Source organism: Geodermatophilus pulveris (genome assembly GCF_900188375.1).
Lineage (GTDB): Bacteria > Actinomycetota > Actinomycetes > Mycobacteriales > Geodermatophilaceae > Geodermatophilus > Geodermatophilus pulveris.
Genome location: NZ_FZOO01000004.1, coordinates 282,484 through 476,436, shown reverse-complemented (window position 1 = coordinate 476,436; position 193,953 = coordinate 282,484). Strand labels below are relative to the sequence as shown.

At 76.2% G+C, this 193,953-nt stretch carries 185 protein-coding genes, 5 tRNA genes and 1 pseudogene (1 of these 191 only partly in view); 58 read left to right on the top strand and 133 right to left on the bottom strand.

Translation table 11 applies throughout. The annotated features are described in order from the left end of the window. Window positions 1-106: 106 nt before the first annotated feature. Genes argB through argC form a run of 3 tightly spaced genes read right to left on the bottom strand, consistent with a single transcriptional unit; the run spans window position 107 to window position 3,314 of the window. On the bottom strand, window positions 107-1,129 hold the full coding sequence (gene argB / locus CHB98_RS11430) for an acetylglutamate kinase (RefSeq protein WP_218822327.1): 1,023 nt from the start codon (window positions 1,127-1,129) through the stop codon (window positions 107-109). Further along, window positions 1,126-2,277 (bottom strand): bifunctional glutamate N-acetyltransferase/amino-acid acetyltransferase ArgJ, encoded by a 1,152-nt coding sequence (argJ, locus tag CHB98_RS11425; RefSeq protein ID WP_089305675.1) that lies wholly within the window; start codon window positions 2,275-2,277, stop codon window positions 1,126-1,128. The genes argB and argJ overlap by 4 nt, the downstream gene beginning before the upstream one ends. Next, entirely contained in the window at window positions 2,274-3,314 is a 1,041-nt protein-coding gene (argC, locus tag CHB98_RS11420) for an N-acetyl-gamma-glutamyl-phosphate reductase (protein ID WP_218822326.1), read from the bottom strand. Before argC ends, argJ begins: the two co-directional genes overlap by 4 nt. Window positions 3,315-3,452: 138 nt before the next feature. Between argC and CHB98_RS11415 the strand changes: the two genes are divergently transcribed. Next, window positions 3,453-5,000: an esterase gene (locus CHB98_RS11415; RefSeq protein WP_179224418.1), complete on the top strand. Its 1,548-nt coding sequence runs from the start codon at window positions 3,453-3,455 to the stop codon at window positions 4,998-5,000. Window positions 5,001-5,016: 16 nt separating this feature from the next. Here CHB98_RS11415 and CHB98_RS11410 read toward each other — a convergent pair whose 3' ends face one another. Then, window positions 5,017-6,684 carry a SpoIIE family protein phosphatase gene (locus tag CHB98_RS11410; protein ID WP_143425072.1) on the bottom strand — a complete coding sequence of 556 codons (1,668 nt, stop codon included), beginning with the start codon at window positions 6,682-6,684 and terminating at the stop codon, window positions 5,017-5,019. Window positions 6,685-6,829: 145 nt separating this feature from the next. Between CHB98_RS11410 and CHB98_RS11405 the strand changes: the two genes are divergently transcribed. After that, window positions 6,830-7,711 (top strand): diacylglycerol/lipid kinase family protein, encoded by an 882-nt coding sequence (locus CHB98_RS11405; RefSeq protein ID WP_218822325.1) that lies wholly within the window; start codon window positions 6,830-6,832, stop codon window positions 7,709-7,711. A 9-nt stretch (window positions 7,712-7,720) separates the two neighbouring features. On the opposite strand, the gene CHB98_RS11400 is transcribed toward CHB98_RS11405, so the two are convergent. Genes CHB98_RS11400 through pheS form a run of 3 tightly spaced genes read right to left on the bottom strand, consistent with a single transcriptional unit; the run spans window position 7,721 to window position 12,047 of the window. Next, a complete protein-coding gene (locus CHB98_RS11400) occupies window positions 7,721-8,527 on the bottom strand; it encodes an SDR family NAD(P)-dependent oxidoreductase (protein WP_089305671.1) in 807 nt (268 codons plus the stop codon). Next, a complete protein-coding gene (gene pheT / locus CHB98_RS11395) occupies window positions 8,520-10,979 on the bottom strand; it encodes a phenylalanine--tRNA ligase subunit beta (protein WP_089305670.1) in 2,460 nt (819 codons plus the stop codon). Before pheT ends, CHB98_RS11400 begins: the two co-directional genes overlap by 8 nt. Then, window positions 10,980-12,047 (bottom strand): phenylalanine--tRNA ligase subunit alpha, encoded by a 1,068-nt coding sequence (pheS, locus tag CHB98_RS11390; RefSeq protein WP_089305669.1) that lies wholly within the window; start codon window positions 12,045-12,047, stop codon window positions 10,980-10,982. A 28-nt stretch (window positions 12,048-12,075) separates the two neighbouring features. Between pheS and CHB98_RS22890 the strand changes: the two are divergent. Together CHB98_RS22890 and CHB98_RS11385 are read left to right on the top strand one after the other, a co-directional pair. Further along, window positions 12,076-12,363: pseudogene (locus CHB98_RS22890) on the top strand (hypothetical protein); the annotation flags it as partial. A gap of 137 nt (window positions 12,364-12,500) precedes the next feature. Continuing rightward, window positions 12,501-14,471 carry a diguanylate cyclase domain-containing protein gene (locus CHB98_RS11385; protein ID WP_281251857.1) on the top strand — a complete coding sequence of 657 codons (1,971 nt, stop codon included), beginning with the start codon at window positions 12,501-12,503 and terminating at the stop codon, window positions 14,469-14,471. A 17-nt stretch (window positions 14,472-14,488) separates the two neighbouring features. Here CHB98_RS11385 and CHB98_RS11380 read toward each other — a convergent pair whose 3' ends face one another. The 5 genes from CHB98_RS11380 to CHB98_RS11360 all read right to left on the bottom strand — a co-directional run bounded on the left by CHB98_RS11380 (window position 14,489) and on the right by CHB98_RS11360 (window position 17,568). After that, on the bottom strand, window positions 14,489-15,274 hold the full coding sequence (locus CHB98_RS11380; protein ID WP_089305668.1) for a TrmH family RNA methyltransferase: 786 nt from the start codon (window positions 15,272-15,274) through the stop codon (window positions 14,489-14,491). Window positions 15,275-15,390: 116 nt separating this feature from the next. Further along, complete coding sequence (gene rplT / locus CHB98_RS11375; protein ID WP_089305667.1) at window positions 15,391-15,777, bottom strand: 50S ribosomal protein L20; 387 nt, start codon at window positions 15,775-15,777, stop codon at window positions 15,391-15,393. Between the two features lie 29 nt (window positions 15,778-15,806). After that, window positions 15,807-16,001, bottom strand: a complete 195-nt coding sequence (gene rpmI, locus CHB98_RS11370) for a 50S ribosomal protein L35 (protein WP_089305666.1) — start codon at window positions 15,999-16,001, stop codon at window positions 15,807-15,809. 102 nt (window positions 16,002-16,103) lie between these two features. Continuing rightward, window positions 16,104-16,730 (bottom strand): translation initiation factor IF-3, encoded by a 627-nt coding sequence (gene infC / locus CHB98_RS11365; protein ID WP_179224416.1) that lies wholly within the window; start codon window positions 16,728-16,730, stop codon window positions 16,104-16,106. 343 nt (window positions 16,731-17,073) lie between these two features. Continuing rightward, window positions 17,074-17,568 carry a PH domain-containing protein gene (locus CHB98_RS11360; RefSeq protein ID WP_089305665.1) on the bottom strand — a complete coding sequence of 165 codons (495 nt, stop codon included), beginning with the start codon at window positions 17,566-17,568 and terminating at the stop codon, window positions 17,074-17,076. A gap of 86 nt (window positions 17,569-17,654) precedes the next feature. On the opposite strand from CHB98_RS11360, the gene CHB98_RS11355 reads away from it, so the two are divergent. After that, on the top strand, window positions 17,655-18,746 hold the full coding sequence (locus tag CHB98_RS11355; RefSeq protein WP_089305664.1) for a uroporphyrinogen-III synthase: 1,092 nt from the start codon (window positions 17,655-17,657) through the stop codon (window positions 18,744-18,746). A 258-nt stretch (window positions 18,747-19,004) separates the two neighbouring features. Then, window positions 19,005-19,802, top strand: coding sequence for a hypothetical protein (locus tag CHB98_RS11350; protein ID WP_089305663.1), 798 nt, complete (start codon window positions 19,005-19,007; stop codon window positions 19,800-19,802). A gap of 42 nt (window positions 19,803-19,844) precedes the next feature. Here CHB98_RS11350 and CHB98_RS21625 read toward each other — a convergent pair whose 3' ends face one another. Both CHB98_RS21625 and CHB98_RS21620 read right to left on the bottom strand, forming a co-directional pair. After that, entirely contained in the window at window positions 19,845-20,477 is a 633-nt protein-coding gene (locus CHB98_RS21625) for a class I SAM-dependent methyltransferase (RefSeq protein WP_179224414.1), read from the bottom strand. After that, window positions 20,474-21,421, bottom strand: coding sequence for an NAD(P)/FAD-dependent oxidoreductase (locus CHB98_RS21620; protein WP_179224412.1), 948 nt, complete (start codon window positions 21,419-21,421; stop codon window positions 20,474-20,476). Before CHB98_RS21620 ends, CHB98_RS21625 begins: the two co-directional genes overlap by 4 nt. Before the next feature lie 68 nt (window positions 21,422-21,489). Between CHB98_RS21620 and CHB98_RS11340 the strand changes: the two genes are divergently transcribed. The 3 genes from CHB98_RS11340 to CHB98_RS21615 all read left to right on the top strand — a co-directional run bounded on the left by CHB98_RS11340 (window position 21,490) and on the right by CHB98_RS21615 (window position 23,017). Next, window positions 21,490-22,068 carry a helix-turn-helix domain-containing protein gene (locus CHB98_RS11340; protein ID WP_089305662.1) on the top strand — a complete coding sequence of 193 codons (579 nt, stop codon included), beginning with the start codon at window positions 21,490-21,492 and terminating at the stop codon, window positions 22,066-22,068. A 76-nt stretch (window positions 22,069-22,144) separates the two neighbouring features. Next, a complete protein-coding gene (locus tag CHB98_RS11335) occupies window positions 22,145-22,783 on the top strand; it encodes a GNAT family N-acetyltransferase (protein ID WP_245821082.1) in 639 nt (212 codons plus the stop codon). 63 nt (window positions 22,784-22,846) lie between these two features. Further along, complete coding sequence (locus CHB98_RS21615; protein ID WP_179224410.1) at window positions 22,847-23,017, top strand: hypothetical protein; 171 nt, start codon at window positions 22,847-22,849, stop codon at window positions 23,015-23,017. Between the two features lie 47 nt (window positions 23,018-23,064). Here the strand turns inward: CHB98_RS21615 and arfB are convergent, their stop codons facing one another. Next, the gene (gene arfB, locus CHB98_RS11330) at window positions 23,065-23,505 is read right to left on the bottom strand and encodes an alternative ribosome rescue aminoacyl-tRNA hydrolase ArfB (protein WP_089305661.1); all 441 of its coding nucleotides are present in this window, start codon (window positions 23,503-23,505) and stop codon (window positions 23,065-23,067) included. A 23-nt stretch (window positions 23,506-23,528) separates the two neighbouring features. Next, window positions 23,529-24,035, bottom strand: a complete 507-nt coding sequence (yidD, locus tag CHB98_RS22365) for a membrane protein insertion efficiency factor YidD (RefSeq protein WP_245821081.1) — start codon at window positions 24,033-24,035, stop codon at window positions 23,529-23,531. A gap of 59 nt (window positions 24,036-24,094) precedes the next feature. Here yidD and mmuM point away from each other — a divergent pair, with 59 nt between their 5' ends. Next, window positions 24,095-24,982 carry a homocysteine S-methyltransferase gene (gene mmuM / locus CHB98_RS11320; RefSeq protein ID WP_089305660.1) on the top strand — a complete coding sequence of 296 codons (888 nt, stop codon included), beginning with the start codon at window positions 24,095-24,097 and terminating at the stop codon, window positions 24,980-24,982. Window positions 24,983-25,070: 88 nt separating this feature from the next. Here the strand turns inward: mmuM and CHB98_RS11315 are convergent, their stop codons facing one another. Continuing rightward, window positions 25,071-25,928: an SDR family oxidoreductase gene (locus CHB98_RS11315; protein ID WP_179224408.1), complete on the bottom strand. Its 858-nt coding sequence runs from the start codon at window positions 25,926-25,928 to the stop codon at window positions 25,071-25,073. A gap of 142 nt (window positions 25,929-26,070) precedes the next feature. Here CHB98_RS11315 and CHB98_RS11310 point away from each other — a divergent pair, with 142 nt between their 5' ends. The 3 genes from CHB98_RS11310 to CHB98_RS11300 all read left to right on the top strand — a co-directional run bounded on the left by CHB98_RS11310 (window position 26,071) and on the right by CHB98_RS11300 (window position 30,282). After that, window positions 26,071-28,611 (top strand): DEAD/DEAH box helicase, encoded by a 2,541-nt coding sequence (locus tag CHB98_RS11310; RefSeq protein ID WP_089305739.1) that lies wholly within the window; start codon window positions 26,071-26,073, stop codon window positions 28,609-28,611. 87 nt (window positions 28,612-28,698) lie between these two features. Continuing rightward, on the top strand, window positions 28,699-29,478 hold the full coding sequence (locus CHB98_RS11305; protein ID WP_089305659.1) for a sulfite exporter TauE/SafE family protein: 780 nt from the start codon (window positions 28,699-28,701) through the stop codon (window positions 29,476-29,478). A gap of 57 nt (window positions 29,479-29,535) precedes the next feature. Then, window positions 29,536-30,282, top strand: a complete 747-nt coding sequence (locus tag CHB98_RS11300; protein ID WP_089305658.1) for a hypothetical protein — start codon at window positions 29,536-29,538, stop codon at window positions 30,280-30,282. Window positions 30,283-30,304: 22 nt separating this feature from the next. On the opposite strand, the gene CHB98_RS11295 is transcribed toward CHB98_RS11300, so the two are convergent. The 13 genes from CHB98_RS11295 to CHB98_RS11240 all read right to left on the bottom strand — a co-directional run bounded on the left by CHB98_RS11295 (window position 30,305) and on the right by CHB98_RS11240 (window position 45,178). Further along, window positions 30,305-30,793 (bottom strand): hypothetical protein, encoded by a 489-nt coding sequence (locus CHB98_RS11295; RefSeq protein ID WP_245821080.1) that lies wholly within the window; start codon window positions 30,791-30,793, stop codon window positions 30,305-30,307. 258 nt (window positions 30,794-31,051) lie between these two features. Next, window positions 31,052-32,725: an alpha-amylase family protein gene (locus CHB98_RS11290; RefSeq protein WP_089305657.1), complete on the bottom strand. Its 1,674-nt coding sequence runs from the start codon at window positions 32,723-32,725 to the stop codon at window positions 31,052-31,054. Window positions 32,726-32,787: 62 nt separating this feature from the next. Continuing rightward, window positions 32,788-33,837, bottom strand: a complete 1,050-nt coding sequence (locus tag CHB98_RS11285) for a TIGR03885 family FMN-dependent LLM class oxidoreductase (RefSeq protein ID WP_089305656.1) — start codon at window positions 33,835-33,837, stop codon at window positions 32,788-32,790. A gap of 42 nt (window positions 33,838-33,879) precedes the next feature. Next, window positions 33,880-35,610 (bottom strand): HNH endonuclease signature motif containing protein, encoded by a 1,731-nt coding sequence (locus tag CHB98_RS11280; protein ID WP_089305655.1) that lies wholly within the window; start codon window positions 35,608-35,610, stop codon window positions 33,880-33,882. Between the two features lie 301 nt (window positions 35,611-35,911). Next, a complete protein-coding gene (locus tag CHB98_RS11275; protein ID WP_143425070.1) occupies window positions 35,912-37,459 on the bottom strand; it encodes a putative bifunctional diguanylate cyclase/phosphodiesterase in 1,548 nt (515 codons plus the stop codon). A gap of 101 nt (window positions 37,460-37,560) precedes the next feature. Next, the gene (locus CHB98_RS21135) at window positions 37,561-38,097 is read right to left on the bottom strand and encodes a hypothetical protein (protein ID WP_143425069.1); all 537 of its coding nucleotides are present in this window, start codon (window positions 38,095-38,097) and stop codon (window positions 37,561-37,563) included. A 4-nt stretch (window positions 38,098-38,101) separates the two neighbouring features. Further along, window positions 38,102-39,088, bottom strand: coding sequence for a tripartite tricarboxylate transporter substrate binding protein (locus tag CHB98_RS11270; RefSeq protein WP_089305653.1), 987 nt, complete (start codon window positions 39,086-39,088; stop codon window positions 38,102-38,104). Window positions 39,089-39,101: 13 nt separating this feature from the next. Next, a complete protein-coding gene (locus tag CHB98_RS11265; RefSeq protein ID WP_089305652.1) occupies window positions 39,102-39,773 on the bottom strand; it encodes a 3-oxoacid CoA-transferase subunit B in 672 nt (223 codons plus the stop codon). Continuing rightward, entirely contained in the window at window positions 39,770-40,435 is a 666-nt protein-coding gene (locus CHB98_RS11260) for a 3-oxoacid CoA-transferase subunit A (RefSeq protein WP_089305651.1), read from the bottom strand. The genes CHB98_RS11265 and CHB98_RS11260 overlap by 4 nt, the downstream gene beginning before the upstream one ends. Then, window positions 40,432-42,126 carry a thiamine pyrophosphate-binding protein gene (locus tag CHB98_RS11255; protein WP_089305650.1) on the bottom strand — a complete coding sequence of 565 codons (1,695 nt, stop codon included), beginning with the start codon at window positions 42,124-42,126 and terminating at the stop codon, window positions 40,432-40,434. Before CHB98_RS11255 ends, CHB98_RS11260 begins: the two co-directional genes overlap by 4 nt. Then, window positions 42,110-43,078, bottom strand: a complete 969-nt coding sequence (locus tag CHB98_RS11250) for a tripartite tricarboxylate transporter substrate binding protein (protein WP_089305649.1) — start codon at window positions 43,076-43,078, stop codon at window positions 42,110-42,112. Before CHB98_RS11250 ends, CHB98_RS11255 begins: the two co-directional genes overlap by 17 nt. Beyond that, complete coding sequence (locus CHB98_RS11245) at window positions 43,075-44,676, bottom strand: tripartite tricarboxylate transporter permease (protein WP_089305648.1); 1,602 nt, start codon at window positions 44,674-44,676, stop codon at window positions 43,075-43,077. Before CHB98_RS11245 ends, CHB98_RS11250 begins: the two co-directional genes overlap by 4 nt. Before the next feature lies 1 nt (window position 44,677). Beyond that, window positions 44,678-45,178: a tripartite tricarboxylate transporter TctB family protein gene (locus CHB98_RS11240; protein ID WP_089305647.1), complete on the bottom strand. Its 501-nt coding sequence runs from the start codon at window positions 45,176-45,178 to the stop codon at window positions 44,678-44,680. A 122-nt stretch (window positions 45,179-45,300) separates the two neighbouring features. Here CHB98_RS11240 and CHB98_RS11235 point away from each other — a divergent pair, with 122 nt between their 5' ends. Further along, window positions 45,301-46,215 carry a LysR substrate-binding domain-containing protein gene (locus CHB98_RS11235; protein WP_089305646.1) on the top strand — a complete coding sequence of 305 codons (915 nt, stop codon included), beginning with the start codon at window positions 45,301-45,303 and terminating at the stop codon, window positions 46,213-46,215. Between the two features lie 7 nt (window positions 46,216-46,222). On the opposite strand, the gene CHB98_RS11230 is transcribed toward CHB98_RS11235, so the two are convergent. After that, window positions 46,223-47,212 (bottom strand): Bug family tripartite tricarboxylate transporter substrate binding protein, encoded by a 990-nt coding sequence (locus CHB98_RS11230; RefSeq protein WP_089305645.1) that lies wholly within the window; start codon window positions 47,210-47,212, stop codon window positions 46,223-46,225. Window positions 47,213-47,412: 200 nt separating this feature from the next. On the opposite strand from CHB98_RS11230, the gene malQ reads away from it, so the two are divergent. Beyond that, window positions 47,413-49,245, top strand: coding sequence for a 4-alpha-glucanotransferase (gene malQ, locus CHB98_RS11225; protein WP_089305644.1), 1,833 nt, complete (start codon window positions 47,413-47,415; stop codon window positions 49,243-49,245). A gap of 44 nt (window positions 49,246-49,289) precedes the next feature. Here the strand turns inward: malQ and CHB98_RS11220 are convergent, their stop codons facing one another. Continuing rightward, window positions 49,290-51,713 carry an ExeM/NucH family extracellular endonuclease gene (locus CHB98_RS11220; RefSeq protein WP_245821079.1) on the bottom strand — a complete coding sequence of 808 codons (2,424 nt, stop codon included), beginning with the start codon at window positions 51,711-51,713 and terminating at the stop codon, window positions 49,290-49,292. Between the two features lie 212 nt (window positions 51,714-51,925). Between CHB98_RS11220 and CHB98_RS11215 the strand changes: the two genes are divergently transcribed. The 5 genes from CHB98_RS11215 (at window position 51,926) to CHB98_RS11195 (ending at window position 54,767) form a co-directional block, all read left to right on the top strand. Next, a complete protein-coding gene (locus CHB98_RS11215; RefSeq protein WP_245821078.1) occupies window positions 51,926-52,240 on the top strand; it encodes a hypothetical protein in 315 nt (104 codons plus the stop codon). Window positions 52,241-52,355: 115 nt separating this feature from the next. Next, the gene (locus tag CHB98_RS11210) at window positions 52,356-52,556 is read left to right on the top strand and encodes a hypothetical protein (RefSeq protein WP_089305643.1); all 201 of its coding nucleotides are present in this window, start codon (window positions 52,356-52,358) and stop codon (window positions 52,554-52,556) included. A 92-nt stretch (window positions 52,557-52,648) separates the two neighbouring features. Continuing rightward, window positions 52,649-53,053 (top strand): hypothetical protein, encoded by a 405-nt coding sequence (locus tag CHB98_RS11205; RefSeq protein WP_245821077.1) that lies wholly within the window; start codon window positions 52,649-52,651, stop codon window positions 53,051-53,053. Continuing rightward, window positions 53,041-53,838 (top strand): DUF998 domain-containing protein, encoded by a 798-nt coding sequence (locus CHB98_RS11200; protein WP_089305642.1) that lies wholly within the window; start codon window positions 53,041-53,043, stop codon window positions 53,836-53,838. Before CHB98_RS11205 ends, CHB98_RS11200 begins: the two co-directional genes overlap by 13 nt. A gap of 53 nt (window positions 53,839-53,891) precedes the next feature. Next, window positions 53,892-54,767, top strand: coding sequence for a universal stress protein (locus tag CHB98_RS11195; protein ID WP_089305641.1), 876 nt, complete (start codon window positions 53,892-53,894; stop codon window positions 54,765-54,767). A 388-nt stretch (window positions 54,768-55,155) separates the two neighbouring features. On the opposite strand, the gene CHB98_RS11190 is transcribed toward CHB98_RS11195, so the two are convergent. Together CHB98_RS11190 and CHB98_RS11185 are read right to left on the bottom strand one after the other, a co-directional pair. Continuing rightward, window positions 55,156-56,043 carry a DMT family transporter gene (locus CHB98_RS11190; RefSeq protein WP_089305734.1) on the bottom strand — a complete coding sequence of 296 codons (888 nt, stop codon included), beginning with the start codon at window positions 56,041-56,043 and terminating at the stop codon, window positions 55,156-55,158. 135 nt (window positions 56,044-56,178) lie between these two features. Continuing rightward, on the bottom strand, window positions 56,179-56,925 hold the full coding sequence (locus CHB98_RS11185; RefSeq protein WP_089305640.1) for an SDR family oxidoreductase: 747 nt from the start codon (window positions 56,923-56,925) through the stop codon (window positions 56,179-56,181). Between the two features lie 107 nt (window positions 56,926-57,032). On the opposite strand from CHB98_RS11185, the gene CHB98_RS11180 reads away from it, so the two are divergent. Beyond that, on the top strand, window positions 57,033-58,619 hold the full coding sequence (locus CHB98_RS11180; protein ID WP_245821076.1) for a helix-turn-helix domain-containing protein: 1,587 nt from the start codon (window positions 57,033-57,035) through the stop codon (window positions 58,617-58,619). Window positions 58,620-58,699: 80 nt separating this feature from the next. On the opposite strand, the gene CHB98_RS11175 is transcribed toward CHB98_RS11180, so the two are convergent. From CHB98_RS11175 to CHB98_RS11165, 3 genes are all read right to left on the bottom strand, one after another. Then, window positions 58,700-59,458 carry an SDR family NAD(P)-dependent oxidoreductase gene (locus CHB98_RS11175; RefSeq protein WP_089305639.1) on the bottom strand — a complete coding sequence of 253 codons (759 nt, stop codon included), beginning with the start codon at window positions 59,456-59,458 and terminating at the stop codon, window positions 58,700-58,702. Window positions 59,459-59,539: 81 nt separating this feature from the next. Beyond that, on the bottom strand, window positions 59,540-60,283 hold the full coding sequence (locus tag CHB98_RS11170; protein ID WP_089305638.1) for a DUF5995 family protein: 744 nt from the start codon (window positions 60,281-60,283) through the stop codon (window positions 59,540-59,542). A gap of 141 nt (window positions 60,284-60,424) precedes the next feature. Next, window positions 60,425-62,371 (bottom strand): helix-turn-helix domain-containing protein, encoded by a 1,947-nt coding sequence (locus CHB98_RS11165; RefSeq protein WP_245821075.1) that lies wholly within the window; start codon window positions 62,369-62,371, stop codon window positions 60,425-60,427. A gap of 276 nt (window positions 62,372-62,647) precedes the next feature. On the opposite strand from CHB98_RS11165, the gene CHB98_RS11160 reads away from it, so the two are divergent. After that, window positions 62,648-63,655 (top strand): oxamate carbamoyltransferase subunit AllH family protein, encoded by a 1,008-nt coding sequence (locus CHB98_RS11160; RefSeq protein ID WP_089305636.1) that lies wholly within the window; start codon window positions 62,648-62,650, stop codon window positions 63,653-63,655. A 64-nt stretch (window positions 63,656-63,719) separates the two neighbouring features. On the opposite strand, the gene hisG is transcribed toward CHB98_RS11160, so the two are convergent. The 10 genes from hisG to def form a co-directional block, all read right to left on the bottom strand. Next, on the bottom strand, window positions 63,720-64,586 hold the full coding sequence (hisG, locus tag CHB98_RS11155; RefSeq protein WP_089305635.1) for an ATP phosphoribosyltransferase: 867 nt from the start codon (window positions 64,584-64,586) through the stop codon (window positions 63,720-63,722). A 91-nt stretch (window positions 64,587-64,677) separates the two neighbouring features. Continuing rightward, on the bottom strand, window positions 64,678-64,941 hold the full coding sequence (locus CHB98_RS11150) for a phosphoribosyl-ATP diphosphatase (protein ID WP_089305634.1): 264 nt from the start codon (window positions 64,939-64,941) through the stop codon (window positions 64,678-64,680). After that, on the bottom strand, window positions 64,938-65,462 hold the full coding sequence (gene ribH / locus CHB98_RS11145) for a 6,7-dimethyl-8-ribityllumazine synthase (protein WP_089305633.1): 525 nt from the start codon (window positions 65,460-65,462) through the stop codon (window positions 64,938-64,940). Before ribH ends, CHB98_RS11150 begins: the two co-directional genes overlap by 4 nt. Further along, on the bottom strand, window positions 65,459-66,763 hold the full coding sequence (locus CHB98_RS11140; RefSeq protein WP_089305632.1) for a bifunctional 3,4-dihydroxy-2-butanone-4-phosphate synthase/GTP cyclohydrolase II: 1,305 nt from the start codon (window positions 66,761-66,763) through the stop codon (window positions 65,459-65,461). Before CHB98_RS11140 ends, ribH begins: the two co-directional genes overlap by 4 nt. Then, a complete protein-coding gene (locus CHB98_RS11135; protein ID WP_089305631.1) occupies window positions 66,760-67,395 on the bottom strand; it encodes a riboflavin synthase in 636 nt (211 codons plus the stop codon). Before CHB98_RS11135 ends, CHB98_RS11140 begins: the two co-directional genes overlap by 4 nt. Before the next feature lie 2 nt (window positions 67,396-67,397). Further along, complete coding sequence (ribD, locus tag CHB98_RS11130) at window positions 67,398-68,474, bottom strand: bifunctional diaminohydroxyphosphoribosylaminopyrimidine deaminase/5-amino-6-(5-phosphoribosylamino)uracil reductase RibD (RefSeq protein ID WP_245821074.1); 1,077 nt, start codon at window positions 68,472-68,474, stop codon at window positions 67,398-67,400. Next, complete coding sequence (gene rpe, locus CHB98_RS11125; RefSeq protein ID WP_089305630.1) at window positions 68,471-69,145, bottom strand: ribulose-phosphate 3-epimerase; 675 nt, start codon at window positions 69,143-69,145, stop codon at window positions 68,471-68,473. The genes ribD and rpe overlap by 4 nt, the downstream gene beginning before the upstream one ends. A 163-nt stretch (window positions 69,146-69,308) precedes the next feature. After that, window positions 69,309-70,694 carry an RsmB/NOP family class I SAM-dependent RNA methyltransferase gene (locus CHB98_RS11120; RefSeq protein WP_089305629.1) on the bottom strand — a complete coding sequence of 462 codons (1,386 nt, stop codon included), beginning with the start codon at window positions 70,692-70,694 and terminating at the stop codon, window positions 69,309-69,311. After that, window positions 70,691-71,674 carry a methionyl-tRNA formyltransferase gene (gene fmt / locus CHB98_RS11115; protein WP_245821073.1) on the bottom strand — a complete coding sequence of 328 codons (984 nt, stop codon included), beginning with the start codon at window positions 71,672-71,674 and terminating at the stop codon, window positions 70,691-70,693. Before fmt ends, CHB98_RS11120 begins: the two co-directional genes overlap by 4 nt. Then, on the bottom strand, window positions 71,623-72,156 hold the full coding sequence (gene def / locus CHB98_RS11110; RefSeq protein WP_089305628.1) for a peptide deformylase: 534 nt from the start codon (window positions 72,154-72,156) through the stop codon (window positions 71,623-71,625). Before def ends, fmt begins: the two co-directional genes overlap by 52 nt. 77 nt (window positions 72,157-72,233) lie before the next feature. Between def and CHB98_RS11105 the strand changes: the two genes are divergently transcribed. Beyond that, the gene (locus CHB98_RS11105) at window positions 72,234-72,728 is read left to right on the top strand and encodes a hypothetical protein (RefSeq protein ID WP_089305627.1); all 495 of its coding nucleotides are present in this window, start codon (window positions 72,234-72,236) and stop codon (window positions 72,726-72,728) included. A gap of 28 nt (window positions 72,729-72,756) precedes the next feature. Here the strand turns inward: CHB98_RS11105 and CHB98_RS11100 are convergent, their stop codons facing one another. From CHB98_RS11100 to pyrR, 13 genes are all read right to left on the bottom strand, one after another. Beyond that, on the bottom strand, window positions 72,757-74,712 hold the full coding sequence (locus CHB98_RS11100; RefSeq protein ID WP_179224406.1) for a primosomal protein N': 1,956 nt from the start codon (window positions 74,710-74,712) through the stop codon (window positions 72,757-72,759). A 181-nt stretch (window positions 74,713-74,893) separates the two neighbouring features. Next, complete coding sequence (metK, locus tag CHB98_RS11095) at window positions 74,894-76,090, bottom strand: methionine adenosyltransferase (RefSeq protein ID WP_089305626.1); 1,197 nt, start codon at window positions 76,088-76,090, stop codon at window positions 74,894-74,896. Between the two features lie 115 nt (window positions 76,091-76,205). Continuing rightward, window positions 76,206-77,417, bottom strand: coding sequence for a bifunctional phosphopantothenoylcysteine decarboxylase/phosphopantothenate--cysteine ligase CoaBC (coaBC, locus tag CHB98_RS11090; RefSeq protein WP_089305625.1), 1,212 nt, complete (start codon window positions 77,415-77,417; stop codon window positions 76,206-76,208). Window positions 77,418-77,511: 94 nt separating this feature from the next. After that, complete coding sequence (rpoZ, locus tag CHB98_RS11085; protein WP_089305624.1) at window positions 77,512-77,775, bottom strand: DNA-directed RNA polymerase subunit omega; 264 nt, start codon at window positions 77,773-77,775, stop codon at window positions 77,512-77,514. 15 nt (window positions 77,776-77,790) lie between these two features. Beyond that, complete coding sequence (gene gmk / locus CHB98_RS11080; protein ID WP_089305623.1) at window positions 77,791-78,438, bottom strand: guanylate kinase; 648 nt, start codon at window positions 78,436-78,438, stop codon at window positions 77,791-77,793. 40 nt (window positions 78,439-78,478) lie between these two features. Then, window positions 78,479-78,829, bottom strand: a complete 351-nt coding sequence (gene mihF, locus CHB98_RS11075) for an integration host factor, actinobacterial type (protein ID WP_089305622.1) — start codon at window positions 78,827-78,829, stop codon at window positions 78,479-78,481. A gap of 323 nt (window positions 78,830-79,152) precedes the next feature. Continuing rightward, entirely contained in the window at window positions 79,153-79,974 is an 822-nt protein-coding gene (pyrF, locus tag CHB98_RS11070; protein WP_089305621.1) for an orotidine-5'-phosphate decarboxylase, read from the bottom strand. Then, entirely contained in the window at window positions 79,971-81,350 is a 1,380-nt protein-coding gene (locus CHB98_RS11065; RefSeq protein ID WP_089305620.1) for a beta/alpha barrel domain-containing protein, read from the bottom strand. The genes pyrF and CHB98_RS11065 overlap by 4 nt, the downstream gene beginning before the upstream one ends. Further along, window positions 81,347-84,649, bottom strand: coding sequence for a carbamoyl-phosphate synthase large subunit (gene carB / locus CHB98_RS11060; RefSeq protein WP_089305619.1), 3,303 nt, complete (start codon window positions 84,647-84,649; stop codon window positions 81,347-81,349). Before carB ends, CHB98_RS11065 begins: the two co-directional genes overlap by 4 nt. 2 nt (window positions 84,650-84,651) lie before the next feature. Further along, entirely contained in the window at window positions 84,652-85,818 is a 1,167-nt protein-coding gene (carA, locus tag CHB98_RS11055; protein ID WP_089305618.1) for a glutamine-hydrolyzing carbamoyl-phosphate synthase small subunit, read from the bottom strand. Then, window positions 85,815-87,101: a dihydroorotase gene (locus CHB98_RS11050; RefSeq protein WP_089305617.1), complete on the bottom strand. Its 1,287-nt coding sequence runs from the start codon at window positions 87,099-87,101 to the stop codon at window positions 85,815-85,817. The genes carA and CHB98_RS11050 overlap by 4 nt, the downstream gene beginning before the upstream one ends. Beyond that, a complete protein-coding gene (locus tag CHB98_RS11045) occupies window positions 87,098-88,018 on the bottom strand; it encodes an aspartate carbamoyltransferase catalytic subunit (RefSeq protein WP_089305616.1) in 921 nt (306 codons plus the stop codon). Before CHB98_RS11045 ends, CHB98_RS11050 begins: the two co-directional genes overlap by 4 nt. After that, window positions 88,015-88,662: a bifunctional pyr operon transcriptional regulator/uracil phosphoribosyltransferase PyrR gene (gene pyrR / locus CHB98_RS22720; protein ID WP_089305615.1), complete on the bottom strand. Its 648-nt coding sequence runs from the start codon at window positions 88,660-88,662 to the stop codon at window positions 88,015-88,017. The genes CHB98_RS11045 and pyrR overlap by 4 nt, the downstream gene beginning before the upstream one ends. Before the next feature lie 219 nt (window positions 88,663-88,881). Here pyrR and bldD point away from each other — a divergent pair, with 219 nt between their 5' ends. Further along, on the top strand, window positions 88,882-89,433 hold the full coding sequence (gene bldD / locus CHB98_RS11035) for a transcriptional regulator BldD (protein ID WP_012949174.1): 552 nt from the start codon (window positions 88,882-88,884) through the stop codon (window positions 89,431-89,433). Here the strand turns inward: bldD and CHB98_RS11030 are convergent. Then, window positions 89,396-92,194 carry a helix-turn-helix transcriptional regulator gene (locus tag CHB98_RS11030; RefSeq protein ID WP_143425067.1) on the bottom strand — a complete coding sequence of 933 codons (2,799 nt, stop codon included), beginning with the start codon at window positions 92,192-92,194 and terminating at the stop codon, window positions 89,396-89,398. The two genes, bldD and CHB98_RS11030, sit on opposite strands and share 38 nt — an antisense overlap. Before the next feature lie 564 nt (window positions 92,195-92,758). Between CHB98_RS11030 and CHB98_RS11025 the strand changes: the two genes are divergently transcribed. The 7 genes from CHB98_RS11025 (at window position 92,759) to CHB98_RS21125 (ending at window position 98,515) form a co-directional block, all read left to right on the top strand. Beyond that, on the top strand, window positions 92,759-93,004 hold the full coding sequence (locus CHB98_RS11025) for a hypothetical protein (RefSeq protein WP_089305613.1): 246 nt from the start codon (window positions 92,759-92,761) through the stop codon (window positions 93,002-93,004). A gap of 453 nt (window positions 93,005-93,457) precedes the next feature. Beyond that, window positions 93,458-93,676, top strand: coding sequence for a hypothetical protein (locus CHB98_RS11020; RefSeq protein ID WP_089305612.1), 219 nt, complete (start codon window positions 93,458-93,460; stop codon window positions 93,674-93,676). A 137-nt stretch (window positions 93,677-93,813) separates the two neighbouring features. After that, complete coding sequence (locus CHB98_RS21610; RefSeq protein ID WP_179224404.1) at window positions 93,814-96,048, top strand: hypothetical protein; 2,235 nt, start codon at window positions 93,814-93,816, stop codon at window positions 96,046-96,048. A gap of 212 nt (window positions 96,049-96,260) precedes the next feature. Continuing rightward, window positions 96,261-96,467, top strand: a complete 207-nt coding sequence (locus CHB98_RS21130; protein WP_143425065.1) for a hypothetical protein — start codon at window positions 96,261-96,263, stop codon at window positions 96,465-96,467. Between the two features lie 331 nt (window positions 96,468-96,798). Further along, complete coding sequence (locus CHB98_RS11005; RefSeq protein WP_089305610.1) at window positions 96,799-97,035, top strand: hypothetical protein; 237 nt, start codon at window positions 96,799-96,801, stop codon at window positions 97,033-97,035. Window positions 97,036-97,217: 182 nt separating this feature from the next. Continuing rightward, entirely contained in the window at window positions 97,218-98,012 is a 795-nt protein-coding gene (locus CHB98_RS11000; protein WP_245821072.1) for a glutaminyl-peptide cyclotransferase, read from the top strand. A 269-nt stretch (window positions 98,013-98,281) separates the two neighbouring features. Then, entirely contained in the window at window positions 98,282-98,515 is a 234-nt protein-coding gene (locus tag CHB98_RS21125) for a hypothetical protein (RefSeq protein ID WP_143425063.1), read from the top strand. Window positions 98,516-98,542: 27 nt separating this feature from the next. On the opposite strand, the gene nusB is transcribed toward CHB98_RS21125, so the two are convergent. The 15 genes from nusB to CHB98_RS10920 form a co-directional block, all read right to left on the bottom strand. Next, window positions 98,543-98,950, bottom strand: a complete 408-nt coding sequence (gene nusB, locus CHB98_RS10990; RefSeq protein ID WP_089305608.1) for a transcription antitermination factor NusB — start codon at window positions 98,948-98,950, stop codon at window positions 98,543-98,545. Window positions 98,951-98,974: 24 nt separating this feature from the next. Continuing rightward, window positions 98,975-99,535, bottom strand: coding sequence for an elongation factor P (gene efp, locus CHB98_RS10985; RefSeq protein ID WP_089305607.1), 561 nt, complete (start codon window positions 99,533-99,535; stop codon window positions 98,975-98,977). Next, window positions 99,536-100,660 (bottom strand): M24 family metallopeptidase, encoded by a 1,125-nt coding sequence (locus CHB98_RS10980; RefSeq protein WP_089305606.1) that lies wholly within the window; start codon window positions 100,658-100,660, stop codon window positions 99,536-99,538. After that, window positions 100,657-101,103 (bottom strand): type II 3-dehydroquinate dehydratase, encoded by a 447-nt coding sequence (gene aroQ, locus CHB98_RS10975; RefSeq protein ID WP_089305728.1) that lies wholly within the window; start codon window positions 101,101-101,103, stop codon window positions 100,657-100,659. Before aroQ ends, CHB98_RS10980 begins: the two co-directional genes overlap by 4 nt. Further along, window positions 101,100-102,158, bottom strand: coding sequence for a 3-dehydroquinate synthase (gene aroB, locus CHB98_RS10970; protein ID WP_245821071.1), 1,059 nt, complete (start codon window positions 102,156-102,158; stop codon window positions 101,100-101,102). The genes aroQ and aroB overlap by 4 nt, the downstream gene beginning before the upstream one ends. 5 nt (window positions 102,159-102,163) lie before the next feature. Then, window positions 102,164-102,721, bottom strand: coding sequence for a shikimate kinase (locus CHB98_RS10965; protein WP_089305604.1), 558 nt, complete (start codon window positions 102,719-102,721; stop codon window positions 102,164-102,166). After that, window positions 102,718-103,896: a chorismate synthase gene (gene aroC, locus CHB98_RS10960; RefSeq protein WP_089305603.1), complete on the bottom strand. Its 1,179-nt coding sequence runs from the start codon at window positions 103,894-103,896 to the stop codon at window positions 102,718-102,720. Before aroC ends, CHB98_RS10965 begins: the two co-directional genes overlap by 4 nt. A gap of 36 nt (window positions 103,897-103,932) precedes the next feature. Further along, complete coding sequence (locus CHB98_RS10955; protein ID WP_089305602.1) at window positions 103,933-104,601, bottom strand: prepilin peptidase; 669 nt, start codon at window positions 104,599-104,601, stop codon at window positions 103,933-103,935. Between the two features lie 5 nt (window positions 104,602-104,606). Next, complete coding sequence (locus CHB98_RS10950; protein ID WP_089305601.1) at window positions 104,607-105,425, bottom strand: shikimate dehydrogenase; 819 nt, start codon at window positions 105,423-105,425, stop codon at window positions 104,607-104,609. Between the two features lie 22 nt (window positions 105,426-105,447). Then, on the bottom strand, window positions 105,448-107,085 hold the full coding sequence (gene mltG / locus CHB98_RS10945) for an endolytic transglycosylase MltG (RefSeq protein ID WP_089305600.1): 1,638 nt from the start codon (window positions 107,083-107,085) through the stop codon (window positions 105,448-105,450). A 31-nt stretch (window positions 107,086-107,116) separates the two neighbouring features. Then, window positions 107,117-107,785, bottom strand: a complete 669-nt coding sequence (gene ruvX, locus CHB98_RS10940; protein WP_218822323.1) for a Holliday junction resolvase RuvX — start codon at window positions 107,783-107,785, stop codon at window positions 107,117-107,119. Between the two features lie 5 nt (window positions 107,786-107,790). After that, a complete protein-coding gene (gene alaS / locus CHB98_RS10935; protein WP_089305599.1) occupies window positions 107,791-110,481 on the bottom strand; it encodes an alanine--tRNA ligase in 2,691 nt (896 codons plus the stop codon). Between the two features lie 64 nt (window positions 110,482-110,545). Continuing rightward, on the bottom strand, window positions 110,546-110,866 hold the full coding sequence (locus CHB98_RS10930; protein ID WP_245821070.1) for a hypothetical protein: 321 nt from the start codon (window positions 110,864-110,866) through the stop codon (window positions 110,546-110,548). After that, window positions 110,866-111,303 (bottom strand): DUF948 domain-containing protein, encoded by a 438-nt coding sequence (locus CHB98_RS10925; protein WP_089305598.1) that lies wholly within the window; start codon window positions 111,301-111,303, stop codon window positions 110,866-110,868. Before CHB98_RS10925 ends, CHB98_RS10930 begins: the two co-directional genes overlap by 1 nt. Window positions 111,304-111,476: 173 nt before the next feature. After that, window positions 111,477-112,808 carry a replication-associated recombination protein A gene (locus tag CHB98_RS10920; RefSeq protein WP_089305597.1) on the bottom strand — a complete coding sequence of 444 codons (1,332 nt, stop codon included), beginning with the start codon at window positions 112,806-112,808 and terminating at the stop codon, window positions 111,477-111,479. A 35-nt stretch (window positions 112,809-112,843) separates the two neighbouring features. Between CHB98_RS10920 and CHB98_RS10915 the strand changes: the two genes are divergently transcribed. Together CHB98_RS10915 and CHB98_RS10910 are read left to right on the top strand one after the other, a co-directional pair. Next, entirely contained in the window at window positions 112,844-113,704 is an 861-nt protein-coding gene (locus CHB98_RS10915; RefSeq protein ID WP_089305596.1) for an aldo/keto reductase, read from the top strand. A 95-nt stretch (window positions 113,705-113,799) separates the two neighbouring features. After that, the gene (locus tag CHB98_RS10910) at window positions 113,800-115,116 is read left to right on the top strand and encodes an O-antigen ligase family protein (protein WP_089305595.1); all 1,317 of its coding nucleotides are present in this window, start codon (window positions 113,800-113,802) and stop codon (window positions 115,114-115,116) included. Window positions 115,117-115,125: 9 nt separating this feature from the next. Here the strand turns inward: CHB98_RS10910 and aspS are convergent, their stop codons facing one another. The 4 genes from aspS to CHB98_RS10890 are packed head-to-tail and all read right to left on the bottom strand — an operon-like array spanning window position 115,126 to window position 119,876. After that, a complete protein-coding gene (aspS, locus tag CHB98_RS10905) occupies window positions 115,126-116,901 on the bottom strand; it encodes an aspartate--tRNA ligase (protein ID WP_089305594.1) in 1,776 nt (591 codons plus the stop codon). A gap of 25 nt (window positions 116,902-116,926) precedes the next feature. After that, entirely contained in the window at window positions 116,927-117,913 is a 987-nt protein-coding gene (locus CHB98_RS10900) for an aldo/keto reductase (RefSeq protein WP_245821089.1), read from the bottom strand. Window positions 117,914-117,918: 5 nt separating this feature from the next. After that, window positions 117,919-119,184: a histidine--tRNA ligase gene (hisS, locus tag CHB98_RS10895; RefSeq protein ID WP_089305593.1), complete on the bottom strand. Its 1,266-nt coding sequence runs from the start codon at window positions 119,182-119,184 to the stop codon at window positions 117,919-117,921. Further along, entirely contained in the window at window positions 119,181-119,876 is a 696-nt protein-coding gene (locus CHB98_RS10890) for an MBL fold metallo-hydrolase (protein WP_089305592.1), read from the bottom strand. The genes hisS and CHB98_RS10890 overlap by 4 nt, the downstream gene beginning before the upstream one ends. A gap of 144 nt (window positions 119,877-120,020) precedes the next feature. On the opposite strand from CHB98_RS10890, the gene CHB98_RS10885 reads away from it, so the two are divergent. The 3 genes from CHB98_RS10885 to CHB98_RS10880 are packed head-to-tail and all read left to right on the top strand — an operon-like array spanning window position 120,021 to window position 121,650. Further along, entirely contained in the window at window positions 120,021-120,851 is an 831-nt protein-coding gene (locus CHB98_RS10885; RefSeq protein WP_089305591.1) for a peptidylprolyl isomerase, read from the top strand. Then, complete coding sequence (locus CHB98_RS21605) at window positions 120,848-121,006, top strand: hypothetical protein (RefSeq protein ID WP_179224402.1); 159 nt, start codon at window positions 120,848-120,850, stop codon at window positions 121,004-121,006. Before CHB98_RS10885 ends, CHB98_RS21605 begins: the two co-directional genes overlap by 4 nt. Further along, window positions 121,003-121,650: a methyltransferase domain-containing protein gene (locus tag CHB98_RS10880; protein ID WP_089305590.1), complete on the top strand. Its 648-nt coding sequence runs from the start codon at window positions 121,003-121,005 to the stop codon at window positions 121,648-121,650. Before CHB98_RS21605 ends, CHB98_RS10880 begins: the two co-directional genes overlap by 4 nt. Here the strand turns inward: CHB98_RS10880 and CHB98_RS10875 are convergent. The 20 genes from CHB98_RS10875 to CHB98_RS10785 form a co-directional block, all read right to left on the bottom strand. Beyond that, window positions 121,647-124,136, bottom strand: a complete 2,490-nt coding sequence (locus CHB98_RS10875) for a RelA/SpoT family protein (RefSeq protein WP_089305589.1) — start codon at window positions 124,134-124,136, stop codon at window positions 121,647-121,649. The two genes, CHB98_RS10880 and CHB98_RS10875, sit on opposite strands and share 4 nt — an antisense overlap. A gap of 89 nt (window positions 124,137-124,225) precedes the next feature. After that, entirely contained in the window at window positions 124,226-124,819 is a 594-nt protein-coding gene (locus tag CHB98_RS22040) for an adenine phosphoribosyltransferase (RefSeq protein ID WP_281251856.1), read from the bottom strand. After that, window positions 124,816-126,243 (bottom strand): protein translocase subunit SecF, encoded by a 1,428-nt coding sequence (gene secF / locus CHB98_RS10870; protein WP_245821069.1) that lies wholly within the window; start codon window positions 126,241-126,243, stop codon window positions 124,816-124,818. Before secF ends, CHB98_RS22040 begins: the two co-directional genes overlap by 4 nt. Continuing rightward, the gene (gene secD / locus CHB98_RS10865) at window positions 126,240-127,868 is read right to left on the bottom strand and encodes a protein translocase subunit SecD (protein WP_089305588.1); all 1,629 of its coding nucleotides are present in this window, start codon (window positions 127,866-127,868) and stop codon (window positions 126,240-126,242) included. Before secD ends, secF begins: the two co-directional genes overlap by 4 nt. Before the next feature lie 13 nt (window positions 127,869-127,881). Then, window positions 127,882-128,226, bottom strand: a complete 345-nt coding sequence (gene yajC / locus CHB98_RS10860) for a preprotein translocase subunit YajC (protein WP_089305587.1) — start codon at window positions 128,224-128,226, stop codon at window positions 127,882-127,884. Between the two features lie 153 nt (window positions 128,227-128,379). Beyond that, window positions 128,380-129,534, bottom strand: coding sequence for a Holliday junction branch migration DNA helicase RuvB (gene ruvB, locus CHB98_RS10855; protein WP_089305586.1), 1,155 nt, complete (start codon window positions 129,532-129,534; stop codon window positions 128,380-128,382). After that, entirely contained in the window at window positions 129,531-130,172 is a 642-nt protein-coding gene (gene ruvA, locus CHB98_RS10850; protein ID WP_089305585.1) for a Holliday junction branch migration protein RuvA, read from the bottom strand. The genes ruvB and ruvA overlap by 4 nt, the downstream gene beginning before the upstream one ends. Next, entirely contained in the window at window positions 130,169-130,735 is a 567-nt protein-coding gene (ruvC, locus tag CHB98_RS10845) for a crossover junction endodeoxyribonuclease RuvC (RefSeq protein ID WP_089305584.1), read from the bottom strand. Before ruvC ends, ruvA begins: the two co-directional genes overlap by 4 nt. A gap of 94 nt (window positions 130,736-130,829) precedes the next feature. Continuing rightward, window positions 130,830-131,579 carry a YebC/PmpR family DNA-binding transcriptional regulator gene (locus CHB98_RS10840; protein ID WP_089305583.1) on the bottom strand — a complete coding sequence of 250 codons (750 nt, stop codon included), beginning with the start codon at window positions 131,577-131,579 and terminating at the stop codon, window positions 130,830-130,832. Then, window positions 131,576-132,325 carry a pyridoxal 5'-phosphate synthase glutaminase subunit PdxT gene (gene pdxT, locus CHB98_RS10835; protein WP_281251855.1) on the bottom strand — a complete coding sequence of 250 codons (750 nt, stop codon included), beginning with the start codon at window positions 132,323-132,325 and terminating at the stop codon, window positions 131,576-131,578. The genes CHB98_RS10840 and pdxT overlap by 4 nt, the downstream gene beginning before the upstream one ends. Before the next feature lie 25 nt (window positions 132,326-132,350). Further along, a complete protein-coding gene (locus tag CHB98_RS10830) occupies window positions 132,351-133,469 on the bottom strand; it encodes a heparan-alpha-glucosaminide N-acetyltransferase domain-containing protein (protein WP_089305582.1) in 1,119 nt (372 codons plus the stop codon). 81 nt (window positions 133,470-133,550) lie between these two features. After that, window positions 133,551-134,468, bottom strand: a complete 918-nt coding sequence (gene pdxS, locus CHB98_RS10825) for a pyridoxal 5'-phosphate synthase lyase subunit PdxS (protein WP_089305581.1) — start codon at window positions 134,466-134,468, stop codon at window positions 133,551-133,553. Window positions 134,469-134,514: 46 nt separating this feature from the next. Continuing rightward, on the bottom strand, window positions 134,515-135,066 hold the full coding sequence (locus tag CHB98_RS10820) for a LemA family protein (protein WP_089305580.1): 552 nt from the start codon (window positions 135,064-135,066) through the stop codon (window positions 134,515-134,517). 11 nt (window positions 135,067-135,077) lie between these two features. Then, a complete protein-coding gene (locus CHB98_RS10815; protein WP_089305579.1) occupies window positions 135,078-136,298 on the bottom strand; it encodes a glycosyltransferase family 4 protein in 1,221 nt (406 codons plus the stop codon). After that, the gene (locus tag CHB98_RS10810) at window positions 136,298-137,302 is read right to left on the bottom strand and encodes a phosphatidylinositol mannoside acyltransferase (protein ID WP_089305578.1); all 1,005 of its coding nucleotides are present in this window, start codon (window positions 137,300-137,302) and stop codon (window positions 136,298-136,300) included. The genes CHB98_RS10815 and CHB98_RS10810 overlap by 1 nt, the downstream gene beginning before the upstream one ends. Before the next feature lie 24 nt (window positions 137,303-137,326). Then, the gene (gene pgsA / locus CHB98_RS10805; protein ID WP_089305577.1) at window positions 137,327-137,980 is read right to left on the bottom strand and encodes a phosphatidylinositol phosphate synthase; all 654 of its coding nucleotides are present in this window, start codon (window positions 137,978-137,980) and stop codon (window positions 137,327-137,329) included. Between the two features lies 1 nt (window position 137,981). Next, window positions 137,982-138,560 carry an HIT family protein gene (locus tag CHB98_RS10800; protein ID WP_179224400.1) on the bottom strand — a complete coding sequence of 193 codons (579 nt, stop codon included), beginning with the start codon at window positions 138,558-138,560 and terminating at the stop codon, window positions 137,982-137,984. After that, complete coding sequence (thrS, locus tag CHB98_RS10795; protein WP_089305576.1) at window positions 138,557-140,644, bottom strand: threonine--tRNA ligase; 2,088 nt, start codon at window positions 140,642-140,644, stop codon at window positions 138,557-138,559. The genes CHB98_RS10800 and thrS overlap by 4 nt, the downstream gene beginning before the upstream one ends. 78 nt (window positions 140,645-140,722) lie before the next feature. Then, window positions 140,723-141,346 (bottom strand): MOSC N-terminal beta barrel domain-containing protein, encoded by a 624-nt coding sequence (locus CHB98_RS10790; protein WP_245821068.1) that lies wholly within the window; start codon window positions 141,344-141,346, stop codon window positions 140,723-140,725. Then, window positions 141,343-141,789: an HNH endonuclease gene (locus tag CHB98_RS10785; protein WP_245821067.1), complete on the bottom strand. Its 447-nt coding sequence runs from the start codon at window positions 141,787-141,789 to the stop codon at window positions 141,343-141,345. Before CHB98_RS10785 ends, CHB98_RS10790 begins: the two co-directional genes overlap by 4 nt. A 155-nt stretch (window positions 141,790-141,944) precedes the next feature. Between CHB98_RS10785 and CHB98_RS10780 the strand changes: the two genes are divergently transcribed. Next, window positions 141,945-142,499, top strand: coding sequence for a dihydrofolate reductase family protein (locus tag CHB98_RS10780; protein ID WP_089305575.1), 555 nt, complete (start codon window positions 141,945-141,947; stop codon window positions 142,497-142,499). A 57-nt stretch (window positions 142,500-142,556) separates the two neighbouring features. Here CHB98_RS10780 and CHB98_RS10775 read toward each other — a convergent pair. The 4 genes from CHB98_RS10775 to CHB98_RS10760 all read right to left on the bottom strand — a co-directional run bounded on the left by CHB98_RS10775 (window position 142,557) and on the right by CHB98_RS10760 (window position 144,669). Continuing rightward, window positions 142,557-142,628 (bottom strand) — tRNA-Val (locus CHB98_RS10775). Window positions 142,629-142,652: 24 nt separating this feature from the next. Continuing rightward, entirely contained in the window at window positions 142,653-143,030 is a 378-nt protein-coding gene (locus tag CHB98_RS10770) for a TIGR02611 family protein (protein ID WP_089305722.1), read from the bottom strand. A gap of 101 nt (window positions 143,031-143,131) precedes the next feature. Continuing rightward, window positions 143,132-144,022, bottom strand: coding sequence for an anti-sigma factor domain-containing protein (locus tag CHB98_RS10765; RefSeq protein ID WP_089305574.1), 891 nt, complete (start codon window positions 144,020-144,022; stop codon window positions 143,132-143,134). Further along, window positions 144,019-144,669, bottom strand: coding sequence for a sigma-70 family RNA polymerase sigma factor (locus CHB98_RS10760; protein WP_089305721.1), 651 nt, complete (start codon window positions 144,667-144,669; stop codon window positions 144,019-144,021). Before CHB98_RS10760 ends, CHB98_RS10765 begins: the two co-directional genes overlap by 4 nt. A 140-nt stretch (window positions 144,670-144,809) precedes the next feature. Here CHB98_RS10760 and CHB98_RS10755 point away from each other — a divergent pair, with 140 nt between their 5' ends. The 4 genes from CHB98_RS10755 (at window position 144,810) to CHB98_RS10740 (ending at window position 145,620) form a co-directional block, all read left to right on the top strand. Further along, the gene (locus CHB98_RS10755; RefSeq protein WP_089305573.1) at window positions 144,810-145,253 is read left to right on the top strand and encodes an SsgA family sporulation/cell division regulator; all 444 of its coding nucleotides are present in this window, start codon (window positions 144,810-144,812) and stop codon (window positions 145,251-145,253) included. A gap of 64 nt (window positions 145,254-145,317) precedes the next feature. After that, a tRNA-Gly gene (locus CHB98_RS10750) sits at window positions 145,318-145,390 on the top strand. A gap of 41 nt (window positions 145,391-145,431) precedes the next feature. Beyond that, window positions 145,432-145,502: transfer RNA gene (locus tag CHB98_RS10745), tRNA-Cys, on the top strand. Between the two features lie 46 nt (window positions 145,503-145,548). Beyond that, a tRNA-Val gene (locus CHB98_RS10740) sits at window positions 145,549-145,620 on the top strand. A gap of 138 nt (window positions 145,621-145,758) precedes the next feature. Here the strand turns inward: CHB98_RS10740 and coaE are convergent. Then, window positions 145,759-146,355 (bottom strand): dephospho-CoA kinase, encoded by a 597-nt coding sequence (coaE, locus tag CHB98_RS10735; RefSeq protein ID WP_089305572.1) that lies wholly within the window; start codon window positions 146,353-146,355, stop codon window positions 145,759-145,761. Window positions 146,356-146,498: 143 nt separating this feature from the next. Here coaE and CHB98_RS10730 point away from each other — a divergent pair, with 143 nt between their 5' ends. After that, window positions 146,499-146,771: a hypothetical protein gene (locus CHB98_RS10730; protein WP_089305571.1), complete on the top strand. Its 273-nt coding sequence runs from the start codon at window positions 146,499-146,501 to the stop codon at window positions 146,769-146,771. A gap of 92 nt (window positions 146,772-146,863) precedes the next feature. Here the strand turns inward: CHB98_RS10730 and rpsA are convergent, their stop codons facing one another. After that, a complete protein-coding gene (gene rpsA, locus CHB98_RS10725) occupies window positions 146,864-148,324 on the bottom strand; it encodes a 30S ribosomal protein S1 (protein WP_089305570.1) in 1,461 nt (486 codons plus the stop codon). Between the two features lie 227 nt (window positions 148,325-148,551). Between rpsA and CHB98_RS10720 the strand changes: the two genes are divergently transcribed. After that, window positions 148,552-149,436, top strand: coding sequence for a class I SAM-dependent methyltransferase (locus CHB98_RS10720; RefSeq protein WP_089305569.1), 885 nt, complete (start codon window positions 148,552-148,554; stop codon window positions 149,434-149,436). Window positions 149,437-149,717: 281 nt separating this feature from the next. Here the strand turns inward: CHB98_RS10720 and polA are convergent, their stop codons facing one another. Then, the gene (gene polA / locus CHB98_RS10715; protein ID WP_089305568.1) at window positions 149,718-152,459 is read right to left on the bottom strand and encodes a DNA polymerase I; all 2,742 of its coding nucleotides are present in this window, start codon (window positions 152,457-152,459) and stop codon (window positions 149,718-149,720) included. A gap of 116 nt (window positions 152,460-152,575) precedes the next feature. Between polA and CHB98_RS10710 the strand changes: the two genes are divergently transcribed. Further along, window positions 152,576-152,980 carry a PaaI family thioesterase gene (locus CHB98_RS10710; protein WP_089305567.1) on the top strand — a complete coding sequence of 135 codons (405 nt, stop codon included), beginning with the start codon at window positions 152,576-152,578 and terminating at the stop codon, window positions 152,978-152,980. Here the strand turns inward: CHB98_RS10710 and CHB98_RS21600 are convergent. After that, window positions 152,977-153,621, bottom strand: coding sequence for a GNAT family N-acetyltransferase (locus tag CHB98_RS21600; protein WP_179224396.1), 645 nt, complete (start codon window positions 153,619-153,621; stop codon window positions 152,977-152,979). The two genes, CHB98_RS10710 and CHB98_RS21600, sit on opposite strands and share 4 nt — an antisense overlap. Before the next feature lie 289 nt (window positions 153,622-153,910). Here CHB98_RS21600 and CHB98_RS10700 point away from each other — a divergent pair, with 289 nt between their 5' ends. Genes CHB98_RS10700 through CHB98_RS10685 form a run of 4 tightly spaced genes read left to right on the top strand, consistent with a single transcriptional unit; the run spans window position 153,911 to window position 158,083 of the window. After that, complete coding sequence (locus CHB98_RS10700) at window positions 153,911-155,182, top strand: branched-chain amino acid ABC transporter permease (RefSeq protein ID WP_089305565.1); 1,272 nt, start codon at window positions 153,911-153,913, stop codon at window positions 155,180-155,182. Between the two features lie 3 nt (window positions 155,183-155,185). Continuing rightward, window positions 155,186-156,184: a branched-chain amino acid ABC transporter permease gene (locus CHB98_RS10695; RefSeq protein ID WP_089305564.1), complete on the top strand. Its 999-nt coding sequence runs from the start codon at window positions 155,186-155,188 to the stop codon at window positions 156,182-156,184. Beyond that, window positions 156,174-157,214 carry an ABC transporter ATP-binding protein gene (locus CHB98_RS10690; protein ID WP_245821066.1) on the top strand — a complete coding sequence of 347 codons (1,041 nt, stop codon included), beginning with the start codon at window positions 156,174-156,176 and terminating at the stop codon, window positions 157,212-157,214. Before CHB98_RS10695 ends, CHB98_RS10690 begins: the two co-directional genes overlap by 11 nt. Continuing rightward, window positions 157,211-158,083: an ABC transporter ATP-binding protein gene (locus CHB98_RS10685; protein ID WP_218822322.1), complete on the top strand. Its 873-nt coding sequence runs from the start codon at window positions 157,211-157,213 to the stop codon at window positions 158,081-158,083. Before CHB98_RS10690 ends, CHB98_RS10685 begins: the two co-directional genes overlap by 4 nt. A gap of 166 nt (window positions 158,084-158,249) precedes the next feature. On the opposite strand, the gene CHB98_RS10680 is transcribed toward CHB98_RS10685, so the two are convergent. Together CHB98_RS10680 and CHB98_RS10675 are read right to left on the bottom strand one after the other, a co-directional pair. After that, window positions 158,250-159,587, bottom strand: coding sequence for an ABC transporter substrate-binding protein (locus tag CHB98_RS10680; protein ID WP_089305563.1), 1,338 nt, complete (start codon window positions 159,585-159,587; stop codon window positions 158,250-158,252). 149 nt (window positions 159,588-159,736) lie between these two features. After that, the gene (locus CHB98_RS10675; RefSeq protein WP_089305562.1) at window positions 159,737-160,339 is read right to left on the bottom strand and encodes an ANTAR domain-containing response regulator; all 603 of its coding nucleotides are present in this window, start codon (window positions 160,337-160,339) and stop codon (window positions 159,737-159,739) included. Between the two features lie 84 nt (window positions 160,340-160,423). On the opposite strand from CHB98_RS10675, the gene CHB98_RS10670 reads away from it, so the two are divergent. Together CHB98_RS10670 and CHB98_RS10665 are read left to right on the top strand one after the other, a co-directional pair. Continuing rightward, a tRNA-Leu gene (locus tag CHB98_RS10670) sits at window positions 160,424-160,497 on the top strand. A gap of 96 nt (window positions 160,498-160,593) precedes the next feature. Beyond that, a complete protein-coding gene (locus CHB98_RS10665; protein ID WP_245821065.1) occupies window positions 160,594-162,315 on the top strand; it encodes a pyridoxal-dependent decarboxylase in 1,722 nt (573 codons plus the stop codon). Between the two features lies 1 nt (window position 162,316). Here the strand turns inward: CHB98_RS10665 and CHB98_RS10660 are convergent, their stop codons facing one another. The 17 genes from CHB98_RS10660 to CHB98_RS10580 form a co-directional block, all read right to left on the bottom strand. After that, window positions 162,317-163,195, bottom strand: coding sequence for an acyl-CoA thioesterase (locus CHB98_RS10660; protein WP_089305561.1), 879 nt, complete (start codon window positions 163,193-163,195; stop codon window positions 162,317-162,319). Beyond that, complete coding sequence (pyk, locus tag CHB98_RS10655; protein WP_089305560.1) at window positions 163,192-164,607, bottom strand: pyruvate kinase; 1,416 nt, start codon at window positions 164,605-164,607, stop codon at window positions 163,192-163,194. The genes CHB98_RS10660 and pyk overlap by 4 nt, the downstream gene beginning before the upstream one ends. Before the next feature lie 112 nt (window positions 164,608-164,719). Then, window positions 164,720-166,222: a glutamate synthase subunit beta gene (locus tag CHB98_RS10650; protein ID WP_089305559.1), complete on the bottom strand. Its 1,503-nt coding sequence runs from the start codon at window positions 166,220-166,222 to the stop codon at window positions 164,720-164,722. Further along, window positions 166,215-170,903 (bottom strand): glutamate synthase large subunit, encoded by a 4,689-nt coding sequence (gene gltB / locus CHB98_RS10645; RefSeq protein WP_218822321.1) that lies wholly within the window; start codon window positions 170,901-170,903, stop codon window positions 166,215-166,217. Before gltB ends, CHB98_RS10650 begins: the two co-directional genes overlap by 8 nt. Before the next feature lie 322 nt (window positions 170,904-171,225). Further along, entirely contained in the window at window positions 171,226-172,197 is a 972-nt protein-coding gene (gene lgt, locus CHB98_RS10640) for a prolipoprotein diacylglyceryl transferase (protein ID WP_089305558.1), read from the bottom strand. Then, window positions 172,194-172,991: a tryptophan synthase subunit alpha gene (gene trpA / locus CHB98_RS10635; RefSeq protein ID WP_089305557.1), complete on the bottom strand. Its 798-nt coding sequence runs from the start codon at window positions 172,989-172,991 to the stop codon at window positions 172,194-172,196. The genes lgt and trpA overlap by 4 nt, the downstream gene beginning before the upstream one ends. Continuing rightward, window positions 172,988-174,379: a tryptophan synthase subunit beta gene (gene trpB / locus CHB98_RS10630; RefSeq protein WP_089305556.1), complete on the bottom strand. Its 1,392-nt coding sequence runs from the start codon at window positions 174,377-174,379 to the stop codon at window positions 172,988-172,990. The genes trpA and trpB overlap by 4 nt, the downstream gene beginning before the upstream one ends. Window positions 174,380-174,451: 72 nt before the next feature. Then, window positions 174,452-175,261 (bottom strand): indole-3-glycerol phosphate synthase TrpC, encoded by an 810-nt coding sequence (gene trpC, locus CHB98_RS10625; protein ID WP_089305555.1) that lies wholly within the window; start codon window positions 175,259-175,261, stop codon window positions 174,452-174,454. A gap of 175 nt (window positions 175,262-175,436) precedes the next feature. Continuing rightward, window positions 175,437-176,048 (bottom strand): Trp biosynthesis-associated membrane protein, encoded by a 612-nt coding sequence (locus CHB98_RS10620; RefSeq protein ID WP_089305554.1) that lies wholly within the window; start codon window positions 176,046-176,048, stop codon window positions 175,437-175,439. Next, window positions 176,045-177,541, bottom strand: coding sequence for an anthranilate synthase component I (locus tag CHB98_RS10615; RefSeq protein WP_089305553.1), 1,497 nt, complete (start codon window positions 177,539-177,541; stop codon window positions 176,045-176,047). Before CHB98_RS10615 ends, CHB98_RS10620 begins: the two co-directional genes overlap by 4 nt. Then, window positions 177,528-177,902, bottom strand: coding sequence for a phosphoribosyl-AMP cyclohydrolase (hisI, locus tag CHB98_RS10610; protein WP_089305552.1), 375 nt, complete (start codon window positions 177,900-177,902; stop codon window positions 177,528-177,530). Before hisI ends, CHB98_RS10615 begins: the two co-directional genes overlap by 14 nt. 36 nt (window positions 177,903-177,938) lie before the next feature. Next, complete coding sequence (locus tag CHB98_RS10605; RefSeq protein ID WP_089305551.1) at window positions 177,939-178,376, bottom strand: hypothetical protein; 438 nt, start codon at window positions 178,374-178,376, stop codon at window positions 177,939-177,941. A 269-nt stretch (window positions 178,377-178,645) separates the two neighbouring features. Beyond that, the gene (locus CHB98_RS10600) at window positions 178,646-180,298 is read right to left on the bottom strand and encodes an FAD-binding dehydrogenase (RefSeq protein ID WP_089305716.1); all 1,653 of its coding nucleotides are present in this window, start codon (window positions 180,296-180,298) and stop codon (window positions 178,646-178,648) included. Window positions 180,299-180,308: 10 nt separating this feature from the next. Next, window positions 180,309-180,527 carry a hypothetical protein gene (locus tag CHB98_RS10595; RefSeq protein WP_089305550.1) on the bottom strand — a complete coding sequence of 73 codons (219 nt, stop codon included), beginning with the start codon at window positions 180,525-180,527 and terminating at the stop codon, window positions 180,309-180,311. Window positions 180,528-180,680: 153 nt separating this feature from the next. Further along, window positions 180,681-181,127, bottom strand: a complete 447-nt coding sequence (locus CHB98_RS10590) for a hypothetical protein (protein WP_089305549.1) — start codon at window positions 181,125-181,127, stop codon at window positions 180,681-180,683. Between the two features lie 44 nt (window positions 181,128-181,171). Beyond that, complete coding sequence (locus tag CHB98_RS10585) at window positions 181,172-183,013, bottom strand: ABC transporter ATP-binding protein (protein WP_245821064.1); 1,842 nt, start codon at window positions 183,011-183,013, stop codon at window positions 181,172-181,174. Continuing rightward, window positions 183,010-184,785, bottom strand: a complete 1,776-nt coding sequence (locus CHB98_RS10580) for an ABC transporter ATP-binding protein (protein ID WP_245821063.1) — start codon at window positions 184,783-184,785, stop codon at window positions 183,010-183,012. Before CHB98_RS10580 ends, CHB98_RS10585 begins: the two co-directional genes overlap by 4 nt. Window positions 184,786-184,889: 104 nt before the next feature. On the opposite strand from CHB98_RS10580, the gene CHB98_RS10575 reads away from it, so the two are divergent. Further along, entirely contained in the window at window positions 184,890-185,513 is a 624-nt protein-coding gene (locus tag CHB98_RS10575) for a TIGR03085 family metal-binding protein (protein ID WP_089305548.1), read from the top strand. A gap of 4 nt (window positions 185,514-185,517) precedes the next feature. Here CHB98_RS10575 and hisF read toward each other — a convergent pair whose 3' ends face one another. Genes hisF through CHB98_RS22350 form a run of 5 tightly spaced genes read right to left on the bottom strand, consistent with a single transcriptional unit; the run spans window position 185,518 to window position 187,975 of the window. Continuing rightward, window positions 185,518-186,312: an imidazole glycerol phosphate synthase subunit HisF gene (gene hisF, locus CHB98_RS10570; protein ID WP_089305547.1), complete on the bottom strand. Its 795-nt coding sequence runs from the start codon at window positions 186,310-186,312 to the stop codon at window positions 185,518-185,520. Beyond that, window positions 186,309-186,731, bottom strand: a complete 423-nt coding sequence (locus CHB98_RS10565) for a RidA family protein (RefSeq protein WP_089305546.1) — start codon at window positions 186,729-186,731, stop codon at window positions 186,309-186,311. Before CHB98_RS10565 ends, hisF begins: the two co-directional genes overlap by 4 nt. After that, a complete protein-coding gene (gene priA, locus CHB98_RS10560; protein ID WP_089305545.1) occupies window positions 186,728-187,459 on the bottom strand; it encodes a bifunctional 1-(5-phosphoribosyl)-5-((5-phosphoribosylamino)methylideneamino)imidazole-4-carboxamide isomerase/phosphoribosylanthranilate isomerase PriA in 732 nt (243 codons plus the stop codon). Before priA ends, CHB98_RS10565 begins: the two co-directional genes overlap by 4 nt. A gap of 10 nt (window positions 187,460-187,469) precedes the next feature. After that, complete coding sequence (locus CHB98_RS22355; RefSeq protein ID WP_245821062.1) at window positions 187,470-187,760, bottom strand: helix-turn-helix transcriptional regulator; 291 nt, start codon at window positions 187,758-187,760, stop codon at window positions 187,470-187,472. After that, on the bottom strand, window positions 187,757-187,975 hold the full coding sequence (locus CHB98_RS22350) for a hypothetical protein (RefSeq protein WP_245821091.1): 219 nt from the start codon (window positions 187,973-187,975) through the stop codon (window positions 187,757-187,759). Before CHB98_RS22350 ends, CHB98_RS22355 begins: the two co-directional genes overlap by 4 nt. Between CHB98_RS22350 and CHB98_RS21115 the strand changes: the two genes are divergently transcribed. From CHB98_RS21115 to CHB98_RS10525, 6 genes are all read left to right on the top strand, one after another. Further along, complete coding sequence (locus CHB98_RS21115; RefSeq protein ID WP_143425059.1) at window positions 187,869-188,381, top strand: maleylpyruvate isomerase family mycothiol-dependent enzyme; 513 nt, start codon at window positions 187,869-187,871, stop codon at window positions 188,379-188,381. The two genes, CHB98_RS22350 and CHB98_RS21115, sit on opposite strands and share 107 nt — an antisense overlap. A 36-nt stretch (window positions 188,382-188,417) precedes the next feature. Then, window positions 188,418-189,029, top strand: a complete 612-nt coding sequence (locus CHB98_RS10550) for a nitroreductase family protein (RefSeq protein WP_089305544.1) — start codon at window positions 188,418-188,420, stop codon at window positions 189,027-189,029. Then, a complete protein-coding gene (locus tag CHB98_RS10545; RefSeq protein WP_089305543.1) occupies window positions 189,026-189,751 on the top strand; it encodes a sulfite exporter TauE/SafE family protein in 726 nt (241 codons plus the stop codon). Before CHB98_RS10550 ends, CHB98_RS10545 begins: the two co-directional genes overlap by 4 nt. 703 nt (window positions 189,752-190,454) lie before the next feature. After that, on the top strand, window positions 190,455-191,072 hold the full coding sequence (locus CHB98_RS10535; protein WP_089305541.1) for a helix-turn-helix domain-containing protein: 618 nt from the start codon (window positions 190,455-190,457) through the stop codon (window positions 191,070-191,072). An 84-nt stretch (window positions 191,073-191,156) separates the two neighbouring features. Beyond that, window positions 191,157-191,921, top strand: coding sequence for an SDR family NAD(P)-dependent oxidoreductase (locus CHB98_RS10530; RefSeq protein WP_089305540.1), 765 nt, complete (start codon window positions 191,157-191,159; stop codon window positions 191,919-191,921). 15 nt (window positions 191,922-191,936) lie between these two features. Further along, the gene (locus tag CHB98_RS10525; RefSeq protein ID WP_089305539.1) at window positions 191,937-192,977 is read left to right on the top strand and encodes a molybdopterin-dependent oxidoreductase; all 1,041 of its coding nucleotides are present in this window, start codon (window positions 191,937-191,939) and stop codon (window positions 192,975-192,977) included. Window position 192,978: 1 nt separating this feature from the next. Here CHB98_RS10525 and hisH read toward each other — a convergent pair whose 3' ends face one another. Further along, window positions 192,979-193,617, bottom strand: a complete 639-nt coding sequence (gene hisH / locus CHB98_RS10520) for an imidazole glycerol phosphate synthase subunit HisH (RefSeq protein WP_089305538.1) — start codon at window positions 193,615-193,617, stop codon at window positions 192,979-192,981. A gap of 185 nt (window positions 193,618-193,802) precedes the next feature. Here hisH and CHB98_RS10515 point away from each other — a divergent pair, with 185 nt between their 5' ends. After that, window positions 193,803-193,953: the 5' end (the start) of a DUF222 domain-containing protein gene (locus CHB98_RS10515; RefSeq protein ID WP_143425055.1), read on the top strand. Its footprint extends 368 nt past the window's final position; only the first 151 of its 519 coding nucleotides appear in the window; the start codon lies at window positions 193,803-193,805; its stop codon lies beyond the right edge, outside the window.

Here is a 193,953-nt window from a genome sequence, read left to right as displayed (position 1 = left end):
ACGTCCCACACGGTGGCGCCCGCCCCGCGGGCCAGCGCCACCGGCGGGGTGCGGTAGTTGCCCATCATCACCGCCGACCAGCGGGCCGACAGCTCCTCCGTGCGGGTCATGCCGGCTCCTCCCCGGTCGTCGGCTGTGCTCCAGGTAGGGCCGGGACCACCATGGTCCCGGTGCCCTCGGTGGTGAACATCTCCAGCAGCAGGGCGTGCGGGGTGCGGCCGTCGACGACGGTGGCCCGCCGCACCCCGCCCTCGACCGCCCGCAGGCAGGCGGCCATCTTCGGGACCATCCCCGAGTCCAGGCCGGGCAGGATGTCGGCGAGCTCGGCGGCGTCGATCTGCTGCACCAGCGAGTCGCGGTCCGGCCAGTCGGCGTAGAGGCCCTCGACGTCGGTGAGGACGACGAGCTTGACCGCGCCGAGCGCGACGGCGACCGCCGCGGCCGCGGTGTCGGCGTTGACGTTGTGCACCACGCCGTCGGCGTCCGGGGCGACGCTGGCGATGACCGGGATGTGCCCGGCGTCCAGCAGCGCCCGCACCGGGGTGGGGTCGACCGCGATCACGTCGCCGACCAGGCCGACGTCGACCTCCTCGCCGTCCACCACCGCGGTGGTGCGCCGCGCGGTGAGCAGGCCGCCGTCCTCGCCGGAGAGGTGCACGGCCATCGGGTCGTGCTGGTTGACCAGCCCCACGATGTCCGGCCCGACCCGGCCGGTGAGCACCATGCGGACCACCTCGACGGTCTCCTCGGTGGTCACCCGCAGGCCCCCGCGGAACTCGCTGGGGATGCCGAGGCGGCCGAGCATCTCGCTGATCTGCGGGCCGCCGCCGTGCACGACGACCGGGAGGATGCCGCAGGTCCGCAGGAACACCATGTCCTCGGCGAACGCCCGCCGGCACTCCTCGTCGACCATCGCGTGGCCGCCGTACTTGACCACCACGACGTTGCCGTGGAACTCCTTGAGCCACGGCAGCGCGCCGGTGAGGACGGCGACCTTGCGGGCGTCGCCCTCCGGGTCGTGGGTGCGCATGACCCGGGTGCTGCCGATCCGCCGGCGGACGGCGGGCACCTCGGGCGGGGTCTCGTCGACCCGCACGTCCGGCGGGCTCGGGTCCTGGGGGGTGCTCACGTGGAGTACGCCGAGTTCTCGTGCACGTAGGCGATCGACAGGTCGTTGGTCCAGATGGTGGCCTGCTCGGTGCCCGCGCCCAGGTCCACGTCGATGGTGACCGCCCGGCCGGTGAGGTCGACGCCCTCCCGCGGGTCGCCGATCGCCCCGCCCCGGCACACGGTGACCCCGTTGATGGTCACGTCGACCCGGCCGGGCTCGAAGGCGGCGTCGGTGGTGCCGATCGCGGCCAGCACCCGGCCCCAGTTCGGGTCGTTGCCGAACAGCGCCGTCTTGAGCAGGTTGTTGCGGGCGCAGGCGCGGCCGGCGGTGAGCGCGTCCTCGACGCTGGCGGCGCCCCGCACGGTGATCGCGATGTCCTTGGTCGAGCCCTCGGCGTCGGACAGCAGCTGCATCGCCAGGTCGGTGCACGCCGCGGTCAGCGCCTCGGCGACCTCCTCGGCGCCCGGCGTCACCCCGGCGGCGCCGTTGGCCAGGACGACCACGGTGTCGTTGGTGGACAGGCAGCCGTCGGAGTCCACCCGCTCGACGCTGACCGCGGTGGCCCGCTCCAGCGCGGCCTGCAGGGTCGCGGCGTCGACCACGGCGTCGGTGGTCAGGACGACGAGCATGGTGGCCAGGCTGGGCGCGAGCATGCCGGCGCCCTTGGCCATGCCGCCGACCGTCCAGCCGTCGCGCGCCACGACGGTGGTCTTCGGGACGCTGTCGGTGGTCATGATCGCCCGGGCGGCGTGCGGCCCGCCGTCCTCGGACAACCCCGCCACCGCCGCCGTGACGCCGGCGGTGAGGCGGTCCATGGGCAGCCGGACGCCGATCAGCCCGGTGGAGCACACGGCGACGTCGACCGCGCCCAGCCCGAGCGCGGCGGCCACGTGCTCGGCGGTCGCGTGGGTGTCCTGGAAGCCCTCGGCGCCGGTACAGGCGTTGGCCCCGCCGGAGTTGAGCACCACGGCCCGCACCCGGCCGGTGGACACCACCTGGCGGGTCCACTGCACCGGCGCGGCCGGGAAGCGGTTGGTGGTGAAGACGGCCGCCGCGGCGTCGTCCGGGCCGTCGTTGACGACCAGCGCGACGTCGGGGGCGCCGGAGCTCTTCAGGCCGGCCGCGACGCCGGCGGCCCGGAAGCCCTGCGGTGCGGTGACGCTCACGGTGCGACCCCGACGAGCGGCAGGCCGATGGTCTCGGGCAGGCCCAGGGCCAGGTTGGCGCACTGGACGGCCGCCCCGCCGGTGCCCTTGGTGAGGTTGTCGACGGCGGCGACGACCACGAGCCGGCCGGCGTCGGGGTCGACGGCGACCTGCAGCGCGACGGTGTTGGCGCCGAGCACTTGTCCCGTCGTGGGCCACTGGCCCTCGGGCAGCAGGTGGACGAACGGCTCGTCGGCGTAGGCCTTCCCGTAGACGGCGCGTGCGGCTTCGCCGTCGACGCCGGGCCGCAGCGGCGCGGAGCAGGTGGCGAGGATGCCCCGGCTCATGGGGACCAGGGTCGGCGTGAAGCTGACGGTGACGTCGCGGCCGGCCGCGCGGGAGAGGTTCTGCACCATCTCGGGCGTGTGCCGGTGCACCCCGCCGACGCCGTAGGCGCTGACCGAGCCCATCACCTCGCTGCCGAGAAGGTGCGGCCTGGCGGCCTTGCCCGCGCCGGAGGTGCCGCTGGCGGCGACCACGACGACGTCGGGTGCGACCAGCCCGGCGGCCAGTGCGGGTGCCAGGGCGAGGGTGACCGACGTCGGGTAGCAGCCGGGGACGGCGATCCGCCGCGCGCCGGCGAGCCGCTCGCGCTGGCCGGGCAGCTCCGGCAGGCCGTAGGGCCACACTCCCGCGTGCTCGGACCCGTACCAGCGCGCCCAGGCCGCGGGGTCCTCGAGCCGGTGGTCGGCGCCGCAGTCGATGACGAGGGTGTCGTCGGGCAGCTGCGCGGCGACGGCGGCCGACTCCCCGTGCGGCAGCGCGAGGACGACGACGTCGTAGCCGGCCAGGTCCGCCGCGCTGCTGGGTAGCACCTCGAGGTCGGCGAAGGGCAGCAGGTGCGGCTGCAGCTCCCCCAGCCGCCGCCCCGCACTCGACCCCGCGTGCACCCCGGTCAGCCGCAGGGCCGGATGCCCGGCCAGCAGCCGGCACACCTCACCCCCGGCGTACCCGGTGGCGCCGGTGACCCCGACCGTCCACGTCCGTTGACCGTTCACGGTGCATGACCATACACGTCCGTGCATGACCGTTCAGGCCCGGGCGGCGGCCGGTCCGCCGGCCAGCGCGCCGGCCGGCCCCCCGGGGGGCAGGGTGGGGGTGCTGTGCCGTCCGCCACTTCCCCGGGGAGACCACGCATGGGCACCACCCGCCGACAGCGCCGCTGGGCCGCCGCGACCGCCACCACCGCGGTCGCCCTCGCCCTCACCACGACCGGCGTGGCCACCGCCGGCCCCCCGGGCGCCGGCGCCGGCCCGGGGGCACCGGGGGCCGGGTACCCGGGGCACCAGCCGCCCCAGCTCCAGCCGGCGGTGCCGGCGGTACCGGCCTCGGACATCGACTGGGAGGTCGCCGACCCGGCCTTCGACCACGACCCGGCCACCGGGGAGCGCGGGGAGCCGTTCACCCCGCTGCTGGACGAGCAGGGCGCCCCCCGCACCCGCGTGCTGACCGGCGTCGACTCCGGCGCGGCCTACCGGATCGAGGTGCCGCTGGCCGGGTGGAACGGCGAGGTGGTCTTCTGGGAGCACGGGTACCGGGGCACCGGTCCGGTCCTCTACGTCAGCGACCCGGCGGGCGACCTCAGGGAGACCTACGTCGACGCCGGGTACGCCTGGGCCGCGTCGTCCTACAGCGCCAACCGCTACGACGTCCCCGCCGGTGCCGTGTCGACCGAGCGGCTGGCGCGGCTGTTCGACGACCTCGTCGCCCCGGCGTCGCGCCGCTACCTGCAGGGGGTGTCGATGGGCGGGCACGTCATCGGCGAGCTGCTCGAGCGCCAGCAGGTGCCCTGGAGCGGCGCGGCGCCCATGTGCGGCGTGATGGGCGACGTCGAGCAGTTCGACATCCGGCTGGACTACAACCTGGTGGCCCAGGCGCTGGCCGAGGTCGACGGGTTCCCCATCCCCGAGGACTACGTCGACGCGGTCATCCCGCTGATCAAGGAGCGTCTCGGCCTGCCGGACGAGCCGGTCGGCGACAACCCCCCGCTCACCGAGCGGGGCGAGGTGCTGCGCGACGTGGTCATCGACCTCACCGGCGGGCCGCGGCCGGGCGACGAGGCGGCCTTCACGTACTGGGAGGGCCTGGACTTCCAGCTGGCCCGCTTCGCCGACGACCCGACGGGCTCGCTCTCCGGCGTCACGCCGGGCTGGCTCGCCGAGAACGTCGGCACCCGCTACCCGACGAGCTACACCTTCCCGGACGGCACGACGCTCAACGAGGCCGTGGAACGGGTGGCCGCGGCACCGGGGGCCCGGCGCACCGGGCCGGACGCGTACGTCCCCGACCTGACGGCGGCCTTCGAGGTCCCCGTGCTGTCCGTGCACACCCTCGGTGACCTGTTCGTGCCCTTCGAGCACCAGCAGGTCTACGCCGCCGAGGCCGCCGACCTCGGCACCGGGGACCTGCTGGTGCAGCGCACCGTCCGGAGCGCGGGGCACTGCGAGTTCACCCCGGAGGAGTACGCCACCACCTTCACCGACCTCGTGCGCTGGGTGGAGTCCCGGGAGGCCGGGAGTGCGGAGCTGCGGCCGGCCGGCGAGGACGTGCTGAGCCCCAGCGCCGTCGCCGACCCCGCCTTCGGCTGCCGGTTCACCACCCCGGTCGAGACGGTGCCCGAGGAGGAGATCGGGACGCGCCGGCTGTACGACCCGTGCCCGGCGGGCACGGCACCGCCCGCATGACCGGCCGGCCGGCCGGTCAGTCCGCGACCCGCACGACCAGCAGCGCGACGTCGTCCTCCGAGCCGGCGGCCAGGCGGTCCAGCAGGGCGTCGCACAGCCGGTCCGGTGCCAGCCCGCCCAGCTCCCCGGCGACCGCCCGCAGCCGGGCGCTGCCGGCGTCCAGGTCCTGGTCGCGGCGCTCGACCAGGCCGTCGGTGTAGAGGACGACGGTCGCCCCGGGGGCCAGGGTGACCTCGTGGTCGGTCCGGGCCCGGTCGGGTGCCACGCCCAGCAGGAGCTCCGGCACGCGGGCGAGGAACTCCGCCGTGCCGTCGGGGTGCACGAGCAGCGGCGGCGGGTGCCCGGCGTTGGACCAGCGCAGCCGGACCGCCCGGGGCCGCGGGTCGTCCGGGGCGGCCGAGGCCTGGCACAGCACCGCGGTGGCCAGGGTGTCGATGTCCAGCCGGCGCAGGGCGCGGTCGAGGGCGGCCAGCACCCGGGCGGGTCCGCCGTCCACGGTGACGCTGACGCCGCGCAGCACGTTGCGGACCTGCGCCATGGCCACCGCCGCCGCCCGGTCGTGGCCGGCCACGTCGCCGACGACCAGGGTGGTGCACCCGTCGGCGCCGGGGAACGCGTCGTACCAGTCCCCGCCGACCCGCGCGGCGCGGGCGGCCGGCCGGTAGCGCGCGGCGAGCTGCAGCAGCGGCGAGGACGGCAGCGGGGTCAGCAGGCTGTGCTGCAGCGCCTCGCCGAGCCGGCGCACCTCCCGCGTCGCCTCCTGCTCGGCCGCCTGGGCGCGCAGCCGGTCCAGCGCCTGGGCGGTCAGCGCGGCGAGCGCCTGGAGCAGCGCGCGGTCGGCCGTGCGCCACGGGTGCCGGCCGGTGAACACCACGCCGAGGGAGCCGGTCGTCCGGCCGTGGGAGGTGAGCGGCACCACGCCCGCACCCTCGGCGCGGGCCCGGACGTAGCTGTCGCGGGCCCCGGGGAAGCGGGCGAGGGCCTCGTCCCGGTCGGCCAGGAAGACCGCCTCCCCGGTCGTGGCGACCCGGACGACGGGCAGCGGGGCGTCGGCGGGGAGCTCGGCGACCTCGGCGCGCAGGCCCTCGTCGAAGAAGCCGGTCGCCAGCGTGCGCACCCGCGCCGCCCCCGGCTCGGCCAGGCACAGCACCGCACCCGCGGCGCCGAGCACCGAGGCGCCGTCGCCGGAGACCACGCCGAGCACGTCCTCCTCGGACCGGGCGTCGGCCAGCCGCTGGGCCACCGCGATGAGCGCACCGAGCCGCCCGGCGTCCACCACCGCGGCCCGCTCCAGGGTGACGTCGCGGAAGTACCAGGCCCAGCCGATGTAGTCGCCGCGCGCGTCGCGGAGCGCGGCCCCGTAGCGGTCCAGCACCCGGCCGTCGCGCAGCAGCAGCTCGTCGCGGGCCGCGCCGGAGGCGGTGCCGTACAGCTCGTGCACCCGGACGAGGAAGGCGTCCGGGTCGACCAGCTTGTCCAGCACCGACGCCAGGGCCGCCTCGTCGGAGCCGGACGCCACGACCTCGGCCGGGATGGGCCAGATCTCGGCGAACCTCCGGTTGGAGGTGACGATCCGGCCGTCGGCGGACACCACGACCATGCCGTCCAGGCCGCCCTCCACGGCGGCCCGGAGCAGCGCCAGCTCCGTCCGGTCGGGGACCGCCGGTCCCGGCTGGTCGTCCATCGCCTCCACGCCCCCGGGCCGGCGCGTGCCGCGCGCCCCGCCGGTCTGTCGCGCGCAATCTACGCGTGTCCGGCCGGGACGCCCCGGCGGTGACGTCCGGCACGGACGGGCGTGCGCCGGGCGGCCCGCGGGCATGACGGGGCCCGTGAGCCCGTACGACCGGATCGTCATCGTCTTCAACCCGCACAGCACCGGCGACGCGCCGCGTGCCGCGGAGGAGCTGCACGCCGAGCTCACCCGGCGGCTGCCTGCCGTGCCGGTCGAGCTGCGCCCCACCCGGTACGCGGGGCACGCCCGCGACCTGGCGCGGGAGGCCGCCGCCACCGGGCGCCCGCTGCTGGTCTCGGTGAGCGGCGACGGCGGCTACAACGAGCTGGTCGACGGCGTCGTGCAGGCCGGGGAGACCGGGGCCGTGTGCGCGGTGCACGCGGCCGGCAACGCCAACGACCACCGCCGGACGACGCGCGAGCGGCCGCTGGCCGACGCGGTCGTGGCCGGCGACGTCCGGCGGATCGACCTGCTCCGGCTGACCGTCGGCAGCGGGGACACCGCGCGCACCCGGTACGCGCACTCCTACATCGGCGTGGGCCTCACCCCCGTCGTCGCGGTCGACCTGGAGCAGGGCGGCAAGGGGTCGTGGCGGGAGATCGTCACCACGGTGCGGTCCTTCGCCCGCTTCCGGCCGTTCCCGATCCGGCTGGAGGACGGCCGCCGGCGCACCGTCGACAGCCTGGTGTTCGCCAACATCGACCGGATGGCCAAGTACGCCACGCTCAGCGAGGGCGGCCGCCCCGACGACGGCCGGTTCGAGGTGGTCACCCAGCAGCGCAGCGGCCGGCTCCGGGTGCTGGGCACGCTGCTCCGGGCGGTGACCCGCGGCCTCGGCCCGCAGCCGAGCACCACCCACTACGGGTTCACGCCGCTGAGCCCCATGCCGCTGCAGCTGGACGGCGAGCTGGTCGAGCTGGAACCCGGCACCCCGGTGGCCGTCGACATCGCCCCGCGGGCACTGGCCACGGTGTTCTGACGGGCCCGGTCAGCCCAGCGGGTCGCCGTCACCGTGGGGCCGCAGGCGCAGCTGCCGGGCGTCGCCGTCAGGGGTGGTGGCCCGCAGCACGGCGGGGTCGTCGGCACCGGCGCGCAGGAACCGGCCCGACCAGTGGTCGAGCTCCCCGGCGGCGATCGCGGCGACCAGCTCCACGACCAGCTCCGGCGGCGTCCAGTCGGTGTGGCCGCGCCACATCGGCATGGCCCGGGTCATCGGGGTGTCCACGACGCCCGGGGCGACGTCGAAGGCCCGCACGTCCAGGCCCTCCAGCGCCCCGGCGAGGGCCTCGGTCAGCCGGACGAGGCCGGTCTTGGCCACCGAGTAGGCCGAGTACTCCGGGCGGGCGCGCAGGCCCATCCCGCTGGCCAGGGAGACCACCCGGCCGCGGTTGCGCAGCACCATCCACGGCACGACGGCGCGGCTGAGCAGGAAGGCGCCGCGGACGTGGCTCTCCACCACCGACCACCACTGGTCGGGGTCGGCCTCCCACAGCGGCTCCTCGGCGGCGTCGATCAGGCCGGCGTTGTTGACCAGCAGGTCGACCGGGCCCAGCTCCTCGCGCACCCGGGTGACGGCCTCCTCGACCGCGGCCCGGTCGGTGACGTCGGCCGGCACGGCCAGCGTGCGCGCGCCGGTGGCCGCAGCGACCTCCTGCACGGCGGCCGCCAGCCGCTCGCCGTTCCGGGCGAGGCCGGCCACCGCGGCGCCGCGCTCGGCCAGCCCCTGCACCAGGTGCCGCCCGATGCCGCTCGAGGCACCGGTGACCAGCGCGACGGAACCCGACAGGTCAGCCACGGAGCTCGGCCCCCCTCGCCTGCCGGACGTGGGCGACCACCCGCTGCCGCAGCTCGGCGGCCTCCTCGCCGGACAGCGTCCGGTCCGGGGCGCGCAGGGTCAGCGAGTACGCCAGCGACCGGCGGCCCTCGCCGGCCTGCGGTCCGGTGTAGACGTCGAACAGCCGCACCGACTCCAGCAGGTCGCCGCCGGCCTCGCGGATCGACGCCTCGACGTCCGCGGCCGGCACGTCCTCCGCGAGGACGAAGGCGAGGTCGACGAAGACCGGCGGGAAGGCCGACAGGCGCGGCCCGACCGGTACGGCCGTGGGCGGCAGCGCGTCGACGTCCAGCTCCATCGCCGCGGTGCGCGCCGGCAGGTCCAGCGCGGCGCACACCCGCGGGTGCAGCTCGCCGGCGTGCCCCACGACGCGCCCGCCGGCGACCATCTCGGCGCAGCGGCCCGGGTGCCACGGCGCCCGCACCCCCGCCCGCACGGTGAGCTCCACCCCGGCGGCCTCGGCCACCCGGCGGGCGGCCTGCACGGCGTCGGCCCAGCCGGCCGGGCGGCCCGGGCCCCACCAGCCGCGCGGCTCGCGGTGCCCGGCCAGCGCGACGGCGACGTGCCACGGCTGCTCCGGCACCGCGCCGAGCAGCGCGGCCAGGGTCGCGTCGTCCGGCCGCCGGTCGACGCCGGGCAGCGGCGCCGGCGGGCGCTCCCCGCCCGGGAAGACCGCGCCGTGCTCGAACAGCGCGACGTCGCGCAGCCCGCGGGAGAGGTTGCGGGCCAGCGCGGCGAGCAGGCCGGGCAGCAGCGTGGTGCGCAGCGCCGGCTCCTCCTCCGACAGCGGGTTGCGCACCAGCACGACCTGCCGGCGCGGGTCGTCGCCGGGCAGGCCGAGCGCGTCGAGGGCCGCCGTCCCGACGAACGGGAACGACGGCGCCTCCACGTGGCCGGCCTCGGCCAGCGCCCGGCCGACGGCGCGCCGCCGGCGCTGCCGGTCGGTCAGGCCGCGGCCGGGCGGGGCGGTGGGCAGCACGGAGGGGACGTCGTCGTAGCCGGCGAGGCGGACGACCTCCTCGACCAGGTCGGCGGGGTCGGTGAGGTCCGGGCGCCACGACGGCGGGGTGACCCGGAGCGGGCCGTCGCCGTCGACCGCGCAGCCGACCGCGCCCAGCAGCGCGGTGACCTGCCCGGCGGGGTAGGGGACGCCGGCGACGCGGCCGGGCAGCGCGGGGTCCAGCGCGATGGCCGGCCGCGGACCGCGGGTGTCGACGTCGACCAGCGCGCCGACGACGCGGGCGCCGCCGTACTCGGCCAGCAGCGCGGCGGCGCGGGCCAGCGCCGCCGTCGTCATCTCCGGGTCGACGCCGCGCTCGAAGCGCTTGGCCGCCTCGCTGGGCAGCCGGTGCCGGCGGGCGGTGCGGGCCACGCCGGTCGGCTCCCAGTGCGCGGCCTCCAGCAGCACCGCCGACGTCCCGGCGCCGATCTCGGTCGATGCCCCGCCCATGACCGCGGCCAGCCCGATCGGCCCGGAGTCGTCGGTGATCAGCAGGTCGTCCGAGGCCAGCGCGCGGTCCACGCCGTCCAGCGTGGTCAGCCGCTCCCCCTCCCGGGCCCGGCGGACGACGATCGGCCCGCGCACCCGGTCGCGGTCGAAGGCGTGCATCGGCTGGCCGAGCTCGAGCATCACGTAGTTGGTGACGTCGACGGCCAGCGAGATGCTGCGGACGCCGGACTGGGCCAGCCGCCGGCGCATCCACCAGGGGCTGGGTGCGGTGGGGTCCAGGCCCTCCAGCGCGACCATCGAGAACCGGTCGCAGCGGCCGGCGTCCTCCACGGCGACCGGCCAGGCCGGCTCCCCCGACCCGGCCGGGGCGGCCAGGTCGCCCGGGTCGCGCCACGGCACGCCCAGGCCGGTGCCCATCTCGCGGGCGATGCCGCGCAGGGACAGGCAGTAGCCACGGTCGGGGGTGACCGCCAGCTCGACGACCACGTCGTCCAGGCCCACCACCGGCCCGGCGGGGGTGCCGGGGGCCGGGGCGCCGTCCCCGAGCACCAGGATGCCGGCGTGGTCCTCGCCGACGCCGAGCTCGCGGGCCGAGCAGATCATCCCGTCGGAGACGTGGTCGTAGGTCCGCCGCGCGGCGATGGCGAAGCCGCCGGGCAGCACCGCGCCGGGCAGCGCGACCACCACGGCGTCCCCCACGGCGAAGTTCTGCGCGCCGCAGACGATGCCCCGCGGCTCCGGCTCACCGACGTCGACCTGCGTGTACCGGATGGGCTTCTTGAAGCCGGTCAGCTCCTCGATGCCCAGCACCCGACCGACGACGAGCGGGCCGGTGACCTCCGCCGGGCGGTGCACCTCCTCGACCTCCAGGCCCAGGCGCACGAAGGCGGCGTCGAGGTCCTCGACGGTCGTGCCGGCGGGGACGTCGACGTGCTCGGCCAGCCAGCCGATGGGGACCCGCATCTACAGCTCCACTCCGAAGGCCGTCGTGAACCGGACGTCGCCCTCGACCATGTCGCGCATGTCGGCGACCGCGGAGCGGAACTGCACCGCGCGCTCGATGCCCATGCCGAAGGCGAAGCCGGAGAACTCCGCCGGGTCGACGCCGCAGGCCACCAGCACCCGGGGGTTGACCATGCCGCAGCCGCCCCACTCGACCCAACGCGGGCCGTCGCGGTGCTCGGGGAACCACACGTCGAACTCCGCCGACGGCTCGGTGAAGGGGAAGTACGACGGCCGCCAGCGGGTGACGGCGTCGGCGCCGAACAGCTGCCGGGCCAGGTGGTCCAGGGTGCCCCGCAGGTGGGCCATGGTCAGCCCGCGGTCGACGGCCAGGCCCTCGACCTGGTGGAAGACCGGGGTGTGCGTCGCGTCGAGCTCGTCGGTGCGGTAGGTCCGGCCCGGCGCGACGACGTAGACCGGCGGCGTGCGGGACAGCAGGGTGCGCGCCTGCACCGGGCTGGTGTGCGTGCGCAGCACCAGGCCGGAGTCCTCGGGCGCCACGAAGAAGGTGTCCATCATCGTGCGCGCCGGGTGGTCGCGGCCGATGTTGAGCGCGTCGAAGTTCAGCCACTCCGCCTCGAGCTCCGGGCCCTCGGCGACCTCGTAGCCCATCCCGACGAAGACGTCCCCGATCCGCTCCATGAGCGTGGTGATCGGGTGCCGCGCGCCGCGGGGCGTGCGGTCCCACGGCAGGGTGACGTCGACCCGCTCCTCGGCCAGCACCCGGGCGTCCCGCTCGGCCGCCAGCTCCGCCCGGCGGGCCTCGAAGGCCTCGGTGACCGCGACCCGGGCGGCGTTGACCCGCTTGCCTGCGTCGGCCCGGGCGGCCGGGGGCAGCGCGCCGAGCTCCCGGCGGGCCAGCAGCACCGGCGCGCGGTCGCCGAGGTGGGCCGGGCGGACGGCGGCCAGCGCCTCCAGGTCACCGGCCCCCGCGACCGCGCGCCGCGCCGCGGCGACGGCCGCGTCGAGGGCCTCAGGGGCCAGGGCGGCGACCTGCTTGGGGTCGTAGGGGTCGTTGGCGCCGGACACGGGAGGCCATTCTGCCCGGGGGCCCGGCGTGGCCGCCGCCGGGTTTCGGCCGCCCGCCGGACCGCGCCGCTCCCCCCGGACGGAGGAGGCGGGGCGGACCACCGCTCAACGTGCCCCGGGAGCGTCCGATGCGTTGCGCGTGACCCTTCCTCCCTCCGCTCCCGCGACGACGATCGACGACGTCCTGCGCGACGGGACGGTGCGCAGCGTCTTCCAGCCCATCGTCGAGCTCGACACCGGCCGGGTGGTCGCCTACGAGGCCCTGGCCCGCGGGCCGCAGGGTCCCCTCGAGCGCCCCGACCAGCTGTTCCCCGCCGCCCGCAGCGCCGGCCGCCTGGCCGAGCTGGACGCCGCCTGCCGGACCGCCGCGCTCACCGGGGCGTACCGGGCCGGCCTGCAGGCGCCGCTACGCTGTTCGTCAACGTCGAGCCCGAGGTGCTCGACTGCGCACCGATGGACGACCTGCTGGCCATCGCGCAGACCGCGCCGGGCGGGCTGCGGGTGGTCCTGGAGATCACCGAGCGCGCGCTGGCCACCCGGCCGGCGGAGCTGCTGCGGACCGTCGAGCGGGTGCGGGCCGTCGGCTGGGGCGTGGCGGTGGACGACGTAGGCGCCGAGGCGATGTCGCTGGCGTTCATGCCGCTGCTGCGCCCCGACGTCATCAAGCTGGACCTGCGGCTGGTGCAGGAGCGCCCGGGCCCGGTGATCGCCGAGATCATGAACGCGGTCAACGCGCACGCCGAGCGCACCGGCGCGGTGGTGCTGGCCGAGGGCATCGAGGACGAGGCCCACCTGGCCACCGCCCGCGCGCTGGGGGCGACCCTGGGCCAGGGCTGGTTCTTCGGCCGCCCGGCCGCCGACCCGGTCGAGGGCGCGGTCACCGGCGCCCTGGTGCTGCCCTCGCAGCTCCCGCAGACCCTCGACCGGGACGCCGACGTCTCCCCCTTCTCCTGCCTACCGATCGACGTCCCGGTGCGCCAGGCCCCCAAGGCCCTGCTCATCGAGCTGTCCAAGCAGCTAGAGCGCGAGGCGCTGCGGCTGGGACGCACGTCGGTGGTGGCCGCCACCTTCCAGGAGGCCCGGCACTTCACCCCGGCGACGACGCTCCGCTACCGCGACCTGGTGGAGCGCACCGGCTTCGTCTGCGCCATCGGCGAGGACCTGCCGGTGGAGCCCCTGCCCGGCCTGCGCGGCGCGACCCTGCGCGCGGACGACCCGGTGCGCGGCGAGTGGGACGTCACCGTGCTCGGCCCGCACTTCTCCGCCGCGCTGCTCGCCCGCGACCTGGGCGACGACGGCCCGGACGCGCAGCGCCGGTTCGCCTACGCGCTGACCTACGACCGCGACACCGTCATCCGGGCGACCGTGGCGCTGCTGGCCCGGGTCACCCCGCGCGTGGACGAGCGGCACGCCGCCCCGTCGCGGCCGGACGGCTCCGTCCCGCCGGCCGACGTGGTCGTGCCGGCGGCCGAGCGCTTCGACGCCGGCGTGCTGCTCGCCGCGACCGGCGACACGCTGGTGCACGGCGCGCTGGCGTCGACCCCCACCGGTGTCACGATCGTCGACGTCCGGCGGCCCGACCAGCCGCTGGTCTACGTCAACCCGGCCTTCGAGCGGCTCGCCGGGCTGCCCCGGTCCGAGCTGCTGGGCCGCAACTGCCGCTTCATGCAGACCCCGGACACCGACCCGACGGCGATCGCCGCCGTCCGCCGTGCCCTGGACGCCGGCGAGGAGTGCCGGGTCACCATGCTCAACTACCGCGGCCCGGAGCACTCGACGTGGTGGAACGAGCTGCACCTGGCGCCGGTCGTCGGGTCCGACGGGACGGTGACCCACTACATCGGCACCCAGGTCGACGTCACCGCCCGCGTGGAGGCCGAGCGGGCCCTGGTGCAGGAGCGCGACCGCACCCGCACCTACCTGGCCCGCATCGAGGAGCTGGCCTACACCGACTCGCTCACCGGCCTGCCCAACCGGCGCCGGCTGGCCGAGCAGGTCGACACCGCGATCTGGAACGCGCGGGCCCACGACGAGGCGGTGGCCCTGCTGTTCGTCGACCTGGTGGGCTTCAAGGCCGTCAACGACCGGTTCGGCCACGCGGTCGGCGACGAGCTGCTGGTCGCGGTCGCCGAGCGGCTGCGCAGCCGGCTGCGGCGCGGCGACCTGCTGGCCCGCCTCGGCGGCGACGAGTTCCTGGTCGCCCTCACCGGCCTGCCCGAGGCGACCGCGGGGGCCGAGGCGCGCCGCATCGCCGGCGAGCTGGCCGCGGTGGTGGCCACCCCGGTCCCGCTGCGCGGGCAGGAGTGCACCGTGCGGGCGAGCATCGGCGTCAGTGTGTGGCCGGAGGACGGCGCGGACTTCCCCGCGCTGCTGCACTCGGCCGACATGCGGATGTACGCGACGCGGACCGCCCCGGCCCGCTGAGGGAGGACCCCGTCCTCCTACTGGGCGAGCTGGGTGGTGTAGAGGCAGATCGCCGCGGCCGCGGCCAGGTTGAGGCTCTCGGCGCGCCCCCGCATGGGGATGCGCACGCGGGCGTCGGCCAGCGCGGCGAGGTCTGCGGGCAGGCCGCGGGCCTCGTTGCCGAACAGCCACACCACCGGCCCGGCCAGCGCGCCGCCCAGCTCGTCCAGCGCGGCCTCTCCCCCGCCGTCGGCGGCCAGCACCGTGGCGCCGGCGGCCCGCAGCCGGGGCAGCAGCGCGGGCAGCGGCGCGGCACGGACGACGTCGACGTGGAACAGGCTGCCGGCGCTGGAGCGCACCGCCTTGCCGCCGTAGGGGTCCGCGGAGCCGGCGCCGAACACCACCGCGCCCGCGCCGCAGGCGTCCGCGGTGCGCAGCACGGTGCCCGCGTTGCCCGGGTCGGCCAGCCCGGCCAGCGCCACGGCCAGCCGCGGCGGCGTGCGCACCAGGACGTCGGCGGGCACGTCGCGCAGCGCGCACACGGCGACCAGGCCCTGCGGGGTGACCGTCTCCGAGAGGCTCGCGGCCGCCCGCTCGGTGACCGTGCGGACCGGGACGGCGGCGCCGGCCAGCAGGTCGCGGTGCGCCGCGGCGGCGGCCTCGGTGGCGAACACCTCCCGGACCCCGGCCGGGTCGGCCAGCGCCTCGGCGACGGCCTGGCGCCCCTCGGCGAGGAACAGCCCGGCGGCGTCCCGTCCGGCGCGGCGGGTCAGCCTGCGGGCGGCCGCGACCCGGGCCGAGCGCTCGGTCAGCGGCTCGGTCATCGCTCGTCGCCCTCCTCCGGCGCCGGGCGGGGTCCGCGCACGGGACGACGCCGCCGGCGCCGACCCGGGGAGGCCGGACGCCGACGGCGTCGTCACCGTGCTGGGACGGTCCTGCCTCAGGCGGCCTGCTCGCCGCCGGCCGGGGCGGCGGCCACGGCGGCGCGGGAGGTCTCGACCAGCGCGGCGAAGGCGGCCGGCTCGTTGACGGCCAGCTCGGCCAGCACGCGGCGGTCCAGCTCGATGCCGGCCAGCTTGAGGCCCTGCATGAACCGGTTGTAGGTCATGTCGTTCTGCCGCGCCGCGGCGTTGATGCGGGTGATCCACAGCTTGCGGAAGTCACCCTTGCGCACCTTGCGGTCGCGGTACTGGTAGGTCGCCGAGTGGAGGATCTGCTCCTTGGCCTTGCGGTAGAGCCGGGACCGCTGGCCCCGGTAGCCGCTGGCGGCCTCCAGCGTCGTCCGACGCTTCTTCTGGGCGTTGACCGCCCTCTTCACGCGTGCCACGGATGGGCTCCTTCTCGTCTAGGGGGCGCTCAGAGCCCGAGCAGCTTCTTGAGGTTGCGGGTGTCGGCCGGGGAGATGACCTGGTCGGAGTCCAGCCGGCGCTTGCGACGCGAGGACTTGTGCTCGAACTTGTGCTGGTTGTTGGCCTGCTCGCGCATGAGCTTGCCGCTGCCCGTGACCCGCACGCGCTTGGCCGTCCCCTTGTGGGTCTTCTGCTTCGGCATGTCCTCGTCCTCGTCGGTCGTGTGTGTCCGTGCCGCACGGCGGCCCGGGGGCCGGCGCGCGTCACCGGTCCGTGTGGTGGTGCGGTGCTGCGGGCGGACCGCTCAGGCCTGCGGGCCCTGGTTCTCCGCGGCCCGCTCGGCCTTCGCCTGGCGGCGGGCGCCGTCGGTGGCGGCCTGGTTCCGGTGCGGGGCGATCACCATGACCATGTTCCGGCCGTCCTGCTTCGGGTTGGACTCGACCACCCCGAGCTCGGAGACGTCGGTGGCCAGCCGCTGGAGCAGCCGGTAGCCCATCTCCGGCCGGGACTGCTCGCGGCCGCGGAACATCACGGTGATCTTGACCTTGTCGCCGCCCCGCAGGAAGCGCTCGACGTGGCCCTTCTTGGTCTCGTAGTCGTGCGGGTCGATCTTCAGGCGCAGCCGCATCTCCTTGATGACGGTGAGCGCCTGGTTCCGCCGGGCCTCGCGGGCCTTCTGGGCGGACTCGTACTTGAACTTGCCGTAGTCCATGAGCTTCGCGACCGGCGGCCGGGCCATGGGGGCGACCTCGACGAGGTCGAGTTCGGAGTCCTGGGCCAGGCGCAACGCCTCGCCGATCGGCACGATGCCGACCTGCTCGCCCTCGGGACCGACCAGGCGGACCTCGGGGACGCGGATACGGTCGTTGATGCGGGGCTCGGTGATGGCCTCTCCTCTGCTGCTGCATGGGGAGGGCCCGCTGGGTGCCACCGGACGCCGACGTGCGGAGGGCCCCGCGAGCGGCTGCTCGCGGGGCCCACTCGCCGGGGTGCACGGGCCGGGGCTCGTGCACGGCGCGGCCCCGGCCGGGGGCCGGGGCCGCGATCCGGGGACCTGGACGCCTCGACGGCGCCAGGTGGGAGCGGGCTCCTCTTGGTCGAGCGGCCCGGGGCGGGGCCGCTCAGTGGTTCGCGCGCCTCGTGTAGCGGGGAGGCATGCTGATGCTACAGCGTCCCCGGCGGGGCGGTCATTCCCCCTGGTGACGTGATGGAACGGCCCCCGTCCAGGGGCCCACCCTGAGCCTGCGGAGGGTGGGGAGGACGGGGGTCCTTCGTCAGTCGTCGTAGAGCAGCGGCGGGCGCGGTGGGGGCGGCGGCTCGGCCGCGCGGGCCGCGGCCAGCAGCGCCCGCAGCCCCTCGACGGCCTCGACGGCGCGGTCGCCGTCGGCGCCCTGGATCGCCAGCACGGCGAACTCGTCGTCGTTGGTCAGCAGCAGCGTCGCCCAGCGGAAGCGCCGGTCGAAGCGGACGGCCTGCACCGCCGTCCACGGCAGGGCCCGATCCCCGGCCAGGTTGCGCACCCGGATGCCGGTGGCGTCGGCGTCCACCCGCGGGCGGCCGAGGGCCAGCAGGCCGGCGCCCAGCACCAGCCCGAGGCCGACGAGGGCGACCTGGTCGGCAGTGGTGAAGCGGGCGACACCGGTGGCGTTGTCCTGCAGCGTCACGCCGACGTAGGTCAGGACGCCGGCGACGACCAGCGCGGCCGCCGCGCACAGCAGCCGCCACCGGCGGGGGACGGCGGAGACGGCGGGCGGGGCGGCGGGCGGCACGGACCGATCCTCCCAGGCCGGGGACGGGCCGGGACGCACCGCGGCACCGGGCACCATGGTCCTGCACCGTCGACGAGGGGGAAGCCGTGACCGACGTCCCGACCGGGGCCCCGCCGGGGTCCGGGCCACCGCCGCCCCTGGCCGGGTACACCGTCGCGGTGACCGCGGAGCGGCGGGCCGGGGAGCTGGTCACGCTGCTGGCCCGCCGGGGCGCGCGGGTGGTGCACGCGCCGGCCATCCGCGTCGTGCCGCTGGCCGACGACGCCGAGCTGGTCGCCGCGACGCGGGAGGTGCTGGCCCGGCCGGTGGACGTGGCGGTGGCGACCACCGGCGTCGGCTTCCGCGGGTGGCTGGCCGCCGCCGGGGCGTGGGACCTGCCGCTGGTCGACCACCTGCGCGGGGCGCGGGTGCTCGCCCGCGGCCCCAAGGCGCGCGGGGCCATCCGCGGCGGCGGGCTGGTGGACGCCTGGTCGCCGGCCTCGGAGTCCTCCGCGGAGGTGCTCGAGCACCTGCTGTCCGGCGCGGAGGGCCCGCTGGAGGGGCGGCGGATCGCCGTCCAGCTGCACGGGGACCCGTTGGCCGACGTCGTCGCGGCGCTGCGGGCGGCCGGTGCCGAGGTGGTGACCGTGCCGGTGTACCGCTGGGTGCCGCCCGAGGACGTCGCACCGCTGCGCCGGCTGGTCGACTCCGTGGTCGCCGGCGAGGTCGACGCGGTCACCTTCACCAGCGCGCCGGCGGCGGCCAGCCTGCTGTCGACGGCCGGGGAGGCGGGCCGGCACGCCGAGCTGGTCGCGGCACTCCGGGACGGCGTGCTGCCGGTGGCGGTGGGCCCGGTGACCGCCGCCCCGCTGGCCGCCGCGGGCGTCGACGCGGTGCAGCCCGAGCGGGCCCGGCTGGGTGCCCTGGCCCGCGAGGTGGTCGCCCGGCTGCCCGGGCGGGACCCGGTGCTGCGGGTGGGCGGGCGGGAGCTGCAGGTCCGCGGGCACGCCGCCGTGCTCGACGGGCGCCTGGTGGAGCCGGCACCCGGTCCGATGGCGCTGCTGCGGGCGCTGGCCGCCCGCCCGGGGGTCGTCGTGGCCGGGCCCGCCGCCGAGGCGGCCGTGACCGGGCTGCGGGCCGCGCTCGGCCCCGGCCTGGTGGAGACGGTGGCCGGGGGTGGCGCCCGCCTGGCGGTCTGATCCCTCCCCCGGCTGACCATGGGGTCGATGCCGGCGACACGCGATGGCTCGCCGCGGACAGCGGCGACAACCCCGTGATCACGGCTGGCTCAGCGGGCCGGAGGGCTCGGCTCCCCGATCCCGGGCGCCAGTCGTCGTCCCCCCGCCTGCCACCGGGCAGACGCCGTGGTCCGTCGTGGCCACCGGTGCCGACCCCGCGGGGTGAGCCGCCGGCCACCGGCGTGCGCAGGGGCCCGGCCAGCGGAGAGGATCGTCGCCGTGACCGTGACCGAGGACCCCGCCGCTGCCGGCCGCGCCCTGCTGGAGGCCGGCGCCGCGGTCGCGGGGACCATGAGCCGCAGCGCCGCGGCGGTGGTCTACCCCGGCCCGGCTCCGGCCGCGGTGCAGCTGCCCGATCGGCTGGCCCGCTGCCTGCGCGCGGCGGCCGACGAGGCGGCGCAGGTCGGCGTCCCCCGCGAGCGGGCCCGCGCCGGGGCGGTGCTGGCGTTCGCCGTCGAGCACGGGGTCGCGCTGGCCCGTGGCGGGCGCCCGGTCCGCGACGACGGCTTCTTCGCCGCGCGGGCCGGCGGCCGCTCGGCCGCGGACACCGTGGCCGAGGCCGTGGTGTCGGCGGCCCGCGGGTCGCACGAGGAGCGGCGGGTGCGGCACCTGGGCTACCTGCTGGCCGAGGTCGCCTGGTCGCCCGACCTGGACGCCGCCGTGGTCGAGCGGGCGCTGGCCCTGGCCACCGGGCTCACCTGGCGGCAGCTGGTGCTGCTGGCCGGCGTCGGCCGCCGCGACCGCGCCCCGCTGCCGATGACCCCGCTGGCCGACGACCCGCGCGGCTGGGCGGCGTGGGGCGCCCGCGAGGACGTCGCGGACCTGCAGCAGACGGGGCTGCTGGACCCGCCGCCGGCCCGGCCGCGGCCGGGGGGTGCCGCGCTGCCCCGGCTGCGCCCGGCCGACCTGCGGCTGACCCGCCGCGGCGTGCTGGTGCACCGGCTGCTGGCGCTGGGCTTCGTGCGGGACGACGACGTCGCGGCCGCGCTGGCCGATCTGGGACCCCCTCGAACCTGAACCCGGCCGCGACGGTGGCGCGGGGACACGGCCGGCCGCGGGCTACTGCGCTGCTGACCGCCGCGCGACCAGCACGGTGTCCGGGACCGGGTTGCCCGTCCGCGCCGTGGCCTCCGGGTCACGCTCCCGGGTCTCGGTGACGACGCCCTCCCACTCCGCCGGGTCCAGCACCGCTGCGACGTCCTCCGCGCGGTGGAGGACGTCCGGGTCGTGGGCGTGCTGGTGTCCGTGCTCCCACGCCGCGCCGTGCTGGTGGCCGACCACCAGCAGGGTGCCGCCCGGCGCGACGGCGGCCGCCAGCCGCCGGAACACGCCCGCGCGGTCCGACCAGCTCGCGTGCAGGTAGTGCGCCGTCACCAGGTCGAAGCGCCCCGCGGGAGGCGCCCACCGGTCCAGGTCGGCGTGCACCCACTCGACCCGGTCCGCCAGGCCCCGTGCGCGTGCACCCGCCGCCGCCCGCTCGAGCGCCACCCGGGAGAAGTCCACCGCCGTCACCCGCCAGCCGCGCTCGGCCAGCCACAGGGCGTCGCCCCCCTCGCCGCAGCCGGCGTCCAGCGCCCTGCCGGGCGGGAGCCCGTCCGCCTCGTCCACGAGCTGCCGGTTGGCGCGGCCGCTCCACACCGCGGACGTGGACCGGTACAGCCGGTCGTAGGACTCGCGGTCGGTGGCCCTCATGCCGCCGCGCTCCGCTGCTCCGCCACCGCACGGGCGTTGTCCTCGGTGACCAGGTCGGCGTTGAGCATCGCGCCCGCGCGCAGGCCCTGGGCCGCGGCGACGATCACCTGAGCGCTCAGGTCCCCGGCGTTGCCCGCCACCCAGACACCGGGCACCTCGGTGCGGCCGGTCGGGTCGGCGGGCAGGTAGCTGCCCATCACCCAGCCGTGCACCTCCTGCGCCACCGGGGTCGCGCCCAGGTCCGCCAGCAGCTCGGCGTTGGCGACGAACCGGGGCGCGACGACCACCGCGTCCCGCTCGACCAGCACGCCGTCCGCCATCCGGACGTCGGCGCCGCCCTCGAGCCCGGCCACCTCCCCGCGGACGACCCGCACCCCCCGCGCCTCGAACTGCTCCAGCTCCTCGTCGGTGGGCCCGAGCCCGCTGTGCACGAACAGCACGACGTCGTCGGTCCACTGGCGCCACAGGAGCGCGGCATGGGCGCCCAGGGCGCCGGTGCTCACGATGCCGACCGCCCGGTCGCGGACCTCCCACCCGTGGCAGTAGGGGCAGTGCAGCACCGTGCTCCCCCACCGCTCGGCGACACCGGGCAGGTCCGGCAGGTCGTCGGTCAGGCCCGAGGCCAGCAGCACCCGCCGAGCCCGCACGCCCCCGCCGTCCTCCAGGTCCAGGGCGAACCCGTCGTCCTCACGGCGGACCGCGGTGACCCGTCCGGTCACGACCGTGCCCCCGTAGCTCTCCACCTCGCTCCGTCCGGTCGCGTAGAGCTCCGCCGGAGGGGTGCCCTCGCGGCCCAGGTAGTTGTGCACGTGCCCGGCCGGTGCGTTGCGGGGCTCGCCCGTGTCCACCACCAGCACGCTGCGCCGGGCGCGGGCCAGGGTGAGCGCTCCGCTCAGGCCCGCCGCGCCGCCGCCGATGACCACCACGTCGTACCGCTCGTCCATGCCGACCACTCTGGACCCGGACCAGCAACGATGGCAACGGCGATTGCCGAGATGGCAAACTGGCGAGCATGACCGACGACGACGTCCTGCAGAACGTGGGCCCCCGGCTGCGAGCGCTGCGCGGCCGGAGCGGGCGCACGCTGGCCGAGGTCGCCCAGGGCACCGGCATCTCGGTCAGCACGCTCTCCCGGCTGGAGTCAGGTGGGCGCCGCCCCACCCTCGAGCTGCTGCTGCCGCTGGCCCGCACGTACGGCGTGGCCCTCGACGACCTGGTCGACACCTCGGCGCCTCCCGACCCGAGGGTGCACGGCCACCCGATCGACCTGGACGGGATGACGATGGTGCCCCTGACCCGGCAGCCCGGCAGCGGGCTGCAGGCCTACAAGCAGCTGTTCCCGCCGCGGTGGCAGGTCGGCAACACCGAGCAGAAGGTCCACGAGGGCTACGAGTGGCTCTACGTCCTCTCCGGGCGGATCCGGCTGCTGCTCGGCCCGCGCGACTTCGTGCTGGGCCCCGGCGAGGTGGTCGAGTTCGACACCCGGGTGCCGCACGCCTTCTCCAACCCGTTCCCCGAGCCGGCGGAGACGCTGATCCTCGTGGGCCCGCAGGGCGAGCGCATGCACGTGCGCGCCCGCCCCGCCCGGTGAGCTGCGTCGAGCCTGGCCTCCGGGCACCCCACGGCGTCCCGGCGGTGATCGTGCGGGCGTGCCTAGGCTGGCCGTCGTGGCCGACCGCGTGATGACCGTGCACCTCGGCAGCCCGTCGGTCCGCGCCGCCGAGCCGCGCGACGTGCCACGGGTGGCCGCCACGCTCACCCTCGTGCAGGCCACCTCGCGCTGGGCCCGCTGGGCGCTGCCCGACGACGGCCGGGTGCAGCGGCTGACCCGGCTGGCCGAGCTGGACGCCGGGCACCGCGCGGTGTCCACCGGCAGCGGGTGGGTCACCGAGGACGTCACCGCCGTCGCCGCCTGGGTGCCCCCGGACGGCGCCCCGGGCACCCGGCCGCTCCCGGAGGACGTGCGGGCGGCGCTGGACCGGGAGCTGCCGCACGTGCACGGCCTGCGCTGGGACGCCGTCCGCCGCACCCGCGACCTGGTCGACGCCGCCCGCCCCGCCGGTGCGCACTGGTGGCTGGCGCACCTGGGCACCCGGCCGAGCAGCCGCCGGCTCGGCTACGGCACCGCGCTGCTGCAGCCGGGGCTGGCGCACTGCGACACCACCGGGCTGCCCGCCGCCGCGGTGGTGTCCACGTGGGCGGCCGTCCGGTTCCTGCGGCGGGTGGGCTTCGAGGTCGACCGGGAGGTGCCGGCGGCGGACGGCGGGCTGGCGCAGTGGCTGCTGGTGCGCCCGCCGGCGCGCTGAGCGGCACCCGCCCGCGGCGCCGTGCCGTCGCCGGACCGGCCGGCCGGCTGGTTGACTGCCGGGATGGTCTCGCCACTGCCCGAGCCGGAACCGGTCATCGACCCCACCGAGCCGGTGCCGGACGACCCGGGCGAGCTGCTCCCCGACGCCCCCGAGCCGCTGCCGCCCGCGCCGGTCGAGCCGACCCCCGACGACCCCGGGGGTGACCCGGGCGGCGTGCCCGAGCCGGCCTGACCGTCGAGCTGCCCGGCCGGGGCGGACCCCCTCCCGGTGGCGGGGTCTCAGTCCCAGGTGCGGCGCTGCTTCTTCAGCTCGCCGCGCTGCTTCTTGGCCCGGATGCGCCGCTCCTGGGACCCCCGCGTCGGGCGGGTGCGCCGACGGGCGGCCGGCGGCGGGGCCAGCGCCGCGCGCAGCACGGCGGCCAGCCGCTCGCGGGCGGCCTGCCGGTTGCGCAGCTGCTGGCGGTGCTCGCTGGCGGCCACGGTCAGGACGCCGTCCACCAGCCGGCCGGCCAGCCGGTCAGCGAGCCGCTGCCGCTGGGCGTCGGTGAGCCCCGGCAGGGCGAGCGGCGCCACCGACAGCTCCACCCGGGAGTCGGCGGTGTTCACCCCCTGCCCGCCGGGGCCCGACGAGCGGGAGAACCGCCAGCCGAGTGCGGCCGCGGGCACGACGAGGGACCCGGTGACCGGCAGGTCGCCGCCGGCGTCGTCGGGGGTGGGCACGCGGCCAGTGTGGCCGAGGGGCCTCAGGCCGCGGCCGGCACCGGGTCCGCGCCCCCGGCCGCCCCGGGCCGGCAGCGGGCCAGCCGGCGCAGGGTCAGCCGGCTGCCGCGGCCGGCGCCGTGCCGCTCCAGCGCCTCGACGGCGTAGGCCGAGCAGGTCGGCCGGAACCGGCAGGACGGCGGGCGCCGGGGGCTGACCTCGCGCTGGTAGACCCGGACGGCGGCCACCAGCCGGTCGCGCAGCCGGGTGCCGGGCCGCCCGGTGCCGGCGGCGTGCACGTGGCGCACCGTCGTCGGCACGAGGAACAGCCCGTCGACGCTGCAGCCGACGGCGTTGGCCAGGCAGCACCCGGTGTTGAGGAACAGCAGGTCGCGCAGGCACGAGCCGTCGCGGTCGTGCCGGCGCGGCCGGTGGCCGTAGCCGGGGCCGTAGCCGGGGCCGTAGCGCCGGCCGTAGCCGTAGCGGGGCCCGTACCGCGGTCCGCGGCGGCGCCGCCGCGGGCTCCAGCCGCTGCTCCAGATGAACACCACGGCCGGATCCTCCGCGCCCGCCGCGCGCGCCGCAGGACGGGGCGGGCACCATCGCACCCGTGCCCGACCTCCCCCTCGCCACCGCGCTGGCCGCCGGCCCGGTGCTGCTCGACGGCGGCCTGGCCACCGAGCTGGAGGCGCAGGGGCACGACCTGTCCTCCGCGCTGTGGTCGGCCCGGCTGCTGCGCGACGACCCGGAGGCGGTGGTGGCCGCGCACGCCGCCTTCGCTGCGGCCGGCGCCCAGGTGGCCACGACGGCCAGCTACCAGGTGTCGGTGGGGCGGCTGACCGCCGCGGAGGCCCGGCGGCTCGTCGTCCGCTCGGTGCACCTGGCCGAGTGCGGCGCGCCGCAGGCGTGGATCGCCGGGTCGGTGGGCCCCTACGGCGCCGCCCTGGCCGACGGGTCGGAGTACACCGGCGACTACGCCGACGCGGTCGGTGTGGCGGGGCTGCGGGAGTGGCACCGGCCGCGGATGCAGTGGCTGGCCGAGGCCGGCGCCGACGTCCTCGCCTGCGAGACGGTGCCCGCGGCCGCCGAGGCCGAGGCGCTGCTCGAGGAGGCCGACGGCCTCGGGTTGCCGGTGTGGCTGTCGCTCACCACGGTCGTGGACGGCGACGGCGTCGTGCGCACCCGCCGCGGCGAGCCGGCCGCCGAGGTGTTCGCGATGGCCCGCGGCGTGGAGGCCGTGCTGGCCGTCGGCGTCAACTGCACCGACCCCGCCGGGGTGCCCGCCGCGATGGCCGCGGCCGCGGCGGCGGGCAAGCCGGTCGTCGTCTACCCCAACAGCGGCGAGCGCTGGGACGCCGCCGCCCGGCGCTGGACCGGCGCCCCCGGCCTGTCCCCGGGCGAGGCGCACGGGTGGCTGGACGCCGGCGCCCGCCTGCTCGGCGGGTGCTGCCGGGTGGGCCCGGCGTCGATCGCCGGGCTCGCACACGCGATCGCGTGACCCGACCCGCCGGCCACCCACGCCCCGTGGTGCCCGACCTCGCGCTGCAGCGCGAGGTCGGGCACCACGGGGCAACGGTTCCCGGACGTCAGAGGATGGGCTTGCCGCCGGTGACCGCGACGCGGGCGCCGGAGACGTAGGACGCCTCGTCGCTGGCCAGCATCACGTACACCGGCGCCAGCTCCGCCGGCTGGGCGGCCCGGCCCATGGGCACCTGCGCACCGAAGCTCTCCACCTTCTCCTCGGGCATGGTGGCCGGGATCAGCGGCGTCCAGACCGGGCCCGGGGCGACGCTGTTGGCCCGGATGCCCTTCTCGGCCAGCATCTGGGCCAGCGACGCGGTGAAGTTCGCGATGCCGGCCTTGGTCATCGCGTAGTGGATGAGGTTGGGGCTCGGGTTGTCGGAGTTCACCGACGACGAGTTGATGATCGACGCGCCCGGCTGCATGTGCGGCAGGGCGTCCTTGCACAGGGTGAACATCGCGGTCAGGTTGACCGCCAGGGTGTGGTCCCACTCCTCGTCGGGGATCTCCTCCAGGGAGTCGCGGCTCATCTGGAACGCGGCGTTGTTGACCAGGACGTCGACCCGGCCGAACTCCTCGACCGCCTTCGGGATGATCGTCTTCTGGTGCGCCCGGTCGGCCAGGTCGCCGGGCACCAGCACGCACCTGCGGCCGGCCTCCTCGACGTACCGGGCGGTGTCCTTCGCGTCCTCGTGCTCGTCCAGGTAGGAGATGAGGACGTCGGCGCCCTCGCGGGCGAAGGCGATGGCGACGGCACGGCCGATGCCGCTGTCGCCGCCGGTGATGACCGCGGCCTTCCCGGCCAGCCGGCCGGAGCCGCGGTAGGTCTCCTCGCCGTGGTCGGGCTTGGGGTCCATCCGCGCCAGCGTGCCGGGGACGTCCTGCTGCTGGGCGGGCTGGGACTCGGGGCGGGGCTCGGACACGGGTCCTCCTGCGGTGCGGGTGCGGCTGGGCGTGGCGGTGCGCCTCGGCTCGGCGGCGCGCTCGCCCTACCCCCGACGCCGGGCGCGGAACCGGGGCGTCCGGGAGGGAAGAGCCGGCCCGTCGGGCACGCTGTCCCCCACGATGACCGCCGCACCCCTCCTCGACGACCCGGGCGACCTCTCCGCCCTCCGCGCGGCCGGCGCCGACCCCGACGAGCTGTTCAGCTCCTTCGCTGCCTGGGCGGAGGCGAACGGCACGGTGCTGTACCCGCACCAGGAGGAGGCGCTGATCGAGCTGGTCAGCGGCGCCAACGTCGTCCTCGCCACCCCGACCGGCTCGGGCAAGTCGCTGGTCGCCACCGGGGCGCAGTACGCGGCGCTGGCCGCCGGCCGGCGCAGCTGGTACACCGCCCCGATCAAGGCGCTGGTCAGCGAGAAGTTCTTCGCCCTCTGCGGGGTCTTCGGCGCGGCCAACGTCGGCATGCTCACCGGCGACGCCGCAGTGAACCGGGATGCCCCGATCATCGCCTGCACCGCCGAGGTGCTCGCCAACATCGCGCTGCGCGAGGGGGCCGACGCCGACATCGGCCTGGTCGTCATGGACGAGTTCCACTTCTACGGCGACCCCGACCGCGGCTGGGCCTGGCAGGTGCCGCTGCTGGAGCTGCCGAAGGCCCAGTTCCTGCTCATGAGCGCCACCCTCGGCGACGTCACCTCCCTGCGGGAGGACCTCACCCGCCGCACCGGCCGGCCCACCGCGCTGGTCGCCGACGCCGTCCGCCCGGTGCCGCTGCACCACTACTACGCCACGACGCCGATGCACGAGACGATCCAGGAGCTGCTGGACACCCAGCAGGCGCCGGTCTACGTCGTCCACTTCACCCAGGCCGCGGCGCTGGAGCGCGCCCAGGCCCTGATGAGCGTCAACGTGTGCAGCAAGGAGGAGAAGGCCGCGATCGCCGACATGATCGGCGGCTTCCGGTTCTCCTCGGCCTTCGGGACGACGCTCTCGCGCCTGGTCCGCCACGGCATCGGCGTCCACCACGCGGGGATGCTGCCGAAGTACCGGCGGCTGGTGGAGCAGCTCGCCCAGGCCGGGCTGCTCAAGGTCATCTGCGGCACCGACACCCTCGGCGTGGGCATCAACGTGCCGATCCGCACCGTCGTGTTCTCGGCGCTCTCCAAGTACGACGGCACGCGCACCCGGCTGCTCCAGGTGCGCGAGTTCCACCAGATCGCCGGCCGGGCCGGTCGTGCGGGCTACGACACCGCCGGCACCGTCGTCGTCCAGGCGCCGGAGCACGAGGTGGAGAACCTCAAGCAGTTCGCCAAGGTCGCCGACGACCCGAAGAAGCGCCGCAAGCTGGTGCGCAGGAAGGTGCCCGACGGCATGGTGCCGTGGAGCGAGGCGACGATGAAGCGCCTCGTCGAGGGCGAGCCCGAGAAGCTGACCAGCCACCTGCGGGTGACGACGGCGATGGTGCTCGACGTCGTCGACCGCCCCGGAGACCCGTTCGCGGCGATGCGCCGGCTGCTCACCGAGAACCACGAGCCGCGCACGAAGCAGCTGCGGCTGATCCGCGACGCCATCGGCATCGCGCGGTCGCTGCTGCAGGCAGGCGTCCTGGAGCGGCTCCCCGCGCCCGAGCCGGACGGCCGCCGCTACGACCTCACGCTCGACCTGCCGCCGGACTTCGCGCTCAACCAGCCGCTGTCGACGTTCGCGCTCGCCGCGATCGACCTGCTCGACCCGGGTTCCGACACCTACGCCTTGGACGTCGTCAGCGTCATCGAGGCCACCCTCGACGACCCCCGGCAGGTCCTCGCCGCCCAGCTCAGCAAGGCCAAGGGCGAGGCCGTCGCGCAGATGAAGGCCGAGGGCATCGAGTACGACGAGCGGATGGAGCTCCTCGAGGAGGTCAGCTACCCCAGGCCCTTGGAGGAGCTGCTCGGGCACGCCTACGACGTCTACCGGCAGAGCAACCCGTGGGCCGCGGACGCCCAGCTGTCGCCGAAGTCGGTGGTCCGCGAGATGTGGGAGCGGGCGTTCACCTTCCGGGAGTTCGTGAACACCTACGGCCTGACCCGGGCCGAGGGCGCCGTGCTGCGCTACCTCTCCGACGCGTTCAAGGCGCTGCGCTCGGGGGTCCCGGCCGCCGCCCGCACCGAGGAGGTCACCGACCTCGTCGAGTGGCTGGGCGAACTGGTGCGCCAGGTGGACTCGAGCCTGCTCGACGAGTGGGAGCAGCTGAGCAACCCCGAGGAGGGGGCGGTGGCCGAGGTCGCCGTCCCGGCCCGGCCGCGCCCGCTCACCGGCAACGAGCGGGCGTTCACCGCGATGGTCCGCAACCAGCTGTTCCGCCGGGTGGACCTGTGGGCCCGCCGCCGCTGGTACGACCTCGGCGAGCTCGACCGCGGCTCCGGGTGGGACGCCGACCGCTGGGGCGAGGTGGTGCGGGCCTACTTCGCCGAGCACGACGAGGTGGGCACCGGCGCCGACGCCCGCGGGCCCGCGCTGCTCGTCTGGGACCGCGGCGAGCCCGGTGTCTGGCGGGTGCGCCAGATCCTCGACGACCCCGCCGGCCACCACGACTGGGGCATCGACGTCGAGGTCGACCTCGAGGCGTCCGACGCCGACGGTGCGGTGGTGCTGCGGGTCGTCGACGCCGGCCGGAAGGACTGAGCACGTCGTCGGCCCGCCCACCGGCCGACACCGCGACCAGGTGCCGTCCCCGATCGGCGTCGTGCCAGGCTGAGCCGTGATCTCCGGATGACCCTCCCCGAGATGCTCGCCGTTGCCGCGGCGGGGCTGGCCGCGGGCGCGATCAACGCCGTCGTCGGCTCGGGCACGCTGGTCACCTTCCCGGTGCTGCTCGCCGTCGGCCTGCCCCCGGTGACCGCCACGATCAGCAACTCCCTCGGCCTGGTGCCCGGCAACCTGGCCGGGTCGCTGGGCTACCGCCGCGAGCTGACCGGCCAGCGGGGGCTGCTGCTGCGGCTGCTGCCCGCCTCCGTGCTCGGCGCGCTGACCGGCGCCTTCCTGCTGCTGACCCTGCCGGCGAGCAGCTTCGAGGCCATCGTGCCGACGCTGGTCGGGCTGGCCGTCGTCCTGGTCGCCGTGCAGCCGCTGGTGCAGCGGGTGCTGGCGCGGCGGCGGCCGGCCGACGCCCCACCGGTGCAGATCCGCGGGGCCCGGCTGGCCGCGCTGTTCGCCGGCGCCTACGCCACCGGCAGCTACGGCGGCTACTTCGCGGCCAGCCAGGGCGTGCTGCAGATCGGCGTGTTCGGGCTGCTCATGCGGGAGTCGCTGCAGCGGCTGAACGCGATCAAGAACGTGCTCACCCTCGCGGTCAACGGCGTGGCCGCCGCGGCCTACGTCGTCGTGGCGACCGACCGGGTCGACTGGCTGGCCGCGACGCTGGTCGCCGCCGGGTCCCTGGTGGGCGGGTACGTCGGCGCCCGCGTCGGCCGCCGGCTGCACCCGACCGCGCTGCGGGCGGCGATCGTCGTGCTCGGCTGCGTGGCGATCGCGGTCCTCCTGGCCCGCTGAGGGCCCCTCGGACCGGCCCGTGTCGAAGCCGGAGCCGCGGCGCGGCAAGCTTGACCCATGACCGGTGGTGCAGCAGAACGCTTCGACGCGACCCTCGCCTCCTCCCCCGCCCACCTGGCCGGCCCGGAGCTCCTGCCCTCCCGGCTGGCCCGCGCCTGCGCCCTGGCGCTGGCCGTGGACGGCGCCGGACTGAGCCTGCACGTCGGCGTGCTGCGGACACCGATCGGCGCCAGCGACCCGCAGACCGCGCACGCCGAGCGCCTGCAGTTCACCGTCGGCGACGGCCCGTGCCTGCGCGCGCAGGACACCGGCTCGCTGATCGCCTTCTCCATGGAGGACATCGCCCGCAACTGGCCGCAGCTGTGGGGGTCGCTGCTGGAGGAGAGCCCGTACCGCGGCGTGCTGTCGGTGCCGCTGCCCTCGCCGATGGGGCCGCTGGTGGTGCTGGACCTCTACGTGCGCGACCCGCGGACGCTGACCGCGCTGGACCGCGACGACGTGCAGCAGGTGGCGCGGGGGACGGCCGAGGAGCTGTCGCTCACGGTGACCGGGCCGGAGTTCCCCGACGACGGGAGCAACTGGCTGGACGGGCCCGACGCGCGCCGGCGGGCCAACGTGTGGCAGGCGATGGGGCTGGTCGGCATCGCCTTCGGACTGGACGCCGCCGACGCGATCGTCACGATGCGCGCCTCGGCGATCAGCTCCGCGCGGGTGGTGGACGACGTCGCCGAGGACATCCTCGCCGGCCGGCTGGTGCCGGCGGACCTCAAGGCCGCGCCGGCCGCGGAGGACAGCGGCGGGTGACCGGGTCCCCGTGCCGGGGTGCTCAGGCGACGTAGGCGGCGAGGAAGAGCACGAACGAGCTGGCCAGCAGCAGCAGCCGGGCCGGGGTGAGGCCGTTGATCAGGTTGGCCGTCGCCTCCACCCACGCGGGCCGGATGCCGGCCTCCCGCGCGCCCCGGCGCACCAGCCGCACCTCGTCGGCCAGCAGCGCCCCGGCGGAGCCGAGCATGCCGAGCCCGACGGTCAGGAACACCAGCGCCAGCCGCTCGCGGAAGTCCTCGGCCACCCCGGCGAGCAGCAGCGCGACGAGCAGGCCGGTGAGCAGGCCGGCCACCGCGCCGGCGACGGGCGCCCACGGGCCCATCCGGGTCAGCGGGGAGACGGTGCGCGGGCCGAGCCGCGGCCGGCGGACCACCGGGCCGGTCGGCTGCGGCCCGTCCGGCGCGGGGCCGGCGGCCGGGGACGCGTCCGGCGGGGGCGGCGCGGGCGGCGCCGGCGTGCTGCCGACCGGGATCGGCCCGGTCGCCGTCATCGGGGGCGGGACCGGCCCGGACGGCGGGGCGTCCGGCGGCACGGCACCGGAGGGCGCCCCTCCGGCCGGCGTCGCTCCGGAGGGGACCGCGCCGGAGGGGGTCGCGCCGGACGGCGTCGCTCCGGACGGCGTCGCTCCGGACGGGCCCGCCCCGGCGGGCGGGGCCGCGGGCAGCTCGGTGGTCACGGGGGACGGGGTGCGGGGTGCCTCGGACATCGGCGCCCACGCTAGAGCAAGGACCCCCGTGACCTGCGGGCCTCACACCAGCCGGCGGCTGTCCGGCCCGACCACGCGCAGCCAGCGGTACCCGTAGCCCTCGACGGTCAGCTCGGCCCGCCCGCCGTCCCCGACCGGGGTCTCCCCCACCTCCAGCAGGTCGGCCAGCCGGTGCCCGGCGTCGCACCCGTCGAGGGTGAGCGGCACGGTCCGCGGCTCCGGCCCGAGGTTGTGGACGGCGACCAGGGCGCCGTCGTCCCAGCTGCACAGGTGGGCCAGCACCTCCGGGTGCGGCTGGTCGAGCAGGGCGAACACGCCCCAGCCGAGCTCGGGCGACTCCCGGCGGCGGCGCACCAGCAGCTTGACGAACGACAGCAGCGAGCCGGGGTCGTGGCGCTGGTCGGCGACGTTGACGAAGCGGGGGGCGAACCCGCCGTCGACCACCGGGCCGGGGAGGGCGGCGGGGTCCTCGACGGTGGAGAAGCCGCCGTGCCGGCCGGCGGTCCACTGCATCGGGGTGCGGACGGCGAGCCGCCCCTCCGCGTCGAGGTCCTCCCCCATGCCGATCTCCTCGCCGTAGAACAGCACCGGGGTGCCCGGCAGGGCGAACAGCAGGCTGTAGACCATGCGCACCCGCCGCGGGTCGCCGTCCAGCATCGGCGGCAGCCGGCGGCGCAGGCCGCGGCCGTAGACCTGCATGCGCTCCTCGGGGCCGAAGGCGGCGAAGACCTCGGCGCGCTCCTCGTCGGTGAGCTTGTCCAGGGTGAGCTCGTCGTGGTTGCGCACGAACGTGGCCCACTGGTTGTCCGGCCTCAGCGCCGGCCGCCCGGCCAGTGCCCGGCTGACCGGGCCGGCGTCGCCGCGGGCGAGGGACAGGTAGAGCGCCTGCATGCCGACGAAGTCGAACTGCATGGTGAGCTCGTCGCCCTCGGCGCCGCCGAAGAACTCCAGCTGCTGGTCGTAGGGCAGGTTCACCTCGCCGAGCAGGACGCCGTCGCCGGTGCGCCGGCCGACCAGCTGGCGCAGGTCGCGCAGGTAGTCGTGCGGCTCCGGGAGCTCCCCGCCGTCGGCGCCGACGGTCTCCAGGAAGAAGGGGACGGCGTCGACGCGGAAGCCGGACAGCCCGAGCTGCAGCCAGAAGCACATGATCTTGGCGATCTCGTCCCGGACCCGCGGATTGGTCACGTTGAGGTCGGGCTGCTCCTTGTAGAACTTGTGCAGGTACCACTCCCCCGTCGGCTCCGAGAGCGTCCAGATGCTGTCCTCCTGGTCGGGGAAGACGACCTGGTCGGCGGTGTCCGGCGGCTCCTCGGACCGCCAGACGTAGAAGTCGCGGAACGGTGAGTCCGTGGACGCCTCGGCCGAGCGGAACCACGGGTGCTTGCGGGAGGTGTGGTTGACGACGAGGTCGGCGATGACCCGCATGCCGCGGTCGTTGGCGGTGCGGATGACCTCGACGAGGTCTCCGTGGGTGCCCAGCCTCGGGTCGACGCCGTAGAAGTCGGTGATGTCGTAGCCGTCGTCCCGCTCGGCGGTCGGGTAGAAGGGCATCAGCCACAGACAGGTGACGCCGAGGTCGGCGAGGTGGTCGATGCGCTGGGCCAGCCCGACGAGGTCGCCGCACCCGTCGCCGTCCCAGTCCATGTAGGTCTCGACGTCCAGGCAGTAGACGACGGCGTTCTTCCACCACAGGTCGGCGGTGTCGGTGATCCTCATCCGTCGTCCCTACCGCATCCGGGGCCCGTGGGGGGCCGGGGACGGCGGGGTGACCCGCGCGGTCACGGGAGGACGGCGGGCTGCGGGCGCTGGTCGGGGCGGCGCGGCTGCGGCGCGCCGGGCGGGTCGATGGCCACCGCCGGGGCGGGCCGGGTGACGCCGAGCTGCGGCAGCACGTGCTCGCCGAAGGCGTCCAGGAAGGGCAGCTGCTCCTTGCCGACGTGGTGCAGGTAGATCTCCTCGAAGCCGAGCTCGGCGAACTCGGCCAGCCAGGCGGCGTGCTGCCCGAGGTCGGAGCTGACCAGCACCGCCCGCTCGACGGCCTCCTGCGGCACGTGCCGGCTGGCCTGCTCGAAGGCCTCGGGGCCGTCGATGTCCCAGCACAGCGGCGGCGGGAAGGTGTTGGTGTGCCACTGCTCATAGGCGATGGCCGCCGCCCGGTCGGGGTCGGGGTCCCAGCACAGGTGCACCTGCAGGGCGAGCCGGCCGCGGCCCCCGGCGTCGCGGTAGGCGCCGGTCAGCTCGCGCAGCGTGTCGTGCGGCTGGTTGATGGTGATGAAGCCGTCGGCCCAGTCGGCGTGCCGCCGGGCCGTCGGCACGCTCATCACCGGGCCGATGAGGGCGGGCTGCTGCTCGGGCAGTGACCAGATCTTGGCGCGCTCGACGTCCACCAGCCCGCGGTGCGTGACCTCCTCGCCGGCCAGCAGGGCGCGGATGACGTCGACGCACTCGCGCAGCCGGGCGTCCCGGATGCGCTTGGGCGGCCACGGGTCGGCGGTGATCCGCTCGTTCATGACCTGGCCGCTGCCCAGCGCCATCCAGAAGCGCCCGGGGAACATGGCCGCCAGGGTCGCGGCGCCCTGGGCGATGATCGCCGGGTGGTAGCGCTGCCCCGGGGCGTTGACCACGCCGAGGGGCAGGCCGGTGGTGGCGAGCGCGGCACCCAGCCAGGACCAGGCGAACCCGGAGTGCCCCTGGGCGTGGTTCCAGGGCGCGAAGTGGTCGGAGCACATCGCCGCGGTGAAGCCCACCTCCTCGGCGTGCTGCACGGCCCGCAGGAGGTCGGCGGGGTGCACCTGCTCGTGGGAGTTGTGGAACCCGATCACCGTCATGCCCCGCACCTACCCCGCCGTCGGGCCCCCTACCTGCGGCGATCACATGTGGGCTGCGGCCCGGCGCAACACGACCAGGCCTGGCGAAGCGCGACCAGGTGGCCCCGACGTGTCGAGTCGACGCCGCATCGGCCGGAACGGCTGGACTGGGCGCTGACAGCACGCGAGCGCGGCCACCCGCTCTACTGCTGGCACGGCCCGTCTGCACCGGTGTACGAGGTGGTCGCACAGCCGGGTCCATGACGCGAGCCACCGGGACCTCCCTCTCCGGCCACCTCCAGGGACGAAGCCGGTCCCCAATCCGCCAGGACAGCCCTGGAACGGTGGTGGGTCGTCGGCGGGGTCCGGTGCCGGTGGCGATGCGCCGGGTGGCCGGGTGAGCACGCGGGGGCCGGTGAGCTGCATGCCCGGGGGTCGGGTGGTGCGCTGCACGCCGCTGGGTGCGGTGACGGTGAGGACGCCGTCGGCGGTCATCGCGTAGGTCCAGCCGGGGGCGTGGGTCTTGAGCCGGTGGTGGCGCCGGCACAGGCAGCACAGGTTGGCGCAGTCGGTGGGCCCGCCGGCGGCGTGGGGGCGGACGTGGTCGACGTCGGCCCAGCCGGCGCGGTTGTCGCAGCCCGGGTGGCGGCAGGTGCGGTCGCGGGTGGTGACCAGCCGCCGGTGGGCGGCGGTCGGGCGGTAGCCGGTGCGGGCCGGCGGCCGGGTGATGACCGCGCAACCACAGTCGCTGCCGGGGTGGTCCGGGCAGCCGTGCCGGGCGGCCTGGCGCAGCTCGTGCAGGGTGGCCACGGCCGCGAGGGCGCCGCGCTCGTCGGTGAAGGAGAAGGTGAGACTGCCGCCGGGTGGGGCCTGCAGGCCGATCGCGTCGAGGTCGGCGAGCAGGTCGCGGACGTGGGCGGCGGTGATCGGCGTGCCGGCCACCGCCCCGGTCGGCGCGGCCACGCTGCCCGGCGGCTGGAAGGCAGCCGGTAGCGGTGCACCGGAGTCCAGGAACCGCCGCGGGGTGAGCGCGCCGAGCGGCACCTGGACGTCGAGGTGGGCGGTCACCGGGTCCGGGGCCGCCCAGGGGCGCAGGATGAGGTCGGCCAGGATGCCCGAGCGCAGCAACCCGATCGGCCGGTCGTCCCCGGCCTCCTTCGCCCGCCAGGCCAGCGCGTCGATCCGGGCCTCGCAGGCCGCGGCGGTCTCGTCGGCCATCCCGGCGACCAGTTCGCTGACCCCGTCGCCGACCGGGCGGCAGTGCACGGTGACCGCCCGGTGCGCCCGGTCGCGCCGGCGGTCCGACGCCGCGGCGTCGCGGGCGGCCAGCTCCGCACGGATCCGGGCCGTGAGCTTGCGGATCGACAGCGACGCGGCGACCGGCAGGACGGCGGCCTCCACCGCGGCCACCACGCCCGGGTGCACGTGGCGGGCCTGCCAGCCGAGTTCGGCGGCCAGGGTGCGGGCGCGGGGCCAGTCCAGCCGGCCGCAGGCCAGCTCGGTGTGGGTGGCGCGCAGCGAGCCGGTCAGGGTGAGCGCGTGCTCGGTGAGGACGGTGGCGGTGGCCCGGGCGCAGTTCAGCGTCATGGCCAGCTCGTCGACGAAGAACTCACCGACCCCGTCGGGGCCGGCCGGCTCGTCATCCGGGGCGGCGCCGGGTCGACAGTCCCCGGTGGCCGGGCGGTCGGCGGCGAGGGCGGCCACCAGCTCCACCTCGTAGGCGGCCAGCTCGGCCTTGAGCTGCTGCACCCGCTGCAGCTCGGCGGCCTTCTCCGCCGGCGCGCGCGCGTGCACCGGCAGCACCTCACCCAACCGAGGCGCCGCCGTCGGTGGCGGGCAGGCGGGCGGCAGCGTCAGGTCGGCCACCGTCAGGCCGACACCGAAACCACCACCCCGGGAACACGCCCACAACGTAGGCGGGGGGTCTGACACTCTCTCGCCCCTGACCAGCGCGGACGCGGGAGGACGCCGGACCGGCCACGAGTCGGTCACGGGCTCGGTGCAGGCGACACGCGCGGACACGCCGCGACCGCGAGCGACAGCCGCATGATCACGGCGGCCGCCTGCAGGATCCCGCCGCGAGCCCGCGGCGGGCTCACGCGGGGGTGACGGTGCCCGTGCCCTCGGCGGGCGTGTCGGCGCCGTCGAGCAGCAGCAGCTCGGCGTCGGTGTGCTCCAGCGGCGCGGCGAACAGGTAGCCCTGCGCCAGTGCGACCCGCCCGTCGCGCAGCCGGCTGCGCTCGCGCTCCTGCTCGATGCCCTCGGCGACGATCTCCAGGTCGAGGGTGTGCCCGAGGTCGATGAGCCCGCGCAGGATGGCCGGCATCGCCTCGGCGTCGCCGATGGTGCTGACGAACGACCGGTCGATCTTGAGGATGTCGACGGCGAACTGGCGCAGGTGCGACAGCGACGAGTAGCCGGTGCCGAAGTCGTCGAGGGCCACCCGCACGCCCAGGCTGCGCAGCTCGTGCAGCCGCTCGGCGGCCAGGGCCGGGTCGCGCACCAGCACCGACTCGGTCAGCTCCAGGACCAGCGCCGACGGCGGCAGCCCGCTGGCGGCCAGCGCCGTCCGGACGTCGTCGAGCAGCCCCGGTGACCCCAGCTGGGACGGCGACACGTTGACCGCCATCGACAGGCCGGCCGCCGCGGTGTGGTCCCGGCGCCAGGCGGCCGCGGCCGCGCACGCGCGGGCGATGACCCAGCGGCCGATGTCCGGGACCAGCCCGATCTCCTCCGCGACCGGCAGGAACCGCTCCGGCAGGACGACACCGAGGACCGGGTGGTGCCAGCGCAGCAGCGCCTCGAAGCCGGTGACCCGCTCGCTGCCCAGGTCGACCACCGGCTGGTAGACCAGCCGGAACTGGTCGGCGGCCAGCGCCGCCCACAGGTCGGCCTCCATCTGCCGGCGCTCCGCGGCGGCCGAGCGCATCTGCGGGTTGAACACCACGTACCGGCCGCGGCCGGCGCCCTTGGCCCAGTACATGGCGGCGTCGGCGTCGCGCAGCAGCGAGGACGCCGTGGCCGCGACGTCGCCGGTGGCGATGCCGATGCTCGCCGAGACGCTGACCCGGTGGCCGCCCAGGTCGACCGGCACGGTCAGCGCGGCGAGGACGCGCTCGGCGATGCCGACGGCCTCCTCCACGCCCGGGGAGCGCTCCACGAGGATCGCGAACTCGTCGCCCCCGAGGCGGGCGAGGGTGTCCTCGGTGCGGACGGCGGACTGCAGCAGGCCGCCCACCTCGCGGATGAGCCGGTCCCCGGAGGCGTGGCCCAGGCTGTCGTTGACGGCCTTGAAGCCGTCGAGGTCGAGGAAGACGACCGCCACCTCGCCGCCACTGCGCGCGGTGCGGCGCAGCGCGAGCTCCAGCCGGTCGGTGAACAGCGCCCGGTTGGCCAGCCCGGTGAGCACGTCGGAGAAGGCCAGCGTGGTGAGGTCGGCCTCGGTGCGCCGCACCCGGCGGGCGGCACACGCGGCGGCGACGGCGGCCGCGGTGCCGCTGAGCAGCAGGTGTAGCAGCACCTGGCGCCCGGCCGGCGCCCACCCGACGGCCACGTGCGCGACGGTCAGCGCCGCGGCGGACAGCCCGGACAGGACCACGACCCGCAGCCGCAGGGCCGCCGTCGGTGCCGGTGCGTCGTCCACGGGTGGCCTTCCGTCGGGGAGTGCGTCCCCGACGGTCTCGGCGGGCCCTGCCGGCGGCTTGAGCCGCACCGCGCCGGCGCCACCCGCAGGGGTGAGCGCGCTCAGCCGAGCAGGTCCGCCACCCGCCGCGGGTCGGTGGCCACGTCCAGGTGCTGCCCGGTGCCGTCGCCGACGACGGTCCACCCGCGGGCCCGCGCGGCCGCGGCCGCGGCGTCGTAGGCCGGCGAGAGGTGCACGTACCGGGCGCCGTGGTCGGGCCACCGGTCCGGCACCGGCACGGCGACGTCGTAGAGGTCGGCCGGCAGCCGGTGGCCCTCGGCCAGCACGGCCGCCCGCACGCGCTCGTCCGGCCACGTCCCGGTGGGCAGGACGGCGTCCACCCACACCACCCGGCGGGCGCTGACCGCGACCGCGACGGCGGGCAGCGTGAGCCCGGCCCCGGAGAACCCGGCGACCACCTCCGCCGGGCCGGCCGCCGCCGCGGCCCCGACCCACCGCCCGGGCCAGCCGGCCGCCGTCGCGACGGCCGCCCGCAGGTCCGGGACGGCGACGGTGTGCCCCCGCCGGTGCAGCTCCGCCGCCAGCGGCTGCAGCACCGCCGGCCCGACCAGCGGCGGGTGGACCAGCCGGCCGGGCACCGGCTCAGCCGCCGAGCAGCGGCTCGTACACCTCCTGGGTGCGGTCCAGGACCTCCTGCAGCTCGCCGGCGCCGCGGAACTCCCCGGTGACGTACTCCTCGCCCACCTGCTCGACGACGGCCGGGTCGTCGTGCGCGGTGCGCAGCGCGTCCTCCAGCACGGTGACCACCTCCTCGGGCAGGCCCGCGGGGCCGGCCAGACCGAAGGTGGAACCGGACAGGGTGAGCTCGGGGAACCCGGACTCGGCCAGCGTGGGCGTGTCCGGCAGCCAGGGCAGCCGCTCCTCCGTGGACACCGCCAGCGGCCGGAACTGCCCCGCGTCGATGTTCTCGGTGACGTCGGAGGAGGCGTTGATGAGGACGGCGTCGACGTTGCCGCCGAGCAGCGCCGTCGTCATCTCCGCGTTGCCGTCGAACGGCACCGCGGTGACCTCGACGCCGTACTCCCCCGCCAGCCGCTGCAGCTCGATGCCCTGCGGGGTGGAGGCGCCCGGCACGCCGACGGTGAGCACGCCCGGCTGCTGCTCCGCGGCGGCCACGAAGTCGGCGACCGTGGCGTACTCGGAGTCCGCGCCGACCGCGAGCACCGACGGCACCTCGGACATGACGCCGATCGGCGTGACGTCGTCCTTCGAGTAGCCGACCTCGTTGGCCAGCGGGGTGAGCACCAGCGTCCCGGCGGTCACCAGGGACAGGGTGTACCCGTCGGGCTCGGCGGCGATGAGCTCCTGGGTGGCGATGGCCCCCGACCCGCCGGGCAGGTTCTCCACGACCACGGTCTGGCCGAGCTGCTCCTCCAGGGAGGCGCCGTAGGCGCGGGCGGTCAGGTCGGTCGGGCCGCCCGCGGCGTAGGGCACGAGCAGCCGGATCTCCTCGGTGGGGTAGTCGGCCGGGGCCGCGGCGGTCCCGCCGTCCCCACCACCCTGGTCGGCGCAGGCGGTGAGCAGGCCGAGCGCGGTCAGGACGGCGAGGGCGCGGGCGGGACGGGGCATCGGTGCCTCCAGGTCAGTCGGGCCGGACGACGGTCAGGTCGGGAGCGAAGGTCAGCCGGGCACCGGTGACCGCCTGCAGCGCCTCGGGGGTGACGCCGGGGGCGACCTCCCGGACGACGAACCCCCCGGGGGACACGTCGAGGACGGCGAGGTCGGTGTAGACCCGGTCGACGACGGCCGCGGCGGTGAGCGGGTAGGTGCAGCGGGGCAGCAGCTTCGGCCGGCCGTCGCGGGTGGTGTGGGTGGTCACGACGAGGACCTGCCGGGCGCCGACGGCGAGGTCCATCGCCCCGCCCACGGCCGGCGGGAGGGCCGCCTCGTCGGTGGCCCAGTTGGCCAGGTCGCCGTTCTCGGCCACCTGGAAGGCGCCGAGGACGGACACGTCGATGTGCCCCCCGCGCATCATCACGAACGCGTCGGTGTGGTGGCAGAACGCCCCGCCGGGCAGCAGGGTCACCGGCTGCTTGCCGGCGTTGATCAGCTCCGGGTCCTCCTCGCCGGGGGCCGGGGCCGGTCCCATCCCGAGGACGCCGTTCTCGCTGTGGTAGACGATCTCCTTGTCCGGCCCGACCACGTCGGCCACCAGGGTGGGCAGCCCGATCCCCAGGTTGACGTAGGAGCCGTCGGGGATGTCGCGGGCCACCCGGCGGGCCACGTCGACCGCCGACAGCCGCGGCGCCGTCACGGCGCCACCTGCACGACGCGGTCGACGAAGATGCCCGGCGTCACGACCGCCTCGGGGTCCAGCGCACCGAGCTCGACGAACTCGCGGACCTGCACCACGGTCAGCGCCGCCGCGGTGGCCATCGTCGGGCCGAAGTTGCGGGCCGCGGTGCGGTAGACCAGGTTGCCCCAGCGGTCGGCCCGGTCGGCCTTGACCAGCGCCACGTCGGCGGGCAGCGGGCGCTCGAACACCTGGCGGCGGCCGTCGAGGACGCGCACCTCCTTGCCCTCGGCGAGCAGCGAGTCCGCCCCGGTCGGGGTGAAGAAGCCACCCAGGCCCGCCCCGGCCGCGCGCATCCGCTCGCTGAGGGTGCCCTGTGGGACCAGCTCCAGCTCGATCTCCCCGGCGCGCCAGAACTTCTCGAACCAGACCGAGCCGGCCGAGCGCGGGTAGGAGCAGATGATCTTGCGCACCCGCCGCTCGCGGATCAGCGCCGCGACGTCGCTCTCGCCGCTGCCGGCGTTGTTGGTGACCACGGTGAGGTCCCCGGCGCCCTGCTCCAGCAGGGCGTGCACCAGCTCCACCGGGACACCGGAGTTGCCGAAGCCCCCGACCAGCACGGTGGACCCGTCGGCGACCCCGGCGACGGCGTCGGCCAGGGTGGCCACCCGCTTGTCGATCACGGGGCGGCCTGCCGGCGCCGGTACCAGCGGGGCGAGGTGGACGGCGGCGGGGCGAGCGCGGCGCGGACCACCAGCACGTCCGGGCCGGTGGCGTCCAGGCTCGCGTCCAGCGCCGCGGCGAACTCCGGCCCGAAGCCGTCCACCGACCGGGCGGGCACGCCGAAGGAGGCGGCCAGGGCGGCGAAGTCCGGGGTGGCCAGGTCGACGCCGCGGGTCGGGACGCCGGCCTGCACCTGGTCGAAGCGGAGCATCCCGTAGCCGCCGTCGTCGACGATCACGGTGGTGACCGGCAACTGCTCCTGGGCGAGGGTGGCCAGCTCGCCGCAGGCGAACAGGAAGCCGCCGTCCCCGATGAGGACCAGCGCGCGGCCCCGGCCGGCCAGCGCGGCGCCGATGGCGGCCGGGAAGGCATAGCCGAGGGTCCCCCAGCCCAGCGGGAAGGCCAGCCGGCGGGGCCCGGGCAGCCGGGCGAAGCCGGCCGCCCAGTAGCCGGCGATGCACATGTCGGCGAGCAGCACCCCGGTGCGGTCGGCCACCGCCTCCAGCGCGTCCAGCAGGCCCGCGGCCTGCGGCTCGTCGGTGCGCACCACCTCGCGCACCTCGGCGGCCACCCGGTCGAGGGTGCCGCGCAGCGCCGGCTGCCCGTCGCGCTGCGGCAGGCCGTCGAGCAGGGCGGGCAGCACGGCGGACACGTCCCCGGCGACGGTGACGTCGGCCGGGTAGTTCTCGGCCGCGCCGGCGGGGTCGACGGTGACCGCGAGCAGGGCCGGCGGCCGCGGCATCGCCCAGTTCTGCGTGTTGGTCCCGTCCAGGTCGCTGCCCAGGGACACCACCAGGTCCGCCTCGTCCCACAGCCGGCCGACGGCGGGCACGTGCGGCGGCCCCGGCACCAGGCAGGGGTGGTCCGGGGGCAGCAGCCCGCGGCCACCGAAGGTGGTCACCACGGGGGCCGCCAGCCGGAGGGCGAGCTCGCCGACGAGCTCCCCGGCGCCGGCGCGCAGCGCCCCGCCGCCGGCCCACACCAGCGGGCGGCGGGCCGCCGCCAGCAGCTCCCGGGCGCGGGCCAGCTCGCCGGCGTCCGGGCGCCCGTCCGGCACCTGCGGGGGGACCGCGGCCCGCTCCGGGGCGCCGGCCGCGGCGCTCAGCAGGTCCGTGGGGACGCCCAGGTAGACCGGGCCGGTGGCCGGGCGCAGGGCGGCCGCGCCGGCGCGCACGGTGTCGGCGTACAGGTCCGCGGCCGCCGCGGTCACCACGGTGGTCTTGGTGACCGGCGCGAACATCGCCGCCTGGTCGCGGGTCTCGTGCAGGACGCCGCGGTACACCCCGGGGCGGCGCAGCGTCGACGGGATGTCGGTGGCGACGACGAGCACCGGTGCGCCGGAGGCCATCGCCTCGCCGGTGGCGCCCAGCGTGTTGGCCGCCCCCGGGCCGGTGGTGACCACCGCGACGCCCAGCCGGCCGGTGGCGCGGGCGTAGCCGTCGGCGGCGTACACGGCGGCCTGCTCGTGCCGGACCCCCACGACCCGCAGGCCGGCGGCCGCGGCGGCCTCCCAGACGGCGAGGTTGTGCACCCCGGGCAGGCCGAAGACCGTGTGCACGCCCAGGTCCCGCCACGCGGCGACGAGGGCGTCCGCGCCCGTGGCCGGGCGGGCGCCCGCGTCGGTCCGCGGGGCCTCAGTCGCCGACGACATCGCGGAAGGTCTCCTCCGTCTCGGTGAACAGGTCGGCCAACTCCGCGCTGCCGAGGAACTCCTCCGGCACGTACCGGGCGTCGAGGGCCTCGACGACCGCGGCGTCCTCCGCGGCGCTGCGCAGGGCGTCCTCGAGGGTCGTGAGGACCTCCTCCGGCGTGCCCGCGGGGGCGATCAGCCCGAAGGTGGTGGTGCTCTGGGTCAGCTCCGGGTAGCCCGCCTCGACGAACGTGGGCGCGTCGACGTAGTCCAGCGGCTCCTCCGTGCCGACGGCGAGCACCCGCAGCTGCCCGTCCTCGACGGCCGGCAGCACGTCCTGCGAGAGGTTCATGAACCCGGCGGTGACGTTGCCGCCGAGCAGCGCCGTCTGCACCTCCGCGTTGCCGTCGAAGGGCACCACGGTCAGCGGCACGTCGTAGAGCTCGGTGATCCGCCGGGTCTCCGCGGCGTGCGTGTTCGTGGCGCCCGGCGTCCCGACGCTGACCGCCTGCGGGTCCGTGCGGGCCGCCGCGAACAGCGCCTCCAGGTCCGGGTACGGCGAGTCGGCCGGGACGACGATGCCCGAGGGCACCTGGGTGACCACGCCGACCGGCGCGAGATCCGCAGCCGTGTAGCCGACGTCGTTGGTCAGGTAGTTGAGCACCGCGGTCGGCAGGGCGGTCATCGACAGCGTGTGGCCGTCGGGCTGCGCCGAGATGAGCTCGACGTAGGCGGTGGCACCCGAGGCCCCGGGCAGGTTCTCCACCACGACCGGCTGGCCCAGCTCCCCCTCCAGGTGCGCGCCGAGCGCCCGCGCCGCGATGTCGGTCGGCCCCCCGGCGGCGTAGGGCACGATCAGCCGGACCTCCTCCGAGGGGTAGTCGGCAGCAGCGACGGTGGCGCTGTCCTGCGCGCACCCGGTGAGGGCGGCGGCGGTGACCAGCAGGGCGGCGAGGGGGCGCAGGGGTCTCATCGTTCTCCGGGTGCAGAGGGGACGTCGGTGTCGGCGGTGCGGCGCGGCTCGGGGGCCGGCTCGGTGGCGGGGTCGGTGGCGGGGTCGCTCTCGCCCTCGGGGTCGACGTGCCGGAAGGCGGCGCGCCGGCGGCGGGCGGTGACCAGGCTGACGACGACGACCAGCGCCATGACGGCGAACAGGCCGCCGGACAGCGGGCGGGTGACGAAGACGTCCAGGCTGCCGCCGGAGATCAGCATCGACTGGCGGAACGCCCGCTCCATGATCTCGCCCAGCACGAAGGCGAGGACCAGCGGGCCGGGCTCGAAGCCGGTCTTCTTCATCAGCCAGCCGACCAGGCCGAAGACCAGCACGACCCACATGTCGAACGAGTCGTTGTTGATCGAGAAGACGCCGGCCATGGTCACCAGCAGGGCGAAGGCGGCGAGGATGCCCGCCCGCACCCGCAGCAGCTGCACGAAGACCCCGACCAGCGGGATGTTCAGGGCCAGCAGCATCAGGTTGCCGACGACCATCGAGGCGATGACGCCCCAGAAGATCTCCGGCTCCTCGCTGATCAGCTGCGGCCCGGGGGTGATCCCCTGCACCAGCAGCGCGCCGAAGATCAGCGCCAGGACCACGTTGGCCGGGATGCCGAGGGTCAGCAGCGGGATGAACGCCGAGGTGGAGGAGGCGTTGTTCGCCGTCTCGGGCCCGGCGACGCCCTCGATGGCGCCCTTGCCGAACCGGGTGGGGTCCTTGGCGCGGCGCTTCTCCAGCGCGTAGGAGGCCAGCGAGGAGATCACCCCGCCCCCGCCGGGCAGCACGCCGATGACGAAGCCGAGCACCGAGCCGCGGGCGATGGCCCCCGAGGAGTCGCGGAAGTCCTGGCGGCTGGGCCAGATGTTCTTGATCCGCTGGGTGACCGCCTGGACCTTCTCGGTCCGCTCCAGGCTGTGCAGGATCTCCCCCACCCCGAACAGGCCCATCGCGACCGCGACGAAGTCGACGCCGTCGAAGAGCTGCACCGAGCCGAAGGTGAACCGGGTGGTGCCGGTGATCGGGTCCTGCCCCACGGTGGCCAGCAGCAGGCCGACGGCGGCCATGGCCAGGCTCTTCAGCGGGGTGCCGCTGCCCAGGTAGGTGACCAGCAGGATGCCCAGTGCGGTCAGCGCGACGTACTCCGGCGGGCCGAAGGAGACCGCGAGGTCGGCCAGCGGCGGCGCCAGCAGGGCCAGGCCGACCACCGACAGGGTGCCGCCGACGAACGAGCCGACCGCGGCGATGCCCAGGGCCGGCCCGGCGCGGCCCTGCTTGGCCATCTGGTAGCCGTCGAAGGTGGTGACCACCGAGGCGGCCTCGCCGGGCAGCCGCAGCAGCACCGAGGTGATCGTGCCGCCGTACATCGAGCCGTAGTAGATGCCGGCGAGCAGGATGACCGCCGTCGCCGGCTCGATGGAGTAGGTCAGCGGCAGCAGCAGCGCGATCGTGGCGGTCGGGCCGAGCCCGGGCAGCACGCCGATGACGGTGCCGATGAGCACGCCGGCGAAGACGTAGAGCAGGTTGACCGGGTCCAGGGCGACGGAGAAGCCCTGGAGGATGCCGTCGGTGATGCCCACCTCAGCCGCCCAGCAGCTGGTCGACCGGGCCGGCTGGGAACGGCACGCCGAGGGCGACGACGAACACCAGGTGCAGGACGAGCGCCCCGGCGACGGCCAGCACGAGGGCCATCCGCCACGACTCGCCGGCCAGCCAGCGCAGCCAGGCGAACAGCAGCAGGGCCGCCGGGACGACGAAGCCGATGGTGTCGAACAGGACGACGAACAGTGCCAGGCCGGCCAGGCCCGCGACGATCCGCGCCGTCCCGACCGTCCAGGACTCGTAGTCCTCGGCCGGGTCGAGGAACAGCAGCGCGGCGGCGGTGCCGGTCAGCAGCGCGGCCACGATGGCCGGCCACAGGCCCGGGCCGGGCGCGGTGAGCTCACCGAGCCCCATGCCCCGGGCCGTGAGCAGGGCCCCCACCCCCAGCGCCAGGAGCAGCAGCGGGGCGACCCGGCGCAGCTGGGAGCGGACCGGCCGGGGGGGCCGTGCCGGCGCCGGTGCTGGCGTGGACGTGGACATGGGCTCCTCGTCGGGTCACGGGCAGGGCGGGTGTGACGCCCGACACTAGAGGGCGGCATTGTGCATGGTCCAATAACGAATCAAGGCAGCGTTGATGCATCTGGCGCATGGATGGAGGGCTCGTGGAGCTGCGGCACCTGCGCGCCTTCACCGCCGTCGCCGAGGAGCTGCACTTCGGCCGGGCGGCCCGCCGGCTGCACGTCGCCCAGCCGGCCCTGAGCCAGCAGGTCAAGCAGCTGGAGTCCGACGTCGGCGCGGTGCTGCTGGAGCGGACCACCCGGCAGGTGCGGCTCACCAGCGCCGGCGCGGTGTTCCTCGAGCACGCCCACCGGGTGCTGCGCGAGGCCGAGCGGGCCCGCGAGGCGGTGCTGGTGACCGAGCGCGGCGAGCGCGGGGAGCTGCGCGTCGGGGTCACCGGCGTCATCACCTGGCGGCTGCTGCCCCGGATGGCGCGGGCCTACCGGCGGCGCTACCCGCAGGTGCGGCTGGAGCTGCGGCCGTCGGTGTTCAGCGCCGCGCAGGTCAGCGCCCTGATCGACGCCGAGATCGACGTGGGCTTCCTGCGCGCCCCGGTGCCCGCCGGCCCGCTGGCCAGCCGGGTGATCCTCAACGAGTCGCTGATGGCGGTGCTGCCCCAGGACCACCCGCTGGCCGGCGCGCCCGAGGTCGACCTGGCCGACCTGTGCGACGACCCCTTCGTCAGCTACGTCTCCATGCAGGGGTCGGCGCTGCGCGACGCCGCGGTACACGCCTGCTTCTCGGCCGGCTTCACGCCGCGGGTGGTGCAGGAGGCGCCGGACACGCACACCGTGGTCGCGCTCGTCGGCGCCGCGGTGGGCGTGGCGCTGATGCCGGCGTCGGCGGAGACCCTGCAGATCGAGGGCGTGGTCTTCCGGCCGATCGCCGGCGGGGTGGACGTGCGGGTGCCGATCGCGCTGGCCTGGCGGCAGGGCGACCCCTCGCCGGTGCTCGCCGGGTTCCTGGCCACCGCCGAGGAGGTCCTGCCCGGCCCCGGGCCGGGGCCGGGCAGGACCTGACCGGCGGCTACTCCTGCAGCAGGGGGCCGTAGACCTCGACGATCTCGTCGATGCGCGCCTGGAAGGCATCCCGGCCGATGAACTCGTCGGGGACGTACTGGTCGCCCAGCGTCTCGATCACCTCCGGCTTCTCCAGGCAGGCCGACACGCCGTCCTCGAGGGTCTGCAGCACCGGGTCGGGCGTGCCGGCCGGGGCGGCCAGGCCGAAGACCGACACGCTGTTGGTGAGCTCGGGGTAGCCGAGCTCGGCCAGCGTCGGCACGTCGGGCAGGTAGTCGACGCGCTCCTCGGGGCTGATCGCCAGCGGCACGAACTGGCCGGTCTCGATGTTCTGCAGCACGTCGCGGGAGGCGTTGATGAACACCGCGTCGACGTTGCCGCCGAGCAGCGCGGTGGTCATCTCGGCGTTGCCGGTGAACGGCACGAGGGACAGCTCGACGCCGTACTCCTCCGCCAGCCGGCGCAGCTCCATCGCCTGCGACGTCGTCGCGCCCGGCACGCCGACGTCCACCTGGCCGGCGGTCTGCTCGGCCTCGGCGAACAGCGCCCGGGCGTCGGGGAACCGCGACCCCTGCCCGACCGCGAGCACGGAGGGGATCTCGGTGACCGCGGCGATCGGCACGTAGTCCTCGTTGGTGTAGCCGACGTCCTCCCCCTGCAGCGGGTTGGTCGCCGAGGCCGGGACGGCGATCAGCGACAGGCTGTAGCCGTCGTTGCCGCCCTGGATCATCGCCTGCATGCCGAGCGCGCCCGAGGCGCCCTCCCGGTTCTCGGCGACCACGGTCACGCCGAGGTCGGCGGCCAGGCAGTCACCGACGGTGCGCGCGGCCAGGTCGGTCGGGCCGCCGGGCGCGTAGGGCACGTACAGGGTGATGTCCTCGGTCGGGTACTGCTCGGCGGCCGCGCCCCCCTCCTCGGGCTCCTCGGCCACGCAGCCGGTGAGCAGGACGGCGGTCGCCGCGACGAGGACGGGCAGGGTCGGGCGGGGGGATCTCATGCGGGCCTCCACGGGTGCGCGCGTGCGGGGGACGGCGGCGGGCGCCGCCCTGCGGAGCCTGGTGCCCGGCCCGGCGGATGTCATCCCGGGACCGGAACCGTCACGGACCTGTGACCACCGGCACGCGGACCGGCCGAGCGAGAGCGGCACCACGTCCGGCCTGCCGTGTGGGGGGCGGGTGGGGTGGGGAGTATCGGGGCGTGACGAGCACCCCCAGCACCGACGAGTGGGGCATCGACGCCACCTGGCTCGACGCCCTCGACGAGGAACACCGGGTCGAGCAGGCCACCATCGACCGCCTGCGCGAGGTGATCGGCACCCCGCCGGCCGACCTCGAGGACCGCGCCCCGATCGTCGCCCGCCCCGGTGACGCGCTGGAGGTCGACGAGGCGGAGGTCACCTGCGAGGACGGCTCGTCCCGGCACGTGGACGGCGAGCTCCCCGACGACTTCCCGCTCGGCTACCACTGGCTGCAGGCGCCCGGCGGCCCCCGCCGCCGGCTCATCGTCTCCCCCGGCCGCTGCTGGCTGCCCGCCGAGCGCGCCTGGGGCTGGGCGGTGCAGCTCTACGCCGCCCGGAGCCGCGGCAGCTGGGGGGTCGGCGACCTCGCCGACCTGCGCGCCGTCCGCGAGATGGCCGCCGGCCAGGGCGCCGGATTCGTCCTCATCAACCCCCTGCACGCCGTCGCGCCCACACCGCAGCAGGAGGCCAGCCCCTACCTGCCGGCCACCCGCCGCTTCCGCAACCCGGTCTACCTGCGGGTCGAGGAGGTGCCCGGCGCGGGCGCGGTCGACCTCGGGTCGGACGCCGGCCGGTCCCTGTCCGAGGGCGGCCTGGTCGACCGGGACGCCATCTGGGCGCGCAAGCGCGAGGTGCTGCGGCGGGTCTTCGACGCCACCGGCGACCACGACCCGGCCTTCCCGGACTGGTGGTGGCACCAGGGCCAGCCGCTGCAGGACTGGGCCACCTGGTGCGCGCTGGCCGACGTGCACGGCCCGGACTGGCACACCTGGCCCGCCGAGCTGCGCGACCCGCAGGGCGACGCCGTCGCCGCCTTCGCCGCGGAGCACGAGCGCGACGTGGCGTTCCACGCCTGGCTGCAGTGGTGCCTGAGCCGGCAGCTGGAGCGCGCCACCGAGGGCATGACCGTCATCCAGGACCTGCCCATCGGCGTCGCCGGCGGCGGCGCCGACGCCTGGACGTGGCAGGACGTGCTGGCGCAGGGCGCCACCGTCGGCGCGCCGCCGGACGCGTTCAACTCGCAGGGCCAGGACTGGGGCTCCCCGCCGCTGGTGCCGTGGCAGCTGCGCGCCGCGGACTACGCGCCGTTCGTCGAGTCCATCCGGGCCACCATGGCCGGCGCCGGGGGCCTGCGCATCGACCACGTCATGGGCCTGTTCCGGCTGTGGTGGGTGCCGGCCGGCGAGAGCCCGGCCGACGGCGCCTACGTGCGCTACCCGGCCGAGGACCTGCTCGACATCGTCGCGCTGGAGAGCGCCCGGGCGCAGGCCGTCGTCGTCGGCGAGGACCTGGGCACCGTCGAGGACGGCGTCCGCGAGGCGATGGCCGAGCACGGCATCCTCAGCTACCGGCTGCTGTGGTTCGAGGACGACGACCCCGCCGCGTGGCCGGAGACGGCGATGGCCGCCATCACCACCCACGACCTGCCCACGGTGGCCGGGCTGTGGACCGGCGCGGACCTGGAGGAGCAGCGGGAGCACGGTACCGGGACCGACGAGGAGCTCGAGCGCGGCCGCGGCCAGCTGCTGGAGAAGGTGCCCGGGCTGCCCGCGGACGCCGAGCCGGAGGCCGCCGTCCGGCACGCCCACGAGCTGCTGGCCCGGGCGCCGTCCCTGCTGCTGTCGGCCACCCTGGAGGACGCCGTCGGCGAGCGCCGCCGGCCGAACATGCCCGGCACCACCGACCGGCCCAACTGGTCGCTGCCGCTGCCGGTGCCCGTGGAGGACCTGGCGGGCCACCCGCTGGTGCAGCAGGTGGCCCGGACCCTCGCCGACGGCGTCCGGGGCGGCTGAGGCACCGCCACCACCGGACGCCGTCGGAGGGCAGGGGTCCTCGCTCAGGAGGCGGGGCCCTCCTGCTCGGTCGTGCCGGCGCCGTTGCCGCCGCGCAGCACGTCGTCGCCCGGGGTGCCCACGAGGGTCGGCACCAGGCCGTCGCAGCGCTCCGCCAGGTCGATGCCGAACACGATCGGGTCGTGGTCGCTGGAGCGGTACGGGGTCGGCGCGTACAGGGCCGGGTCGCCGTCGTACTGGTAGGCCCGCGATTCGACCGAGTTGGTGTTCCAGTGCACCAGGTCGGTGACCTTCGCGGTCAGCTCGGCCGTGGCCATCGCGTGGTCCAGCGAGCCGGACACGTCGTTGAAGACGTAGCTGTAGCGGCCCGGGTCGAGCAGCTCGCCGAGGTCGGTGTAGCCGGCCTCACGGAGCACCTCGATCGAGTCCTCCCGGGTGTAGGCGTTGAGGTCGCCCATGACCACCACGTCGGGCTCGGTCCCGCGCAGGCCCTCGGCGAAGGCCGCGAGCGACCGCGCCTGGGCGACCCGGTCGGCGTTGAAGGCGCCCTGCCCGTCGCCGGTGTCGGCGTTCGGGTCGCCGGCGGGCGGCGGGGGGTTGCCCGGGCTCTTGGACTTGAGGTGGTTGGCGATGACGGTGAACGCGTCGCCGTCCTTGGTGAACGTCTGCGCCTGCGGCTCGCGGGCGTTGTCGAAGGCCTCCTCGTCGACCAGGCCGACCGGGTCGCCGACCGGCTGGACGACGTCGTTGCGGTAGACCACCGCGTTGCGGATCACGTCCCGGTCGACGGCGTAGAGCTCGTCGGGCAGCGGCACGGAGCTCCACACGTCGGGCCCCGGGCCGGCGTTCAGCCGGCGCACCAGGTCGGCCAGCGCGGTGTCGGCGTTGCCCGGCGTGAGCCCGGTGGAGTCGGTGTCCTCGATCTCCATCAGGGTGACGACGTCGGCGCCCAGGCCCTGGATCGCGGGCACGATCTTGCCGGCCTGCTCCTCGAACTCGGCGTCGGTGCGGGCGCCGCGGCCGGGCGCGCCCCGGGTGAGGAAGTAGTTGAGCACGTTGAACGCGCCGACCTGCACGTCGCCGCCGACCTCGTCCGGCGCGGCCGGGCGGGTGTCCTGCGGGGCGAACACGCCCTCGGCGGTGCCGTCGGCCGGCTGCAGCCGCCAGGCGGAGAAGCCGTACCCGAGCACGAGCGGCTCGGTGGACGTCAGCTCGTCGCCGACCCGCACGGGCGTGGTGGGCGAGAGGTACGGCCGGGTCGTCACCGACACCCGGGCGCTCCGGCCGTCGTCGAGGGTGATGCGCCGCAGCGCGTTCTCCTCCACCACCCGGGCGGCCTCCGGCGTGCCCGGGCGGGCCAGCTCGGTCGGCTGCACCAGCAGGCCGCCCTCGGAGAGGGTCAGCTCGCCGGAGGAGGTCAGGTCGAAGACCTCGCTGACCGTCAGGGCGTCGGCCGGCTCGACGAGCATGCCCTCGAGCCGCTCGCGGGTGGCGTCGTCGGCCGGCAGGTCCAGCGCGGCGGCGTCGGGGAGGTCCTCCGCCGTGCCGTCCGCGCAGACGGCGACGTCCTCGCGGCTGGTGACCTGCGTCTGGCCGCCGAACTCGGTGGCCTGGCCGGTGACGGCGACGGTGTCGCCGAGGTCGACGGCGACCGGGCTGAACACGAAGACGCCGTCGGAGGTGTCGGCCGCGCCGTCGCCGTCGGGGTCCTGGAGGTGGAAGCCCGAGAAGCCCGGGACGTCGCCGACGACGACGCCGCGGACGGTGACCTCCTCGCCGGTCAGCGGCGTGGTGGCACCCGTGCCCTGGACGGCGCCGATCTCGTGGGTCGGCGCGACCTCGCAGGTGCCCTCCGGCTCCGGGTCCGACGGCAGGGTCGTCCCGCCGCTGTCGACGGCGCCCGCGCTGCTCGGCCCGAGGGCCCACGCGCCGACCGGGTCCTCGGCCGACGCGAAGGCCCGGGACAGCGACTGCCCCTCCGGGACACCGTCCTCCGAGGCGCCGATGTCGGTGCTGGTCAGCCCCTGCGCAGGACCACCGGCCGCGGTGATCCCGCCCTCGTACGACAGGAACTCGAGGACCTCCGTGCCGCGCACCAGCGCCAGCCCGTCCGGTGCGCCGTTCTGCAGCCCGTCCGCGGGGTGGTCGACGACCACCGCCGCCGGCGCGTCGGCCGGGGCGGTGACGACGGGCAGCGCCGGGGCGGCCGGCGTCTCGTAGGGGAGCGAGCCGTTGCCGTCGTGGCGCACCACGGCGAGCCCCTCGGAGCTCGTGCCGGGCGGGAGGGTGACCTCGACGAACTCGCCGGTGTCGTCGCCGGCGTCGTCGTAGTGGACCTCGGAGATGTAGGGCGTCGCCGGGGCGGCCGCGGCGACCGCCGGCAGGCCGACCACCGCCAGGGAGGCGGCGGTGAGGCCGACGGCGGCCCGCGCGGCGGGCAGACCCGGGCGGCCTGAGGGGGAGAACACGAGTGGGGACCTCCGGGATGAGCGGTGGGGACGTCCGGACGCCATGGCGTCGTGTGACCAGCCCGGTGATAGACGGTGACCATTCGATGACACCGCTCTTGTACCCGGCGTGACAGGCGGTCAACCCTCCGTGACCACAGTCGGGGGTGCGGCCGCCGGGCGGGCACGCGACCCAGGTCGAACACGCGTTCGACCCGTGCGACACTCTGCCGGTGGCTGGCGGCATGGTCCCCGGGCGGTCCGGTCGCTCGCTGGGCGAGCGCGCCGCACGGTCGGGCGTGGGCCCGCCGGACCCGCCGTCCGCGCCGCCGCCCGCCACGGATCAGCGCCGGGTCGGCAGCCGCGGCCGGCACTGCTGGGTGCACGACCCGCCCGGAGCACCCGGCGTGTGGCCCGGCCTGCTCGTGGAGTGGCGGCAGGACGAGGACGGCGGCTGGCACGGCCGGGTGTCCTACGCCGTCGCCGGGCCGGGGGACGTGGTGCTCGTCGAGGCGTGGGTGCCCGCCGCCCTCCTCGAACAGCGCTGACCGCCGGTTAGCACCGCCGCCGGGTGGCTATGGCCCGACCGAGGCACCCCTGACCGAGGCACCCCTGACCGAGGCACCCCTGACCGAGGCACCCCCCGACCGAGCGGAGACCCCCGTGAGCGAGCCCGACCGCCCGGACCTCGACGACGTCATCGACCCCACCGAGTCCGCGCCCCGCGACCGTCAGGAGCACGGCGGCGGGTACGCCCGGCCCAACGACGAGGCGCTGCAGCACCGCACCGAGCAGGAGCGGCAGCTGGTCGACTCCGACGACGCCGACCCCGCGGGCGCCGACCCGCACCCCGCCACCGATTGAGGACCACCCTTCCCCCCCACACCCCGCGCGCTCGGCGCGGGACCCTGAAGGGTGGCCGTTCCCTCACGTCGCCGGGGGACGTCGCCTGCTGGGTGCTCAAGTCGACCCGCCCGCCGGAGCTGATCGACCCCACCTGGCCGGCCGGTGGCGCGCGGGAGCTCGATCGCTGCGTCCGGCGGTCCTACCGGCTGGCGCTGGTGCGGCCCGGCCAGCCCTGCCTGCTGTGGGTCAGCGGCCGCACCGAGCCCGGCGTGCACGCGCTGGGTGAGGTGACCGGCGAGGCCGGGGAGGGTGCCGGCGGCCCCGCGCTCACCGTGCGGCTGACCCGGCTGCCCTCCCCCGTCGCCCGCGCCGACCTGCTGGCCGACCCCGCCGCCCGGGACGCCGAGGTGCTGCGCATGCCCGCCGGCAGCAACCCCTCCTGGCTCACCGGGGACCAGTACGCCGCCGTCCTCGCGCACCTGCCCGCCGGCGCGCTGGGACCATGGCGGGCGTGACACCCACCCGCCTCCGCTGGGGCACGGTCGCCTGGCTGCTGACCCTGCAGTTCTTCGTCGTCGAGACCGTCGCGCAGCGGTACAGCGGCGGCACGCACGACCGCGCCGACGACGTCATCAGCGAGCTCGGCGCCTCCGACGCCGCGGCGCCGGTGCTCATGAACGCCTCGTTCGTCGTCCAGGGGCTGCTCATCGGCGCGGGTGCGGTCCTGCTCCGCCCGGCGCTGGCCGGCCGCGGCGGGCGGCTGGCCTCCGCCTTCCTCACCGCCGCCGCGGTCGGGGTGGTCCTCGTCGGCCTCTTCCCCCTCGACGGGCAGGAGGACCTGCACCAGGCCGGCGCCGGGCTGCACCTGGTCGGCGGCGGGCTGGCCCTGCTGGCCATGGCCTACGCCCTCCGCCCGCGCTCGGAGGCCCTCGGCACGGTGCTGGCGCTGCTCGGCCTGCTGAGCACGGCGATGACCGTCTTCTTCGCCCTGGCGGTCACCTCGCTGCTGGGCGAGGGCGGGACCGAGCGGGCCGCGGCGTACCCGATCCCGGTCGGGCTGGCGGTCGCCGGCGCGGGGCTGTGGTGGCTGACCCGGCGCCCGCAGGCCCGGCGGGGGCCGTCCCGGCGCGAGCTGCGCGCCCGGGAGCGCGCCGAGCGGGCCGAACGCGACCGCGAGCGGGACGCCGCCCTGGAGGCCGCCGCCGCGCCCCGGGCCGCCCAGCCGCAGGCCGGGCCGGCCGACCCGGACGACGACTTCGACCCCGAGGACCCCTGGGCGCGCAGCCGCCGCCGCGGCTGAGAGCCGGGCGCGAGCCCCTCCCGGGACGCGCGTCGGCGGAGGACGATGCCGCCATGACCGCACCCGACTCCGGTGCCCGGAGGCTGCGCGTCCTGGTCGGCTACGACGGTTCACCCAGCTCGGTGAACGCGATCGAGGCGGCCGCCACGCTCCTGCCCTCGGTCACCGCGACGATCCTGCACCTGTGGGAACCCCCGTTCACCTCCCCCGAGCTGCGGCACCGCGTCTTCGACCGCGCCGCGAACCCCGAGGCCCTCGGCCGGCTCATCGAGAGCGAGGGCCGCGCGGAGGCCGAGCGCCTGACCGGCAACGGCGCCAAGCTGGCCCGCGCCGGCGGGTGGGAGGCCGAGCCGCTGGTCAAGCGCACCTTCGGCGGCGACGGCTACCAGTTCGCCCGCACCGCCGAGGAGCTCGACGCCGACCTCGTCGTCGTCGGCTCCCGGGGCCTCGGCGGCATGCGGGCCTCGATCGGCAGCGTGTCCGAGCTGGTGGTCCCTGCCAGCCCGGTGCCGGTGCTCGTCGTCCCGTACCCGATGACCACCCTCGAGTGGGCCGCCGCGGAGTCCGGGCCGGTGGTCGTCGGCACCGACGGCTCGCCGCCGGCCCAGCGGGCGCTCGCCGCGGCCACCGAGCTGTTCCCGCACCGGAGGCGGCTGCTGCTCGCCGTCGAGGAGCCGGGCGTCTCCCCCGCCCCCTCCGCCGTCGAGGGCACCGAGTCGGTCACCGTCCCGTGCACCGGGCGGGCCGGCCGGCCGCGGGCGACCGCGACCACGCTGGCCGACGAGGCCACCCGCCGCCGCGCGGCGGTCCTCGTCGTCGGCAGCCGGGGCCGCGGCGGCGCCCGGGAGGCCCTCGTCGGGCACGTGGCCCGCGCGCTGCTGCACTGCGCGCACCGCCCGGTGCTGGTCGTCCCGTCCCGCGCGGGCTGAGCCGCGGCCCGGTCCGGGCTCAGGGCACCGGACCGCGGGGGCCGGGCGCCGGCGGCGTCACGGCGCCGCCCGGGCGCGGCGGCGCAGCTCGAGCGCGGCCGCGAGGGCGGCGTCGACGCGGGCGCGGTCACCGGGCTCGAGCAGGTCCGGCTGCAGCCCGCGCACCCACCCGCAGGGCCACGTCGCCGTCCCGGCGGCGTCCTCCGGCGACGGGCCGAGGCAGGGAGGTCGCCGCCCAGCCGGCCTGCCGGACGTGGTCGACCACCGCGTCCAGCACGGCCGCCCACCCCGCCCCGCGTGCCGGAGGGTCCGCCCGTCACCTTCCTCCACCATGTGGTGAGCGCACCCCGTGGTGAGCGCACCGCGTGGTGAGGACACCTGACGGTGCTCAGGCCGGGGCGGCCACCCGCTCGCGCCGGCGGGACAGCGCGACGCCGCCCAGGCAGACCACGCCGCCGAGGACGGCGAGGGCCGGGGGCACCTCGCCGAGCACCAGCCAGCCCAGCAGCACGACCAGCGGCGGGACGAGGTGGGTGGTGACGCCCAGCCGGCCGGCGTCGGTCCGCGCCAGCGAGTAGGCCCAGGTGCTGAACGCCAGCGCGGTCGGCACCACGCCGAGGTAGAGCAGGCCGGCGACCGACGCGGACGGCGCCGCGCCCAGCTCGCTCACCAGCGCCCCGGCCCAGGGCAGGCAGCACAGCGCACCGACCGCGCACGCGACGGCGGTGACCTGCAGCGGCGGCAGGCGGCGCAGCACCGGCTTCTGCGCCACGACGCCGACGGCGTAGGTGACGGCGGCGGCCAGGCAGAGCAGCACGCCCACGACGTCGGTGCCGGCCCCGCGGGTGGCCAGGCCGATGAGCAGCACCCCGCCGAAGGCGACCGCGAGACCGGCGACCAGCCACCGCGGGAACCCCTCGCCGAGCCAGAACCCGGCGAGGACGGCGATGAGGACGGGGCCGACGTTGACCAGCATCGCCGTCGTCCCGGCGTCCAGGTACCGCTCGGCCGCGTTGAGCGCCACGTTGTAGACGCCGAACCAGCCCACCCCGCAGACGGCGAGCAGCGCCCACTCGCGGCGGGTGGGCGCCACCCACGGCCGCCGGGCCCCGGCCACGAGCACGGCGAGCACCGCGGTACCCACCAGCAGCCGGCCGAGGGCCAGCGCGCCCGGGGACAGGTCGGCGCCCACCGCCCGGATCGCGACGAACGCCGAGGCCCAGGCCAGCACGGTGAAGGCGACGGCGGCGAGCACGGGGAGGGCGGAGGGGCGCACACCGCGACCGTAGGTCGGTCCCCGGCCGGTCACCGGCGGCTCCCGGACGTCGTCCTCCCCGCCGCGGATCCCGGCAGCGGCCCCCTGCAGGGTCCCGTCGCGAGCCTGCGAGCGGTGGGGGCAGGGGGTCCTCCTTCAGGTGCGCAGGTGCTCGGCGTAGGTCCGCGTCCCGCGGGCCCCCCGGGTGGGCAGCGCGGCGCCGTCGCGGACCGCCGCCGACAGCCGGCCCGGCACCGGGGTGGCCACCACCCGGGTGCCCGGCTCGCGGGCGGCCGCCCAGGCCCGCGCGGCGTCCGCGGCGGTGAGCTCCTGCGGCCCGCCGTACTCCACGACGTCGCCGGCGGGTGGACCGGCCGCGATCTGGGCGGTGTGCGCGGCGGCCTCGGCGACGTCGACCGGCTGCACCCGCCAGCCCATCGGCACCGGCAGCACCGGGCCGCGCCGGGCGGTGGCCAGCAGCTCGTCGAGGAGGTCGTGGAACTGGGTGATGCGCAGCAGGGTCACCGGCAGCCCGGAGGCCAGGAGCACCTGCTCGGCGGCGAACTTGGCGTGGTAGTAGCCGTAGGGGATGCGGTCGACGCCGACGATCGACACGTAGACCAGGTGCCGCAGCCGGTCCCGGTCGACCGCCTGCACCAGCCGCCGGGTGCCGGCGACGTCGGCCTGCCAGGGGTCGCCGCGCGGGTCGCTGGCCGCGTGCACGACCACCTCCGCCCCGGCCACTGCGGGGAACAGGTCGCGGCCGGTCGCCAGGTCGCCGCGGACCCCGCCCGGGCCGGTCCCCCGCCGCGACATCTGCCGCACCCGGTGGCCGCCGCCCTGCAGCTGCTCGGCCACCCGCCGTCCCAGCCGCCCGGTCCCACCCGTCACGAGCACGTCCATGCCCGCAGTCTGGTCCGGCCGGGCCGCCCCGGCACGGCATGCCGGACCGGTCCGTCGCGGAGTGGCGGGTGCCGGGGCATCTCACATGCGAGATACGGTGTCGGCCCGTGACGGCCACCTCTCCGCCCTCCCCCACCACCGAGGCCCCCGCGCCGGACGCCGGCAGCGGCACCCCCAGCGCCATGCACCGCATCGGGATGCTCGTCCGCGACGCCCGCCGGCACCGCGGGCTGACCCAGCAGCAGCTGGCCGAGCGGCTGGGCACCAGCCAGAGCGCGGTCGCCCGCATCGAGCAGGGCGGGCAGAACCTCACCCTGGAGCTGCTCGGCCGGCTGTCCGAGGCGCTGGAGCGCGAGCTGTTCAGCGTCGGCCCGGCCGGGCCCACCCACCTGCGGGTCACCGGCGGCACCCCGCTGCGCGGCAGCGTCGTCGTCAAGTCCTCGAAGAACGCCGCGGTCGCGCTGCTCTGCGCCGCGCTGCTCAACCGCGGCCGGACGACGCTGCGCAACGTGGCCCGCATCGTCGAGGTGGACCGGATCCTCGACGTGCTGCGCTCCATCGGCGTCTCCGCCACCTGGGACGACGCCGGCCGCGACCTCACCCTCGTCGTCCCCGACGAGCTCGACCTGGCCGGCATCGACGCCGACGCCGCCCGCCGCACCCGCAGCATCATCATGTTCCTCGGCCCGCTGCTGCACCGGGCCCCGGTGTTCGACCTGCCCTACGCCGGCGGCTGCGACCTGGGCACCCGCACGGTCGAGCCGCACATGATCGCGCTGCGGCCCTTCGGGCTGGAGGTGGAGGCCCGCGGCGGGCGTTACCACGCCGCGGTCACCACGCCGGGCACCGCCGACCGCACCATCGTGCTGACCGAGCGGGGCGACACCGTCACCGAGAACGCGCTGCTGGCCGCGGCGCGCACCGACGGGACGACGACCATCCGCAACGCCAGCTCCAACTACATGGTCCAGGACCTCTGCCTGTACCTGCAGCTGCTCGGCGTCGGCGTGGAGGGGCTGGGCACCACCACCCTCGTCGTGCGCGGCCGGCCGGTCATCGAGGCCGACGTCGACTACACGATCAGCGAGGACCCGGTCGAGGCGATGAGCCTGCTGACCGCCGGCATCGTCACCGACTCCGAGCTGACCGTGTGCCGCGCGCCGATCGAGTTCCTGGAGATCGAGCTGGCCACCCTCGCCGAGATGGGGCTGCGCTACACGCTGTCCCCGGAGTACCTGGCCGACAACGGGCACACCCGGCTGGTCGACGTCACGATCTCCCCGTCCCGGCTCAAGGCGCCGATCGACAAGGTCCACCCGATGCCGTTCCCGGGCCTGAACATCGACAACCTGCCGTTCTTCGCCGTCATCGCGGCCGCGGCCACCGGCTCGACGCTGATCCACGACTGGGTGTACGACAACCGGGCCATCCACCTGTCCGACCTCACCCGGCTGGGCGCCGACGTCCGGCTGCTGGACCCGCACCGGGTGCTGGTGAGCGGCCCGACGCACTGGTCCAGCGCCGAGGTCGTCTGCCCGCCGGCGCTGCGCCCCGCGGTGTGCATCCTGCTGGCGATGCTCGCGGCCAAGGGCACGTCTGTGCTGCGCAACGTCGACATCATCGCCCGCGGCTACGAGCAGCTCTACGAGCGGCTGGTGGAGATGGGCGCCCGGATCGAGGTCTTCCACGACTGAAGAACGGCCCTCCTGCCCCCCACCCCTCGCTGTCGCTCGGGGCGGGCCCCTGCAGGAGGGCCGTTCCAGCGCGTTCCCGTTCAGCGCTCCTGGTCGGTGGGGCGCACCAGCACCTCGTTGACCGCGACGTGCGGCGGCTGGCTGACCACGTAGAGCACCGCCCGGGCGATGTCCTCGGCCTGCAGCGGGCGCATGCCGGCCACCGTCTCCCGGATGGCGGCCTTGGCCTCGGGCTGGGTGATGTGGTCGGTCAGCTCGGTGGCCACCGCGCCCGGCTCGACCAGCGAGACCCGCACGCCCGCCGTCGTCACCTCCTGGCGCAGCGACTCGCTGAACGCGTTCACCGCCCACTTGCTGGCGTTGTAGACCCCGGCGCCCCTGCGGGCGGTGCGCCCGGCGACGCTGGAGACGTTCACCACGTCGCCGGACCCCTGCTCGACCATCCCGTCGATCGCCGCGTGGGTCATGTACATCAGGCCGAGGACGTTGGTGGACACCATCCGCCGCCAGTCCTCGGTGTCGGCGCCGACGACCGTGCCGAGCAGCATCACCCCGGCGTTGTTGACCAGGACGTCGAGACCCCCGAGCTCCTGGCGGGTCCGGGCGACCGCGTCGCGGCAGGCCGCCTCGTCGGTGACGTCGAGGTCCAGCGCCAGCACCCCGGCGCCGGCGTCCCGCAGCTTCGCGGACAGGGCGTCGAGCCGGTCGCGGCGGCGGGCGCCGATCGCGACGGCGGCGCCGGCCTCGGCCAGGGCGACGGCGGTCGCCTCCCCGATCCCCGACGACGCGCCGGTGACCAGCGCGACCTTCCCGGACAGCGGACGGGCGACCTCGGTCATGCGGTTCCTCCTCGCGCGGCCACCCGGTGCGGCCGCCGCCCCCAGCCTGGCCGACGGCGGGGTCCCCGGCAGCGCGGGGGCTCAGGCCGGGGGCAGCAGGACGCCGAAGCCGCGCACGGCCAGCCGCACCAGCACCGGCCCGCCGCGCAGCAGGTCGTCGACCCGGGCCGCCGCGGCCGCCTCCAGGTCGGCCAGCCGGCGCGCGTGGGCCTCCGGCCCGCGCCGGCGGGCGGCGTCCAGCTGCCCGGCGTTGGCCCACACCTTGCGCCGGGACTCGCGCAGGAACGCCCGGCTGGCGGCGCGGTTGACCGGGGCCAGGGCCCGGTCCAGCCGGGTGCGCCGGCCCCCGGCGCGGTGCAGCTCGGCGTCCTCGGCGGCGACCCGGGAGGCGAGCACCCGGTCGATCCGCTCGTGGTCGCGGCGGCGCAGGTCCCACGCCGCCGGGTCGTCGAACTCGGCGGGCGGGATCACCCGGACCAGGGACTGCGGCAGGTCGTAGTTGATGTGCGCGTTCATGCCGAGCAGCACGTGCGCCTCCGGTGGGAGGTCCGCCCGCGCGCCGAGGGCCAGCTGCCACGGCCGGGGCGCCGACGCCGGGTCGCGCCGGTGGGCGGCGAGCGCGTCGAGGTAGAGGTCGGCGAAGTCGACGTCCCACTCCTCGACCCACGCCGGGTCCTCGAAGGCACCCGCGTCGATCGCCGCACCGACCGCCACGGTGGTGCGCAGGTACACGCCGTGGAAGAAGCGGGCGGGGTCGCCGTCGGCCTCCAGGCCGGCCAGCCCCTCCTCCATGCGGGCCACCAGCTTGGCGACGTCCGAACCCATGCCCGGCATGGTGCCCGGACCGCTCAGCGGGTCGCACCTCCGGGCGCGGGGACCACGGCGGGCATGCCGGTCAGCTCCCCCGACACCGCCCACAGCCGCCGGGCTGGGATCTGCAGCTCGGAGCCGTCCTCGGTGCGGCCCTCACACCAGCGCGTCGAGGCCGTCGTCCGGGGGCAGCGGCGTCCCGGCGTCCACCGGCGGGCGGTGCGGCTGGTCCAGGCCGCGCATCCGGGCCGCGTGCAGCGCCAGCAGCAGGTTCAGCCGCAGGGTCGGGTCGGTGGTGAAGGGCCCGAGCAGCCGCTCCAGCTTGCCGATCCGGTAGCGCATCGTGTTGTAGTGGAAGTGCAGCCGCCGGGCGGACTCCGCGACGTTGAGGTTGGTCTCCAGCAGCACCCGCAGGGTCTCGCGGAGGTCCGCGGAGTCGGGGTCGGCGGCGTCGGCGAGGGTGCCCAGCACCTCGTCGACGTAGGTGCGCAGCTCGGTGCTGTCCGGGATGAGCGACAGCAGCCGGAAGACGCCGAGCTGGTCGAAGTGGGTGACCGCCTGCGTCCCGTGGATCTCCTGGCCGACGCCGAGGGCCCGGGACGCCTGCTGGTGGGCCTCGCCGAGCGCGGACAGGGCGCCGGCCGGCCGCCCGATGCCGGTGCCCAGCACCCGCCCGACGCGGCGCACCCGCGCGTTCACCCGCCCGGTCACCGCGGTCACCAGCGAGGTGATCTCCTCCGGCGTCCGCCCGTCCAGGGGCAGCAGGGTGACGATCTCGGTGGACAGCCCGGCCACCGCGGCGCCGGACACCTCGGCCTCCAGGGCCGCCCGCCAGCCGTCGGCCAGCCGGTCGAGGACGTCGAGGGCACGGGTGGGGTCGGCCTGCGGGTCGGCGGCGGTCTCCGTGGCGGTCACCAGGACGGCGACCGGCCCGTCCAGCCGCCAGCCGAAGGACCGGGTCTGGGCCAGCGCCCGCTCGGTGTGCCGCAGCGCCCCGGCGACCAGCCGGCGCACCAGGTCGCCCTGGAAGCGCAGCTCCACCGAGTGCACGGCCTGCTGGCGGATGACCGACAGCGCCGAGACCACCGCGGCCCGCTCCAGCACCGCGCCGGCGCCGACCAGCATCGGCCCGCGCCGGTGGACGGCGACCAGCCAGCCGTGCCGCTGGTCGCCGGCCATGACCGGGGCGACCGCGTACTCCCCCACCCCGCCGGGCAGCTCGTGGTGGCCGGGGACGAGCAGGATGCCGTCGGCCGGGGACAGGTCGGCGTCGGCGAGCACGTCGGCCGGGGTGACCACGGCCTGGTCGGCCCGCAGGCCCGACAGCCGCCGGGACGGCGCCATCATGGCCATCTCGTCCTCGGCCTCGGCGTCCAGCAGCCACAGCCAGTCGCTGATCTCCGCGACGTCGGCAGGCGGGCCGGCGCTGGTGACGATCTCCCGGTCCGGTCCCAGGCCCAGGACGGCGACCCCGTCGAGCGACACCGCCAGCTGCGCGGTGACCTCGGCCAGCCCGCCGCCGCTGAGGGCGACGTCGATGAACTGGTCGTGCATGCGGTTGGAGAGCGCCAGCGCCTCGCTCTGCCGGTCGACGACGGCGCCGAGCACCTCGGAGACCACCTCACCCATCCGCACGGTGGCCGGCAGGACCAGCACCGGCAGCCCGCGGCGGTCGGCCTCGGCGAGCACGTCGGCGGGCACCGGCGAGGGCCCCTCGGCCTGGCGGTGGGCCAGCGCCGCGGTGCCCATGGACTCCAGCCGCTCGACGAGGGCGCGGTAGTTGGCCGGGTCGGCCGGGGGCAGCCGCCCGCCGAGGACGACGAGGACGTCCGGGCCCGCGACCGCCAGGGGGTCGGCGGGGTCGTCGACGACCACGTAGCGGACGACGCGGTCCAGGCCGCCACTGCCGGCCACCACCTCCGTCCCGGCCAGGCCGGGCAGGCGCAGCGCCTCGGCCAGGGTCAGGCCCATGCGCTCCTGCCAGGTGGGCCGTGCGCCGCGGCTCTCGGTCACCGGTGCCTCCGCTGCGGACAGGTGACCCCAGGACGGGGTCGTCCCCTCACCCAGCGTGGGGACGACGAGGGAGGCTTCACCCTGGGTCACGCCATCCACCTTCTCAGTTGCTGTCGACCACGACCAGAGGGCGGCACCCTGTCATCACTGCCCGGACGCGGCACCCCATTCTTGGCGAGATCCGCCATACTTGGGCGTGCGACGCGCCGCATAGGTTCGAGACCCGGTCGTTCTCCGCCCGGTGGATGGTAGGCCGGTTCCCCGCCGAGGGGGCCGTCCGACCTCTCCAGCGGGTGGACCGGGCCCGGGCGGGGGGCCTCGAGCCGACGGGCGCCTCCCGTGGTCTCCCAGCGTGAAGAGGTCGCCATGCGCACCATCGACGAGACCGCCGGGCCGGGCGGCAGCCGCCCCGGGGACCGGACGTCCCCGGGCGTCCACGCCGCACGGTCCGCACTCCCCACCATCCCGCTGCCGCGCGAGTCCGCCCAGGCCACCGCGCGCACCGCCCCGGTCGCCCGTGCCGCCACCGCCGTGCCCGCCTCGGCGAGCACCGGTGTCGCCGCGCTGCTGCGCGGCCCGGTCCGCCCGGCGCGCGTGCTGCTGAGCGTCCCGGCGGCCGTCTACCTGCACGTGCCCACCGACCGCGGGGGTGACGTCGTCGGGGTGCTCACCAGCGACGCGGCCCGGCTCCCGCTGGCCTGCCTGCTCTTCCGGCCGAGCAACGGCCGCCCGCTGGTCGCCCTGCCGCCGGACGCGGCGGCCGAGGTCGGCGGCGGGCGGATCGTCGTCGGCGACCTCGCCGTGAGCGCCGCTGCCTGGTGGGACCCGCGCCCGCGGCTGCCCCGCCCGCGTCCGGCCCTGCTGCCCGAGGGGGTGCGTCTGCTGCGCAACGCCCTCTACGGCGAGGGAGTGCCGCACAGCGCGTTCACCCTGCCCGGCCTGCCGGCCGGTCCCGGTGGGCCGCTGGCCGCGCTGCGGGGCGCCGTCCGCCGGGCCGACCTCGACGCCGCGCTGCGCACCGCCACCCGGCTGATCGGCCTGGGACCGGGGCTCACCCCGGCCGGGGACGACGTCATGGCCGGGACGATGGCCGGCCTGGTGCTCCTGGGCCACCCGGCCGCCGAGCGCTTCTCCGCCGCGGTGACCGCGCTGGCCGCCGGCCGCACGACGGAGCTGTCGCGGGCCCTGCTGCGGCACGCAGCGGCCGGCCGGGTGAGCGCCGAGTACGCGGCGGTGCTGCACGGGCTGGTCGGCGAGCGGCCGCTGGCGCCGGCCATCGCCGGGCTGCTGTCCACCGGTGCCACCAGCGGCCGGGCCATGGCGCTGGGCATGTGCACCGCGATCGACCTGGTGGAGCGCACCACCCGCCGCTGACCTCCCGGCCAGGTGCCTCGCGCGCGCGGGAGGCACCTGGCTCGGCGGCTCCCGGCCGACCGGGTCAGAGCCTGCAGGCGTGGATGCTCGTGACGAGGATCGCGCGGGCGCCGAGCTCCCAGAGGTCGTCCATCACCCGGTTGGTGTCGCCCTGGGCGACCATCGCGCGCACCGCCGACCAGCCCGGCGTCTGCAGCGGGCTGACCGTCGGGCCCTCCAGGCCGGGGGTGAGCGCGGTCGCCTTCTCCAGCAGCTCGTTGGGGCAGTCGTAGTCGAGCATCACGTACTGCCGGGCGACCAGGACCCCGCGCAGCCGGCGGCGCAGCTGGGCGACGGCCGGGATCTCCTCGGCCCCGGCCCGGCGCACCAGGATGGCCTCGCTGCTGAGCACCGGCTCGCCGATGATGTGCAGCCCGGCCGCGCGCAGCGTCGTCCCGGTCTCCACCACGTCGCAGACGGCGTCGGCGACCCCGAGCCGGCAGGCGGTCTCCACCGCGCCGTCGAGCTTGACCACCTCGGCCGGGATGGCGCGCTCGTCGAGGTGGCGCTGCAGCACCACCGGGTAGGCGGTGGCGATCCGCTTGCCGGCGAGCTCCTCGACGCTGCCGATGCCGGACTCCACCGGCGCGGCGAAGCGGAAGGAGCTCCGGCCGAAGCCCAGCGGCATGACCTCCACCGCGGCCGCGCCCTCACCGCCGGGCGGGGCGGTCTCCAGCAGCATGTCCCGGCCGGTGATGCCGACGTCCAGGGTGCCGGCGGCGACGTAGACGGCGATGTCGCGGGGGCGCAGGTAGAAGAACTCGGTGTCGTTGTCCGGGTCGTAGACGGCGAGGTCCTTGGTGCTGCGCCGCTGCCGGTAGCCGCTCTCGGTGAGCATCTCGGCGGCCGGCTCGCTCAGGACCCCCTTGTTGGGCACGGCGATGCGCAGCACGGTCGATCTCCTTCGGTGGGTGGGTGGAACGGCCCTCGCGCAGGGTCCCGCGGCGCGCGGAGCGTGCCGTGGGGGGCGCGGGGGTCCTCTCTCACAAGTGGGTGTAGACGTCGTCGAGGGTCAGCCCGCGGGCCAGCATGAGCACCTGCACCCGGTACAGCAGCTGGCTGACCTCCTCGGCGGTGCGCTCGGGCCCCTCGTGCTCGGCGGCCATCCAGGACTCGGCGGCCTCCTCGACCACCTTCTTGCCCGCGGCGTGCACGCCGTCGCGGACGGCGGTCACCGTCCCGGACGCCGGGTCGCCCGCGGCGACCTTGGCCGACAGCTCGGCGAACAGCTCGTCGAAGGTCTTCACGCGCGGCTCCTGTCGGCCGGCCGGGCGGTGAACCCCGTGGGCCGGCCGGCGCCGCGCAGCCCGCGCAGGGTCAGCGCCGTGGCCAGCGCGGCGGTGGCCGCCTCCCAGCCCTTGTCCTCCGCGGAGCCGGGCAGCCCGGCCCGGTCGCGGGCCTGCTCCTCGGTGTCGCAGGTGAGGACGCCGTTGCCGACGGGGGTGCCCGCGTCGAGGGCCACCCGGGTGAGCCCGGCGGTGACCGCGTCGCAGACGTACTCGAAGTGCGGCGTCCCGCCGCGGATCACCACGCCGAGCGCGACGACGGCGTCGTGCCGCTCGGTGAGCGCCTGGGCGACCACGGGCAGCTCGACGGCCCCGGGCACCCGGACGACGGTGGGCGTGGGCACGCCGCTGGCGGCCGCCGCGGCGACCGCGCGGTCCAGCAGCGCGCCGGTGATCTCGGCGTGCCAGGTGGTGGCGACGATGCCCAGCGTCAGGCCCGCGGCGTCCACCGCGCTGGCCTCGGGGGCTCCCCGTCCGCTCATGCCGGCTGCTCGTCCTGCCGCAGCGGCACGTCGGTGCCGGGCACGGTCCCGACGGTGTCCTCGAGGCTGGCCGACGGCTCGATGATGTCCAACAGGTGGCCCATCCGGTCGCGCTTGGTGCGCAGGTAGGCCAGGTTCTCGGCGGTGACGTGGCTGGGCAGCGGCACGCGGCCGGTCACCTTGAGCCCGTAGCCCTCCAGGCCGGCCCGCTTGGCGGGGTTGTTGGTGAGCAGCCGCATGGTGTGCACGCCGAGGTCGACGAGGATCTGCGCGCCGGTGCCGTAGTCGCGGGCGTCCGCGGGCAGGCCCAGGTCGAGGTTGGCGTCCACGGTGTCGATGCCGGCGTCCTGCAACTGGTAGGCCTGCAGCTTGTGCAGCAGGCCGATGCCGCGGCCCTCGTGGCCCCGGATGTAGAGCACGATGCCGCGGCCCTCCTGGGCGACCCCGGCCAGCGCGGCCTGCAGCTGCGGGCCGCAGTCGCAGCGCAGCGAGCCGAACACGTCGCCGGTGAGGCACTCGGAGTGCACCCGGACCAGCACGTCCTCGCCGTCGGCGATGTCGCCGTAGACGAAGGCGACGTGCTCGCGGTCGTCGTAGGAGCTGCGGTAGCCGACGGCGGTGAAGGTGCCCGGGGCCAGCGGCACGGTGGCCTCGGCGACCCGCTCGACCAGCTTGTCGAAGCGCTTGCGGTAGGCGATCAGGTCGGCGATGGAGATCAGGCAGAGGTCGTGCTCGTCGGCGAAGACGCGCAACTCCTCGCCGCGGGCCATGCCGGTCGGGTCCTTCTCGCTGACCAGCTCGCACAGCGTCCCCGAGGGGCGCAGCCCGGCGAGCACGGCGAGGTCGACGGCGGCCTCGGTGTGGCCGGGCCGGCGCAGCACGCCGCCGTCCCGGGCGCGCAGCGGCACGATGTGCCCCGGCCGGGCCAGGTCGGTGGCGTCGGTCCCGGGGTCGGCGAGCAGCCGGATGGTGTGCGCCCGGTCGGCGGCGGAGATGCCGGTGGTCACGCCCTCGCGTGCGTCGACGGTGACGGTGTAGGCGGTGCCGCGGCGGTCCTGGTTCACCCGGAACATGGGCGGCAGGTCCAGCCGGTCGGCGTCGGCCTCGGTGACGGCCACGCAGATGTAGCCGGAGGTGTAGCGGACCATGAACGCGACCAGCTCGGGGGTGACCAGCTCCGAGGCGAAGATCAGGTCGCCCTCGTTCTCCCGGTCCTCGTCGTCGATGACGACGACCGGCCGGCCGCTCTTGACCGCGGCGATGGCGTCCTCGACGGTGTCCAGGCGGACGGCGGCGGTCACCGGTGGGCCCCCAGCAGGCGCTCCACGTACTTGGCGATCACGTCCACCTCCAGGTTGACCGGGCTGCCCGGGAGGACGGCACCCAGCGTGGTCTCGCGCAGGGTGGTGGGGATCAGACTGACCTCGAACCACGGCTCGGGGTCGTCGGCGGCACTGACCGCGCTGACGGTGAGCGAGACGCCGTCCAGGGTGATGGAGCCCTTCTCGACGACGTAGCGGGCCAGCTCCTGCGGCAGCGCGATCCGCACGACCTCCCAGTGCTCGCCGGGGGTGCGGGTGAGGACGGTGCCCACGCCGTCGACGTGGCCCTGCACCAGGTGCCCGCCGAGGCGGGTCTGCGGGGTCACCGCGCGCTCCAGGTTGACCGGGTCGCCGGCGCCGAGCGCGCCGATGCTGCTGCGGCGGAGGGTCTCGGCCATCACGTCGGTCGTCCACTCGTCGGCGGTGCCCGCACCCGCCGGACCCGCCCCCACGACCCCGGTGACGGTCAGGCAGACGCCGTTGACGGCGATCGAGTCGCCCAGCGCCACGCCCTCCAGCGCCCTGCGCGCCCGGATGCGCAGCCGGGCGGAGTCCTGCTGCTCCTCGCGGGCGAGCAGGACGCCGACCTCCTCGACGATGCCGGTGAACACGATCAACTCCCTCCGGTCGCGTCGCGGTCGTCCGCGGTGCGCCCGTCCCCAGTGTGCCGGGTGGGCCGCAGGCGGATCTCCACGTCCCCGCCCAGGCGGGTGAGGCCGCTGACCGTCAGGGTCAGCGCCTCGCCGATCCCGGAGATTCCCAGGTCGCCGACCAGGGACGGGCCGGCGCCGAGCAGCGTGGGGGCCAGGTGCACGACGGCCTCGTCGACCAGCCCGTCCCGCAGGAAGGCCGCGGCCAGGGTGGGGCCGCCCTCGAGCAGCACGCGGCGGACGTCGCGGGTGAACAGCTCGTCCAGCAGCGCCCGCGCGGTGGCCGCGGAGCTGACCAGGGTGGGGGCGGCGCCGTCGTGCACGCGGGCGGTGGACGGCAGCCGGCCGCGGCGGTCGAGGACCACGCGCAGCGGCTGCCGGTCGGCGTCCCGGCCGTCGGCGTCGCGGACGGTGAGCCGGGGGTCGTCGGCCAGCGCGGTGCCCGACCCCACGACGACGGCGTCGCAGGTGGCCCGCAGCCGGTGGACGGCGGCCCGCGCCTCCGGGCCGGTGACCCAGCGGCTGCTGCCGTCGGCGGCGGCGACCCGCCCGTCGAGGGTGCCGGCGACCTTCCACACCACCTGGGGCCGGTGCTCGCGGACGCCGGTCAGCCACGGACCGAGCGCGCCCTCGGCGGCCGCGGCCTCCTCGACGCCGAGGACGACGTCGACGCCGGCCGCGCGCAGCCGCTGCGCGCCGCCCCCGGCCAGCCGCGTCGGCTCGGGGACCGCGACCACCACCCGGGCGATCCCGGCGGCCAGCAGCGCGTCCGCGCACGGGCCGGTGCGCCCGGTGTGCGCGCACGGCTCCAGGGTGACCACCGCCGTCCCCCCGCGGGCCCGCTCGCCGGCCTGCGCGAGGGCCCGCACCTCGGCGTGCGGCCCCCCGGGCGGCGCGGTCGCGCCCTCCCCCACCGGCGTCCCGTCGGCGGCCAGGACCACCGCGCCCACCGCCGGGTTCGGGCTGGTGGTGCCCAGGACGTCCCAGCCGAGCTCCCGGGCGCGGGCCATGGCGCTGGACTCGGCCGCGGGGACGCTCACCCGGGCTGTGCCGCGGTCGCCGTGGCGCGCAGCGCGGCGATCGCCCGGGCGGGGTCGTCGGCGCCGTAGACGGCGGAGCCCGCGACGAAGACGTCGGCCCCGGCCTCGGCGGCCTGCTCGATGGTCTCGGCGTTGATGCCGCCGTCCACCTCGACCAGCAGCGTGAGGTGGCCGGTGTCGGTCAGCTCCCGCGCCCGGCGCACCTTGGGCAGGGTCCCGGCGATGAACGACTGGCCGCCGAAGCCGGGCTCGACGGTCATGACCAGCAGGGTGTCGAACCCGCGGAGGACGTCGAGGTAGGGGTCGAGGTCGGTGCCCGGCTTGAGCGCCAGGCCGGCCAGCGACCCGGCGGCGCGCAGGTCCCGGGCCAGGGCGCGCGGGTCGCCGGTGCAGGCCTCGGCGTGCACGGTCACGTTCCGCGCGCCGGCCTCGGCGTAGCCCGGCGCCCAGCGCTCCGGGGCCTCGATCATGAGGTGGCAGTCCAGCGGCACGGGGCTGACCGCCTGCACCGCCTGCATCACCGGCAGGCCGAAGGTCAGGTTGGGCACGAAGTGGGCGTCCATGACGTCGAAGTGCAGCCAGTCGGCGTCGGCCACCCGCTGCGCCTCCTCGCCCAGCCGGGCGAAGTCCGCCGACAGGAGACTGGGGGCGATCAGCGGGCGGCGGGGCACGTCCGCCGAGTCTAGGTCCGGGCCGATCGGCGTTCCCCGGCCGTGGGGGCAGCGGGCCGACCCGGGGCGGGGAGGGTGTGCGCCGGGGCCCCGTCCGCGGCCACGGGACGGGGCCCCGGCGCACGACCTCGGCCGGCGGCGCCCCACCCGACCCCCGCCGGGCTCAGCGGGTACGGCGGAGCAGGGCCAGGAACATCGCGTCGGTGCCGTGCCGGTGCGGCCAAAGCTGCCCGTGGTCCCCGCGCGCCATCCCGGGCACCTCGGGGAACAGCGGCGCGACCGGCAGCACCTCGACGTCGTCCCGCCCGGCCGCGGCGTCGACGACGGCGACGGTCTCGGCGGTGTGCGGCGAGCACGTCACGTAGGCGACCACGCCGCCGGGGCGCACCGAGGCCAGCGCACCGTCCAGCAGCGCCGTCTGCAGCTCGGCGAGCGGCGCGACGTCGTCCGCGGTCCGGCGCCAGCGCACCTCGGGGCGGCGGCGCAGCGCCCCCAGCCCGGTGCACGGGGCGTCCAGCAGCACCCGGTCGAAGGAGCCCGACGGCCACGGCGGCGTCCGGCCGTCGGCGACGACCACCTCGACGCCGGCCTCCTCGCCCAGCGCCTGTCGGACCAGCTCGGCCCGGTGCGGCGCCCGGTCGGCCGCGGTGATCCGCACCCCCTCGGGCCGGACGGCGGCCAGCAGCCCGGCCTTGCCCCCGGGGCCGGCGCAGACGTCCAGCCAGGCGGCGTCCCGGCCCTCCAGCGGGGCGCGGGCCAGCAGCAGCGCGGCCAGCTGGCTGCCCTCGTCCTGCACCGCGGCTCGGCCGGCGCGCACCGACGGCACGCGCGCCGGGTCCCCACCGCCGAGCCGGACGGCGTACGGCGACCACGGCCCCGGCTCCCCGCCGGACTCCGCCACCAGCTGCTCGCGCGGCACCCGGCGGGCGACCAGGTGCACCTCCGGGGCGGCGCCGTCGGCCAGCAGCGCGGCCTCGAGCTCGCCGGCGTCCGCGCCCAGCGCGTCGCGCCAGGCCTCGACGACCCAGCGCGGGTGGTCGGTGGCCAGGGCCAGCCGCTGGTCGCCGTCCCCGCCGAGCTGCTCGACCCAGGCCGCCCGGTCGCCGCCGGCGGCGACCTTGCGCAGCACCGCGTTCACCAGCCCCGAGGCGCCGGTGCCGACGATCGCCCGGGTGAGCGCCACGGTCGTGTCGACCGCGGCGTGCGCCGGCACCCGCAGGTCCAGCAGCTGGTAGGCGCCCAGCCGCAGCAGGTCCAGCACCCGCGGGTCCAGCTCGGCCAGCGGCCGGGAGACCAGCGGGGCCAGCACCGCGTCCAGGGTGCCGGTGGCCCGCAGCGCCCCGTAGGCGAGCTGGGTGGCGAACGCGGCATCGCGCCCGTTGAGGTCGGCGGCCCGCTCGCGCAGCAGCTGCGGCAGCAGCAGGTTGGCGTACGCGGCGCGGCTGGTGACGCCGTCCAGGACGTCGTAGGCGGTCAGCCGGGCGCCGTCCAGGGCCGGCCGGCGGCGGCGGGACGTCGGACGACGGGTGCCGCCGCGCGGGCCGCTCACGAGTCCCCGCCCAGCCGCTCGCCCGGTGCCGGGCGGGCCCCGCGGGCCCAGTCGGGCGCGGGCAGCATGCGCCGGCCGGCCGGCTGCACCTCACCGAGCCGGACGGCGCCGCGGCCGGTGCCCACGAGCACGCCGGTCGGCCCCACCGACAGCTCGCCGGGCTCCAGGCCGAGCGACGAGGGCAGCGGCTCGACCGGGCCCAGCCGCAGCCGGTCCCCGCGCCACGTCGTCCAGGCCCCGGGTGCCGGGGTGGTCCCGCGCACCCGGCGGTCGACCACGTGCGCGGGCAGTGACCAGTCCACGCGGGCGTCGGCCGGCTCGATCCGCGGGGCCAGGCTCACGCCGTCGGCCGGCTGCGGCCGGGGCTCCAGGGTGCCGGCCGCGATGCCGTCGAGGGTGGTCACCAGCAGCCGGGCGCCGCTGACCGCGAGCCGGGCCAGCAGGTCCCCGGCGGTGTCCCGGGGCGCGACGGGCTCGGTGACCACGCCGTACACCGGGCCGGTGTCCAGGCCCTCCTCCAGCCGGAAGGTCGAGGCCCCGGTGACCTCGTCGCCGGCCATGACCGCGTGCTGCACCGGTGCGGCGCCGCGCCAGGCGGGCAGCAGGGAGAAGTGCAGGTTGACCCAGCCGAACCGCGGCACCGCCAGCGCCGCGGCCGGGACCAGGGCGCCGTAGGCCACCACGGGCGCGCAGTCGACGGCGAGGTCGGCCAGCTGCTCGAGGAAGTCCGGGTCGCGCGGCGACCGCGGCTGCAGCACCGGGACTCCGGCGGCGTCGGCCCGCTCGGCGACCGGCGACCGGCTGACCCGGCGGCCGCGCCCGGACGGTGCGTCGGGCCGGGTCAGCACGGCCACCACGTCGTGGTCGGAGGCCAGCAGGAGTTCCAGGGAGGGGACGGCGACGTCCGGCGTCCCGGCGAGGAGCAGCCTCAGTGGGGGCTCACCTCGACCCGCGGCACCCAGGCGCCGGCACCGGCCCACTCGGCCTCGCTGATCGCGGCGAGGGCCGCCGCGCGGGCCTCGGCGTCCAGCCGGTCGACGAACAGCACGCCGTCGAGGTGGTCGACCTCGTGCTGCACCGCGCGGGCCAGCATGTGCGAGCCCTCGACGCGCAGCGGCTCCCCGTGCAGGTCGACCCCGGTGGCGGCCACGTACAGGTGCCGCCGGCAGTCGAAGGTGTACCCGGGGATGGACAGGCAGCCCTCCGGGCCCTCCTCGGTCTCCTCCCCCACCGTCGTCACCTCGGGGTTGACCAGGTGGCCGACCTCGCCGTCGACGTACCAGGTGAAGACCCGCAGGCCCACGCCGATCTGCGGCGCGGCCAGCCCGGCGCCCCCCGCGGCGAACATGGTGTCGGTGAGGTCTGCCACCAGCCGGCGCAGCTCGCGGTCGAAGTCGACGACCGGGGCGGCCGGGGTGCGCAGCACCGGGTCGCCCATCAGCCGGATCGGGGTCACGCTCACCGGTCGATCCTAGAAGCACCCCCCGCGACCCTCCGCTCGTGCCGCGGCGGGAGGGGGGACCTGGCTACCGTGCAGCCATGGCCTCAGCCACGTCGCACCGGGTCCGAGCGGTCGTCAGCGCCGTCGTCGACGGCCTGGTGGTGGGCAGCGCGGAGGCGGCCCTGGAGCTGCCCGCCCGGTCCTGGGCCCGGGCCCGGGTGTACCTGGCGATCGGCGCGGCGGTGACCGGCGAGACCGTCGTGCGCGAGCTGCCGACGCTGCGCCGGGCGCTGCGCGGACTGCCCCCGCTGCCCGACGAGCCGTACGACCAGACGGCCCGGCTCGCGCAGGCGCTGGTGACCACCGGCTGGGGGCTGGTGGCCACCGTGCTCGACGGGCCGGTCAGCCGGGAGCTGAGCCGCCGCGGCCACGCCCACCCGCACCTGCTGCTCGGGCTGGTGGTGGGCGTGGCCACGGCGGTCTCCGCCGCGCCGGTGTGGTGGCGCAGGGCGACGGCCCGGATCGCCCAGGACCGGTCCACCGCCGGCCTGGACGACGAGCTCGCCGAGCTGCTGGAGCAGATGCGGGACTGAGACCGGACCCCGCCCTCGCGCGGCCGGCTCAGACCAGGTCCAGCGGGTCCAGCTGCACCCGGACGTGATCGCGCACCTTCCTCGCGCTGCGCACGCCCTGCACCTGCGCGAGCGCCTGCGCCAGCGCCGCGCCCTCCCCGCGCGGCACCCGCACCAGGTACCGCTCCCGCGCCCCCTCCTGGCCGGCGCGCGGCGGTTCGGGCACCGGGCCCAGCAGGTCGGCGGCGGCGGGCAGCCGCGCGGCCTCGAGGAACTCCGCGAGCGCCGGCGGCGTCCCGGACAGCGCGGCCATCCGGGTGACCGGGGGGAAGCCGAGCTCCCGGCGGTCGGCCAGCTCCCGGGCGGCCAGCCAGGCCGGGTCCCAGCGGACCAGCGCCTGCACGACGGCGTGCGCGGCGTCGGCGGCGACGACCACCTGGCCGCCGGCCGACGCGGGGCGGACCAGGGTGGCCGCGTTGGCCCAGCGGCGCAGCGTCTCCTCCCCCGCCCGCAGGTCCGCGCGCCCCAGCAGCGCCCAGGAGTCCAGCAGCAGCGCGGCGCCGTAGCCGCCCTCGGCGACCGGCTCGGCGCCCGGCGTGGCGACCACCAGCGCCGGGCCGGCGGGCACCGTGGCCAGCACGCCCGACCCGCGGCCGGACACCCGCACGGCGGCGCCGGGGAAGGCCCGGCCCAGCTCCTCGGCGGTGCGCGCCGAGCCGAGCACCGAGGCGCGCAGCCTGGTGCCGTGGCAGGAGGGGCAGTCGAAGGTCGCCGCGGGCCGGGCGCACCACCGGCAGGCCGGCACCCGTGACCCGTCGTGGCCCGGCGTCGCGGCGATGCCCAGCGGGCCGGCGCAGGCCGGGCAGCGGGCCGGCGCGCGGCACCGGTCGCAGGCCAGCCCGGGCGCGTACCCGGCGCGCGGCACCTGCACGAGCACCGGGGTGCCGTCGGCCAGCGCCTGGCGGGCGACGCGGTGGGCCAGGCTGGGCAGCCGGGCGGTGCGGGCCGCCGGGTCGCGGGCCAGCTCCGCGTCGGCGCCGAGGGCCTGCACCCGGGGGGCGGCGGCGCGCAGGGTGGCCCGGTCGGCGACCAGCTCGTGCGCCCAGCCGCTGTCGACCAGCAGCTGCGCCTCGGCGGTCCGCGCGGTGCCCGCGACGACGGCGGCGCAGGAGGCGAGGTGCGCCCGGTGCACCAGCACGTCGCGGGCGTGCGCGTAGGGGGCCCGCGGCTCGGCGTGCAGGTCGTCGCCGTCGTCCCAGACGGCGACCAGCCCGAGGTCGGCGACCGGCGCGTAGACCGCGGCGCGGGTGCCGAGCACCACCGTGGCGGTGCCGCGGGCGGCCTCCAGGAACCGCCGGTAGCGGGCGTCGGGGGCGGCGTCGGCGCGCAGCACGACGAACGAGCCCGCCGGCAGCCGGGCCTGGGCGGCGGCGGCCAGCCGGTCGAGGTCGCGGCCGTCGGGGGTCACGACCAGGGCGCCGCGGCCGCCGGACAGCGCCGCCTGGCACAGCTCGGCCAGCCGGGCCGGCCAGTCCTCCCCCGGCAGCGCGGTCCACACCGCGCGGGCGGGGCGGCCCTCGGCGACGGCGGTCAGCAGCGCCGGGCCGGTCGGGTACCGGGCGAAGCCGGCCGGGTCCGGCGGGGCCGGCGGCGGGGGCCGCTCGGCGGGCGGGCGCTTCTCGGCGGCGGCCCGGCGCGGCGGCACGGCCAGCCGCAGCACGTCGGTGACCGTGCCGCCCCAGCGCCCGGCCACCGCGCGGGCCAGCGCGAGCACCTCCGGGGTGAGCACCGGCTCGCCGGAGACCAGCTTCGCCAGCGGTGCGAGCGTCCCGTCGTGCTCGGTGTCCTCGCCGAGCCCGACGACGAAGCCGTCGACCAGCTGCCCGGCGAAGCGCACCCGCACCCGGCAGCCGGCCCGGACGTCGTCGGCCATCGCGTCGGGGACGGCGTAGTCGAAGGGCCGGTCCAGGTGCGCCAGGGGCACGTCGACGACGACCCGGGCCACGCGTGGGCGGCCCGGGTCGCCGGGGGGTGGTGCGGACGTCAGGGGGCCTCCGTTCGGCGCGGCCGGTCCCCCGCAGTCTCCCCCCGGGAACCGACAGCGCCGGCTCGTGACGTGCTGGAACGGCCCCCTTGCAGGGCCCCGCCGCGAGCGTGCGAGCGGTGGGGGGCAAGGGGGTCCTCTCTCAGACCCCGGTGGCCGAGCGCAGCGCCTCGACCCGGTCCAGGCGCTCCCAGGGCAGCTCGACGTCGGTGCGGCCGAAGTGCCCGTAGGCGGCGGTCGGGGCGTAGATCGGGCGCAGCAGGTCCAGGTCGCGCACGATCGCGCCCGGGCGCAGGTCGAACACCGAGCTGATCGCCTTCTCCAGCACCTCGTCGCCGACCGCGCCGGTGCCGAAGGTCTCCACGAACAGCCCGACCGGGTGCGCGGCGCCGATCGCGTAGGCCACCTGGACCTCGCAGCGGCGGGCCAGCCCGGCGGCGACGACGTTCTTGGCCACCCAGCGCATGGCGTAGGCACCGGAGCGGTCCACCTTCGACGGGTCCTTGCCGGAGAAGGCCCCGCCACCGTGGCGGGCCATGCCGCCGTAGGTGTCGACGATGATCTTGCGGCCGGTCAGCCCGGCGTCGCCCATCGGGCCGCCGATGACGAACTTGCCGGTCGGGTTGACCAGCAGCCGGTAGCCGTCGGTGGGCAGGCCCAGGGCGGCCAGCTCGGGCTCGACGACGAGCTCCTGCACGTCCGGGGCGAGCAGCTGCTCGATGGAGATGTCCTCGGCGTGCTGGGAGGACACCACCACCGTCTCGACGGCGACCGGCCGGTCGTCCTCGTAGACGACGGTGACCTGGGTCTTGCCGTCGGGGCGCAGGTAGGGCACCGAGCCGTCCTTGCGCACCGCGGACAGCCGGCGGGACAGCCGGTGGGCCAGCGCGATGGGCAGCGGCATGAGCTCGGGGGTCTCGTCGGTGGCGTAGCCGAACATCAGCCCCTGGTCGCCGGCGCCCTGGCGCTCGATCTCGTCCTCGGCCGTGCCCGCGGTGCGCGCCTCGAAGCCGGTGTCGACGCCCTGGGCGATGTCCGGGGACTGCGCGCCGATGGAGACGCTGACCCCGCAGGAGGCGCCGTCGAAGCCCTTGCGCGAGGAGTCGTAGCCGATGCCGAGGATGGTCCGCCGCACGATGTCGGCGATGTCGACGTAACCGGCGGTGGTGACCTCCCCGGCGATGTGCACCTGGCCGGTGGTGATCAGCGTCTCGACGGCCACCCGGCTGCGCGGGTCCTGCGCCAGCATCGCGTCCAGGATGGCGTCGCTGATCTGGTCGGCGATCTTGTCCGGGTGGCCCTCGGTCACCGACTCGGACGTGAAGAGGCGGCGTGACACGGGGTACTCCCTGGGGTCGGGAACGGCGGGGTGGACACCCGGGCGTGGGCGTCCCGTCGAGTGCACGTTACCGGCGCGCGGCGGACCCCGAACGCCGGCCGGGGGTTGCCCGCGGTCAGCCCAGGCGCGCGCGGACGACGTCCCAGATGCCGGCGGCGACGGCGTCCTTGCCGGCCTCGGGCAACTCGGTGACGCCTCCGTCGGCGGCCAGCACGACGGCGGCGTTGTCCGCGCGGCCGAACACCCGGCCGCCGGAGACGTCGTTGACCACGAGCAGGTCGCAGCCCTTGCGGGCCAGCTTGGCGCGGGCGTGGGTGAGGACGTCGGCGGCGTCGTCGCCGGTCTCGGCGGCGAAGCCGACCACCAGCTGACCCGGCGGCCGCTTGGTGACCAGCTCGGCGAGGACGTCGGGGTTGCGCACGAGCGGGACGGCGTCGGGCTCGGTGGCGCTGTCCTTCTTCAGCTTGGTGGCGGCGACCGCGGCCGGCCGGAAGTCGGCGACCGCGGCGGCCATCACCACGACGTCGGCATCCGCGGACTCGGCGAGCACCGCGGACCGCAGCTCCTCGGCGGTGCCCACTGGGACGACGCGGACGCCGAACGGCGCGGGCGCCTCGACGTTGGCCGCGACGAGGACGACCTCGGCGCCGCGGGCCGCGGCGACCCGGGCCAGCGCCCAGCCCTGCCGGCCGGAGGAGCGGTTGCCGAGGTAGCGGACCGGGTCCAGCGGCTCGCGGGTGCCCCCGGCACTGACCACGACCCGCCGCCCGGCCAGGTCGGCGCCCAGCGCCGCCGGGCCGGCGGCGAGCACGACGGAGGCCAGCGCGGCGATGTCGGCGGGCTCGGGCAGCCGGCCGGGCCCGGAGTCCGGGCCGGTGAGCCGGCCGACCGCGGGCGGCAGCACGATCGCGCCGCGCCGGCGCAGGGTGGCGACGTTGTCCTGGGTGGCCGGGTGCAGCCACATCTCGGTGTGCATGGCCGGGGCGAACACCACCGGGCAGTGCGCGGTGAGCAGGCTGGCGGTGAGCAGGTCGTCGGCGCGGCCGGCGGCGGCGCGGGCGAGCAGGTCGGCGGTGGCGGGGGCGACGACGACGAGGTCGGCGGTCTGCCCGATGCGCACGTGGGCCACCTCGTCGACGTCACTCCAGACGTCGGTGGTGACCGGGGTGCCCGACAGCGCCTCGAAGGTCGCCGCGCCCACGAAGTGCAGGGCAGCGCGGGTCGGGACGACCCGGACCTGGTGCCCGGACTCGGTGAAGGCGCGCACCAGCAGCGCGGCCTTGTACGCGGCCACGCCCCCGGCGACCCCCAGCACGATCCGGCTCACCTGGTCATCCTCCCGCCTGGTGACGTGCTGGAACGGCCCCGTCGCAGGGCCCCGCCCCGAGCCTGCGAGGGGTGGGGGGCGACGGGGTCCTCCTTCAGTTGTCGCCGGCGGTGTGGGTGAGCAGGCCCTCGTTGATCTCGCGCAGCGCGATGGACAGCGGCTTCTCCTGCGGGGCGGTGTCGACCAACGGGCCGACGTACTCCAGCAGGCCCTCGGAGAGCTGGCTGTAGTAGGCGTTGATCTGGCGGGCGCGCTTGGCGGCGAAGATCACCAGGCCGTACTTGCTGCTGGTGCGCTCGAGCAGCTCGTCGATCGGCGGGTTGGTGATGCCCTCGGGGGCGGGTGCGACTCCGGACACGGGCGGGCGTGCTCCTCAGATCGGTTCGGCGGGCGGCGATGCGGTGGCCCGCGGCTCGTGGGCGCTCCCGCTCCGGGACAGACCGGACGTGGGCGCAGTCAGCAATCGTACCAACTCGTCGGCGGCGCGGGCGACGTCGTCGTTGACCACCACCACGTCGAACTCGCCGGCGGCGTCCAGCTCGGCCTGGGCGATCGCCAGCCGCCGCTCCCGGACCGCCGGGGGCTCCGAGCCGCGGCCGGCCAGCCTACTCCGCAGCTCGGCCCACGACGGCGGGGCGAGGAACACCAGCTGGGCGTCGGCGTCGCGGGCGCGCACCTGCCGGGCACCCTGCAGCTCGATCTCCAGCAGGGCCGGCGCCCCGGTGGCGAGCCGCTCGCGCACGGGGGCGGCCGGGGTGCCGTAGCGGTTGCCGGCGTACTCGGCCCACTCGAGCAGGCCGTCGTCGGCGACCAGCCGGTCGAACTCGGCGTCGGAGACGAAGTGGTAGTGCACCCCGTCGACCTCACCCGGGCGGGGCCGGCGGGTGGTGGCCGACACCGACACCCACACGTCGGGGTACCGGTGCCGGACCTCCGCCACGACCGTGCCCTTGCCGACCCCGGAGGGGCCGGAGAGCACGGTCAGCCGTGCCGGGGCGTGCTCGTCGGGAGCAGGTGCCACGCGTCGTCGTCCTCGACCTCCGGGTGCCTCGGCCGGCGGGTCAGCTCTCGACGGGGACCTGCTCGGCGGCGACCTCCTGCCCGCCGAACTCCGTCTCGAGGGCCTTGCGCTGGTTGGCACCCAGACCGCGCACCCGGCGGGTCGGGGAGATCTCGAGCCGCTCCATGATCTTCGCAGCCCGCGCCTTGCCGACTCCGGGCAGGGACTCCAGGACCGCGGAGACGCGCATCTTGCCGATGACCTCGTCGGTCTCGCCCTGGCGCAGGACGTCGCCGACCGTGGCGCCCTTGCTCTTGAGCCGCTCCCGCAGCTCGGCGCGGGCCTTGCGCGCGGCCGCGGCCTTCTCGAGAGCCGCGGCACGCTGTTCGGGGGACAGGTCCGGGAGGGGCATCGTGCGACCCAATCTGTCGTCGCCGGCGTCGGACCGGCCGGCGGGGCTCGGGCTGTGTCGGCGTCGGGCTCGCTGCTGAGCCCGGCGGCCAACCTAGCTCCCGCTGTATGCGCAGGTCACGCCCGTCTGAACCGCCGTCGCGGGACTTCCCGTGAGCCTCTGCTCACCCTGCGTCGCGCCTCGTCGTCACGGTGCGTCATCCGTGCAGGTCAACGGCGGTTGCCCCCGGCGCGGCAACCGGACGATCGCGGGCCGGTGCAGGGCGGGCGACACGCCGACGAGGGCACGAACTCCCTGGTCGACGGCCGGACCGACCGGTTCTGCTATCCGGCCAGCCGGTCGGCCCACCGTGCCGCGGCGGCCCGCAGCGCCGCCGGGTCCGGGCCGGCGGCCAGCACGTCGCGGGAGACGGTCGGGACGACGGCGGTGGCGGGGTCGAACAGCCGGCGCAGGTCGGCGGCCGACCCGCCCTGCGCACCGAGCCCGGGGGCGAGCACCGGGCCGCCGAGGCCGCTCAGGTCGACGTCCAGCTCGGCCAGCGTGGCGCCGACGACGACACCGAAGGAGCCGAGGGGGCCGGCGCCGTCCTCGGCGTTCCAGCCGCGCACGGTGTCGACCACGAGCTGCGCGACCGAGCGCTCCCCCACCCGGGCGTGCTGCAGCGTGCCGGCGTCGGGGTTGGAGGTGCGGGCCAGCACGAACAGCCCGCCGCCGTGCCGCCGGGCGGTGTCGACCGCCGGCTGCAGCGCGCCGGGCCCGAGGTAGGGGCTCACGGTGAGGGCGTCCGCGGCCATCGGGTGGCCCGGCCGCAGCACGTCGGCGTAGGCGTCCATCGTCGAGCCGATGTCGCCGCGCTTGGCGTCCAGCAGCACCAGCGCCCCGGCGGCACGGGCGCGGGCCACGCCGTCCTCCAGGGCGGCCAGGCCGCGCGAGCCGTGCCGCTCGTAGAAGGCCAGCTGCGGCTTGAGGACGGCGACCGTGCCGGCCAGGGCGTCGACGACGGCGTCGGTGAACCGGGCCAGGCCCTCGGGGCCGTCGGGCAGGCCCCAGCGCGCCAGCAGCGCCGCGTGCGGGTCGATGCCCACGCACAGCGGGCCGCGGGCGGTGACGGCGCCGGCCAGGCGGGCGCCGAACGGTGCGGTCACCCGGCCACCGCCCGGGGCAGGGTGTCGCCGAGGGCGGCGGTGCAGTCGCGGGCCAGGTACGGGTCGGCGAAGGCGCCGGAGGCCGACTGCACCGCGTCGGCGCCGGCCTCCCACAGCGCGGCGAACGACGCCGGGTCGGTGACCCCGCCCATCGCCAGGACGTCGAAGGTCCACCCGCCGGCGGCGCGCAGGGCGACCAGCCGGCGGGTGAGGTCCAGCGCCGAGTCGCGGGCGGCGATGCCGGACAGCCCGGCCAGCGCCCGGCCGGGGAAGGTCGGCCGGCCGTCGCTGCGCACCACCCTGCTCTGCAGGGTGTTGATGCCGGCGACGCCGTCGACCAGCGGGGCCAGCCGCGGCACGAGGGCGGCGAGGCGCGCCTCGTCGAGCCAGGAGAGCTTGGCGACCAGCGCGGTGCGGTCGTCCAGCGCCCGGCGCACGCCCTCGACCACCGCCGCGGTGGCGTCGGCGTCCCGGCACAGCGGCGGGGCCACCCCGGCCGCCGAGGGGGCCAGCGTGTTGGGGCAGGACAGGTTCAGCTCGACCACGGTCGCGCCGGCCTGCTGCGCCAGCCGGGCGGTGCGGGCGAAGTCCTCGACCAGGGCGGGCCCGTCGCCCTCCCCCATGACGCTGACCAGCAGCAGCTGGTCGTCGTCGAGGACGGCGAGGGACGCCTCGAGGTCCGGCCCCCACTCCTCGGGTGCCGGCGACGGGACGCCGAAGGAGTTGACCGTGCTGACCGCGGGCTCGCCCGGCGGCACCCAGTCCCACGGGTCGGAGGTGACCACGGCGGCCGTACCCGGCGGCAGGCTCGCCGTCTCGCGCGGCGCGAAGGTCCAGTTGGGCCGGGCGTTGGGCTCGTGCGCCCGGCTGCGCACGGTCTTGTAGGTGAGCACGTTGTGGCCGTTGGCGGCGTTGTGCGCCACCCAGTGCCGGTCGCCGTTGAGCACGCAGGCGGGGATGCCGACCGGGAAGCCCACCTCCCGGCCGAGCACCCGCCAGCGGCGGCCGCCCGCGACCGGCCGGGCGGGCAGCCGGGGGCCCAGCGGCCGGCCCAGGTTGTCCCGGTAGGAGCCGAGGACGTCGTAGGCCGGCGTCGGCAGCCCGTGGTCGGCGAGCACCTGCGCGCAGCCGGCGGAGGCGGCGACCCGGGTGAGCAGCGGCAGGTCGTCGTCCCCGGCGTCGCCGGCGGCCAGCCGGGCGGCCAGCCCGCGGGCCGCCGCGGCCAGCGCGTCGAGCTCGGGCTGCGCGGGCCGGGCGAACCGGGTCACCCCGGCGAGGAACGCCTCGGGCAGGCCGTCGACCAGGCCGCGGGCGACCAGCTCGTCGCGCACCCGCCGGACGGCGCCGGGGACCTCCGCGCGCGGCCGGCTGCTCACCGGCGGGCCTTGGCCTCGGCGAGCGCGGCGTGCACCTCCTGCAGGCTGCGCACGCCGATGTCCCCGCGGCGCAGCGCCTCGATGCCCTGCACCGCGGCGGCCAGACCCGGCACGGTGGTGATGCACGGGATGTCGGTGGCGACGGCGGCGGTGCGGATCTCGTAGCCGTCCAGCCGGGGCCCGCTGTTGCCCGGCGAGCCGAACGGGGTGTTGACCACCATGTCGACGTCGCCGGCGAGGATCCGCTCGACGCAGTTGCCCGGCCCGGCGCTGTACTTGCCGACCACCTCGCAGGCCACCCCGTTGCGGCGCAGCACCTGGGCGGTGCCCGCGGTGGCCAGGACCCGGAAGCCGAGGTCGGCCAGCCGCTTGACCGGGAAGATCGCCGAGCGCTTGTCCCGGTTGGCCAGGGAGACGAAGACGGTGCCCTCGGTGGGCAGCGACCCGTAGGCGGCGGCCTGCGACTTCGCGAACGCCGGACCGAAGTCGGCGTCCAGGCCCATCACCTCGCCGGTGGACTTCATCTCCGGGGACAGCACCGTGTCCACGCCGTGGCCCTCGACGGTGCGGAAGCGGTGGAAGGGCAGGACCGCCTCCTTCACCGCGATCGGCATGTCGGCCGGCAGGTCCGCGCCGTCGCCGCTGGGCGGCAGCACCCCGGCCTCGCGCAGCTCGGCGATCGACTCGCCCACCGCGATCCGCGCCGCGGCCTTGGCCAGCTGCACCGCGGTCGCCTTGGACACGAACGGCACCGTGCGGCTGGCCCGGGGATTGGCCTCGATGACGTGGAGCAGGTCGTCCTTGAGCGCGTACTGCACGTTCACCAGCCCGCGCACGCCGATCCGCGCGGCCAGCTGCTCGGTGGCCCGCCGGATGCGGCCCACGTCGTCGGTGCCCAGGGTGATCGGCGGCAGGGCGCAGGCGGAGTCGCCGGAGTGGATGCCGGCCTCCTCGATGTGCTCCATGACGCCGCCGAGGAACAGCTCGGTGCCGTCGTAGAGCGCGTCGACGTCGATCTCGACGGCGTCCTCCAGGAACCGGTCGACCAGCACCGGGTGCGCCGGGCTGACGTCGGTGGCCTTGGCGATGTAGGCCTCCAGCGTGGCGTCGTCGTAGACGATCTCCATGCCGCGCCCGCCGAGCACGTAGGAGGGCCGGACCAGCACCGGGTAGCCGATCTCCGCGGCGGTCGCCCGCGCCTCGGCGAAGGTGGTCGCCGTCCCGTGCTTGGGCGCGCGCAGGCCGGTGTCGGCCAGCACCCGGGAGAACGCGCCGCGGTCCTCGGCGTCGTCGATGGCCTCCGGCGCGGTGCCCAGCACCGGGACGCCGGCGTCCTTGAGCCGCTGCGCGAGCCCCAGCGGGGTCTGCCCGCCGAGGGTGCAGACGACCCCGGCGACCGGGCCGGCGGCGCGCTCGGCCTCCACCACCTCGAGGACGTCCTCGAGGGTCAGCGGCTCGAAGTAGAGCCGGTCGGCGGTGTCGTAGTCGGTGGAGACGGTCTCGGGGTTGCAGTTGACCATCACCGCCTCGTAGCCGGCGTCCTGCAGCGCCTGGACGGCGTGCACGCAGGAGTAGTCGAACTCGATGCCCTGGCCGATCCGGTTCGGCCCGGACCCCAGGATGAGCACCGCGGGCTTCTCCCGGGGCACCACCTCGGTCTCCTCGTCGTAGGAGGAGTAGTGGTACGGGGTCCGGGCGGCGAACTCCGCAGCGCAGGTGTCGACGGTCTTGTACACCGGCCGGATGTCCAGCCGGCGGCGCAGCGTCCGGACGCCGTCCTCCCCGGCCAGCTCGGGGCGCAGCGCGGCGATCTGCCGGTCGGACAGCCCGTACCGCTTGGCCCGCCGCAGCAGGTCCGGCGTCAGCGCGGGGGCGCCGCGCACCTCGTCGCCGAGCTCGGAGACCAGCGCGATCTGGTCGACGAACCACGGGTCGAACCCGCTGGCCGCGGCGACCTGCTCGACGGTCGCGCCGGCGGACAGGGCCTGCTCGGCGAGGGTCAGGCGGCCGTCGACCGGCGTGCGCAGCGCCTCGAGCAGCTCGGCGGCCGACCGGGTGTCGGGGGGGCCGGTCCAGAAGCCGGCGGCCCTGGTCTCCGTCGACCGCATGGCCTTGCCCAGCGCCTCGGGGAAGTTGCGGCCCATCGCCATGACCTCGCCGACGCTCTTCATCGTCGTGGTCAGCCGCGGGTCCGCGCCGGGGAACTTCTCGAAGGCGAACCGCGGGATCTTCACCACCACGTAGTCCAGCGTCGGCTCGAAGGCGGCCGGGGTGACGCCGGTGATGTCGTTGGTGATCTCGTCGAGGGTGTAGCCGATGGCCAGCTTGGCGGCGATCTTGGCGATCGGGAAGCCGGTGGCCTTGGACGCCAGCGCGCTGGACCGGGAGACCCGCGGGTTCATCTCGATGACGACGAGGCGCCCGGTCCGCGGGTGGACGGCGAACTGGATGTTGCAGCCGCCGGTGTCCACGCCGACCGCGCGCAGCACCGCGATGCCGACGTCGCGCATCCGCTGGTACTCGACGTCGGTGAGGGTCATCGCGGGGGCGACGGTCACCGAGTCGCCGGTGTGCACCCCCATGGCGTCGACGTTCTCGATCGAGCAGACCACCACCACGTTGTCGCTGCGGTCGCGCATCAGCTCGAGCTCGAACTCCTTCCAGCCGAGCACCGACTCCTCGACGAGCACGGTGTGCACCGGGGAGTCGGCCAGGCCGTGGGCGGCCATCCGGCGCAGCATCGGCTCGTCGGTGGCGATGCCCGAGCCCAGCCCGCCCATGGTGAAGCTGGGCCGGATGACCACCGGGTAGCCGACCTCGCCGGCGGTGTCCAGCGCCTCGTCGACGGTGCCGCACACCCGCGACCGGGGGGCGTCGGCGCCGACGGACCGGACGATGTCCTTGAACAGCTGCCGGTCCTCGCCGCGGTTGATCGCGTCGACGTCGGCGCCGATCAGCCGCACGCCGTGGCGCTCCAGCGTGCCGTTCTCGTACAGGCCGATGGCGATGTTCAGCGCGGTCTGCCCGCCGAGGGTGGCCAGCAGCGCGTCGGGGCGCTCCTTGGCGATGACCTTCTCGACGAACTCCGCCGTCAGCGGCTCGATGTAGGTCGCGTCGGCGACCTCGGGGTCGGTCATGATCGTCGCCGGGTTGCTGTTGACCAGGCTGACCCGCAGCCCCTCGGCCTTGAGCACCCGGCAGGCCTGGGTGCCGGAGTAGTCGAACTCGGCGGCCTGGCCGATGAGGATCGGCCCGGAGCCGATCACCATGACGTGCTGGATGTCCGTCCGCCTCGGCACGGTCAGACCCCCTCTCCGGTGCTGCGCCCCACGACCGGGGGCGGGGTGACGGCGTCCCCGCCGTCGCGGGTGGCCGCCATGAGGTCGACGAAGCGGCCGAACAGCGGCGCGGCGTCGTGCGGGCCGGCCGCGGACTCGGGGTGGAACTGCACGCTGAACGCCGGGGCGTCGAGCAGCCGCAGCCCCTCGACGACGTCGTCGTTGAGGCCCACGTGGCTGACCTCGACCCGCCCGTACGGGGTGTCGGTGGGCCGGTCCAGCGGGGCGTCGACGGCGAAGCCGTGGTTGTGGCTCGTCACCCGCACCGTGCCGCTGACCCGGTCGAGCACCGGCTGGTTGAGGCCGCGGTGGCCGAAGCGCAGCTTGTAGGTGCCCAGGCCGAGGGCCCGGCCGAGGATCTGGTTGCCGAAGCAGATGCCGAACAGCGGGCGGCGGGCGTCCAGCACGCCGCGGACGGCCGCCACCGCGTAGTCGGCGGCCGCCGGGTCGCCGGGGCCGTTGGAGACGAAGACGCCGTCGGGACCGGCGGCCAGCAGGTCCTCGGCGGTGGCCGTGGCCGGCAGCACGTGCGTCTCCACGCCGAGGGCGGCCAGGTGCCGCGGGGTGGCGGTCTTGATGCCGAGGTCCAGCGCGGCGACGGTGAACCGCCGCTCCCCCACCGCCGGGACGACGTAGGGGTCGTCCGCGGTCACCGCGGGGGCCAGGTCGGCGCCGGTCATGCCCTCGGCGGCCCGCACCCGGGTCAGCAGCTCCGCGGCCGGCAGCCCCTCGCTGCTGATGCCGGCCCGCATGGCGCCGCGGTCGCGCAGGTGGCGGGTCAGCGCGCGGGTGTCGATGCCGCTGATGCCGACGACGCCCTGCGCGGCCAGCTCGCCGTCCAGGCTGCCGGTGGCCCGCCAGTTCGCCGGGCGCCGGGCGGGGTCGCGGACGACGAAGCCGGCCACCCACATGCGGCGGCTCTCGTCGTCCTCGGCGTTGACCCCGGTGTTGCCGATGTGCGGGGCGGTCATCACCACGATCTGGCGGGCGTAGCTGGGGTCGGTCAGCGTCTCCTGGTAGCCGGTCATCCCGGTGGCGAACACCGCCTCGCCCAGCGTCGTCCCGACCGCACCGTAGGCCTCGCCCCGGAACGTGCGCCCGTCCTCGAGCACGAGGATCGCGGGGCTCACCGGGTCGCCTTGCCGTCGGTCACCGTCGGGACACCTCTCAGGAACGTGTGGACGACGCGGCCGGGCAGCTCCCGGCCGGCGTAGGGGCTGTTGCGGCTGCGGCTGGCCAGCGCAGCGGGGTCCACGACCGCGCGCGCGGCCGGGTCCAGCAGCAGCAGGGTGGCCGGCTCGCCCGGGGCGAGCGGCCGGCCGTGCGTCTCCAGCCGGCCGATGGCCGCCGGGCGGACCGACATCCGGTCGGCGACGCCGCGCCAGTCCAGCAGGCCGGTCTCCACCATCGTCGCGACGACGACGGACAGCGCCTGCTCCAGGCCGAGCATCCCCGGGCGGGCGCCGGCCCACTCGCTCTCCTTGTCCTCGACCGCGTGCGGCGCGTGGTCGGTGGCGACCGCGTCGATCACGCCCTCGGCCAATCCGCGCCTCACGGCTGCCACATCCGCGTCCGTCCGGAGCGGCGGGTTGACCTTGAACACCGGGTCGTAGCCCTCGGCGCACTCGTCGGTGAGCAGCAGGTGGTGCGGGGTCACCTCCGCGGTCACCTGCACCCCGCGCGACTTCGCCCACCGGAGGATCTCCACCGAGCCGGCGGTGGAGACGTGGCAGACGTGCAGCCGGGCGCCGACGTGCCCGGCCAGCAACACGTCGCGGGCGATGATCGCCTCCTCCGCGGCGGCCGGCCAGCCGGTGAGGCCGAGGCGGGCGGAGCGGTCGCCCTCGTGCATCTGCGCGCCGGTGGTCAGCCGCGGCTCCTCGGCGTGCTGGGCGACGACGCCGTCCAGCGCCTTGACGTACTCCAGCGCGCGGCGCATCAGCGCCGGGTCCGCGACGCACATCCCGTCGTCGGAGAAGACCCGCACCCGGGCGGCGGAGTCGGCCATCGCGCCGAGCTCGGCCAGCCGCTCGCCGCGCAGGCCCACGGTCACCGCCCCCACCGGGACGACGTCGACCAGGCCGGCCTGCTGGCCCAGGCGCCACACCTGCTCGACGACGCCGGCGGTGTCGGCGACCGGGTCGGTGTTGGCCATGGCGTGCACCGCGGTGTAGCCGCCCAGGGCCGCCGCGCGGCTGCCGGTCTCGACGGTCTCGGCGTCCTCCCGGCCGGGCTCGCGCAGGTGGGTGTGCAGGTCGACCAGGCCGGGCAGCGCCACCAGCCCGGCGGCGTCGACCACCTCGGCGTCCGGGGCGGACAGCGACCCGCCGACCGCGGCGACGTGCCCGTCCCGGAGCAGGATGTCCGCGGCGTCCTCGCCGTAGGGCCGGGCCCCTCGGATCAGGACCGTCATGACGGGGCGCCTCCCAGCAGCAGGTAGAGCACGGCCATGCGCACGGAGACCCCGTTGCCGACCTGCTCGACGATCGTGGAGCGGACGGAGTCGGCCACCTCGGCGGCGATCTCCATCCCGCGGTTCATCGGGCCCGGGTGCATGACGATCGCGTCGTCGCCCAGGGCTGCCATGCGGCGCGCGTCCAGGCCGTAGCGGCGGCTGTACTCCCGCGCGCTGGGGAAGTACGAGGCGGCCATCCGCTCGGCCTGCACCCGCAGCATCATCACCACGTCGGCCTTGGGCAGGACGGCGTCCAGGTCGTAGGAGACCTCCGCCGGCCAGCTGCCCACCCCGACCGGCAGCAGCGTGGGCGGGGCGACCAGGGTCACCTCGGCGCCGAGGGTGTGCAGCAGCCGCACGTTGGAGCGGGCCACCCGGCTGTGCAGCACGTCGCCGACGACCGCCACCCGCACGCCCTCGAGCCGGCCCAGCCGGTGCCGGATCGTGTAGGCGTCCAGCAGCGCCTGGGTGGGGTGCTCGTGGGTGCCGTCGCCGGCGTTGACCACGCTGCCGCGGACCCAGTGCGCCAGCCGGTGCGGGGCGCCGGACGCGGAGTGCCGGACGACGATCGCGTCGGAGCCCATCGCCTCCAGCGTCAGCGCGGTGTCCTTGAGGCTCTCGCCCTTGGACACGCTGCTGCCCTTGGCGGAGAAGTTGATGACGTCGGCGGAGAGGCGCTTGGCGGCCAGCTCGAAGGAGATCCGGGTGCGGGTGGAGTCCTCGTAGAAGAGGTTGACCACCGTCCGGCCGCGCAGGGTGGGCAGCTTCTTGACCTCGCGGCCGGCCAGCGCGGCGTCGATCTGCGCGGCGGTGTCCAGCACCAGCGTCGCGTCGGCGCGGTCCAGGTCGGCCGCCTCCAGCAGGTGCCGCCTCACGCCGTGCCCCCCTGGTCGGTTCCGCGGTCGCTCCGCTCCTCGCTCGCAGAGCTCACTGCGATGCCCACTCCCTGTCGCTCTCCGTCCACCACCAGGACCTCGTCCACGCCGTCGGTCTCGGCCAGGTGCACCCGCACCTGCTGGCCGCGGGACGTCGGCAGGTTCTTGCCCACGTAGTCGGCGCGGATCGGCAGCTCGCGGTGCCCGCGGTCGACCAGCACCGCCAGCTGCACCGCCCGCGGCCGGCCGAGGTCGCGCAGCGCGTCCAGCGCGGCCCGCACCGACCGCCCGGAGTACAGGACGTCGTCCACGAGGACGACCAGCCGGCCGTCGATGCCGCGCTCGGGCAGCACGGTCTCCTCCAGCGCCCGGACGCCGCGCGTGCGCAGGTCGTCGCGGTAGAGGGTGATGTCGACGGTGCCCACGTCGACGGGGGCGCCGGAGAAGGACTCGATCCGGGCGGCCAGCCGGCGGGCCAGGGGCGCGCCGCGGGTCGGGATGCCGACGAGGACGACATCGGCGCCCGCGCACTTCTCGATCACCTGGTGGGCCATCCGGTCGACCACGCGGGCGACGTCGGCGGCGGGGAGCACCGCGGACGGCGACGGGGGGTCGCCGTGGGCAGGTGCGGGCGAGCGGGCCATGCGGCCTCCTTCCCCGCCTCACGGGACGGGTCGTTAAAGGAGTGGTCGGACCGCCGTCGACCGTACTGCACCCGCCGGTGTGACCCGCGCCGCGCCGGTGGGGCACCGGGCGGGGCCGCCGGGTGACCCGGAGGAGTGGCCCGGTGTCGCCGGACCCGCTCGACCAGTACGCTCCGTGACGACAACTCGCCCACGACGACGGACAGTGAGCAGGAAGCGATGAGCACCGACTACTCACGGGCCCTCGGTGCCCGGCTCCGCGCCATCCGCAACCAGCAGGGGCTCTCGCTCCAGGGAGTCGAGGACAAGTCCCACGGCCGCTGGAAGGCAGTGGTCGTGGGCTCCTACGAGCGCGGCGACCGCGCGGTGACCGTGCAGCGGCTCTCCGAGCTCGCCGTGTTCTACGGCGTCCCGGTATCCGAGCTGCTGCCCGACCCGCGGCCGAGCTCCGCGGTCACCTCGACGACGAAGATCGTGCTCAACCTGGAGTCGCTGGGCTCGCTGCCCGCCGACGAGGCCGGCCCGCTGGCCCGCTACGCCTCGACCATCCAGGCGCAGCGGCACGACTACAACGGCAAGGTGCTGTCCATCCGGGCCGAGGACCTCAAGTCGCTGGCGATCATCTACGACATGAGCCCCGACGAGCTGACCAGCCGGCTCATCGAGTGGGGGGTGCTCTCCCCCGGCATGGAGAGCGTCGTCGGCTTCGGTGGCGACGAGGACGAGGACGAGGTCAACCCGAACTGGGAGCGCCGCCGCGCCCCGCGGTGACCCCGTGACGTCCCCGCGTCCGGGCGTCGCCGCCCGTGCGGGGACGGTCGGGGACGCGCCGGGCGGCGGCCGGCAGCACCGCCCCGAGGTCCGCCCGGCTGCTGATCCCCAGCTTGGCGTAGGCGCTGGAGAGGTGGGACTCCACCGTCCGCACCGATACGACGAGCCGGTCGGCGATCGCCTGGTTGCGCATCCCCGCACCGGCCAGCCGGGCGACCTCCCGCTCCCGGGCCGTCAGCCCCGGCAGGGACAGGGCCTCCAGGGCCGGGGTCTGGGTCAGGCCGCACTCGTGGGCGAGGGTGGCGGCGCGCAGCCGGGCCGCCGCCGCCGCCCGGCGCTCCCCGCGCCGCTCGTAGGCGGAGGCGGCCTCGGTCGCGGCGTCGGCTGCGAACAGCAGCGCGCCGGTCTGCTCAAAGCGGGAACTGGCCCGGTCCAGGCCCTCGGCGGAGTCGGCCACCGCCGCCGTCGCGTGGGCGGCGAGATCCGCCACGAACGGTGCGTCCAGTCGTTCGGCCCGCCGGCACAGCCTGTCGACGACCCTCGGGCCCTGACCCAGTCGCAGGCCGCCGTGCAGCAGGACCGCCTCGACGGCCTCCTGGCCCTGACGGGCGGCGAGCGCCGCCGCCTCGAGCACCAGGGCACCGGCCTGGCTGCTCCGCCCCTCCGCGGAGGCCACCCACGCCTGCGCCATGCGCCGCAGGGGCTCGAACACCGCGATCGCCTCCGCACCGGCCGGCTGCGACCCGTCGACCAACGGACGGGCGGCGCCGACGTCCCCCACGAGGGCGCGCGCGGCCGCCAGGCCGGCCCGGCAGGTCGAGAGCATGCCGACCGGATCCCGCTCCTGCAGGGCTGGTAGCGCCTCGGCGAGCCACCGGCTGGCCACCCGCGGCCGCCCGCTGGCCAGCGCCGCCCACCCGCGGTGGACGCTGGAGATGGCGTCCCCGATCCACTCCGGCGCCGTCGCGAGGTTCTGCTGGTGCAGTTCGGCCGCCCGCTGCTGGAGCCGGCCGAACAGTCCGCTCAGACCGAGCGCGAGGATCTCCGCCTGTGCCAGCGCCATCCGTGCGTAGACACGCTCCGCCGGGTCCGGGTGGGACTCCAGCGCCAGCCGGCCCTCCTCGACCGTGGTCAGCGCCTGCCCGGTCCGGCCGGTGACCGCCAGGCCGGCTGCCACGGCGGCCGCCGCCAGTGGACGGGCGGGCCCGGCCGGCACCGACAGCACGGTCGTGCCCTGCCGCACCGCTCGGAGCGGGTACCCACCGAGGAAGGCCAGCATCGCCTCGGTCGCGTCGAGCAGGCCGCGGGCGCCGTCGTCCCGGACGGCGGCACGCGCCTCGAGGAGCACCGTCCTCGCCCGGCCGACGTCCCCGAGCCCGCAGAAGAGGGTCAGCGCCCGGGCCGCGGCGAGCCGCGCCCGGTCGTCGTCGGAGCCCGCCGGTGGTGCCGCGGCCGCCAGCTGCTCGGCGAGCGCCGGCTGGCCCTGCCACCGGACGGCCTCGACCAGGGCGGCGTGGGCCGGGAACCCGCCGCCCTCGGCGACGGCGGCCCGGGCCAGGCGTTCGGCCAGCGGGAGGTCCAGCCGGACGACCGCACGGCGGGCCGCGGCGGTCAGGAGGGCGACACCGCCGGCGGTGGTGCCGCTGTCGACCAGGGCGGCGGCGCGGTCCAGCAGGTGCTCGTCGGCCCCTGCGGCGACCGCTGCGCCGACCCCTCCGGCGACCTGGTCCTGCGCCAGGCGACGGCGGATCCGCTGCCGCATGGCCTCCGGGACGAGGCTCCGGACCACCTCGGCGTACAGCGGGTGGGCGACCCGGACCTCGCCGGACCCGCTGACGTCGTCGTCGATCACCCGCCGCCGTTCCAGGGCGGTGACGGCGTCCGGACTGCTGAGCTCCAGCACCTGTTCGACGCTGCACGTGCCGACCGTTCCGACGACCTGCAGGGCCCGCCACTCGTCGGCGTCCAGGTCGCCCAGGTGGGCCAGGACGATCTCGCAGAGGCGCTGGGAGGGGACCACCTCGCCGGCCCACTGCCACAGCTCTCCCACCTGCCGCAGGCGGCCGGTGCGCAGGCCGTCCTCCACGAGTTCGTGCAGGTACAGCGGGTTGCCGCCGCTCAGTCGCCAGAGGCGCTCGACGGTCCGCATCTGCACCTCGCCGTCCACGCGGTGGCCGATCAGCCGCTCGGCGTCCTCGCGCCCGAGTGCCGCCACCTCGACGCGGGTGGCCAGGCCGTCCTTCCACAGGCTGGCCGAGGGGTCCTGGACCGCGTTGCCGGTGCGCACGGTCAGGACCAGACCCACCGCCCCGCCGGCGGCGAGCTGGTGCAGCAGGGTGATCGACAGCGGGTCGAGCAGATGGACGTCGTCGATGCCCAGGACGCGCCGGGGCCCGGCGCGGTCGCCGACGACGGCCCGGGTCGCCTGCTGCAGCAGCGACAGGGTGTCCGCCCCGGTGTCGATGGCGGGGAAGAGGTGGGCGAGGGCACCGAGCGGCACCTGGGCGGCCGCCCTGGTCCCCGCGGCCCAGCGGGTGGGACGCCCGTCGGCCCCCGCGAGGGACAGCGCCTCCCGGGCGAGCCGGGTGCGGCCGGCACCCGCCGGTCCCGCGAACACCAGGTTGCCCGGGGGGTCGGCGTGCAGCGCGCCCGCGACGACCCGGCAGGCGGCATCCCGACCGAGCAGGGGCGTGCGCTCCCCGGCCGGCACCGCCTCGCTGCAGGGGACGACCGGCTCCCCCGCCGACGTCCGCGTCCTCATCCCGGCCACTGCAGCGCGCGGACCTGTGCAGGAACGATCATGACCGCCGGCTCCCCCCGGGCCCATGTTCGCAACGGCCCTGTCGCGCAGCGTAGTGACACTTTCGCCACGGAGCCGTCTGGTGACAGGGAGTCTCCCGCTGCACGGGAACCGGAGCGACCCGCATGGCCCCGTCATCACGCCAAGTCATCGTGTGTTCACTCCGACGCAACGTCACGGGAAACCGGCACGACCGGACACGGGGTTGCCCCTCCGCGGCAGGACCGCACCCCCGACGCGGGGCGGGCGCGTCCGACGTCCGCCCTGCGACCGGGGGCGCTCCGTGGTCGGGCACCAGCGGTCCGTGACCCGACGCGGTCGCGTTCCGTGTGCACGCACCGGCACTTCGGTGGTGCTCACCGATGCCCCGACGGCGGACCGCTCGACAGGATCGACCCGGCCGGCGCCGACGTGGTGACCGGCGGCCATCCGGGCCGGGGCCGGACCCAGCGCGCCTGCGGGCCGCCTGGGCGAGGGACTCGGCCCGCCTGGCACGCAGACGTCCAGCACGCACCAGGAGGAACCATGTTCGAGGACCAGACCGTCGACCTGCTGCCCGCCCGGACCACCCTGCAGGCCGGAGCCGGCGGGGCCGGCGGCAACGGCGGCCGCGGCGGGGACGCCCTCGCCATCTCCGCCGCGGTGATCCTCGTCGGAGGTGACGTGACCGGCAGCACCCTGACGGCGACGTCCGCCGACGCCGTCGCGACCGGTGGCGACGGCGGGGCCGGCGGCGCCGGTGGCGCCGGTGGCGCCGACACCGACGACTGACCGCCGAGCTGCGCCGGCCGGCACGGTGGCGGTGACACGCTGCGCGTGCCGGCCCTCCACCAGCGGTGACGGGGAGGGGCGACCGGCCACCGGTCGCCCCTCCTCCCGTCTCCGGGGCACGTCACCGCGGCGGACACCTCGGCCCGCGGGTGTCCCGCGGCTCCCCGCCTCCGTGGTCCGGCCCCCTGCTGTCCGTACCGCCGGCCCGATGGTTCCGTGTCCACGCACCGTGATCTCGGTGATGCACGGCGTTGCCCCGACGCGGGGGCGCTCGTCAGGATCGGTCCGGCCAGCACCGGGATGGTGACGACGTCGACGAGGTGGTCCGCCCTCGGGCGGGTGGGGGACGGATCCGGCTCGCGGTGGCCCTCGGGCCTCCTCGTGACGGCTCGGTCCCCTGACACCAGGACCTCGTCCCGCCGGCCGTCTCGCCGAGGACACCCAGGAGGAACCATGTTCGAAGACCAGACCGTCGAGCTGCTGCCCGCCCGGACCACCCTGCAGGCCGGCTGGGGCGGTGACGGCGGCCGGGGCGGTGACGCGCTCGCCGCCTCGACCGCGGTCGTCATCATCTACGGAGACGTGATCGACAGCGAGATCACGGTGATCTCCGGTGACGCGACGGCGACCGGCGGCGACGGCGGCGCCGGTGGCAACGGCGGCGACGACTGACCGCTGGGCGTCGACAGCGGCACCGTGTCGATGACCGCGTGCCGCTGGGCCGGTGAGGAGGGGCGACCGGGCACCGGTCGCCCCTCCTTCCGTCAGACCCGGGGTCCTCGGACCCGGGCAGAGCCGAGGTGAGCTGCATGACGACCCTGACCGGCGACGGGCAGAGCTCGCCCACGGCCGTCGTGGGAGACCCCGGGCGCCGACTCGCCGAGGGCACGGAGCTGCTCGGGGAGTACCAGGACTCCGGGTACCTGACGCCCAAGTTCCTGGTGCGGCGGGCCGACGGCCAGGTCATGCAGCTGCCGCTGCTCCTGTACCGGGTGGCGGGCCTCCTCGACGGTCGCGACGCCGGGCGCATAGCCACGGACCTGAGCGCCGAACTGGGCCAGGACCTGACCGCCGACCAGGTGGCGTACCTGGTCGAGGAGCGGCTCCGGCCGGCCGGCCTGCTCGCCCCCGACCCCACCGCCGCCGGCGGGCCCGCCACGGTGACGGCTCCGACCCGGTCGGACCCCCTGCTGGCACTCCGGTACCGGAAGGGCGTGTTCCCGCCGGAGGTGACCTGGCGGATCGCCGGTGTCTTCCGCCTGTTCTTCACGCGTCCGGCGTGGGTGACCGCACTGACCACCTTCGTGGTCCTGGACGCGCTCGTCCTGCTGCAGGGCGACCTCGTGGGCCGGATCACGGCGGGGGCGGCGACGCTGGTCCACCGCCCGGAGCTGACCCTCCTCCTGCTCGTGCTCCTGGTCCTCTCGATGGCCTTCCACGAGGTGGGCCACGTCACGGCGTGCCGCTACGGCGGAGCCCGTCCCGGCGACATGGGGGTCGGGCTGTACCTCGTCTGGCCGGCCCTCTACAGCACGGTGACCGACACCTACCGCCTGGACCGGGTCGGACGCCTGCGCACGGACCTCGCCGGCGTCTACTTCAACGCCGTCTTCATGGCCGTCCTGACCGGCCTGTACCTCGGCACGGACGCGACCTGGCTGCTCCCGGCCATCCTGCTCATGCACGTCCAGGCCGCCCAGCAGTTCCTGCCGAGCATCCGGTTCGACGGCTACTACATGCTGGCCGACCTGGCCGGCGTGCCCGAGTTGTTCCACTACGTGGGTCCGGTGCTGAGGAGCCTGGTCCCGGGCCGGCCGGCACACCCGAGGGTGCAGGAGCTGCGACCCCGGCCACGGCGCTTGATCGTGCTCTGGGTCGCCGTGACCATCCCCGTGCTGCTGGCCTACCTGGTCACCTTCCTCCTCGTGCTGCCCCGGGTCCTGCCGCTGGTGTGGGCCGTGCTGCTGGAGTACCTCGACCGGATGCAGGCCGCGACCCGGGCCGGCGACATCACGACCCTCGCGCTGAGCGTCTTCCAGCTCTTCCTCGTGCTGCTGCCGTGGGTGGGCGCCGTGCTGGTGGTCGCCATGCTCCTGGGCGCGCTGCGCCGCTCCGGCGTCGCGCGGGGATGGGCGTGGGTCGCCTCCCCTCGCTGGACCGCCGTCCGGCGGCACGCCGCCCTCGCGGGGGTCGCCGCGCTCGCCGGTGCACTCCTCTGGCGGGTGGCGCACGTGGCGGGGGCGGCTCCCGGCGGCGCCGCGACCGGAGGGCGGGCCGCCACCGCGGTGGCGGCCTGCGCCGTGCTGGTCGCCGCTCTGCTGGCGTCGGCGGTGCTGCTGCGGTGGCGGCTCCCGGCGGTCGTCCTGCCGCTCGCCGCGGTCACGGCGATGGGGCCGGCCGTGTCCGTCCTGGCCGCCCCCTCCCCCGTTCTCGCCGGCACGGTGGCGACGGCTGTGGGGGCGACGCTCCTGGTCACGGCCCACCGGCGACGCGTCACCCCGGGTCGGCGCGGGCCCAAGGTCCTGCTCGGCGCGGGGGTCGGGACCATCGCCGCCGGGATGGCGACGGCGCCGCTGCTCGCGCCGCCGCTGGCGGCCGGTGGCGCGCTGCTGGCCGTCGGGACGGCGTGGCTCGGCCGGGTCCCGGGGCGCGAGTGGGTCCTGTCGACCGTCGGCGTGCTCGGGGTGGCCGCGCTGGGCGCCCTCGCGACGCCCACCCTGCTCCAGACGATCCCGGGTGTGCTGGCCCTGGTGGGCCACCAGGTCCTGCTGCTGGTCGCGGGGCTGACCGTGCTGGCCGGGTCCGCGGTGAGAGGACTCCGGTGGCCGGCCGCCGCCCTCGCCGTCCTCCTGCTGGTGTCCGTCGTCCCCGCCCTCGGCGCCCCGGCTGCCCTCCCCCTCGTGCTGTCCTCGACCGTGGTGCTCGGCGCGCTGGTCGTCCAGTCGCTGACGCGCCACCCGGTGGAGGACCGGCCGCACCCGCTGCTGCGGGCCGCGCTCGTCGTCCCGGTCCTCGTCGTCGTGGTGGTCGGGGCCCTGCTGTGACGCCGGCGGCCCGGCGGCCCGTCGGGCTCCGCGCCCGGGCCCTCGTCCCGGTGCTGCTCGTCACGGCCTGCTCGGCCCCGGCCGGCGCGGGCGGTCCGGACAGCACCCGCGCCGCGGCGGGCGCGGCGAGCGCGGCGGGGTCCGCTGGTGCGGCCGGCTCCCCGGGTGCCGGCGCGGTCAGCACGGCCTCCTGCTCGGGGACCGCGTGCTCGGTGACCCTCGCGGGCACCGGGTCGAGTGTCGCGGTCCCCGGTGGCGTGCTCACGCTCGACGCCGTCCGCGACGGCCGTGCGGCCATCCGCGTCGACGGGCGGGACGTCACCTGCAGGGAGGGGCAGCGCGCGTCGGCCGGCCCCGTTCCGCTGACCTGCACGGCCGTCACGGGCGACGCCGTCACCCTGACCGTCCCGATCGGCTGACGCGGTCGGCCGGTGCGTCCCCGCCCGCGTCGCGCCGGCCGCGTGACGGCACCGGGCCGGTGTCCCCCGGGGTCCGCGGCCGGTCGACTGCGTGTCCGTGGTGGGGGCTCCGTGGTCCGTCCACGGACCCTGCGTGGGCACGCACCGTCACCTCGGTGGTGCTCACCGATGCTCCGACGGCGGACCGCTCGACAGGATCGACCCGGCCGGCGCCGACGTGGTGACCGGCGGCCATCCGGGCCGGGGCCGGACCCAGCGCGCCTGCGGGCCGCCTGGGCGAGGGACTCGGCCCGCCTGGCACGCAGACGTCCAGCACGCACCAGGAGGAACCATGTTCGAGGACCAGACCGTCGACCTGCTGCCCGCCCGGACCACCCTGCAGGCCGGAGCCGGCGGGGCCGGCGGCAACGGCGGCCGCGGCGGGGACGCCCTCGCCATCTCCGCCGCGGTCATCTTCGTCCAGGGCAACGTGACCGACAGCGACCTGTCGGCGGTGTCCGGTGTCGCCACGGCGACCGGTGGCGTCGGCGGCGACGGCGGCGACGGTGGCGACGGCGGCGACGACTGACCGCTGACCCCGGCCGGCGGTACGCCCCGATGACGTCGTGCACTGACCCCGCACCGATGTCGGCGTGCCGCCGTACCGGTGAGGGGGGGCGACCGGCCACTGGTCGCCCCTCCTCCGCCTGCCCGGTCCTGCGCGCCGCCCGCCGGGGTCGCCGCCGGACGGCCGGCGCCGTCCTCGCCGTCGTGGTGGTGACCGGCTGCTCGTCAGGGGACGGCGCGGGGGTCCCCGGCGGGAGCGCGCCGCCGCAGCCCGGGGACGCCGTCACCAGCGAGTGGGCCGGGTCGGTCCCGGTCCTGCGCCCGGAGGTCGTGGCCGAGGTGCCCCACGACCCCTCGGCCTACACCCAGGGGCTGGATCTGCACGAGGGCACCCTCTACGAGGGCACCGGGCTCGAGGGCAGGTCCCAGTTGCGCGTGCTCGACCCCGCGACGGGCGCGGTGCTGCGCGCCGAGCCCCTGCCCGGGCAGCTGTTCGGCGAGGGCATCGCCGTCGCCGGTGACCGCATCTGGCAGCTCACCTGGCAGGACGGCGTGGCGCTGGAGTGGGACCGCACCACCCTCACCCTCCGCGGGCAGGTGCCGCTCGACGGGGAGGGCTGGGGGCTGTGCCACGACGGCACCCGCCTGGTGCGCAGTGACGGGACCGACCGGCTGCGCTTCCACGACCCGGTCACCTTCGCCGAGACCGGGTCCGTCGCGGTCGTGATCGACGGCGAGCCGGTGACCCGGCTCAACGAGCTCGAGTGCGTCGGGGGGCAGGTCTGGGCCAACGTGTGGCCCTCCGACGCCCTCGTCCGCATCGACCCGGCCGGCGGGCAGGTGACCGCCGCCGTCGACGCGACCGGGCTGCTCGACCCGGCGCGGCGGGCCAACGCCGACGCGGTGCTCAACGGCATCGCGGCGCTGGGCGGCGACGAGTACCTGCTCACGGGGAAGCTGTGGCCCGTCTCGTTCCGCGTCCGTCTCGTGCAGGAGTGACCGGTGGCCGGCCGTGGCCACCCCCGTCCGTCTGGAGGTGCCCCGTGGGAGACCTGTTCCGCGTGCCGTCCCGGGTCCCCCGGAGGCGCACCGTGCCCGTGCCCGTCGGCGCCCTCGTGCCGACCCTCCTGCTCGCGCTGTCGGCGGCGTGCTCCCGGTCGTTCCCCCGCAGGGGCGCGTCGGGGGCCCGCAGGAGCGGGGTCTCGTCCGGCTCGGTCCGTGCGTCCGCAGCCGGTGCGTCCGTGTCCGTGTCCGGTTCCCTGAGCTTGGTGTCCTGTTCCGGGGACGCCTTCTCGGTGACGCTGGGCGGCAGCGACTCACGGGCGTACGTCCTCGGCACGACGTTCGGCATCGCGGCCGTCGACGGCGACCGGGTGACCCTCCGCGTCGACGGCCGGGAGGTCCGCTGCGAGCTGGGCCGTGGTGTCCCGGTCGGGAGGCTGCGCGTCACCTGCAGGGTCGCCGCGGGCGACACGGTGACGTTCACCGTCGAGCGGGGCTGAGCCCACCGCGTCGGCGGGTCCCGCTGCTCAGCCGGTCGGCACCTCGGCGTCCAGCACGGCGCCCAGCACGCCGTTGACGTAGGCCGGCGAGTCGTCGGTGGACAGGCTCCGGGCCAGCTCGACGGCCTCGTCGATGACCACCGGGTCGGGCACGTCGTCGACCCACAGCAGCTCGAAGACCGCCATCCGCAGGATGGCCCGGTCCACGTCCGGCAGCCGTCCCAGCGACCAGCCGCGGGCGTGCCGGTCGATCAGCTCGTCGATGCGGGCGGCGTGCCCGGACACCCCCTCGACCAGCCGGACGGCGTGGTCGGGGATGGGCGGGGAGGCCTGCGCCACCCGCTCGCGGAGCAGCTCCAGCGGGTCGCTGCCGCGGACGTCGGCCTCGTAGAGGACGTCGACGGCGCGCTTGCGCGCCTTGGACCGTGCGGCCACGGGCGCTCTCCCCGACCCGCCCGGTCAGTTGGCGCGGCCGAGGTACCGGCCGTCGCGGGTGTCGACCTTGAGCCGGTCGCCGGTGTTGACGAACAGCGGGACCTGGATCTGCGCGCCGGTCTCCAGGGTCGCGGGCTTGGTGCCGCCGGTGGAGCGGTCGCCCTGCAGGCCGGGGTCGGTGTGCTCGACCACCAGCTCCAGGGTCACCGGGAGCTCCACGTACAGCGGGACGCCCTCGTGCACCGCGACGACGGCCTCGGTGTTCTCCAGCAGGTAGTTCGCGCCGTCGCCCACGGTCTCGGCCGGTACCGGGATCTGGTCGAAGGTGTCGCCGTCCATGAAGACGAAGTCGGTGCCGTCCTTGTACAGGTAGGTCATGTTCCGCTTGTCGACGGTGGCCGTCTCGACCTTGGTGCCGGCGTTGAAGGTCTTGTCGACCACCTTGCCCGAGAGCACGTTCTTCAGCGTGGTGCGGACGAACGCGCCGCCCTTGCCCGGCTTGACGTGCTGGAACTCGGTGACGGTCCACAGCTGGCCGTCGAGGTTGAGGACCAGGCCGTTCTTGAGGTCGTTGGTGGTAGCCATCTAGAGGACCAGCAGTTCCTTGCTCGTGAGGGTCAACAACTCGGGCTCGTCGTCCGTGACGACCAGCGTGTCCTCGATCCGGACACCGCCGTGGCCGGGCAGGTAGACGCCGGGCTCCACGGTGACGGCCATGCCGGCGGTCAGCCTACCCGCGCCCTGCTGGCCGATGCCCGGCGCCTCGTGGATCTGCAGCCCCACGCCGTGGCCCAGGCCGTGCGTGAAGTGCTCGGCGTGGCCGGCCTGCGCGATGACGTCGCGGGCCGCCGCATCGACGGCGACCACGTCGGCGCCGACCGCCAGCGCCGCCCGGCCCGCGGCCTGCGCCGCCGCGACCAGCTCGTACACCTCGCGCTGCCAGTCGGCCGGCTCCCCACCCGCCCCGCCCAGCAGGACCGTGCGGGTCATGTCGGAGTGGTAGCCGTCGACGGTCGCGCCGAAGTCGAGCTTGAGCAGGTCGCCGGCGCGCAGCTCGGTGGCGTCGGGCCGGTGGTGCGGGATGGCGGAGTTGGCTCCGGTGGCCACGATCGTCTCGAACGACGGGGCCTCGGCACCCATCGTCAGCATCCGGGCGTCCAGCTCGCGGCCGACCTGCAGCTCGGTGCGCCCGGGCCGCAGCGCGCCCTCGGCGGCCAGCTCGGCCAGTGCGGCGTCGGCGACCGCGCAGGCCCGGCGCAGCGCGTCCACCTCGTCGTCGTCCTTGACCGCGCGCAGCGCCTCCACCGCGCACCGCACACTGACCAGCCCGGGCACCGTGCCGCCGGCGGCGGCGTCCTCGAGCACCGACTGCAGCGCGTGCAGCCCGTCGACGGTGACGTGGTGGCTCTCGAAGCCGATCCGCCCGGCTCCCCCACGCACCGCCGCGCGGGCCAGCGCGGCGACGGTGCCGCGGTCGACCAGCAGCTCCACGTCGGGCACCTGCACGCCGGCCTGGGTGGTGTAGCGGCCGTCCGTGCCGAACAGGTCCGGGTGGGCGGGGGACGGATCGGTGCGGAGCAGCAGCGCCCCGTTGGAGCCGGTGAACCCGGTCAGGTAGCGCACGTTGAGCAGCTCGGTGACCAGGACCGCGTCCAGCCCGCGCCCGGCCGCCGTCGCCCGGAGCCGCTCCCGCCGGTCCGCGTACCTCACCGTGCCCCCCGGTCCGCTCCGCGGTCGGCCAGCCAGCGCAGCGCCAGCACGTAGCCCTGCACGCCGAGCCCGGCGATGACGCCGTCGGCGACCGCCGAGACGTACGAGTGGTGCCGGAACACCTCGCGCCGGTGGATGTTGCTGATGTGCACCTCGACCAGCGGGGCGGTGAGCATCGCCAGCGCGTCGCGCAGCACCACCGAGGTGTGCGACCAGCCGGCCGGGTTGATGACCACCGGGTCGCCGGCGTCGGCCGCGGCGTGCACCCAGCGCAGCAGCTCGCCCTCGTCGTCGGTCTGCCGGACCCGCACCTGCAGGCCCAGCTCGCCGGCCGCGGCGGTGACCAGGTCGACCAGCTCCGCGTACGTCGTCGTCCCGTACTTCTCCGGCTCCCGCGTGCCCAGCCGGCCGAGGTTGGCGCCGTTCAGCACCTGGATGGTCATGCCGCCTCCGAGACCGCGGCCCACGCCGCGTCGAGCCAGGCCGGGTCGGGGTCGCTGAGGATGGTCGGGTTGCCGATGCCGTCGAGGACGACGAACCGCAGCGCCGCGCCGCGGGCCTTCTTGTCCCGCCGCATGACCTCCTGGATGCGGTCCCAGGCGCCGGCGTAGCGGGTGGGCAGGCCCATGGCGGCGATCAGCCGGTGGTGGCGCTCGACCTCCCCGCGGCTGAGCAACCCGGCCTGCCCGGCCAGCTCGGCGGCGAACACCAGCCCGACGGCGACCGCCTCGCCGTGCCGCCAGCCGAAGTCCTCCACCCGCTCGACGGCGTGGCCCAGCGTGTGCCCGTAGTTGAGGAACTCCCGCACGCCGGTGTCGTGCAGGTCCGCCGCCACGGCGGCGGCCTTGACCTGCACCGCGCGCTCGATGAGGTCGGCGGGGTCGCGCCGGCCGGTGGGGTCGAGCTCGAGGGCGTCCAGGACGGCGCCGTCGGCGATGAAGCCGCACTTGACCACCTCGGCCAGCCCGGAGCGGTACTCCGCCTCCGGGAGGCCGGCCAGGACGTCGGTGTCGGCGAGCACGGCCACCGGCGGGTGGAAGGCGCCGACCAGGTTCTTGCCGGCGCCGGTGTTGATGCCGGTCTTGCCGCCGACCGCGGCGTCCACCATGCCGAGCAGGCTGGTCGGCACCTGCACGACCCGCACACCGCGGTTCCAGGTCGCGGCGACGAAGCCGGCGAGGTCGGTCACGGCACCGCCGCCGACCCCGACGACCGCGTCGGAGCGGGTCAGCCCCAGCCGGCCGAGCTCCTCCCAGAGGCCGGCGGCGACCTCGGCGGTCTTGGCCGCCTCCCCGTCGGGGACGACCAGCGCCTCGGCGGCCACCCCGGCGGTCTGCAGCGTCTCCACCACCGCGCCGGCCTGCCCGGCCAGCGGCGCGGCGTGCACGACGGCGGCGCGGGCGGCGCCGTCGAGGACGCCGGTGGTCAGCGCGCCGAGCTCGTACCGGGCGCCGGGCCCGATGACGACGTCGTAGGGGTGCGCGCCCGGGACGGTCACCCGCCTCACGGCGCGGCCTGCACGGGCACGGCCGCGGCCACCTCGTCGACGACCTCGCCGGGCGCGCGGCCGCCGGTGGGCACCGTCAGCGTGGCGACCTCGGCGTAGAGCGGGGCCCGGGCGGCGAGCAGCACGCGCAGGGTGGCCCGCGGGTTCAGGCCGAGCACCGGGCGGCTGCGCCCCAGCCCGACCCGCTCGGCGGCCGAGGCGAGGTCCACGTCGAGCCACACCACGGTGCCGCCCGCGCGGGTGTAGGCGGCCAGCCGCTCCCGGGTCGTGGCGCTGAGCACCGCGCCGCCGCCCAGGGCCAGGACGCCGTCGTGCTCGGCGAGCGCCACCGCCACGGCCTGCTCCTCCAGCGCCCGGAAGTGCGCCTCGCCGAGGTCGACGAACAGGTCGGCCACCCGCTGCCCGGTGGCGGCCTCGACGTCGGAGTCGGTGTCGCGGAAGACCAGCCCGAGCCGGGCGGCCAGGGCCGTGCCGACGGTGGTCTTGCCCGACGACGGCGGCCCGACGAGGACCAGCAGCGGCCGGGGCGCGGCGACCGGCGGGCCGGCGCTCACCGGACCCTCAGCGCGTCGAGGTAGCCGCGGGCGTTGCGGCGGGTCTCGGCGACCGAGTCCCCGCCGAACTTCTCCAGCGCGGCGTCGGCCAGCACCAGCGCCACCATCGCCTCCATCACCACGCTGCCGCGCGGCACCGCGCAGGCGTCGCTGCGCTGGTTGATCGCCACCGCGGCCTCGCCGGTGGCCACGTCGACGGTGGCCAGCGCCCGGGGCACGGTGGAGATCGGCTTCATCGCGGCGCGCACCCGCAGCACCTCGCCGGTGGTCATGCCGCCCTCGATGCCGCCGGCCCGGTCGGTGACCCGGCGCAGCCGGCCCTGGTCAGCGACGATCTCGTCGTGGGCGACCGAGCCGCGGCGCCGCGCGGTCGCCAGCCCGTCGCCGACCTCCACGGCCTTGACCGACTGCACGCCCATGAGCGCGGCGGCCAGCCGGGAGTCCAGCCGGCGGTCCCAGTGCACGTGGCTGCCCAGGCCCGGCGGCAGGCCGTGCACGACCACCTCGACCACGCCGCCGAGGGTGTCGCCGTTCTTCCGGGCGTCGTCGACCTCGGCGACCATGGCCTCGCTGGTGGCCGGGTCGGCGCAGCGGACCGGGTCCTCGTCGATCCGCGGGTTGTCCCCCGGGCCCGGCAGCACGCCGTCGGGGACGGTGACCGGGCCGATGCCGACGACGTGGCTGAGCACCTCGACGTCCAGCGCCTGGCGGAGGAAGGCCCGGGCGACCGCGCCGAGGGCCACGCGCGCGGCGGTCTCGCGGGCGCTGGCCCGCTCCAGCACCGGCCGGGCGTCGTCGAAGCCGTACTTCTGCATGCCGGCGAGGTCGGCGTGGCCGGGCCGCGGGCGGGTCAGCGGGGCGTTGCGCGCCTGGCCGGCCAGCACCTCGGGGTCGACCGGGTCGGCGGACATGACCGTCTGCCACCTGGGCCACTCCGTGTTGCCGACCTGGACGGCGACCGGCCCGCCCATGGTGACCCCGTGCCGGATCCCCCCGGTCAGCGAGACGGCGTCCTGCTCGAAGGACATCCGGGCGCCGCGGCCGTGGCCGAGGCGGCGGCGGGCGAGGTCGACGTCGAGGTCGGCCGTCCGGACCCGGACGCCGGCCGGGAGGCCCTCGAGGATGGCGGTGAGCTGCTGGCCGTGCGACTCACCGGCGGTCAGCCAGCGCAACATGGCCGTCAGTGTGCCAGCCGGCGGACCGGCTCCCCCTCAGGGCAGCGGGCCGGCCACGGCCAGGGCGAGCGCGGCGCCCACCAGCAGCGGCGGGCCGAACGGCAGCGCGGTGCGCCAGCCGGCCCGCCCGGTGGCGATCAGCGCCAGCGAGGCCAGCGCGCCGGTCAGCAGGCCGAGGAACACCCCGGCCAGCAGCGCCCCCCAGCCGACCCAGCCGAGCACCAGGCCGAGCAGGCCCACCAGCTTCACGTCGCCGAAGCCGAGCCCGCGGGGGGACAGCACCGCGGCGAGGGCGGCCACGGCGAACGCGGCGGCGCCGGCGAGCGCGGCGCGCAGCAGCGCCGGCCAGGTGCCCAGCGCCGCGGCGTCCACCAGCAGGGCAGCGGCCACCGCCGCGGACGCCGGGAGGGTCACCCGGTCGGGCAACCGGTGGGCGGCGAGGTCCACCGCGCCCAGCACCACGCCGGCCGCGCCCGCCCAGGCCAGCGCGACGGTGCCCGGCCGCAGGCCGCCGACCAGCAGCGCGCCGGCGAGCGCGGCGGCGACCAGCGCGGTGGTGAGCACGGTGCGCCGCGGGCCGGGCCGGGCCGCGTCGTCCCGGCGGGCCAGCCGCACCGACACCCGCGCCAGCCACGGGCCGAGCACCAGCGCGCCGGCGACGGCGAGGGCGGCGACCGCGCCGGGCGGGAGGTCCGCCGGGGGCACGCCGGTCAGCGGACGCCGGCGGCGGCGTCGAGCGCGCCGCGCATGGCCCCCAGCGGGGCCGGGTGCCCGGTCATCAGCTCCACCTGGGCGGTGGCCTGCCAGAACAGCACCTCCAGGCCTCCCACGACGGTGCCGCCGGCCGCCGTGACGGCGGTGGCCAGCGGCGTCGGCCACGGGTCGTACAGCACGTCGAGCACCGTCTGGCCGGCGGTCCAGGGCAGCCGCGCGGCGGCCTCCTGCCCCCCGACGGGCACGGTGCTCACCACGACCTCGGCGTCGACGACGGCCCGGTCGACGGCGGTACTGGTCAGCGACACCACAGACGTGGGGACGCCGAGGGTGGCCAGCACCCGCAGCAGGTCCCCGGCGCGGGCCGGCTCGCGGACGACGACGTCGACCGACCGCGCGCCCAGCGAGGCCAGCGCCACCGCCGCGGCCGCCGCCGTCCCCCCGGCGCCGATGATCGCGCCGCGGGTGACACCGGTGACCCCGGCCTGCTGCAGGGCCGTGCCGACGCCGAGGACGTCGGTGTTCTCCGCCCGCCAGCCGGCGCCGGTGCGCACCAGCGTGTTGGCCGCGTGCAGCAGCCGCGGCAGCGGGGTGACCTCGTCGGCGACGTCCACCGCGGCCTGCTTGCAGGGCATGGTCACCGAGAAGCCGCGCCACTCGTCGCCGAGGCCGGCCAGCAGCACCGGCAGGTCCGCAGGGCCGACGTCGAGGGCGTCGTAGGTCCAGTCGGTGAGGTCCAGGGCCGCGTAGGCGGCCCGGTGCAGCAGCGGGGACAGCGAGTGCCCCACCGGCCGGCCGAGGACGGCCGCCCTCACCCCTCCGCCCTCCGGCCGGTCCTCACCCGCCGGGCTGCTCGCGCAGCCACTGCTGGAACAGCAGCACGTTCTGCTGGTGCTCCTCCGCGGTCCGCGCGAAGCGGGTCTCGCCGGTGTCGGGGTCGACGACGACGAAGAACCGCCAGTCCCCCTCGGCCGGGTCGAGCACCGCCGTGACGGCCTGCTCGCCGGGGTTGGCGATCGGGCCCGGCGGCAGCCCGGGGTAGAGGTAGGTGTTGTACGGCGAGGGGTTGGCGCGGTCCTCGGGCGTGGTGGTGATGCCGGACTTGCCGTTGGCGTAGTTCACCGTGGTGTCCAGCTGCAGCGCCATGCCGTCGGCCAGCCGGTTCTCCAGCACGCGGGCCACCCTGGCCATGTCCTCGGGCGAGGCGGCCTCGGCCTGCACGATGCTGGCCTTGGTGAGCACGGTGGCCCGGTCGGCCTCGGGCACCTGCAGGGCGTCCAGCGCCTGGTCGGCGCGGGCCACCATGGCGCCGAGCACGTCGGCGGGGGTGTCGCCGGGCTCGATCTCGTAGGTCGCCGGGAACAGCAGGCCCTCGAGCAGGCCGCCCGCGTAGGCCGGCAGCCCGATGGCGGCGGGGTCGGCGGCCGCCGCCTGCAGGTCGGCCAGGGGCGTGCCGGTCTCCTCGGCGAGGAGCTGCAGCGTGGCGGCCACGGTGAGCCCCTCGCGCACGGTGACCCGGGTGACCTGCCGGGCGGCGGGGTCCAGCAGCAGGTCGAGGGCGGCCTCGCCGCTCATCTGCGAGCGCAGGGCGTAGACCCCCGGCTGGATGCCGGTTGCGGCCGGCTCGGTCTCGGCGGCGTCGACGAACGGGCCGGCGGAGGCGATGACGTCCTCGGCGACCAGGGTGCGCGCGATGTCGCTGAGCGTGTCACCGGAGTTCACCCGCACCTCGACGGCGCCGCTCCCCTGGCCGGTGTGGTCCGGGCTGGCCGGGTTGACCAGGCCGATCAGGGCGCGGCCGCCGAGGACGATGCCGCCGATGAGCCCGGCGAGGACCAGCAGGGAGAGGACGACGGCCAGCGGGCTGCGCCGCCGGCGCGGCCGCACGGAGCCGCCGCCGGGCGGCCCGCCGCGGCCACCACCGAGGTCGTCGTGCGGGTCGTCGTGGAGGTCGTGCCCGGGCCGGCGTCCGCGGCCGGTGTCGGCGGGCCCGGCGGCGCCGAGCACCTCCAGGCCGCCGGTGGCGTCCTCGTCGTCCCAGCCGTGCGGGTCGTCGGCGTGCGGGTCCGTGCCGTGCGGGTCGGTGCCGTGCGGCTCGGGGCCGGCCGGGGCCGGGACGGCGGGGACGTCGCCGACGCCCACCGTGGCGTCGTCCCAGCGCGGGTCGTCGTGCTCGTCCTCCCGGCGGGCCAGCCGCGACCACGGCCCGGAGGGGCGCGGCGGCAGGTCCGGGAGCGGCTCGGAGGGGTGCGGCGGCCGCTGGCGGCGCGGGTCCGCGACGTCGGCGAGCGGGCCGGGCATCGGCCCGGTGCCGGCGGGGTCCACCCGGCGGCGGCGCGCCGAGGGACCGGGCCTCCGGCCGTCCTCCCCGGGCGGCCGGCTGGGCATCGACGCCAGCCAGGCGGCGGCAGGCACACCGGAGGGGTCCGGTGCGGTGTGCCGACCCCGCCGGCCGGGCGGGGTCGGGCCGCTCACGCCGTCTCCTCGCCGACGCCCGGAGGCCTGGTCACGTGCGCTCCCGCTGCGCGTCCAGGTAGGCCTGCAGGATGACGACCGCCGCGGCCTGGTCGATCACCCCACGCTGCTGTCGGCTGTCCAGGCCGTTGGCCCGGAGGGAGCTGGCTGCGCTCACGGTGGAGAGCCTCTCGTCGACGAGGTGGACGGGGACCGGGCCGATGCGCCCGGCGAGCGCCCGAGAGTAGGCACGGGCCTCCTTGGCCGAGGCGCCCGACGCACCCGAGAGGTGCCTCGGCTCCCCCACGATCACCTCTGTCACCTCGTGTTCGGCCACGAGGGCGGCGATGCGGTCCAGGTCGGACTCGTCGCGGGCCCGCTGCACCGTCTCCAGCGGGCTGGCCAGGGCGCCGGTGGGGTCGGACAGGGCCACGCCGACGCGCACGCTGCCCACGTCGATGCCCAGCCGGCGGCCGGCCCGGGACCGCCGCGGCGGGATGGGCAGGCCGCCGGCCAGCCCGCCGGACAGGTCGATGGCGGCCGTCTCGTGCCGCACGGGCGGGGGCAGCGCGCCGCGCAGGTCGATCTGCTCGGTCGCGTGGTGCACCGGCTCGCGTGCCGGCTGGGGCCGGCGCTGCGGGCGCGCCGGCGGGACGGCGGGCCGCCCCTGCATCGGGCGCTCGCCGGCCGGTCCGGTCTGGTCGGGGTGCTGGTCGGGCACTCCGCTCACCTCCCTGCGGCGGTCGCGACCGCCTGTTCGCCGGCCGCCAGGGCCGCTGGGATGCCCGCGGGGTCGGTACCGCCCCCCTGGGCCACGTCTGGCCTGCCCCCGCCGCGGCCGCCGACCGGCGCCGCCGCCGCCCGCAGCACGTCGCTGGCGGACAGCCCGCGCTGCTGGGCGACCGGGTTGAGCGCCGCCACGAGGGCCACCTTGCCGCCCGACTCCGACGCGAGCAAGACCACGGCCGGACGCTCCTCGGGCAGCCGCCCGCGGACGTCCAGGGCCAGTGTGCGCAGGTCCCCGCCGCCCAGCCCGCCCGGCGCGCCGGTGACCAGGGCGACCCCGCCGACGTCGCGGGCGCCGGCGGCGAGCTGGCCGGCCGCGGCCACGGCCTGCTGGGCGCGCAGCTCGGCCAGCTCCTTGTCGACGTCGCGCAGCCGGGCGAGCATGCCGCTGACCCGCTCCAGCACGTCGTCCGCCGGCGTCCGGAGCAGCTCGCCGAGCTGGCGGACCAGGTCGCGCTCGCGGGCCAGGTAGCGGAAGCCCTCCAGGCCGACGACGGCCTCCACCCGGCGCGAGCCGGAGCCGACCGAGGACTCCCCGGTCAGGGCCAGCGTGCCGATCTGGGCGCTGCCGGCCACGTGCGTGCCGCCGCACAGCTCCCGGGACCACGGCCCGCCGATCTCCACGACCCGGACCTGCTCGCCGTAGGTCTCCCCGAACAACGCCAGCGCGCCGGCCGCCTGCGCCTCGGGCAGCGTCATGTAGCTCGCCCGCACGCGGTGGTCGGCGCGGACGGCGGCGTTGGCGACGTCCTCGACGTCGTGCCGCTGCTGGGGGGTGAGCGCGCCCTGCCAGGCGAAGTCCAGCCGCAGGTAGCCGGGCCGGTTGTAGGACCCGGACTGCAGCGCCTGCGGGCCGAGCACCTGGCGCAGCGCGGCGTGCACCACGTGGGTGCCCGAGTGCGCCTGGCAGGCCGACAGCCGCCACTCCCGGTCGACCTCGGCGACGAGCTCCGCGCCCTCGGTCAGCTCGCCCTCGAGCACCCGCACCTGGTGGGCGACCAGGCCCCGCAGCGGGCGCTGCACGTCGAGCACCTCGGCTCGGCCGCCGTCCCACGCGAGGGAGCCGGCGTCGGCGACCTGGCCGCCGGACTCGGCGTAGAACGGCGTGCGGTCCAGCACCACCCGGGTGACCTCGCCGGGGCCCACGGGGGCCGGCGCGCCGTCGTCGGCGGCCAGCTCGGAGACCAGGCCGAGGACGCGGGAGTCGGTGCGCAGCGTCTCGTAGGCCCGCCAGTCGGTGGGGCCGTGGTCGGCGAGCAGCCGCCGGTAGGCCAGGACGTCGACCGAGCCGGTCTTCTTCGCGCGCGCGTCGGCGCGGGCCCGGTCGCGCTGCTGCTGCATGAGCGCGCGGAAGCCGGCCTCGTCGACGGTCACCCCCTGCTCGGCGGCCATCTCCAGGGTCACGTCGATCGGGAAGCCGTAGGTGTCGTGCAGGGAGAAGGCCTGCTCGCCGGACAGCGCCGGCGTCCCGGCGGCCTTGGCCACCCGGACGGCGGTGTCGAACAGTGCCGTCCCGGAGGTCAGCGTGCGGCGGAAGGCCTCCTCCTCGGCGTAGGCCACCGCGGAGATGCGGGCGAAGTCGGTCTCCAGCTCCGGGTAGCTGGCGCGCATCGCGTCCTTGGACACGGGCAGCAGCTCCGGCAGCGTGGCCTCCTCGACGCCGAGCAGCCGCATCGAGCGGACGGCGCGGCGCAGCAGCCGGCGCAGGATGTAGCCGCGGCCCTCGTTGCCCGGCGTCACGCCGTCGCCGACCAGCATCAGCCCGCTGCGCACGTGGTCGGCGACCACCCGCAGCCGGACGTCGGTCTCGTGGTCGCGGCCGTAGGTGACGCCGGCGAGCTCCGCGGCGCGGCGCAGCACCGGCGCGACCTCGTCGATCTCGTACAGGTTGTCCACGCCCTGCAGCAGGTAGGCCACCCGCTCCAGGCCCAGCCCGGTGTCGATGTTCTTCTCGGGCAGCTCCCCGACGACCCGGAACTCCTCCTTGCTCCGGACGTCGGCCAGCTCGTACTGCATGAAGACGAGGTTCCAGATCTCCAGGAACCGGTCGCCGGCCGTGTCGACCAGCGGGCCGCCGTCCGGGCCGAACTCCGGGCCGCGGTCGACGTAGATCTCGCTGCACGGGCCGCCCGGGCCGGGCTGGCCGGTGTGCCAGTAGTTGTCCTTCTTGCCCAGCCGCTGGATCCGCTCGACCGGCAGCCCCGCGATCCGGTGCCAGGCCTCGGCGGCCTCGTCGTCGTCGAGGTAGACGGTGACCCAGATCCGGTCGGGGTCGAAGCCGAGCCCGCCGGCGTCCACGGAGCCGGTGACCAGCTCCCAGGCGTGCCGGATCGCCCCCTCCTTGAAGTAGTCGCCGAAGGAGAAGTTGCCGTTCATCTGGAAGAACGTGCCGTGGCGGGTGGTCTTGCCCACCTCCTCGATGTCGAGGGTGCGCACGCACTTCTGCACGCTGACCGCCCGCGGGTAGGGCGCCGGTTCCCGGCCGGTCAGGTACGGGATGAACGGCACCATGCCGGCCACGGTGAACAGCAGGGACGGGTCCGGGGAGACCAGCGAGGCACTCGGGACGACGGTGTGCCCGCGGGCGGCGAAGTGCTCCAGGAAGCGGCGGCGGATCTCGGCGGTCTGCATGTCCTACTCGGCTCCGGTGTGGCTCGGGTGTGGCTCGACTGTGCTGCGCCGACCCCCGCGGGGCTCAGCCGCTGGCGCTGTGCCGCCCGGGCACCCGGCCCTGCCCGGGCAGCGGGACGGTCCCGATCTCGGGCAGCCGGGCGGCGCCGGCCTCGGGCAGCGGGGCGTCCAGGCCGGTCCCGGCCCGCAGCTCCACCTCCCGCTCGGCCATCGCCGCGCGCACGTCGGCGCCGAAGTCGCCGATGGCGTCGGCCAGGTCGCGCAGGCCCTCGGCGATCGAGCCGCCGATGCCCGCGGGGGTCATCCGCTCGGCGGCGGCGGTCAGCTTGCGGACGACGAGGGCGCCGATGGTGATGCCCATGGCCAGCCAGAACAGCCGGCGCATCAGGCGGCCCGCCGGGCGTCCCGACGAGCGCTGCGGCGGGCTCGTCGGTCCTGCCGGTCACGGGCGGCGGCGTCGGCGATCGCCTGGCCCTCGCGCTTCTTGCGGGCCGCGCTGCGGACGCCGTAGCTGAACGCGGCCACCTTGATCAGCGGGCTGCCGAGCGTGGCCGCGACGACGCTGGTCAGCGCGGCGACGTTGCTGGAGACGTTGGCGGCGTTGCCGGTGATGTCGTCGACCCGCTCCAGGTTGCTGTTGACGTGGGCGACCGTCGTGGACGCCTGGCTCAGGATCGGCCCGCTCTGCTCCCGCGCCTGGCGGATGGTGAGGGTCGCCTCGTCGAGCGTGCGGCCCAGCTTGAGGATCGGGACGGCGACCAGCGCCACGAGCAGCACCAGCGCCAGCGCTGCGATCAGTCCGGCCCACTCTCCTGCGGACACCCGGTCCTCCTGGTTCCTCGGCTGTGTCTCGTCCGGCGGCCCGCGCCGGGTGAGGCGGCGCGGCCGCCGCCCGGCGTGCGTGCGCGCTCCGCCGGTCGTCGCCCGGCGGGGCGTCGGCCCGGCGTGGTCACAGTAGTCGGGGCCCTCCGCGGCCGTCCGTGCCCCGCCGGGGCTCACCGGCCGCGGCGGAGGATCGCGCGCAGCCTCGCCAGCCGCGGGCCGATGGTGGCCTCCGCGCCGCGGCCGGTGGGCCGGTAGTAGTCCCTCCCCACCAGGGCGTCCGGCGGGTACTGCTGCGGCACCACGCCGTCGGGGTGGTCGTGCGGGTAGACGTAGCTGCCGCCGTGCCCCAGCCGCTTCGCGCCCGCGTAGTGGGCGTCGCGCAGGCCGGGCGGCACCGGGCCGGCCCGCCCGGCGCGGACGTCGGCCACGGACTCGCCGATCGCCACGGTGACCGCGTGGGACTTCGGCGCAGTGGCCAGGTGGACGACGGCCTGCGCCAGCGGGAAGTGGCCCTCGGGCATGCCGATGAACGCGACCGCGTCGGCGGCGGCCACGGCGGTCTGCAGCGCCGTCGGGTCGGCCATGCCGACGTCCTCGCTGGCGGAGACGACCAGCCGGCGGGCGATGAAGCGCGGGTCCTCCCCCGCCTCGACCATGCGCGCCAGGTAGTGCAGCGCGGCGTCGACGTCGCTGCCCCGGATGGACTTGATCAGGGCGCTGGCCACGTCGTAGTGCTGGTCGCCGGACCGGTCGTAGCGCACCGCGGCCTGCGCGACCGCCGTCTCCAGGGTGGCCAGGTCCAGCACGTCGCCGCCGGCCGCCCGGGCCGCGCCGGCGCCGGACTCCAGGGCGGTCAGCGCCTTGCGCGCGTCACCGCCGGCGATCCGCACCAGGTGCTCCTCGGCCTCGGCGGTGAGGGTGACCGCACCGGCCAGGCCGCGGTCGCTGGTCAGCGCGCGGTGCAGCACGGTGCGGACGTCGCCGTCGTCCAGTGGCTGCAACGGGAGCACCAGGGAGCGGGACAGCAGCGGGCCGACCACGGAGAAGAACGGGTTCTCGGTGGTGGCGGCGACCAGGCTGACGATCCGGTCCTCGACCGCCGACAGCAGGCTGTCCTGCTGGGTCCTGGAGAACCGGTGCACCTCGTCGATGAACAGCACGGTGCGCCGGCCGGCGTACGTCAGCTCCCGCTTCGCGCCCGCGATGACCGCGCGGACCTCCTTGACCCCGGAGTCGAGGGCGGAGAGCTGGACGAACTGCCGCCGGGTGGCCAGCGAGACGACGTGCGCCAGCGTGGTCTTGCCGGTGCCCGGCGGGCCGTAGAGGACCAGCGACATCGGCTCGTCGGCCTCGACCAGTCGGCGCAGCGGCGCCCGGGGACCCAGCAGGTGCCCCTGGCCGACGACCTCGTCCAGCGAGCGGGGCCGCATCCGCACCGCCAACGGCGCGCCAGGGTCGACGGTGCCGCCGTCGGCCGCCGGCTCGTCGAACAGCGAACTCACGGGTACCGACGCTACCCGCGGGGCACGACACCCCCGTGCAGCAGCGACGCATCGGAGACCTGACCGTCAGCGCCATCGGCCTGGGGGCGATGCCCCTGTCGACCAAGGAGGACCGCCCTTCGCCGGAGGACGCCCACGCCGTGGTGCACGCCGCTCTCGACGCCGGCGTGACGCTCATCGACACCGCCGACGCCTACGCGCTCGACGAGTCGGAGTTCGGCCACAACGAGGAGCTGGTCGCCGCGGCCCTGGCCTCCTACGGCGGGGACACATCGTCGGTGCTGGTGGCCACCAAGGGCGGGCACACCCGGCGCGGCACCGACTGGGAGCTCGACGGCTCCGCGGGCCACCTGCGGGCGGCGTGCGAGGCGTCGCTGCGGCGCCTCGGCGTCGACGCGATCGGGCTCTACCAGTACCACCGCCCCGACCCCGCGACCCCGTGGGAGGAGTCGGTGGGCGCGCTGCGGCAGCTCGTCGACGACGGGCTGGTGCGCATGGTCGGCATCTCCAACGCCGACGTCGCGCAGATCGACGTCGCCCGCTCGATCGTGGGCCCGGCGCTGGTGAGCGTGCAGAACCAGTTCTCGCCGGGGTGGCGCTCCTCGGCCGGCGAGCTCGCGCACTGCGCCGGGCACGGGCTGGCGTTCATCCCGTGGAGCCCGTTCGGCGGGGTGTCGTCGGCGGGGTCGCTGGGCTCGGCCGCGCCGGCGTTCGCCCGGGTCGCCGACGAGCTGGGCGTGTCGGTGTACCGGGTCACGCTGGCCTGGCACCTGGCGCAGGCCGACGTCGTCGTCCCGATCCCGGGGGCGTCGCGGGCGGCGTCGATCCAGGACTCCGCGGCCGCGGCCGGCGTCGAGCTGACCCCGGAGCAGCTGGCCCGCCTCGACGCCGCCTGACCCCGGCCCCCGGGCCTGCGGTGGCCGCCCCGGCTGCACCTGCTCCTCGCACGCCGTTCGCCGGGCCGACACCCGGCTGCACGACAGTCGCTGGGGTGCTCCCCCGCGCGACGGTCGGCTCCCTCGGCGTGGTCGCGGCCGTCCTGGCCGTGTCCGTGCTGCTCCTCGACGCGGCGGCCGGCCTGCTGCCCCCGGACGGCCTCGTCGGCTGGGTGACCGCCGGACGCCTGGTGCTGGCGGCCGGCCTCCTCGGGCTGGTGGTGGCCGGGGTGCGCCCGCGCGACCTGCGCACCCGGCTCGACGCGCCCGTCGCCCTGCTGGTCGTCGTCTCCACCGCCACGACCGTCGTCGGCCAGCACCCCACCGCCCCGCTGCGCGGCCTGCTGACGCTGGTGGCCACCTACTACCTGGTCGTCGGGCTGCTGCGCCGCGAACCGGGCGCGGCGCGCGCCCTGGGCCTGGCCGCGCTGGCCGGCCTGGCCCTCGTGGCGGCCGCCGCCCTGGGGCAGCTGGACGACGGGCTGGCGCCCTTCGGCTGCCGGACGGTGACCTTCGCCGACGCCCCCTGCGGGCCGGCGTCGTGGCCGCGCACCGTCGGCACCTTCGCCAACCCCAACGTGATGGCCGCCTTCGTCCTGCTCGTCGCCCCGCTCGCGGCGCTGGTGGCCGGCGGGATCCGGGAGCGGACCGGCCGCGCCGTCGTCGCCACGCTGGTGGGGGTGGGCTACCTGGGCATGGCGACGTCGGCCTCCCGGGGCGCGGTGCTCGGCGCCGTGCTGGGCGCCGTGGTGCTCCTGCTCGTCCGGGCCCCCGCGCGCCGGCGCGGGGGGCGGGTGGTCCTGCTCGCCCCCGTGCTGGCGCTGGCCGCGCTGGCCGGGGTGTCCGCGCTGGGCCCGGCGGTCCTGGCCTCGGTGGAGATCCGCAACCAGGCGTGGCAGCCGGCGCTGTCGGTCGCGGCGGAGGACCCGCTGCTCGGCGTCGGCCTGGGCCGGGCGGGGGTCGTCGTCAACGCGGCGGGCGACGGCGCGCTGGAGTACGCCCACACGCACGACCTGTGGTTGAACTGGCTGGTGGAGACGGGGGTGCTCGGCCTGCTCGCCGTCGGCCTGCTCACCGCCGGGTCGCTGGTCACCGCCGCGGCGGCCGCCCGCCGCGGCGACCCGGTGGCGAGCGCGGCGCTCGTCGCGCTGGTCGGCGTGTTCGCGATGAGCGTCGCCGACCACCCGGCGAACACCAGCCGCGTCGCGCTCGCCCTGTGGGTGGTGCTGGCGGTCGCCGCCGCCCGCGAGCCGGCCCGCTGGCGGGGCCCGGCGCCGGCCGGCGCGCCGGTGCGGCAGGAGACGCCCGGAGCGGCGGCGGACGCCCCGGCGCCCGACCGGCCGGCGCTCGCCGTCCCGCGCCGGCCGGGCTGAGCCGCCGGCTCAGCCGGTGGGGTCGGTGGGCCCCGGCGCGCCGGGCTGGCCGGGCAGCGCCGGCTCCTCGGGGTGCGCGTCGATGCCGGCCTCCTTGCGCTGCGCGTCGGTGATCGGCGTCGGCGCACCGGTCAGCGGGTCGAAGCCGGCGCCGGTCTTGGGGAAGGCGATGACCTCGCGGATGGAGTCCACCCCCGCCAGCAGCGCGCACAGCCGGTCCCAGCCCAGCGCCGCGCCTGCGTGCGGCGGCGGGCCGTAGGCGAAGGCCTCCAGGAAGAAGCCGAACCGCTCGCGGGCCTCCTCCCGCCCCATCCCGAGGGTCTGGAAGACCCGCTCCTGCAGGTCGGCCTCGGCGATCCGGACCGACCCGCTCATGCACTCGCTGCCGTTGACGACCAGGTCGTAGGCGTCGGACAGCGCGTTGGCCCGGTCGTCGGCGAACCGGTCGCGCCACTCGGGGGTGGGCGAGGTGAACGGGTGGTGCATGAACGTCCAGTCGCCGTCCTCGGTCTGCTCGAACATCGGGAAGTCGACGACGAACAGGAACGACCAGGTGCCGGGGGTGATCAGCTCCAGCCGGCGGGCGATCTCGTTGCGGGCCGCGCCGAGCAGCTCCTGCGCGGTGCGGCGGGTGCCCGCGGCGAAGAAGACGCAGTCCCCGGGCCGCGCGCCGACGGCGTCGACCAGGCCCGCGCGCTCGGTCTCGGAGATGTTCTTGGCCACCGGCCCGCCCAGCGTGCCGTCCTCGGCGACCGTCACGTAGGCCAGGCCCCTGGCGCCGCGCGACCGGGCCCAGTCCTGCCAGGCGTCGAACGCCCGCCGCGGCTGCGCGCCGCCGCCGGGCATCACGACCGCGCCGACGTAGGCCGACTGGAAGACGCGGAACGGCGTGCCGGCGAAGTAGGACGTCAGCTCGGTGAGCTCGAGGCCGAAGCGCAGGTCGGGCTTGTCCGACCCGAACCGGTCCATCGCCTCGCGGTAGGTCATCCGCGGGATCTCCGGCACGGCGTGCCCGGCCAGCTCGGCCCACAGCGCGCGGACCACGTCCTCGGCGACGGCGAGGACGTCGTCGCGCTCCACGAAGGACATCTCGAAGTCCAGCTGGGTGAACTCCGGCTGGCGGTCGGCGCGGAAGTCCTCGTCCCGGAAGCAGCGGGCGATCTGGTAGTAGCGCTCCAGCCCGCCGATCATCAGCAGCTGCTTGAACAGCTGCGGGGACTGCGGGAGCGCGTACCACCTGCCCGGCTGCAGCCGCACCGGGACGACGAAGTCGCGGGCGCCCTCGGGCGTCGAGCGGGTCAGCGTCGGCGTCTCGACCTCGACGAAGCCGTGCCGGGCCATCACCCCGCGGGCGATCCGGTTGACCTCCGAGCGCAGCCGGATCGCCCGCGCCGGACCCTGCCGGCGCAGGTCGAGGTAGCGGTACCGGTAGCGGACGTCGTCCGAGGCGGGCTGGTCGGTCTCGACCGGGAAGGGCAGCGGCGCGGACGGCGCGAGCACCCGCAGCTCGGCCGCGGCCACCTCGACCTCCCCGGTCGGCAGCTCGGGGTTCTCGTTGCCCTCCGGCCGCCGGCGCACCTCCCCGGTGACCAGCACGCAGAACTCGTTGCGGAGGGCGTGCGCCTCCTCCTCGCGGACGACGACCTGCACGTAGCCGGAGGCGTCGCGCAGGTCGACGAAGACCACGCCGCCGTGGTCGCGGCGGCGGGCCACCCAGCCGGCGAGGGTGACGGGGGAACCGGCGTCGGACGCGCGCAGCGCGCCGGCGTCGTGGGTGCGGAGCACGGGGGTACCTCTCAGGGAAGGGGGTTCACCAGCGGTCGTGGACGTGCGCGCGGACGCGCTCGTCGTAGACCCGCTCGAGGTCGGCGAGCTGGGTGGCGGTCAGCGGGGGCAGCGCGGCCGCCGCGACGTTGCCGCGGACCTGCTCGACGGTGCGCGCGCCGGGGATGACCGACGTGACGCCGGGCTGGTCGATGACCCAGCGCAGCGCGAAGGCCGCGGTCGGGGCGTCACCGGCGATCTCGGCGACCTCGCGGGCGGCGGCCAGGCCGACCTCGAAGGGCACCCCGGAGAAGGTCTCGCCGACGTCGAAGGCCTCGCCGTTGCGGTTGTAGTTCCGGTGGTCGTCGGCGGCGAACGTCGTCGTCTCGTCGTACTTGCCGGTCAGCAGCCCGCTGGCCAGCGGCACCCGGGCGAGGACGCCGACCTGCGCCCGGGCCGCCGCGGGCAGCAGCTCCTCCAACGGCTTGCGCCGCAGGACGTTGAGGATCACCTGCAGCGACTGCACGCCCGGCCGCTGCAGGGCGCGCAGGCCCTCGGCGACCGTCTCCACCGACACCCCGTAGGCGGCGACCGCGCCGTCGGCGACCAGCGCGTCCAGGGTGTCGTAGACGCGGTCGTCCTCGTACGTCGCCGGCGGCGGGCAGTGCAGCTGCACCAGGTCGAGGGTGTCCACGCCGAGGTTGCGGCGGGATCGGTCCACCCAGGCGCGCAGGTTCTCCGGGGTGTACTGCGCCGCCTCGAAGGGGTCGGCGCGGCGGCCGGCCTTCGTCGCCACGAACGGCCGCTGGGGCCGGGCCGCCAGGGCCTGCCGGATGCGCTGCTCGGAGCGCCCGTCGCCGTAGACGTCGGCGGTGTCGAGCAGGGTGACCCCGGCGTCCAGCGCCGCGTCGAGGACGGCGGCGGCGGCGTCGTCGTCGACGTCCCCCCAGTCCGCGCCGAGCTGCCAGGTGCCCAGGCCGACGACGCTGACGTCGGCCCCCGTCCGGCCGAGCGGCCGCTGCTCCATGCTCATCGTGGTCACCCCCCCACCGTCGCACGTCGCACGGCGTCGAACAGCTCGCCCACCGGGACGGGGTGCTGCTCGCCGGTGCGCATGTCCTTGAGCTGGCCGACGCCCGCGGCCAGGTCCCGCTCGCCGATGACGACCAGGTGCGAGGCGCCCGACCGGTCGGCGGCCTTCATCGCCCCCTTGAGCCCGCGGCCGCCGTAGACGGTGTCGGCGGCGACGCCGGCCTGCCGCAGCTGCCCGACCAGGCGCACCGCCACCCGCCGGGCCTCGGCGCCCAGCGGGACGACGAACGCCTGCACGCCGGCCGCCGCACCCACGTCGAGGCCCTCGGCCTGCACGGCCAGCAGGGTGCGGTCGACGCCGACGGCGTAGCCGATGCCGGAGACGTCGGGGCCGCCGAGCGCCGCGGACAGCCCGTCGTAGCGGCCGCCGCCGCCGATGGCCGACTGCGCGCCGAGCCCGGAGTGGACGAACTCGAACGTGGTCTTCGTGTAGTAGTCCAGCCCGCGGACCAGCCGCGGGGCCTCGGTCCAGGTCACGCCCAGGTCGGTCAGGTGCTGGCGGACGGCGTCGTAGTGCGCCCGGGTGGAGTCCGACAGGTGGTCGACCATCAGCGGGGCGTCGTCCAGCTGGGCCTGCACCTCGGGGCGCTTGTCGTCCAGGACCCGCAGCGGGTTGATCGCCGCCCGCCGCCGGGTGTCCTCGTCCAGGTCCAGCTCGTCCAGGTACGCGACCAGCAGCTCCCGGTACTGCGGCCGGCAGGTCGCGTCGCCCAGCGAGGTGAGCAGCAGCTCGAAGTCGGTCAGCCCCAGGTCGCGGAAGCCCTGCACGCCGAGGGCCACCACCTCGGCGTCCAGCGCGGGGTCGTCGACGCCGAGGGCCTCCATGTCGACCTGGGTGAAGTGCCGGTAGCGGCCGGCCTGCGGGCGCTCGTAGCGGAACGCCGAGCCGACCGTCCACAGCTTCACCGGCAGCGCGCCGGTGTGCAGCCGGTGCTCGATGAACGCCCGCATCAGCCCGGCGGTCAGCTCCGGGCGCAGCGTCAGCGACCGGCCGCCGCGGTCGGCGAAGGTGTACATCTCCTTGGTCACGACGTCGGTGGACTCGCCGACCCCGCGGGAGAACACGGCGGTCTCCTCGAACACCGGCGTCTCGACGTAGCCGTACCCGGCCCGCCGCAGCGGCGCGGTGAGGGTCTCCCGGACGGCGAGGAACCGCTCGGACGCCGGCGGCAGGACGTCGAAGGTGCCCTTCGGCGCGGTCAGCGGGGTCACAGCCCCCGCCCCCGCGGCGGGGCCCCCGCACCCGCGGCGGCCTCGGCCAGGTACGGGTTGGCCGCGCGCTCCCGGCCGACCGTCGTCGCCGGCCCGTGCCCGGGCAGCACCACCGTCTCGTCCTCCAGCGGCAGGACGACGTCGCGCAGGGAGCGCAGCATGTCCTCCCACGACCCGCCGGGCAGGTCCACCCGGCCCACGGAGCCGGCGAACAGCACGTCGCCGGCCAGCAGCCCCGGCGCCTCGCCGAGGTCGAGGGAGAACACCACCGAGCCCTGCGTGTGCCCCGGCGCGTGCCGCACGGTCAGCTCGACCCCGGCGAGGGACAGGACGGCGCCGTCGTCCAGCGGCAGGACCTCCGCGGGGTCGGGCAGCGCCACCCCGGTGATCAGCGGCGCCAGCTGCGGGCCGTGCCACCGGGCCGGGTCGGCGAGCATGCCGAAGTCTCGCGGGTGCAGGTAGGCGGGGATGTCGTAGCCGTCGCACACCGGCAGCACCGAGAAGGTGTGGTCGAGGTGGCCGTGGGTGAGGACGACGGCCACCGGCTTCAGTCCGTCCGCGGCCAGCAGCCGGGCCAGGGGCTCGACCGCGTCCATGCCGGGGTCGACCACGACGCACTCCTGCCGGGGCCCGGTGGCGACGGCGTAGCAGTTGGTGCCGAAGGCGCCGGCCGGGAAGGAGCGGATGAGCACCCGTGCAGGTTACGCGGGCGCCCCGCGCCGCCCCGGGCCCGCTGACAGGGGACGGCCAGGCTCGCCACCTAGACTCGCTGACCGACCGGCGGGCGCCCTGACCGACCCGCGCAGCACCCGTCCCCCCGCGGAGGAGTCCGACCCGTGCCGAGCAACAAGCAGCGCCGAGAGGCCGCCCAGCGCAGGCTGCAGCGCCAGCTCGAGCGCCGCGCCGAGCTGGCCCGCCGTCGTCGCCGCAACGTGCTGATCGGGGTCACCGTGGCCGCCGTCGTGCTCGTCGCCAGCGTCGTCCTGTTGGTCACCGGCGTCGGCGGCGAGGACTCCGACAGCGCCGCCGCCGAGCCCACGCCGACCCCCGCCCCCGCGGAGCCCACCCCGGGCGTCGTCGACGGCGCCGACGGCACCTGCGACTGGACGCCGGCCGACACCGCGGCCAACCCGAACCTGCAGGCCGACACCGGCACCCCGCCGGTGGAGGTCACGCCGACCGGCACCACCGAGGTCGACATCACCACGACCGCCGGGCCGATCGGCCTGACGCTGGACAACGCCGGCGCCCCGTGCGCGGTGGCGAGCATGGTCCACCTGGCGGGGCAGGGCTACTACGACGACACGGTGTGCCACCGCCAGACCGACTCCGCGGGCCTGCAGGTGCTGCAGTGCGGTGACCCGAGCGGCACCGGCGCGGGCGGCCCGGCCTACGAGTTCCCGACCCAGGTCGCCGGCGACGAGACCTACCCGCGCGGCACCGTGGCGATGGCCAACAGCGGCCAGGGCTTCGACGGCAGCCAGTTCTTCCTCGTCTGGGGGGACAGCCAGCTGCCGCCGTCCTACACCGTGCTGGGCACCATCGACGAGGCCGGGCTGGCCACCCTGGACGCCGTCGCGGCCAACGGCAACGACGGCAGCAACGGCCCCGGCGACGGCGCGCCCACCCAGGAGGTCCGGATCCAGTCCCTCGCGGTCGCCGCGTGAGCCGCCGGCCGCGCGCCGCGGCGGGGCCCGCCGACGCCGGGCCGGCCGTGGCCGACGAGGTGGCCGAGGGCGGCGACGACGGCTCGCTGGAGCCCGGCCCCGGCGGCGGGGCGCCGACCGTGCCGGTGACCGTCGAGTCGGCGACCACCGGATGACGGACAGCACCGGTCCCTACGCCGGCTTCCCGCCCGGCTTCTTCGACCGCGCCGACGGCACCCCCGACGAGGTCTTCTACACCCCGACCCGGCTGGTCACGCACATCGACGACCGGGCGATCGCCGCGGTGGGCGCCCTGTACGCCGAGCTGGGCATCGACGGCGCGGCGCCGGCGCCCCGCCGGGTGCTGGACCTGATGAGCTCGTGGGTGTCGCACTTCCGCACCCCGCCGGCCGAGCTGGTGGCGCTGGGGATGAACGCCGAGGAGCTGGCGGCCAACGCCGCGGCCACCGAGCGGCTGGTGCACGACCTCAACGCCGACCCGCAAGTGCCGCTGCCCGACGCCGACGTCGACGCGGCCGTCTGCTGCGTCTCGATCGACTACCTGACCCGGCCGATCGAGGTGCTGGCCGACGTCGGCCGGGCGCTGCGGCCCGGCGGGACCCTGGCGATCACCTACTCCAACCGGTGCTTCCCCACCAAGGCGGTGCGCGGCTGGCTGGCCACCGACGACGAGCAGCACGGCCTGGTCGTCGCCGAGTTGGTCCGGCGGGCCGGCGGCTTCACCGAGCCCGAGGTCTCGCTGCGCACGGAGCCCGGCCGCGGGGATCCCCTCTACGCGGTGGTCGCCCGCCGACGTTAGGCGGTGACGCGCTCGACGTCGAAGACGCCGTCCACGTTGCGCACCGTCTGCAGCACCGCGCCCAGGTGCGCGGGGTCGGCCAGCTCGAAGGTGAACCGGCTGATCGCCACGCGGTCCCGGCTGGTCTGCACCGAGGCGGACAGGATGTTGACCCGCTCGTCGGCCAGCGCCCGGGTGACGTCGGACAGCAGCCGGTGGCGGTCCAGGGCCTCCACCTGGATGGCGACGAGGAACACCGACCCGGGCTGGCTGGCCCACTCGACCTCGACCAGCCGCTCGGGCTTGCGCTCGAGGTCGGCGGCGTTGGTGCAGTCGGTGCGGTGCACGCTGACCCCGCCGCCGCGGGTCACGAAGCCCAGGATGGCGTCCCCGGGCACCGGGGTGCAGCACTTGGCCAGCTTGGCCCAGACGTCGGTCATGCCGTGCACGACGATGCCCGGGTCGCCGCCGGCCGCGCGGCGGTGCACCGGGCGGCGCATCGGGATGGTGGTCTCGGCGATGTCCTCGACCGCGCCCTCGGTGCCGCCCAGGGCGGCGATGAGCTTGTCGACGATCGAGGACGCCGAGATCTGGTTCTCCCCCACCGCGGCGTACAGCGCGGTGACGTCGGCGTGGCGCAGGTCCTTGGCCAGGGTGGACAGCGCGTCGCCGCCGAGCAGCCGCTGCAGCGGCAGGCCGGCCTTGCGCATGGCCCGGGTGAGCGCCTCCTTGCCGGCCTCGACGGCGTCCTCGCGGCGCTCCTTGGTGAACCACTGCCGGATCTTGGTCCGGGCGCGGGACGAGCCGACGAAGGACAGCCAGTCCTGGGAGGGGCCGGCGGTCGGGGACTTGGAGGTGAAGACCTCGACGACGTCGCCGTTGGTCAACGTGCTGTCCAGGCTGACCAGCGTGCCGTTGACCCGGGCGCCGATGCAGCGGTGGCCGACCTCGGTGTGCACCGCGTAGGCGAAGTCGACCGGGGTGGCGCCGCCGGGCAGGCTGACCACGTCGCCCTTGGGCGTGAAGACGAACACCTCCTGCGGGCCCAGGTCGTAGCGCAGCGTCTCCAGGAACTCGCCGGGCTCCTGCGCCTCGCGCTGCCAGTCCAGCAGCTGGCGCAGCCACAGCATGTCGTCCGGCGAACCGGTCTTGGCGCCGCGGTCCCCGGGCGCGGGGCGCCCGCCGGCCCGCGCCTTCTCCTTGTACTTCCAGTGCGCGGCGATGCCGTACTCGGCGGTGCGGTGCATGTCGTGGGTGCGGATCTGCAGCTCCACCGGCTTGCCCTGCGGGCCGATCACCGTCGTGTGCAGCGACTGGTACATGTTGAACTTCGGCATCGCGACGAAGTCCTTGAACCGGCCGGGCACCGGCTGCCAGTGCGCGTGCATGATGCCCAGCGCGGCGTAGCAGTCGCGGACGGAGTCGACCAGGATGCGGATGCCGACGAGGTCCCAGATGTCGGTGAAGTCCCGGCCGCGGACGATCATCTTCTGGTAGATCGAGTAGTAGTGCTTGGGCCGGCCGGTGACGACGGCGGCGATGCCGGCGGTCTTCAGCTGGTCGGTCACCGCGGCGGCGACCTCGGCCAGGTAGGTGTCCCGCGACGGCGCCCGCTCGGCCACCAGCCGCACGATCTCGTCGTAGCGCTTGGGGTACAGCGTGGCGAACGCGAGGTCCTCGAGCTCCCACTTGATGGTGTTCATGCCCAGGCGGTGGGCCAGGGGGGCGAGGATCTCCAGCGTCTCGCGGGCCTTCTTCTCCTGCTTCTCCGGAGGCAGGAAGCGCAGCGTGCGCATGTTGTGCAGCCGGTCGGCGAGCTTGATGACCAGCACCCGGGGGTCGCGGGCCATCGCCACGATCATCTTGCGGATCGTCTCGGCCTGCGCGGCGTCGCCGAGCTTGACCCGGTCGATCTTGGTGACGCCGTCGACCAGGTGGGCCACCTCGGGCCCGAACACCTCGGTGATCGACTCCAGCGTCTGCCCGGTGTCCTCGACCGTGTCGTGCAGCAGCGCCGCGACCAGCGTCGTGGTGTCCATGCCCAGCCCGGCCAGCACGGTGGCCACGGCCAGGGGGTGGGTGATGTAGGGGTCACCGCTCTTGCGCTTCTGGGTGGCGTGCGCGGCCTCGGCCACGTCGTAGGCCCGCTGCAGGCGCGCCAGGTCGGCCTTGGGGTGGCTCTCCCGGTGCAGGACGGCCAGCGGCTCCAGCACCGGGCGGACGACGGGGCTGCGTTGCCCGGCGACGATGCGGCGGGCCAGCCGGTCGCGCACCCGGCGGCGCGGGACGCCGGGCGGGTCCTGCTCGCCCGGCGGCTCGGAGCCGACGTCGTCGGGACGGCGGACCGCGGGGCGGCTGGGCAGCGGCGGGCGCCCGGGCGACGCGTCGGTGGCCGGCGGGGCCGGGGTGCCGTCGCCGGCGGGGAGCGCCGGTGCGGTCCCCCCGGCCGGGAGGGCGGGGGCGCCGGAGCCCGCGGCGGCAACGCCGGTGACGGCGTCGGGGCCCATGGCGACTCCTGCCCGAGGTGGTTCGGTGACCTCCCCCATGCTAGCCGGGGAGCCCCTGGTCCCGACCGCACCGGGCGGTCGTGTACCGCTCAGGTGGTCCACAGCGCGTGCACGGTGTGCGGGGCCAGCCGCTGCCGCCCGCCGAGGCCGACCAGCTCCACGACCACCGACACCGCCACCACGACGCCGCCCAGGCCCTCGACGAGGGAGGTGCTGGCGGCCAGGGTGCCGCCGGTGGCCAGGACGTCGTCGACGAGCAGCACCCGCTGCCCGGGGGCGATCGAGTCGGTGTGCACCTCGAGGGTCGCGGTGCCGTACTCCAGCGCGTAGTGCGCCGACAGCCGCTCGCGGGGCAGCTTGCCGGCCTTGCGCACGGGCACCACGCCGACGCCGGCCTGCAGCGCCACCGCGGCGGCCAGCAGGAAGCCGCGGGCCTCCACGCCGACCACGACGTCGAACGCGGGCTCCCTGCCGCCCGCCGCGGCCAGCGCGGCCGCGCGCGGGTCGACCTCGGCCGGCGCCGCCAGCCCCTCGACCATGCGGCCGAAGGCCGGCCCGTCGGCGAACACCGGCGTCAGGTCGCGGAAGACGACACCCGGCTGCGGGAAGTCGGGGATCTCGACGGTGAGCGAGGCGATGAGCTCGTCCAGCGGCGGGCTGCCCGCGGCGGCGCCGGCGCTCACCGGCGCTTCCGGCCGCCGGAGCGTCGGGCGCCGGACTGCGGGCGGGCGCCGGGCCGCGGGGCGGCGGTCGCCCCGCTGCGGGGGCCGGGCGCCGGGCGCACCGGGTCGGGCGCCTCGCGGCGCACCGACTCCGGGGACTCGACCACCACGTCGGCCGGCACCGGGCCCAGGTCGGCGTCCCGCTCGGCGAGGGCGGTGCCGGCCCCGCCGGCCGCGGGCCGCGCGGCGCCGCGGCCGCGGCGGGCGCTGGCCACCGGGCCGATGCCGGCCGGGCGGCCAGCGGACTGCCGGGCCTGGGAGGACCGGCGGGCGAGCACCCGGCGGCGCAGCGCCTGCACCTCCGGCTCGCGCTCCTTGAGGTCCGCCACGATCGGGGTGGCCAGGAAGATCGAGGAGTAGGCGCCCGCGGCCAGGCCGACGAACAGCACCAGGGCGAGGTCCTTGAGCGTGCCGACCCCGAGCAGCCCGGCGCCGACGAACAGCAGGCCGGCGACCGGCAGCAGCGCGATGACCGAGGTGTTGATCGAGCGCATCAGCGTCTGGTTGACCGCCAGGTTGGCCGCCTCGCCCCAGGTCATCCGCGCCGTCCGCTCCAGGTCGCGGACGTTCTCGTCGACCTTGTCGAACACGACGACGGTGTCGTACAGCGAGAAGCCGAGGATGGTCAGGAACCCGATGACCGTCGAGGGGCTGACCTCGAAGCCGACCAGCGCGTAGACGCCCGCGGTGACGACGATGTCGTGCAGCAGCGCGGCGATCGCGCCGACCGCCATCTTCGGCTGGAAGCGCACCGCGAGGAACAGCACCACCGCCACCAGGAAGACCGCGAGGGCCACCAGCGCCTGGCGGGTGATGTCCTGGCCCCACTCGGGGCTGACCGACTCGGGGCTGACCTGGGCCGGGTCGACGCCGGCCGCCGCGGCGACCGCGTCGACGACCGCCCGCTCGGTGTCGTTGTCCAGCGCGCCGGTGCGCAGCAGCAGCGTGTCGCCGCCGACGACCTGGGCCGAGGCGACCTCGGCGCCGGCGTCCTGCGCGGCGTCCTGCACCTGCTCGAGCTGCGCGGCGTCGCCGGGCAGCCGCAGGCTGTTGCCGCCGGCGAAGTCGATGCCGAAGTTGAAGCCCCGGACCACCATCGCGGCCAGGCACAGCAGCACCACCACGGCGGTGATGCGGTAGATCAGCCGGCTGCGGCCGACGACGTCCAGCCCGGCCTCGCCGTTGTACAGCCGGTGCGCCAGCGAGCCGCGGTGCCGCGCGCGGGGGGCGCCGGGCCGGCCCGCGCTGGGCAGGCCGGCCGCGGCGAGCGCGGCGTCGTCCGCGGCCGCGGCGGCGTCGTCGGTGGCGCCGTGGCCGGCGGCCTCGTCGGCGTCAGTGCCCACGGGCACCGCGCCGTCGCCGGGGAGGGGGTCGCGGCCGGTCATGCGGGGCTCCTGTCCTGCGCGGTGCGGCCGGCGCCGGCCGCCACGAGCTCGCGGTCCGCGGCGGTGCGGCGGCCGGCGGCCGGGCGCGGCCGGTCCAGGCTGCCGCCCAGGCCGGAGACGCGGCTGCTGCTGAACACCCGGTAGCGGGCCAGCACCGCCATCAGCGGGTGGGTGAAGAGGAAGACGACGACCAGGTCGAGCACCGTGGACATGCCCAGGGTGAACGCGAAGCCCTTCACGTCGCCGATGGCCAGCACGTACAGGATCGCCGCGGCCAGGAAGCTGACCGCGTCCGCGGACAGGATCGTGCGCCGCGCGCGCACCCACGCCCGCGGGACCGCCGAGCGCAGCGTGCGGCCCTCGCGGATCTCGTCCTTGAGCCGCTCGAAGTAGACGACGAAGGAGTCCGCGGTGATGCCCAGGGACACGATGAACCCGGCGATGCCGGCGAGGCTGAGCGTGAAGCCGATCTGGCGGCCGAGCACGACGAGGACGGCGTAGACGACCACCGCCGACAGCACCAGGCTGGCGATCATCACCAGCCCGAGCAGCCGGTAGTAGAGCAGCGCGTAGACGAACACCAGCGCGATGCCGATGGCGCCGGCGATCAGGCCGGCCTGCAGCTGCTCGGCGCCGAGCTCGGTGGAGATCGACTGGGCGGTGGCCTGGGTGAAGGTCAGCGGCAGCGCGCCGTAGCGCAGCTGGTTGGCCAGCTCCTCGGCGCTCTCCTGGTCGAAGGAGCCGGTGATCGTCGTCGGGTTGCTGGTGATCGCGCCCTGGATGGTCGGCGCGGAGATGACCCGGCCGTCCAGGGTGAAGGCGACGTTGGAGCCGACGTTGGCCGCGGTGTAGGCGGCCCACTCGGCCTCGGCGTCGTTCTGGAAGTCCAGCAGCACGACCCACTCGCCGGTGGCCGGCTCGGTGCCGGCGTTGGCGTCGGCGACCTGGGTGCCCTCGATGATCGCCGGGCCGAGCAGGTACTTGGCCGCGCCGTCCTCGGTGCAGGCGGCGAGGTAGCTCTCCGGCAGCTCGACCTCGGAGCTGGTGTCCGCCGGGTCGCAGGTCAGCGTGGCGTACGCCGCCGCGGCCTCCTCCTGGGTGGCCGGCGCGTCGCCCGGCTCGGGCAGCGAGGGGTCGGCGACGGCGCCGTCGGCCGGCGCGGCGGGGTCGGCCGGCGTCTCGGCGGCGGGCTCCTCGGCGGCGGGGTCCTCGGCGGCGGGGTCCTCGGCGGCGGGGTCGGCCGGGACGGCGGGCTCGGGGCCCTGCACCACCGGGCGGAAGCGCAGCTGCGCGGTGGCGCCGAGCTCGCGGGCCTGCTCCCCGTCGTCCCCGGGGACGGAGATGACGATGTTGGCGTCGCCCTCGGTCACCACCTCGGCCTCGGCGACGCCGAGCCCGTTGACCCGCTGCTCGATGATCTGGCGGGCCAGTTCCAGCTCGGTGGGGTCGGGTGCCTGGCCGTCGGGGGTGGCGGCGGTGAGCGTGACCGTCGTCCCGCCGCGCAGGTCCAGGCCCAGCTGCGGGGTGCGGGTGTCGCCGGTCAGGAAGACCAGGCCGTAGAGGACGGCGACGACGAGCAGGAAGGCGCCGAAGTACCGGCGCGCGGAGAGGGAGTGTCGGGCCACGGGAGGGCTCCGGTCAGCGGGCGCGGCCGGCGGGGCCGCCGTCGGACGGGCCGTTCGCGTCGTCCTGGCCGAGGACGGTGCCGTCGGCGGGGCCGGGCGCGGCGGGCCGGCGGATCTCGAGGATCGCCTGCCGGGCGAAGGTGACGACCACGCCCGGGGCGACCTCCAGGTCGACGGTGCCCTCGCCGAGGGCGGCGACGGTGCCGTGCAGGCCGGCCGTCGTCATGACCGGGGTGCCCGGGGTCAGCGACTCCTGCAGCGCCCGCTGCTGCTCCTGCAGCTTCCGGCGCTGCCGCGCCGGAAGGACGATGAGCAGCACGAAGGCCAGGACGAGGATGACGAGCGGGAACAGCTCCACGACAGGTGTGCCTCTCTTCCGCGCCGTCTCGGCCGCGGTGGTGCGGCCCGGGACGGGGCCGCTCGGGTGCGTCGACTGCGGCGCGGGGCTCTCCGGGCGGCCGGGCGGACGCACGCGGGCGAGCCGACGAGTTGCGCGCCGGCGTCCCGCAGTCTAGGCGTCGAAGAGGGTCTCTGACGACGACCCCGGTGCCTGCGGGTCGGGTGTGCCCCGACCGAGGGGGACGCCGCCGCGCGGCACCGGCCGGCCGAGGTGGGTCCAGGCCGCCTCGGTGGCCACCCGCCCGCGGGGGGTGCGGGCGAGCAGGCCGGCGCGGACGAGGAATGGCTCGCAGACCTCCTCGACGGTGTGCGGCTCCTCCCCCACGGCCACCGCGAGGGTGGCCACGCCGACCGGGCCGCCGCTGAAGCGCAGCACCAGCGCCTCCAGCACCGCCCGGTCCAGCCGGTCCAGGCCCAGGTGGTCGACGTCGTAGAGCGCCAGCGCGGCCTCGGCGACCGCGCGGGTGACCCGCCCGTCGGCGCGCACCTCGGCGTAGTCGCGGACCCGGCGCAGCAGCCGGTTGGCGATCCGCGGGGTGCCGCGGGACCGGCCGGCGATCTCCGTGGAGCCCTCGGCGGTCAGCTCCACGCCCAGCAGCGCGGCGCTGCGGGCCAGCACCTGCTCCAGCTCGGCCGGCTCGTAGAACTCCATCTGCCCGACGAAGCCGAACCGGTCGCGCAGCGGCCCGGTGAGCAGGCCGGCCCGGGTGGTCGCGCCGACCAGGGTGAACGGGTTGATCTCCAGCGGGATGGCGGTGGCGCCGGGGCCCTTGCCGACGACGACGTCGACCCGGAAGTCCTCCATCGCCATGTAGAGGAGCTCCTCGGCCGGCCGGGCGATCCGGTGGATCTCGTCGATGAACAGCACGTCGCCGGGCGCGAGGTTGGACAGCATCGCGGCCAGGTCGCCGGAGCGCTCGATGGCCGGCCCGCTGGTGATCTTCACCGACGTGCCCAGCTCGGAGCCGATGATCAGCGCCAGGCTGGTCTTGCCCAGCCCGGGCGGGCCGGACAGCAGCACGTGGTCCGGGGGCCGGCCGCGCCGCTTGGCGCCCTCCAGCACCAGCTCCAGCTGGCGGGCGACCTTGGGCTGGCCGATGAAGTCGGCGAGCGAGTGCGGCCGCAGCGCGGACTCCACCACCCGCTCCTCGTCGCCGGCCCCCGGGTCGACCGCGGCGTCGGGGAACCGGCCGGGCCCGGCTGTGCCGGGGGTACGCCCCGGCCCGGCGTCGGCGGCGGACAGCCCCCGGTCGAACGGCCCGCTCATGAACGGCCCAGCAGCCGCAGTGCCTGGCGGAGCAGGACGGCGACCTCCACCGCGCCGGTCGCGGCGACCTGCTCGTCGGCCAGCGGGGCGAGCTCGGCGATGGCCGCGTCGGCTTCCCGGCCCGACCAGCCGAGGCCGACCAGCGCCGCGGCCAGCTGGTCGCGCCACGGCGCCACCGGGGCGACCCCGGGCAGGCCGGGCGCCGCGCCGGCGCCGTCCAGGGAGGTGTCGGTGCTGGTGACGCCCAGCCGGTCGCGCAGCTCCAGGATCAGCCGCTCGGCGCCCTTGCGGCCGATGCCCGGGACCTGCATGAGCGCCTTGACGTCGGCCGTCGACACCGCCCGGCGCACCTCGCGCGGCGGGTGGATGGCCAGCACCGCCTGCGCCAGCCGGGGGCCCACGCCGTTGGCCGTCTGCAGCAGCTCGAACAGCTGGCGCTCGTCGTCGTCGGCGAAGCCGTAGAGGGTGAGGGAGTCCTCCCGCACCACCAGGGTGGTGGCCAGCCGCGCGCTCTCCCCCACCTGCAGCCGGGCGATCGTGCCGGGCGTGCACTGCACCGCGAGGCCCACGCCGCCCACCTCGACCACGGCGCCGTCCGGGGAGACCGCAGCCACCCGGCCGTGCACCGAGGCGATCACCGGGACACCCCCGTCCAGCGCGGCAGGGTCGTCGACCGGACCGGCGCCCCGATGCCGCCGGCCAGCGCGGCGGCCCGCAGCCGCTGTTGCGCCGGCCCGCGCCAGGCGTGGCACACCGCGAGCGCGAGCGCGTCGGCGGCGTCGGCGGGCTTGGGCGCGGACGCCAGCCCCAGCACCCGGGTGACCATCAGGGTGACCTGCTCCTTGTCCGCGCGGCCGCTGCCGGAGATGGCGGCCTTGACCTCGCTGGGCGTGTGCCAGGCGACCGGCCGGTCGGCCTGGGCGGCGGCCAGTGCCGCCACCCCGGCCGCCTGGGCGGTGCCGGTGGCGGTGCCCTTGTTGTTCTGGGTGAAGACCCGCTCGATCGCCACGACGTCGGGCCGGTGCTGGCGCAGCAGCCCGGTGACGGCGGTGTGCAGCTCCAGCAGCCGCAGCTCGAGGTCCAGCTCGGCGGCGGTGCGCAGCACGCCCACGCCGACGGCGACCGGCCGCGCGCCGGGGCGCCCGTCGACCACGCCCCACCCGCACCGGGTGAGGCCCGGGTCGATGCCGAGCACCCGCATGGGGGAGCCTCCCGCCGTCAGCCGAACTGGTGTTCGACCACGCTAGCTCGTACCGGCGACACCGCCGTCCGCGACACGCGAGCGGCCGGGGGCCCTAGATGCGCTCGAGGACGTCGTCGGAGACGTCGTAGTTGGCGTAGACGTTCTGCACGTCGTCGCAGTCCTCGAGCGCGTCGATCAGCCGGAACACCTTGTCGGCCGCGTCGGCGTCCAGCGACACCGAGACGCTGGGCACGAAGCCCACGTCGGCGGAGTCGTAGTCGATGCCGGCGTCCTGCAGCGCGGTGCGCACCGCCACCAGGTCGGTGGGCTCGCAGACCACCTCGAGGGTGTCGCCGAGGTCGCGCACCTCCTCGGCACCGGCGTCCAGCACGGCCATGAGCACGGTGTCCTCGTCGACCGCGCCGGACGTCGGCACCACGACGACGCCCTTGCGGGAGAACAGGTAGGACACCGAGCCGGGGTCGGCCATCGACCCGCCGTTGCGGGTCATGGCGGTGCGCACCTCCATGGCCGAGCGGTTCTTGTTGTCGGTGAGGCACTCGACGAGGACGGCGACGCCACCGGCCGCGTAGCCCTCGTAGGTGATCGCCTGGTAGTCGACGCCACCGGCCTCGAGCCCGGCGCCGCGCTTGACCGCGCGGTCGATGTTGTCGTTGGGCACCGAGCTCTTCTTGGCCTTCTGGATGGCGTCGAAGAGGGTGGGGTTGCCCGCCGGGTCACCGCCCCCGGTGCGGGCGGCGACCTCGATGTTCTTGATCAGCTTGGCGAAGAGCTTGCCCCGCTTGGCGTCGATCCCGGCCTTCTTGTGCTTGGTCGTCGCCCACTTGGAATGGCCGCTCACAAGTCCTCCTCGCTGGCGCTCGTCGGACGCGTTCGCGGCCGGCCGGCTGTGTCCACTGGTGAACTCGCACGCTCGTCCACGGCGCGTGGTCCCCTCTCGTCCCCGGCGGCCCCCTCCGGGGCGCTGCCGGCCTGCTCGGCCAGGTGACGGCGGACGGTGTCGACGAACAGCGCGTGCACCCGGCGGTCCCCGGTCAGTTCGGGGTGGAAGCTGGTGGCCACCAGGCTGCCCTGGCGGACCGCGACGATCCTACCGTCGGCCGCTCCGCCGACGACCCGGCCGAGGACCTCCACCCCCTCACCCGCCTGCTCCACCCACGGCGCCCGGATGAAGACCGCGTGCACCGGACCGCCGGGCACGCCGTCGATCTCGACCTGGGACTCGAAGGAGTCCACCTGCCGGCCGAAGGCGTTGCGCCGCACCGTCACGTCCAGCCCGCCGACGGTCACCTGGTCGGCGGGGGCGTCCAGCAGCCGGTCGGCCAGCAGGATCATCCCGGCGCAGGACCCGTAGACCGGCAGCCCCCCGGCGACCGCGTCCCGCAGCGGCTGCAGCAGGCCGGACCGGGCGGCCAGCTTCGCCATGGTGGTCGACTCCCCGCCGGGGACGACGAGCGCGTCGACGGCGGCCAGCTCCTCCGGGCGGCGGACCAGCACTGCCTCGGCGCCCAGCGCGGACAGCGTCGCCAGGTGCTCGCGGACGTCGCCCTGCAGGGCCAGCACGCCGATCACGGGGGTCCGGGACACGGGGGACCAGGCTACGTGCCGCTGCTCAGGGCCCCGCCGCGCGCCGCGAGCTCCAGGTCAGCAGCCGCTCCAGCGGGCCGCGCCCCAGCACCAGCCGCCACACCGTGGCCAGCAGCAGGGCGGCGAGGGTGAACCGGACCCAGCGCCCCCAGTCGTCGGCGGAGTCGACCTCCAGCACCTGGATGGCGACGATCTGCGCGCTGTACACCGACAGGGCCAGCGCGCCCACCGACGCCAGCGGGTACAGCAGCCGGGGCGCCAGGTCCGCGGCGACCAGGCACAGGCCGATGACGGCGACCGCGACGCCGCCGGAGCCGAGCACCTCGGAGGTCGTCGAGCTGTGCGGCTCGGCGCCGGCGAACCAGGCCGGCTGCCAGGGACCGGCCGTGTCGAACCCGGTCTCGATGCCGGCGAGCTCCTGGCCGGGCGCGAGCTGCCGGGTGCTCAGCCACCCGCCCAGGTAGCCGACCACCGCGGCGGCCGCGCCCCCGCCGACCAGGCCGGCGCGCACCCGGGCCGACCGCAGGTCCAGCCGGCCCACCGCCAGACCGGCCAGCACGAACGCCAGCCACACCGCCGCCGGGTAGTAGCCGGTGAACAGCAGGAAGGCGAACGCGTTGCCGTCCTCGTCGCGGGCGGTGGCGTACCGGCCGACCCACAGGGTGAGCGGCGGGCCGGCGAGCGCGACGAGGACCGCCGCGGCCAGCAGCTGGCGCGGCGTCCAGCGCAGGAACGGCAGCGCGAGCACGAACAGCACCGCGTACACGCCGAGGATGATCGCGATGAAGGTGTCCAGCAGCTCCAGGACGCCGCCGATCGCGAAGACCCACGCCGCCCGGACCAGGATCCGCGTGCGGGCGGCGGACAGGCCGGCATCGGGCACGGGCGTGCGCCCCCCGGACAGCAGCGCGATCGAGACGCCGGCCAGCGTGGCGAACAGGATCGACGGGCGGCCGTCCGCCAGCGCCCGCCAGGAGTCCGGCGCCCAGCCGAGCCGCCCGGTGTCGCCCAGGTGGGCGGCGAACATGCCGAGGACGGCGATGCCGCGGGCGACGTCGAGACCGCCGATCCGCCGTCCGGACCCGGGATCGGGGGTCCGGACGGCGGCGGCGGCGAGCTGGGCGTCCTCGCGCTGCGCCGTCACGCGCCCTCCTCGCTGGCGCTCGTCGGTCACACGCCGGGCCGTGCTGCGCCTCTGCGTGACCTCGCGAGCCCGGTCACGGACTCACCAGCCGCGGGTGGCGTACCGCTCGCTCTCCGGCAGGGTGGCGACGTTGATGCCGACCATCGGCTCGCCGAGCCCGCGGGACACCTTGGCGATCACGTCCGGGTCGTCGTGGAAGGTCGTGGCCTGCACGATGGCCGCGGCCCGCTGGACGGGGTCGCCGGACTTGAAGATGCCCGAGCCGACGAAGACGCCCTCGGCGCCGAGCTGCATCATCATCGCCGCGTCCGCGGGGGTGGCGATGCCGCCGGCGGTGAACAGCACGACCGGCAGCTTGCCCAGCCGGGCGACCTCGGCGACCAGCGCGTGGGGGGCGCGCAGCTCCTTGGCCGCGACGAACAGCTCGGTCTCGTCCAGGGTGCCCAGCGAGCGGATGCCGGCGCGGATCGCCCGCATGTGCCGGACCGCCTCGACGACGTTGCCGGTGCCCGCCTCGCCCTTGGAGCGGATCATCGCCGCTCCCTCGGCGATCCGCCGCAGCGCCTCGCCCAGGTCGGTGGCGCCGCAGACGAACGGCACGGTGAACTCGGCCTTGGCGATGTGGTGGGCCTCGTCGGCCGGGGTGAGCACCTCGGACTCGTCGATGTAGTCCACCCCGAGGCTCTGCAGCACGCGGGCCTCGACGAAGTGCCCGATGCGGGCCTTGGCCATGACCGGGATGGAGACCGCGTCGATGATGCCCTGCACCATGTCGGGGTCGCTCATCCGCGCGATTCCGCCCTGGGCTCGGATGTCGGCGGGCACCCGCTCCAGCGCCATGACGGCGACCGCGCCGGCGTCCTCGGCGATCCGCGCCTGCTCCGGGGTGACGACGTCCATGATGACGCCGCCCTTGAGCTGCTCGGCCATGCCGCGCTTGACGGCCTCCGTCCCGGTGGTCCCGGCGGTGGTCGGGTCGGTCGTGCTGTGCTCTGCCACGGGGGCTGCCTCGGTCTCGGACGTCGGGGTGGGGACGCCTGCGATGCTACGACCGTCCGCGGCCGCCCCCGGCGCCGCTGCCGGTGACCTCGCGCAGGTCGTCCTCGATGTCGAAGAAGCGGGGCAGCGGCCGGGCCGCGTGCAGCCGGAGCAGCCCCGGCAGCCGCCGGGTGCGCAGGGCCACGGTGTCGCGGACGGCGTCGTTGTAGAAGCGGCGGGCCAGGCCGACCCGCGTCGCCGCGTCCGCGAGGTCCGCCCGCAGCGCGGCGGGCAGGCCGGGCCGGTCGCCGGGGAGCTCGCGCAGCTCGCGGCCGAGGGCGTTCTCGGCCAGCTCGCGGTCACCCGAGCGCGGGGACCGGACCTCCCGGACGCAGGCCGCCAGCCGGGCGGCCCGCTCCTCCCCCACGGCGGCGGCGTGGTCGCGGCACAGCGCCTCGGCCAGGGCGGCCCGCCGGCGCAGCTGGGCGTCCAGCACCGCCCACGCCCGGTCGACCCGCGCCTCCAGGCGGCCCAGCCGGGTCAGCGTCCAGGTCACCCAGGCGGCCAGCAGGGCGACGACGACCGCGGCGGTGAGCAGCAGCCAGACGTCGGGAGTCACGACGGGTCAGGCTAGCGCTGCACCCACCGCCGCAGCGCCGACCGCGCCGGGACCTCGCCCGGGACGGGGGTGAGGCCGGGCAGGTCGGCGTCGTCGTCGGAGGCGGTGACCTCCCCGCCGCCGGGCAGCACCACGGTCTCGTAGACGGCGAGCACCCGGCGGGCGACCACCGACCAGTCGTAGTCCGCGGCCACCCGGCGGCCGTTCCCCGACAGCCACGCGCGGCGCTGCGGGTCGGCCAGCAGGTCGGACAGGGCGCGGGCCAGGTCGCGGGGGTCGCCGCGGCGCACCAGCACCCCCGCGGCGCCGTCCTGCAGCACCGCGGCGAAGGAGTCCAGGTCGCTGGCGACGATCGGCGCCCCGGCCGCCAGCGCCTCGATGAGCACGATCCCGAAGCTCTCCCCCAGCAGGTTCGGCGCGCAGTACACGTCCACCGACCGCAGGAACGCGGCCTTCTCCGCCTCGGCGAGCTCGCCGAGCAGCGACACGTGCGCGACGAGGTCCCCGCCGAGCAGCTCGCGGACGGCGTCGGGGTCACCGCGGCCGGCGATGAGCAGCTGGGCGCCGGGGTGGTGGCGGACGACGGTGCGCATCGCCTCCAGCAGCACCGGCAGCCCCTTGCGCGGCTCGTCGTAGCGGCCCAGGAAGCCGATGGTGGGCCCGTCGACGCCGCGGGTGCGGCCGGGCAGCGAGGGACCGTCGGCGAAGGCGCCGACGTGCACGCCGTTGGGGATGATCACCGCGTCGCCGCCCAGGTGCTCGACCTGCACCCGGCGGGCGGAGTCCGACACCGCGATGCGCCCGGAGATCTTCTCCAGCCACGGGCGGACCACCGGCCCCAGCGCGGCCAGGGCCCGGGACCGGACGGTGGCGGCGTGGAAGGTGGCCACGATCGGGCCGGTGGCGATCATGCAGACGAGCAGCGAGATCGACGGCGACGAGGGCTCGTGCACGTGGACGACGTCGAAGTGCCCCTCGCGCAGCCAGCGGCGCACCCGCGCGGCGGTGACCGGGCCGAGCTGCACGCTGGCCATCGAGCCGTTGTAGGGGACGGGCACCGTGCGGCCGGCGTAGGTGATCCACGGGTCGGTGAGCGCGTCCTCCTGCTCCGCCGGGGCCAGCACCTCCACGTGGTGCGCCATCCCGCGCAGCGTCTCGGCCAGGTCGCGCACGTGGTAGGCGACCCCGCCGGGGACGTCCCAGTGGTAGGGGCAGACCAGCCCGATGCGCATCAGCGCCGCCCCTCCCCCGGCGGGTCGGGCGGCACGCCGTCCCAGACGCGGCCGAGCACGTGCCAGTCCTCGGGGTGCTCGGCGATGCCGCGGGTGAACGCGTCGGCCACGCCCTGCATGGCGCCGGCCACCCGGTCGCGCAGCCGGCCCTGCCCGTCGACGGGCACCTCGGGGTGCACGACGTGCCGCCAGCCGGTCGCGGTGAAGTGCGACACCGCCGGGTGCAGGGCGGCGCCGGTCTGCGCGGCCAGCACCGCCGGCCCGCCGGGCATGGTGGTGCGGCGGCCGAAGAGGTCCACCGGGACCCCGCCGCCGCCCAGGTCGCGGTCGACCAGCAGGCAGGCCGTGCCGCCGGCGTCCAGCCACTCGCGCAGCACCGCGGCGCCGGGGCGCGGCCCGCCGGTGAGCGGGACGACCCGCATGCCGAGCGTCTCGCGGTAGGCGACGAACCGCCGGTACAGCGACTCCGGCTCGAGCCGCTCGACGACGGTCATGAACGGGCCGTCGAGCCAGTCGACCAGCCAGACGCCCGCGGCGTCCCAGTTGCCGCTGTGCGGCAGGGCGACGACCAGCCCGCGACCGCGGTCCCGGGCCGCCTCCAGGTGCTCCCGCCCGATGAGCTCGGTGCCGGCGAGGACCCGCTGCACGCCCAGCCGCGGCAGCCGGAAGGCCTCTTGCCAGTAGCGGGCGTAGGAGCGCATGCCGCGCACGGTGAGCTCCTCGAGCGCGGAGTCCTCCAGCCGGCCCCCGGTGGCGACGCGGAGGTTGGCGCGCAACTGCCGGACGCCCCGGCCCCCGCGCGCGGCGACCCACCGGCCGGCCGCGTCGGACGCGCCCCGGGCCACCGGCTCGGGCAGGGCCTGGACGGCGGCCCACCCGGCGGCGTAGCCGAGATCGGTCAGCCGGGCCGTGGTGCGGGCGCGCAGCCCCGTCGTCCCGGAGGGCGGCGGCCCGGGCGCCCGCGAGGCCGCTGTCCCGGCCGCTGCCGCGGGGCCGTCGGTCACGGCACACCGCTCATCGCAGCAGGCTCACGGCACGAGGCCCTGACTGGGCGGCGGGGACGGCGGGGTGGGGAGGGCCCGGCCGCGGGCCTGCCGGTGGACCTCGGCGAACCGCTGGGCGACGGTGACCGCGCTGCCCGCGGTGAGCAGCCACAGCGCCACGTGCAGGGCGTAGGGGATGCCCAGGCCGAGGAACCCCGTGCCGACCAGCACGAGGATCAGCCGCTCGGTGCGCTCCACGATGCCGACGTCGCAGGTCAGCCCCATGCCCTCCGCGCGGGCCTTGACGTAGGAGGTGAGCACGCCGAGCACCAGGCACAGCAGCGCCAGCAGCACGACCAGCCGGTCGTCCCCGGCGCCGGAGAACCACCAGACCAGCGCGCCGAAGATGGCCGCGTCCGCCGCCCGGTCGCCGGTGGAGTCCAGCACCGCGCCGAAGACCGAGCCGCCGCCGCGGGCGCGGGCCAGGGCGCCGTCGAGCATGTCGAGCAGCACGAAGACGGTGACGGTGAACGCGCCCCAGAACAGCTGCCCGGTGGCGATCAGCCCGACCGCGCCGCCGATCGCGCCCAGCGTGCCGACCAGGGTGACCGCGTCGGGGGTGACCCCCGCCCGGGCCAGCCGGGCCACCACCGGGGCCCAGAACCGGCCCACCGCCGCCCGGGCGTTGGCGCCCAGCACCTCAGGCCCCCGGGGCCGGCCGGCCGTCCGGCCAGTGCTCGGCGAGCAGTGCCCGCGTCTCGCGCAGCACCTGCGGCAGCACGCGGGTCAGCCCGATGACCGGCATGAAGTTGGTGTCCCCGCCCCACCGCGGCACCGCGTGCTGGTGGAGGTGGTCGGCGATGCCGGCGCCGGCGACCGACCCCTGGTTCATGCCGATGTTGAACCCGTGCGCCCCGGACACCGCGCGCACCACCCGCATCGCCGTCTGGGTGTACTCCCCCAGCTCGGCGACCTCGGCCGTGGTGAGGTCGGTGTAGTCGGGCACGTGCCGGTACGGGACCAGCATCAGGTGCCCGGCGTTGTAGGGGTACAGGTTGAGGACGGCGAAGACGTGCTCGCCGCGGGCGACGACCAGGCCCTCCTCGTCGTCCATCCGCGGGATCAGGCAGAACGGGCAGTCGTGGTCGCCGGTGGGCTTGCCCTCGCCGCGGATGTAGGCCATCCGGTACGGGGTCCACAGGTGCTCGAAGACCGTCGCCGGCCCGCCGTCGTCGCTGGAGACCGCGACCCGGAAGGCCTCGTCCGAGTCGGTGCTCATCCGGCCGCCCCGGCGCCCGGGACCACGGCCTCCGCGGTCGGGTCGGCGTTCGCCCGTCCGGCCACCCACGCGGCGATCGCGGCCACCGCCTGCGCCACCGGGACGCCGTTGTGCTGGCTGCCGTCGCGGAAGCGGAAGGACACCGCCCCGGCCTCGGCGTCGGTGGCCCCGGCGATGAGCACGAACGGCACCTTCTGCTTGCTGGCGGTGCGGATCTTCTTCTGCATCCGGTCGTCGGAGTCGTCGACCTCGACCCGGATGCCCCGCGCCCGGAGCTGCAGGGCGACGTCGGCCAGGTGGGGCACCTGCTCGTCGGTGACCGGGATGCCGACCACCTGCACCGGCGCCAGCCAGGCGGGGAACGCGCCGGCGTAGTGCTCGGTGAGGACGCCGAAGAACCGCTCGATCGAGCCGAACAGGGCGCGGTGCAGCATGACCGGGCGCTGTCGCGAGCCGTCCGCGGCGGTGTACTCCAGCGCGAAGCGCTCGGGCAGGTTGAAGTCGACCTGGATGGTGGACATCTGCCAGGTGCGGCCGATGGCGTCGCGGGCCTGCACGGAGATCTTCGGGCCGTAGAACGCCGCGCCGCCGGGGTCGGGGACGAGCTCCAGGCCGGAGTCCACCGCCGCCTTCCGCAGCGCCTCGGTGGCGACCTCCCAGCTGTCGTCACTGCCGACGGACTTCTGCGGGTCCCGGGTGGACAGCTCCAGGTAGAAGTCGCTCAACCCGTAGTCGGCGAGCAGGCCGAGCACGAAGTCCAGCAGGCCGCGCAGCTCGCCGGCCATCTGGTCGGGGGTGCAGTAGATGTGCGCGTCGTCCTGGGTCATGCCGCGCACCCGGGTCAGGCCGTGCACGACACCGGACTTCTCGTACCGGTACACCGAGCCGAACTCGAACAGCCGCAGCGGCAGCTCGCGGTAGGACCGCCCGCGCGAGCGGAACACCAGGTTGTGCATCGGGCAGTTCATCGGCTTGAGGTAGTAGTCCTGGCCGGCCCGCCGCACGGTGCCGTCGGCGTCGCGCTCCTCGTCGAGGTGCATCGGCGGGAACATGCCGTCGGCGTACCACTGCAGGTGCCCCGAGGTCTGGAACAGCTGGGCCTTGGTGATGTGCGGGGTGTTGACGAAGGAGTAGCCGGCCTCCTCGTGCCGCCGCCGGCTCCAGTCCTCCATCTCCCGGCGGACGACGCCGCCGCGGGGGTGGAAGACGGCCAGGCCCGAGCCGATCTCGTCGGGGAAGCTGAACAGGTCGAGCTCCGCGCCGAGGCGCCGGTGGTCGCGCCGCTCGGCCTCGGCCACCTGCTCCAGGTGGGCCTTGTGCGCCTCCCGGCTCTCCCACGCGGTGCCGTAGACGCGCTGCAGCTGCGGGTTCTGCTCGCTGCCGCGCCAGTAGGCGGCTGCCGACCGGGTGAGGGAGAACGCCGGGATGCCCGACGTCCGCGGCAGGTGCGGGCCGCGGCACAGGTCGGTCCAGACCCGCTCGCCGGTGCGCGCGTCGAGGTTGTCGTACATGGTCAGCTGCGCGCCGCCGACCTCCACGGAGGCGCCCTCGGTGTCCTCGACGGCCCCCTCCTGTCCGGCGCCGCCCTTGAGGCCGATCAGCTCCAGCTTGTACGGCTCGTGCGCGAGCTCCGCCCGCGCGTCGTCGTCGCTGACCTCGCGGCGGGAGAAGCGCTGCCCGGCGCGGACGATCTCGGTCATCCGCTTCTCGAGGGCCTGCAGGTCCTCCGGGGTGAACGGCCGCTCGGGGTCGAAGTCGTAGTAGAAGCCGTTCTCCACCGGCGGGCCGATGCCCAGCCGGGTGCCCGGGAAGAGGTCCTGCACGGCCTGGGCCAGCACGTGCGCGGCCGAGTGCCGGATCACCGCGCGGCCCTCGGGGCTGGCGGCGGGCACCGGCTCGACGTCGGCGTCGGCGGCGGGGGCCCAGGAGAGGTCGCGCAGGTCCCCGGTGGCGAGGTCGCGGACCACGACGGCGCCGTCGGGCCCCTTGAGCGGGGTGCCGGCCGCCTTGAGCGCGTCCTGCGCCGTCGTCCCGGCCGGCACCCGGATCGGGGCGGCGGCGGCGGGGGGAGGCGCGGCTGGCACGGGGAGCTCCTGCGGGTCGGCGGTGGGGCACGTCCGAGCCTAGTGCGCGCCCCGTGCTCCCCCGGGACGCCGCCCGGCTCAGCCCGGCAGCACCTCGACGGGGTCGCCGGCGCGCACCGTGCCGGGCCGGCGCACCTCGGCGTACACCCCGAGGCAGTGCTTCGGGGTGCGGGTGACGGCGACCTCGACCGCCCCGATGCGGACGGTGCGCCCCACCCAGCCGCGCTCGTCCTCGCCGTCGGGCAGGTCCAGCAGCAGGTTGGCCCGCGGGTCGTCGGCCGAGCACCCCTCGGGGACGTCGCCGTCGGCGGCGCGGGCCACGGCGGCCCGGCTGACCAGGTGCACCGCGGCGGCGTCCACCTGCGGCGCCCCGGCGCGCTCGAGACGCACCGGGCGGCCCAGCACCTGCGTCAGGGTGGTCGTGTCGGCCTCGTCGTCCCCGGTGGCCACCACGGCGGCCATCTGCGGGGTGGCCTTGACCGTCACCCGCTCGCCGGTCGTGGCGTCGACGACGGTCCACGCGCGGTCCCCGACCAGGCCGGCCGGCCCGATCTGGGCCTCCGGCACCGTCCGGCCGGCGAGGCTCTTCACCGGGTAGACGCTCACCTGCGCGACGTTCCCCCGCACGCTGCTCCCCTGCACGCTGCTCCCCTGCACGCTGCTCCCCTGCACGCTGCTCCCCTGCACGCTGCTGCCGGTCACGAGGCGACCGTACGTCCGCCCGGCCCGTCGGGCAGCCGGCGCCGCAGCCGGCGTCGCTGGGCGTCCAGGTAGGGCCGCGCCCGGCGCTGGCCGCCGTCGCGGTCGATGGCGGCCTGCAGCGCGTCCAGCGCCCGGGCCAGCCGGTCGGCGTCGGGCCGCCAGCCCCGCCGGGCGCACTCCTCCAGCCAGTCCACCGGCGCGCGGTGGCCGCGCTCGGCGTTGCAGCGGCGGCAGGCGGCGACCTCGTTGGCCAGCCACGACGGCCCGCCCTTGAGCCGCGGCACGACGTGCTCGGTGGTCGGCGGGACCAGGCCGCCGAGGACCCGGCCGCACCAGATGCAGGTGTCGCCGTCGCGCTCGATCGCCTCGGCCAGGCGGTCGGCGCGCCCCGGCCGGCGCGGGCGGTCCGGCACGGGCGGGGCGGGGGCGCGGCGGCGGGACACCCCGCCGATGGTCCCCCTCGGCGGCGCGCCGCGCCGCCCCGCACCGACCGGCGCGGTACCCACCGATGAGGATCGGCGTCCCGCCGGGTCTGTCCCGGCGAGGCCGACCACCGGCCCCGCGGCGGGCGCCGCGGCACAGACAGGAGGCAGGGCACATGGGCGCGATCAGGGTGCACGAGTTCACCACCGTCGACGGGGTCGTCGACGCCCCGATGTGGACGATGGACTACGGGTTCCCCGAGGACCTGGCCGCGTCCATCGGGGCGCTCACCGCCCCGGCGCGGGGGATCCTGCTGGGGCGGACGACCTTCGAGATGTTCGCGCCGGCCTGGTCGACGCGCACCGCGGAGGACGACGAGGGGGCGCCGTTCTTCAACGACACCCCCAAGTACGTCGTCTCCTCCACGCTGGTCGACGCCGAGGGCGTGTGGCGGAACTCCACCGCCGTCGGCGGCTACGACGCCGGCCGCATCCGGGAGCTCGCGGAGCGGGGCGACCTCTACGTCAGCGGCAGCGCCACGCTGGTGCGGGCGCTGCTCGCGGACGGCCTGGTCGACGAGCTGCACCTGTACGTCTACCCGGTCGCCGTCGGCACCGGCATCCGGCTGTTCCCCGACGGCGGGCCGCGGACGGCGCTGACCCCGCTCGGCGTGGAGCGCCTGAGCAACGGGGTGGTCCACCTGACCTACGGGCCGGCCGCCGCCGGCTGACCGCGGCCGGACGTGCGGGAGGCCCGGGTCCGAGGGGACCCGGGCCTCTCGGGCCGGTGGGCGATACTGGGTTCGAACCAGTGACCTCTTCGGTGTGAACGAAGCGCTCTACCACTGAGCCAATCGCCCCTGCTGCGCCATTCTGCCAGACGCTCAGCGCCAGAGCGGCACCCACCCCGGCACCCAGGCCGGGACGCCGGTCAGGTGCAGGACGACCACCAGGGCGGCGTAGACGAAGCCCGCCGTGGCCAGCGTGACGGCGACCCGCACCCACGCCCGCTGGCGGCCCAGCCACTCCGTCCACGCCCGGACGCGCCGCCGGGTGTAGTACAGCAGCCGCTCGGCCCAGGCGAACTCCGTGGCCAGCAGGAAGAGCCCGGCGATGACGGTCAGCCAGCCGGGGCCGGGCAGCGGGATGGTGACCAGGCCGAGGGCGACCACCAGGCTGCCGACGGCCCCGAGGACCAGGCGGTAGGTGTGCTCCAGGGGACGCCGGGCGCCCAGCCACCGCCGCCACCGGGTGTGCCCCACGCGCTCCCGCAGGCTGCGGTGCTCGGCGTGCGGCCGCCGCGGGGAGGGAGCGCGGCGCCCGGGCCGCTCCCGCTCCGGCCGGGCCACCGTCTCCGGACCGCTCAGCTCGGGACCTCCCCCTGCGCGACGACGACGGTCGGCTCCGGCGGAGCCTCGCGGCCGGGCTCGAGGCTCACCGCGTAGCCGGTGTAGGCGTCCAGGCCGGCCGACCCGGAGCCTACGGTCTCCAGCGCCGGCTGCTGGGAGGTGACGTCGAAGGTGCCCAGCGAGGTCGGCGCACCCGACGGGGTGGTCCCCCACGCCACGTAGGTCTGCTGCTCGGTGTCGTTGGGTGCCAGCCCGTTCGTCACCAGCTGCACCCGGTCCTCGCGGGTGACCACCGTCGCGACGGTCACGCCGTCTGCCGACAGCGGCACGATGGTCGCCTCCCCGGGGGTCAGCAGCGCGTCCACCAGCTGGGCCTGCTCGGCGGCGACGGCCTGCGCCTCCTCCCGGGCCGAGCTGAGCACCACGTTCCACGTGCCCAGGGCCAGGACCGCGGCGACCCCGGCAGCGACCAGGGCGCTCGGCAGCACCCGGCGCCAGCTGGACCGCGGGTCCGCCGCGCCCGGCGGGGACGTCGCCCGGTGCGCGCCGGACCACCCCGCCTCCGGGCGGCGCTCGGCGGGCGGCCGGTCCGCGGCGGCGGGCGGGACCGGCGGCCCGCCGCGGCCGGCGTCCGCCCGGCCCGTGGGCGACTGCTCGGTCTGCTCCACCGCCGCCCGCAGCCGCTCGCGCAGCCGCTCCGGCGGGGCGACGGGCGGCAGGTCGTCGGCCAGGGCGCCCATGACGTCGACGGTCTCGGCGACGGTCTGCCGGCACCGGGTGCAGGTGGGCAGGTGCGCGGCGAACAGCTCCTCGTCCTCCGGCTCCAGCGCGTGCAGCGCCCAGCCGACGGCCAGCTCGTCGAAGACCTCGTGCGCGCCGCGGCGCGGGTCCAGGGGCGCGCTCACCGGCTCGTCCCGTCGGCCGGCGCGGACTCGCCGAGGGCACCGCCCCGGGCGGTGCCGGCGGCGTCGCCGAGCTCCTCGCGCAGCCGGCGCATCCCGGCGAGCATGCGCGTCTTCACCGTGCCCAGCGGCGTGCTGGTCAACGCCGCGACCTCCCGCTGGGTGTAGCCGCCGTAGTAGGCGAGGGTGAGGGCCTCCCGCTGGGCCGCCGGCAGGGAGCCCAGCGCGCCGCGCACCTGCTCGGAGACGACCCGGCTCCACGCCTCGTCCTCGACGTCGCGGGTCGCCGTGGGCTCGGCCAGGGTCAGCTCGTCCTCGGCGCGGCCCTGCCGGCGGCGCTGGGACTCCTCGCGGCGGACGGCGTCGACGGCCTTGTGGTGCACCATCGCCATCAGCCACGAGGAGAACGAGCCGCGGGCGGCGTCGAAGGCCCCCGGGTCGCGCCACACGCTGAGGAACACGTCCTGCACCACGTCCTCGGCCAGGACGTCGTCGCCGAGGACCCGCCGGGCCAGGGAGAAGGCCGGGCGGCTGTACCGGTCGTAGAGGTCGTCGACCGCCCGGCGGTCGCCCGCGCGGATGCGCAGGACGAGGTCGGCGCCCGCGGGGCCGTCCCCGACGCGCCGTGCCGGACTGCTCACGAGCCCCATCGTCACACGCGGTCTTCGCAACAGGCGCCCAGTGTGGTTCGGGTGGGCGGTTCAGGTGTGCCCGGAGGGGGCACCTAGCCGTGCGAAACGCCCGCAGGCCATCGGGTGTCACCGCGATCGGGGAAGGTCGTCGCCACGTCATGATCAACCGCGCCACGCCGGGGTACACCCGCCCCACGACGCTGCACCTGGTCGGACCGCAGTCGTGGACGGAGGTCCCCGCGCTGCTCGGCTACGAGGTCAGCGACCCGTTCGCGGTGCGCATCACCTTCGGCGACAACGCCGAGGAGGACGGCATCTCCTGGCTCGTGGGCCGCGACCTGCTGAGGGCCGGCCTGGAGCGGCCCGCCGGCGAGGGCGACGTGCGGCTGTGGCCGTCCCGGACGTCGGGCGACGTCCTCTTCCTGCACCTGCGCGCCCCCTCCGGCGAGGCGCTGTTCGAGGCCTCCCGGGCCACGGTGGCCGGCTTCCTGCAGCTGACCGCGAGCGTCGTGCCGTTCGGCGAGGAGTCCTCGGTGCTCGAGGTGGACGGCGAGCTGGCCGCCCTGCTGTCCAACGGCGGGGCGGACCCGACGGGCCGCTGAGCACCGGCCCCCCCGTGGGGGCCCTCCCCGCGGTCGGGTATGGTCGTCCCTGCACGACAGCAACGCGGACGTGGCTCAGCTGGTAGAGCATCACCTTGCCAAGGTGAGGGTCGCGGGTTCGAATCCCGTCGTCCGCTCGGGACCTCGGGCGCTGGTCGGGAGACCGGCGCCCGTGTGCGGTGGAGTGGCCGAGAGGCGAGGCAACGGCCTGCAAAGCCGTCTACACGGGTTCAAATCCCGTCTCCACCTCGGCTCCGCCGGGTGCGGCGGAGTGCACTGGCCGGCAGGCCGGAGCGGGCGATTGGCTCAGTGGTAGAGCGCTACCTTGACACGGTAGAGGTCACTGGTTCGAACCCAGTATCGCCCACAGCAGACGAGGCCCGGGTCCGGCGGACCCGGGCCTCGCGCCGTTCACCCCGGCGCCTCCTGCAGCCAGACGGCGTCCCCCGTCGCCCACTGCACCACCGCCAGGACGGCCGTCGGCCCGCATCCCGGGAGTGTGCCGTCAGCCGAGGGCGGGGGCCACCCGCTCGGCCCAGAACCGGTCCACCTGGGCCTCGAGCTGCTCGACGGTGCCGCTGTTGTCCAGCACGACGTCGGCCACGGCGCGGCGCTGCTCGTCGGTCGCCTGCGCGGCGATCCGCGCGCGGGCGTCGTCCTCGGACAGCCCCCGGCCGGCCAGCCGGCGCAGGCGGGTCGCCGGGTCGGCCTCCACGACGAGCACCAGGTCGTAGGAGGCCGCCTGCCCGGTCTCCACGAGCAGCGGCACGTCCTGGACCACCACGGCGTCCGGCGGCGCCGCGGCGACCAGCTCGGCGGCGCGGGCCCGCACCAGCGGGTGCACGATGCCGTCGAGCCGGCGGCGGGCGCCGGGGTCGGCGAACACGACGGCGGCCAGGGCCGGCCGGTCCAGCGCCCTGTCGCGGGTCAGCACGTCCGCTCCGAACGCCTCGACGACGGCGGCCAGCCCCCGCGTCCCGGGTGCGAGGACCTCGCGGGCGATCCGGTCGGCGTCGACGACGCGCGCCCCCCGGGCGGCCAGCAGGCCGGCCACGGTGCTCTTGCCCGATCCGATCCCGCCGGTCAGCCCGATCCGCAGCACGCACGGACAGTAGCCAGCAGGCCGGCCGCGATCACGGACGGGTAACACCCGCGGGCGACGCCCGGCGCGTCGCTCCCGTCACACGTGCCCCATGGGCAACTCTCCTCCCGGCGATCTCCCCCGCCCAGAGAGGCAGAACCGACATGTCCCGTCCCGCACACGCCGCTCCCCCGTCGACGCCCGCCGCCGTCCGGCGCGGCCCCGGCCGGCACCGGCTCGACCGCCCGGCGGGCGTGCGCTGCTCGGACCTGCCGATGGTGCGCGAGCGGCTGGAGCGCTCCGGCGCGAGCCGCCCCCGCAACGCCGTGCTGCGCTGGCTGGCCGCGACCGCCCCGGCCGGCCGGCACAGCTGGCAGTTCCTGGCCGCCTCGGGTGGCCGCCCCCGCACCGCGTTCGCGATCATCCTCAGCCTCTGAGCGCCGCGGTCGCCGCGACGGACCCCTGGACGCCAGAGGCCCAGGACCCGTCGGGTCCTGGGCCTCTGGCGTTCAGCGCCGGGCGGCTGCGGTCACTCGCCGCCGGCCAGCTTGGCGCGCAGCGCCGCGAGCGCCTCGTCACTGGCGAGCGTGCCCCCGGAGGTGTCGGGCGCCTCGGCCTCACCGCTGGAGTAGTTGCCGCCGGCGGCCGCCTCGGCGTCGGCCTCGCGGGCCGCGGCGATCTGCTTGCGGTGCGCCTCGAACCGGGCCTGGGCCTCGGCGTACTGCCGCTCCCAGGTCTCGCGGGCCTCGTCGTAGCCCTCGAGCCACTCACCGGTCTCCGGGTCGAAGCCCTCCGGGTAGATGTAGTTGCCCTGCTCGTCGTAGGACGCGGCCATGCCGTAGGCGGCGGGGTCGAACTGCTCCTCGTCGCCGACGACGCCCTCGTTGGCCTGCTTGAGCGACAGCGAGATGCGCCGGCGGTCCAGGTCGATGTCGATGACCTTGACCAGGATCTCGTCGCCGACCTGCACGACCTGCTCGGGGATCTCCACGTGGCGCTCGGCCAGCTCGGAGATGTGCACCAGGCCCTCGATGCCCTCGTCGACGCGGACGAACGCACCGAAGGGCACCAGCTTGGTGACCTTGCCGGGCACGACCTGGCCGATCTGGTGGGTCCGGGCGAACTGGCGCCACGGGTCCTCCTGCGTCGCCTTCAGCGACAGCGAGACCCGCTCGCGGTCCAGGTCGACGTCGAGGACCTCGACGGTGACCTCCTGGCCGACCTCGACGACCTCCGAGGGGTGGTCGATGTGCTTCCAGGACAGCTCGGAGACGTGCACCAGGCCGTCGACCCCACCCAGGTCCACGAAGGCGCCGAAGTTGACGATCGAGGAGACGACGCCGGTGCGGACCTGGCCCTTGGCGAGCTTGTTGAGGAACTCGCTGCGGACCTCGGACTGGGTCTGCTCCAGCCACTGCCGGCGGGACAGGACGACGTTGTTGCGGTTCTTGTCGAGCTCGATGATCTTGGCCTCGAGCTCGCGGCCCACGTAGGGCTGCAGGTCGCGGACGCGGCGCATCTCGACCAGCGAGGCGGGGAGGAACCCGCGCAGGCCGATGTCGAGGATGAGGCCGCCCTTGACGACCTCGATGACGGTGCCGGTGACGACCTCGTCGGCTTCCTTCTTCGCCTCGATCGTGCCCCAGGCGCGCTCGTACTGGGCGCGCTTCTTGGACAGGATCAGGCGGCCTTCCTTGTCCTCCTTCTGGAGGACGAGGGCTTCCACCTCGTCGCCGACGCTGACGACCTCGTTGGGGTCGACGTCGTGCTTGATGGACAGCTCGCGCGAGGGGATGACGCCCTCGGTCTTGTAGCCGATGTCCAGCAGCACCTCGTCGCGGTCGACCTTGACGATGACGCCTTCGACGATGTCGCCGTCGTTGAAGTACTTGATCGTCTGGTCGATGGCCGCGAGGAAGTCCTCCGCGGTGCCGATGTCGTTGACGGCGACCTGGGGGGTGCTGTTCGGACGGACCTGGGTGGAGGTCATGTGGTCGAGTGCTCCGGACGGGGGGTGCGTAGGGACGGGACGCCCGCGCCCGTGGCGGCGCGGGGAGCGGGGAGAGCCGGCGCGCGCCGCACCCCGGGGGGAGAACAGCACTGACAGACCTCTGGCGCTGCTCCATGGTACGGAGCCGCGGACTGCCGGGTCCACCTGGGTTCGCGGCCGCACCGGGCGGCGGCGTGTCACGGTCGGCGTGTCACGATCGGCCCGTCATGGACACCCCGGCCGCTCCCCCGTCCGGTCTGCCGCCGGCCGGCCCGCCCCCGGTCGGCCTGCCCCTGGACGGTGACGGCTACCCGGCGCCGAGCGGGGTCGCCCGCCGCCCGGCGGGGACGGCGGAGTCCGCCCGCGCCAACCGCCGCTGGTGGGACGCCGCGGCGCCGGCCTACCTCGCCGAGCACGGCGCCGACCTCGGCGACGTGGACTTCCTGTGGTGTCCCGAGGGCCTGCGCGAGGCCGACGCGCACCTGCTGGGGGACGTCGCCGGCCGCCGGGTGCTGGAGGTCGGCTGCGGGTCCGCGCCGTGCGCCCGGTGGCTGCGCCGCGCGGGCGCCGAGGTGGTGGCGCTGGACCTGTCGGCCGGGATGCTGGCCCGGGCGGCGGAGCTGGGCCGCGCCACCGGCCTCGCCGTGCCGCTGCTGCAGGCCGACGCCGGCGCGCTGCCGCTGGCCGGGGCGGCGTTCGACGTCGTGTGCTCGGCGTTCGGCGGGCTGCCGTTCGTCGCCGACGCGGACGGGGCGCTGGTCGAGGTGGCCCGCGTGCTGCGCCCGGGCGGGCGGTTCGTGGCGTCGGTGAACCACCCGTTCCGCTGGCCGCTGCCGGACTCCCCCGACCCGGCGGACCTGCAGGTCACCTCCTCGTACTTCGACCGGACGCCGTACGTCGAGACCGGCGAGGACGGCGCCACGGTCTACGCCGAGCACCACCGCACGGTCGGCGACTGGGTGCGCGCCGTCGTGGGTGCCGGGCTGGTCGTGGAGGACCTGCTCGAGCCGGAGTGGACGCCCGGCCGCACGCAGGAGTGGGGGCAGTGGTCCCCGGCCCGCGGGGCGCTGGTCCCCGGCACGCTGGTCCTGGTGTGCGCGAAGCCGCGGTGACCCCCGGCCTCACCACACGTCACCGTCCCGCCGTTCGCAGCTCAGGCTCGAGTCCAGGTCGAGGCCCACGGTGACCGGCAGGACGCGCAGGGCACCGGGGTCCCTCACCGATCCGTGTCGTCGACGTGCCCGGCGAACGCCTCGTCCAGGAGCCGCCGGACGGCGGCGCGGGTCCCCGGCGGCAGGTGCGCGGTGTGCACCAGCTCGACGGGGACCAGGGCGAGGCATCCCGTTCACCGACCCTCGACCTCAGGTGGAGCCGGAGGTGCACCCCTCGTCGCCTAGTGGGCCGCCTCGTCCCAGGTCCGGCCGGAGCCGACCGAGACCTCCAGCGGCACCGACAGCTGCGCGGCCCCGGCCATCTCCCGCCGCACCAGCGTCTCCAGCGCCTCCCGCTCCCCCGGCGCGACCTCCAGCACGAGCTCGTCGTGCACCTGCAGCAGCATCCGCGAGCGCAGCCCCTCGTCGGCGATCGCGCGCTCCACCCGCAGCATGGCGACCTTGATGACGTCGGCGGCCGACCCCTGGATGGGCGCGTTGAGCGCCATCCGCTCGGCCATCTGCCGGCGTTGCCCGTTGTCGCTGGTCAGGTCGGGCAGGTAGCGGCGGCGCCCCAGCGTCGTCTCGGTGTACCCGGTCTGCCGGGCGTCGTCGACGACGCCGTCGAGGTACTCCCGGATGCCGCCGAAGCGCTCGAAGTACGCGTGCATCTGCTCGCGCGCCTCCTCGACGGAGATGCGCAGCTGCGCGGACAGCCCGTAGGCGCTCAGCCCGTAGGCCAGGCCGTAGCTCATCGCCTTGATCCGGCGGCGCATCTCGGGGTCGACGTCCTCGATGGGGATGTCGTAGGCCCGGGAGGCGACGAAGGTGTGCAGGTCCTCCCCCGACGTGAACGCCTCGATGAGCCCCGCGTCGCCGGACAGGTGGGCCATGATGCGCATCTCGATCTGGCTGTAGTCCGCCGTCATCAGGGACTCGTGGCCGGCGCCGACGACGAAGGCCTGCCGGATCCGGCGGCCCTCCGCGGTGCGGATCGGGATGTTCTGCAGGTTCGGGTCGGTCGAGGACAGCCGGCCGGTGGCGGCGATGGTCTGCTGGAACGTGGTGTGGATGCGGCCCGCGTCGTCGACCATCGGGATGAGGCCGTCGATGACGGTGCGCAACCGGGTGACGTCCCGGTGGCGCAGCAGGTGCTCCAGGAACGGGTGACCGGTCTGCGCCAGCAGGCCGGTCAGCGCCTCGGCGTCCGTGGTGTAGCCGGACTTGATCTTCTTCGTCTTCGGCAGGCCCAGCTCGTCGAACAGCACCGCCTGCAGCTGCTTGGGCGAGCCGAGGTTCACCTCGCGGCCGATGACCGCGTAGGCCTCGGCGGCCGCGGCGGCCACCCCGTCGGCGAACTCGCGCTGCAGCTCGCGCAGGAAGTCCAGGTCGGCGGCGATGCCGCGCTGCTCCATGCGGGCGAGCACGAAGGTCAGCGGCAGCTCGATCCCCCCGAGCAGGGCGTCCCCGCCGCGCTGCCCGAGCACGGACTCCAGCGCGTCGGAGAGGTCGTTGACGGCGACGGCCTTGAGGACGTCGGCGTGCGCGGCCTCGCGGGCGAGGTCGGCCTCGGAGGGGCCCAGCCCGTCGAGGGTCAGCTGGGGCTCCTCGGCGGCGGCGTCCTTGAGCTCGCGGCGCAGGTAGCGGACGGCGAGGTCGCCCAGGTCGAAGGAGCGCTGCCCCGGCAGGGCCAGGTAGGCGGCCAGCGCGGTGTCGCTGACGACGCCGGCGAGGTCCCAGCCGCGCGCCCAGGTCGCCAGCAGCGGGCCCTTCACCTCGTGCACGACCTTGGGCGCGTCCGGGTCGGCCAGCCACGCGGCCAGCGCCTGCTCGTCGGCCGCGTCGAGGTCCGGGCCGAGGTCGACGAAGGTCGCGGCGTCGTCGCCGGCGGCCAGCGCGATGCCGGTCAGCTCGCCGGTCCCGCGCCCCCAGGTGCCGCGGAAGACGATGCCGGTGCGGCTGGTGCGGGCGTGCTGCTCCAGCCAGGCGCCCAGCCCGCCGGCGGGCACGTCGTCCTCGGTGACGTCGAAGCCGCCCTCGGCCTCCGGCTCGGCGCTGGTGAGGGTGGCGAACAGCCGGTCGCGCAGCACCCGGAACTGCAGGTTGTCGAAGAGGGTGTGCACCTCGTTGCGGTCCCACGCCTGCGCGGCGAGGTCGGCCGGGCCCACCCCCAGCGGCACGGCGCGGTCCAGCTCGGTCAGCCGCCGGTTCTGCAGCACCGAGGACAGGTGCTCGCGCAGCTTCTCGCCGACCTTGCCCTTGACCGTGTCCACCTGGTCGACCAGCGCGTCGAGGGAGCCGTACTCGCGGACCCACTTGGCCGCCGTCTTCTCCCCCACGCTCGGGATGCTCGGCAGGTTGTCGCTGGGGTCGCCGCGCAGCGCGGCGAAGTCGGGGTACTGCGCGGGCGACAGGCCGTACTTGGCCTGCACCTCCTCCGGGGTGAACCGGGTGAGGTCGGAGACGCCCTTGCGGGGGTACAGCACGGTCACGTGCTCGTTGACCAGCTGCAGGGCGTCGCGGTCTCCGGTGCAGATGAGCACGTCCATGCCCTGCTCGACGGCCTGCACGGTGAGGGTGGCGATGACGTCGTCGGCCTCGAAGCCCTCGGCGGTGACCACCGGGACGTGCAGCGCGGCGAGCACCTCCTGGATGAGGCTGACCTGGCCGCGGAAGTCGGTGGGGCTCTCGGTGCGGTTGGCCTTGTACTCCGCGTAGATCTCGTTGCGGAAGGTCGTGCGCCCGACGTCGAAGGCGACCGCCAGGTGGCTGGGCTGCTCGTCGCGCAGCACGTTGATGAGCATCGAGGTGAAGCCGTAGACGGCGTTGGTCGGCTGCCCGGTCGTGGTGGAGAAGTTCTCGACCGGCAGTGCGAAGAAGGCCCGGTAGGCCAGGGAGTGCCCGTCGAGCAGCAGCAGCCGTGGCCGGGCACCGGCACGGGCGGTGGCGGGGCTGGGCGCGGGGGCGGAGACCGGAGCGGACATCGCCGCTGATGGTAGTGAAAGGACCTCCTCGCCCCCCACGCCTCGCGAGCTCGGCGCAGGCCCCTGCGAGGAGGCCGTTCCAGCGCCTGCACCGGGGCCTTGGCTACGGTGCCGGGGTGACCGTCGACCGCCCCGACTGGCTCGACGCCGGCCGGATGAGCCCGCTGGACGACAAGCTCGGCATCCGGATCACCGACCACGACCCCGACCACGTGGTGGCGACCATGCCCGTCGAGGGCAACCAGCAGCCGTTCGGGCTGCTGCACGGCGGGGCCACCTGCTCGCTGGTGGAGACCGTCGGCTCCTGGGCGGCGGCGCTGGGTGCCGGCCCGGGCCGGCAGGCCGTCGGCGTGGAGCTCAACGTGAGCTACCTGCGCGCGGCCACCAAGGGCGTCGTCACCGCCGTCGCCACCCCGGTGCGACGGGGCCGGACGCTGGCCACCTTCACCATCGACGTCACCGACGAGCAGGGCCGGGTCACGGCGACCGCCCGGCTCACCTGCATGGTCCTGGCGGCCTAACCGTCCGCGGCGTCCAGCAGGGCCACCGCGGGCACCGGCGGGCGGCGGCGCACCGGCGGGCGGCGCGGTGCCGGGACGGTGCCCCCGCCGCGCTGCCAGGCCGCCAGCGTCCGGGCGAGGGTCTCCCGCGACACGATCCGCCGGGTGGTCAGGGGGGCGAAGCCCATGCGCGCGAAGAACCGCTGCCGCTCCGCCTCGTGCCCCCCGACGGCCCCGACGACGTGCGCGGCACCGACCTGCGACGCGTGCGCCACGGCGGCGGCCAGCAGCGCGGCACCGGCTCCGCACCGGCGGTGGTCGCGGTGGACGACGAGGTTGTCCACGGTCACCTGCGGGACGCCGAGGACGACCGACAGCGGGTCCACGCCGAGGACGGCCAGCCCGACGACCAGCTCGCCGCCGCTGGCCCCGCCGTCCGGGGCGTTCGGCCCGGGCAGGACGGCCAGCACGACCCGGTGCGCCGGGTCGGCGAGCAGGCGGCGGAAGCCGGCGGCCGCCGCGGCGCCGGGCGTCTGCCCGGTCAGCACGCCCTCGGCGTGGGCCTCCGAGCGGTGCTGGCGCACCAGGGCGAGCACGGCGGGCAGGTCGGCGGGACGCGCGTCCCGCGTCGCGACGCGGGACCGGGAACCGGGAACGGACACAGGGCCTCCCTGGACGGTGGCCCGAGACTGCACCCGTGCGAGCGGGCCGCGACGTCGGCGCGCCGCCCGCGGGACGGGTGTGACGGGTGCGGCGTGTCCCGGACGGGTAACAGCTCGGCGCGAGGTGAACAGCAGGCAACACAGCTGGGTTACCGTCCCCCCTCGTGCGCAGAGGCAGGGAGGCGGAGTGACCAACACGGCAGACCGTGTGCCGGGGCCCGGGGTGGCGAGGGGACCGGCCCGGGGCGGGCGGCCGGCTGCCCGCCGACGCCGGACGTCCCCGTTCCGGGTGCTGTCCCGCCTGCTGCTGCTCGGCGTCCTCGGGGGGCTGGCGCTGCTGCTGGTCCCCGGGGTCGCCGTCGCCCAGCCGGAGTCCGGCACGGCCACCGAGCAGGTGTCGGGCACGCTGCGGACCAACGTCGGCGGCCCGGTCGAGGGCGTCGAGGTGGTCGTCACCACGGCCGACGGCACCGAGGTCGACACCGTGCAGACCGACGACGAGGGCCGCTGGGCGGTGCCGCTGCCCGGGCCGGGCCAGTACACGGTCACCGTCGACGCCGAGGACCTGCCCGAGGGCGTGGTGCTCACCGGCGAGGACAACCGGACGGTCACCGTCGACGCCAACCGCAACCAGGGCGTGATCATCGCGCTCAGCGACGGCAGCCGGGAGACCGGCGGCGGCACGGTCCGCTGGGTGCAGCTGCTCGTCGAGGGGCTGCGCTTCGGGCTGCTCATCGCCATGGCCGCCGTCGGCCTCTCGCTGATCTTCGGCACCACCGGCCTGACCAACTTCGCACACGGCGAGCTGGTCACCATCGGGGCGATGGCCGCCTGGTTCATCAACGTCCAGGGCGGCGTGCCGCTGATCCCGGCCACGCTGATCGCCATGGTGATCGGCGCGGGCGTCGGCGCGCTCAACGAGCTGGCCATCTGGCGGCCGCTGCGCCGGCGCGGCACCGGTCTGGTCGCCGCGCTGGTCATCTCCATCGGCCTGTCGCTGCTGCTGCGCTACCTGTACCAGATCGTCTTCGGCGGGGGCTCGGAGGCCTACGCGGACTACCGGGGCCAGCGGGCGGTCGACTACGGCCCGTTCACGATGACCAACACCGACCTGGCGTCGATCGTCATCGCCCTGGCCGTGCTGCTGCTCGTCGCCGTCATGCTGCAGCGCACCACGATCGGCAAGGCCATGCGGGCGGTGGCCGACAACCGGGACCTGGCGGCCTCCTCGGGCATCAACGTCAACCGGGTCATCCTCGTCGTCTGGATGATGGGCGGCGCGCTGGCGGCCCTGGGCGGGACGCTCCTCGGGCTGTCCGACGAGGTGCAGTGGGACATGGGCTTCCGGCTGCTGCTGCTGATGTTCGCCGGGGTCACCCTCGGCGGGCTCGGCACGGCCTACGGGGCGCTGGTGGGCAGCATCGTGGTGGGGGTCTTCGTGCAGATGTCGACGCTGGTCATCCCCAACGACGTCAAGTACGTCGGGGGGCTGCTGCTGCTGATCGTCATCCTGATCGTGCGGCCGCAGGGCATCCTCGGCAGCCGGGTGCGGGTGGGCTGAGCCGTGGGTGAACTGATCGACGCCCTGGCCGTCGCGCTCAAGGCCGGGCTGGGCTTCCAGGCGATCTTCCTGGCGCTGCTGGCCATCGGCATCAACGTGCAGTTCGGCTACACCGGGCTGCTGAACTTCGGCCAGATCGCCTTCGCGCTGCTCGGCGGGTACGGCATCGCCATCTCGGTGAGCCAGTGGGGGCTGCCCTTCTGGGTCGGCGTGCTGGTCGGCCTGGGCGCCGCCGTCGTCCTGGCCCTGCTGCTCGGCCTGCCGACGCTGCGGCTGCGCGCGGACTACCTGGCGATCGCCACCATCGCCGCCGCGGAGGGGCTGCGGCTGCTGTTCCGGTCGGTGTCGGCGACCCCGGTCACCAACGGCACCCGCGGGCTGGCCGGCTTCAACGGCGACTTCGTCGCCCTGGCGCCCTGGGACACCGCCCGGCAGTACCCGATCCTGGGCACCCGGTGGAGCGGTGGCGAGCTGTGGGTCACCACGGTCGGCTGGGCGCTGGTGGCCCTGTCCTGCCTGCTGGTGTGGCTGCTCGTCCGCAGCCCGTGGGGCCGGGTGGTCAAGTCCATCCGCGAGGACGAGGACGCCGTCCGCGCGCTGGGCAAGAACGTCTACCTGTACAAGATGCAGGCGCTGGTGCTCGGCGGCGTGCTGGGCGCGCTCGGCGGCATGGTGTACGCCCTCGGCACCGCGTCGGCCAACCCCGACCAGTACCAGAACGCCAACACCTTCCTGGCCTACGCCGCCCTCATCCTCGGCGGCGCGGCCCGGGTGCTCGGCCCGGTCGTCGGCGCGATGCTGATGTACTTCATCATCCAGTTCGCCGACACCGGCCTGCGTACGCTGATCGGCAACGGGATCATCCCCGAGGACCTGCTCTCGGCGACCGACGTGGCGCAGATCCGGTTCGTGCTGATCGGGCTCGGCCTCATGCTGCTGCTGGTGTTCCGGCCGCAGGGCATCTTCGGTGACCGACGAGAGGTGATGCTCGATGCCCGCTGAGCCCGTGCCCGCTGAGCCCGTCCCCGGACGGCCCGCCGCCGGCGGCGCGCACGCCGCGTCCCTGGACGCGCCCGCGGCCGGCGCCCCACGGCTGCTGGCCCGGGCCGCGCTGCGCGACGTCCCCTGGGAGGTCGGGGTGGCCAAGCCCGACCCGGCGATCGTGGTGGACGGCGTCACCCGCACCTTCGGCGGCCTGACCGCCGTCTCGGTGGACCACCTGGAGGTCCAGCGCGGCGGCATCACCGGCCTGATCGGCCCGAACGGCGCCGGCAAGACGACGCTGTTCAACCTGCTCACCGGCTTCGACCAGCCCAACACCGGCAGCTGGTCCTTCGACGGGCGGCCGCTGGGCAAGCTCGCGCCGCACCAGGTGGCCCGGCTGGGCGTCGTGCGGACCTTCCAGCTGACCAAGGCGCTGTCCCGGCTGACCGTGCTGCAGAACATGCTGCTCGGCGCCCAGGGCCAGCGCGGGGAGAGCTTCTGGCGGGCGCTGGTGCCCGGCACCTGGCGGGCCCAGGAGCGGGCCAACACCGAGAAGGCGATGGAGCTGCTCACCCGGTTCAAGCTGGACCGGAAGAAGGACGACTTCGCCGGCACCCTCTCCGGCGGGCAGCGCAAGCTGCTGGAGATGGCCCGCGCGCTGATGAGCGACCCGAAGGTCGTCATGCTCGACGAGCCCATGGCCGGGGTGAACCCGGCGCTGACGCAGAGCCTGCTCGGGCACGTCAAGGACCTCCGCGAGGAGGGCATGACGGTCGTCTTCGTCGAGCACGACATGGACGTCGTCCGCGACATCAGCGACTGGGTGGTCGTCATGGCCGCCGGCAAGGTGATCGCGGAGGGCCCGCCGGAGTCGGTGAGCCAGAACCAGGCCGTCGTCGACGCCTACCTCGGCGCACACCACGACGCCCCGCTCACCGTCGAGGAGGAGGACCGCGTCCTCGCCGAGGCCGAGGCGGCCATCGCCCGCGAGGAGGGTGCCGACGGCGACGTCATCGGCTCCGACACCCGACGCGAGGAGGACCGATGAGCACCATGGACGACCCGGCCACCGAGGACCCGATGTTCCAGGTCGGGCACGGCGACGGCGGCACGCCCGACCAGCGGGCGGTCGCCGCGGGGACGTCCCCGGCGGAGGTGGCGGCGACCCGCGAGGAGCACCTGCGCCTGGCCGAGGGGGCCCTCGTGCGAGCCGACGACCTCGTCGCCGGCTACCTGCCCGGGGTCAACATCCTCAACGGGTGCGACTTCTACCTGCAGGACGGCGAGCTGGTGGGCATCATCGGCCCGAACGGCGCCGGGAAGTCCACGCTGCTCAAGACGCTGTTCGGCCTCATCCCGGTGCGCTCGGGCAGCGTGACGCTGCGCGGGGAGGACATCACCTCCGCCCCCGCCCACCGGCTGGTCTCCCTGGGCGTGGGCTACGTGCCGCAGAACAACAACGTGTTCCCCTCGCTGACCATCGAGGAGAACATGCAGATGGGCGCCTACCTGCGGCCCAGGGTCTTCCGCAGCCGCTTCGACTACGTGGCCGACCTGTTCCCCATGCTCGGGGAGCGTCGCCGGATCAAGGCCGGCTCGCTGTCCGGCGGCGAGCGGCAGATGGTGGCGATGGGCCGGGCGCTGATGATGGAGCCGTCGGTGCTGCTGCTCGACGAGCCGTCGGCCGGGCTGTCCCCGGCCTACCAGGACGAGGTGTTCATCCGCTGCCGGCGGATCAACGCCACGGGCGTCTCGATCATCATGGTGGAGCAGAACGCCCGCCGCTGCCTGCAGATCTGCGACCGCGGCTACGTGCTCGACCAGGGCCGCAACGCCTACACCGACACCGGCGAGTCGCTGATGACCGACCCCAAGGTCATCGAGCTCTACCTGGGCACGCTCGCCAAGGCCCGCTGAGGGAGCGCCCCTCCCCAGCCGACGGCGCCGGTCCCCGCGAGGGGCCGGCGCCGTCGTGCTGTCTGGACGGCGGGTGCCGCCGGCCGGCGGGACGGCCGTGGCCCGACACCGCGGACGGTGCCGGGCCACGGGGACCGCGGTGGGGCGGCGCCCGGGCGCCGCGGGGTCAGCGCCGGGGGCCGATGCCCTGCTGGTTGAGCCCCTCGATGATCCGCGCCGACTCCTCGAAGCCGATGACCACGATGGCGTCGGGGTTGAAGTCGGCCATCTGCTGGATCTCGGCGTCGAAGTTGGCCGCCTGCGGGTCGTAGGTCAGCGTCACGATGCTGTCCTCCGACAGGCCCGCGGAGATCAGGTTCTCCCGGGTGTTGTCCAGCAGCCCGGTGCCGTACGGGTCGTTGAGCGCCATGATCCCGACGGTGTTGTTGCCGTCGTTGATGATCAGGTCGGCCAGGGCCCGTGCCTGCAGGGTGTCCGGCGGGGCGGTGCGGAAGTACAGCCCGTTGTCGTTGTAGTCGGTGAACTGGTCGGACGTGTTCGCCGGGGAGAACTGCAGCACGCCGGCGCCGGTGATCCGGTCGATGACGGTCAGGCTGACGCCCGAGGACGCCGCGCCGATGATCGCGTTCACGCCCTCCTGCAGCAGCCGGTCCACCGTCTGCGTCGCGGTGTCGGTCGACGCGTCGCCCGAGTCGCCCTCGACCAGCCGGACCTCCTGGCCGAGCACGCCGCCGGCGGCGTTGATGTCCTGGACCGCCAACCGGGCGCCGGCGACCTCGGGCGGGCCGAGGAAGGCCAGGTTGCCGGTCAGCGGCAGCAGCGTGCCGATGACCAGCTGCTCCCCCGTCGCCCCCGGCGCGGCGTAGGCCGGGCCCTCGTCGGTGGCGGCGTTGGCCCCGTCACCGGCCAGCACGTACTCGGTCATGGTGTCGTCGAGCTGGTTGTCCTCGCCGAACTGCAGGATGCCGAAGCTCGCCTCGGCAGGCTCACCGGCGTCGGTGAAGCTCAGCGGGCCGGAGATGCCGTCGTAGTCGACGTTCCCGCCGCTGGTGATGATCTCCAGGCAGCCGGCGTAGTCGGTGCACGCCTCGCCACCGAAGGTGATGCCGTTGACGAACTCCTTGAACACGTTCGCGTCGTTCGTGCCCGCGGCCTGGGCGGCCAGCGCGGTGATGACGACCGCGTCGTAGGTCTCGCCCGCGTAGTTGTAGTCCTGCAGGTTCGGGTCGATCTGCAGCAGCCGCTCCTGGAAGTCGGTGCCCAGCTCGGTCAGCGGCGTGGTGCCCGACATGCCGGCCAGCGAGCTCGGCTCGGTGAAGGACTCACCGAGCGCGTTGCCCATGTTGCCGTCGGTGCCGTAGACGTTGACCTGCCGCTCGCCACCGCCGCTGTCTGTCCCCTCGGCCGCGGTGCCCCCCTCGTCGCCCCCACCGCCACACGCGGTCAGGACGAGGAGGGCCGCGGCCGAGATGGCGGCGTTGCGCGCGAGGATCCCTGTGCGCATGGATGAACTCCCACTGTGGTGTCGGTCGTGCGGCCGGCCCGCCCGGGGCGGACGGCCGGTCAGTGGGGGGAAGGTAGCTGCCCGATCGGGGACCGGAGCGGGGGTCGCTCCGACCGTGATGAGGTCGTGACCTGCCGCATCGGCCGCGGTCAGCCGCCCGGCGCCGGGTCCGGGGACCCCTGCGGCTGCAGGATGCGCTGCGCGAGCGCCTTCATCGAGGTGCGCTCGTTCATCGCCGTCCGCTGGATCCACCGGAAGGCATCCGCCTCGCTGAGGCCCTGCTCGGCCATCAGCCGGCCCTTGGCCTGCTCGACCACCTTGCGGGTCTCCAGCCGCTCCTCCAGCGTGCGCACCTCGCCGTCGAGGGCGGTCATCTCGGCGAACCGGCCGCGGGCCACCTCGATCGCCGGCACCAGGTCGTCCTTGGAGAACGGCTTGACCAGGTAGGCCATCGCGCCGGCGTCGCGGGCCCGCTCGACCAGCTCGCGCTGGCTGAACGCGGTCAGCACGATGACCGGGGCGATGCGGGCCGAGGCGATCTGCTCGGCGGCCGACAGGCCGTCGAGCACCGGCATCTGGATGTCCAGGATGACCAGGTCCGGCCGCAGCTCGGTGGCCTGGTCGACGGCCTGCTGGCCGTCGCCGGCCTCGGCCACGACGGTGTATCCCTCCTCCTCGAGCATCTCCTTGAGGTCGAGGCGGATGAGCGCCTCGTCCTCGGCGATGAGGACCCGGACCTGCTCGCTGCTCACGCGCGGCAGCCTATCGACGCCGGACCGTCGGCGAGAGGCGGTTACGCTGATCCCCGCCCCACCGGCCTCCCGGCCGGCCGGTACGCCCCCGTACCCCAATCGGCAGAGGGAGCGGACTCAAAACCCGCGCAGTGTGCGTTCGAGTCGCACCGGGGGCACGCTGTGATCCGTCGTCCTACCGGACGACACCGCGCCAGGAGCGGTCCCCCTCCGCCGGGATCCGGCGGCCGGACGCCACGCAATACGGTGGGGCCGTGAGCCAGCCCGAGCCGACGCCGTCCGCCCCGCACATGACCCCGGAGCAGTTCCGCCGGCACGGCCACGAGGTCGTCGACTGGATCGCCGACTACTGGACCCGGGTCGGCTCCCTGCCGGTCCGCTCCCCCCTCTCCCCCGGCGACGTCCGCGCGGCGCTGCCCGAGGCCCCGCCGGAGCAGGGCGAGCCGTTCGGCGCCGTGCTCGCCGACCTCGACCGCGTCGTCGTGCCCGGCCTCACCCACTGGCAGCACCCCGGCTTCCTGGCCTACTTCCCGGCCAACACCTCCGGGCCCTCGGTGCTCGGCGACCTGGTCAGCGCGGGCCTGGGTGTGCAGGGCATGTCCTGGGTGACCAGCCCGGCGGCCACCGAGCTCGAGCAGCACGTGCTGGACTGGTTCGCCGGGCTGCTCGGGCTGCCGGAGGCCTTCCTGTCGTCCGGCCCCGGCGGCGGGGTGGTGCAGGACTCCAGCTCCGGGGCCAACCTGGTCGCGCTGCTGGCCGCGCTGCACCGGGCCAGCGGCGGCGGCACGGTGCGCGGCGGCGTCCGGCCCGAGGAGTACACCGTCTACGTCTCCGCGGAGACGCACTCCTCCATGGAGAAGGCGGTGCGGATCGCCGGCCTGGGCAGCGACGCGGTCCGCGTCGTCGAGGTGGACGGCGACCTGGCGATGCGGCCGCAGTCGCTGCGGGCCCGCCTGGAGCGCGACGTCGACCGCGGGTCCCGGCCGGTGCTGGTCTGCGCCACGGTCGGGACGACGTCGACGACGGCGGTGGACCCGCTCGCCGAGCTCGGCCCGATCTGCCGCGACGCCGGTGTGTGGCTGCACGTGGACGCCGCCTACGCGGGCGTCAGCGCCGTCGCCCCGGAGCTGCGGGGGCTGCAGGCCGGCGTCGAGTGGGCCGACAGCTACACCACCGACGCGCACAAGTGGCTGCTCACCGGCTTCGACGCGACGCTGTTCTGGGTGGCCGACCGGGCCGCGCTCACCGGCGCGCTGGCGATCCTGCCGGAGTACCTGCGCAACGCGGCCACCGACGCCGGCGCGGTCGTCGACTACCGGGACTGGCAGATCGAGCTCGGCCGCCGCTTCCGGGCGCTCAAGCTGTGGTTCGTGCTGCGCTGGTACGGCGCCGAGGGGCTGCGCGCGCACGTCCGCGACGGCGTGGCGCTGGCCCAGGAGCTGGCCGGGTGGGCCGACGCCGACGACCGCTTCGACGTCGTCGCCCCGCACCCGCTGTCCCTGGTGTGCCTGCGGCCGCGCTGGGCCGCGGGCGTGGACCCCGACGTGGCCACGATGACGCTGCTGGAGCGCCTCAACGACGGCGGGGAGGTGTTCCTGACCCACACCACCGTCCGCGGCCAGGTGGTGCTGCGGGTGGCGGTGGGGGCGCCGACGACGACGCGGGCGCACGTCGCGCGGGCCTGGACGCTGCTGTGCGAGGGCCACGACTGGCTGGCCGCGGACTTCGCCGAGTCCGCCGCCGAGCGGGCCCGTGCCGATGCCGAGCGCCGCGCGGCCGCCGCCGGGGCGCACGGGGAGGCCCGCGTCGAGGTGCCCGCCGCGCAGGACGAGACGGCCGCCCAGGCCGGCGCCCAGCAGGACCTGGCCCCCGCCGGGTCCGTGGCCGACCCCGGCCGGCCGGAGGCCGACGGCCTCGTCCCGGAGGACGCCGACGCCGCGGCCGACGCCGCCACCGCCGGCGGCACCGGCTCCTGAGTCAGCCCCGCAGCGACCGGATGAGGCCCTGCTGGGCGACCGTGGCCACGTGCGTGCCGTCGGCCGCCCAGATCTGGCCGAAGCACAGCGCCCGGCCACCGGAGGCCGCGGGGCTGTCGGTCTCGTAGAGGAACCAGTCGTCGGCCCGCACCGGCGCGTGGAACCACACCGCGTGGTCCAGGCTGGCGCCGACGTGCCCCCCGCCCCAGCCGCCGCCGATCCGGGCCAGCCCGGCGGAGAGCAGGGTCAGGTCGCTGACGAAGGTCAGCGCCGAGCGGTGCACGCGGTCGTCCTCCGGCAGCCGGCCGGCGACCTGCATCCACACGGCCGTCCGGGTGTCCGGCGGGGACTTGGGCGTCCGGTCGAAGGGGTCCTCCAGCAGCCGCTGCTCGACCGCCTGGCTGATGGCCAGCGCCGCGGCGGCCCGCTCCCCGTAGGGGGCGACCACCTCCTGCAGGCTGGGCAGGGTGTGCGGCGCGGGCACCTGCGGCATGGGCAGCGCGTGCTCCACGACCGGGGTCTCCGGCACCGAGGCGTCCGCGGTGAGGGCGAAGATGGCGACGTCCTCGCCGCGGCGCCGCTGCCAGGCGATGACCCGGCGGGTGCTGAACGTGCGCCCGTCCCGGATCCGCTCGACGGCGTAGCGGATCTCCTCGTGCGGGTCGCCGGGCCGCAGGAAGTAGGCGTGCAGCGAGTGCACGGCGCGCTCCCCGGGCAGCGTGCGGGAGGCGGCCATGAGCGCCTGGCCGGCGACCTGCCCGCCGAAGATGCGCTGCAGCGGCGTCCGCGGCGTCCGGCCGACGTAGAGGTCGGTGTCGCGCTCCTCCAGGTCGAGGACCGCCATCAGCGCCGCGGCCTGGCTCGAGTCCTGCCGGGTCACGAGTCGGTGCCCACCTCGTGCACCCGGATGAGGTTGGTCGAGCCCGGGGTGTTCGGCGGGCTGCCGGCCACCACGACCACCCGGTCGCCGTCGCGCAACCGGCCGATGGACAGCAGCGAGAAGTCCACCTGGCGGACCATGTCGTCGGTGTGCTGGACCGACGGCACCAGGAAGGTCTCCACCCCCCACGACAGCGCCAGCTGGCTGCGCACCCGCCCGTCGACGGTGAAGGCCAGTAGCGGCATCCGGGGGTGCAGGGCGGCCAGCCGGCGGGCGCTGTCGCCGGTCTGGGTGAAGGTGGCCAGGGCCTCGACGTCCAGGGACTCGGCGATGTCGCGGGCCGACCGCACGATCGCCCCCGAGCGGGAGCGGGACCGGCGGACCACCTCCGGGGCGCGCACGGTGTCGCTCTCGACGGCGTCGATGATCCGCTCCATCGTCCGCACCGCGGCGATCGGGAAGCGGCCCACCGAGGTCTCCCCCGAGAGCATCACCGCGTCGGCGCCGTCGAGGACGGCGTTGGCGACGTCGGAGGCCTCGGCGCGGGTGGGCCGGGAGTTGGTGATCATCGACTCGAGCATCTGGGTGGCGACGATGACCGGCTTGTTGCGCTCGCGGGCGGCCTGCACGGCCCGCTTCTGCACCAGCGGCACCCGCTCCAGCGGCAGCTCGACGCCCAGGTCACCCCGGGCGACCATGATGCCGTCGAAGGCCTCGACGATCGCCTCCAGGTTCTCGACCGCCTCGGGCTTCTCCAGCTTGGCGATGATCGGGACGAGGACGTCCTCCTGGCGCATGATGTCGCGCACCAGCTCCACGTCCCGCGGGGAGCGCACGAACGACAGCGCGACGAAGTCCACCGACAGGTGCAGGGCGAAGCGGAGGTCCTCGGCGTCCTTGTCCGACAGCGCCGGCACGCTGACGGCGACCCCGGGCAGGGACAGGCCCTTGTTGTTGGACACCTCGCCGCCCTCGACGACCAGGCACCACACGTCCGGGCCCTCGACGGCGACGACCGACAGGGCCAGCTTGCCGTCGTCCACCAGCAGCCGGTCACCGACCTTGGCGTCGGCGGCCAGCCCCTTGTACGTCGTGGACACCCGCTCGGCGGTGCCCTCGACGTCCTCGACGGTGATGCACACCCGGCTGCCGGTCTCCCACTGGACCGGCCCGCCGGCGAAGGTGCCCAGCCGGATCTTCGGGCCCTGCAGGTCGGCGAGGATGGCGACGGCCCGGCCGGTGCGGTCGGAGGCCTCGCGGACCATGCGGTAGGCGCGCTCGTGGTCGGCGTGCGCCCCGTGGCTGAAGTTCAGCCGGGCGACGTCCATCCCCGACTCGACGAGCGCGGTGACCTGCTCCTGGCTCCCGGTCGCCGGACCGAGCGTGCAGACGATCTTGGCGCGTCGCGACATGCCCCAGACGCTAGTGGGGGGCCCGCCCCGCCGTGCGCACGAGTGGCTGTGAGCCTCGTCGTCCCCGGCGCGCGGACCTGCCGCCCCCGCCGGGGGCAGGGGCGGCAGGTCCCTAGCGCAGCGCGACCGCGGTCGGGGTCACCGGACGCGGCAGCGTGGTGGAGCCGGTCAGCCAGGCGTCGACCGCGCCGGCGGCGGCCCGGCCCTCGGCGATGGCCCACACGATGAGCGACTGGCCGCGGCCGGTGTCGCCGGCGACGAAGACGCCGGGGACGGTGGACATGAACTCGTCGTCGCGGACGATGGTGCCGCGCTGGTCGAGCTCCACGCCGAGGGCCTCGACCAGGCCGGTGCGCTCGGGCCCGGTGAAGCCCATGGCGAGGAACACCAGGTCGGCGGGGAGCTCGCGCTCGGTGCCCTCCACCTTCTGGAACCGGCCGTCGACGCGCTCCACGTCGTGGATGAGCAGCGCGCGCACGTTGCCCTGGGCGGGGCCCTCCTCATGACCCAGGAAGCGCTCGGTGTTGACGCTGTACAGCCGCTCCCCGCCCTCCTCGTGGGCGCTGGAGACGCGCATGACCATCGGGTAGGTCGGCCAGGGGTTGGCCGCCTGGTCCCGCTGGTCCGGCGGCGCCGGCATGATCTCCAGCTGGGTGACCGACAGGGCGCCCTGCCGGTGGGCGGTGCCCAGGCAGTCCGCGCCGGTGTCGCCGCCACCGATGATCACGACCTGCTTGCCGTGCGCGTCGATCGGCGGGGAGTCCAGCTCGCCGAGGGCCTGCCGGTTGCCGAAGGGCAGGTACTCCATGGCCAGGTGGATGCCGCGCAGCTCGCGGCCGGGGGCCGGGAGGTCGCGCCCCTGGGTGGCGCCGACGGCGAGCACGACGGCGTCGTGGTCCTCGCGCAGCTGCTCGACGGTGGGGTCGCCGTCCCGGCCGCTGCCGACCTCGACGCCGGTGACGAACCGGGTGCCCTCGGCACGCATCTGGTCCAGCCGCCGGTCCAGCACGGCCTTCTCCATCTTGAACTCGGGGATGCCGTAGCGGAGCAGCCCGCCGACCCGGTCGGCCCGCTCGAGCACCGTGACGTCGTGCCCGGCGCGGGTGAGCTGCTGGGCGGCGGCCAGCCCGGCGGGCCCGGAGCCGATGACGGCGACCCGCTTGCCGGTCTGCTCGTGCGGGGTGACCGGCTTGACCAGGTCGCGCTGGAACGCCTGGTCGATGATCTCCCACTCGATCTGCTTGATGGTGACCGGCGACTCCTGCAGGTTGAGCACGCAGGCGCCCTCGCACGGCGCCGGGCACAGCTTCCCGGTGAACTCCGGGAAGTTGTTGGTCGCGTGCAGCCGCTCGATCGCCTCGGTCCAGTCGTCGCGGCGGGCGAGGTCGTTCCACTCCGGGATCAGGTTGCCCAGCGGGCAGCCGTGGTGGCAGAACGGGATGCCGCAGTCCATGCACCGGGCGGCCTGCTGGCGGATCGCCCCCACCGGGAAGACGGCGTCCTCGCCGGTCTCCCGGGTGAGGTAGACGTCCTTCCAGTCCATGATCCGCACGTCCACCGGGCGCCGCGGCGGCAGCGCCCGCTCGTGCTTGAGGAACCCGGTCGAGTCAGCCACGTGCGGCCTCCATCACAGCTCGGTCGACGTCCGTCCCGGCGGCCTCGGCGGCGCTCCGGGCCTCCAGCGCGCGCCGGTAGTCGCGCGGCATGATCACGCTGAACCGCTCCGACCAGCGGCCCCAGTCGGCCAGCAGGGCGGTGGCCACCGGCGACTCGGTGTCCGCGGCGTAGCGCACCAGCACGTCGCGCAGCCACTGCGCCGACGCGCCGTCCAGCGGCTCGACGTCCACCATCTCGGCGTTGACCCGGTGCCGGGCCAGGTCCAGGACGTAGCCGATGCCGCCGGACATCCCCGCGGCGACGTTGCGGCCGGTCGGGCCGAGGATGACCGCTGAGCCGCCGGTCATGTACTCCAGCGCGTGGTCGCCGACCCCCTCGACGACGGCCAGCGCGCCGGAGTTGCGCACGCAGAACCGCTCGCCGACCCGGCCGCGCAGGAAGACCTCCCCGGCGGTCGCGCCGTAGCCGATGACGTTGCCGGCGATGACGTTGTCCTCGGCGGCGAAGCCGGCCTCCCGGGAGGGGCGGACGACGATCCGCCCGCCGGACAGGCCCTTGCCGACGTAGTCGTTGGCGTCGCCGAACAGCCGCATGGTGATGCCGCGCGGCACGAAGGCACCGAAGGACTGGCCGGCCGACCCGGTGAAGGTCAGGTCGATGGTGCCGTCGGGCAGGCCCGTGCCGCCGAAGCGCCGGGTGACCATCGAGCCCAGCATGGTGCCCACGGTGCGGTTGACGTTGCGCACCGGCAGCTCCAGGCTCACCGGCCGCGCGTCGAGCAGCGCGCCCTCGCACAGCTGGATCAGCGTCTGGTCCAGGGCGACGTCCAGCCCGTGGTCCTGCGTGCGCACCTGGCGGCGCGGCGTCCCCTCGGGCAGCTCGGGCACGGCCAGCAGCGGCGAGAGGTCCAGCCCCTGCGCCTTCCAGTGGCCCACCGCCTTGCGGGTGTCCAGCAGCTCGGCGTGGCCGATGGCCTCGGCCATCGACCGGAAGCCGAGCTCGGCGAGGTACCCGCGGACCTGCTCGGCGAGGAACTCGAAGAAGGTGACCAGGAACTCCGGCCGCCCGGTGAACCGCTTGCGCAGCTCCGGGTTCTGGGTGGCCACGCCGACCGGGCAGGTGTCCAGGTGGCAGACCCGCATCATCACGCAGCCGGCCACGATCAGCGGCGCGGTGGCGAAGCCGTACTCCTCGGCACCGAGCAGCGCGGCGATGATGACGTCGCGCCCGGTCTTCATCTGACCGTCGGCCTGCACCACGATCCGGTCGCGCAGCCCGTTGGCCAGCAGCGTCTGCTGGGTCTCGGCCAGCCCCAGCTCCCACGGGGAGCCGGCGTGCTTGAGCGAGGTCAGCGGGGCCGCGCCGGTCCCGCCGTCGTGCCCGGAGATGAGGACGACGTCGGCGTGGGCCTTGCTCACCCCGGCCGCGACCGTGCCGACACCCACCTCGGCGACCAGCTTGACGTTGATCCGGGCCTCGCTGTTGGCGTTCTTCAGGTCGTGGATGAGCTGCTTGAGGTCCTCGATGGAGTAGATGTCGTGGTGCGGCGGCGGGCTGATCAGCCCGACGCCCGGCGTGGAGTACCGGGTGCGGGCCACCCACGGGTACACCTTGGCGCCGGGCAGCTGGCCGCCCTCCCCGGGCTTGGCGCCCTGGGCCATCTTGATCTGGATGTCGTCGGCGTTGACCAGGTACTCGCTGGTCACCCCGAACCGCCCGGAGGCCACCTGCTTGATCGCCGAGCGGCGCAGGTCGCCGTTGGGGTCGGGTGCGTAGCGGTCGGGGTCCTCCCCGCCCTCGCCGGTGTTGGACCGGCCGCCGAGCCGGTTCATGGCGATGGCGAGGGTCTCGTGCGCCTCCTGGGAGATCGACCCGTAGCTCATCGCGCCGGTCTGGAACCGCCGGACGATCTCGCTGACCGGCTCGACCTCCTCGATCGGCACCGGGGGGCGCACGCCGGTGCGCAGGTCGAACAGCCCGCGCAGCGTGGCCGACTCCCGGGACAGCCCGTCCACGGTCTGGGTGTACTTCTCGAACACCTCGAACTGCCGGGAGCGGGTGGCGTGCTGGAGGAGGAACACCGTCTCGGGGTTGAACAGGTGCACCTCGCCCTCGCGGCGCCACTGGTACTCCCCGCCGGTCTCCAGCCGCCGGTGGGCGCGCTCGGTCGGGTTCTGCGGGTAGGCGCGGCGGTGGCGCATGGCCACCTCCTCGGCGAGGACGTCGATGCCGACGCCGCCGAGCGGGCAGGAGGTGCCGGTGAAGTACTCGTCGACGAGCTCCTGGGACAGGCCGACGGCCTCGAAGATCTGCGCCATCGTGTAGGAGCCGACGGTGCTGATGCCCATCTTGCTCATGACCTTCAGGACGCCCTTGCCCAGCGCCTTGACCACGTTGCGCACCGCCTGCGCCGGCTGGATGCCGGTCAGGTTGCCGTCGCGGATGAGGTCCTCGATGGACTCGAACGCCAGGTAGGGGTTGACCGCGGCCGCGCCGTAGCCGAGCAGCAGCGCGACGTGGTGCACCTCGCGGCAGTCGCCGGACTCGACGACCAGGCCGACCTCCATGCGGGTCTTCTGCCGCACGAGGTGGTGGTGCACGGCGGCGGTCATCAGCAGAGAGGGGATGGGGGCGCGGCTCTCGTCGCAGTCCCGGTCGGACAGCACGATGATCCGGGCGCCGGCGGCGATGGCCTTGCTCACCTTGGTCCGCAGCTGCTCGACCGCCTGGGCCAGCGCGGGCCCGCCGCCGGAGACGTCGTAGTGGCCGGTGATCCGGACGGCGGCGTAGCCGGGCAGGTCGCCGTCGTCGTCGATGTGCAGGATCTTGGCCAGCTCGTCGTTGTCGATGACCGGGTAGGGCAGGAACAGCTGCCGGCAGGACGCCGGGGTGGCCCGCAGCAGGTTCTGCTCGGGGCCGAAGGTGCGGCCCAGGCTGGTCACCAGCTCCTCGCGGATGGCGTCCAGCGGCGGGTTGGTCACCTGGGCGAACAGCTGGCCGAAGTAGTCGTAGAGCAGCCGGGAGCGGTCCGACAGCGCCGCGACCGGGGTGTCGGTGCCCATGGAGCCGATCGGCTCGGCGCCGGAGGACGCCATCGGGGTGAGCAGGACCCGCAGGTCCTCCTCGGTGTAGCCGAACAGCTGCTGGCGGCGGACGACGGACTCGTGGCTGGGCCGCGCGCGGCGGCGCTCGGGCAGCTGGGGCAGGTGCACCAGGCCGGCGTGCAGCCAGTCGTCGTAGGGGTGCTCGGCGGCCAGCGCGCCCTTGACCTCCTCGTCGCGCACGATCCGCCCGGCGGCGGTGTCGACGAGGAACATCCGGCCCGGCTGCAGCCGGCCCTTGGCGACCACGTCGGCGTCGGGGAGGTCCAGGACGCCGACCTCGCTGGCCAGCACGACCAGGCCGTCGCGGGTGTGCCACCAGCGCCCGGGGCGCAGCCCGTTGCGGTCCAGGACGGCGCCGATGAGCGTGCCGTCGGTGAACGCGACCGCGGCCGGCCCGTCCCACGGCTCCATGATCGAGGCGTGGAACCGGTAGAAGGCCCGGCGGGCCGGGTCCATCTCGTCGTGGTTCTCCCACGCCTCCGGGATCATCATGAGCACCGCGTGCGGCAGCGAGCGCCCGGACAGGTGCAGCAGCTCCAGCACCTCGTCGAAGGTGGCCGAGTCGCTGAAGTCGCTCGCCGTCACCGGGAAGAGGCGGTCCAGGCCGAGCTCGGAGGCGGGGCCGGCCGGCCCGTCGAACAGCTCGGTCTCCAGCTTGGCCTCGCGGGCGCGCATCCGGTTCCGGTTGCCCTTGATGGTGTTGATCTCGCCGTTGTGCGCGATCAGCCGGAACGGGTGGGCCAGCGGCCAGCTCGGGAAGGTGTTGGTGGAGAACCGGCTGTGCACCAGCGCGATCGCCGACGCGTAGCGCTCGTCGCGCAGGTCGGGGAAGAACGCGGGCAGCTGGTCGGTGGTCAGCATGCCCTTGTAGGTGATGGTGCGGCTGGACAGCGAGGCGACGTAGAGGGAGCTGCCGGCCTCGGTCGCGGCCCGCTCGGCCCGCTTGCGCAGCACGAAGGCGCGCCGCTCCAGCCGGGTCACGCCGTTGAGGGCCTTGCCGCCGCCGAAGGCCCGGGAGTCCGCGCGCGCGCCGATGGTCTCGGCGACGAACAGCTGCGCGAAGTGCGGCATCACCGCGCGGGCGGTGGGGCCGACGTCGGCGCCGTCGGGGTCGACCGGCAGCTCCCGCCAGCCGAGGACGACCAGGCCCTCCTCGGCGGCGAGCCGGTCGACGTCGGCGAGCCGGGCGGCGCGCTCGGCCTCGTCCACCGGCAGGAAGGCGATGCCGACGGCGTACTCCCCCACCGGCGGCAGGTCGAAGCCCACCTCGGCGCGCAGCAGGGCGTCGGGCACCTGGGTGAGGATGCCGGCGCCGTCCCCGGAGTTCGGCTCGGAGCCGGCCGCGCCGCGGTGGTCGAGGTTGTGCAGCGCGGTCAGCCCGGCGGCGACGATGCGGCGGCTGGCCCGACCCTGGACGTCGGCGACGAGGGCGACTCCGCAGGCGTCCGTGTCGTTGGCCGGGTCGTACAGGCCGGACGCCGGGGGCACCGCCGAGAACGGCACGCCCCTGCGCGGGGCGGGCGGCGCCGCGCCGGGGGCCGGCGACACAGCGGCGGGGGCGGTGGGGTCGGACATGTCACTCCCGTCGTCGGCACGCCGCCCGGACCGCCGTCGGCGCTGACGGGGGGCGGGCGGGGGGCGCGGGGCCCGGCCGGTGGATCAGAGGGCTGAGGAGCGGGGCACTGGGGCAGGGAGGTCGGCGGACGGTCCGGGGACCACCGGCGACCCGGCGTGGCGGAGCACCGGGGTGGTGACCCGGTGCTGTCGTCCGCGGGTCGGCGCTGGCCCGGTTCCGACGCGTGCGGCCCCGCCAGGATCACCGTGGGGCCTCGGCAGAAGGGTACACAGACGCACCACCCGTCCCGTACGGGCGGACGGGACCGGCGGCGCGCCGTCCTCAGGCGCCGGGGTGTCGCCGGCCGCCGTCCCCACCAGGGTCTTCGCCGTCGCGGGCCTCGGCCGCGCCGGGCGCCACTGCCGGGGCGGAGTCGCCCTCGTCCGGTGCGTGCAGGCCGGTGCCGGCGGCCGCCTGCCCCCGGGTGACCACCTCGCGGGGCCGGCCGCGCTGCCAGACCAGGTACGCGACGGCCAGCAGGCCGACGACGACGGAGGTGTAGACGTTGAGCCGGACGCCGCCGATGGTCTCGGCGGGGTCGGTGCGCAGCAGCTCGATCCACAGCCGGCCGGCGCAGTAGAGGGCGACGTAGAGGGCGAAGGCCCGCCCGTGGCTGAGCCGGAAGCGCCGGTCGGCCCAGACCACCACGGCGGCCGCGGCCAGGTTCCACAGCATCTCGTAGAGGAACGTGGGGTGGAAGGTGCCCAGCACCACCGGCTGCCCGTCGGCGCCGACGACGGCCTCCGTGCCGGTCCACTCGTGGATGGTGAGCGCCCAGGGCAGGTCGGTGACCCGGCCGTAGAGCTCGTTGTTGAACCAGTTGCCCACCCGGCCGACGGCCTGGGCCACGAGCAGCCCGGGGGCCAGCGCGTCGGCGAACGCCGGCAGCGGGATGCCACGGCGGCGGCAGGCGATCCAGGCACCCACCCCGCCGAGGGCGACCGCGCCCCAGATGCCCAGGCCGCCCTCCCAGACGGCCAGCGCGCGCAGCGGGTCGCCGCCCTCCCCGAAGTAGGGTCGCGGGCTGCTGACCACGTGGTAGAGCCGGCCGCCGACGATCCCGAACGGCACCGCCCACACCGCGATGTCCAGGACGTCACCGGGCGCGCCGCCCCGGGCCACCCAGCGGCGCTCGGTGAGCCAGGCGGCCGCGACGATGCCGGCGATGATGCACAGCGCGTAGGCGCGCAGCGGCAGCGGGCCCAGCTCCCAGACGGCCTGGGTGGGGCTCGGGATCGCGGCCAGCACGGTCACGGGACGGCGACCGGGCGGCGCACCCCGGCGGCGAGGTCCTCCGACAGCCGGCGGACCCCCTCGGCGCCCCGGCCCTCGAGCAGCTCGCGCACGTAGGCCGACCCGACGATGACGCCGTCGGCGAAGCCGGCGACCTCGGCGGCCTGGTCCCCGTCGGACACCCCGAGGCCCACGCAGACCGGCAGGTCGGTGACCGCGCGGGTGCGCGCGACCAGCCTCCCGGCGGCGTCGCCCACGGTGGCCCGGGTGCCGGTGACGCCCATCGTGGAGGCGGCGTAGACGAACCCGCGGCAGGCCGCGACGGTGGCGGCCAGCCGGGCGTCGGTGGACGACGGGGCGACGAGGAACACCCGGTCGAGGTCGTGGGTGCCCGACGCGGCCAGCCACGGGCCGGCCTCGTCGGGGATGAGGTCGGGGGTGATGGCGCCGGCCCCCCCGGCGGCGGCGAGGTCGACGGCGAACCGGTCGACGCCGTAGCGCTCGATCGGGTTCCAGTAGCTCATGACCACCGGCACCGCGCCAGCCGCGGCGACCGCCTCGACGGCGCGCAGCACGGCGGGCATGCCGACGCCGGCGCGCACGGCCGGGTCGACGGCCTGCTGGATGACCGGCCCGTCCATGCCGGGGTCGCTGTACGGGACGCCGACCTCGACGACGTCCGCGCCGCCCTCGACCGCGGCGACCATGGCCGAGATCGAGGCGTCCACGTCCGGGTAGCCCACCGGGAGGTAGGCGACCAGCGCCGCGCGACCCTCCGCGCGGGCCCCGGCGACGACCTCCCGCAGGCCGCTCACGCCTGCTCCCCCGCCCGCTGCCCGGGGACCGCGTCGCCGCTGGTCACCGCGCCCTCGGTGGGCCGCTGGTCGGTGTCCAGGCCCGGGCCGGGGTCGGCGCCCCGGCCGGCCTCCACGGCGCGGTCGTCGGAGTCGGTCGGCGCGCCGCGGTCACCGAGGTGGAACCAGGCGCTGGCCGTCTCGACGTCCTTGTCACCGCGGCCGGACAGGTTGACCAGCAGCACGGCATCCGGCCCGAGCTCCCGGCCCAGCGTCAGCGCCCCGGACAGCGCGTGCGCGGACTCGATGGCCGGGATGATGCCCTCGGTGCGGCACAGCAGCGCGAAGGCCTCCATGGCCTCGGCGTCGGTGACCGGCCGGTACTCCGCCCGGCCGATGTCGTGCAGGTGGGAGTGCTCGGGGCCCACGCCCGGGTAGTCCAGGCCGGCGCTGATCGAGTGCGACTCGACGGTCTGGCCGTTGTCGTCCTGCAGCAGGTAGGACCGGGCGCCGTGCAGCACCCCCGGCGTCCCGCCGGTGATGCTGGCCGCGTGCCGGCCGGTGGCCACGCCGTCGCCCCCGGCCTCCAGGCCGACCAGCCGCACGCCCGCGTCGGGCACGAAGGCGGTGAAGATGCCGATCGCGTTGGACCCGCCGCCGACGCAGGCCAGCACCGCGTCGGGCAGCCGGCCCTCCCGCTCGAGGAGCTGGGCGCGGGCCTCGTCGCCGATGACCCGCTGGAAGTCGCGGACCATCTCCGGGAACGGGTGCGGGCCGGCGACGGTGCCGAAGACGTAGTTCGTCGTCTCCACGTTGGTGACCCAGTCGCGGAAGGCCTCGTTGATGGCGTCCTTGAGGGTGCGCGAGCCGGTGGTGACCGGCACGACCTCGGCGCCGAGCAGCCGCATCCGGGCGACGTTGAGCGCCTGGCGGCGGGTGTCCTCCTCGCCCATGTAGATCGTGCAGGACAGCCCCATGAGCGCCGCCGCGGTCGCGGTGGCCACGCCGTGCTGCCCCGCCCCGGTCTCCGCGATGACCCGCTGCTTGCCGATCCGCCGGGTCAGCAGCGCCTGGCCCAGCACGTTGTTGATCTTGTGCGAGCCGGTGTGGTTGAGGTCCTCGCGCTTGAGCCAGATGCGCGCGCCGCCCGCGTGCTCGGCGAACCGCGGCACCTCGGTGATCGGGCTCGGCCGGCCGGTGTAGTCCCGCTGCAGCGCGGCGAACTCGGCGGTGAAGGCCGGGTCGGCGCGCATCGCGCGGTAGGCCTCGGTCAGCTCGTCGAGGGCGGCGATCAGCGCCTCGGGCACGAAGCGGCCACCGAAGACCCCGAAGTGCCCGGTGGCGTCCGGCCAGCTCGGGCGCGTCGGCTCGAGTCGCTGCTCGGGCGGGCGGACGGCGCTGGTGGTCATGGCCCCAGCGTAGGGACCTCCGTGCCCCCCACGGCTCGCAGGCTCGCCGCGGGCCCCTGCACGGAGGCCGGGTCAGCGGGGGGTGTGCGGGGTGGCCGGGTGCGCCCCGGCCGTGACCAGGTCGGCGACCGCCTGGCGGGCGTCGCCGGCGGTGACCAGGCCCTCGCCGACGAGGACGGCGTCGGCCCCGGCGGCGGCGTAGGAGATGAGGTCGTGCGGCCCGCGGACGCCGGACTCGGCGACCTTGACCACCCCGGACGGCAGCCCGGGCGCGATCCGCTCGAAGGTGGAGCGGTCCACCTCCAGGGTGGTGAGGTCGCGGGCGTTGACGCCGATCACCGCGGCGCCGGCGGCGAGCGCCCGGTCGGCCTCGGCCTCGGTGTGCACCTCGACCAGCGCGGTCATGCCCAGGGACTCCACCCGCTCCAGCAGGCCGACCAGCGCGTTCTGCTCCAGCGCGGCGACGATGAGCAGGACGACGTCGGCGCCGTGCGCGCGCGCCTCGTGCACCTGGTAGCTGGTGACGACGAAGTCCTTGCACAGCACCGGGACGTCGACGGCCGCGCGGACGGCGTCCAGGTCGGCCTGCCCCCCGCCGAAGCGGCGCCGCTCGGTCAGCACGCTGATGACCCGCGCGCCGCCGTCGGCGTACTGGCGGGCGAGCACCGCGGGGTCGGGGATGTCGGCGAGCGCGCCCTTGGACGGGCTCTGCCGCTTGACCTCGGCGATGACGCCGACGCCGGGGGCGCGCAGCGCGGCCAGGGCGTCGACGGGCGGGCGGGCCGCTGCCGCGGCGGCCTTGATCTCCGCCAGCGGGGTGCTCGCCTCCCGCGCGGCCAGGTCCTCACGGACGCCGGCGACGATCTCGTCGAGCACGGACACGAGTCCTCCCGGTGCTGCTCGTCCTCCGCCCGCCGGGCCGTGTCGGACCACCTCGGGGCGCGGCCCCGGCCGGGACCCGATCCGTGGACCAACTCTAGAGGCGGCAGCTCCCCCGCCGACCGCGGGGGCAACACCCTCCCCCTCCGGTGGGTGTGGCCCGCCCCGGCGCGGGTACTCAACGGTGTTCGGTCCGCTCCTCGGTGGGGTCCTCCCCGCGGTCGAGGGCCCGCCAGGCGTCCAGCGCCCGGTCCTCGTCGGTCCGCTCCCGCCGCGGGGCGGCCCGCGCCGCGGCGGGGCGCTCGTACCGGCGGCCCAGGCCGGGCCAGCCGCGCCCGCGCAGCACGGTGAGCAGGCCGGCCGCCGTCGCCAGCAGGCCGGCCACGACGGCCAGCGCCGGCCAGGCGGCCTGCACCGTCGCGGTGGTCGTGCTGCCCGGCGCCGTGGCCAGCGCCCCGGCGGCCGTGGCGCCCGCGTCGGTGAGCAGCGTGCGCAGGCCCGACCAGCCCAGCACGCCGCCGGTGACCGCGGCCAGCAGGCCGACCAGCACCCGCCCGGCGCTGCGGACGGCGAGCAGCGCCGCCGCGGCCGCCAGCAGCAGCAGCCCGCCGGCGGGGACCAGCGGGGCCAGTTCGGCCCCGGTGAGCTGCTCGGCGACGGGGGGCAGCGGCACCGGGCGGGTGACGGTCGCGGCCACCCAGGTCCGGCCCCCGGCGGACAGCGCCAGGCCCCCGGCCGCCGCCGCGCCGGCGGCGGCCGCGGCGAGCTCCCGGCGGGCCGTCCCCGTCACGGGAGCTCCCGCATCCCCTCCGCCGTCGCGATCGCCGAGAGCACCGCGCGGGCCTTGTGGCGGGTCTCGGCCTCCTCGGTGGCCGGGTCGCTGTCGGCGACGATCCCGGCCCCGGCCTGCACGTAGGCCCGGCCGCCGTGCAGCACCGCCGTCCGGATGGCGATGGCCATGTCCATGTCCCCGCTGGCGTCCACGTAGCCCACCGTCCCGGCGTAGAGCGCCCGCCGGGTGGGCTCCAGCGACTCGATGATCTCCATCGCGCGCGGCTTGGGCGCCCCGGACACGGTGCCGGCGGGGAAGGTCGCGTCGAACACGTCGAGGGCGTCCCACTCGGGCGCGACCTCGCCGGCCACGGTGGACACCAGGTGCATGACGTGGCTGTAGTGCTCGATGCGCATGAAGTCGGGCACCTCGACCGAGCCGGGCACGCACACCCGGCCGAGGTCGTTGCGGGCCAGGTCGACCAGCATCACGTGCTCGGCGCGCTCCTTGGGGTCGGCCAGCAGGCCCTCGGCCAGCCGCACGTCCTCCTCCGGGGTCGCCCCGCGCGGGCGGGTCCCGGCCGGCGGGTGGACGACGGCCGAGCTGCCGGTCACCGTCACCAGCGCCTCCGGCGAGGACCCGACGACCTCGAACGGCGACTCGCGGCCGGCGAAGCGCAACAGGTACATGTACGGGGAGGGGTTGGTCGCCCGCAGCACCCGATAGAGGTCCAGCGCCTCGACGCCGGTGGCCACCTCGAAGCGCTGGGCGAGCACCACCTGGAAGGCGTCGCCGGCCCGGATGTGCTCGCGGATGCGTTCCACGCCGTCCCGGTAGGCCCCGGGCGTCGTGTTGCTGTGCACGGGCGGCGGCTCGGCGGTGGCGAAGGCGGCCACCCCGGTCGGGCCGGCCTTGGTGAGGTCGGCGGCCATGGCGTCCAGCCGGGTGACCGCGTCGTCGTAGCCCCCGGCGCCGCGCACGGCGTTGGCGATGAGCAGCACCGTGCCGTCGTGGTGGTCGAGCACGGCGAGGTCGGTGACCAGCATGAGCGCCAGCTCCGGCATGCCGAGGTCGTCGGTGCTGGTCTCCGGCAGCCGCTCCAGCCGCCGGACGACGTCGTAGCCGAGGTAGCCGACCAGCCCGCCGGTCAGCCGGGGCAGGTCGGGGCGGCGCGGCGAGCGCAGCCGGCGGGCCAGGGTGCGGACGGCGGCCAGCGGGTCGGCCGGCAGGTCGTCGGTGAGCCCGGGCAGGTGCTCGCCCAGCCACAGCGCGGCGCCGTTCCGCTCGGTGAGCACCCCGGCGCTGCGCACCCCGACGAAGCTGTACCGGCTCCACTGCTTGCCCTGCTCGGCGGACTCCAGCAATACCGTGCCGGGCCGGTTGCCGGCGAGCTTGCGGTACACGCCGACCGCCGTCTCGCCGTCGGCCAGCAGCCGGCGGGTGACCGGCACCACCGCCTGGTCGAGGGCCGCGAAGTCCTCCCGCGACGGGGTGGTCTCACCGAGCCGCACGGGTGACCCCCAGCTCGCGGGAGAAGCAGGACCGCGTGCCGGTGTGGCAGGCCGGGCCGTCGGAGTCGACGACGACCAGCAGCGCGTCGCCGTCGCAGTCCAGCCGGACGTCGCGGACCCACTGCCGGTGCCCGGAGGTCTCGCCCTTCACCCAGTACTCGCCCCGGCTGCGCGACCAGTAGGTGGCCCGGCCGGTGGTCAGCGTGCGGCGCAGCGCCTCGTCGTCCATCCAGGCGACCATGAGCACCTCGCCGGTGTCGTGCTGCTGGACGACGGCGGCGACCAGGCCGGCGGGGTCGCGGCGCAGCAGGGCGGCGACCTCGGGGTCCAGGGCGGGCTCGGCGGCGGGGGCGGCGGACACGCCCCCGATCGTCCCACCCGCGCGCCGCCGGCCGGGTCACCGGTGCGGCGGGCCGCCCCCCGTGGGCGAGCCGGCGAACCAGGCCCGCGCCGGCGCTCCGACCGACAGCCCCAGCGCGGCCGCCGGGGCCGCCGCCGCGACGACGACGAGGAGCGCCAGCACGGCCGCGCCGCCGTCCAGCAGGGCCACCAGGCGCACGGCCCAGTAGGCGGCCAGGGCCAGCTGCAGGCCGGAGGCCGCGACCAGCGACCAGCGGGCCACCGGACGGCGGGTCGCCAGCGCGAGAGCCCCGGCGGTGACCAGCAGGACGACCGAGACCAGCTGCACGACGGCGAGCGTGCCGGCCTCGGCGACCAGCACGGCAGCGCCGGCCGGGAACCCGGGCCGGCCGACGGCCGCGGACAGCACCGACGCCAGGAGCTGCAGGTAGGCGGTCACCAGCGCCACCCCGGCGGCCTGCACGAGGACGAGCACCGCCGCGGCGACGACCTGCCCGGGCCGCCGCGGTCGGGCCGCTGCCGGCGGCCAGGGCGGGGGCCAGGGCGGGGGCCAGGGCGAGGGCCAGGGCGAGGGCCAGGGCGAGGCGCCGTACGCGGGCGCCGGGTGGGGCCGGCCGGCGCCCGCGCTCCAGGGCGGCCTCGTCGGCGGCGGACCGGCGTAGGGGGCGCCGGGCTCGGTCTCCGTGGCCGGGTCCGCCCAGGGGCCCGGGACCGCGCCGCTCAGCGGATGGCCACCGAGGCCCGTCACAGCGCAGCCGCCAGCGCCCGGCCCGCGACCCGGCCGGAGAAGAGGCAGCCGCCGAGGAAGGTCCCCTCCAGCGAGCGGTGGCCGTGCATGCCGCCGCCGCCGAAGCCGGCGACCTCACCGGCGGCCCAGAGCCCGGGGAGGACCTCCCCGCCGGGCCGCAGCACCCGGCCGGACAGGTCGGTCTCCAGCCCGCCGAGCGTCTTGCGGGTGAGCACGCCCAGCCGGACCGCGATCAGCGGCCCGGCCTCGGGGTCGAGCAGCCGGTGCGGCGGGGCCACGCGGATCAGCTTGTCGCCGAGGTAGTTGCGGGCGCCGCGGATCGCGGTGACCTGCAGGTCCTTGGTGAAGGGGTGCGCGACCTCGCGGTCGCGGGCCACGACCTCGCGCTCGACGTCGGCCAGCGCCAGTTCGGGGGTGCCGCCGGTGACCCGGTTCATCCCGGCGACCAGCTCGGGCAGGGTGCGCGCGACGACGAAGTCCTCGCCGTCGTCCAGGAATGCCTGCACGGGGCCGGCGACGCCGGCCTTGACCCGGCCGACCAGCAGCCTGACGTCCTTGCCGGTGAGGTCGGGGTTCTGCTCGGAGCCCGAGAGCGCGAACTCCTTCGCCACGATCTTGTGCGTGGCGAGGAACCAGGTGTGCTCGTGCCCGGTCCGGCCGATGTGGGCCAGCGTGCCGAGGGTGTCGAAGCCGGGGAACAGCGGCACCGGCAGCCGCCGGCCGGTGGCGTCCAGCCACAGCGACGAGGGGCCGGGCAGGATCCGGATGCCGTGCCGCTGCCAGACCGGTGAGTGGTTGGTGACGCCCTCGGTGTAGTGCCACATCCGGTCGGCGTTGACCACGCTGGCGCCGGTGTCCTCGGCCACCCGCAGCATCCGGCCGTCGACGTGCGCCGGCACCCCGGACAGCAGCCGCCGCGGCGGCGGGCCCAGCCGCGCGGGCCAGTTGCGCCGGACCAGGTCGTGGTCTCCGCCGATGCCGCCGGAGGTGACCACCACGGCTTGGGCGGTGACCTCGAAGTCGCCGACGGCGGTCCGGGAGCTGGCCGCGCCGCGGGGGGCGTCGCTGGGCTCGAGCACGGTGCCGCGGACGCCGGTGACCGCGCCGCCGGTGACGACCAGCTCGTCGACGCGGTGGCGGAACCGCAGCTGCAGCACGCCCCGCTCGGCGGCGGCCCGCACGCGGCGTTCGAACGGCGCGACGATGCCGGGCCCGGTGCCCCAGACGATGTGGAAGCGGGGCACCGAATTGCCGTGGCCGGTGGCGGTGTAGCCGCCGCGCTCGGCCCAGCCGACCACCGGGAACAGCCCGATGCCCTGCTCGCGCAGCCAGGCCCGCTTCTCCCCCGCGGCGAACTGGAGGTAGGCCTCGGCCCACGCCCGCGGCCAGTGGTCCTCCGGCCGGTCGAAGGACGCGGTGCCGGCCCAGTCCTGCCGGGCGAGCTCCAGGGAGTCGCGGACCCGCAGCCGGCGCTGCTCGGGCGAGTCGACGAGGAACAGCCCGCCGAAGGACCACCACGCCTGCCCGCCGAGGGACTGCTCGGGCTCCTGGTCGAGCAGGACCACCCGCCGGCCGGCGTCGGCCAGCTCCGCGGCGGCGACCAGCCCGGCCAGCCCCGCCCCGACCACGACGACGTCGGTGTCCGTCACGCAGAGCACGCTAGCCGGTGCGCTGCGTGGAGCGGCCCCGGTCCGCGGCGGGCGTCGCCCGGGCGGGTCGGGTCCAGGCGCGCACCGGGCGGCGGGTGGCCGGCGCCAGGCAGCCGGCCGGCCCGACGAGCAGCACCAGCTGCTGGCCGGTGACCGCGCCGAGGCCCAGCGCGCCGGCCAGCGCGACGACCGCCAGGGCCACCGGGACGGCCGACCCGACCGGGGCCACCCCCGGGGCGCGCAGCAGCCAGCCCAGCCACAGGTACTCGGCGGCAACCAGGACGGCGGCGGCGAACGGGACGGGCAGCGGCCGCCCGGTTGCGCGGGGCGGGGTTCGCCATGCCCGGCAGCGTAGGTCGGCCGGCGCCGCGCGGGCCGGACGTCAGCGGCCGCGGCCGGGCCGTCCCCGCACCCACCGGCGCACCCGCGGGGTGGCCGCCAGCGCCGCGGCCAGGCCCGGGGCGAGCAGGAGCAGCAGCGGCAGGGCCGGGTTCCCGGCCTCCTCGGTGCGGGCGGCCGTCCAGACCACCACGCCGGCCAGCACCGCGACCGGGACCAGGGCGAGCACCGTCGGCAGCCAGCCGCGGCGGGCCAGCAGCCAGGCGGCGGCCGACACCTGGACCAGCGGCACGACGACGAGCAGGTAGGCCCACGGGTCGGACCCGGCGTCCGCGGTCACCCCGCCGAGGGCGACCGCGACGACGGCGAGGAAGCCGGTCGGGAGCGCCCCGACGACGCCCAGCGCCGCGGCGGCGACCGCGGACGGCGGCGTGCTCGCGTCCGACGGGGGCAGGTCGGGAGCGCGGTCGCGCCCGCGGGGTGGAGCCACCTGCGCAGGCTAGGCCCCGGAGACGGCGACGCGACGACGGCAGGTCAGGCCGTGGGCGCGGGCTCCCCCGCCGAGGAGCGGCGCCAGGAGGCGTGCAGCCGGGCATAGGGCCCGACGGCGTCGACCAGGTCGGCGTGCGTGCCGCGCTGCACCACCCGGCCGGCGTCGACGACGAGCACCTCGTCGGCCCGCTCGGCGGTGGACAGCCGGTGGGCGATGGTCAGCGTCGTCCGGCCGTCGGTCAGCCGGTCGAGGGCGTGGGTGAGCCGGCGCTCGGTGGCCGGGTCGACGGCGCTGGTGGCCTCGTCGAGCACCAGCAGGTCGGGGTCGGCGACGTAGGCGCGGGCGACGGCGACCAGCTGCCGCTCCCCCGCCGACAGCGAGTCCCCCCGCTGGCCGACCCGGGTGGCCACGCCCTCGGGCAGCCCGGCCACCCAGTCGCCCAGGCCCAGCTCCTCCAGGGCGGTGCGCACCTCGGCGTCGGTGGTGCCGGGGCGCCCGTAGCGCACGTTGTCGGCGACGGTGGCGTCGAACAGGAAGCCGTCCTGGGGCACCATCACCACCCGCTGGCGCAGCGAGGCGAAGGCGACCCGGTCCAGCGGCACCCAGCCGGCGTCGTCGTCGCCGAGCAGCACCCGGCCCTCGGTGGGGTCCATGAGCCGGGTGACCAGCTTGGCGAACGTCGTCTTGCCCGACCCGGTCTCGCCGACGACCGCGACGCGGCGGCGCGGCGCGATCTCCAGGTCGACGTCCTCCAGGGCGGGCCGCGCCCCCGGCGCGTAGCGGAAGCTGACGTGCTCGAAACGCACCCCGAGCGGCGCGTGCGGCAGCTGCCGGGCCTCCCCGGGGCCGGCGACGGCGGGGTCGCGCACGTCCGGCGCGGTCTCCAGCACGTCGAGCACCCGGCGGAACCCGGCGATCGCGTTCTGCCCCTCGTTGAGCACCTCGGTGGCGATCTGCACCGGCGCGACGAACAGCGTGACGAGGAAGAGGAAGGCGACCAGGGTGCCCGCCGTGATGTCGCCGTCCAGGCCGAGCAGGACGCCGGCGACCACCACGGCGACGTTGGCGACGGCGGCGACGAACTCGCCGCTGACGAACACCGCGGCCGTGACCTGCTGGGCCTTCACCTGGGCCCGGTAGTGCCGCTGGATGGCGCGGTCCAGGCGGGCGGCGGTGCGCTCCCGGATGCCGTAGGCGCGCACCGTGGGGGCGCCGACGACGGCCTCGGACACCGCGGCCAGCACGTCGCCGACCCGCTCGCGCACCACGCCGTAGGCGACCGCCAGCCGCGCGGCGAGGTACCGGACGGCGGCGGCCAGGGGCAGGAAGCACGCCAGGACGACGAGGGTGAGCTGCCAGGAGTAGACGGCCATGACCACCGTGGCCACGAGCAGCTGCCCGAGGCTGATCACGCCGAGCACGCCGCCCCACTGCATGAACGTGGACAGCTGGTCGACGTCGCTGGTGACCCGGGAGACCAGCGAGCCGCGGCGCTGGCCCTGCTGGTGCAGCACCGACAGGTCGTGCACGTGCCGGAAGGCCCGGGTGCGCAGCCCGGCCAGCGCGGTCTCCGTCGTCCGGAACAGCCGGACGTTCATCCGGTAGACGGCCAGCACGTTGAGCAGGACGACGCCGGCGCAGACCAGCACCACGGTGCGGACGAACTCCGCGTCCGGGCCGCCGGGGCCGGCCAGGCCGCGGTCGATGACCTGCTGGACGGCGATCGGGACGACCACCCGCCCGGCGGTGGCCGCCAGCGCGAGGGCGAAGGTCACCGGCAGGCCGCGGCGGAACTCCGGCATCATCGCCAGGCCCCGGCGCAGGGTGGCGAAGGCGCCCTCCTCGCGGTGCCGCTCGTCGAGGGCGGTCGCGGCGGTGCTCACGCGGCGACCTCCGTCTGCGCGTAGGCGCGCACGAGCGCCGCGTACCCGGGCACCTCGGCCAGCAGCTGCTCGTGGCTGCCGCGGGCGAGCACCCGGCCGCCCACCAGCCACACGACCTCGTCGGCCAGCGCGATGGTGGCCTGCCGGTAGGCGACCACGACCACGGTCGAGGGCCGCTCGGCGCCGCGCAGGGCGTCCAGGATGCGGGCCTCGACGGCCGGGTCGACGGCGCTCGTGGCGTCGTCGAGCACGAGCAGCCGGGGACGGCGGACCACCGCGCGGGCCAGCGCGACCCGCTGCCGCTGCCCGCCGGACAGCGTGGCGCCGCGCTCGCCCACCCGGGTGTCCAGGCCGTCGGGCAGCCGGCGGACGAAGTCGTCGGCGGCGGCGGTGGCCAGCGCCGCCCACACCTGCTCGTCGGGGAGGTCCGCGCCGAGGGTGACGTTGCCGCGCACGGTGTCGTCGAACAGGAAGGTCCCCTGCGGGACGAACGCCGCCTGGGTGCTGACCTCGCCCTCCCGCAGCGCGCGCAGGTCCACGCCGTCCAGGAGCACCTCGCCGGTGGCCGGGTCGACGAGGCGGACCAGCAGCCCGGCCAGCGTGGACTTGCCCGACCCGGTGGGCCCGACGACGGCGACCGTGCTGCCCGGGGCGACGTCGAAGGTGACACCGCTCAGCGTGGCCCGCGCCGCCCCCTCGAAGCCGTAGTCGACGCCGCGCAGCCCCAGGCCGGCGCCGGCGGCGCCGGTGACCGCCGCCTGCGCGCCGTGCGGTGTCTCGCCGGTCGCGTCCAGGACCGGCGTGACCCGGTCGAAGCCGGCCAGCGCGCGCGGCAGGTCGGCCAGCACCCAGCCGATGGCGCGGATCGGCAGGGCGAGCAGGGTGAACAGGTAGGCGATGGACACCAGGTCGCCGGCGTCGGTGGCGCCCTCGGCGACGCGGGTGGCACCGATGAGCAGCACGGCCAGCGTGCCGAGGTTGGGCAGCGCCTCCATCAGCGGGTCGAACAGCCCGCGCACCCGGCCCACGGCGATCAGCCCGTCGCGCAGCTCCTCGGCGCGGCCGGTGAAGCGGCGGGTCTCGACGTCCTCCCGGCCGAGGGTCTTGACGACCAGGGCGGCGTCGAAGCTCTCGTGGGCGATCTCGCTGACCTCGGCGCGCAGCTGCTGGGCCCGCTGCATCCGCGGGCTCATGGCCTGCGAGTAGACCGCGTTGAGCACGAACACCAGCGGGAAGACCACCATGCCGACCAGCGCGAGCAGCGGGTCGGTGGCCACCAGCGCGACCACGGTGATGCCGATCATCACCACTGCGCCGCAGGCGAAGGGCAGTGGCGCGACGAAGAACCAGGCCGCCTCGACGTCGGAGTTCGCGTTGGACAGCAGCTGCCCGGTGGGGTGGCGCTGGTGCCAGGACAGCGGCAGCCGCAGGTACTGGCCGGTGACCCGGCGGCGGTACTCGGCCTGCAGCCGGTAGCTCATGACGCCGGCGAACAGCCGCCGGCCCAGGATGCCGAGGATCTTCAGGACGGCGACGCCGAGGATCGCGGCCGCGGCCAGGGTGAGGGCGCCGGTGGAGGTGACGCCGTCGGCCAGCGCCGGCAGGACGACCCGGTCGACGACCTCGCCCAGCACGTAGGCGCTGGCCACGGTCATGGCGCCGTAGAGGCTGCTGGCCACGAGGGCCAGGGTGAACATGCCCGGCTGCTCGACGATCGCGCGCCCGACGTGGCGCATCCCTCGCCGGACGACGGCGTCTCGGCGGGTGGGCACGGGTCTCCTCGGGGGTGGTGCGGGGGCGGCCCCGTCGACTGTACTTAGGCGGGCTAAGGACGTCCTGCCGTTTCCGGGGGTCGCGCGATCGGTAACCCCGGGCGGTGACCCCCTCTTCCCGGACGCTGGCCGCGAGCGAGCGCGCGGCGCTCGCCGACCTCCTCGAGGAGCTCGGGCCGGACGCGCCGACGTGCTGCGCGGGCTGGACGACCGCCCACCTGGCCGCGCACCTCGTCACCCGGGACCGCCGCCCGGACACAGCGCCCGGCCTGGCACTGGAGGCCACGCGGGTCGGCCGGCCGCTGGCGGCCTGGTCGCACGCGGTGGAGGACCGGCTGCGCGCCTCCACCGGCTACGCCGACCTGGTCGTCCGGGTGCGCTCGGGGCCGCCGCGCTGGCTGCCGACCGCCTGGCCGCCGGTGGCCGCGCTGGTCGACACCGCCGAGTACGCCATCCACCACGAGGACGTCCGGCGCGCGCAGCCCGGCTGGGCGCCGCGGACGCTGCCGCGGGAGGCGCAGGACCGGCTGTGGGGCAACGCGGTGTTCTTCGGCCGGCTGGCCGCAGGCTCGGTGCCCGGCGCGCTGGTGCTGCGCCGCGGGGACGTGCCCGGCGCGGAGGAGCGCTCCGGCAGCGGGACCCCGGAGACGGTGGTGACCGGCGAGCCGCTGGAGCTGCTCCTGTGGGCCGCCGGCCGGCGCGAGGTGGCGCGCGTCGCCGTCGGCTGAGCCGTCACCCCTGGGGGTGGTCGGCCTCCCGGCGCACCGGGACGCCGGCGTCGGCCAGCGCGTCCTTGACGTCGCCGATGCGCAGCTTGCCGAAGTGGAAGACGGTGGCGGCCAGCACCGCGTCGGCTCCGGCCTCGACCGCGGGCGGGAAGTGCGCGGTCTCCCCCGCCCCGCCGCTGGCGATGACCGGCACGCTGACCTCGCGGCGCACGCTGCGGATCAGCTCCAGGTCGAAGCCGGCCTCGGTGCCGTCGGCGTCCATGGAGTTGAGCAGCACCTCGCCGGCGCCGAGCTCCGCGGCCCGCACCACCCACTCCACGGCGTCCCGGCCGGTGCCGCGGCGCCCGCCGTGCGTGGTGATCTCGAAGCCGGAGTCGGTGACCGCGCCGTCACGGGTGCGCCGGGCGTCCAGGCTGAGCACCAGCACCTGGTTGCCGAAGCGGTCGGCGATCTCGGCGATCAGCTCCGGGCGCGCCACCGCGGCGGTGTTGACCGCGACCTTGTCCGCGCCGGCGCGCAGCAGCCGGTCGACGTCCTGCACCGACCGCACGCCGCCGCCGACGGTGAGCGGGATGAACACGCTCTCCGCGGTCCGGCGGACGACGTCGTAGGTGGTCTCCCGGTCGCCGGAGCTGGCCGTGATGTCGAGGAAGGTCAGCTCGTCGGCGCCCTCGGCGTCGTAGACGCGGGCCATCTCCACCGGGTCGCCGGCGTCCCGGAGGTCGACGAAGTTCACGCCCTTGACCACCCGGCCGGCGTCCACGTCCAGGCAGGGGACCACGCGGACCGCGAGGCTCATGCGGGGGTCCGCCGCACCGCGTCGGCCTCCACCTCGACCAGCATGGCCGGGTCGATCAGGGCCGCGACCTGCACCAAGGAGGTGGCCGGCCGGATGTCGCCGAACACCTCGCCGTGGGCGCGGCCGACCTCCTCCCAGCGGGCGATGTCGGTGACGTACAGCCGGGTGCGGACGACGTCGGCGAGGGTGAACCCGGCCCGCTCCAGGGCCCGCTGCACGGTCGCCAGCGCCTGGCGGGTCTGCGCGCCGGCGTCCCCGGGGTGGGCGACGGCGCCGTCGACGGTGGCCGTCGTGCCGCTCACCCAGGCCATGTCGCCGTGCACGACGACCCGGCTGTAGCCGACCACCGCCTCCCACGGGGCGTCGGAGCCGAACCGGACGACGGCTCCGCCCCCGGGTGGGCCCGCGAGCCCGCTCACGCCGCCTCCCCGGTGACCCGCAGCGCGTCGGGCAGCGTGAACGCGCCCGCGTAGAGGGCCTTGCCGACGATCGCGCCCTCGACGCCGACCGCGGTCAGGCCGGCGAGCGCGCGGAGGTCGTCGAGCGAGCTGACCCCGCCCGAGGCGACGACCGGCTTCGGCGTGGCCGCGCAGACCTCGCGCAGCAGGTCGAGGTTGGGGCCGCGGAGCGTGCCGTCCTTGGTGATGTCGGTGACCACGTAGCGGGCGCAGCCCTCGGCGTCCAGGCGGGCCAGGGTCTCGTAGAGCTCGCCGCCCTCCTTCGTCCAGCCGCGGGCGGCCAGCCGGGTGCCGCGGACGTCGAGGCCCACGGCGATCCGGTCCCCGTGCTCGGCGATCGCCCGGGCGCACCACTCGGGCGACTCCAGCGCCGCCGTGCCGAGGTTCACCCGGCGGCAGCCGGTGGCCAGCGCGGCGGCCAGCGAGTCGTCGTCCCGGATGCCGCCGGACAGCTCCACGTCGACGTCCAGCTCGCCGACCACCCGGGCCAGCAGCTCGCGGTTGCTGCCCCGGCCGAATGCGGCGTCGAGGTCGACCAGGTGCACCCACTCCGCGCCGTCGGACTGCCACTGCAGGGCGGCGTCCAGCGGGTCGCCGTAGGAGGTCTCGCTGCCGGCCTCCCCCTGCACGAGGCGGACGGCCCGGCCGTCGGCGACGTCGACGGCGGGCAGCAGCTGCAGTCTCGGCACGGCCGACAGCCTAGGGAGTGCCCGCACCGGCCCCGGGGGCGTGCCGGGCGGCGAAGCGGCCGGGCGTGGTGCCGGTCACGCGGGCGAAGTCGCGGGTGAGGTGCGCCTGGTCGGCGTAGCCGAGCGCCGCCGCCACCTCGCCGATGCCGGACGGCGGGCTGCGCAGCCGCTCGGCGGCCTCCTGCAGCCGCCGGCGCTGCACGGGCCACTCCGGGGTCAGCCCGAGCCGGCGGGCGGCCAGCCGCTGCAGCGCCCGCTCGGACGGGCCGGACCCCTCGCAGACCTGGGCCACCCGGGTCACCTCGGGGTGCTCCTCGCGGAGGCCACCACCCGGTCGACCAGGTCGCCCTCGGCGTCGACCGGGAGGAACGGGCGCAGCGCGTCGCCGAAGGCGGCCGCGGCGGCGTGCGTGGCCGTCGCGTGCCGGTCGGCGGCCGTGCCGGCCGGGCGCTGGACGAGCCCGTCGCCCTGCGCGGGGTGGTCGGCCGCCGACGTCGTCGGGCACCCGATCGGCACGCAGCGGGAGTTCCTCGGGAGCCACGGCGGGGACCTGGGCGGGGCACCCGACGTGGCGGCCGACCCGGCCGCCGCCTGGCGGGCGCACGCGGCCCGGGTGGCCACGGCCCTGTCCGACGACACCGTGCCCGCGCGGCCGTTCGACGGGTTCTCCGGGCCGACCACCGTGGGTGCCGCGCTCGTGCAGTCCCACGTCCGGGAGGTGCTGGTGCACCGCTGGGACGTGGCCCGCGCGGTCCGCGCCGACGACCGGCTCACCGACGAGGAGCTGGACCGCGTCGCGGCCGGCGGCGACGGCTCCCGCCCGGCCCTGCACATGGGCGGCATCTGCCGGCCGGCCGTGGACCCGCCGGCGGACGCCCACCGGCAGACCCGCGTCCTGGCCCGGCTGGGCCGATCGGCCTGACCCGGGGCCCCGGCCGCGGGGTGACAGGGTGGCGGGGTGGAGTTCTCCGACGTCGTCCGCCGGCGGCGCATGGTGCGCGACTACGACGCGGACCGGCCGGTGCCGGCGGAGGTCCGCGAGCGGCTGCTGGAGCACGCGCTGCGGGCGCCCTCGGCAGGGTTCACCCAGGGCTGGGCGTTCCTGGTGCTGGAGGACCCCGCCGACCGGGACCTGTTCTGGTCGGTGACCACGTCGCCGGGCACCCCGGACGGCTGGCTCACCCGGATGCGCCGCGCGCCGCTGCTGGTCCTGCCGCTGTCGTCCCAGGCGGCCTACCTGGAGCGGTACGCCGAGCCGGACAAGGGCTGGACCGAGCGGGACCCCGCCAGCGTCGCCGCCCGCTGGCCGGTCCCCTACTGGGACGTCGACGCCGGGATGGCCGCGCTGCTCATGCTGCTGACGGCGGTCGACGAGGGGCTGGGGGCCTGCTTCTCCGGCGTTCCCGGGGACCGGGTGGACGCCCTGCGTGCGGCGTTCGGCGTCCCGGACACGCACCGCCCGGTGGGCCTGGTCACGGTGGGCTACCCGGGCGCGGACGACCGCCGGTCGCCGTCCCTGCGACGCGGACGGCGGGGTGTCGACGAGGTCGTGCACCGCGGGCGCTGGTGAGCGCCCTCGGGACGGTGCTGCTGGCCACCATGGTGCTGCTGGGCGCGCTCACCCAGCGGGCCACCGGCCTGGGGTTCGCGCTGGTGGCCGCCCCCTTCCTGGTGCTGCTGACCGGGCCGGCGGTCGGCGTCTCGCTGTCCAACGTGCTGTCCGCGTCGCTGTGCGCGCTGGTGCTGGTCCGCACCGGACGGCGCACGCTGTGGCGGGAGGTCGCCGTCCTCGCGGTGCCCGCCCTGCTGGCCGTCCCGCTGGGGGTCTACGTCGTGCGGACCCTGCCGGAGGGGCCGCTGCTGGTCGCCGTCGGCCTGATGTCCGTGGCCGCCGTCGCGGTCGTCGCGGTGGGCCGCAACCGGGCGCTGCTGACCGGCCGCGGGTCCGCCGTGGTGGCCGGCGCGCTGGCCGGGTTCATGAACGTCACCGCTGGGGTCGGCGGCCCGATGGTCACCGCCTACGCGGTGTCCCGGCGCTGGCCGCTGCCGGTGTTCATCCCGACCGCGCAGGCCACCCTGCTGGTGCTCAACGTGGCGTCGCTGGCCGGCAAGGGCCTCCCGCCGCTGGCCGCCACGGTGTGGGTGGTCAGCGGGGTCGCGCTGGTCACCGGCCTGGCCGCTGGCGAGCTGCTGAGCCGCCGCCTGGGCGCGGCCCGGGGCCTGCAGCTGGTGATCGTCGTCGCGCTGGCCGGCGGGGTGGCCACGCTGGTGCGGGGGCTGGTGGCGCTGTGAGCGCCCAGGACGCACACGCGGTCGCGGCCGAGGGCCTCGGGACGGGAGCGGTTGCGGTGTTGCCCCCTGTAGCCGCGTTGCGCAGCGGTGCCTCGGTCACGACCGGTGTCGCGTCGGCAGGCCGGGCAGCTGCCAGTACCGAGGTCCCGCCGTTCGCAGGACGGGGCAGCGGAGCGTTGCGCGCGTCGGCATCAGGACCGCTTGCGTCGGCGGCTGTGCCAGCGTCGCCGGCGTCGCACGTAGCCTCGGCCCGGTGGTGAGGCCGCCGTGCGCGGCGACGGTCCGGCCGACGGCCGGCAACCACCGCAGGCCGATGAAGTGGACGAGGGACCCGGTCATCGGCTGGTCAGCTGCTCCTGCTCGTCGAGCAGTTCGTCGCCGTGCGCGTAGTCGCAGCACACGCCTCACGTCCTGCCGGGCGAGCGCCGAGCGGAGGTAGGTGGTGGCGCACGTCAGGTCCGTCTCGACGTCGGCATCGAGGCGGACGGCTGTGGTCACGCGGCCTGTTCGTGTCGGCGACCGCTCCTCACGGGAGCGCAACCCGATGGGTGGAACTCTCTCACTGAAGAGGAGGACGACGGAGGTGAGGGAGGTCCGACCAGTCCGCCGGGGCCCTGGCGAGGCCGGGCCGTCCTGCCGGATCACCGACCCCCGGCTCCGGCCGGACTCATCCTCCTCACCTGGACCACCAGGAGGACAAACCATGACCAGCTACAACGGCACGTTCCTGACCACCTGGCGCGGCAACCCGCCCGAGGAGCTCGTCGACCGGTTGATGGACCGGCTCGCCGACTACCACGTCGCCGTCGGCGGGCACGCCGGCCGCCTCGACGTGATCATCACCTACCCGGCCGAGACGCTGCGCCAGGCCGTGGTCACCGGCCTCGCCATCGTCGAGGCGGCCGCCGCCGAGGTGGGCCTCGACATCATCGGTGCCGACGTCCTGCCCACGCCGGACTTCGACGAGCGGTACGGGCTGCAGCGCATGCCCGATCTGCTCAGCGTGACCGAGGCGGCCGAGGTGATGGGCGTCAGCGCAGCTCGTGTCCGGCAGCTGCTGGATGCCGGCCGTCTCGGCGGCGTGAAGGCGGGCGCCACGTGGGTCGTGCCCCGGGCGGTGGCCGAGGCGCGCGCTCCAGCGGTGGCTGGCGCAGACGCCTCGGTCGAGGAGGCCCGGGACGCGGCGGCGGACCGGGTGCAGGAGGCGCACGTCGCGGCTCGGAGGCGGGCCGAGACCGCGGCCGACGAGGTCCGGGCGAAGGCCGAGGAGCGGCGGGCGAGGGTGCGCGGTCGCACCGAGCGGGAGGCCGACGAGGTCTGAGCCGCGGGACTCGGAACGTCGCGGACCTGGTCGGCCCGCCGCCGTGGGTGGCTCGTCGACTGCCCGCTGGTTGACTGCACAGCCGTGACCAGCACACCGGACTCCCGCGCCGTCCTCGTGACCGGCGCCTCCCGCGGCATCGGCCGCGCCGTCGCCTCCGCCTTCGCCGCCGCCGGCGACCGGGTGGCCGTCCACTGGGGTACCTCGCGGGACCGCGCGGAGGCGGTGCTGGCCGGGCTGCCCGGCGAGGGGCACGTGCTCGTGCAGGCTGACCTGGCCGACGCCGACGCGGTGGGCCGCATGGTGGACGACGCCGCCGCGGCGCTGGGCGGGCTGCACGTGCTGGTCAACAACGCCGGGGTGTTCACCGCCCACCCGCCGCTGTCGGTCTCCTACGAGGAGTGGCAGGCGGCGTGGTCGCGGACGCTGGCGGTCAACCTGCTCGGCGCGGCCAACGCCACCTTCCGCGCCGTCCCGCACCTGCTCGCCGCGGGCGGGGGCGCGGTGGTCAACGTCTCGAGCCGGGGGGCGTTCCGCGGCGAGCCGGACACCCCGGCCTACGGCGCCTCCAAGGCCGGCCTGAACGCCTTCGGCCAGTCCATGGCGCTGGCGCTGGCCCCGCACGGCATCTCCGTGGGCACCGTCGCGCCGGGCTTCGTGCAGACCGAGATGGCCCGCGAGGTGCTCGACGGGCCGGGCGGGGACGCCGTCCGCGCGCAGTCGCCCTACGGCCGGGTGGCCCGCCCCGAGGAGGTGGCCTCGGCGGTGCTGTGGCTGGCCTCCCCGGGCGCGCGGTTCTCCACCGGGACGATCATCGACGTCAACGGGGCCTCCTACCTGCGCAGCTGACGCACACTCGGGGGCGTGGCCGTGCTGCTCCCCCGCCGGGCCGGCCGGCGGACCAACGTCGGGCTGCTCGGCCTGCTGCTGCTCGCCGGGGGCACCGGGGTGCTGGCCTTCGCGGTCGGGTCCCCCGGGCCGGCGCGGCTGGTGGTCGCCGCGCACGGCGCGGCCGGGCTCGGGCTGCTGCTGCTCGTGCCGTGGAAGGCCGTGGTGGTGCGGCGGGCGTGGCACCGGCGCCCGGTGGGCAGCGGCGGGCTCGCCCTGGGCGTCGCCACCCTGCTGACGCTGCTCACCGGCGTCCTGCACGCGGCCGGGGTGACCGGGCCGTGGCCGTGGTCGGCCGGGGTGCCGGTGCTGCACCTGCACGTCGCCCTGGGCGTGGCCACCGGGGCGCTGGTCGCCGTCCACGCGTGGGGACGCCGGCAGCGGCCGCGGGCCACCGATCTGCACCGCCGCGGCCTGCTGCAGGCCGGCGCGCTGGCGGCGGGCGCGGCGGCGCTGTGGGGCGCCGGCGAGGGGCTGCTGCGGCTGACCGGCGCGCCGGGCGCGCAGCGGCGGGCCACCGGCTCCTTCGACAGGGGCACCGACGACCCGGCCGCGATGCCGATCACGCAGTGGTTCACCGACACCGCGCCTCCCGCTGCCGCCGGGACGGTCGAGGTGGTGGCCGCCGGCCGGCGGCTGCGGGTGCCGGTCGCCGACCTCGACCGCGGGGACACCGTCCGGGCGGTCCTCGACTGCACCGGCGGCTGGTACGCCGCGCAGGACTGGGGCGGCGTCCGCCTCGACCGGCTGCTCGCCCTGCTCGGACCCGGCCTCCCGGCCGACGGCAGCGTCGACGTCGTCTCGGTGACCGGCTACCGGCGCCGGCTGCCGCTGGCCGACGCCGGCGGCCTGCTGCTGGCGGTGTCCGCCGCGGGCCGGCCGCTGTCGGCCGGGCACGGGGCGCCGGTGCGGCTGGTGGCTCCGGGACGGCGGGGCTTCTGGTGGGTCAAGTGGGTGGCGCGGGTCGAGGTGGTCGACGCGCCCTGGTGGGTGCAGCCGCCGTTCCCTCTGCAGTGACTCAGTCCAGCGTGCCGAGCCAGTTGGCGAGCAGCTGGGCGCCGGCGTCCCCGGACTTCTCCGGGTGGAACTGGGTGGCCGACAGCGCGCCGTTCTCGACCCCCGCGACGAACCGGTCGCCGTGCTCGGCCCAGGTCACCAGCGGCGGCGCCAGCGGCGAGGGGACGCCCCCCGAGCCGAGCGGGAAGTCGCGCACGCCGTAGGAGTGCACGAAGTAGAAGCGCTGCCCCTCGAGCCCACCGAACAGCACCGTGTCCTCCGGCGCCTGCACGGTGTTCCAGCCCATGTGCGGCAGCACCGGGGCCTCGAGCTGCTCGACGGTGCCCGGCCACTCCCCGCAGCCCTCGGCGTCGTGGCCGTGCTCGACGCCGCGCTCGAAGAGGACCTGCATGCCCACGCAGACGCCCAGCACCGGCCGGCCGCCGGCCAGCCGCCGGCCGATCACGCGCGGCCCGTCGACGGCCCTGAGGCCCGCCATGCAGGCGGCGAAGGCGCCGACCCCGGGGACGACGAGCCCGTCGGCGTCCAGCGCTACCCTCGGGTCGGCGGTCACCGTGACGTCGGCCCCGACCCGGGTCAGCGCGCGTTCGGCCGAGCGGAGGTTGCCCGAGCCGTAGTCGAGGACGGCCACCTTCTTCACGCCTGCCACGGTACGTGGGAGCGGTCGCGCCCTGGACGGGATTCCCGCGAGCGGGGGTGGCGGGCGTCGCACCCGTCGCGGGCGTGTCGGCGTCCCCGCCCAGCCCGGCGCGAAATCTGTGGACACGCGCCTGAGCTGGGGATTCACGTTGTTCACGATGCCGTGTCGCGGTAGACCTCGAACACGTGATCGAGCCGGTGGGCGGTGTGGTGGACGGCTCGTCGGACGCGCTGGACGCCCTGGCCGCGGAGGACCTCGCCCCGCTGTTCGGCCCGGCGCTGCTGGAGCGGCCGCGGCTCCGGGGCGCTGATCTCCGCCGCCCGCGCCCGCTGGCCT

Coding starts and splice junctions, on each gene's coding strand:
- CHB98_RS11415 (WP_179224418.1), top strand. CDS start 3,453: ATGGGCACCACCCGCCGACAGCGCCGCTGGGCCGCCGCGACCGCCACC.
- CHB98_RS11410 (WP_143425072.1), bottom strand. CDS start 6,684: ATGGACGACCAGCCGGGACCGGCGGTCCCCGACCGGACGGAGCTGGCG.
- pheT (WP_089305670.1), bottom strand. CDS start 10,979: ATGCGGGTCCCCATCGGCTGGCTGGCCGAGCACGTCGACGTCCCCGCC.
- CHB98_RS11385 (WP_281251857.1), top strand. CDS start 12,501: ATGGACGACCTGCTGGCCATCGCGCAGACCGCGCCGGGCGGGCTGCGG.
- CHB98_RS11380 (WP_089305668.1), bottom strand. CDS start 15,274: ATGACCGAGCCGCTGACCGAGCGCTCGGCCCGGGTCGCGGCCGCCCGC.
- rpmI (WP_089305666.1), bottom strand. CDS start 16,001: ATGCCGAAGCAGAAGACCCACAAGGGGACGGCCAAGCGCGTGCGGGTC.
- CHB98_RS21625 (WP_179224414.1), bottom strand. CDS start 20,477: ATGAGGGCCACCGACCGCGAGTCCTACGACCGGCTGTACCGGTCCACG.
- CHB98_RS21620 (WP_179224412.1), bottom strand. CDS start 21,421: ATGGACGAGCGGTACGACGTGGTGGTCATCGGCGGCGGCGCGGCGGGC.
- CHB98_RS11340 (WP_089305662.1), top strand. CDS start 21,490: ATGACCGACGACGACGTCCTGCAGAACGTGGGCCCCCGGCTGCGAGCG.
- CHB98_RS21615 (WP_179224410.1), top strand. CDS start 22,847: ATGGTCTCGCCACTGCCCGAGCCGGAACCGGTCATCGACCCCACCGAG.
- CHB98_RS11310 (WP_089305739.1), top strand. CDS start 26,071: ATGACCGCCGCACCCCTCCTCGACGACCCGGGCGACCTCTCCGCCCTC.
- CHB98_RS11305 (WP_089305659.1), top strand. CDS start 28,699: ATGACCCTCCCCGAGATGCTCGCCGTTGCCGCGGCGGGGCTGGCCGCG.
- CHB98_RS11300 (WP_089305658.1), top strand. CDS start 29,536: ATGACCGGTGGTGCAGCAGAACGCTTCGACGCGACCCTCGCCTCCTCC.
- CHB98_RS11295 (WP_245821080.1), bottom strand. CDS start 30,793: ATGACGGCGACCGGGCCGATCCCGGTCGGCAGCACGCCGGCGCCGCCC.
- CHB98_RS11290 (WP_089305657.1), bottom strand. CDS start 32,725: ATGAGGATCACCGACACCGCCGACCTGTGGTGGAAGAACGCCGTCGTC.
- CHB98_RS11285 (WP_089305656.1), bottom strand. CDS start 33,837: ATGACGGTGATCGGGTTCCACAACTCCCACGAGCAGGTGCACCCCGCC.
- CHB98_RS11270 (WP_089305653.1), bottom strand. CDS start 39,088: ATGCCCCGTCCCGCCCGCGCCCTCGCCGTCCTGACCGCGCTCGGCCTG.
- CHB98_RS11255 (WP_089305650.1), bottom strand. CDS start 42,126: ATGTCGTCGGCGACTGAGGCCCCGCGGACCGACGCGGGCGCCCGCCCG.
- CHB98_RS11250 (WP_089305649.1), bottom strand. CDS start 43,078: ATGAGACCCCTGCGCCCCCTCGCCGCCCTGCTGGTCACCGCCGCCGCC.
- CHB98_RS11240 (WP_089305647.1), bottom strand. CDS start 45,178: ATGTCCACGTCCACGCCAGCACCGGCGCCGGCACGGCCCCCCCGGCCG.
- CHB98_RS11230 (WP_089305645.1), bottom strand. CDS start 47,212: ATGAGATCCCCCCGCCCGACCCTGCCCGTCCTCGTCGCGGCGACCGCC.
- CHB98_RS11200 (WP_089305642.1), top strand. CDS start 53,041: ATGGCGGGCGTGACACCCACCCGCCTCCGCTGGGGCACGGTCGCCTGG.
- CHB98_RS11195 (WP_089305641.1), top strand. CDS start 53,892: ATGACCGCACCCGACTCCGGTGCCCGGAGGCTGCGCGTCCTGGTCGGC.
- CHB98_RS11185 (WP_089305640.1), bottom strand. CDS start 56,925: ATGGACGTGCTCGTGACGGGTGGGACCGGGCGGCTGGGACGGCGGGTG.
- CHB98_RS11175 (WP_089305639.1), bottom strand. CDS start 59,458: ATGACCGAGGTCGCCCGTCCGCTGTCCGGGAAGGTCGCGCTGGTCACC.
- CHB98_RS11170 (WP_089305638.1), bottom strand. CDS start 60,283: ATGGGTTCGGACGTCGCCAAGCTGGTGGCCCGCATGGAGGAGGGGCTG.
- CHB98_RS11160 (WP_089305636.1), top strand. CDS start 62,648: ATGCGCACCATCGACGAGACCGCCGGGCCGGGCGGCAGCCGCCCCGGG.
- ribH (WP_089305633.1), bottom strand. CDS start 65,462: ATGAGCGGACGGGGAGCCCCCGAGGCCAGCGCGGTGGACGCCGCGGGC.
- CHB98_RS11105 (WP_089305627.1), top strand. CDS start 72,234: ATGGCCTCAGCCACGTCGCACCGGGTCCGAGCGGTCGTCAGCGCCGTC.
- mihF (WP_089305622.1), bottom strand. CDS start 78,829: ATGCCCCTCCCGGACCTGTCCCCCGAACAGCGTGCCGCGGCTCTCGAG.
- CHB98_RS11050 (WP_089305617.1), bottom strand. CDS start 87,101: ATGACGGTCCTGATCCGAGGGGCCCGGCCCTACGGCGAGGACGCCGCG.
- pyrR (WP_089305615.1), bottom strand. CDS start 88,662: ATGGCCCGCTCGCCCGCACCTGCCCACGGCGACCCCCCGTCGCCGTCC.
- bldD (WP_012949174.1), top strand. CDS start 88,882: ATGAGCACCGACTACTCACGGGCCCTCGGTGCCCGGCTCCGCGCCATC.
- CHB98_RS11030 (WP_143425067.1), bottom strand. CDS start 92,194: ATGAGGACGCGGACGTCGGCGGGGGAGCCGGTCGTCCCCTGCAGCGAG.
- CHB98_RS11025 (WP_089305613.1), top strand. CDS start 92,759: ATGTTCGAGGACCAGACCGTCGACCTGCTGCCCGCCCGGACCACCCTG.
- CHB98_RS11020 (WP_089305612.1), top strand. CDS start 93,458: ATGTTCGAAGACCAGACCGTCGAGCTGCTGCCCGCCCGGACCACCCTG.
- CHB98_RS21610 (WP_179224404.1), top strand. CDS start 93,814: ATGACGACCCTGACCGGCGACGGGCAGAGCTCGCCCACGGCCGTCGTG.
- CHB98_RS11005 (WP_089305610.1), top strand. CDS start 96,799: ATGTTCGAGGACCAGACCGTCGACCTGCTGCCCGCCCGGACCACCCTG.
- efp (WP_089305607.1), bottom strand. CDS start 99,535: ATGGCTACCACCAACGACCTCAAGAACGGCCTGGTCCTCAACCTCGAC.
- aroQ (WP_089305728.1), bottom strand. CDS start 101,103: ATGACCATCCAGGTGCTGAACGGCGCCAACCTCGGCCGGCTGGGCACG.
- aroC (WP_089305603.1), bottom strand. CDS start 103,896: ATGTTGCGCTGGCTGACCGCCGGTGAGTCGCACGGCCAGCAGCTCACC.
- alaS (WP_089305599.1), bottom strand. CDS start 110,481: ATGCAGACCGCCGAGATCCGCCGCCGCTTCCTGGAGCACTTCGCCGCC.
- CHB98_RS10930 (WP_245821070.1), bottom strand. CDS start 110,866: ATGCGCCGGCTGTTCTGGCTGGCCATGGGCATCACCATCGGCGCCCTC.
- CHB98_RS10900 (WP_245821089.1), bottom strand. CDS start 117,913: ATGAGCATGGAGCAGCGGCCGCTCGGCCGGACGGGGGCCGACGTCAGC.
- CHB98_RS10880 (WP_089305590.1), top strand. CDS start 121,003: ATGACGGACAGCACCGGTCCCTACGCCGGCTTCCCGCCCGGCTTCTTC.
- CHB98_RS10875 (WP_089305589.1), bottom strand. CDS start 124,136: ATGGGCCCCGACGCCGTCACCGGCGTTGCCGCCGCGGGCTCCGGCGCC.
- secF (WP_245821069.1), bottom strand. CDS start 126,243: ATGACCGGCCGCGACCCCCTCCCCGGCGACGGCGCGGTGCCCGTGGGC.
- ruvB (WP_089305586.1), bottom strand. CDS start 129,534: ATGAGCGGGCCGTTCGACCGGGGGCTGTCCGCCGCCGACGCCGGGCCG.
- ruvC (WP_089305584.1), bottom strand. CDS start 130,735: ATGCGGGTGCTCGGCATCGACCCGGGCCTCACCCGGTGCGGGTGGGGC.
- CHB98_RS10815 (WP_089305579.1), bottom strand. CDS start 136,298: ATGCGCATCGGGCTGGTCTGCCCCTACCACTGGGACGTCCCCGGCGGG.
- CHB98_RS10800 (WP_179224400.1), bottom strand. CDS start 138,560: ATGAGCACCGACTCGGACGAGGCCTTCCGGGTCGCGGTCTCCAGCGAC.
- CHB98_RS10780 (WP_089305575.1), top strand. CDS start 141,945: ATGGGCGCGATCAGGGTGCACGAGTTCACCACCGTCGACGGGGTCGTC.
- CHB98_RS10760 (WP_089305721.1), bottom strand. CDS start 144,669: ATGGGGCTCGTGAGCAGTCCGGCACGGCGCGTCGGGGACGGCCCCGCG.
- CHB98_RS10755 (WP_089305573.1), top strand. CDS start 144,810: ATGATCAACCGCGCCACGCCGGGGTACACCCGCCCCACGACGCTGCAC.
- CHB98_RS10730 (WP_089305571.1), top strand. CDS start 146,499: ATGTCCCGTCCCGCACACGCCGCTCCCCCGTCGACGCCCGCCGCCGTC.
- rpsA (WP_089305570.1), bottom strand. CDS start 148,324: ATGACCTCCACCCAGGTCCGTCCGAACAGCACCCCCCAGGTCGCCGTC.
- CHB98_RS10720 (WP_089305569.1), top strand. CDS start 148,552: ATGGACACCCCGGCCGCTCCCCCGTCCGGTCTGCCGCCGGCCGGCCCG.
- polA (WP_089305568.1), bottom strand. CDS start 152,459: ATGTCCGCTCCGGTCTCCGCCCCCGCGCCCAGCCCCGCCACCGCCCGT.
- CHB98_RS10690 (WP_245821066.1), top strand. CDS start 156,174: ATGCCCGCTGAGCCCGTGCCCGCTGAGCCCGTCCCCGGACGGCCCGCC.
- CHB98_RS10685 (WP_218822322.1), top strand. CDS start 157,211: ATGAGCACCATGGACGACCCGGCCACCGAGGACCCGATGTTCCAGGTC.
- CHB98_RS10680 (WP_089305563.1), bottom strand. CDS start 159,587: ATGCGCACAGGGATCCTCGCGCGCAACGCCGCCATCTCGGCCGCGGCC.
- pyk (WP_089305560.1), bottom strand. CDS start 164,607: ATGTCGCGACGCGCCAAGATCGTCTGCACGCTCGGTCCGGCGACCGGG.
- gltB (WP_218822321.1), bottom strand. CDS start 170,903: ATGTCCGACCCCACCGCCCCCGCCGCTGTGTCGCCGGCCCCCGGCGCG.
- trpB (WP_089305556.1), bottom strand. CDS start 174,379: ATGACCACCAGCGCCGTCCGCCCGCCCGAGCAGCGACTCGAGCCGACG.
- hisF (WP_089305547.1), bottom strand. CDS start 186,312: ATGAGCCTCGCGGTCCGCGTGGTCCCCTGCCTGGACGTGGACGCCGGC.
- CHB98_RS10535 (WP_089305541.1), top strand. CDS start 190,455: ATGACCAGCTACAACGGCACGTTCCTGACCACCTGGCGCGGCAACCCG.